This is a genomic window from Streptomyces sp. NBC_00829 (assembly GCF_045161795.1).
Classification (GTDB): Bacteria; Actinomycetota; Actinomycetes; order Streptomycetales; family Streptomycetaceae; genus Streptomyces.
In genome coordinates, this window is the sequence record NZ_CP108867.1 from 6,075,330 (window position 1) to 6,306,015 (window position 230,686).

General features: G+C 70.6%; 204 protein-coding genes, 1 tRNA gene, 3 pseudogenes and 1 riboswitch (2 of these 209 only partly in view). Of the genes and pseudogenes, 128 read left to right on the plus strand and 80 right to left on the minus strand.

Annotation, left to right across the window (positions count from 1 at the left end):
* The 3 genes from macS to OG293_RS26990 all read left to right on the plus strand — a co-directional run.
* Window positions 1-111, plus strand: the 3' portion of a protein-coding gene (gene macS, locus OG293_RS26980) for a MacS family sensor histidine kinase (RefSeq protein WP_406001365.1). 1,101 nt of this gene lie to the left of the window's left edge; the window shows 111 of its 1,212 coding nt (coding positions 1,102-1,212); its start codon lies off the left edge, out of view; it ends in the stop codon at window positions 109-111.
* Window positions 108-782 carry a response regulator gene (locus OG293_RS26985; RefSeq protein ID WP_406001366.1) on the plus strand — a complete coding sequence of 225 codons (675 nt, stop codon included), beginning with the start codon at window positions 108-110 and terminating at the stop codon, window positions 780-782. Before macS ends, OG293_RS26985 begins: the two co-directional genes overlap by 4 nt.
* Before the next feature lie 145 nt (window positions 783-927).
* Window positions 928-1,956, plus strand: a complete 1,029-nt coding sequence (locus tag OG293_RS26990; protein ID WP_406001367.1) for a 6-phosphofructokinase — start codon at window positions 928-930, stop codon at window positions 1,954-1,956.
* 91 nt (window positions 1,957-2,047) lie between these two features.
* On the opposite strand, the gene OG293_RS26995 is transcribed toward OG293_RS26990, so the two are convergent.
* The 4 genes from OG293_RS26995 to OG293_RS27010 all read right to left on the minus strand — a co-directional run bounded on the left by OG293_RS26995 (window position 2,048) and on the right by OG293_RS27010 (window position 8,548).
* Window positions 2,048-3,910 carry an anthranilate synthase family protein gene (locus OG293_RS26995; protein WP_406001368.1) on the minus strand — a complete coding sequence of 621 codons (1,863 nt, stop codon included), beginning with the start codon at window positions 3,908-3,910 and terminating at the stop codon, window positions 2,048-2,050.
* 101 nt (window positions 3,911-4,011) lie between these two features.
* Window positions 4,012-4,068, minus strand: coding sequence for a trp operon leader peptide (locus OG293_RS27000; protein WP_406003724.1), 57 nt, complete (start codon window positions 4,066-4,068; stop codon window positions 4,012-4,014).
* Window positions 4,069-4,174: 106 nt separating this feature from the next.
* A complete protein-coding gene (locus OG293_RS27005) occupies window positions 4,175-5,617 on the minus strand; it encodes an NF041680 family putative transposase (protein ID WP_405997214.1) in 1,443 nt (480 codons plus the stop codon).
* A 132-nt stretch (window positions 5,618-5,749) separates the two neighbouring features.
* On the minus strand, window positions 5,750-8,548 hold the full coding sequence (locus OG293_RS27010) for an N-acetylmuramoyl-L-alanine amidase (protein WP_406001369.1): 2,799 nt from the start codon (window positions 8,546-8,548) through the stop codon (window positions 5,750-5,752).
* A gap of 216 nt (window positions 8,549-8,764) precedes the next feature.
* On the opposite strand from OG293_RS27010, the gene OG293_RS27015 reads away from it, so the two are divergent.
* Window positions 8,765-10,117: a class II 3-deoxy-7-phosphoheptulonate synthase gene (locus OG293_RS27015; protein ID WP_406001370.1), complete on the plus strand. Its 1,353-nt coding sequence runs from the start codon at window positions 8,765-8,767 to the stop codon at window positions 10,115-10,117.
* A 149-nt stretch (window positions 10,118-10,266) separates the two neighbouring features.
* The gene (locus OG293_RS27020) at window positions 10,267-10,533 is read left to right on the plus strand and encodes a bacterioferritin-associated ferredoxin (RefSeq protein WP_406001371.1); all 267 of its coding nucleotides are present in this window, start codon (window positions 10,267-10,269) and stop codon (window positions 10,531-10,533) included.
* A 22-nt stretch (window positions 10,534-10,555) separates the two neighbouring features.
* On the opposite strand, the gene bfr is transcribed toward OG293_RS27020, so the two are convergent.
* Window positions 10,556-11,035 carry a bacterioferritin gene (gene bfr / locus OG293_RS27025; protein ID WP_406001372.1) on the minus strand — a complete coding sequence of 160 codons (480 nt, stop codon included), beginning with the start codon at window positions 11,033-11,035 and terminating at the stop codon, window positions 10,556-10,558.
* Between the two features lie 155 nt (window positions 11,036-11,190).
* On the opposite strand from bfr, the gene OG293_RS27030 reads away from it, so the two are divergent.
* On the plus strand, window positions 11,191-11,823 hold the full coding sequence (locus tag OG293_RS27030) for a sulfite oxidase-like oxidoreductase (protein ID WP_406001373.1): 633 nt from the start codon (window positions 11,191-11,193) through the stop codon (window positions 11,821-11,823).
* A gap of 19 nt (window positions 11,824-11,842) precedes the next feature.
* Here OG293_RS27030 and OG293_RS27035 read toward each other — a convergent pair whose 3' ends face one another.
* The 6 genes from OG293_RS27035 to thiO all read right to left on the minus strand — a co-directional run bounded on the left by OG293_RS27035 (window position 11,843) and on the right by thiO (window position 17,625).
* On the minus strand, window positions 11,843-12,334 hold the full coding sequence (locus OG293_RS27035; RefSeq protein ID WP_406001374.1) for a DUF4396 domain-containing protein: 492 nt from the start codon (window positions 12,332-12,334) through the stop codon (window positions 11,843-11,845).
* Between the two features lie 82 nt (window positions 12,335-12,416).
* Complete coding sequence (locus tag OG293_RS27040; RefSeq protein ID WP_406001375.1) at window positions 12,417-13,265, minus strand: deoxyribonuclease IV; 849 nt, start codon at window positions 13,263-13,265, stop codon at window positions 12,417-12,419.
* Window positions 13,266-13,270: 5 nt separating this feature from the next.
* Complete coding sequence (gene pknB, locus OG293_RS27045; protein WP_406001376.1) at window positions 13,271-15,220, minus strand: Stk1 family PASTA domain-containing Ser/Thr kinase; 1,950 nt, start codon at window positions 15,218-15,220, stop codon at window positions 13,271-13,273.
* 151 nt (window positions 15,221-15,371) lie between these two features.
* Window positions 15,372-16,166, minus strand: coding sequence for a thiazole synthase (locus OG293_RS27050; protein ID WP_406001377.1), 795 nt, complete (start codon window positions 16,164-16,166; stop codon window positions 15,372-15,374).
* Between the two features lie 5 nt (window positions 16,167-16,171).
* Entirely contained in the window at window positions 16,172-16,372 is a 201-nt protein-coding gene (gene thiS / locus OG293_RS27055; RefSeq protein ID WP_406001378.1) for a sulfur carrier protein ThiS, read from the minus strand.
* On the minus strand, window positions 16,369-17,625 hold the full coding sequence (gene thiO / locus OG293_RS27060) for a glycine oxidase ThiO (RefSeq protein WP_406001379.1): 1,257 nt from the start codon (window positions 17,623-17,625) through the stop codon (window positions 16,369-16,371). Before thiO ends, thiS begins: the two co-directional genes overlap by 4 nt.
* Window positions 17,623-17,734, minus strand: a riboswitch (TPP riboswitch). It overlaps the preceding gene by 3 nt.
* Window positions 17,735-17,785: 51 nt before the next feature.
* Here thiO and OG293_RS27065 point away from each other — a divergent pair.
* The 6 genes from OG293_RS27065 to OG293_RS27090 all read left to right on the plus strand — a co-directional run bounded on the left by OG293_RS27065 (window position 17,786) and on the right by OG293_RS27090 (window position 22,532).
* Window positions 17,786-18,127 (plus strand): hypothetical protein, encoded by a 342-nt coding sequence (locus tag OG293_RS27065; protein WP_406001380.1) that lies wholly within the window; start codon window positions 17,786-17,788, stop codon window positions 18,125-18,127.
* Between the two features lie 28 nt (window positions 18,128-18,155).
* Window positions 18,156-19,412 carry an NAD(P)/FAD-dependent oxidoreductase gene (locus tag OG293_RS27070; RefSeq protein WP_406001381.1) on the plus strand — a complete coding sequence of 419 codons (1,257 nt, stop codon included), beginning with the start codon at window positions 18,156-18,158 and terminating at the stop codon, window positions 19,410-19,412.
* Window positions 19,413-19,512: 100 nt separating this feature from the next.
* Window positions 19,513-19,878, plus strand: a complete 366-nt coding sequence (locus OG293_RS27075; protein ID WP_406001382.1) for an Rv2175c family DNA-binding protein — start codon at window positions 19,513-19,515, stop codon at window positions 19,876-19,878.
* A gap of 128 nt (window positions 19,879-20,006) precedes the next feature.
* Window positions 20,007-20,669 carry a thiamine phosphate synthase gene (gene thiE, locus OG293_RS27080; protein ID WP_406001383.1) on the plus strand — a complete coding sequence of 221 codons (663 nt, stop codon included), beginning with the start codon at window positions 20,007-20,009 and terminating at the stop codon, window positions 20,667-20,669.
* A gap of 64 nt (window positions 20,670-20,733) precedes the next feature.
* The gene (metF, locus tag OG293_RS27085) at window positions 20,734-21,651 is read left to right on the plus strand and encodes a methylenetetrahydrofolate reductase [NAD(P)H] (protein WP_406001384.1); all 918 of its coding nucleotides are present in this window, start codon (window positions 20,734-20,736) and stop codon (window positions 21,649-21,651) included.
* A gap of 50 nt (window positions 21,652-21,701) precedes the next feature.
* Window positions 21,702-22,532 carry a hypothetical protein gene (locus OG293_RS27090; RefSeq protein WP_406001385.1) on the plus strand — a complete coding sequence of 277 codons (831 nt, stop codon included), beginning with the start codon at window positions 21,702-21,704 and terminating at the stop codon, window positions 22,530-22,532.
* 16 nt (window positions 22,533-22,548) lie between these two features.
* On the opposite strand, the gene OG293_RS27095 is transcribed toward OG293_RS27090, so the two are convergent.
* From OG293_RS27095 to OG293_RS27115, 5 genes are all read right to left on the minus strand, one after another.
* Window positions 22,549-24,057 carry a phytoene desaturase family protein gene (locus OG293_RS27095; protein ID WP_406001386.1) on the minus strand — a complete coding sequence of 503 codons (1,509 nt, stop codon included), beginning with the start codon at window positions 24,055-24,057 and terminating at the stop codon, window positions 22,549-22,551.
* A 104-nt stretch (window positions 24,058-24,161) separates the two neighbouring features.
* On the minus strand, window positions 24,162-24,779 hold the full coding sequence (locus OG293_RS27100) for a DUF4126 domain-containing protein (protein ID WP_406001387.1): 618 nt from the start codon (window positions 24,777-24,779) through the stop codon (window positions 24,162-24,164).
* Window positions 24,780-25,290: 511 nt separating this feature from the next.
* Entirely contained in the window at window positions 25,291-25,908 is a 618-nt protein-coding gene (locus tag OG293_RS27105) for a TetR/AcrR family transcriptional regulator (protein WP_406001388.1), read from the minus strand.
* A 38-nt stretch (window positions 25,909-25,946) separates the two neighbouring features.
* Window positions 25,947-28,034 carry a YhgE/Pip family protein gene (locus tag OG293_RS27110; RefSeq protein WP_406001389.1) on the minus strand — a complete coding sequence of 696 codons (2,088 nt, stop codon included), beginning with the start codon at window positions 28,032-28,034 and terminating at the stop codon, window positions 25,947-25,949.
* Window positions 28,006-28,914 carry an ATP-binding cassette domain-containing protein gene (locus tag OG293_RS27115; RefSeq protein WP_406001390.1) on the minus strand — a complete coding sequence of 303 codons (909 nt, stop codon included), beginning with the start codon at window positions 28,912-28,914 and terminating at the stop codon, window positions 28,006-28,008. Before OG293_RS27115 ends, OG293_RS27110 begins: the two co-directional genes overlap by 29 nt.
* 295 nt (window positions 28,915-29,209) lie before the next feature.
* On the opposite strand from OG293_RS27115, the gene OG293_RS27120 reads away from it, so the two are divergent.
* The 3 genes from OG293_RS27120 to OG293_RS27130 all read left to right on the plus strand — a co-directional run bounded on the left by OG293_RS27120 (window position 29,210) and on the right by OG293_RS27130 (window position 31,360).
* Window positions 29,210-29,833 (plus strand): SAV_6107 family HEPN domain-containing protein, encoded by a 624-nt coding sequence (locus tag OG293_RS27120; RefSeq protein ID WP_406001391.1) that lies wholly within the window; start codon window positions 29,210-29,212, stop codon window positions 29,831-29,833.
* A 117-nt stretch (window positions 29,834-29,950) separates the two neighbouring features.
* Window positions 29,951-30,709, plus strand: a complete 759-nt coding sequence (locus tag OG293_RS27125) for a class I SAM-dependent methyltransferase (RefSeq protein WP_406001392.1) — start codon at window positions 29,951-29,953, stop codon at window positions 30,707-30,709.
* Window positions 30,710-30,961: 252 nt separating this feature from the next.
* Window positions 30,962-31,360: a DUF3040 domain-containing protein gene (locus OG293_RS27130; RefSeq protein ID WP_406001393.1), complete on the plus strand. Its 399-nt coding sequence runs from the start codon at window positions 30,962-30,964 to the stop codon at window positions 31,358-31,360.
* Window positions 31,361-31,655: 295 nt separating this feature from the next.
* Here OG293_RS27130 and OG293_RS27135 read toward each other — a convergent pair whose 3' ends face one another.
* From OG293_RS27135 to OG293_RS27150, 4 genes are all read right to left on the minus strand, one after another.
* Entirely contained in the window at window positions 31,656-34,148 is a 2,493-nt protein-coding gene (locus tag OG293_RS27135) for a DUF3488 and DUF4129 domain-containing transglutaminase family protein (RefSeq protein ID WP_406001394.1), read from the minus strand.
* The gene (locus OG293_RS27140) at window positions 34,145-35,500 is read right to left on the minus strand and encodes a DUF58 domain-containing protein (RefSeq protein WP_406001395.1); all 1,356 of its coding nucleotides are present in this window, start codon (window positions 35,498-35,500) and stop codon (window positions 34,145-34,147) included. The genes OG293_RS27135 and OG293_RS27140 overlap by 4 nt, the downstream gene beginning before the upstream one ends.
* Window positions 35,500-36,546 (minus strand): AAA family ATPase, encoded by a 1,047-nt coding sequence (locus OG293_RS27145; RefSeq protein ID WP_406001396.1) that lies wholly within the window; start codon window positions 36,544-36,546, stop codon window positions 35,500-35,502. The genes OG293_RS27140 and OG293_RS27145 overlap by 1 nt, the downstream gene beginning before the upstream one ends.
* A gap of 200 nt (window positions 36,547-36,746) precedes the next feature.
* The gene (locus tag OG293_RS27150) at window positions 36,747-37,289 is read right to left on the minus strand and encodes a beta-class carbonic anhydrase (RefSeq protein ID WP_406001397.1); all 543 of its coding nucleotides are present in this window, start codon (window positions 37,287-37,289) and stop codon (window positions 36,747-36,749) included.
* Window positions 37,290-37,620: 331 nt separating this feature from the next.
* On the opposite strand from OG293_RS27150, the gene rsmH reads away from it, so the two are divergent.
* The 16 genes from rsmH (at window position 37,621) to OG293_RS27230 (ending at window position 55,287) form a co-directional block, all read left to right on the plus strand.
* Entirely contained in the window at window positions 37,621-38,574 is a 954-nt protein-coding gene (rsmH, locus tag OG293_RS27155; protein WP_406001398.1) for a 16S rRNA (cytosine(1402)-N(4))-methyltransferase RsmH, read from the plus strand.
* Window positions 38,571-39,182 carry a septum formation initiator family protein gene (locus OG293_RS27160; protein ID WP_406001399.1) on the plus strand — a complete coding sequence of 204 codons (612 nt, stop codon included), beginning with the start codon at window positions 38,571-38,573 and terminating at the stop codon, window positions 39,180-39,182. The genes rsmH and OG293_RS27160 overlap by 4 nt, the downstream gene beginning before the upstream one ends.
* Window positions 39,183-39,186: 4 nt before the next feature.
* Window positions 39,187-41,118, plus strand: a complete 1,932-nt coding sequence (locus OG293_RS27165) for a peptidoglycan D,D-transpeptidase FtsI family protein (RefSeq protein WP_406001400.1) — start codon at window positions 39,187-39,189, stop codon at window positions 41,116-41,118.
* A 16-nt stretch (window positions 41,119-41,134) separates the two neighbouring features.
* Entirely contained in the window at window positions 41,135-42,829 is a 1,695-nt protein-coding gene (locus OG293_RS27170; RefSeq protein ID WP_406001401.1) for a UDP-N-acetylmuramoyl-L-alanyl-D-glutamate--2,6-diaminopimelate ligase, read from the plus strand.
* Window positions 42,826-44,241: a UDP-N-acetylmuramoyl-tripeptide--D-alanyl-D-alanine ligase gene (gene murF / locus OG293_RS27175; RefSeq protein WP_406001402.1), complete on the plus strand. Its 1,416-nt coding sequence runs from the start codon at window positions 42,826-42,828 to the stop codon at window positions 44,239-44,241. The genes OG293_RS27170 and murF overlap by 4 nt, the downstream gene beginning before the upstream one ends.
* Window positions 44,238-45,308, plus strand: coding sequence for a phospho-N-acetylmuramoyl-pentapeptide-transferase (mraY, locus tag OG293_RS27180; RefSeq protein WP_406001403.1), 1,071 nt, complete (start codon window positions 44,238-44,240; stop codon window positions 45,306-45,308). The genes murF and mraY overlap by 4 nt, the downstream gene beginning before the upstream one ends.
* Window positions 45,305-46,723 (plus strand): UDP-N-acetylmuramoyl-L-alanine--D-glutamate ligase, encoded by a 1,419-nt coding sequence (gene murD / locus OG293_RS27185; protein WP_406001404.1) that lies wholly within the window; start codon window positions 45,305-45,307, stop codon window positions 46,721-46,723. The genes mraY and murD overlap by 4 nt, the downstream gene beginning before the upstream one ends.
* Window positions 46,724-46,767: 44 nt before the next feature.
* A complete protein-coding gene (ftsW, locus tag OG293_RS27190) occupies window positions 46,768-48,159 on the plus strand; it encodes a putative lipid II flippase FtsW (protein WP_406001405.1) in 1,392 nt (463 codons plus the stop codon).
* A gap of 6 nt (window positions 48,160-48,165) precedes the next feature.
* The gene (gene murG, locus OG293_RS27195; protein WP_406001406.1) at window positions 48,166-49,260 is read left to right on the plus strand and encodes an undecaprenyldiphospho-muramoylpentapeptide beta-N-acetylglucosaminyltransferase; all 1,095 of its coding nucleotides are present in this window, start codon (window positions 48,166-48,168) and stop codon (window positions 49,258-49,260) included.
* A gap of 15 nt (window positions 49,261-49,275) precedes the next feature.
* On the plus strand, window positions 49,276-50,082 hold the full coding sequence (locus tag OG293_RS27200) for a cell division protein FtsQ/DivIB (RefSeq protein WP_406001407.1): 807 nt from the start codon (window positions 49,276-49,278) through the stop codon (window positions 50,080-50,082).
* 275 nt (window positions 50,083-50,357) lie between these two features.
* Window positions 50,358-51,566, plus strand: a complete 1,209-nt coding sequence (ftsZ, locus tag OG293_RS27205; RefSeq protein ID WP_406001408.1) for a cell division protein FtsZ — start codon at window positions 50,358-50,360, stop codon at window positions 51,564-51,566.
* Window positions 51,563-52,297 (plus strand): peptidoglycan editing factor PgeF, encoded by a 735-nt coding sequence (gene pgeF / locus OG293_RS27210; RefSeq protein ID WP_406001409.1) that lies wholly within the window; start codon window positions 51,563-51,565, stop codon window positions 52,295-52,297. Before ftsZ ends, pgeF begins: the two co-directional genes overlap by 4 nt.
* Window positions 52,294-53,013 (plus strand): YggS family pyridoxal phosphate-dependent enzyme, encoded by a 720-nt coding sequence (locus OG293_RS27215; protein ID WP_406001410.1) that lies wholly within the window; start codon window positions 52,294-52,296, stop codon window positions 53,011-53,013. The genes pgeF and OG293_RS27215 overlap by 4 nt, the downstream gene beginning before the upstream one ends.
* Window positions 53,014-53,136: 123 nt before the next feature.
* Complete coding sequence (locus OG293_RS27220; RefSeq protein WP_266543354.1) at window positions 53,137-53,742, plus strand: cell division protein SepF; 606 nt, start codon at window positions 53,137-53,139, stop codon at window positions 53,740-53,742.
* Window positions 53,743-53,814: 72 nt separating this feature from the next.
* Window positions 53,815-54,105, plus strand: a complete 291-nt coding sequence (locus OG293_RS27225; RefSeq protein WP_406001411.1) for a YggT family protein — start codon at window positions 53,815-53,817, stop codon at window positions 54,103-54,105.
* A gap of 54 nt (window positions 54,106-54,159) precedes the next feature.
* Window positions 54,160-55,287 (plus strand): DivIVA domain-containing protein, encoded by a 1,128-nt coding sequence (locus tag OG293_RS27230; protein WP_406001412.1) that lies wholly within the window; start codon window positions 54,160-54,162, stop codon window positions 55,285-55,287.
* Window positions 55,288-55,621: 334 nt separating this feature from the next.
* On the opposite strand, the gene ileS is transcribed toward OG293_RS27230, so the two are convergent.
* Entirely contained in the window at window positions 55,622-58,759 is a 3,138-nt protein-coding gene (ileS, locus tag OG293_RS27235; protein ID WP_406001413.1) for an isoleucine--tRNA ligase, read from the minus strand.
* Between the two features lie 570 nt (window positions 58,760-59,329).
* Between ileS and OG293_RS27240 the strand changes: the two genes are divergently transcribed.
* Genes OG293_RS27240 through OG293_RS27255 form a run of 4 tightly spaced genes read left to right on the plus strand, consistent with a single transcriptional unit; the run spans window position 59,330 to window position 62,635 of the window.
* The gene (locus OG293_RS27240; protein WP_406001414.1) at window positions 59,330-60,580 is read left to right on the plus strand and encodes a TraR/DksA C4-type zinc finger protein; all 1,251 of its coding nucleotides are present in this window, start codon (window positions 59,330-59,332) and stop codon (window positions 60,578-60,580) included.
* A gap of 59 nt (window positions 60,581-60,639) precedes the next feature.
* Complete coding sequence (gene lspA, locus OG293_RS27245) at window positions 60,640-61,206, plus strand: signal peptidase II (RefSeq protein ID WP_406001415.1); 567 nt, start codon at window positions 60,640-60,642, stop codon at window positions 61,204-61,206.
* Window positions 61,207-61,223: 17 nt separating this feature from the next.
* Window positions 61,224-62,165 carry an RluA family pseudouridine synthase gene (locus OG293_RS27250; RefSeq protein WP_406001416.1) on the plus strand — a complete coding sequence of 314 codons (942 nt, stop codon included), beginning with the start codon at window positions 61,224-61,226 and terminating at the stop codon, window positions 62,163-62,165.
* The gene (locus tag OG293_RS27255; RefSeq protein ID WP_406001417.1) at window positions 62,162-62,635 is read left to right on the plus strand and encodes a GNAT family N-acetyltransferase; all 474 of its coding nucleotides are present in this window, start codon (window positions 62,162-62,164) and stop codon (window positions 62,633-62,635) included. The genes OG293_RS27250 and OG293_RS27255 overlap by 4 nt, the downstream gene beginning before the upstream one ends.
* 126 nt (window positions 62,636-62,761) lie before the next feature.
* On the opposite strand, the gene OG293_RS27260 is transcribed toward OG293_RS27255, so the two are convergent.
* Window positions 62,762-63,904: a mechanosensitive ion channel family protein gene (locus tag OG293_RS27260; protein WP_406001418.1), complete on the minus strand. Its 1,143-nt coding sequence runs from the start codon at window positions 63,902-63,904 to the stop codon at window positions 62,762-62,764.
* A gap of 30 nt (window positions 63,905-63,934) precedes the next feature.
* Here OG293_RS27260 and OG293_RS27265 point away from each other — a divergent pair, with 30 nt between their 5' ends.
* Window positions 63,935-64,504, plus strand: a complete 570-nt coding sequence (locus OG293_RS27265) for a dienelactone hydrolase family protein (RefSeq protein ID WP_406001419.1) — start codon at window positions 63,935-63,937, stop codon at window positions 64,502-64,504.
* Between the two features lie 56 nt (window positions 64,505-64,560).
* Here OG293_RS27265 and OG293_RS27270 read toward each other — a convergent pair whose 3' ends face one another.
* The 5 genes from OG293_RS27270 to OG293_RS27290 all read right to left on the minus strand — a co-directional run bounded on the left by OG293_RS27270 (window position 64,561) and on the right by OG293_RS27290 (window position 71,159).
* Window positions 64,561-65,571 carry a zinc metalloprotease gene (locus OG293_RS27270; RefSeq protein ID WP_406001420.1) on the minus strand — a complete coding sequence of 337 codons (1,011 nt, stop codon included), beginning with the start codon at window positions 65,569-65,571 and terminating at the stop codon, window positions 64,561-64,563.
* A 306-nt stretch (window positions 65,572-65,877) separates the two neighbouring features.
* A complete protein-coding gene (locus OG293_RS27275) occupies window positions 65,878-67,539 on the minus strand; it encodes an alkaline phosphatase D family protein (RefSeq protein WP_406001421.1) in 1,662 nt (553 codons plus the stop codon).
* Between the two features lie 639 nt (window positions 67,540-68,178).
* The gene (locus tag OG293_RS27280; RefSeq protein WP_406001422.1) at window positions 68,179-69,000 is read right to left on the minus strand and encodes a DsbA family protein; all 822 of its coding nucleotides are present in this window, start codon (window positions 68,998-69,000) and stop codon (window positions 68,179-68,181) included.
* Between the two features lie 83 nt (window positions 69,001-69,083).
* Window positions 69,084-69,770, minus strand: a complete 687-nt coding sequence (locus tag OG293_RS27285) for a hypothetical protein (RefSeq protein ID WP_406001423.1) — start codon at window positions 69,768-69,770, stop codon at window positions 69,084-69,086.
* Between the two features lie 54 nt (window positions 69,771-69,824).
* Entirely contained in the window at window positions 69,825-71,159 is a 1,335-nt protein-coding gene (locus OG293_RS27290; protein WP_406001424.1) for a DUF2252 domain-containing protein, read from the minus strand.
* A gap of 170 nt (window positions 71,160-71,329) precedes the next feature.
* Between OG293_RS27290 and dnaE the strand changes: the two genes are divergently transcribed.
* On the plus strand, window positions 71,330-74,869 hold the full coding sequence (gene dnaE, locus OG293_RS27295) for a DNA polymerase III subunit alpha (RefSeq protein ID WP_406001425.1): 3,540 nt from the start codon (window positions 71,330-71,332) through the stop codon (window positions 74,867-74,869).
* A 108-nt stretch (window positions 74,870-74,977) separates the two neighbouring features.
* Here the strand turns inward: dnaE and OG293_RS27300 are convergent, their stop codons facing one another.
* Window positions 74,978-75,157 carry a hypothetical protein gene (locus OG293_RS27300; RefSeq protein ID WP_406001426.1) on the minus strand — a complete coding sequence of 60 codons (180 nt, stop codon included), beginning with the start codon at window positions 75,155-75,157 and terminating at the stop codon, window positions 74,978-74,980.
* Window positions 75,158-75,412: 255 nt separating this feature from the next.
* On the opposite strand from OG293_RS27300, the gene OG293_RS27305 reads away from it, so the two are divergent.
* The 4 genes from OG293_RS27305 to OG293_RS27320 are packed head-to-tail and all read left to right on the plus strand — an operon-like array spanning window position 75,413 to window position 79,163.
* Window positions 75,413-76,651: an NYN domain-containing protein gene (locus tag OG293_RS27305; protein ID WP_406001427.1), complete on the plus strand. Its 1,239-nt coding sequence runs from the start codon at window positions 75,413-75,415 to the stop codon at window positions 76,649-76,651.
* Between the two features lie 37 nt (window positions 76,652-76,688).
* Window positions 76,689-77,663 carry an ABC transporter ATP-binding protein gene (locus OG293_RS27310; protein WP_406003725.1) on the plus strand — a complete coding sequence of 325 codons (975 nt, stop codon included), beginning with the start codon at window positions 76,689-76,691 and terminating at the stop codon, window positions 77,661-77,663.
* 41 nt (window positions 77,664-77,704) lie between these two features.
* Entirely contained in the window at window positions 77,705-78,490 is a 786-nt protein-coding gene (locus tag OG293_RS27315) for an ABC transporter permease (protein WP_406003726.1), read from the plus strand.
* Between the two features lie 34 nt (window positions 78,491-78,524).
* Window positions 78,525-79,163 carry an ABC transporter permease gene (locus tag OG293_RS27320; protein ID WP_406001428.1) on the plus strand — a complete coding sequence of 213 codons (639 nt, stop codon included), beginning with the start codon at window positions 78,525-78,527 and terminating at the stop codon, window positions 79,161-79,163.
* A 39-nt stretch (window positions 79,164-79,202) separates the two neighbouring features.
* Here OG293_RS27320 and ybaK read toward each other — a convergent pair whose 3' ends face one another.
* The 4 genes from ybaK to OG293_RS27340 all read right to left on the minus strand — a co-directional run bounded on the left by ybaK (window position 79,203) and on the right by OG293_RS27340 (window position 83,168).
* Entirely contained in the window at window positions 79,203-79,700 is a 498-nt protein-coding gene (gene ybaK / locus OG293_RS27325) for a Cys-tRNA(Pro) deacylase (protein WP_406001429.1), read from the minus strand.
* Between the two features lie 37 nt (window positions 79,701-79,737).
* Window positions 79,738-80,478: an LON peptidase substrate-binding domain-containing protein gene (locus OG293_RS27330; protein WP_406001430.1), complete on the minus strand. Its 741-nt coding sequence runs from the start codon at window positions 80,476-80,478 to the stop codon at window positions 79,738-79,740.
* An 11-nt stretch (window positions 80,479-80,489) separates the two neighbouring features.
* Window positions 80,490-81,512, minus strand: a complete 1,023-nt coding sequence (locus OG293_RS27335; protein ID WP_406001431.1) for a hypothetical protein — start codon at window positions 81,510-81,512, stop codon at window positions 80,490-80,492.
* 102 nt (window positions 81,513-81,614) lie between these two features.
* Window positions 81,615-83,168, minus strand: coding sequence for an oxidoreductase (locus tag OG293_RS27340; RefSeq protein ID WP_406003727.1), 1,554 nt, complete (start codon window positions 83,166-83,168; stop codon window positions 81,615-81,617).
* 226 nt (window positions 83,169-83,394) lie between these two features.
* On the opposite strand from OG293_RS27340, the gene hisD reads away from it, so the two are divergent.
* The 9 genes from hisD (at window position 83,395) to OG293_RS27385 (ending at window position 90,431) form a co-directional block, all read left to right on the plus strand.
* Window positions 83,395-84,726 carry a histidinol dehydrogenase gene (gene hisD / locus OG293_RS27345; protein WP_406001432.1) on the plus strand — a complete coding sequence of 444 codons (1,332 nt, stop codon included), beginning with the start codon at window positions 83,395-83,397 and terminating at the stop codon, window positions 84,724-84,726.
* Entirely contained in the window at window positions 84,723-85,829 is a 1,107-nt protein-coding gene (locus OG293_RS27350; RefSeq protein ID WP_406001433.1) for a histidinol-phosphate transaminase, read from the plus strand. Before hisD ends, OG293_RS27350 begins: the two co-directional genes overlap by 4 nt.
* On the plus strand, window positions 85,826-86,428 hold the full coding sequence (hisB, locus tag OG293_RS27355) for an imidazoleglycerol-phosphate dehydratase HisB (RefSeq protein WP_406001434.1): 603 nt from the start codon (window positions 85,826-85,828) through the stop codon (window positions 86,426-86,428). Before OG293_RS27350 ends, hisB begins: the two co-directional genes overlap by 4 nt.
* Window positions 86,429-86,432: 4 nt before the next feature.
* Window positions 86,433-86,600, plus strand: a complete 168-nt coding sequence (locus tag OG293_RS27360) for a hypothetical protein (RefSeq protein WP_406001435.1) — start codon at window positions 86,433-86,435, stop codon at window positions 86,598-86,600.
* Window positions 86,597-87,238 carry an imidazole glycerol phosphate synthase subunit HisH gene (gene hisH, locus OG293_RS27365; RefSeq protein WP_406001436.1) on the plus strand — a complete coding sequence of 214 codons (642 nt, stop codon included), beginning with the start codon at window positions 86,597-86,599 and terminating at the stop codon, window positions 87,236-87,238. The genes OG293_RS27360 and hisH overlap by 4 nt, the downstream gene beginning before the upstream one ends.
* Window positions 87,238-87,963, plus strand: coding sequence for a bifunctional 1-(5-phosphoribosyl)-5-((5-phosphoribosylamino)methylideneamino)imidazole-4-carboxamide isomerase/phosphoribosylanthranilate isomerase PriA (priA, locus tag OG293_RS27370; protein ID WP_406001437.1), 726 nt, complete (start codon window positions 87,238-87,240; stop codon window positions 87,961-87,963). The genes hisH and priA overlap by 1 nt, the downstream gene beginning before the upstream one ends.
* Window positions 87,960-88,370 carry a RidA family protein gene (locus tag OG293_RS27375; RefSeq protein WP_406001438.1) on the plus strand — a complete coding sequence of 137 codons (411 nt, stop codon included), beginning with the start codon at window positions 87,960-87,962 and terminating at the stop codon, window positions 88,368-88,370. The genes priA and OG293_RS27375 overlap by 4 nt, the downstream gene beginning before the upstream one ends.
* Window positions 88,367-89,122, plus strand: coding sequence for an imidazole glycerol phosphate synthase subunit HisF (gene hisF / locus OG293_RS27380; RefSeq protein WP_406001439.1), 756 nt, complete (start codon window positions 88,367-88,369; stop codon window positions 89,120-89,122). Before OG293_RS27375 ends, hisF begins: the two co-directional genes overlap by 4 nt.
* A gap of 103 nt (window positions 89,123-89,225) precedes the next feature.
* Window positions 89,226-90,431, plus strand: coding sequence for a cytochrome P450 (locus OG293_RS27385; protein WP_406001440.1), 1,206 nt, complete (start codon window positions 89,226-89,228; stop codon window positions 90,429-90,431).
* Window positions 90,432-90,476: 45 nt separating this feature from the next.
* Here OG293_RS27385 and OG293_RS27390 read toward each other — a convergent pair whose 3' ends face one another.
* The gene (locus OG293_RS27390; protein WP_406001441.1) at window positions 90,477-91,112 is read right to left on the minus strand and encodes a TIGR03085 family metal-binding protein; all 636 of its coding nucleotides are present in this window, start codon (window positions 91,110-91,112) and stop codon (window positions 90,477-90,479) included.
* 84 nt (window positions 91,113-91,196) lie between these two features.
* Here OG293_RS27390 and hisI point away from each other — a divergent pair, with 84 nt between their 5' ends.
* The 11 genes from hisI (at window position 91,197) to lgt (ending at window position 100,095) form a co-directional block, all read left to right on the plus strand.
* Window positions 91,197-91,559 carry a phosphoribosyl-AMP cyclohydrolase gene (hisI, locus tag OG293_RS27395; protein ID WP_406001442.1) on the plus strand — a complete coding sequence of 121 codons (363 nt, stop codon included), beginning with the start codon at window positions 91,197-91,199 and terminating at the stop codon, window positions 91,557-91,559.
* Window positions 91,560-91,570: 11 nt separating this feature from the next.
* On the plus strand, window positions 91,571-93,067 hold the full coding sequence (locus OG293_RS27400) for an anthranilate synthase component I (RefSeq protein ID WP_406001443.1): 1,497 nt from the start codon (window positions 91,571-91,573) through the stop codon (window positions 93,065-93,067).
* A gap of 6 nt (window positions 93,068-93,073) precedes the next feature.
* A complete protein-coding gene (locus OG293_RS27405; RefSeq protein ID WP_406001444.1) occupies window positions 93,074-93,721 on the plus strand; it encodes a TIGR02234 family membrane protein in 648 nt (215 codons plus the stop codon).
* Between the two features lie 107 nt (window positions 93,722-93,828).
* Window positions 93,829-94,101 (plus strand): HGxxPAAW family protein, encoded by a 273-nt coding sequence (locus OG293_RS27410; RefSeq protein WP_406001445.1) that lies wholly within the window; start codon window positions 93,829-93,831, stop codon window positions 94,099-94,101.
* A gap of 141 nt (window positions 94,102-94,242) precedes the next feature.
* Complete coding sequence (locus OG293_RS27415) at window positions 94,243-94,689, plus strand: DUF2752 domain-containing protein (protein WP_406001446.1); 447 nt, start codon at window positions 94,243-94,245, stop codon at window positions 94,687-94,689.
* 147 nt (window positions 94,690-94,836) lie between these two features.
* A complete protein-coding gene (trpC, locus tag OG293_RS27420; RefSeq protein WP_406001447.1) occupies window positions 94,837-95,646 on the plus strand; it encodes an indole-3-glycerol phosphate synthase TrpC in 810 nt (269 codons plus the stop codon).
* Between the two features lie 6 nt (window positions 95,647-95,652).
* Entirely contained in the window at window positions 95,653-95,886 is a 234-nt protein-coding gene (trpM, locus tag OG293_RS27425) for a tryptophan biosynthesis modulator TrpM (RefSeq protein WP_406001448.1), read from the plus strand.
* Window positions 95,887-96,063: 177 nt separating this feature from the next.
* Window positions 96,064-97,305: a tryptophan synthase subunit beta gene (gene trpB, locus OG293_RS27430; protein WP_406001449.1), complete on the plus strand. Its 1,242-nt coding sequence runs from the start codon at window positions 96,064-96,066 to the stop codon at window positions 97,303-97,305.
* Window positions 97,302-98,117 carry a tryptophan synthase subunit alpha gene (gene trpA, locus OG293_RS27435; RefSeq protein WP_406001450.1) on the plus strand — a complete coding sequence of 272 codons (816 nt, stop codon included), beginning with the start codon at window positions 97,302-97,304 and terminating at the stop codon, window positions 98,115-98,117. The genes trpB and trpA overlap by 4 nt, the downstream gene beginning before the upstream one ends.
* A gap of 63 nt (window positions 98,118-98,180) precedes the next feature.
* The gene (locus OG293_RS27440; RefSeq protein ID WP_406001451.1) at window positions 98,181-99,014 is read left to right on the plus strand and encodes a DsbA family protein; all 834 of its coding nucleotides are present in this window, start codon (window positions 98,181-98,183) and stop codon (window positions 99,012-99,014) included.
* 97 nt (window positions 99,015-99,111) lie between these two features.
* Window positions 99,112-100,095: a prolipoprotein diacylglyceryl transferase gene (gene lgt, locus OG293_RS27445; protein ID WP_406001452.1), complete on the plus strand. Its 984-nt coding sequence runs from the start codon at window positions 99,112-99,114 to the stop codon at window positions 100,093-100,095.
* 166 nt (window positions 100,096-100,261) lie between these two features.
* On the opposite strand, the gene OG293_RS27450 is transcribed toward lgt, so the two are convergent.
* Genes OG293_RS27450 through OG293_RS27480 form a run of 7 tightly spaced genes read right to left on the minus strand, consistent with a single transcriptional unit; the run spans window position 100,262 to window position 108,006 of the window.
* Window positions 100,262-101,062, minus strand: a complete 801-nt coding sequence (locus OG293_RS27450) for an HpcH/HpaI aldolase/citrate lyase family protein (protein WP_406001453.1) — start codon at window positions 101,060-101,062, stop codon at window positions 100,262-100,264.
* Window positions 101,059-102,255, minus strand: a complete 1,197-nt coding sequence (locus tag OG293_RS27455; RefSeq protein ID WP_406001454.1) for a CaiB/BaiF CoA transferase family protein — start codon at window positions 102,253-102,255, stop codon at window positions 101,059-101,061. The genes OG293_RS27450 and OG293_RS27455 overlap by 4 nt, the downstream gene beginning before the upstream one ends.
* Window positions 102,252-103,136: a ribokinase gene (rbsK, locus tag OG293_RS27460; RefSeq protein ID WP_406001455.1), complete on the minus strand. Its 885-nt coding sequence runs from the start codon at window positions 103,134-103,136 to the stop codon at window positions 102,252-102,254. Before rbsK ends, OG293_RS27455 begins: the two co-directional genes overlap by 4 nt.
* Entirely contained in the window at window positions 103,133-104,530 is a 1,398-nt protein-coding gene (locus OG293_RS27465) for an ADP-ribosylglycohydrolase family protein (protein ID WP_406001456.1), read from the minus strand. Before OG293_RS27465 ends, rbsK begins: the two co-directional genes overlap by 4 nt.
* Window positions 104,527-105,687 carry an ADP-ribosylglycohydrolase family protein gene (locus OG293_RS27470; protein WP_406001457.1) on the minus strand — a complete coding sequence of 387 codons (1,161 nt, stop codon included), beginning with the start codon at window positions 105,685-105,687 and terminating at the stop codon, window positions 104,527-104,529. Before OG293_RS27470 ends, OG293_RS27465 begins: the two co-directional genes overlap by 4 nt.
* A complete protein-coding gene (locus tag OG293_RS27475; RefSeq protein WP_406001458.1) occupies window positions 105,653-106,828 on the minus strand; it encodes an ADP-ribosylglycohydrolase family protein in 1,176 nt (391 codons plus the stop codon). The genes OG293_RS27470 and OG293_RS27475 overlap by 35 nt, the downstream gene beginning before the upstream one ends.
* Window positions 106,825-108,006 carry an ADP-ribosylglycohydrolase family protein gene (locus OG293_RS27480; RefSeq protein WP_406001459.1) on the minus strand — a complete coding sequence of 394 codons (1,182 nt, stop codon included), beginning with the start codon at window positions 108,004-108,006 and terminating at the stop codon, window positions 106,825-106,827. Before OG293_RS27480 ends, OG293_RS27475 begins: the two co-directional genes overlap by 4 nt.
* Window positions 108,007-108,250: 244 nt before the next feature.
* On the opposite strand from OG293_RS27480, the gene OG293_RS27485 reads away from it, so the two are divergent.
* The 5 genes from OG293_RS27485 (at window position 108,251) to OG293_RS27505 (ending at window position 116,924) form a co-directional block, all read left to right on the plus strand.
* Window positions 108,251-108,979, plus strand: coding sequence for a VIT1/CCC1 transporter family protein (locus tag OG293_RS27485; protein ID WP_406001460.1), 729 nt, complete (start codon window positions 108,251-108,253; stop codon window positions 108,977-108,979).
* A gap of 464 nt (window positions 108,980-109,443) precedes the next feature.
* Entirely contained in the window at window positions 109,444-114,003 is a 4,560-nt protein-coding gene (gltB, locus tag OG293_RS27490) for a glutamate synthase large subunit (RefSeq protein ID WP_406001461.1), read from the plus strand.
* Window positions 113,996-115,456: a glutamate synthase subunit beta gene (locus OG293_RS27495; protein ID WP_406001462.1), complete on the plus strand. Its 1,461-nt coding sequence runs from the start codon at window positions 113,996-113,998 to the stop codon at window positions 115,454-115,456. Before gltB ends, OG293_RS27495 begins: the two co-directional genes overlap by 8 nt.
* 188 nt (window positions 115,457-115,644) lie before the next feature.
* Complete coding sequence (locus tag OG293_RS27500) at window positions 115,645-116,364, plus strand: vWA domain-containing protein (RefSeq protein ID WP_406001463.1); 720 nt, start codon at window positions 115,645-115,647, stop codon at window positions 116,362-116,364.
* On the plus strand, window positions 116,361-116,924 hold the full coding sequence (locus OG293_RS27505) for a HutD family protein (RefSeq protein WP_406001464.1): 564 nt from the start codon (window positions 116,361-116,363) through the stop codon (window positions 116,922-116,924). Before OG293_RS27500 ends, OG293_RS27505 begins: the two co-directional genes overlap by 4 nt.
* A 57-nt stretch (window positions 116,925-116,981) precedes the next feature.
* Here OG293_RS27505 and OG293_RS27510 read toward each other — a convergent pair whose 3' ends face one another.
* A complete protein-coding gene (locus OG293_RS27510) occupies window positions 116,982-117,275 on the minus strand; it encodes a hypothetical protein (protein WP_406001465.1) in 294 nt (97 codons plus the stop codon).
* Here OG293_RS27510 and OG293_RS27515 point away from each other — a divergent pair.
* Together OG293_RS27515 and OG293_RS27520 are read left to right on the plus strand one after the other, a co-directional pair.
* On the plus strand, window positions 117,262-117,450 hold the full coding sequence (locus OG293_RS27515; RefSeq protein WP_406001466.1) for a hypothetical protein: 189 nt from the start codon (window positions 117,262-117,264) through the stop codon (window positions 117,448-117,450). The genes OG293_RS27510 and OG293_RS27515 overlap by 14 nt on opposite strands.
* Window positions 117,447-117,920 carry a pyridoxamine 5'-phosphate oxidase family protein gene (locus OG293_RS27520; protein WP_406001467.1) on the plus strand — a complete coding sequence of 158 codons (474 nt, stop codon included), beginning with the start codon at window positions 117,447-117,449 and terminating at the stop codon, window positions 117,918-117,920. Before OG293_RS27515 ends, OG293_RS27520 begins: the two co-directional genes overlap by 4 nt.
* Window positions 117,921-117,935: 15 nt before the next feature.
* On the opposite strand, the gene OG293_RS27525 is transcribed toward OG293_RS27520, so the two are convergent.
* Together OG293_RS27525 and OG293_RS27530 are read right to left on the minus strand one after the other, a co-directional pair.
* Window positions 117,936-119,057, minus strand: a complete 1,122-nt coding sequence (locus tag OG293_RS27525) for an acyl-CoA dehydrogenase family protein (protein ID WP_406001468.1) — start codon at window positions 119,055-119,057, stop codon at window positions 117,936-117,938.
* Window positions 119,057-120,205 (minus strand): acyl-CoA dehydrogenase family protein, encoded by a 1,149-nt coding sequence (locus tag OG293_RS27530; protein WP_406001469.1) that lies wholly within the window; start codon window positions 120,203-120,205, stop codon window positions 119,057-119,059. Before OG293_RS27530 ends, OG293_RS27525 begins: the two co-directional genes overlap by 1 nt.
* A 49-nt stretch (window positions 120,206-120,254) precedes the next feature.
* Here OG293_RS27530 and OG293_RS27535 point away from each other — a divergent pair, with 49 nt between their 5' ends.
* From OG293_RS27535 to OG293_RS27555, 5 genes are all read left to right on the plus strand, one after another.
* Window positions 120,255-121,040 carry an SDR family oxidoreductase gene (locus OG293_RS27535; protein ID WP_406003728.1) on the plus strand — a complete coding sequence of 262 codons (786 nt, stop codon included), beginning with the start codon at window positions 120,255-120,257 and terminating at the stop codon, window positions 121,038-121,040.
* Between the two features lie 15 nt (window positions 121,041-121,055).
* Complete coding sequence (locus OG293_RS27540; RefSeq protein WP_406001470.1) at window positions 121,056-121,667, plus strand: TetR/AcrR family transcriptional regulator; 612 nt, start codon at window positions 121,056-121,058, stop codon at window positions 121,665-121,667.
* A 17-nt stretch (window positions 121,668-121,684) separates the two neighbouring features.
* The gene (locus tag OG293_RS27545) at window positions 121,685-122,842 is read left to right on the plus strand and encodes an acetyl-CoA C-acetyltransferase (RefSeq protein WP_406001471.1); all 1,158 of its coding nucleotides are present in this window, start codon (window positions 121,685-121,687) and stop codon (window positions 122,840-122,842) included.
* Between the two features lie 196 nt (window positions 122,843-123,038).
* A complete protein-coding gene (locus OG293_RS27550; RefSeq protein ID WP_003969786.1) occupies window positions 123,039-123,242 on the plus strand; it encodes a cold-shock protein in 204 nt (67 codons plus the stop codon).
* Between the two features lie 92 nt (window positions 123,243-123,334).
* Window positions 123,335-124,918 (plus strand): DEAD/DEAH box helicase, encoded by a 1,584-nt coding sequence (locus tag OG293_RS27555; protein ID WP_406001472.1) that lies wholly within the window; start codon window positions 123,335-123,337, stop codon window positions 124,916-124,918.
* Window positions 124,919-125,142: 224 nt separating this feature from the next.
* On the opposite strand, the gene OG293_RS27560 is transcribed toward OG293_RS27555, so the two are convergent.
* From OG293_RS27560 to OG293_RS27575, 4 genes are read right to left on the minus strand one after another with little or no spacing between them, the layout of a single operon-like run.
* Window positions 125,143-126,213, minus strand: a complete 1,071-nt coding sequence (locus tag OG293_RS27560) for an NAD(P)H-dependent flavin oxidoreductase (protein WP_406001473.1) — start codon at window positions 126,211-126,213, stop codon at window positions 125,143-125,145.
* Window positions 126,213-126,929, minus strand: coding sequence for a CoA-transferase subunit beta (locus tag OG293_RS27565; RefSeq protein WP_406001474.1), 717 nt, complete (start codon window positions 126,927-126,929; stop codon window positions 126,213-126,215). Before OG293_RS27565 ends, OG293_RS27560 begins: the two co-directional genes overlap by 1 nt.
* Complete coding sequence (locus OG293_RS27570; RefSeq protein ID WP_406001475.1) at window positions 126,926-127,777, minus strand: CoA transferase subunit A; 852 nt, start codon at window positions 127,775-127,777, stop codon at window positions 126,926-126,928. Before OG293_RS27570 ends, OG293_RS27565 begins: the two co-directional genes overlap by 4 nt.
* A complete protein-coding gene (locus OG293_RS27575) occupies window positions 127,774-128,523 on the minus strand; it encodes an enoyl-CoA hydratase family protein (RefSeq protein ID WP_406001476.1) in 750 nt (249 codons plus the stop codon). Before OG293_RS27575 ends, OG293_RS27570 begins: the two co-directional genes overlap by 4 nt.
* Window positions 128,524-128,579: 56 nt before the next feature.
* Here OG293_RS27575 and OG293_RS27580 point away from each other — a divergent pair, with 56 nt between their 5' ends.
* The gene (locus OG293_RS27580; RefSeq protein WP_406001477.1) at window positions 128,580-129,437 is read left to right on the plus strand and encodes an SDR family oxidoreductase; all 858 of its coding nucleotides are present in this window, start codon (window positions 128,580-128,582) and stop codon (window positions 129,435-129,437) included.
* Between the two features lies 1 nt (window position 129,438).
* Window positions 129,439-130,326 (plus strand): SDR family oxidoreductase, encoded by an 888-nt coding sequence (locus OG293_RS27585; protein WP_406001478.1) that lies wholly within the window; start codon window positions 129,439-129,441, stop codon window positions 130,324-130,326.
* Window positions 130,327-130,486: 160 nt separating this feature from the next.
* On the opposite strand, the gene OG293_RS27590 is transcribed toward OG293_RS27585, so the two are convergent.
* Window positions 130,487-131,995, minus strand: a complete 1,509-nt coding sequence (locus OG293_RS27590) for an ankyrin repeat domain-containing protein (protein ID WP_406001479.1) — start codon at window positions 131,993-131,995, stop codon at window positions 130,487-130,489.
* 23 nt (window positions 131,996-132,018) lie between these two features.
* On the minus strand, window positions 132,019-132,924 hold the full coding sequence (locus tag OG293_RS27595; protein WP_406003729.1) for a hypothetical protein: 906 nt from the start codon (window positions 132,922-132,924) through the stop codon (window positions 132,019-132,021).
* 219 nt (window positions 132,925-133,143) lie between these two features.
* Here OG293_RS27595 and OG293_RS27600 point away from each other — a divergent pair, with 219 nt between their 5' ends.
* Window positions 133,144-133,920 (plus strand): S1 family peptidase, encoded by a 777-nt coding sequence (locus OG293_RS27600; protein ID WP_406001480.1) that lies wholly within the window; start codon window positions 133,144-133,146, stop codon window positions 133,918-133,920.
* Between the two features lie 86 nt (window positions 133,921-134,006).
* On the opposite strand, the gene OG293_RS27605 is transcribed toward OG293_RS27600, so the two are convergent.
* Window positions 134,007-135,791 carry a glycoside hydrolase family 35 protein gene (locus tag OG293_RS27605; RefSeq protein WP_406001481.1) on the minus strand — a complete coding sequence of 595 codons (1,785 nt, stop codon included), beginning with the start codon at window positions 135,789-135,791 and terminating at the stop codon, window positions 134,007-134,009.
* Between the two features lie 149 nt (window positions 135,792-135,940).
* On the opposite strand from OG293_RS27605, the gene OG293_RS27610 reads away from it, so the two are divergent.
* The 7 genes from OG293_RS27610 to pyk all read left to right on the plus strand — a co-directional run bounded on the left by OG293_RS27610 (window position 135,941) and on the right by pyk (window position 145,447).
* On the plus strand, window positions 135,941-136,819 hold the full coding sequence (locus tag OG293_RS27610; RefSeq protein WP_406001482.1) for a helix-turn-helix domain-containing protein: 879 nt from the start codon (window positions 135,941-135,943) through the stop codon (window positions 136,817-136,819).
* Between the two features lie 34 nt (window positions 136,820-136,853).
* Window positions 136,854-137,180: a chorismate mutase gene (locus tag OG293_RS27615; protein ID WP_406001483.1), complete on the plus strand. Its 327-nt coding sequence runs from the start codon at window positions 136,854-136,856 to the stop codon at window positions 137,178-137,180.
* A gap of 201 nt (window positions 137,181-137,381) precedes the next feature.
* Window positions 137,382-139,871 (plus strand): aminopeptidase N, encoded by a 2,490-nt coding sequence (gene pepN, locus OG293_RS27620; protein WP_406001484.1) that lies wholly within the window; start codon window positions 137,382-137,384, stop codon window positions 139,869-139,871.
* 297 nt (window positions 139,872-140,168) lie between these two features.
* Window positions 140,169-141,545, plus strand: a complete 1,377-nt coding sequence (locus OG293_RS27625; RefSeq protein ID WP_406001485.1) for a pyridoxal phosphate-dependent decarboxylase family protein — start codon at window positions 140,169-140,171, stop codon at window positions 141,543-141,545.
* Complete coding sequence (locus tag OG293_RS27630) at window positions 141,542-142,954, plus strand: lysine N(6)-hydroxylase/L-ornithine N(5)-oxygenase family protein (protein WP_406001486.1); 1,413 nt, start codon at window positions 141,542-141,544, stop codon at window positions 142,952-142,954. Before OG293_RS27625 ends, OG293_RS27630 begins: the two co-directional genes overlap by 4 nt.
* Window positions 142,955-143,153: 199 nt before the next feature.
* Window positions 143,154-143,867 carry an SIMPL domain-containing protein gene (locus OG293_RS27635; RefSeq protein WP_406001487.1) on the plus strand — a complete coding sequence of 238 codons (714 nt, stop codon included), beginning with the start codon at window positions 143,154-143,156 and terminating at the stop codon, window positions 143,865-143,867.
* Between the two features lie 146 nt (window positions 143,868-144,013).
* Entirely contained in the window at window positions 144,014-145,447 is a 1,434-nt protein-coding gene (gene pyk / locus OG293_RS27640) for a pyruvate kinase (RefSeq protein ID WP_406001488.1), read from the plus strand.
* 29 nt (window positions 145,448-145,476) lie between these two features.
* On the opposite strand, the gene OG293_RS27645 is transcribed toward pyk, so the two are convergent.
* Window positions 145,477-146,259 (minus strand): transcriptional regulator, encoded by a 783-nt coding sequence (locus OG293_RS27645; protein ID WP_406001489.1) that lies wholly within the window; start codon window positions 146,257-146,259, stop codon window positions 145,477-145,479.
* A gap of 109 nt (window positions 146,260-146,368) precedes the next feature.
* Window positions 146,369-146,443 (minus strand) — tRNA-Leu (locus tag OG293_RS27650).
* Window positions 146,444-146,539: 96 nt separating this feature from the next.
* Between OG293_RS27650 and OG293_RS27655 the strand changes: the two genes are divergently transcribed.
* Window positions 146,540-147,193, plus strand: coding sequence for an ANTAR domain-containing response regulator (locus OG293_RS27655; RefSeq protein WP_406001490.1), 654 nt, complete (start codon window positions 146,540-146,542; stop codon window positions 147,191-147,193).
* Window positions 147,194-147,303: 110 nt separating this feature from the next.
* Here OG293_RS27655 and OG293_RS27660 read toward each other — a convergent pair whose 3' ends face one another.
* The 8 genes from OG293_RS27660 to OG293_RS27695 all read right to left on the minus strand — a co-directional run bounded on the left by OG293_RS27660 (window position 147,304) and on the right by OG293_RS27695 (window position 157,190).
* Window positions 147,304-148,020, minus strand: a complete 717-nt coding sequence (locus OG293_RS27660) for an ABC transporter ATP-binding protein (protein WP_406001491.1) — start codon at window positions 148,018-148,020, stop codon at window positions 147,304-147,306.
* Window positions 148,020-148,931 carry an ABC transporter ATP-binding protein gene (locus tag OG293_RS27665; RefSeq protein WP_406001492.1) on the minus strand — a complete coding sequence of 304 codons (912 nt, stop codon included), beginning with the start codon at window positions 148,929-148,931 and terminating at the stop codon, window positions 148,020-148,022. The genes OG293_RS27660 and OG293_RS27665 overlap by 1 nt, the downstream gene beginning before the upstream one ends.
* A gap of 3 nt (window positions 148,932-148,934) precedes the next feature.
* The gene (locus OG293_RS27670; protein WP_406001493.1) at window positions 148,935-150,761 is read right to left on the minus strand and encodes a branched-chain amino acid ABC transporter permease; all 1,827 of its coding nucleotides are present in this window, start codon (window positions 150,759-150,761) and stop codon (window positions 148,935-148,937) included.
* Between the two features lie 5 nt (window positions 150,762-150,766).
* Window positions 150,767-151,696: a branched-chain amino acid ABC transporter permease gene (locus OG293_RS27675; RefSeq protein WP_406001494.1), complete on the minus strand. Its 930-nt coding sequence runs from the start codon at window positions 151,694-151,696 to the stop codon at window positions 150,767-150,769.
* A gap of 91 nt (window positions 151,697-151,787) precedes the next feature.
* Window positions 151,788-153,020 carry a branched-chain amino acid ABC transporter substrate-binding protein gene (locus OG293_RS27680; protein ID WP_406001495.1) on the minus strand — a complete coding sequence of 411 codons (1,233 nt, stop codon included), beginning with the start codon at window positions 153,018-153,020 and terminating at the stop codon, window positions 151,788-151,790.
* Window positions 153,021-153,894: 874 nt separating this feature from the next.
* Window positions 153,895-154,311, minus strand: a complete 417-nt coding sequence (locus OG293_RS27685) for a hypothetical protein (protein WP_406001496.1) — start codon at window positions 154,309-154,311, stop codon at window positions 153,895-153,897.
* Between the two features lie 54 nt (window positions 154,312-154,365).
* The gene (locus tag OG293_RS27690; RefSeq protein WP_406001497.1) at window positions 154,366-154,836 is read right to left on the minus strand and encodes a PaaI family thioesterase; all 471 of its coding nucleotides are present in this window, start codon (window positions 154,834-154,836) and stop codon (window positions 154,366-154,368) included.
* Window positions 154,837-154,916: 80 nt separating this feature from the next.
* Window positions 154,917-157,190 (minus strand): FdhF/YdeP family oxidoreductase, encoded by a 2,274-nt coding sequence (locus OG293_RS27695; RefSeq protein WP_406001498.1) that lies wholly within the window; start codon window positions 157,188-157,190, stop codon window positions 154,917-154,919.
* 90 nt (window positions 157,191-157,280) lie between these two features.
* On the opposite strand from OG293_RS27695, the gene polA reads away from it, so the two are divergent.
* Window positions 157,281-159,989 (plus strand): DNA polymerase I, encoded by a 2,709-nt coding sequence (gene polA, locus OG293_RS27700; protein ID WP_406001499.1) that lies wholly within the window; start codon window positions 157,281-157,283, stop codon window positions 159,987-159,989.
* A 30-nt stretch (window positions 159,990-160,019) separates the two neighbouring features.
* Here polA and OG293_RS27705 read toward each other — a convergent pair whose 3' ends face one another.
* Complete coding sequence (locus OG293_RS27705; RefSeq protein ID WP_406003730.1) at window positions 160,020-160,877, minus strand: DUF4184 family protein; 858 nt, start codon at window positions 160,875-160,877, stop codon at window positions 160,020-160,022.
* Window positions 160,878-161,088: 211 nt separating this feature from the next.
* On the opposite strand from OG293_RS27705, the gene OG293_RS27710 reads away from it, so the two are divergent.
* From OG293_RS27710 to OG293_RS27720, 3 genes are all read left to right on the plus strand, one after another.
* Window positions 161,089-162,747: a lytic murein transglycosylase gene (locus tag OG293_RS27710; protein WP_406001500.1), complete on the plus strand. Its 1,659-nt coding sequence runs from the start codon at window positions 161,089-161,091 to the stop codon at window positions 162,745-162,747.
* Window positions 162,748-162,903: 156 nt separating this feature from the next.
* Complete coding sequence (locus OG293_RS27715; RefSeq protein WP_406001501.1) at window positions 162,904-163,041, plus strand: SPW_0924 family protein; 138 nt, start codon at window positions 162,904-162,906, stop codon at window positions 163,039-163,041.
* A 12-nt stretch (window positions 163,042-163,053) separates the two neighbouring features.
* Window positions 163,054-164,043, plus strand: coding sequence for a DUF3068 domain-containing protein (locus OG293_RS27720; RefSeq protein WP_406001502.1), 990 nt, complete (start codon window positions 163,054-163,056; stop codon window positions 164,041-164,043).
* 98 nt (window positions 164,044-164,141) lie between these two features.
* Here the strand turns inward: OG293_RS27720 and hrpB are convergent, their stop codons facing one another.
* Window positions 164,142-166,673 (minus strand): ATP-dependent helicase HrpB, encoded by a 2,532-nt coding sequence (gene hrpB / locus OG293_RS27725; protein ID WP_406003731.1) that lies wholly within the window; start codon window positions 166,671-166,673, stop codon window positions 164,142-164,144.
* Between the two features lie 2 nt (window positions 166,674-166,675).
* Complete coding sequence (locus tag OG293_RS27730) at window positions 166,676-167,479, minus strand: class I SAM-dependent methyltransferase (protein ID WP_406003732.1); 804 nt, start codon at window positions 167,477-167,479, stop codon at window positions 166,676-166,678.
* A 358-nt stretch (window positions 167,480-167,837) separates the two neighbouring features.
* Here OG293_RS27730 and rpsA point away from each other — a divergent pair, with 358 nt between their 5' ends.
* Window positions 167,838-169,340, plus strand: coding sequence for a 30S ribosomal protein S1 (gene rpsA, locus OG293_RS27735; RefSeq protein WP_406001503.1), 1,503 nt, complete (start codon window positions 167,838-167,840; stop codon window positions 169,338-169,340).
* Window positions 169,341-169,411: 71 nt separating this feature from the next.
* On the opposite strand, the pseudogene OG293_RS27740 reads toward rpsA, so the two are convergent.
* Window positions 169,412-169,624, minus strand: a pseudogene (locus tag OG293_RS27740) (sheath polysaccharide-degrading enzyme); the annotation flags it as partial.
* Window positions 169,625-169,747: 123 nt separating this feature from the next.
* On the opposite strand from OG293_RS27740, the gene OG293_RS27745 reads away from it, so the two are divergent.
* From OG293_RS27745 to OG293_RS27755, 3 genes are all read left to right on the plus strand, one after another.
* The gene (locus OG293_RS27745) at window positions 169,748-170,686 is read left to right on the plus strand and encodes a PAC2 family protein (RefSeq protein WP_406001504.1); all 939 of its coding nucleotides are present in this window, start codon (window positions 169,748-169,750) and stop codon (window positions 170,684-170,686) included.
* Window positions 170,687-170,742: 56 nt separating this feature from the next.
* The gene (coaE, locus tag OG293_RS27750; protein ID WP_406001505.1) at window positions 170,743-171,357 is read left to right on the plus strand and encodes a dephospho-CoA kinase; all 615 of its coding nucleotides are present in this window, start codon (window positions 170,743-170,745) and stop codon (window positions 171,355-171,357) included.
* 148 nt (window positions 171,358-171,505) lie between these two features.
* A complete protein-coding gene (locus tag OG293_RS27755; protein WP_406001506.1) occupies window positions 171,506-171,874 on the plus strand; it encodes a tetratricopeptide repeat protein in 369 nt (122 codons plus the stop codon).
* A gap of 42 nt (window positions 171,875-171,916) precedes the next feature.
* On the opposite strand, the gene OG293_RS27760 is transcribed toward OG293_RS27755, so the two are convergent.
* Window positions 171,917-172,198, minus strand: coding sequence for a DUF6343 family protein (locus tag OG293_RS27760; RefSeq protein WP_406001507.1), 282 nt, complete (start codon window positions 172,196-172,198; stop codon window positions 171,917-171,919).
* A gap of 69 nt (window positions 172,199-172,267) precedes the next feature.
* Here OG293_RS27760 and OG293_RS27765 point away from each other — a divergent pair, with 69 nt between their 5' ends.
* From OG293_RS27765 to OG293_RS27800, 8 genes are all read left to right on the plus strand, one after another.
* Window positions 172,268-173,185 (plus strand): acyltransferase domain-containing protein, encoded by a 918-nt coding sequence (locus tag OG293_RS27765; protein ID WP_406001508.1) that lies wholly within the window; start codon window positions 172,268-172,270, stop codon window positions 173,183-173,185.
* A gap of 309 nt (window positions 173,186-173,494) precedes the next feature.
* Window positions 173,495-173,959 (plus strand): DoxX family protein, encoded by a 465-nt coding sequence (locus tag OG293_RS27770; RefSeq protein WP_406001509.1) that lies wholly within the window; start codon window positions 173,495-173,497, stop codon window positions 173,957-173,959.
* A 245-nt stretch (window positions 173,960-174,204) separates the two neighbouring features.
* The gene (locus OG293_RS27775) at window positions 174,205-175,308 is read left to right on the plus strand and encodes an SPFH domain-containing protein (RefSeq protein WP_406001510.1); all 1,104 of its coding nucleotides are present in this window, start codon (window positions 174,205-174,207) and stop codon (window positions 175,306-175,308) included.
* Window positions 175,309-175,402: 94 nt separating this feature from the next.
* The gene (locus OG293_RS27780) at window positions 175,403-176,860 is read left to right on the plus strand and encodes a carboxylesterase/lipase family protein (protein WP_406001511.1); all 1,458 of its coding nucleotides are present in this window, start codon (window positions 175,403-175,405) and stop codon (window positions 176,858-176,860) included.
* 132 nt (window positions 176,861-176,992) lie between these two features.
* Window positions 176,993-179,767: a DEAD/DEAH box helicase gene (locus tag OG293_RS27785; RefSeq protein WP_406003733.1), complete on the plus strand. Its 2,775-nt coding sequence runs from the start codon at window positions 176,993-176,995 to the stop codon at window positions 179,765-179,767.
* The gene (locus tag OG293_RS27790; protein WP_406001512.1) at window positions 179,764-181,026 is read left to right on the plus strand and encodes an SWIM zinc finger family protein; all 1,263 of its coding nucleotides are present in this window, start codon (window positions 179,764-179,766) and stop codon (window positions 181,024-181,026) included. The genes OG293_RS27785 and OG293_RS27790 overlap by 4 nt, the downstream gene beginning before the upstream one ends.
* A gap of 173 nt (window positions 181,027-181,199) precedes the next feature.
* Window positions 181,200-181,571: a hypothetical protein gene (locus OG293_RS27795; protein ID WP_406001513.1), complete on the plus strand. Its 372-nt coding sequence runs from the start codon at window positions 181,200-181,202 to the stop codon at window positions 181,569-181,571.
* Between the two features lie 187 nt (window positions 181,572-181,758).
* Complete coding sequence (locus OG293_RS27800) at window positions 181,759-182,484, plus strand: chaplin family protein (protein WP_406001514.1); 726 nt, start codon at window positions 181,759-181,761, stop codon at window positions 182,482-182,484.
* Between the two features lie 73 nt (window positions 182,485-182,557).
* On the opposite strand, the gene OG293_RS27805 is transcribed toward OG293_RS27800, so the two are convergent.
* Entirely contained in the window at window positions 182,558-183,211 is a 654-nt protein-coding gene (locus OG293_RS27805) for a DUF2293 domain-containing protein (RefSeq protein WP_406001515.1), read from the minus strand.
* Between the two features lie 35 nt (window positions 183,212-183,246).
* Between OG293_RS27805 and OG293_RS27810 the strand changes: the two are divergent.
* Window positions 183,247-183,790, plus strand: a pseudogene (locus OG293_RS27810) (NAD(P)-dependent oxidoreductase); the annotation flags it as partial.
* A gap of 109 nt (window positions 183,791-183,899) precedes the next feature.
* Here OG293_RS27810 and OG293_RS27815 read toward each other — a convergent pair.
* Window positions 183,900-184,358: a hypothetical protein gene (locus OG293_RS27815; protein ID WP_406001516.1), complete on the minus strand. Its 459-nt coding sequence runs from the start codon at window positions 184,356-184,358 to the stop codon at window positions 183,900-183,902.
* Window positions 184,359-184,581: 223 nt separating this feature from the next.
* On the opposite strand from OG293_RS27815, the gene OG293_RS27820 reads away from it, so the two are divergent.
* The 5 genes from OG293_RS27820 to OG293_RS27840 all read left to right on the plus strand — a co-directional run bounded on the left by OG293_RS27820 (window position 184,582) and on the right by OG293_RS27840 (window position 189,170).
* On the plus strand, window positions 184,582-184,929 hold the full coding sequence (locus OG293_RS27820) for a hypothetical protein (RefSeq protein ID WP_406001517.1): 348 nt from the start codon (window positions 184,582-184,584) through the stop codon (window positions 184,927-184,929).
* Window positions 184,930-184,948: 19 nt separating this feature from the next.
* Complete coding sequence (locus OG293_RS27825; RefSeq protein WP_406001518.1) at window positions 184,949-185,143, plus strand: hypothetical protein; 195 nt, start codon at window positions 184,949-184,951, stop codon at window positions 185,141-185,143.
* A gap of 40 nt (window positions 185,144-185,183) precedes the next feature.
* On the plus strand, window positions 185,184-187,313 hold the full coding sequence (locus OG293_RS27830) for a recombinase family protein (RefSeq protein ID WP_406001519.1): 2,130 nt from the start codon (window positions 185,184-185,186) through the stop codon (window positions 187,311-187,313).
* Window positions 187,250-187,978: a hypothetical protein gene (locus OG293_RS27835; protein WP_406003734.1), complete on the plus strand. Its 729-nt coding sequence runs from the start codon at window positions 187,250-187,252 to the stop codon at window positions 187,976-187,978. The genes OG293_RS27830 and OG293_RS27835 overlap by 64 nt, the downstream gene beginning before the upstream one ends.
* Window positions 187,979-188,522: 544 nt before the next feature.
* On the plus strand, window positions 188,523-189,170 hold the full coding sequence (locus tag OG293_RS27840) for a uridine kinase (RefSeq protein WP_406001520.1): 648 nt from the start codon (window positions 188,523-188,525) through the stop codon (window positions 189,168-189,170).
* 70 nt (window positions 189,171-189,240) lie between these two features.
* On the opposite strand, the gene OG293_RS27845 is transcribed toward OG293_RS27840, so the two are convergent.
* From OG293_RS27845 to OG293_RS27865, 5 genes are all read right to left on the minus strand, one after another.
* Window positions 189,241-190,194 (minus strand): carbohydrate kinase family protein, encoded by a 954-nt coding sequence (locus tag OG293_RS27845; protein WP_406003735.1) that lies wholly within the window; start codon window positions 190,192-190,194, stop codon window positions 189,241-189,243.
* A 92-nt stretch (window positions 190,195-190,286) separates the two neighbouring features.
* Window positions 190,287-191,189, minus strand: coding sequence for a pseudouridine-5'-phosphate glycosidase (locus tag OG293_RS27850; RefSeq protein WP_406001521.1), 903 nt, complete (start codon window positions 191,187-191,189; stop codon window positions 190,287-190,289).
* A 209-nt stretch (window positions 191,190-191,398) separates the two neighbouring features.
* Window positions 191,399-192,658 (minus strand): MFS transporter, encoded by a 1,260-nt coding sequence (locus OG293_RS27855; RefSeq protein WP_406001522.1) that lies wholly within the window; start codon window positions 192,656-192,658, stop codon window positions 191,399-191,401.
* 177 nt (window positions 192,659-192,835) lie between these two features.
* Complete coding sequence (locus OG293_RS27860) at window positions 192,836-193,366, minus strand: methylated-DNA--[protein]-cysteine S-methyltransferase (RefSeq protein WP_406001523.1); 531 nt, start codon at window positions 193,364-193,366, stop codon at window positions 192,836-192,838.
* 47 nt (window positions 193,367-193,413) lie between these two features.
* Window positions 193,414-194,325 (minus strand): glycerophosphodiester phosphodiesterase, encoded by a 912-nt coding sequence (locus OG293_RS27865; RefSeq protein WP_406003736.1) that lies wholly within the window; start codon window positions 194,323-194,325, stop codon window positions 193,414-193,416.
* Window positions 194,326-194,567: 242 nt separating this feature from the next.
* Here OG293_RS27865 and OG293_RS27870 point away from each other — a divergent pair, with 242 nt between their 5' ends.
* The 5 genes from OG293_RS27870 (at window position 194,568) to OG293_RS27890 (ending at window position 201,671) form a co-directional block, all read left to right on the plus strand.
* Window positions 194,568-195,446: an MHYT domain-containing protein gene (locus OG293_RS27870; protein ID WP_406001524.1), complete on the plus strand. Its 879-nt coding sequence runs from the start codon at window positions 194,568-194,570 to the stop codon at window positions 195,444-195,446.
* A gap of 104 nt (window positions 195,447-195,550) precedes the next feature.
* On the plus strand, window positions 195,551-197,671 hold the full coding sequence (uvrB, locus tag OG293_RS27875) for an excinuclease ABC subunit UvrB (RefSeq protein ID WP_406001525.1): 2,121 nt from the start codon (window positions 195,551-195,553) through the stop codon (window positions 197,669-197,671).
* A gap of 132 nt (window positions 197,672-197,803) precedes the next feature.
* Window positions 197,804-198,382: a TerD family protein gene (locus tag OG293_RS27880; protein ID WP_142216449.1), complete on the plus strand. Its 579-nt coding sequence runs from the start codon at window positions 197,804-197,806 to the stop codon at window positions 198,380-198,382.
* Window positions 198,383-198,478: 96 nt separating this feature from the next.
* A complete protein-coding gene (locus tag OG293_RS27885; RefSeq protein WP_406001526.1) occupies window positions 198,479-200,449 on the plus strand; it encodes a TerD family protein in 1,971 nt (656 codons plus the stop codon).
* A 223-nt stretch (window positions 200,450-200,672) separates the two neighbouring features.
* Window positions 200,673-201,671, plus strand: coding sequence for a TerC/Alx family metal homeostasis membrane protein (locus OG293_RS27890; protein ID WP_406001527.1), 999 nt, complete (start codon window positions 200,673-200,675; stop codon window positions 201,669-201,671).
* Between the two features lie 78 nt (window positions 201,672-201,749).
* On the opposite strand, the pseudogene OG293_RS27895 reads toward OG293_RS27890, so the two are convergent.
* Window positions 201,750-202,792, minus strand: a pseudogene (locus OG293_RS27895) (S66 peptidase family protein).
* 279 nt (window positions 202,793-203,071) lie between these two features.
* Here OG293_RS27895 and OG293_RS27900 point away from each other — a divergent pair.
* A complete protein-coding gene (locus OG293_RS27900; RefSeq protein WP_406001528.1) occupies window positions 203,072-203,797 on the plus strand; it encodes an alpha/beta hydrolase in 726 nt (241 codons plus the stop codon).
* Between the two features lies 1 nt (window position 203,798).
* Here the strand turns inward: OG293_RS27900 and OG293_RS27905 are convergent, their stop codons facing one another.
* Both OG293_RS27905 and OG293_RS27910 read right to left on the minus strand, forming a co-directional pair.
* Window positions 203,799-204,455, minus strand: coding sequence for an MBL fold metallo-hydrolase (locus OG293_RS27905; RefSeq protein WP_406001529.1), 657 nt, complete (start codon window positions 204,453-204,455; stop codon window positions 203,799-203,801).
* 9 nt (window positions 204,456-204,464) lie between these two features.
* Window positions 204,465-205,172 (minus strand): maleylpyruvate isomerase family mycothiol-dependent enzyme, encoded by a 708-nt coding sequence (locus OG293_RS27910; RefSeq protein WP_406001530.1) that lies wholly within the window; start codon window positions 205,170-205,172, stop codon window positions 204,465-204,467.
* 202 nt (window positions 205,173-205,374) lie between these two features.
* Here OG293_RS27910 and uvrA point away from each other — a divergent pair, with 202 nt between their 5' ends.
* On the plus strand, window positions 205,375-208,350 hold the full coding sequence (uvrA, locus tag OG293_RS27915; RefSeq protein WP_406001531.1) for an excinuclease ABC subunit UvrA: 2,976 nt from the start codon (window positions 205,375-205,377) through the stop codon (window positions 208,348-208,350).
* Window positions 208,351-208,617: 267 nt separating this feature from the next.
* On the opposite strand, the gene OG293_RS27920 is transcribed toward uvrA, so the two are convergent.
* The gene (locus OG293_RS27920; RefSeq protein ID WP_406001532.1) at window positions 208,618-209,514 is read right to left on the minus strand and encodes a carbohydrate kinase; all 897 of its coding nucleotides are present in this window, start codon (window positions 209,512-209,514) and stop codon (window positions 208,618-208,620) included.
* A 146-nt stretch (window positions 209,515-209,660) separates the two neighbouring features.
* Here OG293_RS27920 and OG293_RS27925 point away from each other — a divergent pair, with 146 nt between their 5' ends.
* On the plus strand, window positions 209,661-210,089 hold the full coding sequence (locus OG293_RS27925; RefSeq protein ID WP_406001533.1) for a Rieske (2Fe-2S) protein: 429 nt from the start codon (window positions 209,661-209,663) through the stop codon (window positions 210,087-210,089).
* 18 nt (window positions 210,090-210,107) lie between these two features.
* Here OG293_RS27925 and OG293_RS27930 read toward each other — a convergent pair whose 3' ends face one another.
* Window positions 210,108-211,040, minus strand: a complete 933-nt coding sequence (locus OG293_RS27930) for a hypothetical protein (protein WP_406001534.1) — start codon at window positions 211,038-211,040, stop codon at window positions 210,108-210,110.
* Window positions 211,041-211,221: 181 nt separating this feature from the next.
* Here OG293_RS27930 and OG293_RS27935 point away from each other — a divergent pair, with 181 nt between their 5' ends.
* The 14 genes from OG293_RS27935 to OG293_RS28000 all read left to right on the plus strand — a co-directional run bounded on the left by OG293_RS27935 (window position 211,222) and on the right by OG293_RS28000 (window position 227,575).
* Window positions 211,222-211,383 (plus strand): hypothetical protein, encoded by a 162-nt coding sequence (locus tag OG293_RS27935; RefSeq protein ID WP_406001535.1) that lies wholly within the window; start codon window positions 211,222-211,224, stop codon window positions 211,381-211,383.
* A 232-nt stretch (window positions 211,384-211,615) separates the two neighbouring features.
* Complete coding sequence (gene uvrC, locus OG293_RS27940) at window positions 211,616-213,586, plus strand: excinuclease ABC subunit UvrC (RefSeq protein ID WP_406001536.1); 1,971 nt, start codon at window positions 211,616-211,618, stop codon at window positions 213,584-213,586.
* Entirely contained in the window at window positions 213,583-214,521 is a 939-nt protein-coding gene (gene rapZ / locus OG293_RS27945) for an RNase adapter RapZ (RefSeq protein ID WP_406001537.1), read from the plus strand. Before uvrC ends, rapZ begins: the two co-directional genes overlap by 4 nt.
* Window positions 214,518-215,552: a uridine diphosphate-N-acetylglucosamine-binding protein YvcK gene (gene yvcK, locus OG293_RS27950; protein WP_406001538.1), complete on the plus strand. Its 1,035-nt coding sequence runs from the start codon at window positions 214,518-214,520 to the stop codon at window positions 215,550-215,552. Before rapZ ends, yvcK begins: the two co-directional genes overlap by 4 nt.
* On the plus strand, window positions 215,543-216,532 hold the full coding sequence (gene whiA, locus OG293_RS27955) for a DNA-binding protein WhiA (RefSeq protein ID WP_406001539.1): 990 nt from the start codon (window positions 215,543-215,545) through the stop codon (window positions 216,530-216,532). Before yvcK ends, whiA begins: the two co-directional genes overlap by 10 nt.
* A 154-nt stretch (window positions 216,533-216,686) precedes the next feature.
* A complete protein-coding gene (locus OG293_RS27960; protein ID WP_406001540.1) occupies window positions 216,687-219,632 on the plus strand; it encodes a M14 family zinc carboxypeptidase in 2,946 nt (981 codons plus the stop codon).
* Window positions 219,633-219,808: 176 nt separating this feature from the next.
* Window positions 219,809-220,813: a type I glyceraldehyde-3-phosphate dehydrogenase gene (gene gap / locus OG293_RS27965; protein WP_406001541.1), complete on the plus strand. Its 1,005-nt coding sequence runs from the start codon at window positions 219,809-219,811 to the stop codon at window positions 220,811-220,813.
* A gap of 119 nt (window positions 220,814-220,932) precedes the next feature.
* Entirely contained in the window at window positions 220,933-222,144 is a 1,212-nt protein-coding gene (locus OG293_RS27970; protein WP_406001542.1) for a phosphoglycerate kinase, read from the plus strand.
* Between the two features lie 6 nt (window positions 222,145-222,150).
* Window positions 222,151-222,939, plus strand: coding sequence for a triose-phosphate isomerase (gene tpiA / locus OG293_RS27975; RefSeq protein WP_406001543.1), 789 nt, complete (start codon window positions 222,151-222,153; stop codon window positions 222,937-222,939).
* Window positions 222,940-223,046: 107 nt separating this feature from the next.
* The gene (secG, locus tag OG293_RS27980) at window positions 223,047-223,283 is read left to right on the plus strand and encodes a preprotein translocase subunit SecG (protein WP_326649177.1); all 237 of its coding nucleotides are present in this window, start codon (window positions 223,047-223,049) and stop codon (window positions 223,281-223,283) included.
* 134 nt (window positions 223,284-223,417) lie between these two features.
* Entirely contained in the window at window positions 223,418-223,753 is a 336-nt protein-coding gene (locus tag OG293_RS27985; protein WP_003976875.1) for an RNA polymerase-binding protein RbpA, read from the plus strand.
* A 104-nt stretch (window positions 223,754-223,857) separates the two neighbouring features.
* Complete coding sequence (locus OG293_RS27990; RefSeq protein WP_406001544.1) at window positions 223,858-225,069, plus strand: MFS transporter; 1,212 nt, start codon at window positions 223,858-223,860, stop codon at window positions 225,067-225,069.
* 59 nt (window positions 225,070-225,128) lie between these two features.
* Window positions 225,129-226,781, plus strand: a complete 1,653-nt coding sequence (gene pgi / locus OG293_RS27995; protein WP_406003737.1) for a glucose-6-phosphate isomerase — start codon at window positions 225,129-225,131, stop codon at window positions 226,779-226,781.
* A gap of 383 nt (window positions 226,782-227,164) precedes the next feature.
* The gene (locus OG293_RS28000; RefSeq protein ID WP_406001545.1) at window positions 227,165-227,575 is read left to right on the plus strand and encodes a DUF3052 domain-containing protein; all 411 of its coding nucleotides are present in this window, start codon (window positions 227,165-227,167) and stop codon (window positions 227,573-227,575) included.
* A 155-nt stretch (window positions 227,576-227,730) separates the two neighbouring features.
* Here the strand turns inward: OG293_RS28000 and pgl are convergent, their stop codons facing one another.
* The 3 genes in view from pgl to zwf are tightly spaced (each overlapping or abutting the next) and all read right to left on the minus strand, a layout consistent with a single transcriptional unit that may run on beyond the window.
* Window positions 227,731-228,513, minus strand: a complete 783-nt coding sequence (gene pgl / locus OG293_RS28005) for a 6-phosphogluconolactonase (protein WP_406001546.1) — start codon at window positions 228,511-228,513, stop codon at window positions 227,731-227,733.
* Window positions 228,510-229,559 carry a glucose-6-phosphate dehydrogenase assembly protein OpcA gene (opcA, locus tag OG293_RS28010; protein WP_406001547.1) on the minus strand — a complete coding sequence of 350 codons (1,050 nt, stop codon included), beginning with the start codon at window positions 229,557-229,559 and terminating at the stop codon, window positions 228,510-228,512. The genes pgl and opcA overlap by 4 nt, the downstream gene beginning before the upstream one ends.
* Window positions 229,556-230,686 carry the 3' portion of a glucose-6-phosphate dehydrogenase gene (gene zwf / locus OG293_RS28015; RefSeq protein WP_406001548.1) on the minus strand. 402 nt of this gene lie beyond the right edge of the window, so only the last 1,131 of its 1,533 coding nucleotides appear in the window; its start codon lies beyond the right edge, outside the window; it ends in the stop codon at window positions 229,556-229,558. Before zwf ends, opcA begins: the two co-directional genes overlap by 4 nt.

Genomic DNA, 230,686 nt, shown 5'->3' on the forward strand with positions numbered 1-230,686 from the left:
TCGATCCGGGGGCGGCTGCGGGACCTGGGCGGCTCGGCCGAGCTGATCTCGATCCCGGGCCAGGGGACGGAAGTCGAGCTGAAGGTTCCACGGGGGAAGGCAGGAAAATGACGGACCAGCAGACGATCAAGGTGATGGTCGTCGACGACCACCCGATGTGGCGGGACGCGGTCGCACGTGACCTGGGCGCGGCCGGTTTCGAGGTGGTGGCCACGGCCGGGGACGGCCCGCAGGCGGTGCGCCGGGCGAGAGCCGTCACCCCCGACGTCCTCGTCCTCGACCTCAATCTCCCCGGGATGCCCGGCGTCCAGGTGTGCAAGGAGCTCGTCGGCTCCCGTCCCGCTCTTAGGGTCCTGGTGCTGTCCGCGAGCGGTGAGCACGCGGACGTCCTGGAGGCGGTGAAGTCCGGCGCGACAGGCTATCTGCTCAAGTCCGCGAGCACGGAGGAGCTGACCGACGCGGTGCGGCGCACCGCAGTCGGCGATCCGGTGTTCACGCCGGGCCTCGCGGGTCTGGTGCTCGGCGAGTACCGGCGGCTCGCGTCCGAGCCCGCACCGGCGGCCGGAGCGGACGAGCCGAATGCCCCTCGGCTGACCGAGCGCGAGACCGAGGTGCTGCGGCTGGTCGCCAAGGGCCTGTCGTACAAGCAGATCGCCGAGCGTCTGGTCATCTCGCACCGCACCGTCCAGAACCATGTGCAGAACACCCTCGGCAAGCTCCAGTTGCACAATCGCGTGGAGCTCGTGCGGTACGCCATCGAGCGCGGCCTCGACGACGAGTAATCCTTCGGCCTTATACCCGTATGAGTGAAAAACGGGCGTCAACCACCGCATGACGCACGGGTATTGACCTTTCGCCCCATCCCGAAGTGACCTGGATCACCATTAGCGTGGCGGTCATTCGGCTCACCAGCGAAGGGAAGTTTCCATGCGCGTCGGAGTACTGACCGGGGGCGGCGACTGCCCCGGGCTCAACGCGGTCATCCGTGGCGTCGTCCGCAAGGGCGTGCAGGAGTACGGCTATGAATTCGTGGGCTACCGCGACGGCTGGCGCGGACCGCTCGAAGGCGACTCGATTCCGCTCGGCATCCCCGCCGTCCGCGGCATCCTGCCCCGCGGCGGCACCATTCTCGGCTCTTCGCGCACCAACCCGCTGAAGGCGGAGAACGGCATCCGCCGCATCAAGGACAACCTCGCCAAGCACGAGGTGGACGCTCTGATCGCCATCGGCGGCGAGGACACCCTCGGCGTCGCGGCCCGGCTGCACGACGAGTACGGCATCAACTGCGTCGGCGTGCCCAAGACCATCGACAACGACCTGTCCGCCACCGACTACACCTTCGGCTTCGACACCGCGGTCGGCATCGCCACCGAGGCCATCGACCGGCTCCACACCACCGCCGAATCGCATATGCGCGTCCTGGTGGTGGAGGTGATGGGGCGGCACGCGGGCTGGATCGCCCTGCACTCCGGACTGGCCGGCGGCGCCAACGTCATCCTCATCCCCGAGCAGCGCTTCGACATCGACCAGGTCTGCGCCTGGGTGACCTCACGTTTCAAGGCCAGTTACGCCCCGATCGTCGTCGTCGCCGAGGGCGCGATGCCCAAGGACGGCGATGCGGTCCTCAAGGACGGCACACTCGACTCGTTCGGCCATGTGCGGCTCTCCGGCGTCGGCGAGTGGCTGGCCAAGGAGATCGAGAAGCGGACCGGCAAGGAGGCCCGCACCACCGTCCTCGGACACGTCCAGCGCGGTGGCACCCCCAGCGCGTTCGACCGCTGGCTCGCCACCCGGTTCGGACTGCACGCCATCGACGCGGTGCGGGACGGCGACTTCGGCAAGATGGTGGCGCTCCAGGGCACGGACATCGTGCGCGTGCCGATCGCCGAGGCGACGGCCAGGCTGAAGACGGTCGACCCCAAGCTGTACGAGGAGGTCGGCGTCTTCTTCGGCTGACCGATTGTCACGGCAAGTCCGGGCTGTGGGCCGTGCTACTCGCCATATCCGGCCCACAGCTCATGTTCCGGGCCCGCTGCCCCGGCCGGTCTCAGCCGACCAGGACGCCCGCCATCAGCGCCGCGGTGAGCGCCGCCCCGTTCGTCGTGAGCACCGACTCCGGATGGAACTGCACCGACGCGAATCCCGGACCGCGCAGAGCATGCACATCACCGGCCGCGTCGCGGCTCACCTCGATACGCCGCACGGCCAGCTCTGCCGCGGTCCGCTCGTCGCAGCGCGCCGTGAAGCTGTTGTAGAAGCCCACGGTCTCCTCGTGTCCGAAGAGGTCGATCCGCTCCTGCGCCCCCTGATACGGCGCGTCCTTCCGTACGATCTCCAGGCCCAGCTCGGCGGCGAACAGCTCGTGCCCGAGGCAGACACCGAGCAGCCCATGACGGTGCTCCCGCAGCAGATCGGCGGCGAGCCCCCGCAGCAGGCGCATCTTCGGATCGGCGGAATCCGCGGGATTGCCCGGCCCGGGACCGAGCACCACCAGGCCCGCGTGCGCCGACGCCGCCTCCCGCAGACCCGGCTCGTCGTACCGGCGCACGGTCACCTCCAGGCCCGTCGAGCGCAGCAGATGCGCCAGCATCGCCGTGAAGGTGTCCTCGCCGTCGACGACCAGCGCATGACCGGAGAGCTGCTCGGACCGCTCCTGCATCCGCAGCCAGAAGGGCGCGAGGTCGGCGCGGCGGGCATCGAGCGCGGCCCGCACCCGCGGGTCGTCGCCGAGCCGCGGGCGCTCGGCGTCCTCGGCCGGCCGGCCGGGACGCACCCCCAGCGCCGCCAGCACACCGGCCGCCTTGGCGTGTGTTTCGGCGACCTCCCCCACCGGGTCGGAGTGGCGGACCAGGGTCGCCCCCACCGGCACCCGCAGGCGGCCCTCGGCGTCGATGTCGGCGGTACGGATCAGAATGGGTGAGTCGAGCGTCTGCGCGCCGCCCACGTCCGTGCCGATCAGGGCGAGGGCGCCCGCGTAGTACCCGCGTCCGCCCACCTCGTGGCGCTCGATGACGCGGCAGGCGTTCTGGACGGGGGAGCCGGTGACCGTCGCCGCGAACATCGTCTCCTTCAGCACCTCCCGTACATCCAGCGAGCTTCTTCCCCGCAACTCGTATTCGGTGTGCGCGAGATGGGCCATCTCCTTCAGCCGTGGCCCGATGACGACGCCGCCCATATCCCCGACGGTGCACATCATCTTCAGCTCCTCGTCGACGACCATGGAGAGCTCCTCGCGCTCCTTGCGGTCGTCGAGGAAGTCGAGCAGCGCCTCGGGGGTCGGGCCCTCGGGCGGATAGCGGAAGGTCCCGCTGATCGGATTCATCACCACCGTGCCGCCGCTCATCCGGACATGGGCCTCGGGGCTGGCTCCCACGAGCGTCCGGGTGCCGGTGTGCACGACGAAGGTCCAGTACGCACCGCGCTCGGTGGCCAGCAGCCGCCGGAAGAGGGCGAGTGCGTCGGCCCGGCCGAAGCCGGGGACACGGCCGGTGTAGGTACGGCGGATGACGAAGTTCGCGCCTTCGCCCCGGCCGATCTCGTCGTCGATGACGTGCCGGACGATATCCGCGTACTCCTCGTCGCCGACGTCGAAGGCCCCGCCCTCGACCCGTACGTCATGGGCGGGAAGCTGTGCCAGCGCGTCCGTGAGCGGAAGTTCGTACGTCTCGTCGGCGACGAGCACCGCGAGCGGGGTGCCGTCGTCGCGCACGTCGAAGCCGCGCTCCCTGATCTGGCGGAACGGCACCAGGGCGAGCGAGGGGCGGTCCGTGGCGGGAAGGTCGGCGAGGCGCTCGGCCTCGTGCACCGCGCCGATCAGGATCTCGACGGTGTCGTGGTCGTGGCCGGGGGTACGCCTGCGCAGCAGGGCGAAGGGCGGGCAGTCGTCGTCGAGCAGGCGGCTGACGGGCATCGGGGTGTTCCTTCCGAGTGGAGGAACGGCCGCTGTCCCGGACCCGGGAAACACGGAAGGCCGCCCCTCGGGCGGCCTTCGCGGTCTTCGTCGCGCGATTGTCAGTGGGCCGCCGGATCTGCGGTCCACCACCAAGTGCGGGTCATGTGCGCGAACATGACGCCGACCCTAACGCATCCGCCCGCGGCGCCGCAGCACGTCCGGAGTGCGGACGGCCGCGGTGCCGCGGGCCGGGCGGTGTGCCCGACGGGTCTCAGCTTGAAATTAAAGGTTTCCCCTCGGTTCTTCGGGTCGAGGGGTGTCCTTTTTGTGCTGGTGTTTGCCGACGGGGTGTCGGGGGGCGGGGCTGGTGGTGGTGCCCCGTGGGCGGCCTGGGCCGGGGTGGGTGGCTTTCGGCGGTTTCGCGGGAGTGCCCAGGATCTTGCGGATGCGGGGATAGCCGCGGCGGACCCGGCCGGGAGTGAGCTGATCCGATGTGAGTGGCTTCTCCCAGGGCCGGCGCAGATCGCCGGTGAGGGTGCGGGCGAGTCGGAGCTGGGTGTAGGCGGCGAGGATCAGCCAGACCCAGCGGTCGGCCTGAGCGGGGTGACGCAGGCGGGGGCGGGTCATGCCCAGGGCCTGCTTCCAGAACCGGAATGTGTGTTCGATGTCGAATCTTCTCAGGAAGATCCGCCACAGGCGGTCGACGTCGTGAGTGTCGGCGTCGGGGGCCGAGTGCCATAGCCATAGCGGCTTGGGATCGCGGTTGCCGGGCAGGCGCTCGACCGCGAGGTGTACCAGCGTTCCCTCCACGTTGGGCAGGTCACCCGGGTGATCGGCCCAACCGCCCTGGCGGCGTTCGAGTTTGGGGTGCAGGCGTCCCCAGCAGCGGGCGGTCACGGCACCGAACCGGTCATGACGGGTGGTGGACTCCTGGACGGGTGCGGGGTGGGTGGCCGGGTCGGCCAGCCGGAAGGGTGCGCCATGACGCGGTTGGCGGCCTTTGGTGGGTCCCCTGCGGCGCCCTGGCGGGTGGTGCATGACGCGGTCGGCGCGGATCCGCCCGAGCAGCCGGACCGGCTCGTTGCGCAGCAACCACGTCAGCCGCACGATGTCGTAGCCGGCGTCCAGCACGAACAGCACCTCGGGGTCGCCCTCGCGACACTGACCAGCCTCGCGCAGGCGCGTGAGCAGGTTCCGGACCTGGGCGGCGGTGACCTCGGTCAGGTCATCGTCCGGGCCGAGGCGGACCGCGTCCAGCGGCCCGGTCCACGAGGTCCGTCCGCCGCCCAGCGCGGCGGCGACCTGGTAGGGCCAGCCCGGAATCGTCTGCCGAACCCCGTCGCAGCGGCACGGGCGGTGGCAGTGCAGCCGGTCCGGCGAGCACTCCGCGTCCGGGCGCGGCCACGGTGTCACGTCCAGCGCGATCGAGATCTGCCGGTCCGTCCCGCGCGGAAGCTCCAGCCCGGCCAGCGCCAACCGCAGCCGCGACACATCCAGGCGGCCTCGGGCGAGCGCGTCGTACATCGCCCCGTGCCCACGCCGGTGAACTGTCTCAAGCGACAACTCCGGCAGCGACACCACCGGGCCGCCCGCGCACAGCACCGCGTCCGTCAACTCGAACAACGCATCGGCACGGCGGGGCATTGCCGCGTACAACTCCATTCGAAAGGAGGACAGTTCGGCAAGTGCCTGCCGATGAGCGGCTCCAGGGACGACACTCGACACTGACGACCTCCCGGCCCGTTGTGCGACTCGACATCACACAGCGTGAAAGGGAGGTCGTCGCCATGTCCGGCAGATCCCCATGTGAGTGAACGATCCGAACCTCAAACGATCACTGAAGGTTAAATTTCAAGCTCAGACCAGCAGGTTGTAGATCTGCCAGCCCGTGGCGATCTGGACGCGGGCGGCGAACGGCGCGGTGGCGCCGCCGGTGCCCTTGTAGAGCCAGAGCACGCCGGAGGTGTCCCGGGCGATCACATCGGGCTTGCCGTCGCCGGAGAGATCGCTCGGCCCGTTGAGGATGCCGTAGGCCCCCCAGCCGCTGCCGGTCTTCACCCGGGCCGCGTACGGCGCGGTGGCGCTGCCGGTGCCCTTGTAGAGCCAGAGCACGCCGGAGGTGTCCCGGGTGAGCAGATCCGCCTTGCCGTCACCGGTGAGGTCGCCGGTGTCCGTCAGCTGGTTGTAGATCCCCCAGCCGCTGCCGATCTTCACCCTGGCGGCGAAGGGCGTGGCGTTGGTGCCGGTGCCCTTGTAGAGCCAGAGCACGCCGGAGGTGTCCCGGGCGAGCAGATCCGCCCTGCCGTCACCGGTGACGTCCCGCGCGCCGGTCAGCCGGTTGTAGATCCCCCAGCCCGTGCCCACCTCGACGCGCTTGAGGAAGGGGGCGGACGGAACGCCGCTGCCGGGGTAGTACCAGAGCACGCCCGAGGCGTCGCGGGCCACCATGTCGCCGACGGCGTCGGCCCGCAGAGCCGTCATGGAGGTCACCGCGTTGTAGCCCTGCCAGCCGCTGCCGACGCGGAAGCGCGCGAGGTACGGCGCGGTCGCGCTGCCGGTGCCCTGGTACTGCCACAAGACGCCCGAGGCGTCGCGGGCGAGGGTGTTGTACCGGGAAGCGCCCAGGTCGGGGGCGGTGCTGCTGATCTGCTGGACATCGCTCGCCCTGACCCAGGCGATGCGGTGGTTGAAGCGGATCGGGTAGAAGGAGTTGGTTCCCTTGACCAGTGTGCCCCCGGTGTCGAACGCCGAGGAGTAGTAGTCGCCGGTCACCGTCCCCCCGGCCTTGGGGTAGGCCTGCCCGGCGGGGAGGCTGTACTTGGTCAGGGAGGCGGAGTTGTCGGCCTGGACCGCGACACCGGTCCCGGCGTACGCGGCGTCCTCGGGGTAGGTGCGCCCGTAGACGGGGATCGACGCCGCGCCCGCCTTGGCGGTGAGGACGGTCTGCGGGGTCTTGCCGACGGGTGCGGTGAACTGGCCGCCCGGGTTGTGGAACCAGGCCTTCTGCCCGCCGTACCAGATCGCCGTCCAGTCCGTCCGGGCCTCGGCGACGACGAACTCGGCGCCGGCGAGCACCTTGTTCGCCCAGTTCGCCCCTTCGCTCCACAGCACGGTGCCCAGGTACGGGTCGCTCACCGTGGTCGCGCTCGTCGACGGCGAGGTGTACAGGTAGCCGAAGTTCGCGGGCTGGGCGGCGACGGCCTGGCCGCCGTTGGTCAGCTTCGGCTGGTTGGCCGTGGTGAACGGCGGGACGATGCGCACCAGCTGACCGGCCTTGACGGGGCCGCCCGCGCCGTTCGCGCCGGTGGGCGCGCCCATCAGCTTCATGTAGTGGTTCCAGTCCCAGAACGGGCCCGGGTCCCAGTGCTGCGCGCCGACGCCCTTGTCGAGCACGCCCGGCACCTCGTCGTGGCCGATGATGTGCTCGCGGTCCAGCGGGATGCCGAACCTGGCGGCGAGGTACTTCACCAGAGCCGCCGACGACTCGTACTGCGGCTCGGTGTACCAGCTGCCCGCCTTGATGGCGTAGCCCTCGTGCTCGATGCCGATGGCGTGCATGTTCACGGTCTTGTTGGCCGCGTGCCACGATTCGTTCTTGGTCTCCACCATCTGGGTGACCAGGCCGTCGGAGGCGCGGATCAGATAGTGCGCGCTGACGTACGTCGCCGGGTTCTGGAAGGTGGCCAGCGAGTCGGCGTAGCCGCCCTCGGTGTCGTGGATGACGATCTGGCGGATGTCGAAACCACCCGCCGGGCGGCCGGCGATGTTGTAGTTGCCCTGGTCCTTGGCATAGCCGGCCGGTGCGAAGTCGCAGTTCAGGTCGGCCGGGCACTCGGGCGTCGGGACCGCGGAGACGCTCGCGAAGGTCGCGGCCAGCGGCAGCTTCGACGGCTTGACGGGAGTGACCGAGGGGTCGGCCTTCAGCGTGACCCGCTGGCCGTCCGCGGTGAGCTCGCTCTCGCCCGTCCTGATCGATTCGTAGACGCGCGTGGCGAAGAGCTGCGCGCCCTTGGCGTCGGGTGCCTGGCTGAAGCGGGCGACGGCGGGGTACCAGAGGCCCGGGTCGTCCGGCAGCGAACCGGTGGCCTCGCGCTGGTAGTCGGCGAGCAGCGCGGCGCCGGCGCGGATGCTCTGGGCCGCGTCGCTCCGGAGTTCGTCGGCCGGCTTGTCGATGAGCTCGGCCGCCTCGTCCAGCGTGTGCAGCCGGGGGTCGCTCATTTCGACGGCGGCCAGGGTGGACCTGAGAGCCTTGTCGGCGTCGAAGCGCTTCTCGACCGCCGGGTCGCCGCTCTGGTTGAGGTGTGCGAGGCGCTCCTCGGCGGTCGGTTTCTCCATGTCGTCCGGTCTCACCCGGGTCAGGCCCATGACGTTGTACGCGCCGGTCGTGCTCGGCAGGCCGTCGTGGGTCTCCCAGCGTGTCTGCCGGTACGAGACCGCCATCAGCACGCTCTTCGGTACGTCGAACTCCCGCGCCGCGTCCTCGAACCGGGACTGGAGCGTCGCGTTCGGGGCCGCAGCCTTGCCGTCACCGGACGAGCCGAGGAACCCGGGCGACGCCACCGCGATCGTGCCGATCGTGGCGGTGGCGATCACGGCTGCGGCCACGCCGTACAGGAGTACCTTCTTCTTGCGGTCCCTGCGATGCCCGGTTCTCAACGTCCACCCCTGCTCACTGGCCACCCCTGTATCTCGGTCCACGTGTGTATCTCGGTCCACGTGTGAAATGCAGTGACATTAGCATGTACATGGTTGACGTTTGAAAGAAACTGGCATGCGGGTTCCGGGAGCCGGCGCGTTCGTCACCGTGGACGGGGCGTCTCACTTGATGGGCGGTCGGCAGAGCGCCCCCATCCACCCCGTACTGTTGGTGAGGTGACCGTGAACGCAAAGACCACCACTGCCGGTGGCAACACCTGGCGAGACCTGCCCGCGGCGCAGCAGCCCGAGTACCCCGATGCCGAGGCTCTGCGCGATGTGATCGCGGACCTCGAGTCGTATCCGCCGCTCGTCTTCGCGGGCGAGTGCGACATGCTGCGCGCCCGGATGGGAGCCGTCGCCAAGGGCGAGGCGTTCCTGCTCCAGGGCGGCGACTGCGCCGAGGCCTTCGACGCCGTATCCGCCGACCACATCCGCAACAAGCTCAAGACCCTGCTCCAGATGGGCGCGGTGCTCACCTACGCCGCGTCCGTGCCCGTGGTGAAGGTCGGCCGTATCGCGGGCCAGTACTCCAAGCCGCGCTCCAAGCCGACCGAGACCCGCGACGGCGTGACGCTGCCCACCTACCGGGGCGACTCCGTCAACGGCTTCGAGTTCACCGAAGCGGACCGGATCCCGGACCCGGAGCGCCTGAAGAGGATGTACAACGCCTCCTCCGCCACGCTCAACCTGGTGCGCGGCTTCACCACCGGCGGCTACGCCGACCTGCGCCAGGTTCACGCCTGGAACCAGGACTTCGTGAAGTCGTCCCCCTCGGGCCAGCGCTACGAGCAGCTCGCCCGCGAGATCGACAACGCGCTGAACTTCATGAAGGCCTGTGGCACCGACCCGGCCGAGTTCCGCACGGTCGAGTTCTTCTCCTCCCACGAGGCGCTGCTGCTCGACTACGAGTCGGCGCTGACCCGCGTCGACTCCCGTACGGGCCACCTGTACGACGTCTCGGGCCACATGGTCTGGATCGGCGAGCGGACCCGCCAGCTGGACGGGGCGCACATCGAGTTCGCCTCCCGGATCCGCAACCCGATCGGTGTGAAGCTCGGCCCGACGACGACCGTCGACGAGGCGCTGCAGTACATCGAGAAGCTCGACCCCGAGCGGGAGCCGGGCCGCCTCACGTTCGTCGTCCGCATGGGCGCCGACAAGGTCCGGGACAAGCTCCCGGAGCTGGTCGAGAAGGTGACGGCCTCCGGCGCCACGGTGGCCTGGGTGACCGACCCGATGCACGGCAACACCTTCGAGGCGGCCTCCGGCCACAAGACCCGCCGCTTCGACGACGTGCTCGACGAGGTCAAGGGCTTCTTCGAGGTCCACAAGGCGCTGGGCACCCACCCGGGCGGCATCCATGTCGAGCTCACCGGTGACGATGTCACCGAGTGCGTGGGCGGCGGCGACGAGATCTTCGTCGACGACCTGCACCAGCGCTACGAGACGGCCTGCGACCCGCGCCTGAACCGCAGCCAGTCGCTGGACCTGGCCTTCCTGGTCGCCGAGATGTACCGGGACCAGTAGTGACGGATCAATGACAGAGGGGCGCGGATCAATGTGATCCGCGCCCCATCGTCATTTCCGGGGCTTTTGTGCGACCGATCCGGCGGGTAAGGTTAGGTTAGCCTCACCGATCATCGGGAAGGCGTCGCCCATCCGATCCCGCCCGGGAGGTGAACCGCGTGTACGTCTGCTCATGCTTCGGCATCACCGAGAAGCAGGTGAAGGAGCACGCGGATGCCGGCGCCTGCACCCCCCGCCAGATAGCGTCGGTCTCCAAGGCCGGCACCGACTGCGGATCGTGTGTGCGCCGGATTCAGGGCATCCTCGGCCGTGGCGCCTGCCCCCGCCGGGAGCTGCTCGACCAGGGCAGCGGAGCGGCCCTGCTGGCCGCCGCCCCCGAGCCCGGTCGGCGGACCGAGCTCGATGAAGCGGCCTGATCCGGAAGAAGGCCCCGGGGCCTCAGCTCTCCGGCTGCTCGATGAGCTGCGCGATGTACAGCGCCTCACCGAGCTTCTCCACCAGCTCCAGCTGGGTGTCGAGATAGTCGATGTGGTGCTCCTCGTCCTCCAGGATCGACTCGAAGATGTTCGCCGAGGTGATGTCGCCCTTCGCGCGCATCACCTCGATCCCGCGTCGCAGGCGGTCGATCGCCTCCACCTCGACCTGACGGTCGGCCTGGAACATCTCCGTGACGGTCTGGCCGATGCGCACATGGAACAGGCGCTGGTAGTTCGGCAGGCCGTCGAGGAAGAGAATTCTGTCGGTCAGTACTTCGGCGTGCTTCATCTCGTCGAACGACTCGGACCGGGTGTACTTCGCGAGCTTCGTCCAGCCGAAGTTCTCCTGCATCTTCGCGTGCAGGAAGTACTGGTTGATTGCGGTCAATTCGGCGGTCAGCTGCTCATTGAGGAACTCGAGAACCTCGGGGTCGCCCTGCATCGCTGAGGCTCCTTCCGCGCATGTGGCTGGGGCAGGTGCGCGCATCCTCGCACCGAGGCCGGGGAGCGTCCAGTAAGTGCATGCTTAGTAGGAGTTGCCCGAATCGGCCCAGACCTGGTCATGACCACCCTTCGCCGTCTGTCACCATGGATGGCATGGGTCAGCCGGAGAGCCAGGATTACCGCGCACCAGAGGAGTCCGAGCTTCCGCCGGGACAGCGACTGCAGCGTGGCTGGCCCGTCACCCACTACGGCCCGGTACCCAAGTTCAAGCCCGACCGCTGGGAGTTCAGGGTTTTCGGCGCCACGGCGGACGGCGACAAGCGCTGCTGGAACCACGAGGAATTCTCGGCGCTGCCGTTTTCCACGGTCGTCGGCGATCTGCACTGTGTGACGAGGTTCAGCATGGTGGGGGCCGAATGGGGTGGGGTGCCCGCCCGTACGATCCTGGAGCTCGCGCCCCCGGCGCCCGGCGTCACCCATGTCATGATCTGGGCCGAGTACGGCTTCAGCGCCAATCTCCGCCTGTCGGACTTCGACGCGGACCGCACGATCTTCGCGACCCACAAGGACGGTGAACTGCTCACCGCCGAGCACGGCTTTCCGCTGCGGCTGGTCGTGCCGCATCTGTACGCCTGGAAGGGGCCCAAGTGGGTCAGGGGCGTGGAGTACATGACCACCGACCGCCGCGGCTTCTGGGAGGAGCGCGGCTACCACAACCTCGGCGACCCGTGGCGCGAGCAGCGCTACTCCTACCAGGAAGAGCCCGGGGACGGCCCCGAGATCTGAGCCCTGGCCCCCGGCCCGGTCAGTGGTGGGACTGATGCACCACCGCGTGGCCCTTGCCGCGGCCGATCATCCACTTGTTGACGGGTGTGGTGACCACGAAGGCCACCGCGAGCGAGATGGCGAGAGCGGCCCAGAACAGCAGATCCTTCAGCTCGGCGTCCATCGCGTCCGGCCAGAGCGCGATCACGCCGTTGTCGATCAGCTCCATCACGGCGATGGAGAGGGTGTCGGCGGCGAGAGCGACCCGGACGGCGGCCTTGAAGCCGACGCCGGCGCTCAGGACACCACGCAGCGTGAGTGCGTAGCCGAAGAAGAAGGCCAAGATGATCGCGAGGATCACCGTCGGCGCGTTTCCCCAGCCCAGCGCGGTGCCGATGACCATGCCGAGCACCTCGCCGATGGCGCAGCCGGTCAGGCAGTGCAGCGTCGCCCGGGCGGCCACGGACCAGCCGGCTCCGCCGTGGCCCGGGTGGGTGGGGTGAGTGTGCGCGGTGCCGGTGTCGTGCCGCATGAGTAGCCCCCAATGCCGGACAGTGGTCTCTGCTCAATTAGGAGGAACAAAATACCCCGCGGGGGTATTCCTTCGCGGTGTGTCAGCGGAGCTTCTTCAGCCGAGCCACGTCCGCCGCGTACGCCTCCCGGGGACCGGGCGTCTCGATGATCAGCGGGACGCCCTCCGTCGCCGGATGCCGCATCAGCGCTCGGAACGGCTCCTCACCTATGTGACCTGCCCCGATGTTCTCGTGACGGTCCTTGTGCGCACCGACGACATCCTTGGAGTCATTGGCGTGGATCAGCTTGAGCCGGCCCTCGCCGACCGTCTCCACCAGCAGATCCAGGGTCTGTGCCATCCCGTGCGGACCGGTCAGATCGTGGCCGGCCGCGAAGACATGGCAGGTGTCCAGGCATACGCCCAGCTTGGGGTGGGCGTCCAGAGCCTCGAAGTACGGGCCGAAGTCCCAGGTGCGGGAGCAGAGCGAGAAGCCCTGGCCAGCCGTCGACTCCAGCAGCAGGAACGGGTCGTCTTCGTGGGTCAGCTCGTCGAGCAGCGGCAGCATCAGCTCCCGTACCTGCGCCAGCGCCACCTCGCGGGAGCGCCCGCCGGTCGCCGAGCCGGTGTGCACGACCACACCGCGTGCGCCGATCCGGCGGCCCCGGCGCAGCGAGTGCCGCAGCGATTCCACGGACCTCTCGGCGGTCGCCTCGGTGTGCGAGCCGAAGTTGATCAGATACGGGGCGTGGACATACGCCGTGAGCCCGTCGGCGGCGCACCCGGCGCGGAACTGCTCGTCCTGTGCCGGGTCTCCGGCCGGGGTCGCCCAGCCGCGCGGATTGGCGACGAAGACCTGGACGGTCTCGGCCTCCAGCTCACGGGCGTGGGCAAGACCGGTCCTGGCGAGGCCGCCGGCCACGGGGACATGGGCGCCGACGGGGTTGCGCATCAGAGCTAGAGTCCCTTGGTCTTGATGGTGATCGTGCTGCCCTCGGGCGCCTGCTGGCCCGCCGCGACGGACTGGCTCTCGACGGTGTCGCCGAGGAACGGGAAGCTCTTCTCCACCTTGACCTCGAAGCCCGCCTCCTTCAGCCTGCTCGTCGCCTCGTCGGCCTTCTTGCCGACGACATCGGGGACGTCGATCAGCCGCGGGCCCTTGGAGACCGTCAGGGTGATCGTGTCGCCTCGGGCCAACTCGGTGCCTTCGGCCGCGGACTGCCGGGCGACGGAGCCCGCCTCCTCCGGCGAGTTGATCTGCGCGGAGGCGATCTTGACCTCGAACCCGGCGCCCTGGAGCTCGCTGGTGGCGTCGTCCACCGCATGGCCCGTCACATCCGGGACCTCGATCGGCTGACCCTTGCTGACCACGATCGCCACCGCGGAGTCGGGGCTGCGGCGGCTGCCCGCCTCCGGGGCCGTGCTGATGACGGCGCCCTGCTCGACCTCCCCGCTGAACGCCTTGGTGACGACACCGGGCGCCAGACCGACCTTCTTGAGCTCCTGCTCGGCCTTGGCCAGCGGCATTCCCGCCACGTCCGGTACCCGGACGATCTCCGGGCCGCGCGAGACGACGATCGTCACCGAGCCGTTGCCACGGATGCGCTCATTGGTCGCCGGGTCGCTGTTGATGACCAGGCCGCGCTTGACGGTATCGCTGAAGTCGTACCGGACCCTCTTCACATCGAGTCCCGCGTTGGTCAGCCGGGCCGTGGCGTCCTTCTCGCTCTTGCCGATGACTGCGGGGACCCGGGTGAACTGCCCCGAGTTGATGTACCAGACCCCGGCGCCCACGCCGAGCACCAGCAGCACCGCCACCACGGCGGCGATGACACCGCGCCGGGGGAGTGCCGGGCGGCCGGTCCCCGCGGGCCGCTGCGGGGGCTCCGGGGGAGGCATCGTCAGCCGCGCGGTGTGGTTCACCGAGGGCTCCTCGCGGGGCAGTACCCGCGGGATCACGCTGGTGGCGTCGTCCGGGGACACCGGGGAGGCGGGGGCCGGTTCGTCGGCAGAGGCGCCCGCGTCCTGGTGCGCCCGCGGCGGTACGAGGTCCAGCTGCTCGTCGCTGAGCGCCGCGCGGGCCTCGCGGACGTGTGCCAGCAGCGCGACAGCGTCATGAGGACGTACGTCGGGGTTTCGGGCGGTGGCGTTCGCGACCAGCTCGTCCATTTCCACGGCGAGGCCCGGGACGTGCGCTGACGGCGCCGGCAAGTCCTCGTTCAGATGCTGGAAGAGCACCTGCGCGGGCGTGTCCCCGGAGTGCGGCTTGCCGCCGGTCAGCATCTCGTAGAGGACGACACCGCAGGCGTACACATCGGCGCGGGTGTCGGCCGTGCCGTGCTCGATCTGCTCGGGCGCGAGGTAGGAGACCGTGCCGAGCACCGTGCCGGTGGTGCTGGTGACCGAGCCGACGGAGCGGACGAGACCGAAGTCGGCGACCTTGACCCGGCCGTCGTCTCCTATCAGCACGTTCTCCGGCTTCATGTCCCGATGGACGAACCCGGCCCGGTGGGCCGCGCCGAGCGCGGCGAGCACGGGCTCCAGGATGTCGAGCGCCGCCCGGGTCTGGAGCGCGCCACGCTCGCGCAGCACATCGCGCAGGGTGCAGCCCGCGACGTACTCCATGGCCAGATAGACGTACGCGCCCTCGGCGCCCTGGTCGAACACCGCCACCACATTGGGGTGGGCGAGGCGGGCCACGGACTTGGCCTCACGGATGAAGCGCTCCACGAAGGATGCGTCGGTGGCGAGGGCGGGGTGCATCACCTTGAGCGCGAGAACCCTGTCGAGCCGGGTGTCGACGGCCAGGTAGACCGTGGCCATACCGCCGACGGCGATGCGCGCGTCGACGCGGTAGCGGCCGTCGAGCACGTGCCCGACCAGGGGGTCCTTGAGGGTCGTATCCACGCGGGAGATTCTACGAGCCACGGCTGAGGGGGCGGACGTGGTGGGGTGGGACTGGAGCGGTACTGCAGCCGACCTGTGACAGCCGAGCGCCCTCGGGGCCGCCGCCGGACCGCCGGCCGGGCCCCGGCGGGTCGCGCCGGGGCCGCGGGCGTCAGAACGCCGGCCGTTCCGGGTCCAGCACCGCCCGGCCCGCCGCGGGCGACGACGCCTGCGCGAAATGCCGCCGCGGAATCCGCCCCGCCCGCGCCGCCAGCCGCCCCGCCTCCACCGCGTGCCGCATCGCCTCCGCCATCAGTACCGGCTCCTGCGCCCGCGTCACCGCCGATGCCAGCATCACCGCCGCGCACCCCAGCTCCATCGCGAGTGCCGCGTCGGACGCCGTACCGGCCCCCGCGTCCAGAATCACCGGCACGCGCGCGTGCTCCACGATCAGCTGGAAATTGTGCGGGTTGCGGATGCCCAGGCCGGAGCCGATCGGCGACCCCAGCGGCATGATCGCCGCGCAGCCCACGTCCTGGAGCTTTCGCGCGAGGACCGGGTCGTCATTGGTGTACGGCAGCACGGTGAAGCCGTCGTCGACCAGGGTCTCGGCCGCCTCCAGCAGTTCGATCGGATCGGGCAGCAGGGTGCGCTCGTCCGCGACGACCTCCAGCTTGATCCAGTCGGTGCCGAGTGCCTCCCGCGCGAGCCGGGCGGTCAGGACGGCCTCGCCCGCCGTGAAGCAGCCGGCGGTATTGGGCAGCACGCGGATGTTCAGCTTCTCCAGGACGGACAGGACGGAGCCCTGGACGCTCGGGTCGAGTCGGCGCATGGCCACCGTGGTCAGCTCGGTGCCGCTCGCGACGAGGGAGCGTTCGAGTACGTCGAGGCTGGGCACCCCGCCCGTCCCCATGATCAGCCGGGAGTTGAACGTGGTGTCGCCGATGGTGAGGCGGTCGTCGGCCATGGCTGTCAGCCTCCCTGCACTGCGGTGAGAACCTCGACGCGGTCACCCTCGCCGAGCAGGGTTCCGGGCCACTGGCTGCGCGGGACGACCGCCTCGTTGACGGCGGCGGCGACCCCGGACGGGGCGGGCGTGAGGTCCGCCACGAGGGCGTCCAGGGTGGTTCCGGTGGCGAGCTCGCACGCTCGGCCGTTGACGGAGACGTTCATGCGGGCTGCTCCAGGGACACGGGCCGCTCCACGGCTGCGGGCTGCTCCAGGGACACGGGCTGCTCCAGGGCCGCGTGCCGCTCCAGGGCTGTGGGGGAGAAGCGGCGGGGGGTGAAGGCGCGCGCCTCGTCGGGCAGCGCGCCGTCGGCCAGCACGCTCGCCATCACATCGCCGGTGACGGGCGTGAGGAGCACGCCGTTGCGGTAGTGGCCGGTGGCCAGATGCAGGCCGGGCAGCACGGTCGGGCCCAGGAGCGGGGCATTGTCGGGGGAGCCCGGGCGCAGTCCGGCCCGGGTCTCGGTGAGCGGCAGCTCGGTGATGCCGGGCACCAGCTCGTGCGCGTCGCGCAGCAGCTCGTAGACCCCGCCCGCGGTCACGGTCCTGTCCCAGCCGAGCTCCTCGCTCGTCGCGCCGACGACCAGCTCGCCGTTCTCGCGCGGCACCAGATAGACATCGCTGCCGCGCACCACCGCCCGTACGGTCCGGGAGAGGAACGGCGCATACACGGGCGGCACGGTCAGCCGCAGCACCTGACCCTTCACGGGCCGTACCGGAGGCAGCACGTCCGCCGGTACGCCCCCGAGCCTGCCGCTCAGGCTGCCGCCGGCCAGGACGACCTGGTCGGCGGTCAGCCCGGTGCCGTCGGTCAGGACGGCGCCTGCCGCCCGGTCCCGTACCACCGAGAGCCGCTCGGCCCAGTCGCGGTGAAAGACCACCCCCGCGCGTTCGCAGGCCCTCACCAGCGCCGCGGCCAGTCGTCGCGGATCGACCTGGTGGTCTCCGTCGACGCGCAGCCCGCCGCGTACGCCGGGCGCGAGCATGGGCTCCAGGCGCCGGCATTCGCGCCCGGTCAACCACTGGGACTCCAGTCCGGACCGGCGCTGCAGGGCATGAAGCTCGCGCAGGTGCGCTCGGTCGTCGGTGTCCAGGGCCACGGCGAGCGTGCCGCACGCGCGGTAGCCGACGGACCGCCCGCTCGCCTCCTCCAGCTCGGCGACGAACGCCGGATAGCGGCGCGCGGACTCGAGGTTGAGGCCGAGCAGGGTCTGCTCGCCGTAGTGGAGCTCGGTGACCGCGGCGAGCATGCCCGCGGCCACCTGCGCGGCCCCGCCGCCCGGTTCGGGATCCGCGAGCGCGACGCGGAGCCCGCGCTGCGCGGCTCGCCAGGCCGTGACCAGGCCGATGATTCCGCCCCCGATGACGAGGACGTCGGACAGGTCCGGTGATGTGCCGGATGCGCGCGTACGCGACATGGGCTTCCAGCCCCTCCCTTCGCCGGCATGACCCGGATCAGGTTCGTACGGTCGGAGGCCGCCAGCCTCCCTCTCAGCCCGGTGCGTCCGGGCTCCCGCGAGTGCCTTACGGTGGCCACCCTAACCCCAGGCCTCAACTCGCAGTAAGGGAGCAGCCGCTGTGGCACGGTCGCTCGACGGAGTCGTTCTCTCGCCGGTCGCGGACCAGGCTCCGGGCCAGGTGGGCACCCGCACCCGGTTCGTCTACCACGAGCTGGACGGCCGGATCTGGGCCGAGTACGAGGGCGGCGACGTGGTCCGCGGCCGTCTTGTGGGGACGCGGGAGGGCGACCGGCTCGACTTCCGCTATGTGCAGCTGACGACGGACGGCGGGACCTCCTCGGGGCACTGCCTGTCGACGGTGGTGGAGCTGGCGGACGGGCGGCTGCGCCTGGAGGAGAGCTGGGAGTGGGAGTCCCGGGAGGGCAGCGGGACGAGCACGGTCGAGGAACCAGTTTCCTGACTGACCGTCAGATGCGTAAGGTTGACGGGTGAGCGAGCAGCAGACAGCAGGCGAGCGGCAGACACCACAGGCCGAGGGGCGGCAGCGCGTGGTCGTCGTCGGCGCGGGAATGGCCGGAGTGCAGACCTCCGTGGCCCTGCGGGAGCAGGGCTTCACCGGGCCGGTGACCCTGATCGGGGCCGAGCCCCACCAGCCGTACGACCGGCCCCCGCTCTCCAAGGCGATCCTCCTCGGCACGGCCGAGGGCTCCGCCTTCGAGGTCGACTTCGAGACGCTCGGCATCGAGCTGCGGCTGGGCTGCGAGGTCACCGGCGTACGACCCCGTGCGCACGAACTGGACACCGAGGCGGGACCCGTCCCGTACGACATCCTCGTCATCGCCAGCGGCGCCGAGCCCATCACCCTGCCCGGCGCCGAGGGAGTCCCCGGGGTCCATCTGCTGCGCACCCTCGACGACGCCGCGCGACTGCGCCCTGTTCTGACCCGGCGGCACGACATGGTGGTCGTCGGCGCGGGCTGGATCGGCGCGGAGTTCGCGACGGCCGCCCGCGGGGCGGGCTGCACGGTCACGGTCGTCGAAGCCGCCGACCGGCCCCTCGCGGGTGCGCTGCCCGCCGAGGTCACCGCGCCGATGGCCGACTGGTACGCGGAGTACGGCACCGAACTGCTCACCCGCTCCCGCGTGGCCGGCATCGAGCCCGGCACGGTGATCCTCGAGGACGGGCGCCGGCTCCCGGCCGGGGCGGTCGTCGTCGGTATCGGCGCACGCCCCGCCACCGCCTGGCTGAGTGGCTCCGGCATCGCGCTCGGTCCGGACGGAGCAATCACCGCGGACGAGTATCTGCGCACCTCACTGCCCGATGTGTACGCCGTCGGGGACTGCGCCTCCTTCCCGTCCGGCCGCTACGGCGAGCGACTGCTCGTGCACCACTGGGACAACGCCCTGCACGGGCCGCGCACGGTCGCCGCCAACATCGTCGCGAGCGGTGTGGGGGAACCGCCCCAGGCCTACGACCCGGTGCCGTACTTCTGGTCCGAGCAGTTCGGCCGCTTCGTGCAGTACGCGGGCCATCACGGGAGCGCCGACACGATGGTGTGGCGCGGCGATCCGGCGGATGCCACCTGGTCCGTGCTCTGGCTGCGTGAGGGTGTCCTCGTCGCGCTCCTCGCCGTGGGCAGGCCCCGTGACCTGGCGCAAGGGCGCAAACTCGTAACGTCCGGCGCACGGCTCGATCCGGACCTCGCAGCTGACCCCTTTGTCCCTCTGAGGGCGGCCGCCCGCTAGGGCCTTTCGTTGGGTCGAGCCCGGCAAGATCCAAACGAAAGCCCCTAGGACTGGCCGGGGTCGGCTACCGACTGTCAGTCCGGGATGGCACGCTTGTCCTGTGACCGAGATTGACGCAAAGATCGATGCTCTCGTCCCCGCCTGGCTCCACCTTCCCGACATCGCGGAAATGCTCGATGTCGAGGTGACACGCGTACGGCAGCTGGTCAAGGACGGCCAGCTGATCGCCGTACGCCGTGGTGAGAACCGGGCGCTCCAGGTGCCCGCCGCCTTCATCGACGGCACCAAGGTGGTCAAGGGCCTCGCCGGGACCCTGACCCTCCTGAGGGACGACGGCTTCACCGACGAAGAGATGCTGGAGTGGCTCTTCACTCCCGACCCGACCCTGCCGGGCACGCCCGCGCAGGCGCTCAGTGAGAATCGCGGCACGGAGGTGAAGCGCCGGGCCCAGGCGCTCGCCGTCTGACAGGCCCGAACAGCAGTCCGGCGTCCCACATGCCCTGATCGGGGCGTTCGGAAGACACCATCGCGCGGTGGGCGGGCAAGGCCCGGCGGCCCGGCCCGCCCACCGCCGACCCAACGGGGGGATCCACCATGCCCACGGCTCGTCACCCGCTGTCCGACGCCAGGCTCTATCTGTGCACGGACGCCCGGAAGAAACAGGGCGACCTCGCAGGCTTCCTCGACGCCGTACTCGGCTCCGGGGTCGACATCGTGCAGCTGCGCGACAAGGGCATGGAGGCGGCCGAGGAGCTGGAGCATCTCCAGGTCCTCGCCGACGCCTGCCGGCGCCACGGCAAGCTCCTCGCGGTGAACGACCGCGCGGACGTGGCCCACGCCATCGGTGCCGACGTGCTCCATCTGGGACAGGGCGATCTGCCGGTCCCGGCGGCCCGCGCCATCCTGGGCCAAGAGGTCCTCGTCGGCCGTTCCACGCACGCCGAGTCCGAGGTGGACGCGGCCGTCGCCGAGCCCGGCGTGGACTATTTCTGCACCGGCCCCTGCTGGCCCACCCCCACCAAGCCCGGACGGTACGCCCCCGGACTCGGCCTGGTCCGGTATGCGGCGGGGCTGAGGACCGACCGTCCGTGGTTCGCGATCGGCGGTATCGACGCCGGCAATCTCGACCAGGTACTGGACGCGGGCGCACGCAGGGTCGTCGTCGTCCGCGCGATCACCGAGGCGGACGACCCGGCCGCCGCCACCGCCGAGCTCGCCAAGCGGATACGGGCCCACTGCGAACAGGCCAATGGGTGAGCGATTGATGTCCGATGGGTGGACTCCGGTTGGGCGACCCCCAAGGCCTGGCTAACCTGCGAGTATGGCCCTAGGTACTGCTTCGACCAGGTCGGATCGCGCACGGACGGTGCGCGATCTGCTCGCGACCGGTAAAACGTCCTACTCCTTCGAGTTCTGGGCGCCCAAGACCGAGAAGGGCGAGCGGCACCTCTGGAACGCACTGCGCAGGGTCGAAGCGGTCGCCCCGAACTTCGTCTCCGTGACCTACGGCGCCGGCGGCTCCACCCGCGCGGGCACCGTCAAGGCCACCGAGCAGATCGCCGCCGACACCACCCTCACCCCTGTCGCGCACCTCACCGCGGTCAACCACTCCATCGCCGAGCTGCGCAACATGATCGGCCAGTACGCCGACGCGGGGATCCGGAACATTCTCGCCGTCCGGGGAGACCCGCCCGGCGACCCGATGGCGGAGTGGGTCAAGCACCCGGAAGGCGTGCGGTACGCCGCCGAGCTCGTCCGGCTGATCAAGGAGTCCGGCGACTTCTGCGTCGGTGTCGCGGCCTTCCCCGAGATGCACCCGCGCTCCCAGGACTGGGACACGGACATCCATCACTTTGTCGACAAGTGCCGGGCCGGAGCCGACTACGCGATCACCCAGATGTTCTTCCGGCCCGAGGACTATCTGCGCCTGCGCGACCGGGTCGAGGCCGCCGGCTGCCGGACCCCGATCATCCCCGAGGTCATGCCGATCACGAACGTCCGGCAGCTGGAGCGGTTTGCCCAGCTCAGCAACGCCGCGGTCCCGGCGGAGCTGAAAGAGAGGATCCTCGCAGTCAAGGACGATCCGGCCGCTGTACGCTCCATTGGAATCGAGTACGCGACGGAGTTCTGCGCAAGGCTGCTGTCCGAGGAAGTCCCCGGACTGCATTTCATTACGCTCAACAACTCCACGGCGACGCTCGAAATCTACGAGAATCTCGGACTGCACGAGCAGTCGTGAGCGGCCGTACCGCCCCGACCCGGGGCGGCGGCCGAAGGAGAGGGGCGGGCATGGGCTGGACGGTCCTCTATATCGCGTTCGGCATCGTCGCGCTGTGGCTGCTCGGTGAGGTGCTGCTGCAGTACAAGGCGCGGCTGCGCTGGCGGCTGCTCGCCTTCGGCGGATTCCTCTGCGTGGTCTTCGGAGTCCTGTTGCCCTCGGTGGTGGTGATCGGCCTCGGAGCCATCGCCTTCGCGATCGGCCAGACCTATGTCACGCTCTCCTTCCGCCGTGGCTTCTCCACCGGCTGGGCGCTCGGCGGCAGCCCCGGTGTGAGCCGACGCCGCAGGTCCGGCGCCGGATCGGACGCGGCCTCGCGCGAACCCTCGCTGGAAGTCTCCGACCTCTCCTACGAGTCCCCCGAGCAGCCGGAGCCGGTCTACGAACCGCTGCCGCTCCCGGACGACACCGGGACGTACGGCGTGTACAGCGAGCGGGCCTACGCGGCGGCTCAGCAGGAGCAGCCGGAGGAGCAGAGCCGGAGCCACGCGCAGTACGGCAGCGCCTACGACAGCTACTACTCCGGGAACGACCAGCAGCAGTCGGGCCAGGAGACCTACGCCGGGCAGTACGACTACGGCACCCAGCAGCAGTACGCCGCGTACTCCGATCCGTATGTCGGCGGCCAGCAGTACAACACCTACGACGGCTACGACAGCTACGGCGGCCAGCAGCAGTACGCCGACCCGTATGCGCAGCAGCAGTACGGCGAGACACCTCCCGGCGGGGTGTGGGTCCCGCAGCAGCGCGACAGCGAGCAGCAGGCGCCCCCGATGCCGCAGGAGCAGCCGACGCAGTACGGCTACGACACCGGGAACAACGAGCAGCAGTACCGCTACTGACGCCCGTCGGCTCCCGTCACCGGGAGCCGCGGAAGTCCGCGCCCTCCACGATCAGTCCGGCCACCAGCGCACCCGACATCCCGGCGTGCGCGAGCCCGCCGCCCGGGTGGGCCCAGCCGCCGGCGAAGTGGAGACCGGGCAGCGGTGAGCGATTGTCCGCCGGCAGCAGCGCGCCACGGGCACCGGCCAGCGCGGGGCCGGGCACCTGATAGGTGCCCGTCTCGCGGAACGTGTCGGCGGGGGTACGCACCTCGCGCCACAGCAGCCGTTCGCTCAGTCCCGGCAGAGCGGCTTCCGCGGCCTGTGTCATCCGGTCGGCGAAGGCCTCCACCGTTTCCGGCTCACGGGCCCACAGATTCTCCGACGCGTGCATGCCCCCCGCCGGGACGGTCGCGGTGACCGTCACCGACTCGTGGTCGCCGTCGGGACGCAGCCGGTCGTCGTCGGGCCGGAGCACCACGACCGTGGGCCGCTCGGCGAGCCTGCCGCGGGCGAGGGACTCCAGCTCGTCCTCCCGGTCGGCCGAGTGCACGACCGTCCGGTGAACGGCGTCCGCGGGCCGCGGGCCGCGCAGCGCGAGGCACAGGGTGACCCGACCGGTGCGGGCGCCCGTCTGGTGGCGAGGCCACTCGTCCTGGCTCTCCCACGCGACGACCTGGTCCCGGTAGAGGGCGGGCACCGGAGCGCCGGAGACCACCTGGTCCGCTTCGACGAACTCCCCCGCGAGCTGAAGGCCCGCCGCCCGCCCGTCCTTCTCCATGACACCGGTGACCTCGGCGCCGAAGACGAATGTGACCTTGCGTGCGCGGCACCGCTCGTGGACGGCGTCCGCCAGCGCGCGGATGCCTCCGCGTACGTACCAACTGCCGAATGTCTGCTCCATGTACGGCAGGACCGCGGCCGAGGCGGGGGCGCCGGCCGGATCGAAGCCGTACGCGAGCGCGTAGCTCTCCAGCAGCGCGGCCAGCCGGGGATCACGCAGCTCGCGCCGGCCCACCTCGGCGAGCGTCGTGGGCGGGCGCCGCAGCAGCCCGGACTTGAGCCCGGGGTACGGTTCGCGCTCCAGCGGCGCCGGATCGGCGGGCAGCGGCTCCTCGAGCAACGGCCGCCGGGTGCGCTCCCAGGTGTCGCGTGCGCGCCCCAGCAGCGCGCCCCACCGCTCGCCCGCCCCGGAGCCGAGGGTCTCCTCCAGTGCGGAAACGGTCCCGGCCCGGGAGGCGTTGGGCAGAGACACCGCAGTGCCGTCGGCGAACAGGTGCCGGCTCGCCGGGTTCACCTGGACGAGTTCGACGCACTGCTCCAGCGGCTCCTTGCCGGTCTTCATGAACAAGTCCCGCCATACGGCGGGCAGATGCAGGAGACCTGGGCCGGTGTCGAAGGCGAAACCCTCGCGCTCGAACCGGCCCACCGAGCCGCCGTACGTCTTCGAGCGCTCGTACACCGTCACCTGGTGGCCTGCCACGGCCAGCCGGGCGGCGGCCGCCATCGCGCCCATCCCGGCGCCGATCACCGCAATCCGTCCCATGTCCGGACCTTATCTGCCGGGGATCCGCGGCCTGTCCCCGGGACGGCGGTCCCTGCCGACGGCGACGGCCACGCGGACGCCGACGGCCGGCCGGGGCGGCCCGGTCACCAGGGTGGTCGGTCCACCCCGCCGGCTGCGAGCCGATTCTCCTCGCGGCGCCGTGCTCTGCGCCGCCAGAACCGTCGGATCCGGGAGGCGAGGAAGATCAGTACCACCAGGCCCAGCAGGAGCAGCGTCCCCGCGGTGATCGCCGCCGCCAGCGGATGGAAGATCGCGAAGGTGATGATTCCCGCGACGCCCAGATCCTCCGCCATGCTGACGCCGATGTTGCTGAAGGGCTCGGGCGAGGTGTTGATGGCCATCCGGGTGCCGGCCTTGACCAGATGGCTCATCAGCGCGGTCAAACCGCCGATCGCTCCGGCGGCCAGCTCTGGCAGCGAGCCGCTCTCCCCGGCCAGCAGCGCGGCCACGACCGCACCCGCGACCGGCCGGATCACGGTGTGCACGGTGTCCCATATCGAGTCGACGTACGGGATCTTGTCCGCCACCGCCTCGCAGAGGAAAAGGACACCGGCGACGATCAGGACATCGGTGCGCTGAAGAGATTCGGGCACCTCGTCCGTGAGCCCGGTCGCGCCGAAGACGCCGAAGAGCAGGACCACCGCATAGGCGTTGATCCCGCTGGCCCAGCCGCTGGTGAAGACGAGAGGGAGTACGGACACGGACGCGATCGTAACCAGACGCCGGGCCGCGCGGGTGGGGAGGAGTACGGACGGCTGAGTAGCCGTACCTAGGTGGCGAGATGAGTACGCGCGCGGATGGGGCGCCACCTGCGCAGACGAAAGAGTGGGGACCACGGAGGGGGCGCAGCGCCGGAACCGCCGACACGGGGCGGCGGAAACGGCGCGGCTCCCCTGACGCAACCGGGGTGCACGACGGAGAACCTCAAGACCGACGGGGGAAACGGGGGTTGCGGGTTCTCCGGCACCACGGGGAGTACGGGGGAAACGGGGACGGTCCCGGGGGACGGAAGGAACGGGGACACGGGGGAAACCGCCGGTCCGGCGAGGCTCGGGGGGATCGAGCCTTGCCGGACCGGCACTTCTGTGTCTCTTCGGGTCCCTGGCTGCCGCGCCCCTGTGGGGTGCGCCCCGCCCGCCGTTTCTCCGCCTGCCGTGTCCCTGCCCGCCGTGTCCCTGCCGGACGCTGAGCGTCCCTGTCCGGCAGGGACGCTCAGCGTCCGCTGACGCGCCCGTGCAGCAGCCGTGACAGCGCGGAGTGCACATCATCGAGGGAGCGCTCCGGCTGGAACGCCTGCCAGTCGAGCGCGGCCACCAGCACCATCCCGACCAGTGCGGCCGCCGTCAGCGGGATGTCGATCTCCTGGCTCAACTCGCCGCTCTCGACGGCTTCCCGCAGGACCGTCTCGACCACGGCGACCGCCTGCTGGCGTACCACGAGAAGCGTCGACTGCCAGGCCCGGTTGGTGCGCCACAGCTCGGCGACGTACAGCTGCGTGAAGGCCGGATAGCGGTCGATGAAGACCAGACCGGCCCTGATCATCGCGTCCAGTGCCTCGACCTTGGTGCCGCTGCGCTCCGCCGTCTCGTCCGCGGCGGACTGGAGGGAGGTGGTGAGCAGGCCGACGCCGTACCGCAGCAGCTCCTCGAAGAGCTCGGACTTGCTCTTGAAGTTGTAGTAGACCGTGCCCTTGGCGACCCCGGCGCGCTCGGCGATCTCGTCCACCGTGGTGGCGGAGAAGCCCTGCTCGGCGATGAGGGTCACCGCTGCCTCGTAGAGCTTCGCCCGGGTCGCCCGGCGTCTTGTGCTGGTGCTGTCTCTGCCGTCCATGCCGTCCATGGCATCGATTCTCACAGGTCCCGCCCGTCTCACAGGCTCAGCTCCGGGTGCAGCCGGTCGAAAGTCCACACCTGCTTGCGGCGCGCGGAGACGGCGGTCAGGGCGAGCGCGCCCGCCGTGAAGGCGATCAGCACCGCGCACGCCTGCCAGACCGGGCCGAGTCCGCCGCCCGTGATGAGCCTGCGCAGCGCCTCGATGACGTAACTCATCGGGAGGAAGGGATGGATGGCGCCGAAGAACGCCGGGCTGGTCTGGACGGGGTACGTGCCGCCCGCCGAGGTCAGCTGGAGCATCAGCAGAGCCAGGACGAGAATCCGGCCCGCGGCCCCGAAGCGGGCGTTCAGCCACTGGATGATCGCCGCGAAGCAGCCGGTGACCAGGGCGAGGAAGCCGAGGGTTCCGGCCGCGTACGCCATGTTCAGACCGGGGCCCCAGTGCAGTACGGCCATGAGCGCTGCGACCTGCACCAGGCCGATCGCGGCGACGGGCAGCCAGCCGGCCACCGCGATCCGCCAGGCGGACGCGCCCGCGGCGAGGGCACGCCGGTTGAGCGGCTGGATGATCATGTACGCGACCATCGCGCCCACCCAGAGCGAGAGCGGGATGAAGTACGGGGCGAATCCGGTGCCGTAGTTGGGCGCCTTGTGCAGGGACTGGTTGGCCAGCTTCACCGGGTCGGCCATCACCTGCGTGCGCAGGTCACGGTCCTTCTTGTCGTAGTCGGGAATCTTGTCGACGCCGTCGTTGAGGCTGCCGGCCAGCTCGGTCGATCCGCCGGCGAGCTTGTAGATGCCGCCGTCCAGCTTTCCCGCGCCCTTGGTGAGCCTGCTGACCCCGGTGTCGAGGGTCGCGGAGCCCGACTTGGCGTTGCCGAGCCCGGAGTGCAGCGTGTCCGCGCCCTGAGCGACCTTCTTCGCACCGGAGTTGAGCGCGTTGATCTTGCCGACGGCCGACTTCAGGTCCTCGTCGAGCCGCGGAGCGCGCTGGGCGAGGGCCGACGCCTTCTTCTGCAGATCGGCGAGCTGGGCGTCGAGCTTCTTCAGATCGCCGCTGTTGTTCTGCACCAGCGCGTTGACGTCGTCCGCGACCTTGGCGACATCGGCCGCGGTGGTCTTGGCGCGCTTCAGGGCGGCGCAGACGGCCGGGTCGGGAAGCAGCGCCTCCTCGCAGCGCGAGGCGTACAGGGAGCTGAGCTCGTCCGCCGACTTGTGGGCGAGGACCGCCGAGCCGGGGGCCGTCTTCACGAGGATGCCGAGGTTGTGGCGGATCGCCTGGGAGGCGTCGGCGACGAGCTTGGCCGCGGCGCCGATCGCCTTGCCGTTGTCCTTGAGATACGGCCGGACGTCGGCGGCGACACCGTTGGCCTTGTCGGCGAGCGCCTGGGTGCCTTGGGAGACCTGCTGGGATCCGGTTTCGAGGTCGGCCGCGCCCTTGTTGAGCCTGGCGAGGCCGCCGACCAGCTTGCCGCTGCCGTCCTTGGCGTTCTTCAGCCCGTCGGCGAGGTCTTTGGAGCCCTTCTTCGCCGTGCCGATCCCGCCCTTGAGCTGGGCGGCCCCCTTCGCGGCCTTCTCAGTGGCGTCATGGAGCCCGGAGAAGGAGATGAAGATCCGGTCGAGGAAGGTGCGGGAGGCGTTCGTCGAGGCGGCGGTGCGGACCTCGGAGAAGACCGTCCGCGAGATCTGTCCGATGATGTAGTTGTTGGCGTCGTTTGTACGGACCTGAAGGGCGCCGGTTTCGGGGGAGTCCCCGGAGCTGGATGCGATGCGCGCGCTGAAGTCACCGGGCATAGTCAGCGACAGGTAGTACTCGCCGTCCTCGACGCCCTTGCGGGCTTGGGACGCGTTCACCTCGTGCCAGTCGAAGACCTTGCTCTTGAGCAGGCGCCCGGCGATCTCGTCGCCCGCCTGGAGCTCCTTGCCCTCGGCAGTGGCCCCCTTGTCGTCGTTGACGAGCGCGACAGGGATCTTGTCGAGCTGTCCGTACGGGTCCCAGAAGGACCACAGGTACAGCGCGCCGTACAGCAGCGGCAGCAGCAGGACCGCTACGAGCGCGGCCCCCGGCAGCTTCCCCCTGCCGAACCGCTTCAGCTCAAGCGCGGCCAGTCTCGGCGAGCGCATCGGCCGTCCCCTCCTCGGTGGTGTCCTTGGTCGTGTCGTCCGGCGTGTCCGGCGCGGCTTCGCCGGTGTCGTCCGGTGCGGCCTGTGCCATCCCGCCCGGCGTCTGCGGGGCTGCCTGTGCCGTCCCGCCAGGCGTCTCCGGCGCGGCTTCGCCGGTGTCGTCCTCGGCGCTCTCGGCCATGGCGCCGGCGACTGTCCGGACCGCCTTCGTGCCGTCGGGCGCCTGGCTGCACACGGCGAGCACGGTCGTGCCCGCGGCGGCGACGGACCGCAGCAGCCTCCAGGCCTCGGCCCGGTCGGTGTCGGAGAGCTTGAGATCGGCGTCGTCCACGGCGATCAGGCGGGGCCGGCCGATCAGTGCGAGGGAGACGGACAGGCGCAGGGCCTCCAGCCGCTCCAGGTCGCGTACGGCCGTGCGCTCCTGCTTGGGCAGGGTGGCGAGGTCGAGCCCCGCTGCCTGCAACGCCTCGTCGATACGGATCCGGGCCGCCGCGGTCCGCTCGGCGCGGGGCCGCAGCAGGGCCCGCAGCGAGGCGTCGAAGCGGCGCTGCAACAGGGCCCGCTCGCGCAGATGCTCCCCGACCGTCAGCGCCTGCTCCAGCTCACTGACTCCCTGCACCGGACCGAGCGCGCTGATCCTGCGTACGCCGGCCATCTCGCTCGGCAGCGCCAGACCGCCGATGTCGGCCCGGCCCTCGGTGGGGCGCATCCGGCCGGTCAGCGCGAGCAGCAGGCAGGTACGGCCTGAGCCGGACGGGCCCTCGATCGCGATGAGCGAGCCGGGTTCCGCCTCGATGCTCACCGAGCGGAACGCCCAGCCACGTGGGCCCTTGAGCCCGAAGTCCTCGGCGGTGACGGCCGCCCCGTGCGGGCTGTCCACATACCCTCCCCTCATTTTTAAACTGACCAGTCAGTACAGAAAAGTACCCCGAACCCGTGATCGAAGCAAAACGACCCCTTCAGCGATCGGGATCCGGCCCCTCGCGCGGAGCCATATGAGCCACCGTTTCGGCGAGCCGGGCGCACACGACAGCCGCGCCGCCCGGCCACCACCGCACACGGAAAGCAGCAGGTCAGCCGCGGGCCGTCCGGGGGCAGAAGCCGATTGTCAGTGGTGCCCCTCACGATGGACACATACGGCCACAGCGCCGTCACGCGACGACAGGAGGTTCGTCATGGCCAGCTCGTACGCAACCGCCGCACACCGGCGCCGCGCCACCGGCCCTGCCCCCTCACCGACCGGACCTGCGAACGACGTGCATCCCGTCCTGCGGCGGGCCTCGGCACCGCCCGCCGCCCTCGACCTCCTTGCCCAGGCCCGCACGGGACTGGACGAGGCAGCCACTCTCGAAACGCCCAACGAGCGGTATGCCACGGCGCATCTGGCCGCCCTGCGCACCGCGGCCGCCGTCCTCGCCGCACGCGGTCGGCCGGAGACCGGCGAGCGGCGCAGGCAGCGCATCCGAAGTGCCTGGGAAGTCCTGCCCGAAACAGCACCCGAACTGTCCGAGTGGAGCGCCCTGTTCGCCTCGGGCGCCCGGCGCAGGGCGCGAGCCGAGGCCGGCATACAGGGAGCGGCGAGCAGCCGCGACGCCGACGATCTGCTGCGCGATGCGGCCATGTTTCTCCGCCTCGTGGAGCGCATGCTCGTGCTCCAGCCCGTGCTGCCGCAGCCGCGGACGGAACCAAGGACGGAACCAAGTGCGGAACCGCGGGCGGAACAGCCCGCGGACCTTCAATCCGACCCGCGCAAGGAGCGGCGGGCCGGGCTCGGCGGGACGGGGGACGCCGCGGGGTGAGACGGAGGGCCGGTCGGGCCGGCCGAGGCAATAGGGTGGGCTGCGTCTTCACCGTTCATGTCCCGCGAAGTTCATGTCCCGCGAACCGGGGCAGCACCGTCCGAGGAGTCAACTGCCGTGCCGGACCCGACGCGCCCCCGCGCCTCTCTCCGTACCGCCGTGGTCTGGGACGTCCTCAAGGACGCACTCGACCGCAGGGTCAAGGCATCCGGGACGGACGCCCTGGACGTGCTCGACACCGGCGGCGGCAGCGGCAACTTCGCGGTGCCCGCGGCCCGGCTCGGGCACCGTGTCACCGTCGTCGACCCCAGCCCGAACGCACTCTTCGCGCTGGAGCGCCGCGCTGCCGAGTCCGGCGTGGCCGACCGCGTCCGCGGTGTCCAGGGCGACATCCACGGGCTGTTCGACGTCGTCGAGCGCGGCAGCTACGACGCGGTGCTGTGCCACGGCGTCCTGGAGTACGTGGACGACCCCGCCGAGGGCGTACGGAACGCGGTGGACGCCCTGCGGCCCTCCGGCGCGCTCAGCCTGCTCGCCGCGGGCCTCGGCGGTGCCGTCCTCGCCAGGGCGCTGGCCGGGCACTTCACGGAGGCCCGCACCGCGCTCAGCGACCCGGCGGGCCGTTGGGGCGCGGGTGACCCGGTGCCCCGGCGCTTCACGGCCGAGCAGCTCACCGAGCTCGTCGGTGCCGCCGGTGCCGAGGTCGGTGCCGTGCACGGTGTCCGGGTCTTCGCCGACCTGGTCCCGGGCGTCCTGGTGGACACCGAGCCCGGCGCACTGGAAGCACTGCTCAAGCTGGAGGCCGCCGCGGCCGAGCTGCCCGCATTCCACTCCGTCGCGACCCAGCTCCACGTGCTGGGCGAGAAGCGCGCCTGATCAGCGGCGCAGCCGCACATGGAGTACGCCACAGACCCCCCGATCGTGGCCCGCGCCCCGTATGATCGAGGGACACCATCCGGCATGACGGATCGGAGGTCGGGGAATCTACGCCTCAGCACCTGCGAGCCGTCATGGCGGCCCGGACTGGCGAATTGGCATTGAGGGCGGGTTTCACGGGGGCGATTCCCTGCCTATCCTGAAAGGGCCGCATACCGGTCGCCCCCCGCGACCGACGACTAGGAGGACTCCGTGCCGCTCTCGGAGCACGAGCAGCGAATGCTCGAGCAGATGGAGCGAGCGCTGTACGCCGAAGATCCCAAGTTCGCTACAGCGCTTGAGGGAAGCGGGCTGCGTACGTACACCCGGCGACGGGTCTACCAGGCAGTCGCCGGCTTCCTGGTGGGTATCGCGCTCCTCATGGCCGGAATGGTCGCGCAGCAGATCTGGATCAGCGTGGTGGGATTCCTCGTCATGCTGGGCTGTGCGGTTCTCGCGGTCACCGGATGGCGCAAAGCGCCGAAGCCGGGCGAGCAGCAGACCCTGGGGGACCCGGCGGCCACGGCTCGCCGTCAGCCCCGTCGGCGCAGGTCGATGATGGACCGGATCGAGCAGCGGTGGCAGCGCCGCCGTGACGAGCCGGGCCACTGATCATCGACGAGCAGGGCCACTGATCATCAAGGCCTTGCCGTGAAAGACGCCCCAACGACGTTGTGGTCGCAGTGGAACCGTGGTCCGGCTTCCTGCGGGCCTCCCGGACTTCCGGCCCTTTCCGCATTCACGGCCCGGCTGTTCGCAGGACCGGGCTCGTGGGGCATGCAGGACCGGGCTGTTGGGACATGCAGGACCGGGCTCGTGGGACATGGCTCGTGGGACATGGGTGAGGGGCCGACGCTTTCGAGCGTCGGCCCCTCACCCATGTCCGGGTATCCGCGTCCGTCCCCCCTCAGCCTCGCTGACGGGACGGACGGCGCATCAGTCCCGGCAACCGGTCCAGACTCCAGCGGTGCACGCCCCAGCGGTCCGTGAAGGCCGCCCAGCGGGCCGAGAGGGCCCACACCACCCGGACGGACGAGCGGGGCGCGAGCACTGCCCGCAGCCGCGTCCCACGGCTCGCCGAGGCCCGCAGCCCGGACCAGATGTGCCGGGCGTCCTCCGCAAGTCCCGTGCCCGGCTGGGGCTCCGGCGCGTACAGCACCTGCTCCACCGCATGAGCGACCCGGTGCACCGCGTTCGCCGCCTCGCCCTCCAGCCTGCCCAGCCGGACGATGCGGGCGGCCGCCTTGCGCGGTGTCTGTGACTCGTCCGGCAGGATGCCGTGGTCCCAGGCCAGGTCGGAGACCTCGTGCCAGGTCGCCAGCGTCCGGGCAGCGGTCTCCGCGAGGTCTGGCTGGGCCAGGGCCCCGACATCACCGGACGTCTCCTGCGACACCGCCGTGCCGTCGTCCGCCGGGACGCGACCGTCGCTACGCAGCCGCCTGGACCGCGTGCGGATCCGCCACAACATCGGCAGCAGTGGCAGCAGCACCAGCGCCGCCACACCCAGGCTCACGGCAAGGACGGTCCCGACCGGGGTCCCCGGATCGGCCGGCGGCAGGATGTCGCGGGGAGCGGCGGCGCCGCAGTCGCCGAGCCGCTTCGCCTGCGCCGAGCAGTTCTCCTGGACGGTGGGCGCCGCGCTCGGGGCGGCCGAGGCACGCTCCGAGGGCTTGGTCGGTGTGCTCGGCCCTCCGCCGGGCGCCTCGGGCCGGGTGTAGTCGGGAGTGCTTCCCCGGCTCGGGGTCGGCTCGAACCGTGTCCATCCCACGCCCTCGAAGTAGAGCTCCGGCCAGGCGTGCGCCTCGCGCAGGCCGATCGACATCGTGCCGTCCGGGCGCGGGGAGCCCGGCGTGAAGCCCACCGCGACCCGCGCCGGTATGCCGAGCGTCCGCGCCATCGCGGCCATCGAGAACGAGAAGTGGACGCAGAAGCCTTCCTTCCGCTGCAGGAAGCGGGTGATCGCTTCGACGCCGGTACCCGACGCCACCTGGGTGTCATAACGGAAGCCGCCGCCGACCGCGAAATAGTCCTGGAGCTTGACCGCGCGCTCGTAGTCGTTCGCGGCGCCCTTGGTCACCTGCTTCGCGGTGGCCTTGACCTGCTCGGGCAGCGTGTCGGGCACGTTGGTGTACTCGCCGAGCAGATTCGCCGGCGCGCGGGGTGCGGAGGCAAGCTGCTCCGAGGTCGGCTTCACCAGCAGGCTGGTCACCGAATACTGCGCCCCACGGGTGTTCTGTCCGCGGTCGCCGACCAGGGTCCGTCCGGCGGGCTCGAAGCGCCAGCGTCCGCCGATCGTGACTTTCGCAGCCGGGTACGGCATCGGCAGCCAGCTCTGCTTGTACGAGCCCGACGCCGAGATGTTCGTCTTGATCTCGGTCACGCCGACCGCGGAGCTGAGGCCCTCCGGCTGGGGGAGCCGGTCGGGTACGTCCCTGACCTTGCGCTCCGAGGACCTCCACGCGGTCCCGTCGAACTGGTCGAGCGCGACGATGCGCAGATAGAGATCCTTGGTGTCCGTCGCATTGGTGCGGTACCGGATGACCTCGCGGTCCTCGGGCTGATTCAGGCTGTCCTGCAACGAGACCAGCGGGTTGACCGCGGAGATCGTACCGCCGCCCGAGCCGGCTCCGGGCCCGCTGCCCGCGGCGTCCAGCAGACCACCGTCCAGCGCGGGCAGCGCCGCGGGGACCACGAGCGCGACGCCGAGAGCCAGCGCGCCGATCCGGCGGCCCGTCCGGGCGGGAGCCAGGGCACCGCCGCCCGCGGCGTCGAATCCGCCGGCACGACCCTGCCCGGCTGCGGCCCCGCCGAAGACCCGGCCCCACTGGGAGAGCCGGTCGCGGCCCTCGGCCAGCAGGAGCACCAGATAGCCGGTGGCCGCGGCCAGGAACCACAGCCAGCTCGCGCCGTCGCCGTCGGACAGACCGGCCGCGATCGAGTACAGCGCGAGCAGCGGCAGTCCCGCCGGGGCGGCGCTGCGGAACGTCACCGAGAGAGCGTCCACCGCGAGACCGATGACCAGCACTCCGCCGACCATCATCAGCCGGATGCCGTCGGTCACCGGTGCCGGGATCGCGTAGCGTCCGACGTCCTCGCCGCCCGCGCTCAGCACCCGGCCGAACTGCTGGAACACATCGGGCCCCGGCAGCACACCGAGAATCGCCTGGCTCCGGGCGAAGACGACCGTGAGCAGCAGCAGCAGGACGAGCGCCTGTACCGCCACGGTCAGCGGCCGGGCCAGCGGCACCCGCCGGGCCAGCGCGCCCACACCGCTCTGGATGGCCAGCAGGAACGCCGCCTGCACCATCCAGCCGGCCGGGTCGACCAGCGGCAGCATGGCGCCCGCTGCCAGCAGAGTGGCGGCGTAGGCACAGAGCGCCAGCCTGGTGCGACCGCTCATGACCAACCCCCAGAGAAACCGTTCGTACCGCTGCCGGAGGACTCGTTGCGCTCTCGGCCGGCCTGCTGCCACAGCTCGGCGAGCGGTGCCCCGGGTGCCACGGCCAGCGCCGTCCAGCCCGCCTCGCGCAGCAGTCTCAGCCGGTCGTCGACCGCCCCCGCCACCGCGCCGCTCGTCACCCAGGTCCCGCTGTCCAGGACGAAGGCGACGGCCGCGCCGCTGCGTCCGCGCATCCGTGCCGCCAAGGTCGCCTGCTCCTCGTCCAGATCGCCGAAGAAGGCGATCAGCAGCCCTTCGTTCCCTCCGCGCAGCACGTCGTAGGAGCGTGAGAGCCCGGCTCCGTCGGAGTGGTCGACGACCGCGAGCGTGTCCATCATCAGACCCGCGGAGTCGGCTGACTCCTGCGTGGATCCGGCGAAGCCGTCGCCGCCCTCGCCGGGCACCGAGTTTCCGGTGTCCGTCAGCAGCCGGACCGCGAAGCCCCGCTCCAGCATGTGCACCAGCGCGGAGGCCGCGCCGGACACCGCCCATTCGAAGGCGGAGTCGGGACCCGCGCCCTCGTAGGCGACCCGCCGGGTGTCGAGCAGCACCGTGCATCTGGCCCGCTGGGGCTGCTCCTCGCGGCGCACCATCAGCTCGCCGTAGCGGGCCGTGGAGCGCCAGTGCACCCGGCGCAGATCGTCGCCGTGGCGGTAGGTGCGCGGGATCACGTCGTCGTCACCGGCCAGCGCCAGCGAGCGCTGCCGCCCGTCGCCGTATCCGGACGCCTCGCCGGCGAGGCGCACCGCGGGGAGGACCTCGGTCCGGGGGATGACGGTGAGGGTGTCGAACGCGCTGAAGGAACGGGTGAGCTCGCACATCCCGAACGGGTCGCTCAAGCGCAGCTGGAGCGGGCCGAGGGGATAGCGCCCACGCAGGTCCGAACGGACGCGGTACGACACCTCGCGGCGACCGCCCGCCTCCACCCGGTCGAGCACGAACCGGGGCCGGGGCCCCAGCACATAGGGCACATGGTCCTGGAGCATCAGCAGCCCGGTGGGCAGCCGCGAGACGTTGTCCATGCGCAGATGCACCCGGGCCTCGGCTCCCGAGGGCACCCGCGAGGGCGAGAGCCGCCGGCTGCCCGCGACCCGGTAGCGGGTCCGGTACAGCACGGCGACGCAGACCAGCGGGAGCACCGCGAGCAGCAGGCCGACCCGCAGCAGATCGCCCTGTCCAAGGACATAGGCGCACACCGCCGCCGCGATGCCCGCGGCGAGGAAGGAACGGCCGCGCGTGGTCAGTCCGCCCAGGGCCGCCCTCACTCCGCCCGTGTCCTTGCCTTCCGCGGCGGCGGGGTCCCCGGCCGGCATCACAGCCTCCGGGCGCCGGGCTGCTGGCCGTAGAGCGGCGGCTGGGAGGGCCTGCCCGGCACGTACGACGTCTCCGCGCCGCCGGCCGTGGGCACGGGAGTGCGCTGCATGATGTCCAGCACGACCTGCTCCGCCGTGCGGCGGTTCAACTGGGCCTGCGCGGTCGGCAGCAGCCGGTGCGCCAGCACCTGGACCGCCAGCGCCTGGATGTCGTCGGGCAGGGCGTAGTCCCGGCCGCTCAGTGCGGCCGAGGCCTTCGCGGCACGCAGCAGATGCAGCGTGGCGCGCGGCGATGCACCGAGTCTGAGATCCGTATGGGTGCGGGTGGCGGCCACCAGGTCCACGGCGTACCGCCGTACGGAGTCGGCGACATGGACCGTGCGCACCGCGTCGATGAGCTTCACGATGTCGTGGGCGTGCGCCACCGGCTGTAGATCGTCCAGAGGCGAGACGCCGCCGTGCACATCGAGCATCTGGAGCTCGGCGTCCGCACTGGGGTACCCGATCGAGACGCGCGCCATGAAGCGGTCGCGCTGTGCCTCGGGCAGGGGGTACGTGCCCTCCATCTCCACCGGGTTCTGGGTGGCGACCACCATGAAGGGGGTGGGCAGTTCGTACGTCTTGCCGTCGATGGTGACCTGGCGCTCCTCCATCGACTCGAGCAGCGCCGACTGCGTCTTGGGCGACGCGCGGTTGATCTCGTCGCCGATCACTATCTGCGCGAAGATCGCGCCCGGCTTGAACTCGAAGTCACGCCGCTGCTGGTCGAAGATCGACACACCGGTGATGTCGGACGGCAGCAGGTCCGGCGTGAACTGAATGCGGCGCACCGAACAGTCGATGGACCGCGCCAGCGCCTTGGCGAGCATCGTCTTGCCCACGCCCGGCACATCTTCGATGAGCAGATGGCCCTCGGCCAGCAGCACGGTCAGCGAAAGCCGTACGACCTCAGGCTTGCCCTCGATCACACCCTCCACCGACCGGCGGACACGCTCCGCTGTGGTGGTCAGATCTGTGAGGCTCGCTCGATCGTCATAGGTCGTCACCCGGCCCTCCTCGGCCCGTTCTACGGGCCGGCGCACTTCAGACGGCCCGGCCCACCCCGAAACACGGACACCGTTTCCGGAAGGTTCCGGAAGGGTGTCACACACGCATTCTTGTTGCCGTTACCGCTTCGTGTCACTCGCCTGTGGATAAAGGGGTGGGAATTGTCGACCTTGCCGGGTTTTATCCGGTGTACGGCTGGTCACACTGCGGGGTCGATCTCCCGCAGAAGGCCATCCGTGACATCGAAGACGAAGCCGCGCACGTCGTCGGTGTGCGGCAGGAAGGGCGAGGTGCGTACCCGCTGCATCGACTGCCGTACGTCCTGGTCGACGTCGCGGAAGGCCTCCACCGCCCACGGCGGACGCTGCCCGACCTCGTCCTCCAGCTCGTGCCGGAAGTCCTCGGTGAGGCTCTCCAGGCCGCAGCCGGTGTGGTGGATGAGTATGACGCTGCTGGTGCCGAGCGCCCGCTGGCTGATGGTCAGCGACCGGATCACGTCGTCGGTGACCACGCCGCCCGCGTTGCGGATCGTGTGGCAGTCGCCGAGCTCCAGCCCCAGTGCATCGTGCAGGTCGAGACGTGCGTCCATGCAGGCCACCACGGCGACGCGCAGCACAGGGCGTGCGTCCATCCCCGGGTCCTGGAAGTTGGCTGCGTAGCGCTGGTTCGCCTCGACAAGACGGTCCGTGACCGTTCCGTGGGAACGCGCTGTTTCGGTGGAGTGGTGCGCGGAGGTCGACATGAGGACGACGGTAATGGGCACGAGCGCCCCGGGCCTGCTGTGAGGTGGGACAAAGAACGTCAATGAGCATTGTTGTGAGCTAACCCACAAGGGTGATCAGCCACGTCCGGGCGAGTGAAGTGTCCGCATCCGAGCACCTTCTCCACGTGCCCCGCGCCACGCGACGGCCGGTTGATTGACCGAAGGGACCTGTGGACTAAAGTGACGCGAAGTTCACGGACACATCCTGCACATTTTCAATTTCTCCCCGCGTGTGCGGCGTACGTACGGCCCTTCTGAGCGGGCGGGGACCCGGTGGTACGTACACCCCGCGCCGGACCTGAGAGGGCGCATGAGCCAGACCCGACATGTCCCGGTGATGCTCCAGCGGTGCCTGGACCTGTTGGCCCCGGCGCTTCAGAACCCGGGCGCGGTGGTCGTCGACTGCACTCTCGGCCTCGGCGGACACAGCGAGGCCCTGCTCACGCAGTTCCCCGAGGTGCGGCTGGTCGCCCTCGACCGGGACAAGGAGGCGCTGCGTCTGTCGGGCGAGCGACTCGCTCCGTTCGGCGACCGGGCCACCCTGGTCCACGCCGTGTACGACGAGCTGCCACAGGTCCTTGAGCGGTTGGGGATGCCCCGCGTCCAGGGCGTCCTGTTCGATCTCGGCGTCTCCTCCATGCAGCTCGACGAGGCCGACCGCGGATTCGCCTACGCCCAGGACGCCCCGCTCGACATGCGCATGGACCAGACGACCGGTGTCAGCGCGGCCGAGGTCCTCAACACCTACCCGCCCGGCGAGCTGGTGCGAATCCTGCGCGTGTACGGCGAGGAGAAGCAGGCCAAGCGGATCGTCTCGGCGGTCGTACGGGAACGCGAGGAGGAGCCCTTCACCAACAGCGCCCGCCTCGTCGAGCTGATCCGCGACGCCCTGCCCCAGGCGGCCAAGCGCACCGGCGGCAACCCCGCCAAGCGCACCTTCCAGGCTCTGCGCATCGAGGTGAACGGCGAGCTGAGCGTCCTGGAGCGGGCGATCCCGGCCGCGGTGGCCGCGCTCGACGTCGGCGGCCGCATCGCCGTCCTGTCGTACCACTCCCTTGAGGACCGGCTGGTCAAGCACGTCCTTGCGGCAGGGGCGGCCACCACGGCGCCGGCCGGTCTGCCGGTCGTCCCCGAGGAGTACCAGCCGCGGCTGAAACTGCTGACCCGGGGCGCGGAGCTCCCGACCGAGGAAGAGGTCGCCGAGAACCGCCGTGCGGCACCGGCACGGTTCAGGGGAGCGCAGCGCATCCGGGAGGACGTGTGAACGCAGCGGCCAGGCAACTGAAGGGGCGGGCCGCACGGCTCGCCAGGCTGATGCCCTCGGGGCCGAGCACCGCCGCCCGCGCCCCCTTCGTCCTGCTGGTCGTCCTGCTTCTCGGCGGCGGTCTGATCACGCTGCTGCTGCTGAACTCCTCGCTCAACGAGGGCTCGTTCGAACTGAGCGAGCTCAAACGGAAGACCACCGAGCTCACCGACGAGCAGCAGGCGCTCCAGCGGGACGTGGACAACCGCTCCGCACCCGGCGCCCTGGAGCGGCGGGCCCGCGAGCTGGGGATGGTGCCGGGCGGAAGCCCCGCCTTCCTGAACCCGGACGGCACGGTCCGCGGTGTACCGGGCGGGGCCGGCGCGCAGGCCTCGCCCAACCCGTCGCCGATGGGGTTCCAGGGGCCGGTCGCCCTGCCCTCCCCCGCACCTTCCTCGCCGCCGTCCGCCAAGGACCCGGCCCAGGCCATCACGGCACCGGCGTCCCTCTCCCCCCGGTCGCAGCCCGCGCCCCGGCCGGCCAGCAAGCCCGGCCCCCACGGGTCCGTCCCCGCGGCCGGTCCGACGCACCCGCCCGCGAAGCCGACCCCGACGACCCCCGGCAGGTGACGCAGTGCCCCCCAAGGAACCGCCCCGCCGGCGGGTCCCCGGACCCGCCCGCAGGCCCTCCGTCCGCCCGGCCTCCCGCCGCCCGGGCCCCGCTCCGCGCGCACTTCGGCTCGGCAGCCCCCGCCCCCGGCTGCGGCTGGTCGGCCTCGGCCTGACCATGGTGATGATCGCCTTCGTCGTACGCCTCCTTCAGGTGCAGGCCGTCGACGCCAGTGCGTACGCGGCCAAGGCGGAGAAGAATCGCTACCTCAGCCACAAGCTCACCGCCGAGCGCGGCGAGATCACCGACCGGGCCGGAATCGCCCTGGCCACCAGCGTCGACGCGTACGACATCACCGCGGACCCGAAGATGTTCCTGCCGGGCGAGAGCAAGGCCCCGAACGCGCCCGAGCAGGCCGCCGCGCTGCTCGCCCCCATCCTCGGCGAGGACGCGGCCGAACTTGCCAAGAAGCTCAGGACCCCCAAGTCGCGCTACACCGTGCTGGCCCGGCGCCAGACCCCCCAGGTCTGGAACCAGATCAAGGACCTCAGGTCCGTCTTCGCCGAGAAGGCCAGGGCCGACAAGGCCAAGGGCGGCCCCGGCGCCAACGTCCTGAGCGGCGTCTTCCAGGAGCCGAGCAGCAAACGCGTCTACCCCAACGGTGATCTCGCCGCCGGGATACTGGGTTATGTCACCGCCGACGGCCGCGGAGGCGGCGGCGTGGAGTCCATGCTCGACAAGGCCCTGGCGGGCAAGGACGGCCAGGTCACCTACGCGCAGTCCGGCGGCCGGCGTGTTCCCACCGCGGGCTCGCGGGAGGTCCCCGCCGTCCCCGGTTCCGACATCGAGCTGACCATCGACCGCGACATCCAGTGGGCGGCCCAGCAGGCGATCACGGACCAGGTGACGAAGTCCAGGGCCGACCGCGGCTACGTGATAGTGCAGAACACCCAGACCGGCGAGGTCCTCGCCATGGCCAACGCGCCGGGCTTCGACCCCAACGACCTCTCCCAGGCCAACTCCGCGGCGATGGGCAACGCCGCGCTCCAGGACGCGTACGAACCGGGCTCCACCGCCAAGGTCATGTCCATGGCCGCCGTGCTGGAGGAGAAGATCGCCACGGCCACCACCCATGTCGTCGTCCCCAACCGTCTGCACCGCGGTGACCGGCTCTTCAAGGACGACATCGACCACCCCACCTGGAGCCTCACGCTCAACGGCGTGCTCGCCAAGTCCAGCAACATCGGCACCATCCTGGCGACCGGACAGCTCGCGAGGACCCAGCCGGCGGCCAACCAGGTCCTCTACTCGTATCTGCGCAAGTTCGGGATCGGCAGCCGGACCGGGCTCGGCTACCCGGGCGAGACATCCGGAATCCTCGCCAAGCCGCAGAACTGGTCCACCTCGCAGCAGTACACGATCCCCTTCGGCCAGGGACTCTCGCTCAACGCCATGCAGGCGGCCTCCGTCTACTCGACGATCGCCAACGGCGGCGTACGCGTCGAGCCCACCCTGATCCGCGGCACCAAGGGCCCCGACGGCCGCTTCACCCCGGCCCCCGCCCCCCGCAAGACCCGCGTCGTCAGCGAGGAGACCGCCCGCACGCTGGCGCACATGCTGGAGTCGGTCGTCGGCGACGAGGAGGGCACCGGCACCAGGGCACGTATCCCCGGCTACCGCGTCGCGGGCAAGACCGGCACGGCCAACCGGGTCGACCCGGAGCTCGGCCGCTACAAGGGCTACACCGCCTCCTTCGCCGGCTTCGCGCCCGCCGACCAGCCCCGCATCACCGTCTACTGCGCCATCCAGAACCCGACCAAGGGCAGCTACTTCGGCGGCCAGATCTGCGGCCCGATCTACCAGAAGGTCATGCAGTTCGCCCTGAAGACCCTCCAGGTCGCCCCGACGGGAGCCGACTCCGCACGGCTTCCCGTGACCTTCAAAGCCGGCGAGTGACCCGGAGGAACCACCAGTGAAAACCATCACCTCCGATTCCGGGAACCAGCCCGTCCGGGACCGTGCCCCGGCCCCCTCGCTTCGCCCCGGGCCGGGTGCGCCCGGTACGCTCACCGCCGTGTCACAAGCTGATCAGTACCGAACCGCCGCCCAGCAGGACGCCCCCGCGAAACAATCGGGAGCGCCCCGTCCGGACCGGCCCCGCCCGACACCGCTGGGCGAGCTGGCCGCCCACCTGGGGGCGCAGAGCCCGGGCCCCGGCGAAGCAACCGGCATCACCCATGACTCGCGGGCGGTGCGGCCCGGTGACGTGTACGCCGCCCTGCCCGGCGCCCGCTTCCACGGCGCCGACTTCGCCGCCCAGGCGGCTGACCTCGGGGCCGCCGCGATCCTCACCGACCCGGCGGGCGCCGAGCGTGCCGCGGAGACCGGCCTGCCGGTCCTGGTCACCGACAACCCGCGCGGCCGCATGGGCGAGCTGGCCGCCGAGATCTACGGACACCCAGGGGACGGTCTGCTCCAGATCGGCATCACCGGCACCTCCGGCAAGACCACGTCGGCGTACCTCGTCGAGGGCGGACTCAGAGCCGCGGGCCACAGCACCGGCCTGATCGGCACGGTCGAGATGCGGATCGGCGACGAGCGCATCAAATCCGAGCGCACCACCCCCGAGGCCACCGACCTTCAGGCCCTCTTCGCCGTGATGCGCGAGCGGGGCGTCCAGTCGGTCGCCATGGAGGTCTCCAGCCACGCCCTTGTGCTCGGGCGGGTCGACGGCTGCGTCTTCGATGTCGCCGTCTTCAACAACCTGAGCCCCGAGCACATGGAGTTCCACTCCGACATGGAGGACTACTTCCAGGCGAAGGCGCAGTTGTTCACCCCCAGGCGCAGCAAGCTCGGGGTCCTCAACTTCGACGACGAGTACGGCCGCAGGCTGATCAAGGAGGCGTCCGTCCCGGTCACCACCTTCTCCGCCGAGGGCCACCCGGACGCCGACTGGCGAGCCGAGAACGTCGAGATCAGCGCCGTGGGCTCCACGTTCACCGCGGTGGGCCCCGGGGGCGAGCGGATCAGTGCCGAGGCCCCGCTGCCGGGACCGTTCAACGTCGCCAACACGCTGGCCGCCATCGTCACCCTCGCCGTCGCCGGGATCGCCCCGCAGACCGCCGCCGACGGCATCGCCGCCGTCCCCGGTGTGCCGGGACGCCTGGAGCGCGTGGACGCCGGCCAGCCCTATCTCGCGGTCGTCGACTACGCCCACAAGACCGACGCCGTCGAGTCGGTCCTGCGCTCGCTGCGCAAGGTCACCGAGGGCAGGGTGCACATCGTTCTCGGCTGCGGCGGCGACCGTGACCGGACCAAGCGCGGCCCGATGGGCGCGGCGGCGGCCCGGCTCGCCGACACCGCCGTACTGACCTCCGACAACCCCCGCTCCGAGGACCCCCTCGCGATCCTCGCCGCGATGCTCGCGGGCGCCGCCGAGGTGCCGATCCATGAGCGCGGCGACGTCCTGGTCGAGGCCGACCGGGCCGCGGCCATCGCCGCCGCCGTCGCCCGCGCACAGCCCGGCGACACCGTGCTGGTCGCGGGAAAGGGCCATGAGCAGGGCCAGGACATCGCCGGAGTGGTCCGCCCCTTCGATGACCGCCAGGTCCTGCGCGCGGCCATCGAGAACGCCGCAGCCCTTCCGAACAGTGGGATGAAGCAGTGATCGCCCTCTCCCTCGCCGAGATCGCCGAAATCGTCGGCGGGCGGTCGCACGACATACCGGATCCGGCCGCGCGGATCACCGGACCCGTCGTCATCGACTCCCGCGCGGTGCGCCCCGGTGCTCTCTTCGCCGCTTTCGCCGGCGAGAACGTCGACGGCCACGACTACGCCCGCCGCGCCCACGAGGCCGGCGCGGCGGCCGTGCTGGCCGCCCGCCCCGTCGGCGTACCCGCGATCGTCGTCGAGGACGTCCAGAGCGCGCTCGGCGCGCTGGCCCGCGAGGTCGTACGCCGCCTCGGCACCGAAGTCGTCGCGCTCACCGGTTCGTCCGGGAAGACCTCCACCAAGGACCTGATCGCCCAGGTGCTCCAGCGGCACGCGCCGACGGTCTGGACGCCGGGCTCGCTGAACAACGAGATCGGCCTGCCGCTCACCGCGCTCACCGCCACCGAGGAGACCAGGCATCTGGTCCTGGAAATGGGCGCACGCGGCACCGGCCACATCCGCTATCTCACCGGTCTGACCCCGCCGAAGATCGGCCTCGTCCTGAATGTCGGGACTGCCCACATCGGGGAGTTCGGCGGGCGCGAGCAGATCGCGCTGGCCAAGGGCGAGTTGGTCGAGGTCCTCCCCGAGGACGGCACCGCGGTGCTCAATGCGGACGATCCGCTCGTACGGGCCATGGCGTCCCGCACCAAGGCGCGCGTCCTGCTCTTCGGCGAGGCCCGGGACGCGGACGTACGTGCCGAGAATGTCCGGCTCACAGCCACCGGACAGCCCTCCTTCAGGCTTCAAACACCCTCCGGGTGCAGTGACGTGACCATGCGGCTGTACGGTGAGCACCACGTGTCGAACGCGCTCGCCGCGGCCGCCGTCGCCCATGAGCTGGGCATGTCCGTCGACGAGATCGCCCTCGCGCTCTCCGAGGCGGGCACCCTCTCCCGCTGGCGCATGGAGGTCACTGAGCGACCGGACGGCGTGACGATCGTCAACGACGCCTACAACGCCAACCCCGAGTCCATGAGAGCCGCACTGCGGGCACTCGCGGCCATGGGCGGGGGGCGGCGGACCTGGGCGGTGCTCGGCCCCATGGCCGAGCTCGGGGACGAAGCACTCGCCGAGCACGACGCGGTCGGACGGCTCGCCGTCCGGCTCAACGTCAGCAAGCTCGTCGCAGTCGGGGGCAGGGAAGCGTCCTGGTTGCAACTGGGCGCATATAACGAGGGTTCGTGGGGTGAGGAGTCGGTGCACGTGTCCGACGCGCAGGCGGCGGTCGACCTGTTGCGCAGTGAACTGCGTCCGGGAGACGTCGTGCTGGTGAAGGCTTCCAGGTCGGTCGGTCTGGAGCGGGTCGCCCAGGCACTGCTCGAGAACACGGCAGCGTCCTCGGAAGGGCAGGTCACCGGCCGATGAGGCAGATCCTCTTCGCGGGAGCCATCGGGCTCTTTCTGACCCTGGTCGGAACACCGCTGCTGATCAAGCTCCTGGCCCGCAAGGGATACGGGCAGTTCATCCGGGACGACGGTCCGCGCAGCCACGGCAGCAAGAAGGGCACGCCCACCATGGGCGGCATCGCCTTCATCCTGGCCACGGTGATCGCCTACGCCCTGGCCAAGGTGATCACCGGCGGGGAGCCCACGTTCTCGGGCGTGCTGGTGCTCTTCCTGACCGCCGGAATGGGGCTGGTCGGGTTCCTCGACGACTACATCAAGATCGTCAAGCAGCGGTCGCTGGGTCTGCGGGCCAAGGCGAAGATGGCCGGACAGCTCATCGTCGGCATCGCCTTCGCCGTACTGTCGCTGCAGTTCGCCGACAGCCGCAACAACACCCCGGCCTCCACCAAGCTTTCGTTCATCACGGACTTCGGCTGGTCGATCGGGCCGGTGCTGTTCGTGGTCTGGGCGCTGTTCATGATTCTCGCGATGTCCAACGGCGTGAACCTGACGGACGGTCTGGACGGCCTGGCCACCGGCGCGTCGGTGATGGTCTTCGGCGCGTACACCTTCATCGGCCTCTGGCAGTTCCAGGAGTCCTGCGCCAACGCGATCACGCTGACCAACCCCAACGCCTGCTTCGAGGTGCGCGATCCCCTCGATCTGGCGGTGGTGGCGTCCGCCCTGATGGGCTCCTGCTTCGGCTTCCTGTGGTGGAACACCTCGCCCGCCAAGATCTTCATGGGTGACACCGGATCGCTCGCCCTCGGCGGGGCGCTCGCGGGTCTGGCCATCTGCTCCCGCACGGAGTTCCTGCTGGCCCTCCTCGGAGGACTCTTCGTCCTGATCACCATGTCCGTGGTCATCCAGGTCGGCTCCTTCAAGATGACCGGCAAGCGGGTCTTCCGCATGGCGCCCCTCCAGCACCACTTCGAACTCAAGGGGTGGTCCGAAGTCCTTGTGGTGGTCCGGTTCTGGATCATTCAGGGCATGTGCGTCATCGTGGGTCTGGGGCTCTTCTACGCGGGCTGGGCGGCCGACAAGTGAGTGCGCAGGACTGGCAGGGCAAGCGGGTCACCGTGGCGGGTCTCGGGGTCTCCGGGATCCCGGCCGCCCGCGTGCTGCACGGCCTGGGCGCCGTCGTGACGGTCGTCAACGACGGGGACGACGAGCGTTCCCGTACGCAGGCGGCCGAGCTGGAGGCGGAGGGCATCACCGTCCGCCTCGGCGACGGAGCCACCCTGCCCGAGGGCACCGAGCTCATCGTCACCACGCCCGGCTGGAAGCCCGACAAGCCGCTGTTCCTGGCCGCCGCGGACGCGGGTGTCCCGGTCTGGGGCGACGTGGAGCTGGCGTGGCGGCTGCGCGGTCCCGGCGCGGCGCCCTGGCTCGCGGTCACCGGCACCAACGGCAAGACCACGACCGTACGGATGCTCGCCTCGATCCTTCAGGCGGCCGGGCTGCGCACGGCGGCCGTCGGCAACATCGGCGTCTCGCTGCTCGACGCGGTCCTCGGCGAGGAGACCTACGACGTCCTCGCCGTCGAACTCTCCAGCTACCAGCTGCACTGGGCGCCGTCCCTGCGCGCCCACTCCGCGGCTGTGCTCAATCTGGCGCCCGACCACCTCGACTGGCACGGCTCGATGGAGGCGTACGCCGCCGACAAGGGCCGGATCTACACGGGCAACACCGTCGCCTGCGTCTACAACGCGGCCGACAAGGCCACCGAGGACCTGGTGCGCGAGGCGGACGTCGAGGAGGGCTGCCGGGCGATCGGTTTCACCCTCGGCACACCCGGCCCCTCCCAACTCGGGGTCGTCGAGGGGATTCTGGTCGACCGCGCCTTCGTCGAGAACCGGCAGAAGCAGGCCCAGGAGCTCGCCGAGGTCGCGGACGTCGACCCGCCCGCCCCGCACAACATCGCCAACGCCCTGGCGGCGGCGGCGCTGGCCCGTGCGTACGGAGTGAAGCCCGCGGCCGTACGGGACGGACTGCGCGCCTTCCGCCCCGACCCGCACCGCATCGAGAAGGTCGCGGACGTGGCCGGTGTCGCGTACATCGACGACTCCAAGGCGACCAACACGCATGCCGCGGAAGCGTCCCTGGCGGCCTACGAGCCGATCGTGTGGATCGCGGGCGGTCTGGCCAAGGGGGCGAGCTTCGACGAACTGGTTCAGAAGTCGGCAGGGCGACTGCGCGGGGTCGTACTGATCGGCGCGGACCGCGCCCTGATCCTCGAAGCCCTCGCGCGACACGCCCCCGAGGTCCCGGTCGTCGACCTCGACCGGACAGACACTGGGGCGATGTCGGCGGCGGTCCGGGAAGCGGCGCGCCTGGCCCGGCCCGGGGACACGGTTCTGCTGGCCCCGGCCTGCGCCTCGATGGACATGTTCGCCAACTACAACAAGCGCGGCGAGGCGTTCGCGGACGCGATCAGCGAACTCGCCGCCGAGCGCGCCTGACCGGCCACTCCCCGCGCCAGGCACGACTGGAGGGGACAGCGACCATGCCGGCCGACGACACCGCCCCCGCTCCCAAGATCCTCAGGCAGGTCCTCCATCGCCGCTCGGGCTCCGGCGGGGCCCGGCCGGCGATCAAGGAGCGGCGTCCCGGACGGAGCCCCGCGGCCGCCCGCAGGCCGGGCTCCTCCCGGCCGCCACGCGGCAGAAGGGCACGCCGGCTGTACGAGCAGGCGCGCCGTACCTGGGACCGCCCCCTGACCGCGTACTACCTGATCCTCGGCAGCAGCCTGCTGATCACCGTGCTCGGCCTGGTGATGGTCTACTCCGCCTCGATGATCAAGGCGCTGGAGCTGTCGCTCCCGGCGGCGTACTTCTTCCGCAAGCAGTTCCTCGCCGCCGCCATCGGTACCGGTCTGCTGCTGATCGCCTCCCGGATGCCCGTCAAGCTCCACCGGGCGCTGTCCTATCCGCTGCTCATGGGCGCCGTCTTCCTGATGATGCTCGTCCAGATCCCCGGGATAGGGCATGCGGTCAACGGCAACCAGAACTGGATCTACCTGGGCGGCCCGTTCCAGCTCCAGCCCAGTGAGTTCGGCAAGCTGGCGCTGATCCTCTGGGGCGCGGACCTGCTCGCCCGCAAGCAGGACAGACGGCTGCTGACCCAGTGGAAGCACATGCTGGTGCCGCTCGTCCCGGTCTCGTTCCTGCTGCTCGGTCTGATCATGCTCGGCGGGGACATGGGTACGGCGATCATCCTCACCGCCATCCTCTTCGGCCTGCTGTGGCTGGCCGGCGCCCCGACCAGGCTGTTCGCGGGCGTCCTCGGCGTCGCCGCCCTGGTCGGCCTGATGCTCATCAAGACAAATGAGAACCGGATGTCCCGGCTCTCCTGCATCGGCGCGATCGACCTCGGGCCCAAGGGCGAGTGCTGGCAGGCTGTGCACGGCATCTATGCTCTTGCCTCCGGCGGATGGTTCGGTTCTGGTCTCGGTGCAAGTGTGGAGAAATGGGGTCAACTCCCCGAACCTCACACCGATTTCATCTTCGCCATCGCCGGTGAGGAACTGGGCCTGGCGGGGACGCTGTCGGTGCTCGCCCTGTTCGCGGCTCTAGGCTATGCGGGTATCCGCGTGGCCGGACGCACGGAGGACCCCTTCGTGAGGTTTGCCGCGGGAGGTGTGACCACCTGGATCACGGCCCAGGCCGTGGTCAACATCGGTGCGGTGCTCGGCCTGCTGCCGATCGCCGGAGTCCCGCTCCCGCTGTTCTCCTACGGAGGGTCGGCCCTGCTGCCGACCATGTTCGCTGTCGGGCTGCTGATCGCGTTCGCGCGGGAGGACCCAGCCGCGAGGGCGGCCCTGGCCGTGCGGAGGCCTGGGGTGAGATGGAAGACGATGAGACGGCGCGTCAAGAAGCGTCCGTCCGGAGAGCGGTGAATTTCGGTGCATGTCGTACTCGCCGGTGGGGGGACCGCCGGCCACATCGAGCCCGCGCTCGCCCTCGCGGACGCCCTGCGCAGGCAGGACCCGACCGTGGGAATCACGGCCCTGGGCACGGAGAAGGGGCTCGAGACCAGGCTGGTGCCCGAGCGGGGCTACGAGCTGGCGCTGATCCCCGCCGTTCCGCTGCCGCGCAGGCCCACCCCTGAACTGATCACCGTCCCCGGGCGGCTGCGCGGCACCATCAAGGCCGCCGAGCAGATCCTGGAACGTACGAAGGCGGACTGCGTCGTCGGCTTCGGCGGCTATGTCGCGCTGCCCGGCTATCTGGCCGCCAAGCGGCTCGGCGTGCCGATCGTGGTCCACGAGGCCAATGCCCGGCCGGGTCTGGCGAACAAGATCGGCTCGCGCTACGCCGCGGGCGTGGCCGTGGCCACGCCCGACAGCAAGCTGCGCAACTCCCGCTACATCGGCATCCCCCTGCGCCACACCATCGCCACCCTCGACCGCGCCCGGGTCCGCCCCGAGGCCCGCGCCGCCTTCGGCCTGGACCCCAACCTGCCGACGCTGCTGGTCTCCGGCGGCTCGCAGGGCGCCCGCCGCCTCAACGAGGTGATCCAGCAGATCGCTCCGGTGCTCCAGCGCTCCGGAATCCAGGTCCTGCACGCGGTCGGCCCGAAGAACGAACTGCCGCGCGTGGACAACATGCCCGGTATGCCGCCCTACATCCCGGTACCGTACGTGGACCGGATGGACCTCGCGTACGCCGCGGCCGACATGATGCTCTGCCGCGCGGGCGCGATGACCGTCGCCGAACTCTCCGCCGTCGGGCTCCCGGCCGCGTACGTCCCGCTGCCGATCGGCAACGGAGAACAGCGGCTCAACGCCCAGCCGGTGGTGAAGGCCGGCGGCGGACTGCTGGTCGACGACGCCGAGCTGAGCCCCGAGTGGGTCCAGGGCAACGTCCTTCCGGTGCTCGCCGATCCGCACCGGCTGTACGAGATGTCCCGTGCCGCCGCCGAGTTCGGCCGCAGGGATGCCGACGACCTGCTCGTCGGCATGGTGTACGAGGCGATCGCAGCACGCCGTCAGGCGTAAGAAGGGCAGGGGAGCGTGGCCGGACCGACCACCGCCGAACGCGGGGCGGGCAAGTCTCCCGGAGGGAAGGCGGGTCCGGTCCGCCCGGCCCGCAAAGGCTCCCCGGCCCGCAGGCCGCGCCTCCCCGGCCGCCGCTCCGTGCTGCTCGCAGTCACCGGCAGCTTCCTCGTCGCCGCCGGAATGTGGGTGCTCTACGGCTCCCCGTGGCTGCGCGTGGAGCAGGTGACGTCGTCCGGGACCGAGGTTCTGACCCCCGAGGAGGTGACGGCGGTGGCGGCCGTCCCGATGGATTCGCCGCTGATTTCCATCGATACGGATGCCATTGAGGCCCGGCTGCTGCACGGACTGCCCCGTATCGACTCGGTGGATGTCGTCCGGTCATGGCCGCACGGGGTCGGTCTGAACGTGACCGAGCGAAAGCCCGTACTGGTGATGGAGAAGGGCGCAAAGTTCATCGAAGTGGACGCCAAGGGCGTTCGGTTCGCCACCGTGGACAAGGCTCCCGGAGCCGTTCCCCGGCTCGAACTGTCCGCGGCGCGATCGCCGAGTCTGCGCCGCTTCGGCCCGGACCGGCTCGTGGCCGAGGCGGTCCGGGTCAGCGGCGAACTCCCCGGAAGCGTCGCCGCGGACACAAGAGTTGTGACAGTCCGTTCGTACGACTACATCACCTTGGAGCTGAGCCGGGGACGTACGGTGGTCTGGGGCAGTGCGGAGAAGGGAGAGGCGAAGGCGCGCGCACTGACTGCGCTGCTGAAAGCGGCGCCGAAGGCGCGGCACTTCGACGTGAGTGCGCCAACCGCCCCTGCCGCGTCAAGGAGTTGACGCGCATCCGCGCTGGCCAGCACCCTGGTTGGTCATCGCTATGGGTGATCACATAGGGTGAAAAGAAAAACGGGAGGTTCGGCGTGTTCGTTGAACGTGCGCCACTTGTCGACTTAGTGTCCTGTTCGGAGAGTCCAAGAAGCAGACACACTGGTAACCCTAAACTTCAGCGTTAGGGTTTGGGTCGGCGTTCCGGACCGTCCCATCGGCATCCGTCGTCGCAGCGCGACAACCGCGAAGCGACGACACGTAACTCGAGGCGAGAGGCCTTCGACGTGGCAGCACCGCAGAACTACCTCGCAGTCATCAAGGTCATCGGTGTCGGCGGCGGTGGTGTCAATGCCATCAACCGAATGATCGAGGTCGGTCTCAAGGGCGTCGAGTTCATCGCGATCAACACTGATGCGCAAGCCCTGTTGATGAGCGACGCCGACGTCAAGCTCGACGTCGGTCGCGAACTCACCCGCGGCCTGGGGGCCGGAGCCAACCCGGCAGTCGGCCGCAAGGCGGCAGAGGACCACCGTGAGGAGATCGAGGAGGTCCTCAAGGGGGCCGACATGGTCTTCGTCACCGCAGGCGAAGGCGGTGGCACCGGCACCGGTGGCGCACCCGTCGTCGCCAACATCGCCCGCTCGCTCGGCGCCCTGACGATCGGCGTGGTCACCCGCCCGTTCACCTTCGAGGGCCGTCGGCGCGCGAACCAGGCGGAGGACGGCATCGCCGAGCTCCGCGAAGAGGTCGACACCCTCATCGTGATCCCGAACGACCGACTGCTGTCCATCTCGGACCGCCAGGTGAGCGTGCTCGACGCGTTCAAGTCCGCGGACCAGGTGCTGCTGTCGGGTGTCCAGGGCATCACCGACCTCATCACCACGCCCGGCCTGATCAACCTCGACTTCGCGGACGTCAAGTCCGTGATGTCCGAAGCGGGGTCGGCGCTCATGGGCATCGGCTCGGCCCGCGGCGACGACCGCGCGGTGGCCGCCGCGGAGATGGCCATCTCCTCGCCGCTTCTCGAGGCTTCCATCGACGGCGCCCGCGGGGTGCTGCTCTCCATCTCCGGCGGCTCGGACCTCGGTCTCTTCGAGATCAACGAGGCGGCCCAGCTGGTGAGTGAGGCGGCCCACCCCGAGGCCAACATCATCTTCGGCGCGGTCATCGACGACGCGCTCGGTGACGAGGTACGGGTCACGGTCATCGCGGCCGGCTTCGACGGCGGGCAGCCGCCCGCCCGCCGGGACACCGTCCTCGGCGCGGGCGCAAGCAAGCGCGAGGAGCCGTCGGCCACCCCGTCCCGGGGCACCGAGACCTCGCGCTCGTCCCTCGGTACCGTTCCCGCCCGCGAAGAGTCCTCGGCCCCGGCCGAGCCCGCTCCGGTCGCGAACGACCTGAACTCCCCGTCGGGGCCCGCACACGTCCCGACCGCCCGTCCGTACCCGGACAGCCAGGCCGAAGAGCTGGATGTCCCGGACTTCTTGAAGTGATAGGCCAGTACGACATCGTGAGCGGCGCGCACTTCGCCTTCACCGACAGGTGGGGCGGGGTGAGCGCCGTTCCGTACGAGGAGCTCAACCTCGGCGGAGCGGTCGGCGACGACCCCGCAGCCGTACTGGCCAACCGGGCGATCGCGGCGAAGGACCTGGGGCTCGACCCGGAGCGCGTCGTCTGGATGAACCAGGTCCACGGAAAGGACGTCGCAGAGGTCGACGGTCCGTGGGGGGACGGGCCGGTTCCGGCGGTGGACGGCCAGGTCACCGCCCGGCGCGGGCTTGCGCTCGCCGTACTGACCGCGGACTGCACTCCCGTGCTGCTCGCCGATCCCGTCGCGGGTGTCGTGGGCGCGGCCCACGCGGGCAGGCCGGGGATGATCGCGGGGATCGTGCCCGCCACGGTCGAGGCGATGACATCGCTCGGCGCGGACCCCGCCCGGATCATCGCCCGCACCGGGCCGGCCGTCTGCGGTCGCTGCTACGAAGTCCCCGAGCAGATGCGGTCGGACGTGAGCGCGGTCGAACCGGCCGCGTGGTCCGAGACGAGCTGGGGCACCCCGGCCGTCGATGTGACCGCCGCTGTCCACGCCCAGCTCGAGGCGCTCGGTGTCCGGGACCGGCAGAGCTCACCGGTGTGCACACTGGAATCGCGGGACCACTACTCGTACCGCCGCGACCGCACCACCGGGCGGCTCGCCGCCTATGTCTGGCTGGATGGCTCATGACCGACCGCAGAACCGAACTCGCCGACAATCTGGCCGCAGTGGAGGAACGTATCGCCTCCGCCTGCGTGGCGGCCGGCCGCAAGCGGGAGGAGGTGACCCTCGTCGTGGTCACCAAGACCTACCCGGCGAGTGACGTGCGGCTGCTCCATGAGCTGGGTGTGCGGCATGTGGCCGAGAACCGTGACCAGGACGCGGCTCCCAAGGCCGCCGCCTGCTCGGATCTGGACATCAGCTGGCACTTCGTCGGCCAGTTGCAGACCAATAAGGTCCGCTCCGTGGCGAGTTATGCCGATATTGTGCAGTCCGTTGACCGACTGAAGCTCGTCACCTCATTGTCCACCGCGGCCGTCCGCTCCGTGCGCGAGATCGGCTGCCTCATCCAGGTCGCCCTCGACGCCGAGTCGGGCGAGCGCGGGGAGCGGGGCGGCGTCGCGCCGGACGGCATCGAGGAGTTGGCCGCCGCGGTGGACGGCTCACCAGGACTGCGGCTCGACGGTCTGATGACCGTCGCGCCGCTGGCCGGTCCGTACGCGGGCCGGGAACAGGCGGCGTTCGAGCGGCTGATGGAATTTTCATCCAGCCTGCGCGCGGGGCATCCGGCTGCGAACATGGTGTCAGCAGGGATGAGTGCGGACCTCGAACAGGCGGTGGCGGCCGGAGCGACACATGTACGCGTCGGCACTGCGGTACTCGGAGTCCGACCCCGGCTCGGGTAACGTCGCGAAGCAAGTCGGACCACAGCAGAAAATATGGTCATTCCCGCCTAAAGCGGGCAGGCCGAGTGGATCGCGGGCACTTGGTGACGAGGCCGATCCACCACAGAGCGGAGGACTCAGAGAATGGCCGGCGCGATGCGCAAGATGGCGGTCTACCTCGGCCTCGTGGAGGACGATGGGTACGACGGCCGGGGTTTCGATCCCGATGACGACTTCGAACCCGAGCCGGAGCCCGAGCGGGACCACCGGCGCCACCAGCCCCCGCACCAGGTGGAGAGGGAAGAACCGGTGCGGGTGGTGCAGCCTCCCGCACAGCGCGAGCCTGTTCCGCTTCCCGCTGAAAGTGGACGTCCGGCGCGAATCGCCCCCGTGGCATCCATCACACCCGAACGTCCGAGCCTGGAGAAGAACGCACCGGTGATCATGCCCAAGGTCGTGTCCGAGCGGGAGCCCTACCGAATCACCACACTGCACCCCCGGACCTACAACGAGGCCCGTACTATCGGGGAACACTTCCGTGAGGGCACCCCCGTGATCATGAACCTCACGGAGATGGACGACACGGATGCAAAGCGACTTGTCGACTTTGCCGCGGGACTCGTCTTCGGTCTGCATGGCAGCATTGAGCGAGTGACGCAGAAGGTGTTCCTGTTGTCGCCTGCTAACGTCGATGTCACGGCGGAGGACAAGGCCCGCATCGCAGAGGGCGGGTTCTTCAACCAGAGCTGAGAAACCGACACCGGGAACGACCCGGCCGCGAGGCCGGTAGCACACGAGAGCCAGGGGAGAGGGAAGCGCAGAATGGGCGTCGCACTGCAGGTGGTCTACATCGTGCTGGTGTGCTTCCTGGTCGTGCTGATCTTCCGGCTGGTCATGGACTACGTCTTCCAGTTCGCGCGCTCATGGCAACCCGGTAAGGCGATGGTGGTCGTTCTGGAGGCCACCTACACTGTCACCGATCCACCGCTCAAGCTTCTGCGGCGGTTCATTCCGCCGTTGCGTCTCGGGGGCGTGGCACTCGACCTGTCCTTCTTCGTTCTGATGATCATCGTCTACATCCTGATCTCCGTCGTGACGGGCTTGGGGAACTGATGTGAGCGATACGGTCTTGCCGACTGCCGACGACTACGTAGAGGTGAAGAAGAGATGCCGCTGACCCCCGAGGACGTGCGGAACAAGCAGTTCACGACTGTCCGCCTCCGAGAAGGCTATGACGAGGACGAGGTCGATGCCTTTCTCGACGAGGTCGAGTCCGAGCTGACCCGCCTGCTCCGCGAGAACGAGGACCTGCGCGCCAAGTTGGCCGCAGCGACCCGTGCGGCCGCGCAGAACCAGCAGCAGGGCATGCGCAAGCCGCCGGAGCCGCAGGACGGCCGTGGTCCCGGCGCCCCGGTGCCCGCCGCCATATCCGGACCGCCGGTCCAGCAGCAGCCCCCGCAGATGGGTCCGCCCCAGCTGCCCGGTGGTCCGCCGCAGTTGCCCGCGGGCCCGAGCCACGGCGGCCCGCAGGGTCCTGGCCAGATGGGCCCCGGCCCGATGCAGGGCGGCCCCATGGGCGGTCCGATGGGCGGCTCGATGGGTGGTCCGATGGGTGGCCCGATGGGCGGTCCCATGGGTCACGCTCCGCAGATGCCGCAGCAGGGACCCGGCGGCGACAGCGCCGCGCGTGTGCTCTCGCTGGCCCAGCAGACCGCCGACCAGGCGATCGCCGAGGCCCGCTCCGAGGCCAACAAGATCGTCGGCGAGGCCCGCAGCCGCGCCGAGGGCCTGGAGCGCGACGCCCGCGCCAAGGCGGACGCGCTGGAGCGGGACGCCCAGGAGAAGCACCGCGTCGCCATGGGCTCCCTGGAGTCCGCGCGCGCGACGCTGGAGCGCAAGGTCGAGGACCTGCGGGGCTTCGAGCGCGAGTACCGCACGCGCCTGAAGTCCTACCTGGAGAGCCAGCTGCGTCAGCTGGAGACCCAGGCGGACGACTCCCTGGCCCCGCCGCGGACCCCGGCGACCGCTTCGCTGCCGCCGTCCCCCTCGATGGCTCCGGCCGGCGCGGGTGCGATGGGTCACACCATGGGCGGCAACCCCTCGATGGGGCAGTCCATGGGCGGCAACCCGTCCATGGGGCAGTCCATGGGCGCTGGCCCGTCGTACGGTGGCCAGCAGCAGATGTCCCCGGCGATGACCCAGCCGATGGCACCGGTGCGGCCGCAGGCGCCGCAGCCGATGCAGCAGGCGCCGTCGCCGATGCGCGGGTTCCTGATCGACGAGGACGACAACTGACGGCGGGCCGCGCGTATCGCGCGTAGCCGTCGGCAGGCTGAGGGCCGGGCCCGGGACATCTGTCCCGGGCCCGGCCCTTTTGCCGTGCCGCCTTGCCGTGCCGCGCGTCACCGCGCTCGGGGACTCTGCCCCACTCCCGCTCCTCAGCCGCCTCGGCCTGGGCGTGCGGCCCTGACCGGCGCTTCGCCCCCCCCGGGCCCCGGTCCTCTCCTCGGTCGCCGGACGCGCTTGACAGGGCGCCCGGGGGCGAAGCACCGGTTCGGTGAGGGGGCAGGCGGGAAAAGCAAGGGCCCGGGACTCTCGTCCCGGGCCCTTCGTCTCGTGGCGCGGCGCGTCAGACCTTGCGCAGACGGAACGTCAGCGACAGGCCCTCGTCCGTGAACGCGTCACCGAACCCCTCGGCCGCCGCGTCCCGCCCGAACTCCGTCGCGAGTACCTCGTCCGCGATCAGCCCCGCGTGCTCCGTCAGCGCCTGCGCCGTCGACGGATCCGTCGACGTCCAGGTCACCGCGATACGGTCCGCGACGTCCAGGCCGCTGTTCTTGCGGGCCTCCTGGATCAGGCGGATCGCGTCACGCGCCAGGCCCGCCAGCCGCAGCTCCGGAGTGATCTCCAGGTCGAGCGCGACCGTCGCACCCGAGTCGGAGGCCACCGACCAGCCCTCGCGCGGCGTCTCTGTGATGATCACCTCGTCCGGGGAGAGCGTCACCGTCCCGCCGTCCACGACCACCGACGCATTGCCCTCGCGCAGGGCGAGGGAGAGCGCCGCGGCATCCGCCTCGGCGACGGCCTTCGCGACCGCCTGGACACCCTTGCCGAAGCGCTTGCCCAGAGCGCGGAAGTTCGCCTTGGCCGTCGTGTCGACCAGCGAGCCGCCGACCTCGGAGAGCGACGCGAGCGAGGAGACGTTGAGCTCTTCCGTGATCTGCGCGTGCAGCTCCGGCGAGAGCGTGCCGAAGCCCGAGGCCGCGACCAGCGCACGCGACAGCGGCTGACGCGTCTTGACCCCGGACTCCGCGCGCGTGGCGCGGCCCAGCTCCACCAGGCGGCGGACGAGCGCCATCTGGGAGGAGAGGGCCGGGTCGATCGCGTCGAGGTCGGCGGCCGGCCAGGACGACAGATGGACCGACTCGGGCGCGTCCGGCGCCACCGGGACGACCAGGTCCTGCCAGACCCGCTCCGTGATGAAGGGGGTCAGCGGAGCCATGAGACGGGTCACGGTCTCGACGACGTCGTGCAGTGTGCGCAGCGCCGCCTTGTCGCCCTGCCAGAAGCGGCGGCGCGAGCGGCGTACGTACCAGTTGGACAGGTCGTCGACGAAGGCCGACAGGAGCTTGCCGGCCCGCTGGGTGTCGTACGACTCCAGCGCCTGGGTCGTCTGGTCCACCAGGGCGTTGAGCTCGCTCAGCAGCCACCGGTCCAGCACCGTGCGCTCCGCGGGGGCGGGATCCCCCGCGGAGGGCGCCCACTCGGAGGTGCGCGCGTACAGGGCCTGGAAGGCCACCGTGTTCCAGTACGTCAGGAGCGTCTTGCGCACGACCTCCTGGATCGTGCCGTGGCCCACCCGACGGGCCGCCCACGGGGAGCCGCCCGCCGCCATGAACCAGCGCACCGCGTCGGCGCCGTGCTGGTCCATGAGCGGGATCGGCTGAAGGATGTTCCCGAGGTGCTTGGACATCTTGCGGCCGTCCTCGGCGAGGATGTGGCCGAGGCAGACCACGTTCTCGTACGAGGACTTGTCGAAGACCAGGGTGCCGACGGCCATCAGCGTGTAGAACCACCCGCGTGTCTGGTCGATCGCCTCCGAGATGAACTGCGCCGGGTAGCGCTTCTCGAAGATTTCCTTGTTCCTGTACGGATAGCCCCACTGCGCGAACGGCATCGAGCCCGAGTCGTACCAGGCGTCGATGACCTCCGGGACACGCGTCGCGGTCCCGGAGCACTGCGGGCAGGGGAAGGTGACCTCGTCGATGTACGGGCGGTGCGGGTCAAGGGCCGACTGGTCCGTGCCGGTCAGCTCGGTGAGCTCGGCGCGCGAGCCGACGCAGGTGAGGTGGTTCTCCTCGCAGCGCCAGACGGGCAGCGGCGTGCCCCAGTAGCGGTTGCGGGAGAGCGCCCAGTCGACGTTGTTGTTCAGCCAGTCGCCGAAGCGGCCCTGCTTGACCGAATCCGGGATCCAGTTGGTCTTCTCGTTCTCTTCGAGCAGCCGGTCCTTGATGGCGGTGGTGCGGATGTACCAGGACGGCTGCGCGTAGTAGAGCAGGGCCGTGTGGCAGCGCCAGCAGTGCGGATAGCTGTGCTCGTACGGAACGTGCCGCAAGAGCAGGCCGCGGTCGTCGAGGTCCTTGGTGAGTGCCTCGTCGGCCTTCTTGAAGAAGACGCCGCCGACCAGGGGCACGTCCGCCTCGAAGGTGCCGTCCGGGCGGACCGGGTTCACGACCGGCAGGCCGTAGGCGCGGCAGACCTTGAGGTCGTCCTCACCGAAGGCGGGGGACTGGTGGACGAGACCGGTGCCGTCCTCCGTCGTCACATACTCGGCGTTGACGACGTAGTGGGCCGGGGCCGGGAACTCCACGAGCTCGAAGGGGCGCTGGTACGTCCAGCGCTCCATCTCCGCGCCGGTGAAGGACTCGCCGGTGACCTCCCAGCCCTCGCCCAGCGCCTTCTCCAGCAGCGGCTGCGCGACGACGAGCTTCTCCCCGCCGTCCGTCGCGACGACGTAGGTGACGTCGGGGTGCGCGGCGACGGCGGTGTTGGACACCAGGGTCCAGGGGGTCGTCGTCCACACCAGCAGTGCCGCCTCGCCCGCGAGCGGTCCCGAGGTCAGCGGGAAGCGGACGAAGACGGACGGGTCCACGACCGTCTCGTAGCCCTGCGCCAGCTCGTGGTCCGAGAGGCCGGTGCCGCAGCGGGGGCACCAGGGAGCGACGCGGTGGTCCTGGACCAGCAGGCCCTTGCTGAAGATCTCCTTCAGCGACCACCAGACCGACTCGATGTACGAGGGGTCCATGGTGCGGTACGCGTCATCGAGGTCGACCCAGTAGCCCATACGGTCGGTGAGCTGGGCGAACGCGTCCGTGTGCCGGGTCACCGACTCACGGCATCTGTCGTTGAACTCCGCGATGCCGTACGCCTCGATGTCCTTCTTGCCGGCGAAGCCGAGCTCCTTCTCGACGGCGAGCTCGACCGGCAGGCCGTGGCAGTCCCAGCCGGCCTTGCGGGCGACGTGGTAACCGCGCATGGTGCGGAACCGGGGGAAGACGTCCTTGAAGACGCGGGCCTCGATGTGGTGGGCGCCCGGCATGCCGTTGGCGGTGGGCGGGCCTTCGTAGAACACCCACTCGGGGCGGCCCTCGGACTGCTCCAGGCTCTTCTGGAAGACCTTGGCCTCGCGCCAGAAGTCGAGCACGGCGTGCTCGAGCGCGGGAAGGTCGACCTGGGCGGGCACCTGGCGGTACTGGGGTGGTGTCATCGACGAGCTCCTCCAACGGACAGTGTCTGTGCCGTCGGAGGGACGAGAGCCTGCGCTCCCGCGGTACCACCCTCCTTGGCCCGCCGGCCGTGGCCGGTGAGCCCCCTCATTGGGTCGCGATGCCGGGTCTAGTCGCCCACGGTCGTCCCGAGGGCTTTCTTCCGGCGGCTCAGGGGTGATGCTTCACCTCGTGCTCGCCCCCGGGCTCTCACCGTCCCCGGGTCGCTCATGGCTGCGTACGAAGCTACTCGTCCCCATCCACGCCTTTCGCTCCGCCCAGTGTACGGGCCCCTACGCGGGGCGGCCGACCGGATTTCACCGGGCCGCCCGCGGTCCTTGCGCGAGCCGCGCGGTTGACCCGAATGGCCATACGCAGGCCTGCGGAGTCCGGCTGCTTCCCTCCGGCGGGTTACGGGGCGGGGAGCTGGGCACAACGGATGCAGGTTCGCCTTCTCGCAGGCCGGGGCGGGCCGAGGAAGCGGCGTGGCCCGTTTGCCGCGGGGCCTGGGTCGATTTATCGTCCCAGCACGATTCGCGAGCAAAATCACAATATGTGAAGGGGCCGCGGCCATGGTGGCGAAGAAGACCGCCGAGAAGTCGGCGTCCGCGAGATCCACCGCCGCCGAGGCGGCGGCCGAGGGTGGTGCGAGCGGAGGGAAGAGCACGGTCCCGAGGAAGGCCGGGGCGAAGTCGGCGAAGAAGGCGTCGGCGGCCACGGCGACGGTGAAGAAGGTGTCGGCGGTGGCGTCACCCGAGGCGTCGGAACCGGCCGGGATTCCGTCCGGGAAGCCGGCCGGGAGGAAGCGCGCCGACGCCGGGAAGCCCACGACGACGAAGACGAAGAAGGCGACGAGGAAGACGACCGAGAAGGCAGCGGCGAAGAAGACGTCGGCGAAGAAAGCGGCGGCGAAGAAGTCGGCGGCGAACAAGCCGGCCACCACCACCGAGACGACTGCGAAGGCGAGCGCGATGAAGGCGACGGCCGTGGAGGAGACGGCCGCACCCGCGGCCGGGACGCCGGTGGCGGAGGAGCCCGCGAGGAAGGCGCCGGCGAAGAGGACGAAGAAGAAGACATCGGCGAAGGGGGCCGTGGACCGAGCGGCCACGGACGGGAGGACCGCGGGGAAGGCGTCCATGGAGAAACCGTCCGAGGCCGGAGCGACCACCCGGAAGGCGTCCGCGGAGAAACCGTCCGAGGCCGGAGCGACCACCCGGAAGGCGCCTGCCAAGAGGACGCCTGCGAGGAAGGCCGCGGCCAAGAAGGCCGCGAAGAAGGCCGCACCCGCGGCCGAGGGGGCGGCCGAGGCCGCGAAGCAGACAGGAGCCAGGACCGTGGGAGCGAAGAGGACCGCGGGCGGGACAGCGGCCGCACACAGCAGTGCCGCACCGGTGCCCACAGCCCGCACAGTGGCCGCGACAGCGCCGGGGGAGCTTGCCGTACGGCCCGGGGAGGACCCCTGGACCCCCAAGGAGGTCGCCGAGGCACGCGCGGAGCTGGCCGACGAGGTGGCCAGGCTCACCAGCGAGATCAGCACCTCGGAGGAGGCGCTGGTCGGACTCATGCGGGACTCGGGGGACGGCGCGGGCGACGACGACGCCGACACCGGTACCAAGAACATCACGCGCGAACACGAGATGGCGCTGGCCGCCAACGCGCGCGAGATGCTGGAGCAGACCGAGCGGGCGCTGCTGCGCCTCGACGCGGGGACGTACGGCCTCTGCGAGATCTGCGGCAAGCCCATCGGCAAGGCGCGGATGCAGGCGTTCCCGCGCGCGACCCTCTGTGTGGAGGACAAGCAGAAGCAGGAACGGCGCGGCTGAGCCCGTACGTGTGTGTCGTACCCTCGTGCTCAGTCAGGCACCTAGGTTGAGGGACACACGTGGCAGAGGCGGAGCGCATCATCGGTACGTCGGATTCAGCTGGAGCCGACGAGGCTGCGGCGCCCGCCGAGCAGCCCAGGGGCAGGCGCAAGATCCTCGTGCTGTTCGGGGTGGCCGTCGTCGCCTACCTGATCGACCTCGTCAGCAAGATGCTCGTGGTGGCCAAGCTGGAGCACCACGAGCCGATCGAGATCGTCGGTGACCTGCTGAAGTTCGAGGCGGTGCGGAACCCCGGCGCGGCCTTCGGCATGGGCGAGGCCTTCACCGTGATCTTCACCTTCATCGCGGCGACGGTGATCGCCGTGATCGTGCGGCTGGCGCGCAAGCTGTACAGCCTGCCGTGGGCGATCGCCCTCGGGCTGCTGCTCGGCGGGGCGCTCGGCAACCTCACCGACCGGATCTTCCGCTCGCCGGGCGTCTTCGAGGGCGCGGTCGTCGACTTCATCTCGCCCGCGCACTTCGCCGTCTTCAACCTCGCCGACTCCGCGATCGTCTGCGGCGGCTTCCTGATCGTGATCCTGTCGTTCCGCGGGCTGGACCCCGACGGCACTGTCCACAAGGACTGACAAGGCATACTCGACGGGTGAGTACAGTTCCCGAGATCCGCACCCTGCCCGTACCCGACGGCCTCGAGGGCGAGCGCGTCGACGCCGCCATCTCCCGGATGTTCGGGTTCTCCCGCACGAAAGCAGCCGAACTGGCAGCCGCCGGGAAGGTGCAGGTCGACGGCTCGGTCGTCGGAAAGTCCGAGCGCGTCCACGGCGGCGCCTGGCTTGAGGTCGAGATGCCACAGGCGCCCGCGCCCGTGCAGATCGTGGCCGAGCCGGTCGAGGGCATGGAGATCGTGCACGACGACGACGACATCGTCGTGATCGTGAAGCCGGTCGGCGTCGCCGCGCACCCGAGCCCCGGCTGGACCGGGACGACGGTCATCGGCGGTCTCGCGGCCGCCGGGTACCGGATCTCGACGTCGGGCGCCGCGGAGCGGCAGGGGATCGTGCACCGGCTGGACGTCGGCACGTCGGGGCTGATGGTCGTCGCCAAGTCGGAGCGGGCGTACACCCTGCTGAAGGCGCAGTTCCGCGACCGGGTCGTGGACAAGCGGTATCACGCTCTGGTCCAGGGCCACCCGGACCCGATGAGCGGGACGATCGACGCCCCCATCGGACGGCACCCGAACCACGACTACAAGTGGGCGGTGACGGCCGAGGGGAAGCCCTCGGTCACGCACTACGACCTGATCGAGGCGTTCCGGGCCGCGTCGCTGCTGGACATCAAGCTGGAGACGGGTCGCACGCACCAGATCCGCGTGCACATGGCCGCGCACAAGCATCCCTGCGCGGGCGATCTGACCTATGGCGCGGACCCGACGCTGGCGAAGCGGCTGGGGCTCACCCGGCAGTGGCTGCACGCGGTGCGCCTGGGCTTCGAGCACCCGTCGGACGGGCAGTGGGTGGAGTTCGAGAGCTCCTACCCCGAGGACCTGCGGTCGGCGCTGGACAGGATCGCGGCGGAGAGCGCGTGAGCGGGTACGTGGTGCGTGTCGCGGTCGGTCCCGCCGACCGCGAGGCGTGCTTCGCGGTCCGCAAGGATGTCTTCGTCGGCGAGCAGGCAGTCCCGGCGGAGATCGAGTACGACGCGTTCGACGATGAGGACGCGGACACGATCCATGTCCTGGCGGTCACGGACGACGGGGAGCCCGTGGGCACGGGGCGGCTGCTGCACGGCCCCGCAGCGGCGGACAGGACGGGCGGGGACCTCTCGGTGGGCTCCCTGGGCCGGCTCGCGGTGACGCGGGCGGCGCGGGGGCTCGGTGTGGGTGTGGCCCTGGTGCGGGCGATCGAGGACGCGGCGCGCGAGCGGGGGCTCTCGGCGGTGGATCTGCATGCGCAGACGCATGCGACCGGGTTCTACGAGCGGCTGGGGTACGTGGCGTACGGGGCGGAGTTCCTGGACGCGGGGATCGGTCACCGCGGAATGCGGCGGGGTCTGTAGGGCATCCTTCCCGGCGCGCGGGCCGGGGCTCCGTCCCGGAATCCGCGACGGAGCCCCGGCCCCCGCGCCCCCACCCCGCCCCGAGCGTCGGCAAGGGGGAATGCGTCGCCCGTCGGCCTGCCCACGTCAGCCACGACCCGTGCGGGGCCGCGCGCTGTCGCCGTCGTGGTCGTCGTCGTGCTCGCCGTCCGCCGGGGAGGGCAGCAGGGGCGCGGCCCTCGTCTCCGGCGCCGGCTGCGCACCGGGTGAGGTCGCGACGCGGGGCAGTGCGTACGGATGCTTCTCGTACAGCCAGGCGATCATCTGCTCGCGCACCGTGCACCGAGCCGTCCAGATGTCGTCCGCGTCCTTCGCCGTCACCACCGCCCGGACCTGCATCGTGGTCGGGGTCGTGTCGGTGACCGCCAGGCTCCAGTCCCGGCCGTCCCACGCCGGGCACTCCCGCAGGATGTCCTGGAGTTTCTCGCGCATCAGCCCCACCGGTGCCGAGTGGTCCAGATGGAAGAAGACGGTCCCGGTCATCTGGGCTCCGCCCCGCGACCAGTTCTCGAAGGGCTTGCCGGTGAAGTACGAGACCGGCATCGTGATCCGCCGTTCGTCCCAGGTCCGTACCGCGAGGAAGGTGAGCGTGACCTCCTCGACGACACCCCACTCCCCGTCCACCACCACGGTGTCGCCGATGCGCACCATGTCACCGAACGCGATCTGGAATCCGGCGAAGAGGTTACCGAGCGTGGACTGGGCCGCGACACCGGCGACGATGCCGATGACGCCCGCGGACGCCAGCATCGACGCACCGAGCTTCTCCATCCCGGGGAAGGTCAGCAGCATCGCCGCGACCGCCACCACCACGACGATCGCCGTGACGATGCGCATGATCAGCGTGACCTGTGTGCGCACCCGCCGGACGCGTGCGGGATCGCGCGTCGCGGAGGCGTACCGGGCGTACGACGACTCCACGACGGCCCAGACGATCCTGGTCACCAGCCACGCCCCGGCGCCGATCAGCACGAGTGACAGCACATGGCCGATGCCCGCCTCGTGCTCCTCGACCGGTCGCCAGCCCGTCTCGCGGAAGCTCCCTCTGAGCGCCGCGGTGAGCAGCACGACCTGGAAGGGAACGCGGCAGCGGCGTAGCAGGCCCCAGAGCGGGGTCTCGGGGTGGCGGTCGTCGATGCGGCGCAGCAGCAGGTCCAGTGCCCAGCCGAGCAGCAGCGTGAGCAGGACCGAGCCACCGAGCACGATCAACGGGCGCAGTACGTTCTCCATGTCTCCGACGCTAACTGGCAGGATGGCCGAATGAACATCATGCTTTTCCACTCGGTCTACGGTCTGCGCCCGGCGGTGCATGCCGCAGCCGACCGGCTGCGGGACGCCGGGCACCAGGTTCACGTGCCCGACCTCTTCGAGGGGCAAACCGCCGACACGGTCGAAGAGGGCGGGGCGCTGAAGGAAAAGATCGGCACGGACGAGCTGCTCCGCAGGGCGGTCGTGGCAGCCGCGCCCCACTCCGACGAGGGGCTGGTGTATGCCGGATTCTCCCTCGGCGGTTCGATCGCGCAGAACCTCGCGCTGGGCGACGAGAAGGCGCGTGGTCTGCTGCTTCTGCACGGCACCTCCGACATCGCGGAGGGGAGCACCGTGGACGAGCTGCCCGTGCAACTCCATGTCGCGGACCCCGATCCGTTCGAGACGCACGACTGGCTGAGCACCTGGTATCTGCAGATGCAGCGGACGGGCGCGGACGTGGAGATCTACCGGTACCCGGGTGCCGGGCACCTCTACACCGATCCCGATCTGCCCGACTACGACGAGCGGGCGGCCGACCAGACCTGGCGGATCGCGCTGGGATTTCTCGCCACGCTGTAGCCGGACCTGGGTCCGCGGGCAGGGCTGCCCGCCGCGCACGGCGGGCAGCCTTCGGCTCAGCCCGCCCGGTAGGCGGTCCAGCTGTCCTTCATCCGCCGCACCTGGCCCGAGGTGAACTGGTATATGCACGCGTCGTCCGAGTAGTCCATGAAGTTGTGGATCGGGTCCTTACCCGCCGACTTGCATGTGTCACGGTTGGTCGGGCAGCCCTCCGCGGGGGTCTTCTCCGCCGGGGTGTCGGAGACGTAGTCGCCGTTGCCGGAGCAGCCGCCCTCGAAGGTGTGGTGCAGCCCCAGCCAGTGGCCGACCTCGTGGGTGGCGGTGTCGCCCTCGTTGGCGTGTGGGTCGGTGCCGCCGGGCAGCGAGGTGTCGAGCACGACCACACCGTCGTCGGTCGGGCGGGAGGCGTACCCGGCCGGGGAGGTCGCCCAGCCGAGCAGGTAGCGGATACGGGCCGTGTAGAAGTTGAGCGCGTTCGCGCCGCCCTTGTGCAGCCTCTTCTTCATGGCCCTCTCGGCCGAGGTGCCCTGCTGAAGGTTGAACCAGGTCGCCTTGTTTGTGTAGTCCGTGCGCGCGAGGGTGAACCGGAAGCGGGAGTCGTGATTGCCGGCGCCCTTGCCCCCGTAGGTCGCGTTGAGGTGCGCGATCTGCTTCTTGACGGCGGTCGAGCTGAGCTTGCCTCTCGAACCGCTGTGGAGGACGTGGAAGTAGACCGGGATGGTGGTCTTCGCGGCCGCGGACACTCTGCGGGCCTTGGGCCCGGCCGCCGCGAGTCTCTTCTTCAGGTCCGCTTCCATGGCCCGGGCCTGGGCCGCGGTGACGTCGTTGGGCTCGTGCGTGTGGGCCGCGGCGCCGACGCGCGACTTACGGGCGGCGGTGCCCGTTCCCTCCTCGCACTCGGCGGCGGAGGCGGTGGCCGCGGCCTTGGTGGCGGAGGTGGCGGCCTGGCCGGCTGCGGCGACGCCGACGGGAGCGGAGAGCGGGGAAAGAGCCAGGGTTCCGGCCATGATTGCGGTACCGATCGCGCGGCTGCGCATTCGTGGCGATATACGGGCGAGCATGCGCATAGTAACTCCTCGCGTGGGGGGTTGGGGAGGGGGCCTTTCTGGCCATCGCGGGGAGATTACGGGTGCATGACATGTTTCAGGGAGGGGCAATCAAGCCCAATGAACTCGCGAATAACCACGGCGATTACAGGAGAAAGCTCCGCGGCCCCCAAGGAGCCGGCGTGCCGAAGTAACGCGAGATGCAAAAGTAGCGGGTGGTGTCTCCGGTTTCACGCCACCGGAGACACCACCCGTCGCAACAATGTGATTTCCAGTCAACACACCGTCGAATGGCTGGAATCAGCCCATCCAAGCCAGCCGCCGAGATCAGGCCACCGGCTGGTGCACGCGCTCGATCTTCTGTGTGCCGCTCAGCGTCCGGTACGAACGCGCCCACGAGGCCGAAGCGTCCTGCTTCCTCTTGTCGGACAGCACGTAGTAGTCCATCTGCGATCGCTCGGCCGTGACATCCAGTACGCCGTACCCGTGCGCGTCCATGTCCAGCCACTTCACATGGCGGTTGGCCGCCTTGATCGCCGTCTCGGCGATCAGCGAGAGTGTGTCGGGTGCGACATGAAGGATGTCGTCCAGGTTGTCGGAGGTCACCGACGTCACCACGAACTCGGTCGCGGCGGACGGGGACAGCGGATACGTGGCCGCCGTGACGGGCACATCGTTCGCCCAGGCCGTGTGGATGTCGCCGGTCAGGAAGACGGTGTTCTCGATGCCGCGCCGGTTGAGGTGTGTCAGCAGTTCCCTGCGGTCGTCCGTGTAGCCGTCCCACTGGTCCACATTGACCGCGAGGCCGCCCTTCGGCAGTCCCAGTAACTCCGCGATCGGCTCCAGAAGACGGGCTGGGAGCGAACCGAAGGCCACCGGCGAGATCATCACCGATGTGCCGACCAGCTTCCACGAGGCGTCGGACGCCGCCAGCCCCGCCTTCAGCCAGTCCAGTTGGGCCCGCCCGGTGATGCTGCGCTCCGGGTCGTCGACCTCGCCGCTGCCCACGCTCGCCTGCTTCGAGCGGAACGAGCGCAGATCCAGCAGATGCAGATCGGCGAGCTTGCCGTAGCGCAGCCGCCGGTAGACCGTGCCCTCGGTGGAGGCGCGAACCGGCATCCACTCGAAGTAGGCCTGGCGGGCGGCGGCGGCGCGCGCGGCCCAGTCGCCCTCGGCACCCGGCGTGTGGTTCTCCGCGCCGCCCGACCAGGCGTCGTTGGCGAACTCGTGGTCGTCCCAGATCGCGATGACCGGGTGCGCGGCGTGCATGGCTTGCAGGTCGGCGTCCGTCTTGTACGTGGCGTGCCGGAAGCGGTAGTCCGCCAGCGTGATGATCTCGTGCTTCGGCGAGTGCTGCCGCACGACGTACTTCGGCTCGGGGTAGCCGCCGGTCGCGTACTCGTAGATGTAGTCGCCGAGGTGGAGGATCGCGTCCAGGTCGGCTCGGGCGGCGAGATGGCGGTACGCGGAGAAGTAACCGGCCTCCCAGTTGGCGCAGGAGACCACGCCGAAACGGACGCCGGGCGTGGCGGCATCGGTGGCCGGGGCCGTGCGAGTGCGGCCGACGGGGGAGACGCTCGCTCCCGAGGTGAAGCGGAAGTAGTGGACGGTCGCCGGGCGCAGGCCCCTGACGTCCACCTTGACGGTGTGGTCGGAGGAGGCCTTCGAGGTGGTGGTGCCCCGGGCGACGATCTTGGTGAAGCCCTTGTCCTCGGCGACCTCCCAACTGACGGCGGTGTCCGGGCCCTTGCCCGAGCCGGGCACGGCGTCGGGGGCGGGGGTGATGCGCGTCCACAGCAGCATGCCGTCGGGCAGAGGATCGCCGGAGGCTATGCCGTGCAGGAAGGCGGGTGCCTCCTGGGCGGACGCGGCGGTGGCGGAGGTGGCGGAGGTGGCGACATTCAGGGTGGGCGCGGCGACGACGGCAGTGGCGGCTGCGGCCTTGACGACCGTGCGGCGACTGGGAGTTGACGGGCTTCGACTGGTCACGGCCGATGAGACTACTGGCCGGTAGAGGAATGGGCGAGGGTCGGGGAGAAAGTTCGTCGGGAGATGGGGGCGGGGCAACCGGGAGGTTGCCGGGGGTTGGGCGATGGGGTGGGGGCGCACCGGGGCGGATGGGTTCGGGCGGGATCTTTCCCCCACCCCCGCCGCTTCCCGAAACGAGGGGCAGTTCCCTGACACCTGGTGGGGAAGGCGGCCGGTTTCGCGGCGCGGGGACGAACCGATCGGGTGGGCCGGAGAGCCTGTACTGCGCGGGGTGCCGCCCACTGCTGCGCAGGACTGGGGGTGACGGGCGAGCCTCGTCCCGCGGTGCGCCGGGTGTCGGCTGGGCGGGGCGGGAGGAGCGAGGGGCCGACCGGGCCCAGTGGGCGGCGCGCGACCGTACAGGTGGCGACGGCGGCGGACCCGGCCCGCCCGCCGGCGGCGCGCGCTGAACCGGGCCAGCCGCGGCGGGCCCGGCGCGCACCTCATCCGCAGGGCGCCGGCGCGGCCCGCGGCAACCTGGCCTCGGCAGCCCGGCCTCGGCAGCCCGGCCTCGGCAGCCCGGCCTCGGTAACCCGGCCTCGGCAGCCCGGCCGACCCGGGGTCCGAGGGACGCGCCCGACCCGTCAGTCCGTCAGTCCGTCAGCCCTTCAGCGCCTTCGCGATCGCGGCGTTGTACGCCTCCACCGTCAGCGGCGGGTTGTCCGTTCCCTCCACCGTGACCTTCTTGCCGTCCATCTTCAGCGTCGGCGTGCCCGTGACCCCGCTCTTGTTGAACGCGTCCGACATCTTCAGCGCCCACGCGTCGAACGTGCCGTCCTCCACGTTCTTCTTGAACTCGCTGTTGTTCTTCAGCGCGGGCACCGAGTCGGCGACCTTCAGCAGGTAGTCGTCCTTGGCGAACTTGTCGTCCGTCTCCTGCGGGTGGAACGCCTTCGAGTACAGCGCGGTCTTGTACTCGGAGAACGCCTCCGGGCTCACGTTCAGCGCCGCACCCAGCGCGCTGAGCGCGTTCTTCGAGCCCTGCCCGTTGATGGACTTCGCGCCGTCGATGAACGTCGCGCCGACGTACTTGATCTTGTACTTGCCGGCGTCGACGTCCTTCTTCACCGTCGGGCCGACCGTCTGCTCGAACGTCGCGCAGATCGGGCAGCGCGAGTCCTCGTACAGCTCCAGCGTCTTCTTCGCGGCCGGCTTGCCGATGACGACGGTCGTGCCGTTCTCGCCCTCGGTGTTCTTCGGCGCCGTGACGTTCTTCTCGTCCTTCACCGACTCCCAGTGGCTCGGCTTGTTGGCCTGCATGATCGCGTATCCGGCGCCGCCCGCGATGGCGAGGACGACGATCGTCGAGCCGATGACGACGAGCTGGCGGCGGGTCTTGTCCTTCTTGGCCTGGCGCTCACGCTCCTGGCGCAGTCGTTCGCGGGCCGCCGCCTTGTTGGCCTGGCTGTTGCGTGCACTCATGCTGGTTCACTCCGTGTGAGGTCGCATCCGGCGATGTTGTGGCCGGGATGCGGAAGGGGATACGAAAAAAGGGGACTGCGGGCTCAGGCGAATACAGCGGCCGAGCGTGGCGGTCCCCGCCGTCCGACGGAGTGCACCAGCAGCCGGGTGCGGGAGAGGACGGGGCGCCGGAGCGCGGGGCGCGCTCCGCGGCGTACGGAACGATGGGCCGTGCCGGCCGCCGCGACTGCCAGCAGCAGCGGCCGGAAGGCGAACGCGCCCACCGCCCGCACCAGCCCGGCCAGCGCGGACTCGCCGCGCCGCAGCCAGGCCGCGGCGAACAGCCCGACCGTCATGTGCGCGGCGAGCAGCAGCCAGGGCAGGGCGGGGTCGTCGGAGTGCAGCAGGGAGAGAGCGCCGTGGCTGTCGGGGGACACTCCTGCCAGCCGGGTGCCGACGCTGCCGCCGCAGAGCACGTCGAAGCCCACCGACCGCAGCGATCCGGCGACCGGTCCGCCGCCGGGGCCGTAACAGACGTCCTGGCCGGTGGTGAAGACGGTGTCCGCTGCCAGTTCCAGCGGGACGAGCAGGCTCGCGATCCGCCAGTAGCCGCGCTCCCGGCCCGAAAGGGCGAACGCGAGGGCGAAGACGCCCGCGGACAGCCCCGCGACGGTGGTCAGCGGCAGCGGCACCTGCGAGAGCAGCACATGGGAAGCCGCGGACAGCGTCACGACCAGAGCCGTGAAGATCGCTGCCCGCAGCCACCTGAGCTGTGTCGCCGTTACGTCCATCACCGGGAGTGTCCCATGCGCGCCGGTAGGAGATCCCTAAAGATCCGGCCGGTACTACAGGCCCGGAATGAGACCGTTACGGAAGAGGTCCACGAAGATCTGGTGGTCCGCACGGGCCCGCGCGCCGTAGCTGTGGGCGAACTCGACCAGCAGCTCGGGGAAGCCGTCCTCGTCGGCGGCGATCGCCGCGTCGATGGCCCGCTCGGTGGAGAACGGCACCAGGGAGTGACCGCTCTCGTCGTCGGCCGCGCCGTGCATCGTGGCCGTCGCCCGGCCCAGGTCGGCGACGACCGCCGCGATCTCCTCCGGGTCGTCGATGTCCGACCAGTCCAGGTCCACGGCGTACGGAGACACCTCGGCGACCAGCTGACCGGTGCCGTCGAGCTCAGTCCAGCCCAGCCACGGGTCGGCGTGGTCCTGGAGCGCGCGCTGCGAGATCACCGTGCGGTGGCCCTCGTGCTGGAAGTACTCCCGCACGGAGGCGTCGGTGATGTGCCGGGAGACCGCGGGGGTCTGCGCCTGCTTCATATAGATGACGACATCGTTCTCCAGGGCGTCGCTGTTGCCCTCGAGGAGGATGTTGTACGAGGGCAGGCCGGCGGACCCGATGCCGATGCCGCGGCGGCCCACGACATCCTTGACGCGGTACGAGTCGGGCCGGGTCAGGCTGGACTCGGGCAGCGTCTCCAGATAGCCGTCGAACGCGGCGAGCACCTTGTAGCGGGTGGCCGCGTCCAGCTCGATCGAGCCGCCGCCGGGCGCGAACCGGCGCTCGAAGTCACGGATCTCGGTCATCGAGTCGAGCAGCGAGAAGCGGGTCAGCGAACGGGCGTCGCGCAGCGCGTCCAGCAGCGGGCCGTCGGCGGTGTCGAGGGTGAACGGCGGCACCTCGTCGTTCTTCGCGCCCGTCGCCAGTGCGTGGATGCGCTCGCGGTACGCGGCGGCGTAGGTCCGCACCAGCTCGGTGATCTGCTCGTCGCTGAGCGCCTTGGTGTAGCCGATCAGCGCCAGGGACGCGGCCAGTCGCTTGAGGTCCCAGGTGAAGGGGCCGACGTACGCCTCGTCGAAGTCGTTGACGTTGAAGATCAGACGGCCGTTGGCGTCCATGTACGTGCCGAAGTTCTCGGCGTGCAGGTCGCCGTGGACCCATACCCGGCCGGTGCGGTCGTCCAGGAACGGGCCGCCGTGCTGCTCCCGCTCCAGGTCGTTGTAGAAGAGGCAGGCGGTGCCTCGGTAGAACGCGAACGCCGAGGAGGCCATCTTCCGGAATTTGACCCGGAAGGCCGCGGGATCGGCGGCCAGCAGCTGGCCGAAAGCGGTGTCGAACACGGCGAGAATCTGATCGCCGCGCTCTTCAGCTGTGACCTCGGCGGATCGCGGTACCGACATCGCTGGGTGCCTCCTGGTGCATGCAAACGGGGCGGGTGGTTCCGCCCCTTCAACGCACGACGGTACTCGGGAGTGCCCGCGGACTGTCAGTGCCAAGACGTAGACTTCCACGCTGTTCCCCCAGACTGCCCGCAGCCTGTCACCCACCGTTTCTCCGGAGGCATTCCGCCGTGACCAAGCCGCCTTTCACGCACCTTCACGTCCACACCCAGTACTCCCTGCTGGACGGTGCCGCGCGGCTCAAGGACATGTTCGACGCCTGCAACGAGATGGGCATGACGCACATCGCCATGACCGACCATGGCAACCTCCACGGCGCGTACGACTTCTTCCACTCGGCGAAGAAGGCGAACGTCACGCCGATCATCGGTATCGAGGCGTATGTCGCTCCGGAGTCCCGGCGGAACAAGCGGAAGATCCAGTGGGGCCAGCCGCACCAGAAGCGGGACGACGTCTCCGGCTCGGGCGGTTACACCCACAAGACGATCTGGGCGGCCGACAGGACGGGACTGCACAACCTCTTCCGCCTCTCCTCGGACGCGTATGCGGAGGGCTGGCTGCAGAAGTGGCCGCGGATGGACAAGGAGACCATCGCCCAGTGGTCCGAGGGGCTCATCGCCTCCACGGGTTGCCCCTCCGGCGAGCTCCAGACCCGGTTGCGCCTCGGCCAGTTCGACGAGGCGCTCAAGGCCGCGTCCGAGTACCAGGACATCTTCGGCAAGGACCGGTATTTCCTGGAGCTGATGGACCACGGCATCGAGATCGAGCGCCGGGTCCGCGACGGACTCCTGGAGATCGGCAAGAAGCTCGACATCCCGCCGATCGTCACCAACGACTCGCACTACACGTATGCGGCCGAGGCGACGGCCCACGACGCCCTGCTGTGCATCCAGACCGGCAAGAACCTCTCGGACCCGGACCGCTTCCGCTTCGACGGCACCGGCTACTACCTCAAGTCCACGGACGAGATGTACGCGGTGGACTCCTCGGACGCCTGGCAGGAGGGCTGCGCCAACACCCTCCTGGTCGCCCAGCAGATCGACACCGAGGGCTGGTTCGAAGAGCGCAACCTGATGCCGCAGTTCGAGGTCCCCGAGGGCTACACCGAGGTGACCTGGTTCCGCGAGGAGGCCATGCGCGGCATGGCCCGTCGCTACCCCGGCGGCATCCCGGACGACCGGCTCAAGCAGGTCGAGTACGAGATGGGCATCATCATCGACATGGGCTTCCCGGGGTACTTCCTCGTGGTCGCCGACTTCATCATGTGGGCCAAGAACAACGGCATCGCGGTGGGCCCGGGCCGGGGCTCCGCGGCCGGCTCGATCGTCGCGTACGCCATGGGGATCACCGACCTCGACCCGATCGAGCACGGCCTGATCTTCGAGCGGTTCCTCAACCCCGAGCGCATCTCCATGCCCGACGTCGACATCGACTTCGACGAGCGCAGGCGCGGTGAGGTGATCAGGTACGTCACCGAGAAGTACGGCGCCGACAAGGTCGCCATGATCGGTACGTACGGCAAGATCAAGGCGAAGAACGCCATCAAGGACTCCGCCCGCGTCCTCGGCTATCCGTATGCCATGGGCGACCGGCTCACCAAGGCGATGCCCGCCGACGTCCTCGGCAAGGGCATCGACCTGAACGGCATCACCGACCCCAAGCACCCGCGCTACAGCGAGGCGGGCGAGATCCGGGGGATGTACGAGAACGAACCGGACGTGAAGAAGGTCATCGACACCGCCAAGGGCGTCGAGGGCCTGGTCCGGCAGATGGGCGTGCACGCCGCCGGCGTGATCATGTCCAGCGAGACCATCACCGACCACGTCCCGGTCTGGGTCAGGCACACCGACGGCGTGACCATCACGCAGTGGGACTACCCGAGCTGTGAGTCGCTCGGCCTGCTGAAGATGGACTTCCTCGGCCTGCGCAACCTCACGATCATGGACGACGCCGTCAAGATGGTGAAGGCGAACAAGGGCGTCGAGCTGGACCTGCTCGCCATCCCGCTCGACGACCCCACGACGTACGAACTGCTCTGCCGCGGTGACACGCTCGGTGTCTTCCAGTTCGACGGCGGCCCGATGCGCTCGCTGCTGCGGCTGATGAAGCCCGACAACTTCGAGGACATCTCCGCCGTCTCGGCCCTGTACCGGCCGGGCCCGATGGGCATGAACTCCCACACGAACTACGCGCTCCGCAAGAACGGCCAGCAGGAGATCACACCGATCCACCCGGAGCTGGAGGAGCCCCTCAAGGAGGTCCTCGGCCTCACCTACGGCCTGATCGTGTACCAGGAGCAGGTGCAGAAGGCCGCCCAGATCATCGCCGGGTACTCCCTCGGCGAGGCCGACATCCTCCGCCGTGTGATGGGCAAGAAGAAGCCCGAGGAGCTCGCGAAGAACTTCGGCATCTTCCAGGCCGGCGCGCGCAAGAACAACTACTCGGACGAGGCGATCCAGGCTCTGTGGGACGTGCTGGTCCCCTTCGCCGGGTACGCCTTCAACAAGGCGCACTCCTCGGCGTACGGCCTGGTCACCTACTGGACCGCGTATCTCAAGGCGAACTACCCCGCCGAGTACATGGCCGCGCTGCTCACCTCCGTGAAGGACGACAAGGACAAGTCGGCGGTCTATCTGAACGAATGCCGCCGCATGGGCATCAAGGTGCTGCCGCCCAATGTGAACGAGTCGCAGTCGAACTTCGCCGCCCAGGGCGACGACGTGATTCTCTTCGGTCTCTCCGCCGTGCGGAACGTCGGCACGAACGTGGTGGACTCGATCATCCGCTGCCGCAAGTCCAAGGGGAAGTACATCTCCTTCCCGGACTTCCTGGACAAGGTCGAGGCCGTCGTCTGCAACAAGCGGACCGTGGAGTCGCTCATCAAGGCGGGCGCCTTCGACGAGATGGGCCACACCCGCAAGGGGCTTGTCGCTCACCACGAGCCGATGATCGACAATGTGGTCGCGGTCAAGCGCAAGGAGGCCGAGGGCCAGTTCGACCTCTTCGGCGGGATGGGCGACGAAGCGACCGACGAGCCCGGCTTCGGGCTCGACGTCGAGTTCTCCGACATCGAGTGGGACAAGTCGTATCTGCTCGCGCAGGAGCGCGAGATGCTCGGCCTCTATGTCTCCGACCACCCGCTCTTCGGTATCGAGCACGTCCTGAGCGACAAGACGGACGCGGCGATCTCCCAGCTCACCGGCGGTGAGCACGCGGACGGCGCGGTCGTCACCATCGGCGGCATCATCTCCGGCCTCCAGCGCAAGATGACCAAGCAGGGCAACGCATGGGCGATCGCCACGGTCGAGGACCTGGCGGGCTCCATCGAGTGCATGTTCTTCCCCGCGACCTATCAGCTGGTGTCGACCCAGCTCGTCGAGGACACCGTGGTCTTCGTCAAGGGACGGCTGGACAAGCGCGAGGACATCCCGCGGCTGGTCGCCATGGAGCTGATGGTCCCCGACCTGTCGTCGGCGGGCACCAACGCCCCGGTGATCGTCACCATTCCGACGGTGAAGGTCACGCCGCCGATGGTCACGAGGCTCGGTGAGATCCTCAGCCACCACAAGGGCAACACCGAGGTCCGGATCAAGCTGCAGGGCCCCCGCAAGACCACGGTCCTCAGGCTCGACCGGCACCGCGTCCAGCCAGCCCCGGCGCTCTTCGGTGATCTGAAGGTGCTGCTCGGCCCGTCCTGCCTGGCCGGTTAACGAGGAGGCCTACGCCCTGGTGCGTACGGCCGCCTACGGACAGCGACCCGCATCATGCGCAAGGGGCGCGCCCGTCGTCACGGGCGCGCCCCTTGCGTCGTACGCAGATCAGTTGTGGCCGAAGCGCCGCTGGTGCTTACGCGCAACATCCGCCGGGCTGCCCTGTGCCTGGGACTGGGGCTGTGCCTGCGACTCGTATGCGGTCGACTTGGCCTGCTCGCCAGAGTGTGCGGCGGCCGACGAGCGGTCCTGCTGGCCGCTCTGCTTGCGATTCTTGTTCTTGGCCATGGTGATGCCTCCTGTGGGGGGTCTCGGGGCCAGGGCCGCGACCAGATTCACATACCAGGCTAAACGCCGCATTTTGGATCACTGCGGGGCGTAAGGGATGCTTGTTGTGCCGAGGATCGGTCGACGATCGAGGGATCCGCCACGCCGATGATCGAGTTCCGGCCGTTAACCCTCACGTGGTCGGGCAGACTCGAAGGAAACCCGGAACAATCCCAGATCCGGACCCTTCCCCGATCCCGAGGTTCCCGAAAGAGGGTGGAACGCGTGGACCGCTGCGTTGTCCTGGTGGACGCCGGATATCTGCTGGGCGCCGCCGCGAGCCTGCTCGCCGGGGAACCGGCACGTTCCCGGATCACCGTCGACCATGCCGCCCTCATCCAGGGTCTGCGCGACCTCGCCGAGGCCGATACGGAACGCCCCCTGCTGCGTATCTACTGGTTCGACGGCGCCCCCGACCGCGTACCACAGCCCGAGCACCGCCGACTGCGCGTCATGCCGCGCGTGACGGTCCGTCTCGGCGCGCTGACCCGCAGCGACGGTCGCTGGGCGCAGAAGGGCGTCGACGCGGCCATGCATGCCGAGCTCACCGAGCTGGCCAGAAATCGCGCTTGCTCTGATGTGGTTCTTGTGACCGGCGACGGCGATCTGCTCCCCGGGCTGATGTCCGCCAAGGAGCACGGCGTCGCCGTCCACCTCTGGGCCGTGCAGGCCGCCGACGGCGACTACAACCAGTCCGAGGACCTGGTCGCCGAGGCCGACGAACGACGGGTGCTCGACCGCGTCTGGATCACCCGGGCAGTCCGGGCCAAGGAACTCACCGGCATCTGCGCCCCGCCGCCCGTACCGCGCCCCGAGATCGCGGCCATCCTCTCCGCGCCGCTGCCCGAATCCGCGCTCGCGGCCTCGCAGGAACGCGCCGACACAGCCGCACGCAACGGCTCGCAGCCCGCCCCCGCGGAGAACGGATCCGAGCCGCACCCGGCCCCCGCGGCCAAGGGCGTCCCCACCCCCAAGGACCTGGCGGGTATGCGCGCCCCCGGCCCGCACCCCGGGCCCCACCCGACGAGCGCCACCCTGCGCTGGTCCTCCGACAAGGGCTGGGTCGAGCGCCCCGGCGGCGGCCCCCTGGGCGAACCGCCGGAGACCGCCTCGCTGCCCACGCTGGCCCAGCTCACCAGCGCCGAGCAGCGCTGGGCCGACCGCGAGGAGGACATCACCACGGTCGGCGGCGACCCGTTCGAGGTCGGCCAGGTGTTCGCCCGGCGCTGGATGGAACGGCTGCCGGAGTCCGGGCATGTGCAGAAGCTGTCGACCATGTATCCGCGTATTCCGCACCGCATCGACGGCGAACTGCTGAGGTACGCGGCACGTTTCGGGCTTCTCGCCCACAAGGACGACCAGATCGACGAGCACGACCGCTATGCGATCCGGGCCGGATTCTGGCGTGAGATCGACGTACGGGCGGCGGCGGAACACGCCCCGGCCGGGGAGTAGCCCCGAAGACCCCGTAGTCTCGTACCTCGTGAGTACGGTGTGTGCGGTGCGGCGACTGGTGAAGACGTACCCCGCCGCGCGCGCCCGTCGCGGGGTTCCCGCGACGCCCGAGGTGCGCGCCACCGACGGAATCAGCCTCGATGTCAGGGGCGGCGAGATCTTCGGGCTGCTGGGACCCAACGGCGCGGGCAAGTCCACCCTCGTACGCCAGCTCACCGGCCTCATGCGCCCGGACTCCGGCAGCGTCGAGGTACTCGGCCACGATCTTGTGCGCCACCCCGAGCGGGCGGCGCGGCTCATCGGCTATCTGGGCCAGGAATCCACCGCACTCGACGAACTGACCGTCTCGCTCGCGGCCGAGACCACGGGGCGGCTGCGCGGACTGTCCGTACGCGAGGCGCGCGCCGAGCGGGACGCCGTTCTGGAGGAACTCGGGCTGACCGGCATCGCCGGTCGTGCCCTGAAGAAACTCTCCGGCGGACAGCGCCGACTGGCCTGCTTCGCGGCGACGCTGGTGGGGGAGCGGCCGGTACTCGTCCTGGACGAGCCCACCACCGGCATGGACCCGGTCGCGCGCCGCGCGGTGTGGGCCGCCGTCGACCGGCGGCGGGCCCAGAACGGGGCGACGGTGCTGCTCGTCACCCACAACGTCATCGAGGCCGAGACCGTGCTCGACCGGGTCGCCGTACTGGACCGTGGCCGGGTCATCGCCTGTGACACCCCGGCCGGGCTCAAGGAACTGATCGCCGGCGAGGTGCGGGTCGAGCTGGTGTGGCGCGAGCGTGCCCCGCTGGACGTGCCCGAAGTCGCGGCGCTGCGCGCCTCGGCCCAGGAGTCCGGGCGCCGCTGGGTGCTCAGGCTCGCGCCGGACGAGGCGCGGGCCGCGGTCGCGGCGGTGACCGGGGGCGCGGCGTTCGCGGCGCTCGACGACTTCACGCTCGCCACTCCCAGTCTGGAGGACGTGTACTTGGCGCTCGGCGGGAACGCGACGAAGGGGCTGGTCAAGGCGTGAGCATCGTGCCCGCGGAGGCGGTGTCCGGGAAGACCGGGCAGATCAGGGCGCAGGGCGCGGCCGTGACCACCGAGGCACCGCTCGCGCCGCGTGCGCGGCTGCTGCCGGCGCTCGGCGCCGTGTACCGCGCGCAGCTGTCCCGGGCGCGCGTCGCCCGGATCCCGCTGCTCTTCGTGGCGACCTTCCAGTCCATCGGGATCATGGTCCTGATGCGCGGGGTCGTCGACGGGGGCGCCGAGGCGCGTGCCGTGGTCGCCGGGTCCTCGGTGCTGGTGGTCGCGTTCGTGGCGCTCAATCTGCTCGCCCAGTACTTCGGACAGCTGCGTGCCGGCGGCGGGCTCGACCACTACGCCACGCTGCCGGTGCCGCCGGCGGCCGTGGTGCTCGGCGCGGCCGGCGCGTACGCCTCCTTCACGGTGCCCGGCACAGTCGTCACGGCCGTCACCGGCAGCATCCTCTTCCAGCTCCCACTGACACATCTGTGGGTGCTCGCCGCGGTCGTCCCGCTCTCCGGCGCGGCCCTCGCCGGGCTCGGCGCGGCGCTCGGGCTGCTCGCGCCACGCCAGGAACTGGCCACGCTGCTGGGCCAGTTGGGGATGTCAGCGGCCCTGCTGCTCGGTGTACTCCCGGCCGGCCGGCTGCCCGGGCCCGTCTCGTACGCCCGTGACCTGCTGCCCTCCACCTACGGTGTGGAGGCTCTCGCACGGACCTTCGGCGCACACCCCGACTGGGCCGTTGTCGGACTGGACCTCGCCGTCTGCGCGGTCGTGAGTGTCGTTTCGCTGACGGTCGCGACATGGGCGTACCGTCGGGCGGCAGTCCGATGAGGCAGCGCCCCGTGACGCCTGGCACGATGGCGGTGTGACCGCACCTCTGACTCCGCCGCACCAGCCTCCGCCGGACAACGACCCGTGGCAGTCCCCGCCAACCGGGTCGGCCCCGCTCTGCGCGCATGAGGCCGAGGAGGGCATCGACATGAAGGCGGACCTCAGGGACGCGGCCGTCGTGGTGCTGGCCGTGGCGGTCCTGGGTGTGGCGCTCGGTCTGCTGTGGCTGTGGCTGGCTCCCCGGGTGCCGCTGATCTCCAACGACAGGGCGGTCTTCCTCAAGGACACGGAGAGCGAGGAGGCCGTGGGCGCGGACGGCACGTTCGCGCTGCTGGGCCTCGCGTTCGGTGCGGTCAGCGCGGCGGCGGTCTTCTGGTTCCGCAGGCGGGGCGGCGTCGGACTGGTGGTGGCACTGGCGCTCGGCGGCCTGTTCGCCTCGCTGCTGGCGTGGGGCATCGGGGTGTGGTTCGGCCCGACGGACGACGTGGTGGCGCATGCGCGGGCGGTGGGGGAGGGCGTCACGTTCGACGCGCCGCTGGAGCTGAGGGCGCGGGGGGCGCTGCTGGCGTGGCCGGTCGCGGCGATGGTGGTTCACCTGGCGCTGACGGCGCTGTTCGGTCCGCGGGACCCGGAGCCGGAGTGGCCTCCGTACGGCGCGGGACCGCACGGCTGAAGGCTGCGGCCCCGGACCTCGCTCTCTCCCGTCGACCCCCTACGCGCGGCCGATCGGCGCCAGCACCGCCCCTGTCAGCGTCGCCAGGTCGGATGGTGGGAGTTCGACCTCCAGGCCCCGGCGTCCCGCCGAGACACAGATCGTGGGATGGTCCGCCGCCGACGCGTCGAGGACCGTGCGCAGGCGTTTTCGCTGGCCCAGGGGGGAGATGCCCCCGCGGACGTAGCCGGTGGTGCGTTCCACCGCCGCCGGGTCGGCCATCGTCGCCCGCTTCGCGCCCACCGCTGCCGCCAGTGCCTTGAGATCCAGCTGGCCCGCGACCGGGACGATCGCCACGGTCAGTTCGCCGTCGATGTCCGCGACCAGGGTCTTGAAGACCCGGTCGGGTGAGACACCGAGTGCCTCCGCGGCCTCCTCGCCGTACGAGGGCGTGGCCGGGTCGTGGTCGTAGGAGTGGACGGTGAAGGCGGTGCCCGCGGCCGTCAGCGCCACCGTCGCGGGTGTGCCGCCCTGGTGCTTCCTGGACTTCTTCGCCACGGTCCGTGTCCTCTGGTCGGAAGGCGCCCGGCGGCGCTCAGTTGGGGCTCGTCGGCGACCTGGTCAGGTCGACCGCGGGCAGCGACGGAAGATGGCGGATCACCGCGGTCTCCGCACGCAGCAAGGTCAGTTCCTCGCGGAGCCGGGTCGCCGTGTCGGGGGCCTGGAGCAGCCGCTGCTTCGCGGGGGTGTCCAGCACCGCCGCCGCGGCGACCAGATACGACACCACCGACGGCTCGTCCGGCAGATCCGATCCCGTGGACAGTGAGCGCTCCCGCGCGCCCGCCAGCCGCTTCTGATAGCTGCGGAAGGCGCGCAGGACGCCCTCGGCCAGGGCGCCCGCACCGTCCCCGGACTGCTCGGGGATCTCCTCCAGCTCGGCGTTAAGGAACGGGCCGCTCGCGTCGACGGACAGGAGCTTGACCCGGGTCGTACCGGTCGCGAGCACCTCGAAGCTGCCGTCGTCGCGCTCGCGGATCGTCGCGGCGTCGGCGATGCAGCCCACCCGGTGGAAGGCCTGGATCGGGTCGTCGCCGAAGCCCGCCGCGGGCCCGCGCTCGGGCACGGCGGTCTGGTCCGGCAGGCCGGGTCCGGTCGGTGCGACCTCACGCCCGTCGCGGATGGCGACCACGGCGAAGCGGCGCGGCTCGGACTCGTCCGTCTTCAGCAGCTCGCGCATCAAGGCGCGGTATCGCTCCTCGAAGACGTTCAAGGGCAGGACGAGGCCCGGGAACAGAACCGAGTTCAGCGGGAAGAGAGGGAGACGTGCGGTGGTCACAGGGGTGAAGCCTAGTGGCCCGCGGAGCTGCTTCGTTCGGCCCGGGTGCGCAGAGGCGTCATCGAGGCGATCTCGATCCGCACGCCGTCGCGCGCTGCCAGGAACTGACCCAGCGGATCATCGGTGACCGATGTCCACGGAAACGACGTCGCACAGGGCCCGATCAGCCGGAACTGCTCCAGGGCCTCCTCCCAGCGCCCTCGGCCCATGAGGACGAACGCCAGCAGATTGCGCACCTCGGCCGGCCACGGATCCCCGGCGCGGTAGTCCGCGGAGAGCACGATGGCGAGATCCGCCGCCGCGTCGATGCGGTCGTTCAGTACGGCGGTGGTGTCCCCCTTCAGCAGCTGGGCGAAGGCCGCCCGCACCGGCAGCGCCTGCACCAAGGAGCCCGGAAGCGCGTCCGCCGCAGCCTGTTCGGCGAAGTCGAAGCACTCGCGGTGCGATCCGTACCACTGCGCGGACAGATACTGCAGGGCCGCGACATGGCAGCCGTAGTGGTGCGAGGACCGGCGGACCGCCTGCTCCCACAGCGACTCGAAGGCCGTGTGCGTGGCATGCGTGCCCCGGGCGTGGTCCAGCGAGATCCGCCACGGCACCGGGTCGCTCGGATCGGCCTCCGCCGCCGCGTCGATCAGTGGCCCGACCTCGCGCAGCCGCTCGGCGCGGGCCGGCGACTCCCAGGCCCTGCGGACCGCGAGCTCCGCCTTGACGACGAGTGCGTCGGCGTCGCGCGGCGCGGCGGCGAGCCAGGTCGTCAGCCATTCCTCGCGGTTGTGGGCGAATGCGGCGAGCCGCATGACGTACCGGTCGCGGTTCTCCCATTCGGCTGATTCTCGTGTGGTCGCCAGGAGCTTGGCGGCCGGTTCCCAGTCACCGAGCGCTGCCGAGACGAGCGCCGGGCTCAGTCGTTCGTCGGGGGCGTCGAGCAGCACCGCCTCGGCGGGCGGCAGGCCGTCGGCCAGCGGCGGCGTATGCCGGATCATGCGCGCTGTGCGCATCAGGGCCCTGAGCAATGACATGGTGTGAACCATTGAAAACTGCAGGTGGGAGCCGCGCCAGAGCACAGCTGTGAAGCTTTGGTAGGGGCCGAATGGTTGTCCTGGCAAGAGCCAAGAGAACGCAAAGAATGTGGGTCAGCCGCGCCGCAGAAGACGGGACGCGCCTGCCGCCACCGTGGTCGCGAGGATCCAGCCGAGAAGGATCAACGCGGTCGCAGCCCATTGCCAGTGGCCGTCAAGCCGCCAGTAGCTGTCCTGGCCGAGATTGATCACCGGCAGCAGCAGGTCCAGGGCGTAGAGCGGGGCGTTCCACTGCGGATGCTCGTCGGCCTTGATGGGCGCCGGTTCCACCTGTGTGAAGGCCACGGTCCCGGCCGCCCACAGCACCGCCATCCACAGGGCCGCCCGGCCCGGCCGGTAGCCGTACGCCACCGTCCAGTCCTGGAGGTAGCCCCAGAGCTTGGCGGCCAGCGGCAGCGTCTCCCTGCGGCGCCGCTGCTTGGCGAGCAGCACCTCGCGGGCGTCCGCGTCCTCGCCGCTGTTGCGCAGTACGGTGGCCAGCCGTTCGTACGGCTCCGGGCTGTACTCGGGGGTCGCCGAGGCCACCCACTCCAGACGGCGGCCGAGCGGGAACTCCTCGTACGGAACGAGGTTCTCGTAGACGAAACCGCCCATCGCGAGACCGCCGGGTCCCGGCCAGCTCGCCGCGAGGTCGATCAGGGTGATCACCTTCGCGCCGTTCAGCACGACCCGCCCCTCCTCGGGGCGTTCGGCGTTGAAGCGCAGCTCGGGTGTGACGATCCGGCGCAGCGACAGCTCCTCGCGCGCGCTCAGCACGAACCGCGCGCGGTGCAGATCGACCGCGTCGCCGAAGCGCCCGTCGTCCAGGCGGACCCCGCCGTGGCACTGGAACGGCTGGAGCCTGGTGCCGCGCGAGGGGGTGGGAGCGCCGCCGCGGATGCCGGTGCCGAACGGAGGAGTGGCACCCTGATTGCCGGTGGTCTCGCTCACCCACGCGCCCGTCAGATAGAGCGTCCGCTCCACGCTCAGCTGCGGGGCGTTGAGCGCACGTCGTTCCCCGGCCGCCCGCAGCCGGCTGCCGCGCAGGCTGAGCGAGACTCCGACCTTCGCGCCGCGCAGACTGAACTCGCCGTATGTCTCGATCAGTTCGGCCTGTAAGTCCTGGGCGACCGACATTCCGTCGGCGGTGATCGCCCGGCCCCTGCGGTCCGGCCGGACATGGATCTGGTTGATCAGCAGATCAGTGCCGATCTGCGCGTCGGTGAGCCGTATGCCGTGCTCGATCCGGCAGCGCGGCAGATGGAGATCACCCTCGGTGCGCAGCCGCGCCGCCTCGATCCGCGGGATCGCGCAGCCGACCATGCGCACGGTGGTGAAGTGCGCCTCGGGCATCAGCAGTTCGCTGTCGAAACGACAGCCGTTCAGCTCGACGTACGGAGCGACGCTGCCGCCCGCGAGCTTGAGCGTGCCGGTGATCTGGACCCCGCGGAGCTTGAGGGCCGCGACCCGGCCGGGCCGCGCGGGCGGACCGCTGAGCAGCAGCCGGGCGACGATGGTCGCCCGCACGCTGCGCTCCGGCCCCCAGGGGCGGGGGGAGAAGGGGTCGTTCAGCAGGGGATTGGGGTCACTGAGGTCGTACGTACTCCCGTTTCTGAACGCGTTCCACATGTGCTGTTCGGTCCGGCTCAGTCCGTCCGGAGGCCCGTTGTCCAGCGGCTCGGTCAATGCCGCTCCTCCGCTTCGTTGGCTCGTACAGCTGTTCTTCCCGCTGAGTGACGGACTGAACGCTAGTGGTCATGGTCGACTTCTGGGACTCGGGGCCGGGGTGCGGGGCATGTATCAGCCAGTGATACGGGCGACCAGCAGCTGATTCCGGTCTGAGAGAATTGGTTCCGTGATCTCACGAATCGATCTGCGCGGCGACGCCCTCCCCGAGGGTGGCGCTCTGCGCGACCTGCTGCCCCGTGCCGAGTTCGACGTGGAAGCCGCCCTGGAGAAGGTGCGGCCCATCTGCGAGGACGTGCATCATCGGGGCACGGCGGCGCTGATCGAGTACGCGGAGAAGTTCGACGGGGTGAAGCTGGAGCGGGTGCGGGTGCCCGAGAAGGCCCTCAGTGGTGCGCTGGAGCAGCTCGACCCCGAGGTCCGGGCCGCCCTGGAGGAGTCGATCAGGCGCGCCAGGATCGTGCACCGCGCACAGCGCCGCGCCGAGCACACCACCCAGGTCGTCCCCGGCGGCACCGTCACCGAGAAGTGGGTCCCGGTCGAGCGCGTCGGGCTGTACGCACCCGGCGGCCGTTCCGTCTATCCGTCCTCCGTGATCATGAACGTGGTCCCGGCGCAGGAGGCGGGCGTCGAGTCCATCGCGCTGGCCTCACCGCCCCAGGCGGAGTTCGGCGGGCTTCCGCACCCCACGATCCTGGCCGCGTGCGCGCTGCTCGGTGTGGACGAGGTGTACGCCGCGGGCGGTGCCCAGGCCGTCGCGATGTTCGCGTACGGCACCACCGGACCCGACGGCTGTGCACCCGCGAACATGGTGACCGGCCCCGGCAACATCTGGGTCGCCGCCGCCAAGAGGTACTTCACGGGGCGGATCGGCATCGACACCGAGGCCGGACCGACCGAGATCGCGATCCTCGCCGACGACAGTGCCGACCCGGTGCACGTCGCCGCCGACCTGATCAGCCAGGCCGAGCACGACCCGATGGCCGCCGCCGTCCTGGTCACCGATTCCGTCGAGCTGGCGGACGCCGTCGAGAAGGAGCTGGAGCCGCAGGTCGCGGCGACCAAGCACATCGAGGACCGGATCGTCCCGGCGCTGGCGGGAAAGCAGTCCGCGATCGTGCTCGTCGACGGCGTCGAGGAGGGCCTGCGGGTCGTCAACGCGTACGGCGCCGAGCACCTGGAGGTCCAGACCACTGATGCCGCAGCGGTCGCCGCCCGCGTCCGCAACGCCGGAGCGATCTTCGTCGGCCCCTGGGCGCCCGTCTCCCTCGGCGACTACTGCGCGGGCTCCAACCACGTCCTGCCGACCGGCGGCTGCGCCTGCCACTCCTCGGGTCTGTCCGTGCAGTCCTTTCTGCGTGGCATCCACATCGTCGACTACACCCGCGACGCGCTCGCCGAGGTCACCCACCACGTCGTGACGCTCGCCGAGGCCGAGGACCTGCCCGCCCACGGCGCGGCCATGAAGGCACGGTTCGACTGGAAGGTCCCGAAGGCATGACCGGCATCGACGACCTCCCCGTACGGGACGAGCTGCGGGGCAAGTCCCCATACGGCGCACCCCAGTTGGACGTACCCGTACAGCTGAACACCAACGAGAACCCGTACCCGCTGCCCGAGCCGCTCGTCGAGCGGATCGCCGAGCGGGTCGCCGAGGCCGCGCGCGGGCTCAACCGCTACCCCGACCGGGACGCGGTCGAGCTGCGCACCGAGCTGGCCGCCTATCTGACCCGCACCGGCAAGCACCACGTCGGCCTTGAGAACGTGTGGGCGGCCAACGGCTCCAACGAGGTCATCCAGCAGCTGCTCCAGACCTTCGGCGGCCCCGGGCGCACGGCCATCGGCTTCGAGCCCTCGTACTCCATGCACGGGCTCATCGCCCGCGGCACCGGCACCGGCTGGATCTCGGGCCCGCGCAACGACGACTTCACCATCGATCTCGCGGCGGCAGAGCAGGCCGTCGCCCAGAACGCGCCGGACGTCGTCTTCATCACCTCGCCCAACAACCCCACGGGCACGGCGGTCGAGGCCGGAACGGTCCTCGGCCTGTACGAGGCGGCCCAGGCGGCGAAGCCGTCGCTGGTCGTCGTCGACGAGGCGTACGTCGAGTTCAGCCACCGCGACTCGCTGCTGCCGCTGATCGAGGGCCGGCCGAACCTGGTCGTCTCGCGCACCATGTCCAAGGCCTTCGGAGCGGCCGGTCTGCGCCTTGGTTACCTGGCCGCGCACCCCGCCGTCGTCGACGCCGTCCAGCTGGTACGCCTGCCGTACCACCTCTCCGCCGTCACCCAGGCGACCGCGCTCGCCGCGCTGGAGCACACCGATACGCTGCTCGGGTACGTCGAACAGCTCAAGCGGGAGCGGGACCGGCTGGTCACCGAGCTGCGGGCGATCGGCTGGGAGGCCACCGACTCGGACGCCAACTTCGTCCAGTTCGGCCGCTTCGCCGACAGCCACGAGGCGTGGCAGAAGATCCTCGACCGGGGTGTCCTGGTCCGTGACAACCAAGTGCCCGGGTGGCTGCGCGTCACCGCCGGTACCCCCGATGAGAACGACGCGTTCCTCGACGCGGTTCGTGAGCTGAAGAAGGAGTACGACGTATGACTCGCGAGGGTCGTGTGGGAAGAGCGGAACGCACCACCAAGGAAACGACCGTCGTCGTCGAGATCGACCTCGACGGCCACGGCAAGGTCGACGTGTCGACCGGGGTCGGCTTCTACGACCACATGCTCGACCAGCTCGGCCGCCACGGCCTCTTCGACCTCACGGTGAAGACCGAGGGTGATCTGCACATCGACTCGCACCACACCATCGAGGACACCGCCCTCGCACTGGGCGCCGCCTTCAAGGAGGCGCTCGGAGACAAGGTGGGGATCTACCGGTTCGGCAACTGCACGGTGCCGCTGGACGAGTCCCTCGCCCAGGTCACGGTCGACCTCTCGGGCCGCCCGTACCTCGTGCACACCGAGCCCGAGAACATGGCGCCCATGATCGGCTCGTACGACACGACGATGACCCGGCACATCTTCGAGTCCTTCGTCGCGCAGGCACAGATCGCGCTGCACATCCACGTCCCGTACGGGCGCAACGCGCACCACATCGTGGAGTGCCAGTTCAAGGCGCTGGCCCGGGCCCTGCGCTACGCCAGCGAGCGCGACCCGCGTGCCGCCGGCATCCTCCCCTCCACGAAGGGCGCGCTGTAACCCCATGACCGGCCTTTCCACCATCCTCATCGTCGTCGGGCTCTTCCTCGCCGGCGGTGTCTACTCCTTCCTCAAGCAGAAGATGCCGATCGGCCTGATCGTGCTCCTCGGCATCGGCTCCGTGATGTGCCTGGCGGCGGGGGTCCTGCGGATTCAGGGGATCTGGGGATGAGCGACCGCAGGAAAGTCGTCGTGTTCGACTACGGATTCGGCAATGTCCGCTCCGCGGAGCGCGCGCTGGCCAGGGTCGGCGCGGACGTCGAGATCACCCGCGACTTCGACGCGGCCATGAACGCCGACGGGTTGCTCGTGCCCGGCGTCGGCGCGTTCTCCGCCTGTATGGAGGGCCTCAAGAAGGCCCGCGGCGAGTGGATCGTCGGCCGCAGACTCTCCGGCGGCCGTCCGGTCATGGGCATCTGCGTCGGTATGCAGATCCTCTTCGAGCGGGGAATCGAGCACGGGGTCGAGACCGAGGGCCTCGACGAATGGCCCGGCACGGTCGGCCCGCTCAAGGCACCGATCGTCCCCCACATGGGCTGGAACACCGTCGAGGCGCCCGCCGACAGCCGGCTCTTCGCCGGCCTCGACGCCGACGCGCGGTACTACTTCGTGCACTCCTACGCCGTGCACCGGTGGGACCTCGAAGTCACCAACCCCGCCATCCGCGCGCCCCAGGTCACCTGGGCCACCCACGGCGAGCGCTTCGTGGCCGCCGTGGAGAACGCCGCGCTGTGGGCGACCCAGTTCCACCCCGAGAAGTCCGGCGACGCCGGCGCCCAGCTGCTGACCAACTGGATCGAGACGCTGTAATGCCGAAGCTTGAACTCCTTCCCGCAGTCGACGTCCGCGACGGACAGGCCGTCCGCCTCGTCCATGGCGAATCCGGCTCGGAGACCTCGTACGGCTCCCCCCTGGAGGCCGCCCTGACCTGGCAGCGCGCGGGCGCAGAGTGGCTGCACCTTGTCGACCTGGACGCGGCCTTCGGCACCGGTGACAACCGGGCGCTGATCGCCGAGGTCGCCGGGGCCATGGACATCAAGGTCGAGCTGTCCGGCGGCATCCGCGACGACGCCTCGCTCGCGGCGGCGCTGGCCACCGGCTGCACCCGGGTCAACCTGGGCACCGCCGCGCTGGAGACGCCCGAGTGGGTCGCCAAGGTCATCGCGGAGTACGGCGACAAGATCGCGGTCGGTCTGGACGTGCGCGGTACGACGCTGCGCGGACGCGGCTGGACCCGTGACGGAGGCGACCTGTACGAGACGCTCGCCCGCCTCGACTCCGAGGGCTGCGCCCGCTACGTCGTCACCGACATCGCCAAGGACGGCACGCTCCAGGGCCCCAACCTGGAGCTGCTGCGCAATGTCTGCGCGGCCACCGACAAGCCGGTCGTGGCCTCCGGCGGCGTCTCGTCCCTCGACGACCTGCGCGCGATCTCCTCGCTGGTCGGGCAGGGCGTCGAGGGCGCGATCGTCGGAAAGGCGCTCTACGCCAAGGCGTTCACCCTGGAAGAGGCCCTCGCGGCGGTGGCGGAATGACCGATTCGGATTCTTCTGCGGTACGGCGCGTCGGCTCCGACGGGCCCTGGGAAGAGGCCTTCGGCTACTCCCGTGCCGTCGAGCTGCCGAACGGCCTGGTGCTGGTCTCCGGCTGCACCTCCACCGTGGGCGGCCAGATCGCCGCCGGCGGTCCCTACGAGCAGACGGTGACCGCCTTCGGCGTCGCTTTCGACGCGCTCAAAGAGCTCGGCCTCGGCGCCGAGGACATCGTGCGTACACGTATGTACCTCACCCATGCCCGTGACGTGGACGAGGTCGGCCGGGCCCACAAGGAACTGTTCGCCGCCGTCCGACCCGCCGCGTCGATGCTCATCGTCTCCGGCTTCATCGACCCGAGTCTGGTCGTCGAGGTCGAGGTCGAGGCGTACCGAGGAGGTGCCGAATGACGCTCGCGGTGCGAGTCATCCCCTGCCTGGACGTGGAAGGCGGCCGGGTCGTCAAGGGCGTCAACTTCCAGAATCTGCGCGACGCGGGCGATCCCGTCGAGATGGCCAAGCTGTACGACGCCGAGGGTGCCGACGAGCTGACCTTTCTCGACATCACGGCCTCCTCCGGCAACCGTGAGACGACGTACGACGTGGTGCGCCGCACCGCCGAGCAGGTCTTCATCCCGCTGACCGTGGGCGGCGGGGTGCGCAGCGCCGACGACGTCGACAAGCTGCTGCGCGCGGGCGCCGACAAGGTGGGCGTGAACACCGCGGCCATCGCCCGGCCCGAACTGATCCGGGAGATCGCCGAGCGCTTCGGCCGCCAGGTGCTGGTGCTCTCGGTCGACGCACGGCGCGGCGCGGACGGCTCCTTCGAGGTCACCACCCACGGCGGTCGCCGTGGGACCGGCATCGACGCCGTCGAATGGGCGCACCGCGCGGCCGAGCTGGGCGCGGGCGAGATCCTGCTCAACTCGATGGACGCCGACGGCACGAAGGACGGCTACGACACCGAGATGATCGCGGCGGTGCGGGAGCACGTCACGGTCCCCGTCATCGCGAGCGGCGGGGCGGGCAAACTGTCGGACTTCCCGCCCGCGATCGCGGCGGGCGCGGACGCGGTCCTCGCGGCCTCGGTGTTCCACTTCGGCGATCTGCGGATCTCCCAGGTCAAGGACGCCCTGCGCGAGGCCGGACACCCCGTCCGCTGACATCAGGCCGCCGAGACGCGAACAACTGACCGAAAACTGGAGTCCGTTGACGCCACCGGCCGGGCTAGCGTGCCGTTCGACCCATGTGAACAGGGGGAACGTCATGGTGGCCCGGCCCATCGTCGATCTGCTGCAGCTCAGCCCCGACTTCGTCCGCGACCCATATCCCGTCTACGCCCGGCTGCGGGCCGAGGCGCCCGTGCACCATGTGCGCGGTCCCGACGGCGCGGAGCGGTGGCTCGTCGTCGGCCACGAGGCCTGCCGCGCCGCCTTCACCGACCCACGGCTCAGCCGGGACTGGATGAAGTCCGGGAACATCGGCCAGATCATCAACACCGGCCAGGACCAGCCCGCACTCATGCACATGCTGATGTCCGACCCGCCCGACCACACCCGGTTGCGCAGGCTGGTGGCCCAGCGGTTCACACCCCGCCGTATCGACGCTCTGGCGCCGCGCGTCCAGCAGATCACCGACGAACTCCTGGACGCGATGGTGCAGGGCGGCGCGCGGCAGGCCGATCTGATCGACTCCTTCGCCTTCCCGCTGCCGATGACGGTGATCTGCGAGCTCCTCGGCGTGCCCGAGCTGGACCGGAACGCCTTCCGCCGCTGGTCCGGCGAGATCGTCGCGAGCACCAGCCCGCAGGCGCAGGCGCTGGCCTACGAGCAGCTGCCGGCGTATCTCTCGCAGCTCATCGCGGACAAGCGCGCGGCCCCCGGCGACGACCTGCTCAGTGCGATGATCCACGCCGTCGACGAGGGCGGGGACCGGCTCTCGCCCGACGAACTGATCGGCATGTCCGTCCTGCTCCTGATAGCCGGCCACGAGACCACGGTCAACCTGATCGGCAACGGCATGCGTGCGCTGCTCGCGCATCCCGCTCAACTCGCCGACCTGCGCGCCGACTTCTCCCTCCTCGGCGGGGCGGTCGAGGAGATGCTCCGCTACGACGGCCCGGTCGAGACCTGTACCGAGCGGCTCGCCCTGGAGGACGTGGAGATGAGCGGCGTCATCATCCCCGCGGGCTCCGCCGTGCTGATCTCGATGGCCGACGCCGACCGCGACCCGGACCGCTTCAAGGACCCGGACCGGTTCGACATCCGCCGGGACGCCCGCGGCCACATCGCCTTCGGCCACGGACTCCATTACTGCCTGGGCGCACCGCTGGCGCGGCTGGAAGGCCGGATCGCGATCCGCTCGCTGCTGGAGCGCTGCCCGGACCTGGCCCTCGACGCGGACGAGGCCGAGCTGCTCTGGCTGCCGGGGCTGCTGATCAGGGGAGTGCGGAGGCTGCCCGTGCGCTGGTGACGGCCGCCCGGGACCGAGGGGCCGGCCGCGTGCGTGCCGCCCGCGCTACATCCCCAGCTGACCCATCTCGTGCAGCCGGGCCACGGCGTCCTTGTCGCCCTCCAGCTCAACCCGGGCCGTGTCCTGGCGCCCGAACGTGAACAGCGTCAGCTCGCTCGGCTCCCCGGTGACCGTCACGACCGGGGTGCCGCGGCGGGCGACCGCCGTCTGACCGTCCGCCCGTCGCAGCACCAGGCCCACCGGAGCCTTGCGGCCCAGCAGCCGGGCCGCCTTCTCCAGCCGCGACCACAGGGCGTTCTCGAAGACCGGGTCCAGCTCCCGGGGCGTCCAGTCCGGCTGCGCCCGGCGCACGTCCTCGGCGTGGACAAAGAACTCGACGGTGTTCGCCGCCTCGTCGAGCTGCTTGATCCCGTACGGCGACATCTTCGGCGGCCCCGTACGGATCAGCTGGATCAGCTCCTCGTACGGCTTGGCAGCGAACTCCTCCTGCACCCGCTCCATACGGTCACGGAGGGCACCGAGCACAATCCCGCCCGCCGCGTCCAGGCGTCGCTCGCGCACCACCACATGGGCGGCCAGATCCCGGGTCCGCCAGCCTTCGCACAGGGTCGGGGCATCGGGGCCCGCCGTCTCCAAGAGCTCGGCGAGGAGAAGTCGTTCACGCTTCGCATGGGTCGACATGTCCGCCAGGGTACGGCGGGCACAGTGGGTCCGCCCAGTGGACGCACCGTCCGCCGTACCTGTCAGGCACGGCACAATGGGCGTATGACCAGCAGTGTCCCCGCGAGTTCCCTCGACCCCGCCGTCGCCGCCCGCCTCAAGCGCAGCGCCGACGGCCTGGTTCCGGCCATCGCCCAGCAGTACGACACCGGTGAGGTGCTGATGCTGGGGTGGATGGACGACGAGGCCCTGCACCGCACCCTGACCACCGGCCGCTGCACGTACTACTCCCGCAGCCGTCAGGAGTACTGGGTCAAGGGCGACACGTCCGGCCACGTCCAGCACGTCAAGTCCGTCGCCCTGGACTGCGACGCCGACACGATCCTCGTCAAGGTCGACCAGGTGGGCGCCGCCTGCCACACCGGAGACCGCACCTGCTTCGACGCCGACGTACTTCTGGGCAAGTAGGGTCGGGCGCCATGGATCTCGAGACCTTCCGCAAGCTGGCGGCCGACCGCCGTGTCATCCCCGTCAGCCGCAAACTCCTCGCGGACGGCGACACCCCGGTCGGGCTGTACCGCAAGCTGGCGGCCGAGCGCGAAGGCACCTTCCTGCTGGAGTCCGCCGAGAACGGGAGGTCGTGGTCCCGTTACTCCTTCATCGGCGTACGCTCCGCCGCCACCCTCACCGAGCGTGAGGGACATGTGCACTGGCTCGGCACCCCGCCGATCGGCGTCCCCGTCGACGGCGATCCGCTGACGGCCCTGCGCGCCACCGTCGAGGCACTGCACACCCCGCGCGACCTGGCCTCCGGCATGCCGCCCTTCACCGGCGGCATGGTCGGCTACCTCGGCTACGACATCGTCCGCAGGCTGGAGAAGATCGGCCCCGGCGAGCGCGACGACCTGAAGCTGCCCGAGCTGACCATGCTGCTCACCTCGGACCTGGCCGTACTGGACCACTGGGACGGCACCGTCCTGCTGATCGCCAACGCGATCAACCACAACGACCTCGACACCGGTGTCGAGGAGGCGTACGCGGACGCCGTCGCCCGTCTCGACGCCATGGAACGCGACCTGACGCGCCCGCTGGCCTCCGCGCCCGCCGCGCTGCCGCCCTCCGAACTGCCCGAGTTCACCGTGCAGTGGGGCGGCAAGGACTACCAGCTGGCCGTCGAGGACATCAAGGAGCGCATCCGGGCCGGCGAAGCCTTCCAGGTCGTGCCGTCCCAGCGCTTCGAAACCCCGTGCGGCGCGAGCGCGTTGGACGTCTACCGCGTGCTGCGGGCCACCAACCCCAGCCCGTACATGTACCTCTTCCGGTTCGACGGCTTCGACGTCGTCGGCTCCAGCCCCGAGGCCCTCGTCAAGATCGAGGACGGGCACGCCATGGTCCATCCGATCGCCGGCACCCGGCCGCGTGGCGCCACTCCGCAGGAGGACCAGGCGCTCGCCGACGAGCTCATGGCCGACCCCAAGGAACGCGCCGAGCACCTGATGCTCGTCGACCTCGGCCGCAACGACCTCGGCAGGGTCTGCGAGCCCGGCAGCGTCGAGGTCGTCGACTTCATGTCGATCGAGCGCTACTCCCACGTCATGCACATCGTCTCGACCGTGACCGGCAAGGTCGCCGAAGGCCGTACCGCCTTCGACGTGCTCACCGCCTGCTTCCCGGCCGGCACGCTCTCCGGAGCGCCCAAGCCCCGCGCGATGCAGATCATCGACGAACTGGAGCCCTCACGCCGCGGGCTGTACGGCGGCTGCGTCGGCTATCTCGACTTCGCGGGCGACTCCGACACCGCGATCGCCATCCGGACCGCGCTGCTGCGCGACGGGACGGCGTTCGTGCAGGCCGGAGCCGGAGTGGTGGCCGACTCGGACCCCGTCGGCGAGGACATGGAGTGCCGCAACAAGGCCGCCGCGGTACTCCGCGCGGTCCATACGGCCAACCGGCTGAACACCGCCGCGGGGCAGTAAGGGATAGTGAGGTACGTGAGTGCTGTACCCGTACCCCAGCCCCGCGCCGAGTCCGCCACCCCCGTCGACAGCAGCCGCCGCAGTCTGGCCGCGGCACTGTTCCTCGGTGCCGTGGGCGCCACCGTCGTGCTGCTCGCCTCCGGCCGCATCTGGGCCGAGGGGACGGCCGCCGTCGGCGGCGGCACGGTGCCGCTCGACGCCGACGGCAGCGATGTCACCGGCGTCCCCACCGCACTGGCCATCGTCGGCCTCGCCGCCCTCGTCGCCGTCTTCGCGGTCCGCCGCGCGGGCCGGCTGCTCGTCTCCGCGCTGCTCGCCCTGAGCGGTGCGGGCGCCGCGCTCGCCGCCTTCCTCGGGGCCTCCGACAGCGCGGCCCTCGGCGCCAAGGCGGCGAGGACGACGGGTGACACGGCCGCCACGGTCGACGCGCTCTCCCATACCGTCTGGCCCTATGTGACCGTGGCCGGCAGCCTGCTGATCCTGCTCGCGGGCCTGCTCGCGCTGCGGTACGGCAAGCGGTGGCCGGCCATGTCGGGCCGCTACGAGCGCGACGGCACCCCGCGGCCCCGCAAGGCCCCGGTCGTCGACCCCGACCGCCCCGAGGACCTCTGGAAGGCCCTGGACCGCGGCGAGGACCCGACCGGCGCAGCGTGAGGCACCCCACGTCCTGGCACGCCTCGGCGTACGGGACAATGAGGGACGAGCCTCCGGCTCGCCCCAGCGCAACAGGTCACCCCAGAGCATCAACGAGGAGCTAACTCATGGCGGGCAGCAGCCACGGACACACCCCGGCCGCCTGGACCGGTGTCACCATCGCCTTCATCGGTTTCTGCATCTCAGGCGTCTTCATGGTGGCGGCCAACCCGCTCGGCTTCTGGGGCGGCCTGGTCGTCGTCCTGCTCGGCGGCGTCGTCGGCGGAGCCATGAAGGCCGCGGGTCTGGGCATGCCGAAGGAGACCGAGGCCCAGGTCCGGGCCCGGACCCAGGCGGTCACCGCCACGGCGCAGCCCGCCACGGCGCAGACCTCCGCCTGACGCCCGCACCACAGCCTCGCGAGAAGGCGCAGCCCGCCACGGCGCAGACCTCCGCCTGACGCCCGCACCACAGCCTCGCGAGAAGGCGCAGCCCGCCACGGCGGGGCTGCGCCTTCTCGTGCGAACGGGCAGAATCACGGGGTGGACGCCATGCCTTCCCCCGCCGCACCCGCCGGCCGCCCCGGTCCCGCCCCGCTCGCGCGGCGCCTGGCCGCGCCCTTGGCCACCCTCGCCGGTACGGCAGCGGCCTTCGCGTACGTCGGCACGGTCGACCCCAATGAACCGGGCCACTATCCGGTCTGCCCGCTGCTGCGCGTCACGGGGATCTACTGTCCGGGCTGTGGCGGACTGCGCAGCGCGCACGCCGTCGTCCACGGCGATCTGGCCGCCGCACTCGGATCCAACGCGGCGGCCGTCGTGGGCTACGGGATCTTCGCCGTCGTGTGGGCGGTGTGGCTGATTCGCGCCGTACGGGGCGTGCCCATGACGATCGCCGTCGCGCCCGTGTGGTGGTGGGGTCTCGGGGGTGTTCTGCTGATCTTCAGCGTCGTGCGGAACCTGCCGTTCGGCTCCGCGCTCGCCCCCTGAGGGCGCTCCCGCGCCTTGGCCCCGGGCCGCGAAAGTCCCAGGTAGTGGGACAGCGGCCGACCGGATGCGAGCCTCGGGCCCTCCTGCGGATACCATCGACATGGCTGATCCTGAACCATCACACCGTCCCGGAAGGGGGCCGCTCGCGTGAGTGTGCTCGACGAGATCATCGAAGGCGTGCGCGCCGACCTCGCAGAGCGGCAGGCGCGCGTCAGCCTCGACGAGCTCAAGGAGCGCGCCGCCAAGGCTCCTGCGGCCAAGGACGGCGTCGCCGCGCTCCGTGGCGAGGGCGTCCATGTGATCTGTGAGGTCAAGCGCTCCAGCCCCTCCAAGGGCGCGCTGGCCGCGATCGCCGACCCGGCCGGGCTCGCCGCGGACTACGAGGCGGGCGGCGCCGCCGTCATCTCCGTGCTGACCGAGGAGCGCCGCTTCGGTGGCTCGCTCGCCGACCTCGAAGCGGTGCGCGCCAAGGTCGACATCCCCGTGCTGCGCAAGGACTTCATCGTCACCGCGTACCAGCTGTGGGAGGCGCGTGCCTACGGCGCCGACCTCGTGCTGCTGATCGTCGCCGCGCTGGAGCAGGAGGCCCTGGTCTCGTTGATCGAGCGCGCCGAGTCGATCGGGCTCACCCCGCTCGTCGAGGTGCACGACGAGGACGAGGTCGAGCGTGCGGTGGAGGCCGGCGCGAAGATCATCGGCGTCAACGCCCGTGATCTGAAGACGCTCAAGGTCGACCGCTCCACCTTCGAGCGGGTGGCTCCCGAGATCCCGGCGCACATCGTCAAGATCGCCGAGTCGGGTGTCCGCGGTCCGCACGACCTGATCGCCTACGCCAATGCCGGCGCCGACGCCGTGCTCGTGGGCGAGTCCCTGGTCACGGGCCGCGATCCCAAGTCCGCCGTCGCCGATCTGGTCGCCGCCGGAGCCCACCCCGCCCTGCGGCACGGGCGGAGCTGACCGGTCATGACCGCCCGCCGCGCCTGCCGACCGACCGACCCGGGCCACCGCCCCGGTCTGGCCGGTGTGCGCGCCGGACTGCCCGCACGCGACCCGCACGCACCGCTGGCGCGGGGCTGCAAGCCGCGCGGCTGCCGGGCCCCGGCCCGGCGGGTGCACGGCCGGCGGGTGCGGTATGTCATCGGCTCCGAGCCGGGCCAGGTCAACGGCATGCGATGGCGCGCCACCCGCGCGCGCTGACTCCCGGGTCTCCTTCCGGGCGGGTCCTCGATCCCCCGACGGGCTGAAAAGCCCCTCACGCCGGGCGATCGGGTCCCAGGATCCGGGGCGGAGCCCCGGCGCGCGGCCGCGCGCGCATACCGTGTCCATCGCACACCAGACTTCAGGGGCGTCAGCCCCTTCTGAGGAGTACGTCGGATGACTTCTGACTTCTTCATTCCCGACCCGGACGGCCACGTTCCCAGCGCGGACGGCTACTTCGGCGCCTTCGGCGGCAAGTTCATTCCCGAAGCGCTCGTCGCCGCCGTGGACGAGGTCGCCGTCGAATACGACAAGGCCAAGGCGGACCCGGTCTTCGCCGCCGAGCTCAACGACCTGATGGTCAACTACACGGGCCGCCCCAGCGCCCTCACCGAGGTGCCCCGGTTCGCCGAGCACGCGGGCGGCGCGCGCGTCTTCCTGAAGCGCGAAGACCTCAACCACACCGGCTCGCACAAGATCAACAACGTGCTGGGCCAGGCGCTGCTCACCCGGCGGATGGGCAAGACCCGGGTCATCGCCGAGACCGGTGCCGGCCAGCACGGCGTCGCGACCGCGACCGCCTGCGCCCTCTTCGGTCTCGAGTGCACGATCTACATGGGCGAGATCGACACCCGGCGCCAGGCGCTGAACGTGGCCCGGATGCGGATGCTCGGCGCCGAGGTCGTCCCGGTGACCTCCGGCAGCAGGACCCTCAAGGACGCCATCAACGAGGCGTTCCGCGACTGGGTCGCCAATGTGGACCGTACGCACTACCTCTTCGGCACGGTCGCCGGGCCGCACCCCTTCCCCGCGATGGTCCGGGACTTCCACCGGGTCATCGGCGTGGAGGCCCGCCGCCAGATCCTGGAGCGGGCCGGCCGTCTCCCCGACGCGGCCGTCGCCTGTGTCGGCGGCGGATCCAACGCCATCGGGCTGTTCCACGCCTTCATCCCGGACGCCTCCGTGAGGCTCGTCGGCTGTGAGCCCGCGGGCCATGGCATCGAGTCCGGCGAGCACGCGGCCACCCTGACGGCGGGCGAGCCGGGCATCCTGCACGGCTCGCGGTCGTACGTCCTGCAGGACGAGGAGGGCCAGATCACCGAGCCGTACTCCATCTCGGCCGGACTCGACTACCCGGGCATCGGCCCCGAGCACTCCTACCTCAAGGACATCGGGCGCGGGGAGTACCGCGCGGTCACCGACGACGAGGCGATGCAGGCCCTGCGGCTGCTCTCCCGCACGGAAGGCATCATCCCGGCGATCGAGTCCGCGCACGCGCTGGCCGGAGCGCTCGATGTGGGCCGGGAACTCGGCAAGGACGGGCTGGTCCTCATCAACCTGTCCGGCCGCGGTGACAAGGACATGGACACCGCCGCCCGTTACTTCGGGCTGTACGACGGCGAGGGGGACGCGAAGTGAGCGGCAACATCCAGCTGTTGAGCGACACCCTGGCGCAGGCCAGGAACGAGAACCGGGCCGCGCTCATCGCGTACCTCCCGGCCGGTTTCCCGACCGTCGAAGGCGGGATCGAGGCGGTCAAGGCCGCGTTCGACGGCGGCGCCGACGTGGTCGAGGTCGGCCTTCCGCACAGCGACCCGGTCCTCGACGGGCCCGTTATCCAGACCGCCGACGACATCGCCCTGCGCGGCGGCGTCAAGATCGCCGACGTGATGCGCACGGTCCGCGAGGCACACGAGGCGACCGGGAAGCCGGTCCTCGTCATGACGTACTGGAATCCGATCGACCGCTACGGCATCGAGCGGTTCACCGCCGAGCTCGCCGAGGCGGGCGGCGCGGGCTGCATCCTGCCCGACCTGCCGGTCGAGGAGTCCGGAGTATGGCGCGAGCACGCGGAGAAGCAGGGCCTCGCCACGGTCTTCGTCGTCGCCCCGAGCAGCCAGGACGCCCGGCTGGCGAAGATCACGGCGGCCGGCTCCGGCTTTGTGTACGCGGCCTCTCTGATGGGTGTCACCGGCACCCGTGAGTCGGTCGGGGCACAGGCTCAGGACCTGGTGTCGCGCACCCGTGCCACCACCGACCTGCCGGTCTGTGTCGGCCTCGGGGTCTCCAACGCGGCGCAGGCCGCGGAGGTCGCCGCCTTCGCCGACGGCGTCATCGTCGGGTCCGCGTTCGTGAAGCGGATGCTCGACGCCCCGGACGAGGCCGAGGGCCTGGTGGCGGTGCGTGAACTGGCGGCCGACCTCGCCAAGGGCGTCCGCAGGGGCGCGTAGCTCGTACGGGTGGATCTCGGACCGGGGAGGCATGCACGTGCCTCCCCGGTTCGTTTGCGGGGTGTGAGCGACAACCAGGAACGGAAGCGGACCGCGCGCGAGCGGCTCCAGAAAGAACGCGAGCAGGACAAGGCGCGCGAGAAGCGCCGGCGGCTGCTGATCGTCTCGGCAGCGGTGGTCGGTGTTCTCGGCCTCGCGGCCGTCGTCGGGGTGATCGCGGCCAACGCGGGGAAGAAGGACGGCGGTTCCGACTCCGGACCCCTCCTCGCCCCCGCGGGGGTGCAGGGCAAGGACCAGCTCGCCATCCCGGTGGGCGCGAGCGACGCGCCCTCCACGCTCACGGTGTGGGAGGACTTCCGCTGCCCGGTCTGTGCCCAGTTCGAGAACCTGTTCAGGGACACGATCACCGAGCTTGAGGCCGCGGGGAAGATCAAGGTCGAGTACCACCTCGCGACGATCATCGACGGAAACATGGGAGGCAGCGGATCGCTGCGCGCCGCCAATGCCGCGGCCTGCGCGCAGGACGCCGGCAAGTTCGTCCCGTACCACAACGTTCTCTACCAGAACCAGCCGCCGGAGCCCGACGACGCCTTCGGCAAGAACAGCAGGCTGATCGAGCTCGCGGGCAAGGTCGAGGGTCTCGACACGCCCGCCTTCCGCTCCTGCGTGGAGGAGGGCAAGCACGACAGCTGGGTGGTGAAGTCGAACGACGCCTTCCAGACCGGTGGCTTCCGCGGCACGCCGACCGTGCTGCTCAACGGCGAGTCGATCTTCCCGGACAAGGCCGGCGAGCAGATCACCGTGCCCAACTTCAAGAAATGGATCGACGAGGCGAACAAGGGCAAGAAGCCGGGCACCGAGCGGTCCACGCCGAGCCCGAGCGCCCCCGCCTCCTGACGGGTCCGGGGCGGCTGCCGCGATCGAGGCTCGTTACCCAGACGTTGCCGGGTGGGTTGCGGTACGTCCCACCCGGCAGGGTAGCGTCGGACCTGCCATGACACTTGCCTATATTCCCAGCCCGTCGACCGGAGTGCTCCACCTCGGACCGCTCCCGCTGCGCGGCTATGCCTTCTGCATCATCATCGGCGTATTTGTGGCCGTCTGGTACGGCAACAAGCGCTGGATCGCTCGGGGCGGCAAAGCCGGCACCGTGGCCGACATCGCTGTCTGGGCGGTGCCCTTCGGTCTGGTCGGCGGCCGGCTCTACCACGTGATCACCGACTACCAGCTGTACTTCAGCGACGGTGAGAACTGGGTCGACGCCTTCAAGATCTGGGAGGGCGGCCTCGGAATCTGGGGCGCGATCGCGCTGGGCGCCGTCGGCGCCTGGATCGGCTGCCGTCGCCGTGGGATCCCGCTCCCGGCCTGGGCGGACGCCCTCGCCCCCGCCATCGCGTTCGCGCAGGCGATCGGACGCTGGGGCAACTGGTTCAACCAGGAGCTGTACGGCAAGCCGACGGATCTGCCCTGGGCCCTCAAGATCACCGAAGGGACGAACCGAGAGGCGGGCCTGTACCACCCGACCTTCCTGTACGAGTCCCTGTGGTGCGTCGGTGTCGCGCTGCTGGTCATCTGGGCCGACCGGCGCTTCAAGCTGGGACACGGCCGGGCGTTCGCGCTCTATGTCGCCTCGTACTGCGTGGGCCGGGCCTGGATCGAGTACATGCGTGTCGACGAGGCACATCATGTGCTGGGGCTGCGTCTCAATGTGTGGACCGCGATCGTCGTCTTCGTGCTGGCCGTGGTGTACCTGGTGATCTCGGCGCGGGTGCGGCCGGGGCGCGAGGAGGTCGTCGAGCCGGACCGGGCGGAGAAGGCGGTGGCGAAGCCCGCGGCAGACGCCTCGTCCGAGAAGGACGCGGACGACGCTCCCGCGGAGGACACCGGGGCGGACGACGCGCCTGCCGGCGCGGCAGACGGCACGGACCAGGCCACCGCGGTGGCGGACACGGACGCGGAGTCGGCCAAGAAGGGCTGACGGCGGACGGATGTGCGGCAGGCCGCCGGGACCGATGGGTCCCGGCGGCCTGGTGCTTCTCCGGCCTCTGCCCCTTCTTCCGGGCCGCTCCCCGGCCCCGCTTTCCGCCCCGCTTTCCGGGCCCTTCAGTTGCCGGGCTCCTTCTGTTCCAGGGCCGGTCCCTGTTCTAGGGCACCTCCCGTCGGGCGAGGGCGAGCGTGCGCTGTGCCGCGGCCACGATCGCGGCGTCGACGAAGCGGCCGTCCGGCAGGGCCAGGGCGCCCCCGTCGGTGGCCGCGGCCTTGACGATCTCCTCCGCCGCCTCGATCTCCTCGGGTGTGGGACGGAACGCCCGCTCGATGACCGGCAGTTGGCGGGGGTGGATGGCCGCCCGGCCCAGGAAGCCGAGGGCGCGGCCGTGGGTGCAGGAGGCGTAGAGGGCGTCCAGGTCGAGGATGTCGGGAAAGACGGACTGGGTGGGGGGCGCGAGACCGGCCGCGCGGGCGGCGACCACGATCCGGGTGCGCGGCCAGTCGAGCGAGCTGCCGTCGCGTACGCCCAGGTCGGCCCGGAGGTCGGCCTCGCCGAGCGCGATGCCGTGCACGGCGGGGTGCGCGGTGGCGATCTCGTACGCGTGCTCGATGGCGAGTGCCGACTCCAGGAGTGGACAGAGGGGGACGCCCGGGGCGAGGGCGGCCACCCGCCGGATGTCAGTGGCGTGTGCGACCTTGGGGATACGCAGAGCACAGAGGCCCGGAAGCGCGATGAGGGCCTCGATGTCACGGGGGGTGTTGATGCGGACATGGACCGGCAGGGTCTGAGGGGAAGCGAGAAGTTCGGCCGTCGCGGCCAGCGCGTACCGCTTGCGGTCGGGGGAGACGGCGTCCTCGAGGTCGACGATGACGGCGTCGGCGCCGGAGGCGAGTGCCTTGCGCACGACCTCGGGACGGTCCCCGGGGGCGTACAGATAGGTGAGGGGGGTGGTCATAGGGCGCCCTGGGACCTCAGTGCGGCGATATCGGCCTGCGTGAGGCCCAGTTCGGTCAGGACCGCTTCCGTGTCGGCGCCGTGGGGACGGCCCGCCCAGCGGATGGAGCCGGGGGTCTCGGACAGCCGGAAAAGGACGTTCTGCATGCGGAGAGGGCCGAGTTCGGGGTCGGGGACCTCGGTGATGGTGCCCAGTGCCCGGTACTGCGGGTCCTCCATGACATCGCGGACGTCGTAGACCGGGGCGATCGCCGCCTCGGCCTTCTCGAAGGCGTCCATGGCCTCGGCCCGGGTCCGGCGGGAGATCCAGTGGCCGACCGCCTCGTCGAGCACGTCGGAGTGCTGCGCGCGTCCGCTGCCGGTGGTGAACCACGGTTCGTCGATCAGTTCCGGGCGGCCGACGAGGCGCATCACGCGTTCGGCGACGGACTGGGCGGAGGTGGAGACGGCCAGCCAGGAGCCGTCCGCGGTGCGGTAGGTGTTGCGCGGGGCGTTGTTGAGGGAGCGGTTGCCGGTGCGGGCCTGCACATGGCCGAGCTGGTCGTACCAGAGCGGCTGTGGGCCGAGGACCGTCAGGATCGGCTCGATGATCGCCATGTCGACGACCTGGCCACGGCCCGTGGTGGCACGTGCGGCCAGCGCGGTCATCACGGCGTACGCGGTGGCGAGGGCGGCGATCGAGTCGGCGAGACCGAAAGGGGGGAGCGTGGGCGGACCGTCGGGCTCGCCCGTGATGGAGGCGAAGCCACTCATCGCCTCGGCCAGGGTGCCGAAGCCGGGCCGGTGGGCGTACGGGCCGAACTGCCCGAAGCCGGTGACGCGGGTCAGGACGACACGGGGGTTGGCACCGCTCAGCGCCTCCCAGCCGAGCTGCCACTTCTCCAGGGTGCCGGGGCGGAAGTTCTCGATGATCACATCGGCTGTGGCGGCGAGGCGCAGAAGGGTCTCCCGGCCGCCGGGCGTCGACAGATCGAGGGTGACGGTCCGCTTGTTGCGGCCGAGGAGTTTCCACCACAGGCCCACGCCGTCCTTGTCGGGGCCGTGGCCGCGTGAGGGGTCGGGGCGGGTGGGGTGCTCGATCTTGACGACCTCGGCGCCGAAGTCGCCGAGCATGGTCGCGGCGAGCGGGCCGGCGAAGAGCGTGGCCAGGTCGAGGACGCGCAGTCCCTGGAGCGGGGACGGTGGCCGGGTCATGAGGCGTCGATCTCGGGACGGTAGGGCATGGAGGTGGAGGCACCCGGACGCTGTACGCACAGGGCGGCGGCGGCCGAGGCCCAGGCGAGGGCCTGTTCGATCGGTTTGCCCTCTCCGAGCGCGACGGCGAGGGCGCCGACGAAGGTGTCGCCCGCGCCGGTGGTGTCGACGGCGGTGACCTGGGGGGCGGGGACGGTCAGCGGGGCCGTGTCCCGGCTTGCGTACAGGGAGCCCGCCGAGCCGAGCGTGATCACCACCTCGGGGACCTGGCGCAGCAGCGTCTCGGCGGCGCGGTGCGGGTCGGCGACGCCGGCGAGGGTGGCGGCCTCGTGCTCATTGGGCACCAACAGATCGGTGGCGGAGAGCAGTTCGAGAGGCAGCGGCTGGGCGGGGGCCGGGGTGAGGACGGTCCGTACGCCGTGGCGCCGGGCCGCACGCGCGCCGTCGAGCACGGCGCTGAGAGGGAGTTCGAGCTGAAGGAGGAGCGTGTCGGCGGTGGCGATCAGAGCCTCTTCGCCGGGGGCGAGGGCGGTGATGGTGCCGTTCGCGCCGGGGATCACCACGATCGAGTTGCCGCCCTCGTCGTCGACGACGATGTGCGCGGTGCCGGAGGGGCCTTCCGCGGTGTGCAGGAGGTCGGTGTCGACTCCGGAGGATTCGAGCGTGTGCCGCAGCCGTACGCCGAACTCGTCCGAGCCGACCGCCCCGATCATCGAGACGTCACCGCCGGCGCGAGCGGCGGCGACGGCCTGGTTGGCCCCCTTGCCGCCGGGGATCGTACGGAATTCCCGTCCCGTCACGGTCTCCCCGCGCTTCGGGGCGATGGCGGCATAGGCGACGAGGTCCATGTTGGTGCTGCCGAGCACCGCGATGCCTGTCATGGGCGGAGTGCCTCCTGGAGGGTGAGGTGGGCGAGGGTGTCGAAGCCGATGCCGTCGAAACCCGCGACCGAGGTGGCCAGACGGTTCTTGAGCGGGGTGGTCCAGCGGTCGGGGAGTGCGTCGGGGTGGCCGGCGAGCAGTCCCGCGAGCGATCCGGCGGTCGCCCCGTTGGAGTCGGTGTCCCAGCCGCCGCAGACGGCACGGCAGATGGAGCCGGTGAAATCTCCGTCGGCGTGGGTGAGGGCGGCGGCGAGAAGGGCGGCGTTGGGGATCACATGCACCCAGTGGTAGTGGCCGAGCACCGAGTGGAGCCGGTCCACGACACTGTCGAAGCCGGGCTCGGCACGGGCGGTCTCGATACCGAAGCGGACGGCTCGGGAGAGGCGGGAGCGCGGGGGTACGACGGTGAGTCCTGCGGCGAGGGCCTGGTGCACATCGGCCGTGCCGCCGGCCGCGGCGGCGATGGCCGCTGCGACGAACATGGCGCCGTAGACGCCGTTCGCGGTGTGGGTCAGCGATGCGTCCCGGTGCGCCTGGGCGGCGGCGGACGCGGGGTCGCCGGGGTGCGTCCAGCCGTGGACATCGGCGCGGATCGCCGCGCCGATCCATTCCCGGAAGGGGTTGCGGCGGGCCGCGGTGAGCGGGGGCTCGACGCCCGACAGGAGATTGCGGTAGGCGACGCGCTCGGCTGTGAACGTACGGCCGGCCGGGAGCTCGTCCAGCCACAGCTGGGCGAGCTGGGCCGTGGTGAACGTCTTTCCGTGGCGCTGGAGGAGAAGGAGATTGAGCAGAGGGTAGTTGAGGTCGTCGTCCTCGGGCATCCCGTCGATGTTCTCGGCGAGCGAGGTGGCCGCGGATCTGCGGTTCCAGGGGTGGGTGGTGGCGAGGTCCGCAGGGAGTCCCTTGGCGGTGAACCAGGTGGTGAGGGGCCAGTTGCCGGTGGCGCGGGCGATGGCGCGGATGGCGTGGAGGGGGAGCTTTTCCACCGGCTTGCCCAGCAGGCAGCCGACGGCCCGGCCGAGCCAGGCGGCGTGAAGGGGGCCCGCTTCCCGGGTCCCGCGCCGCCCCGCGCCTCTGTGTCCTCCCGGCTCAGGAGACAGGGCCGGCCAGTCGGGGCAGGACGCGGCGATCAGCGACAGGGGAGTCGGCTCGTACCCGGACAACGGGCACGGGAGCAGGGCCAGTTCGTCCAGGAGCCGATGCGCCAGGGCGCGCAGGTGCGGAGGCGCCGGGGCGGGGGACGCCCCCGCGGAGGGCGGGGCCGGGGAGCCGCCCGCTTCGGTCCAGCGGCTGCGGATCCGCCGTGCGTCGCGGCCGTCCTCCTCCGCCTGGCGCAGTTCGTGGCCGATCAGATCCTCGGGCTGAACCCAGGTCAGCCGCAGATCCGCCGTCACGATCGCGTCAGACGGGCGAACGCCGCCTCGTGGGCGCGGCGGCGCTCACCGTCGAGGGCGAAGATCTCGCGGGTGACCGCGGCCAGTTCCGCCGCCGGGGCGTGCAGATCGATACGGCTGGCCTCGGCGACGGTCTTCGCCCAGTCCACCGGCACCGCGGACGCGCCGTGCAGCGCGCCGACGACGGCCCCGGCCATGGTGGCGATCGAGTCGCAGTCGCGGCCGTAGTTGACGGCGCCGAGGACCGTACGGCGGTAGTCGCCGCCGCCCACCAGCACCATGCCCAGGGCGATGGGCAGCTCCTCGATGGAATGCAGCCGGGAGGGCCGCCGGGCGGCGAGGGAAGGGGAGCGGTAGTCGGGGCCGACCGTGTCGAAGGGGGCCACGGCGGCCCGCAGCGGGACCAGTGCCGACTCGAAGTCCGAGTGCTCGGCGGCGACTTCGGCCACCGCCTCGATGGCGGCCTGGGTCCCGTCCTTGGCGACGGCGAGCGCGGTCTCGACCACGCTGGCGGGCGTGGCGCCGGGAAGACAGGCCGCGGAGACCGCGGCGGCGAAGACACCGGCCGCTTCGCGGCCGTACGACGACTGGTGGGCGGAGGCGATGTCGACGGCCTCGGCGTACGCGGCCGTCGGATGGGCCGCGTTGACCAGGCCGACGGGGGCCATGTACATCGCCGCGCCGCAGTTGACGATATTGCCGACGCCCGCCTCGCGCGGGTCGTTGTGGCCGTAGTGGAGGCGGGTGACGATCCACTTCTCGGCGAGGAAGACGCGTTGCAGGGGCAGCGCCTCCGCTTCCAGTTCGGGGATCCAGCGGGGGTGGGCGATCAGGTCGGGGACCAGGTGGTCGGCGACGGAGAACGCGTCGAGATGGTCGCGGACGGTGGCGTACACCCTGATCAGCGCCTGCGTCATGAGGGTGTCGTCCGTGATGTGCCCGTCGCCCTTGTGGTACGGGGCGAGGGGGCGGGCGGTGCGCCATGCGTCGCCGTGCCAGGGCCCGACGATGCCGTGGACACGGCCGCCGTGCCGCTCCACGATCTGCTCGGGGGAGTAGCCCTCGACCGGGCCGCCCAGGGCGTCACCGACCGCCGCGCCGATCAGGCATCCCGTGATCCGGTCATCGAGTGTGAGCGTCGCGAGTGTCGTCGTCATGTCGGAATTGTCCACCCGGGGCGGTCAGTTCCGTGTGTGCCAGCAGCCCGGCGAGTTCCACGAGATCCGTGCCGGCGAGACGGGGGAGCGCACATCCCGCCAGGGTGCGGCAGGCGTCGCGCCAGGTGGAGGGGATGGACCCGCCGCCGCCGAGTGCTCCGGTCAGGGCGCCGGCGAGTGCGGGCGCGGAGTCGGCGACACGGGAGAGGCAGGCGGCGGCGGGCACGGCCTCGGCGACCCGGCCGCGGGCCGCGGTGGCGACGGCAAGGGCGACGGGGACGGTCTCGGCGGCGGCGATGCCGTAGCTGTAGACGTGGTCGACGATCTGGTGCTCCAGGAGCGGTACGAGTTCGAAGGCGCCCGCCGCGTCCCGGGCGAGCTTGACGGCGTGCTGGGCGTTGCGCCCGATCTCGGTGGTGTCGGGGAGTTCGGCGAGTGCGGCGTCCACGGCGTCGTCCACGTCAGCGCCCCCGAGCGCCGCGGCGATCGCCGCGGCCATGGCGCGGGCACCGTGCACCCCGTCGCCGTCCTGGGTGTACCGCGCGTCGAACTCGGCGAGTCCGGCGGCGGACGCCGGGTCGCCGGGGTGGACGACGGCGAGGACCACGGCGCGCACGCAGGCGGCGTCGTCGAAGTAGTGGGGGTTGTCGTGCCCGGTGGCGGGCGGGCGCAGGCCGGTGGCGAGATTGCCGAGCCCGGCGCGTACGGAGATCCGGGCCCGCAGGGGGAGTACGGCGGACTCGACCTCGGGGGCGCGGTCCGCGGCGGCGGCGACCTCGCTGGCGAGCGAGTTCCAGGCGAGGTCGACGGCGGCGCGCATCCGGCGGGCCGGGGCGAGGCAGGCGAAGAGATGACCGGCGGCGGTGAGCACGGTCTCGGCGGCGAAGGCGGCCCACTCGGCGTCATCGGACGGGCCGAGGCGCAAGGGCTCGGGGGGCTGGTTGAGGGCGATGGGTACGGGGAGGGTGGTGGTTGCGTTCTGCTCGGCGAACGTGTCGAGCTCGCGGGTGAGCCGGCGGGTCCACTCGGGCATCCGCGCGGCCCGGTGCCGGGCGGCGGGCCATCCGGCGGCGTCACCGGCGGCGAGTCCGAGGAGGAGCCCCTCGATGGGGCGGGGCGCGGCCCGCCGCCCGGGAGTCATGACGCCGCCTGGCCGTCGACGCCCGGCGTGAGCGCGCCGGAGCCGGGTCCCGATGAGCGGGCGCCCGGTGTCAGCCGGCCCGAGTGCGGCGAGGCGCAGCAGGCGCCCGGTTTCGGGCGGCCGGGATCCGGTAGCGAGGAGCAGGTGTCCGGTGTCAGCGGGTCGTCGTCGGGGGTGAGCAGCTCCGCGATGTCCAGGACGTGGTAGCCCCGCATCGAGGGCAGGCAGCTGCCGCGGACCGGGCCGATCGCCGCGGACCAGGCCGCCGGGATCGCGGTGGTCCCGGACATCGCGCCCGCCAGCGCGCCCGCCACCGCCGCCGTCGTGTCCGCGTCGCGGCCCATGTTGACCGCCGTCAGCACGGACGCCCGGAAGTCGCCGCGAGCCGCGGCGAACGCCCCGAACGCCAGGCCCACGGCCTCCGGGGCCAGGTCCGTCCAGGGGTAGCCGCCGATGACGACCGCCGAGCGGACCGCGCGTTCCATCGTCAGGGTGTCCGTGTGGGTGCGCTGTGCCGCCACGACCGCGCGGCGCAGCGACCGGGCGGTCCAGGAGTCCATCGGGACGACCGAGAGCGCCGCGCCGATCACCGAGGCCGGGCCGGCGCCCGCCATTGCCGCGGCCACCCCCGCCGCGACGGCCTGCCCGCCGTAGATTCCCTCGCCGTCGTGGCTGACCGTGCCGTCGATGGCGACGAGCCGGGCCGCCTCCGCCGGGTGGCCGGCCGCGAAGACGCCGAACGGCGCCGCGCGCATCGCCAGTCCGTCGCTCCAGGCGTGCCGGTGCTGCGCCGAGATGGGGGCGGCGAGACCGCGCCGAAGGTTCTCCAGGGTGCCGCGCTCGCTGAATCCCGCTCCCCGGAACGGGCCTTCGTCCAGATCCGCGATCCAGTGGTGCCACGCCTTCTCGACATGGGCGACGGTCAGCGCCGAGCCGTGCCGGGCGAGCAGCAGACCGGAGAAGATCGCGTACTCCGTGTCGTCCGTGCCCGCGGGGTCGTCGCTCACGAAGCCCTCGATACGGCCCCATCTGCGGCGGATCTCGGACGGCCGCATGTTCTCGGCGGGCGCGCCGAGCGCGTCGCCCACCGCGAGGCCGAGCAGGGCCCCACAGGCCCGATCCCTGAGCAGGGACCCCTTACCTGTCGGATCGGCGGGATCGCATGCAATCAACTCCATGGGGCGGGCCCCTTTCGCGCGCACCGAGCCTGTTCCTGCATCTGTGCCACACCGGGCGCCCGACGAGTCTGAGAAACGTGCCTGTCACCCGACTTGTCACCCGAACTGTCCCAGGGGCGGGCCCCGGGGAGGGGCCCAGGTAAGTACGGCCTGCCTTGCTGGCGCGCCCCTTACATAGTGCGTATTTTTGAGGGTGCAGAGGGGGAGCGGACCCTCAAGTCCGCTGCCGGAGAAGGGGAGAGCCGTGTCCATCATCGAAACCGAGGCTGCGCTGCACGAGGCGCACCGCGACAACCACACCCACCGTGATGTGAACGGCGGCTGGCTGCGTCCCGCGGTCTTCGGCGCGATGGACGGACTCGTCTCCAACCTCGCCCTGATGACCGGTGTCGCCGGTGGTGCCGTGTCCCAGCAGACCATCGTGATCACGGGCCTCGCGGGTCTCGCGGCGGGCGCGTTCTCCATGGCCGCCGGCGAGTACACCTCCGTCGCCTCCCAGCGCGAGCTCGTACAGGCCGAACTCGATGTCGAGCGCCGGGAGTTGAGTAAGCACCCGGTCGACGAGATGGAGGAACTCGCCGCGCTGTACGTCGCGCGCGGTGTCGAGCCCGCGCTCGCCCGCGAGGTGGCGATGCAGCTCTCCAGGGACCCCGAGCAGGCGCTGGAGATCCACGCCCGCGAGGAACTCGGCATCGACCCGGACGACCTGCCGTCACCGCTCGTCGCCGCGGTCTCGTCCTTCGGTTCGTTCGCACTGGGCGCGCTGCTGCCCGTGCTGCCCTATCTTCTGGGCGCCACCGACCTGTGGCCCGCGGTGCTGCTCGCGCTCGTCGGTCTCTTCGCCTGTGGTGCGCTCGTCGCCCGGGTGACCGCGCGCAGCTGGTGGTACAGCGGACTGCGCCAGCTGGTCCTCGGCGGTGCGGCGGCCGCCGTCACATACGGGCTCGGGGCGCTGTTCGGCGCCGCCGTCTGATCCCGCTCCCCACCCCCGGACGCCGTACCCCGGCCCTCGCGGCTTCCGCCGCCGGGCTCCGGGCCGCGGCCCGCACCGGCTCCCGCCTGGGGCCGGTGCTTCGGCGTGCGCCCGGCGGGCGGAGTGCCGAAGGTTGTGACGAACGCCCCCTCTGCGAAAACGCTTCCGGGTGAGACACTATGCGTGGCGCTACATAAGCAGCCGTAACTCCGCGGTTTCGAGTCCTTAACCACCGGGCATGAGCCGTAGCGCGGCGGGCAATGAGGCCTGCTCTGCGAAGGGCCCTGCGGATATCGATCTGTCCGCTTGTGACCCACCTCCACCGCTTCGCGCGGTGTCCGCATGCTGGAATGAGCTATCCGCTTTTCGAGAAGCACTCCATCATGTAACCTGCACGAAATTTCGCAGAGGGCCAACGTCGTCCCTCGGCAATTGCATATGCCACGACGACGACGGGAGTGCCGATGCGTTCCGACGCCTGGTCGCCCATGGACGGTCGCCCCGCCCCCCAGGGGATGTACGACCCCCGTAACGAACACGACGCATGCGGTGTCGGGTTCGTGGCCACCCTCACCGGTGTTGCCAGCCATGAGCTGGTCGAGCAGGCGCTGACCGTACTGCGGAACCTCGAGCACCGCGGCGCCACCGGCTCCGAGCCCGACTCCGGGGACGGCGCCGGCATCCTGCTTCAGGTGCCGGACGCGTTCCTGCGTGAGGTGAGCGGATTCGAGCTCCCCGAGGCCGGCTCGTACGCCGTCGGTATCGCCTTCCTCCCCGCACAGGACAGCGAGGACGCCGTCTCACGGATCGAGACGATCGCCGCCGAGGAGGGCCTCGCGGTCGTCGGCTGGCGCGAGGTCCCCGTCACGCCGGAGCTCCTCGGCAACGGCGCCCGCGCCACGATGCCCGCCTTCCGCCAGCTCTTCGTGGCCGACGGCGAGAGCACGGGCATCGCGCTCGACCGCAAGGCCTTCGTCCTGCGCAAGCGCGCCGAGCGCGAGGCGGGGGTCTACTTCCCCTCGCTCTCCGCCCGCACCATCGTCTACAAGGGCATGCTGACCACCGGCCAGCTGGAGCCCTTCTTCCCGGACCTCTCCGACCGGCGCTGCGCCACCGCCGTCGCCCTGGTCCACTCGCGGTTCTCGACGAACACCTTCCCGAGCTGGCCGCTGGCCCACCCGTACCGCTTCGTCGCGCACAACGGCGAGATCAACACGGTCAAGGGCAACCGCAACTGGATGCGCGCCCGTGAGTCCCAGCTCGTCTCGGACCTCTTCGGCCCCGACAAGCTCGACCGCATCTTCCCGGTCTGTACGCCCGACGCCTCCGACTCCGCCTCCTTCGACGAGGTCCTGGAGCTGCTCCACCTCGGCGGCCGTTCGCTGCCGCACTCGGTGCTGATGATGGTTCCCGAGGCGTGGGAGAACCACGACTCGATGGACCCGGCCCGCCGTGCCTTCTACCAGTTCCACTCCACGATGATGGAGCCCTGGGACGGCCCGGCCTGTGTCACCTTCACCGACGGCACCCAGGTCGGCGCGGTCCTCGACCGTAACGGTCTGCGCCCCGGCCGCTACTGGGTCACCGACGACGGACTCGTCGTGCTCTCCTCCGAGGTCGGCGTCCTCGATATCGACCCGGCCAAGGTCGTCCGCAAGGGCCGCCTCCAGCCCGGCCGGATGTTCCTGGTCGACACCGCCGAGCACCGCATCATCGAGGACGACGAGATCAAGTCCGCCCTCGCCGCCGAGCACCCGTACGCGGAGTGGCTGGAGACCGGCGAGATCGAGCTGGAGGACCTCCCCGAGCGCGAGCACATCGTCCACACCCACGCCTCGGTCACCCGCCGCCAGCAGACCTTCGGCTACACCGAGGAAGAGCTGCGCGTCATCCTCGCGCCCATGGCCCGCACCGGCGGAGAGCCGCTCGGCTCCATGGGCACGGACTCGCCGATCGCGGCCCTCTCCGAGCGCCCCCGACTGCTCTTCGACTACTTCACCCAGCTCTTCGCGCAGGTCACCAACCCGCCGCTGGACGCCATCCGCGAGGAGCTCGTCACCTCGCTCCTGTCCTCGCTGGGCCCGCAGGGCAACCTCCTGGAGCCGACCTCGGCCTCCTGCCGCAGTGTCACACTGCCCTTCCCGGTGATCGACAACGACGAGCTCGCCAAGCTCATCCACATCAACGCCGACGGCGACATGCCGGGCATGAAGGCCGCCACGCTCGCCGGTCTCTACCGGGTCAGCGGCCGGGGCGACGCCCTCGCGGAGCGCATCGAGGCGATCTGCGCCGAGGCGGACGCGGCCATCGAGGACGGTGCCCGCCTGATCGTCCTCTCCGACCGCCACTCGGACGCCGAGCACGCGCCGATCCCGTCGCTGCTGCTCACCTCCGCCGTGCACCACCACCTCATCCGCACCAAGCAGCGCACCCAGGTGGGTCTGCTGGTCGAGGCCGGTGACGTCCGCGAGGTACACCATGTCGCACTCCTCATCGGCTACGGCGCGGCAGCCGTCAACCCCTACCTGGCGATGGAGTCGGTCGAGGACCTGGTCCGCGCCGGCACCTTCATCGAGGGCCTGGAGCCCGAGCAGGCCATCCGCAACCTGATCTACGCGCTCGGCAAGGGCGTCCTGAAGGTCATGTCCAAGATGGGCATCTCGACCGTCGCCTCCTACCGCGGCGCCCAGGTCTTCGAGGCCGTCGGCCTGGACGACTCCTTCGTCGAGAAGTACTTCAACGGCACCGCCACCAAGATCGGCGGCGCCGGCCTCGACGTCGTCGCCAAGGAGGTCGCCGCCCGGCACGCCAAGGCCTACCCGGCCTCCGGCATCGCCGCGTCGCACCGCGCGCTGGAGATCGGCGGCGAGTACCAGTGGCGCCGTGAGGGCGAGCCGCACCTGTTCGACCCGGAGACGGTCTTCCGCCTCCAGCACGCCACGCGCAGCAAGCGCTATGACATCTTCAAGAAGTACACGGACCGCGTGAACGAGCAGTCCGAGCGGCTGATGACGCTGCGCGGCCTGTTCGGCTTCACGTCCGACCGCGAGCCGATCGCACTCGACGAGGTCGAGCCGGTCAGCGAGATCGTCAAGCGCTTCTCCACCGGCGCGATGTCGTACGGCTCCATCTCCCGCGAGGCTCACGAGACCCTCGCCATCGCCATGAACGAGCTGGGCGGCAAGTCCAACACCGGTGAGGGCGGCGAGGACGCGGACCGGCTCTACGACCCCGAGCGCCGCTCCTCGATCAAGCAGGTCGCCTCCGGCCGCTTCGGTGTCACCAGCGAGTACCTGGTCAACGCCGACGACATCCAGATCAAGATGGCGCAGGGCGCCAAGCCCGGCGAGGGCGGCCAGCTGCCCGGCCACAAGGTCTACCCCTGGGTCGCCAAGACCCGGCACTCGACCCCGGGCGTCGGCCTGATCTCGCCGCCGCCGCACCACGACATCTACTCCATCGAGGACCTGGCTCAGCTGATCCACGACCTCAAGAACGCCAACCCGGCAGCCCGCATCCATGTGAAGCTGGTCTCCGAGGTCGGCGTCGGCACGGTCGCCGCGGGTGTCTCCAAGGCCCACGCGGACGTCGTCCTCATCTCCGGCCACGACGGCGGCACCGGCGCCTCCCCGCTGACGTCGCTGAAGCACGCGGGCGGCCCGTGGGAGCTCGGCCTCGCCGAGACCCAGCAGACCCTTCTGCTCAACGGCCTGCGCGACCGCATCGTCGTGCAGACGGACGGTCAGCTCAAGACCGGCCGGGACGTCGTCATCGCCGCGCTGCTGGGCGCCGAGGAGTTCGGTTTCGCGACCGCGCCGCTCGTCGTCTCCGGCTGCGTGATGATGCGCGTCTGCCATCTGGACACCTGCCCGGTCGGCATCGCCACCCAGAACCCGGTCCTGCGCGACCGCTTCTCCGGCAAGGCCGAGTACGTCGTCAACTTCTTCCGCTTCATCGCCGAAGAGGTCCGGGAGATCCTCGCCGAGCTGGGCTTCCGCACGATCGAGGAGGCCGTCGGCCACGCCGAGGTGCTTGAGACCGAGCGTGCCGTGAGCCACTGGAAGGCGCAGGGCCTGAACCTGGCACCCCTCTTCCACGTCCCCGAGCTGCCGGAAGGCGCCGTGCGCCACCAGCTGATCGAGCAGGACCACGGTCTGGAGAAGGCCCTCGACAACGAGCTGATCGAGCTCGCCGCCGAGGCCCTGAAGGTGGCCACGGCCGAGGACGCCCAGCCCGTTCGCGCGCAGGTCGCGATCCGGAACATCAACCGGACCGTCGGCACGATGCTCGGCCACGAGGTGACACGGAAGTTCGGCGGCGCGGGCCTGCCCGACGACACCATCGACATCACCTTCACCGGTTCTGCCGGCCAGTCCTTCGGCGCTTTCGTCCCGCGCGGTGTGACGCTGCGGCTGGAGGGCGACGCCAACGACTACGTGGGCAAGGGCCTCTCCGGCGGCCGTATCGTCGTCCGCCCGGACCGGGGCGCCGACCACCTGGCCGAGTACTCCACCATCGCGGGCAACACCATCGCCTACGGCGCGACCAGCGGCGAGCTGTTCCTGCGAGGCCGCACCGGCGAGCGGTTCTGCGTCCGCAACTCCGGCGCCACGGTCGTCTCGGAAGGCGTGGGCGACCACGGCTGCGAGTACATGACCGGCGGCCACGCGGTGGTGCTGGGCGAGACCGGACGCAACTTCGCGGCCGGCATGTCCGGCGGCGTCGCGTACGTTGTCGACCTCGACCGGGACAATGTCAACTCCGGGAACCTGGAAGCGATCGAGGCCCTGTCCGACTCCGACAAGCAGTGGCTGCACGATGTCGTGCGCCGCCACCAGGAGGAGACGGGCTCGACCGTCGCAGAGAAGCTGCTGGCCGAGTGGCCCGTCGCCGTGGACCGCTTCAGCAAGATCATCCCGACCACGTACAAGGCCGTGCTCGCCGCCAAGGACGCCGCTGAGCTCGCCGGTCTCTCCGAGCAGGAGACCACCGAGAAGATGATGGAGGCGGCGACCCATGGCTGACCCCAAGGGCTTCCTGACCACCGGCCGCGAGGTCGCCCGGACCCGTCCGGTGGACGAGCGTCTGAAGGACTGGAACGAGGTCTACGTTCCCGGCTCGCTGCTGCCGATCATCAGCAAGCAGGCCGGGCGCTGCATGGACTGCGGCATCCCGTTCTGCCACAACGGCTGTCCGCTGGGGAACCTCATCCCCGAGTGGAACGACTACGCCTACCGCGAGGACTGGGCCGCGGCGAGCGAGCGCCTGCACGCGACCAACAACTTCCCGGAGTTCACCGGGCGGCTGTGCCCCGCTCCCTGCGAGGCCGCGTGCGTCCTCGGCATCAACCAGCCGGCCGTCACCATCAAGAACGTCGAAGTCTCGATCATCGACAAGGCGTGGGACACCGGCGACGTCCGTCCGCAGGCCCCGGACCGCCTCTCCGGCAAGACGGTCGCGGTCATCGGATCGGGCCCCGCGGGCCTGGCCGCCGCCCAGCAGCTGACCCGGGCCGGCCACACGGTCGCGGTGTACGAGCGCGCCGACCGCATCGGCGGACTGCTGCGCTACGGCATCCCCGAGTTCAAGATGGAGAAGGTGCACATCAACCGCCGCATCGAGCAGATGCGCGCGGAGGGCACCAAGTTCCGTACCGAGGTGGAGATCGGCCGCGACGTCGACGCGGCGAAGCTGCGGCGGCGGTACGACGCGGTGGTCATCGCCGCGGGCGCGACCGTCTCCCGGGACCTTCCGGCCCCGGGCCGTGAGCTGAACGGCGTCCACTTCGCGATGGAGTACCTGCCCCTCGCCAACAAGGTGCAGGAGGGCGACTTCGTGGCCCCGCCGATCACCGCCGAGGGCAAGCACGTCGTGGTCATCGGCGGCGGTGACACGGGCGCCGACTGCGTGGGCACGGCGCACCGCCAGGGCGCGGCCTCGGTCACCCAGCTGGAGATCATGCCGCGGCCGGGCGACGAGCGTGCGGCCGGCCAGCCGTGGCCGACCTTCCCGATGCTCTACAAGGTCACCTCCGCGCACGAGGAGGGCGGCGAGCGGGTCTACTCCGTCTCGACCACCCACTTCGAGGGCGACGAGGACGGCAACGTGCAGTTCCTGCACCTGATCGAGGTCGAGTTCGTCGACGGCAAGCTGACCCAGAAGCCGGGCACGGAGCGCCGCATCCCGGCGCAGCTGGTCACCCTGGCCATGGGCTTCACCGGCACGGACCGGTCCAACGGTCTCGTCGAGCAGTTCGGACTGGACCTCGACGAGCGCGGCAACGTGGCGCGCGACGCCGAGTTCCAGACCAATGTCCCCGGAGTCTTCGTCGCGGGTGACGCCGGCCGCGGCCAGTCGTTGATCGTCTGGGCGATCGCCGAGGGCCGCTCGGCAGCGCGCGGAGTGGACCGGTTCCTCACCGGGGCGAGCGAGCTCCCGGCCCCGATCCGCCCGACCGACCGTGCGCTGACGGTCTGACGCTCCACCTCAATAGTCGTCCCGTACAACGGCGTACGGAAACGAACGCGGCGCCTGCCCGTCCCCGACCGGACATGGGCGGGCGCCGCGCTGCGTCCTGCCTTCGGGCTGCTCGGCGCTCCCGCCCGTCGGTGTGACGTACTCTCGGCACTTCCGTCACCCAGACCACAGCGAGAACGGAGCCCGGCATGGCGGCCATCAGCCTCCGTAAGGTCGAGGAGCGGGCGCCCGCGCTCGTGAGCCTCTACAAGAGCGCCGGAGTCTGTCTGGAGAAGCACCGGCTGAGCGAGGAGCGCGCGGCCGTCTATCTGGTCCTCGACTACTCCGGCTCGATGAGGGAGTACTACAAGGACGGCAGTGTCCAGGCGCTCGCCGACCGGGTGCTCGGACTGTCCGCACATCTCGACGATGACGGCCGGGTGCCGGTGGTCTTCTTCTCCACGGACATCGACGCGGTCACCGACATAGCCCTCGACAACCACCGGGGCCGGATCGACGCGATCGTGGCGGGTCTCGGCCATATGGGCAAGACCAGTTACCACCTGGCGATGGACGCGGTCATCGACCACTACATCGACAGCGGCTCGACGGCACCCGCGCTCGTCGTCTTCCAGACGGACGGCGGCCCGATCAGCAAGCACGCTGCGGAGCGCTACCTGTGCAAGGCGGCGAAGCTGCCGCTGTTCTGGCAGTTCATCGGCTTCGGGAACAAGCGGAGTTCGCAGTTCGACTTCCTGCGCAAGCTCGACGAACTCGCCGTCCCGGCCCGGCGTGCCGTCGACAACGCCGGGTTCTTCCACGCCGGACCCGACCCCCGGCAGGTCCCCGACACGGAGCTGTACGACCGGCTCGTCGCCGAGTTCCCGCTCTGGCTCGCCGCCGCACGCGCGCAGGGGATCGTGCGATGACGGTACGACTGCTGCGGGCCGCCGACCGGATGGCCCTCCCGTGGAAGAACGGTGGCGGCGTCACCCGTGAGATCGCCGTCTCGCCCCGGGGCGCCACGACGGGCGGCTTCGACTGGCGGATCAGCCTCGCCGAGGTCGGCGGGGACGGGCCCTTCTCGGCGTTCCCGGGCGTGGACCGGATCCTGACTGTCGTCGAGGGGGACGGCATGGACCTCACGGTCGGCGGGCAGCACATCCGGGCTGATGAGCGCTACCGGCCCTACGCCTTCCCCGGCGACGTGGAGACCGACGGGCGGCTGCTCGGCGGGCCCGTCGTCAACTTCAACGTCATGTATCACAGGGGGCGTACGGCCGCTCTGGTCTCGGTGGTGCGCGGGGGACTGCCGGTCGCCGTGCCGTCCCGCTCGACGGTCGTGGTCGTCGCACTGGACGGATCCACCCGCGTGGAGGAAGCCGGTGTCACCCTCGGTCGGTACGACGCGGCGGCGTGGGACGACGACGCGCCGCTGTCGCTGCGTACGGACGGCCGCGCCGCGGTCGTCACGCTGAGGAGTCCCTGAACCCGTGGCCCGGGCTGTGGCCCGTCCGTGGCCCGAGCCCGTGGCCGGAGCCCGCGGCTATGCCATCCCGGGCGTCCAGTAGTTGTGGACCGCCCTGATCTCCGGACCGCCGCCGGGTCCCGGGATCATGCCCTGCTTCTCGGCGACCGGCATCATCCGCTCCGTGAACGTGTTCATGGCCTCCTCGGACTCCCAGATGTCGTAGATCTCCAGGCCGGAGCCGGTCGCGACGCATGCGTGCGACAGACACCCCGCGAAGAGGTCTCCCGACATGGACTGCAGTTCGCGGTTGAGGGCGTCGTACTGGTCCGTGGTGACGCCCGTCAGGGTGGCATGCATGAAGATCGCCATCGGATTCTCCTCGGCCGGCCGGTGCGGTTCCCGGGTGTGGTTCCTGGTCGCCGCCACGGCGGCGGCCTCCATCCGCTTCCAGCAGAGCACGCCGGCCCCGGGACGGCATCCGATCCGCCGCCGGACGGAAACGCGACAGAAGATGTCCGGATTCAGCGGTTCGATGGTGTCATGACACCGAGCTCATGGGCAGACTTCCAGGCGGCGGAACCCGACTTCGCCGACGCCGTGCAGAGCCGCTTCCAGCTGTACAAGCTTCATGTCCTGGCCACCGTGCGCAGCGACGGTTCGCCACGGGTGAGCGGACTCGAAGTGGACTTCCGCTTCGGACAGCTGTGGCTCGGCATGATGCCGGGCTCCCGCAAGGCGCAGGATCTGCGGCGTGATCCCCGGTTCGCGGTCCATGCGAACCCCGGCCCGGACGACTCCATGGGCGGCGGGGACGTCAAGGTCGCCGGGCGTGCCGTGGAGGAGACCGATCCCGATGTGCTCGCCCGGTTCGTCGAAGAGGTGGGGCCGCCGCAGCCGTTCCATCTCTTCCGCACGGAGCTCGGCGAGGTGGTGCACACGGCAGTCGTCGGCGAGGAACTGGTGGTACGGGCCTGGCGGCCGGGCGCCCCCGTGCGCACGCACCGGCGGCGCTGACGCTCAGGCCTTCACTCATGCCAGGAGCACCGCGGCCCGGCACTGGGCAGGAGTGCCCCATGCGGAGCGCAGCGGTCGCGCCTTGCGCAGCCAGACCGAGAGGTCGAGCTCATCGGTGTAGCCGATCGCGCCGTGCAGCTGCAGCGCGGTGCGTGCGGCCTCGCAGGCGGCCTCGCAGGCGGTCACCTTCGCGGCGGCGACATCGGCGGGGGCCAGGGACAGCGCGGCGCCGTACAGCAGCGGCCGGGCGAATTCGAGCCCGATCAGGGTGTCCGCCAGCCGGTGCTTGACCGCCTGGAAGGAACCGATGGCGGTGCCGAACTGGGTGCGCTGCTTGACGTGGGCGACGGTCCGGTCGAGGAGGGCGAGCCCGACGCCGAGTGCCTGCGCGGCGGTGGCCAGTCGGGCGATGCCGGCCGCGTGTGCGGCGGCGTCCCGCACCTGCGGACCTTCGGCCAGTACCTCGCCGGCTCCGGACGGTTCGGCGAGCCGCCGCACGGGGTCCGCGGAGGGCCGTACGGGCCCGTGTCCGGCAGCGGTGGTCAGCGACGCCGGACGGGCCCGGTCCGCAGCGGCAGGTCCGGAGCGGCCGGGGCCCCTCACGTCCGTATCCCATGCAGGGCCGTCCGCGTGTGTCCCCGAAGCGGCCCGCCCGGAGCCGTGGCCCGCCGCGTCGTCCGTCACCACCAGCGTCACCCCCGCCGCATCCGCGTCCAGCGCATACGGTCCCTGCCGCTGCCCCAACCCCTCTCCCGGCATCGCCAGAGTCGCCGCCCGGTCGCCCGCCATCAGCCCCGGCAGCAGCCGCTTCGCCGGTGCCGCGTCACCGAGCTCCGCGAGGCGTGCCAGCAGTCCCGCCACCGCGACCGTCTCCACCAGCGGTCCCGGTACCGCATGACGCCCCAACTCCACGAAAGCCACTGCCAGTTCGACCGGCAGCAGGCCCACCCCTTCGTACGCCTCCGGGGTGGTGAGCGCGAACACCCCCGCCTCGGCGACACGCGACCACAGCGCCAGCCCCGGGGCATGGTCGCCCCTCGCCCAGGCGCGGGCCACCGCCGGAGTGTCCGCCGCGGTCAGCATCGCGTCCAGCGACCCGGCGAACGCCCTTTGTTCGTCGGTGAGCAGAAAACGCATCAGCGGCGCCCCTTCGGAAGGCCGAGCAGCCGCTCGGCGACGATGTCCCGCTGGATCTCGTTCGTACCGGCGTAGATGGGGCCCGCCAGCGAGAAGACATACCCTTCGGCCCACTCGCCGTCCGCCAGCTCGCCGTCCGCGCCCAGCAGATCGAGCGCCGTCTCGTGGAGCGCGATGTCGTACTCCGACCAGAAGACCTTGTTCATGCTGGACTCGGCGCCGATGCTCTCGCCGGACGCGAAGCGCGTGGCGTTGGCGTAGGTGAACAACTGGTACGCGCGCGCCCCGATCACGGCGTCCGCCACCCGGTCGCGCAGCGCCGTGTCATGGCAGGCGGCTGCCGACGTCCGCCACTGCCGTACGAGGCGGTCCGCGGCGGCGAGGAAACGGCCGGGTGAGCGCAGGGTCAGACCGCGCTCGTTGCCGGTCGTCGACATCGCGATCCGCCAGCCCTGTCCCGGCTCCCCGATCACGTCCTCGTCGGGTACGAAGACCTGGTCGAGGAAGAGCTCGGCGAAGGCGGGCCTGCCGTCGAGCCGTCGGATCGGCCGCACGGTCACCCCCGGCGCGGACAGGTCGAACATCAGATACGTCAGACCGTGATGCGGCCTCGCCGCCTCCGGGTCCGTGCGGAAGATGCCGAACGCGCGGTCGGCGAAGGCCGCCCGCGACGACCAGGTCTTCAGACCGCTCAGCAGCCAGCCGCCGTCCGTACGCTCCGCCCGGGAGGTCAGCGACGCGAGGTCGGAGCCGGATCCGGGCTCCGACCAGGCCTGCGCCCAGACGATCTCGCCGCTCGCCATCGCGGGCAGCACCCGGGCGCGCTGCTCCTCGGTGCCGTGGTCGAAGAGCGTGGGGGCGAGCAGGTTGATGCCGTTCTGCGAGACCCGGCCGGGCGCGCCGGCCGCGTAGTACTCCTCCTCGAAGAGCAGCCAGTGGAAGATGCCGACGCCCCGGCCGCCGTAGGCGCGCGGCCAGGAGACGGCCGACCAGCGGTCCGCGGACAGCCGCGCCTCCCACACCCGGTGCGCCGCGAAGCCTTCCTCCGTCTCCAGGGAGGGGAGCGGCTCGGCGGGCACATGCGCGGCGAGCCAGGCACGGGCCTCGGCACGGAAGGCTTCCTCGTCGGCGGAGTGGTGCAGGTCCATGCGCGCATCCTTCCCTAACAAGTGTTTGGTAGGTTAACGTGCCGCTGTGATGAACAACAGGGCGCAGTACGTACCGGGCCACGGCCTGCTGAAGGGACGTACGGCCGTCATCACCGCCGCCGCCGGCGCCGGCATCGGCGGCGCCACCGCCCGCAGATTTCTGGAGGAGGGCGCCCGCGTCCTCATCAGCGACGCGCACACCCGCCGCCTGGGGGAGAGCGAGGAGGCGCTCGCCGGAGAGTTCGGCGGCGGACGCGTGGCGTCCCTGCCCTGCGACGTCACCGACGAGTCCCAGGTCCTGGCACTGTTCGAGGCGGCCGTGAGCGAGCACGGCGGCCTGGACGTCGTCGTCAACAACGCGGGCCTCGGAGGCACGGCCGCCCTCGTCGACATGGGCGACGAGGCGTGGCACAAGGTCCTCGACGTCACCCTGAACGGCACCTTCCGCTGCACCCGTGCCGCCCTGCGCTCCTTCCGTGACACCGGACGAACCGGCGTCATCGTCAACAACTCCTCCGTCGTCGGCTGGCGCGCCCAGGCGGGCCAGGCCCACTACGCCGCCGCCAAGGCGGGAGTCATGGCGCTCACCCGCTGCGCCGCGATCGAGGCCGCGGAGTACGGCGTACGTGTCAACGCCGTCGCCCCCAGCCTTGCCATGCACCCGCACCTGGTGAAGGTCACCTCGGACGAACTGCTTCGGGAGCTGACCGCCAAGGAGGCCTTCGGGCGGTACGCCGAACCCTGGGAGATCGCCAACACCATCGTCTTCCTGGCCAGCGACTACTCCTCGTATCTGACCGGTGAGGTGGTCTCCGTCAGCAGTCAGCACCCTTAGCCGGAGAATGACCGTGTGCCGAACAAGAAGAAGACCCAGGTGACCGCCTCGCCCGAGCGACGGGGCGAGCTCCTGGCCACCGCCGCCGAGGTGTTCGCCGCCCAGGGCTACAACGCCACCACCGTCCGCACCATCGCGGACCAGGCCGGCATGCTCGCCGGCAGCCTCTACTACCACTTCGATTCCAAGGAATCGATGCTCGACGAGATCCTCTCGACCTTCCTCGACGAGCTCTGGCAGGGGTACGACGCGGTGCTCGCCGCCGGGCTCGGCCCCAGGGAGACGATCGAGGCCCTGGTCACCGAGTCCTTCCGGGAGATCGACCGGCACCGCGCCGCCGTCGCCATCTACCAGAAGGAAGCCCGTCATCTGGCCGCGCAGCCACGCTTCCACTACCTCGCCCACTCGCAGGTGAAGTTCGAGAAGGCGTGGCTGGGGACGCTGGAGCGGGGCGTCGCCGACCACATCTTCCGTGCCGACCTGGACATCCGGCTCACCTACCGGTTCGTGCGCGACACCGTCTGGGTCGCCGCGTCCTGGTACCGGCCGGGCGGCGGACACAGCCCCGAGGAGATCGCCCGGCAGTACCTGTCGATGGTGCTGGACGGGATCGCCCAACGTCAGTAACCGAATCTGGAGTTGTCATGGCCGAGGCCTACATAGTCGACGCGGTTCGCACTCCCGTGGGCAGGCGCGGGGGCGGTCTGTCCCAGGTCCACCCCGCGGACCTGGGCGCGCATGTCCTGCGCTCGCTGGTCGAGCGCTCGGGGGCCGATCCGTCCGCCGTCGAGGACGTCGTCTTCGGCTGCCTGGACGCGGTGGGCCCGCAGGCCGGCGACATCGCCCGTACGGCATGGCTGGCGGCGGGGCTGCCCGAGGAGGTGCCCGGGGTGACGATCGACCGCCAGTGCGGCTCGTCCCAGCAGGCTGTGCACTTCGCGGCCCAGGCGGTGCTCTCCGGCACCCAGGACCTCGTCGTAGCGGGCGGTGTCCAGAACATGACGCAGATCCCGATCGCCTTCGCCTCCCGGCAGGCCGCCGAGCCGCTCGGGCTGACGGCGGGGCCGTTCGCGGGCAGTGACGGCTGGCGCGCCCGGTACGGGGACGCGCCCGTCAACCAGTTCCACGGCGCCCAGCTGATCGCCGAGAAGTGGGGGATCTCACGCCGTGCCATGGAGGAGTTCGCGCTCCTCTCGCACCGGAGAGCCGTCCGCGCGATCGACGAGGGCCGCTTCGGGCGGGAGATCGTGGCGTACGGCGATATGACGGCCGACGAAGGCCCGCGCCGGGACACCACCCTGGAGAAGATGGCGGCCCTGAAGCCGGTCCTGGAGGGCGGCACCATCACGGCGGCGTGCTCCTCCCAGGTCTCGGACGGCGCCGCCGCGATGCTGATCGCGAGCGAGCGCGCCGTCGCCGAGCACGGCCTGACACCGAGGGCCCGCATCCACCATCTGTCCGTACGCGGCGAGGACCCGATCAGGATGCTGTCCGCGCCGATCCCGGCGACCGCGTACGCGCTGAAGAAGACCGGCATGTCGATCGACGACATCGATCTGGTCGAGATCAACGAAGCCTTCGCCCCGGTGGTCCTCGCCTGGCTGAAGGAGACCGGGGCGGACCCGGGCAGGGTCAACGTCAACGGCGGGGCCATCGCGCTCGGCCATCCGCTGGGCGCCACGGGCGTGAAGCTGATGACCACGCTGCTTCATGAACTGGAGCGCACAGGAAGGCGGTACGGACTGCAAACGATGTGTGAAGGAGGAGGCCAGGCCAACGTGACGATCATCGAACGGCTGTGAACACGAGCCTTTCGGAGCGAGGCATGCTACGGTGACTGCGTTGCAGTTTTGGTACCCATGAACTTTATGTGCGCCTGACGGGAATGCTTCCTCAGGCGCACATTATTGTTTCCGGTTCTCCGGATGGGGCTCAATAACAACAACGGGGAATCCACGAGGTGTGGGTTTCCGGCTTGCCCCGTTTTAGGAGAATGACATGGCTACTGGAACCGTGAAGTGGTTCAACTCGGAAAAGGGCTTCGGCTTCATTGAGCAGGACGGCGGCGGCGCCGACGTCTTCGCCCACTACTCCAACATTGCCACCTCGGGCTTCCGTGAGCTCCAGGAAGGCCAGAAGGTCTCGTTCGACGTCACGCAGGGCCAGAAGGGCCCGCAGGCGGAGAACATCGTCCCGGCCTAATTGCTGGACGCGTTTCTCGCAGCCGGGGCCCGCACCGTCGTGGTGCGGGCCCCGGCTTGTGCTGTCCACAGGCCCAGGAAGGCAATATCCGCATGACTCGCTCCGAACGCCCGGCCCGTCCCGCCCGTAAGCGCCCGGTCAACTCCCGCGCCCAGAGCCCCGCGAAGGGCTCCGGAAAGGCTCCCGCCCGCAAGGCGGCGCCCCCGCAGGAGTTCACACTGCCGGAGACCATCACCCCCGCGCTGCCCGCCGTCCAGGCGTTCGACGAGCTCGACATGCCGGCCGCCCTGCTGAAGACCCTTGTCGCGCAGGGCGTCACCGAGCCCTTCCCGATCCAGGCAGCGACCCTGCCGAACTCCCTGGCCGGCCGGGACATCCTCGGCCGCGGGCGTACCGGCTCCGGAAAGACGCTCGCCTTCGGGCTGGCGCTCCTCGCCCGTACGGCGGGCCGGCGCGCCGAGCCGAGGGCACCGCTCGCGCTGGTCCTCGTACCGACGCGTGAGCTCGCCCAGCAGGTCACCGACGCCCTCGCCCCGTACGCCACCTCAGTCCAGCTGCGCATCGCCACGGTTGTCGGCGGCCTGTCCATCAGCAAGCAGGCCGGCACGCTGCGGCGCGGCGCCGAGGTGCTCGTGGCCACGCCCGGACGGCTCAAGGACCTCATAGAGCGCGGCGACTGCATGCTCGACCGGGTGGCGATCACCGTCCTCGACGAGGCCGACCAGATGGCCGACATGGGCTTCATGCCCCAGGTCACCGCCCTGCTCAAGCAGGTCGAGGCGGACGGTCAGCGGATGCTGTTCTCGGCGACGCTGGACAAGAACATCGACCGCCTCGTGCGGATGTTCCTCACCGACCCCGTCGTCCACTCGGTCGACCCGTCGGCCGGCGCGGTCACGACGATGGAGCACCATGTGCTGCACGTCGTGGACGAGACCGACAAGAAGGCGGTCGCCGTCCGCATCGCCGCCCGCGACGGCCGGGTGATCCTGTTCGTCGACACCAAGCGCTCCGCCGACCGTTTCGCCAAGCGGCTGCTGTCCAGCGGCGTACGGGCAGCCGCCCTGCACGGCGGGCGCTCGCAGCCGCAGCGCAACCGCACCCTCGACCAGTTCAAGAACGGGCAGGTCACCGCGCTGGTAGCGACCAACGTCGCGGCTCGTGGCATCCATGTCGACGATCTCGACCTGGTCGTGAACGTCGACCCGCCCGTCGACCACAAGGACTATCTGCACCGCGGTGGCCGCACCGCGCGGGCCGGCGAGTCCGGCAGCGTCGTGACGCTGGTGCTCCCCGAGCAGCGGCGTGAGATGACCCGGCTGATGGCGGACGCGGGCATCAGCCCCAACACCGCCCGGGTCAAGTCCAGCGACGAGGAGCTCAGCCGTATCACCGGCGCGCGCGAGCCCTCCGGTGTCGCGGTCACCGTCGAGGTGCCGCAGCCGGTCGTGCAGCAGCGTCCGCCGCGGACCCGCCGTGCCCAGACGCCCGGACAGGGCGGTGGCCGTGGTGCGCAAGGCGGTGGCGGTGGCCGTGGTGCGCAGGGCGGCGGCAGTGGCGGTGGGGGTGGCCGGAGCCGTGGCCGACGCGGGGGCCAGGCCGCCCAGGGACAGGGCGGCCAGGGAAGCCGCCCCGCCCGCGGTGGCGCTCAGGGCGGCCGCCGCACCGCGGCCTGAGGTCTTTCGTTGGGATCAGGCCGGATCGGTGCGCGGTGCCAGGGCACGCGAGCCCGGCAAGATCCAAACGAGAGGCCCCAGCGTTTCCCGTTGGTCGCCGTACGGTGCGGACCGGCCTCGCCTCGCCGTACGGCGCTGGCCGGGCCTTACCGCACGGCGGCCGTACGCCGGACCGGGTCGGCCCGGGTCGGCCCGGACTTCGGTGCTCCGCCCGACCCCGTTCCTCAGTCGCCGGAGGGGCTCATGCCGAGCGAAGTCCCCAGCCGCCCCAGCACCTGATCCGCCTCGCGCATCACGCGCGCGATCAGTTCCTCGCAGCTCGGCAGATCCTCGATCAGCCCCGCGACCTGCCCGGACGCCATCACACCCAGATCGGTGCGGCCCTCGACCATGGACGCTCTCAGCAGCATCGGGGTGTTCGCGGCCAGCAGGACCTGGCTCCAGGTCAGCTCCCTGCCGTGTTTCATCGCCAGCCCGTCGCCGATCATCCGCCGCCAGGACAGCCCCGAGATCTTCCTGAAGCCGGCGGCCCGGCGGACGGCCCGCGCCAGTCTTCTCGCGCGGCCGGCCCGCTCCAGCGCGTCGACCAGTTCCGTACGGAGCATCCTGTGCGGCAGACCGTCGACGGCGCTGGTCACGGTGGCGTCCTTGACCGTCGCGGCCAGATACTTCGCCTTGACCGCGTCCGGCACGGTCGAGTCGGACGTGAGCAGGAACCGCGTCCCCATGGCGATGCCCGCGGCCCCGTAAGCCAGCGCGGCGACCAGACCCCGCCCATCGTGGAAGCCGCCCGCGGCGATCACCGGAATGCCGACCGCGTCCACCACCTGCGGAAGCAGCACGGTCGTGGCGACATCGCCCGTGTGACCGCCGCCCTCGCCACCCTGCACGATCACCGCGTCCGCGCCCCACGCGGCGACCTTCTCCGCATGCCGTCGGGCCCCGATCGACGGGATCACGATCACGCCCGCGTCCTTCAGCTCGGCGATCAGCTCGCGTGAGGGGGCGAGGGCGAAGGAGGCCACCTTCACGCCTTCGTCGATGATGATCCGTACGCGCTCACGCGCATCGCCCGCGTCCGCCCGGAGATTGACACCGAAGGGCGCGTCCGTGCGCAAGGAGACCTCGCGGACCGCCGCGCGCAGCTCGTCGGCCGTCATCGTCGCGGACGCGAGGATGCCGAGCGCGCCCGCGTTCGCCGTGGCCGAGACCAGCCGGGGGCCGGCCACCCACCCCATGCCCGTCTGTACGACGGGGTGCCGCACGCCGGTGAGCTCGGTCAGCGCGGTCTTCATCAGCCGCGCACCTCGCGCTCGCGCAGCCCGCCTGGGTCGATGACCTCGCGGATCAGCCGCAGTTCGGCGGCGGTCGGCTCCCGGGTGTAGGGGACGCCGGACGGGATCGTGAGCGTGAAGCCCGTGGCCTCCTCGATCTGCCCGACCGTGACTCCCGGATGCATGGACGCGAGCCGCATCGAGCGGTCCTCGGTCGCGAAGTCGAACACACCCAGGTCGGAGACGACACGGGGGATGCGGTGGTAGCGGGCGCCCCGGGCGCGGTCGTGGCCGACCCCGCACACCATGTCGACGCGCTCGACGAAGACCCGCGGCGAATGCCGCGGAATCCAGTAACTGACCGGGTTGTTCAGCGTGTTGACGGGCGCTCCGCGCACCCCGAGAAGCTGCCGCTTCGGCTGTGCCCAGTCGCCGATGCAGGAGATGTTCTGGTTGCCGAAGCGGTCGATCTGGCTCGCGCCCATCATCACGTGCCGCCGTCCACCGGTGACCATGACCAGATGCCTGCGGTACGGCAGCCAGCCCTCCACCGCCCCGTCCGAGTCGACCAGCATCGCTTCGCCGTCGGTCAGCAGCAGGTCGGGCGAGAACGTGCGCCGGGCGAGCCGCGCCCCGAACGCCGGGATCAGGCCCATGGGACTGGCCAGCACCTCGCCGTTGTCGCGCCAGGCCTCGGCGCAGGCGATCACGCAGTACTCGGAACGACTGATGGTCACCGCTGCTCCTTGTGCCAGGCCCGGACGGCGGACTGGTAGTCCCGCTCGGCTGCGCCGGACAGGAAGCGCCCGGAGAACTCGGGCCAGGGGGTGGTCGCATACAGCTTCTGGAAGGGCTCGTCCCGGTCGTAGTCCGGGGCGCACGAGGTGAAGTGCGCGCCGTTCGGGGTCTCGACGACACCGGTGACGCTGTGGCGCGACACCAGCAGGGACTGCGGCGGCGCGTCCTTGGTGAGTTCGGCGGTCTCCACGATGCGCTCGCACGACAGGTATGCGGCGTCGGCGGCCTCGCAGAACAGATCGTCGAAGTACGGGTCGGGGCCCAGATACTGGCCGTTGCCGAACCGGTCGGCACGGTTGAGGTGGACGAGTGCGGCATCCATCCTCAGCGCTGGTACGGCGACGAACTCCTCGCCGTCCTCGTACGGTGACGTCACCGTGCGCAGATCGGGGTTGACCCGCATCACGTCCGAGCCGATCCCGGCGCGGACCGGCAGAAACGGCAGCCGGTTGGCGGCGGCGTGCAGCCCCCACATGAACATCGCCTCGTCGATCTCCGTCAGCTCGAACGCCCCGCGTTCGCGGCCGGCGCGGAAGTGGGGTTCGAGCGGGATGGAATCGAGGGTGGCGAAGGCCGCCACGAGCTTCCGGATCTTCCCGGCGGCGGCGAGGAGTCCGACGTCGGGGCCGCCGTAGGAGACGACGGTGAGATCGGTGATCTCGGAGCGGAGCAGCGCTCGCACCAGCGCCATCGGCTTGCGGCGCGAGCCCCAGCCGCCGATGCCGAGGGTCATCCCGCTGCTCAGCCGTCCCACCACGTCCATGGGCGTCATGGTCTTGTCGGTCACGGCTGCGGTTCCTTCCCGAAGCTGTCGCGGACGCGGTCGGCGACGCCGCTGAGGTTGGCCTCGAAGGTGAAGCCCTGCTCGAAGCGGTAGCTGCGGCGTACGTCTACGGGGTCGATGCCGTTGATGGCGGCCTTGGCCAGCCGGATGAGGAGAGCGTCCTTCCGGGCGATCTCGCGCGCCAGCTCCAGTGCGGCGCAGGCCAGTTCGCCGCGTGGGACGACCTTCCAGACCGAGCCGTGGGCGTGCAACTCCTGTGCGGTCGCGGTGCGCGAGGTGTAGTACAGCGCGCGCATCAGATGCTGGGGGACGAGCCGGGCGAGATGGGTGGCCGCGCCGAGTGCGCCCCGGTCCAGCTCCGGAAGTCCGAAGACGGCGTCGTCGGAGGCGACGATCACGTCCGCGTTGCCGACGAGGCCGATGCCGCCGCCCAGACAGAAACCGTTCACCGCCGCCACGACGGGCACTTCGCACTCGTAGACGGCGGCGAAGGCTTCGTAGCAGCCGCGATTGGCGCCGATGAGCGCGCTGTGGCCGGAGTCGCGCTGCATTTCCTTGATGTCGACGCCCGCGTTGAATCCGCGGCCCTCGGCGGCGAGGACGACACAGCGGACGTCGGGGTCGCGGCCGGACGTGCGCAGGGCGTCGGCGAGGTCGTACCAGCCCCGCACGGGAAGTGCGTTGACGGGCGGGAAGTCGACGGTGAGGACGCGGATGCCCTTCTCGGGGCGTGCGGTGGAGACACCCATGGGCGGATCAGCTACCTTTCCACCAAACATTTGTTAGGTGAGGAAGGTAGCAGCCGATGGAGCTGGACGGGAGGGTGGCCGTCGTGACCGGCGGTACCCGCGGTGTCGGCGCAGGCATCGCCGGGGCGTTCCTGCGGGCGGGCGCCCAGGTGGTGATCTGTGCCCGCAGACCACCCGAAGTGCCGCTCCCGGGAGCCGATTTCATACCGGTCGAGCTGCGCGATCCTGAGGCGGTGGGGGAGTTCTTCGACTCGGTCGCGGCCCGGTACGGCCGACTGGACACCCTCGTGAACAACGCGGGCGGTACGCCGTACCGACTGCTCGGCGACGGCGGCGCCGTCCGCCATGCCCGGGTGATCGAGCTCAATCTCGTCGCGCCGCTGACCGCGTCGCTCGCCGCACACGACCACCTCAGGGCCTCCCGCGGCTCGATCGTGATGATCGGCAGCGTGAGCGGCTGCCGCCCCTCCCCGGGCACGGCGGCGTACGGAGCAGCCAAGGCCGGACTGGAGGGTCTGGCCCGCTCCATGGCGGTGGAATGGGCGCCCGAGGTGCGGGTGAACACCCTCGTGCTCGGCATGGTCCGCACCGAGCTGTCCCATCTGCACTACGGGGACGCGGAGGGCGTCGCGGCGGTCGGCCGCACGGTCCCGCTGGGGCGGCTGGCCGAGCCGGCGGAGGTCGGCGGCGCGGCCGTCTTCCTCGCCTCGGACCGGGCCGCCTATGTGAGCGGCGCCTCGCTGCTGGTGCACGGGGGCGGGGAGCGTCCCGCCTTCCTCGACGCCTCGACCGCGGACAACCCGACCGCCGACGCCTCGACCGCGGACAACCCGACCGCCGACGCCTCGACCGCTGACGCCTCGACCGGCGACAACCCGACTGCCGACAACTCGGCTGTGGACAAGGAGAGATGAGATGACCGGGACCGGGATCTGTGCGGGGCGTGTGGTGATCGTGACGGGCGCCGGGCGGGGGCTCGGGCGTGCCCACGCCCTCGCGTTCGCCGCCGAGGGGGCCAAGGTCGTCGTCAACGACCTGGGGGTCGCTCCGGACGGCGCGGGTGCGTCGGCGGGCCCGGCCCGTGAGGTCGTCGAGGAGATCAGGGCGGCCGGCGGTGACGCGGTGGCGCACGACGGCGACATCGCGACGGGCCGGGGCGCGGCGTCCCTCGTCGCCGTCGCGCTGGAGACGTACGGGCGGCTCGACACCCTGGTCAACAACGCCGGGTTCCTGCGGGACCGCATGCTCGTCAATCTCGACGAGGACGACTGGGACGCGGTGATGCGCGTGCATCTGAAGGGCCACTTCCTGCCGCTCAGGCATGCCGCGGCGCACTGGCGCGCCGAGGCGAAGGCGGGAGCGCCGGTCGCGGCCCGGGTGGTCAACACCACCTCCGGAGCCGGGCTCCTGGGCAGCGTCGGACAGGGCAACTACGCGGCCGCCAAGGCGGGGATCGTCGGTCTGACGCTCGTCGCGGCCGCCGAGATGGGCCGGTACGGCGTCCAGGTCAACGCCGTAGCTCCGGCGGCCCGCACACGGATGACCGAGGAGACCTTCGCCTCCCTCGCCGCCCTGCCCGAGGATGTCTCACCGCTCGTCGTCTGGCTGGGGTCGGCGGCCGGTGCGGGCGTGACGGGCCGGGTCTTCGAGGCGGAGGCGGGCCGTATCACCGTCATGGAGGGGTGGCGGCCGGGCCCCGGCATCGACAAGGGGGCGCGCTGGACTCCGGCGGAGGCGGGCGAGGCGGCGCTGAAGCTGCTGGCGGACGCCGAGCCGCCGGGGCAGGTCTACGGGGCTCGCTGAGGGCGGATTCCCGAGCTGCACCGCTCGGCGGTGCCCGCGGCGGGGCGGTCGGGCCCGCTCCCGTACCCCGCCCCTGCCTCTGCCCTGGTCCCTGGCCCTGGCCCTGTCCCGGCCGGCGGCTGTCCTGCCCCGGCCGCCGCCCTCTCCGCCGCCCGCCCCCTCAGCGGTGCCTCGGTGCCGTCCGTTCCAGCCTGCGCCTGAGCTTCGCGTCCCTTATGTGGCCGACCGCCTCGGCCGCCGCCTCGCGGGCATACCCGTCCGGGGCCCCGTCGGCAAGAATCCGGGCCAGGGCCGCCTCCGCGCGCGAGTCCTGACGAATCGCCAGGCCCCGGGCCGCCTCTGCCGCCGTGTCCATGTCCCCGTCCGTCAGCCGCGCCGCCAGCGCCTCGCGGATCTCCTCGGTGTCGGCGTCGAGATCCGCGAGCGCCGTGGTCGCCCAGTCCCTGACATGGGCGTCCGTGTCCCGGCTCAGCTCGATCAGCGTCGCGATGCCCTCCGCGTGGCCGGCGGGTACGAGCCCGAACAGCGAGAGCGCCACCTGGTTGCGCACGTCGGCGTCAGGATGCCGGGCGTGCCGCAGGATCTCCGGCAGCGCGGAGGGATCACCGTGGTGCCCGAGCCCGAGGACGACCGCCTGGATCAGTTCCGGCTCCCGCGCCTCGCGGGACAGCTCGCGCAGCAGCGGCAGCGCACGCGCGGAGAAGGGCTGCAAGCCCTCCTCCCCGACGCCCAGTTGCGCCAGCACATCCGCCGCGAACGCCTGCCGCATCGGATCGTCGCTGGCGCACCACGCGGCCGCCGCCTGGAAGGTCTCCTCGTCGCCGCGGGCCCACAGTGCCATCACGGCCTCGACCCAGTCGTCCTGGTCCGGATCGCCGCAGCTCAGCGCTCGTGCGGCCAGTTCCGCATAGGGCGTCTTGATCCCCACGTCGCTTTCGAGCAGGGTGACGATCGCCGCGTGCCCGGTCTGCTGCTCGTTGCCCGCGGTCGGCGCGCCCTCCCGCAGCAGCTCCACGATGACGGTCACCCCGCCGTCCTCCTCGACCCGGCGAACCACTGCCTCGCACTCGCCGTCCCTCCCGAACGCCTGGAGCAGTCCGTCGCGCAGTTCCTGCTCCACGTCCCGGGCGAGCCACTCCCGGGCCTCCGCCAGCGCTTCCTCCTTCGCCGTGGCGCCGTGCCGCAGCAGCGCGCGCACCGTCGAGGGGGAGCCGCGGCGGGCCGCGAGTACCAGCGGGGCCTCACCGCCCGGTCCCGGCAGATCGGGGTCGGCGCCGTGTTCGAGCAGCGCCTCCGCGGTCGCCGCGTGTCCCAGCGTCACTGCCCAGCGCAGCGCGGTGAAGCCGAATGCCTCCTGCTGATCGGGCAGCGCGCCCGCCGCCAGCAGGGCCCGCACGACCTCGGTGTGCCCACCGACGGCGGCTCCGCACAGCGGCAGATCCCCGGCCTCGGGGCCGCTGGCCCGCCCGGGGTCGGCGCCCGCCGCCAGCAGCAGCCGCACAATGCCCACTTCGTCGCTCACCGCCGCACGGTAGAGCGGCGTCTGCCCGTCCTCGTCGGTCGCGTCCGCGGGGGTCTGGGCCCTCAGCAGCCGTACGACGGCGTCGTCCGCGCCGCCGTACACCGCCTCGAAGAGTGCGCGGACGTCCGTCGTCGGCTCTTTCGTCATGCTTCGAGCCTACGGAAGATCGGTCAGGTGTCGCATTCGAGAATCGTGCGGCAGAGCCCGCAGCGCGCCCGCACCCGCCCGCGCACCGGGACGCGGATGCGCTGATGGCAGGTGGGGCACGGGAAACAGACGAGCAGCCCGTCCGGCCCGTGTTCGAAGGCGTACGCCGACGGCGCGGCGTCCGGGTGGTGGGCGGCGGCCCCCGGGTGTTCCCGGGCGTATCGCCGGTCCTTGGCGTAGCGGTGGCGGCCGGACCAGCCGGCGGCGGTGAGCGGCGGCTGCCGGGCGTCGTGCAGCGCCTCGGCCCGGCCCTTGGTGTAGGCCGTGTAGCCCTGCGGGCTGGTGAACCAGGCGGAGGGGTCCTCGTCGAAGGCGATCGCCCGTTTGGCGAGGACGTACCCGAACTCCTCGGGGGTGAGGTAGCCCAGCTTCTGGCGTGAGACGTCGTCCTGCCGGAAGGCGTCCAGCAGCAGCCAGCCCGCGCCCAGATAGGTCGTCGCGGTGTCGGTGAGGATCTCGTTGTCGCGGGTGCCCGGGAACGAGAGGTCGAGCCTGTGCAGCAGCACATGCATGATCTCGTGGGCCAGGGCCGCGCCGATGTCCCTGCGGTGGGCTCGGAAGCGGTCGTTCAGCTCGATGAAGTACTCCGGGCCCGCGGTGAGTTCGACGCTCGCCGCGTGCTCCATCTCGCGGAAGCTCACGATCATCCGGGCGTCCGGCAGGCGCAGATGCTGGACCAGGGCGCGGGCGACGCGCTGCGCGCCGAGATGCAGGTCGTCCTGGTCGGCGAAGGCCACGTCGCCCGGCAGCACGCTCGGCGCGTAGGAGCGCACGCCCTCGGGCGAGAGCCGTCTGTGCAGCGCGGTGATCGCGGCCCGCACGGTGTCGAGGTGCGGATAGCCGTGCACGACCTCGCTGTCTTTCGTCACCACGTCCCGTACCCCCTGCACGACGGTCGGCCCCACCCAACTCTACGGGGAGCCGACGGCGAACCTCACTGGTGGCGATGGCCGAAAACTGCGCCTTGTGGAGCGGTGATCCACTCTCCATAATCCGGATCACGCTTTGTCGGGCCCATGTCATTCGATGCTCGGTGTGACGCGGACCCGGCGCGGCGTACCTCTCAACCCCCCACGAAAGGCAGTCCGTTGAAGAAGAAGATCGTGCGCGCGCTGCAGAGATGCGCCGCCGCCGGCGCCGTCGTCCTCGCGGCGATCAGCCTCCAGCCCTCCTCGTCGGCCTCGGCCGCCACACCGCCCGTCGTCGGCGGGACCCGCGCCGCCCAGGGCGAGTTCCCCTTCATGGTCCGGCTCTCCATGGGCTGTGGCGGTGCGCTGTACGCCAAGGACATCGTCCTGACCGCCGCCCACTGTGTGAACGGGTCGGGCGCCAACACCAGCATCACCGCGACCGCGGGCGTCGTCGACCTGCAGAGCTCCAGCGCCATCAAGGTCAAGTCGACCAAGGTCCTCCAGGCCCCCGGCTACAACGGCACGGGCAAGGACTGGGCACTCATCAAGCTCGCCCAGCCGATCGACCTGCCCCTGCTGAAGATCGCCGACACCAAGGCGTACGACAGCGGCACCTTCACGGTCGCCGGCTGGGGCGCGGCCACCGAGGGTGGTGGCCAGCAGCGCTACCTCCGCAAGGCCACCGTGCCCTTCGTCTCCGACGCCGGCTGCAAGCAGGCGTACCCCGAGCTCGTCTCCGGCGAGGAGATCTGCGCCGGGTTCCAGCAGGGTGGTGTCGACACCTGCCAGGGTGACTCCGGCGGCCCGATGTTCCGCAAGGACAACAACAACGCGTGGATCCAGGTCGGCATCGTGAGCTGGGGCGAGGGCTGCGCACGGCCCAACTACCCGGGTGTCTACACCGAGGTGTCCACGTTCGCCGCCGCCATCAAGTCAGCGGCGGCCGGACTGTAGCAGCTGAACTCCGCCCCGGGACCCGCACGCGCCTCGGACCCCTGTCCGGCCCAGGCGCGGGTCCCGGGGCGGAGCCCCGGTCCACATCAGGCGGGGGCGGGTGGGCGCAGACAGACCGCCGCCCCCGCTCCCGCCCCTTCCAGCTCCAGCACCCACACCTCGTTCGCGCCCTCGCGCAGGACCGGTCCGGGTACGTACAGCGTGCCCTGCGGCCCCGCCGACCAGTAGCGGCCCAGGCAGAAGCCGTTCACCCACACGAACCCCCGGATCCAGCCGGGCAGTTCGAGCGACGCGTCGCCCGGCTGGGCCACGTCGAGCGTCCCGCCGTACAGTCCCGCCGCGCCGCCGGGAGCCGCACCCGCCGGTGCGGCGCGGAACGGGACCTTGTCGACCGCCGACGCCTCGAAGGCGGCCAGCCGCAGGCCCTGGGCCCGTACACCGTGCAGATACTGGCGCTCGTGGAGCACACCGCCCGCGATGCCCTTCGGCTCTCCCGTCCGCGGCCCGTAGTTCACCCGCCCCAGCGACTCCACCCACAGCTCGACCTCCGCGGGACCCGCGACCGGCGCGTCCAGCTCCGCGTGGCCCTCGCTGAGCACACCGGCGCGTACGCCGTCGACGTACACGACCGCCCGGTCCCGGAGCCCGTCCACACTCAGCGGATACGGCTGCCGCGGGCCCGGCACCCTCATCCGGTAGCGGACCAGACCCCGGTCCACGCCGAGTTCCTCGAACGTCGGCGGGACGGGCGCCTCGCTCTCCTCGTCACCGAGCGTGTCCAGCACCTCCTCCAGCGGCGCCCACCGGGGGAGCTCGGCCCGCACCGGCGCGCCCAGCGCGGCGGGCGCGGGCGGCAGTTCCGGCAGCGGCCCGTCCCCGTACCGCGCGAGCACCTCCCGGAACAGCCAGAACTTCTCGGTCGGCCGGCCCTGTTCGTCGATCGGCGCGTCGTAGTCGTACGACGTGACATCGGGCAGGAGTTCTCCCATGTGCCGGGCCCCGCCACCCCGGTTCGCGCCGGCCCAGCCGGCGAAGTTCGTGCCGCCGTGCGCCATGTAGATGTTGACCGACGCGCCGCACTCCAGGACGTCCCGCAGGGCGGCGGCGGCGTCCCGCGGATCTCGTACGACATGGTCCCCGCCCCAGTGGTCGAACCAGCCGCACCAGAACTCCATGCACATCAGCGGCCCCTCGGGCCGGTGGCGGCGCAGTGTCCCGAACGCCTCACGCGCCCCCGAACCGAAGTTGGCGGTCGCGAGCACCCCCGGCACCGAGCCGCCGGTCAGCATGTGGTCCTCGGGCCCGTCCGAGGTGAACAGCGGCACGGTCACTCCGCAGCCGCGCAGCAGGTCGGCGAGGTGGCGCAGATAGACCTGGTCGCTGCCGTAGCTGCCGTACTCGTTCTCGACCTGCACCATGATCACCGGGCCGCCGCCCCGGGAGCCGTACTGGCGTTCCGCGACCTGCGGCAGCAGCCGGGTGAACCAGCGCTCCACATGCCCCAGATACTCCGCGTCCTCCGTGCGCACCCGCCGCCCGAGCCTGCCGGTCAGCCAGTGCGGAAGCCCGCCGTTCTCCCACTCGGCGCAGATGTACGGGCCCGGCCGCACGATCGCCATCAGTCCCGCCGCGTGCGCCGCGTCCAGGAAGCGGCCGAGCGCGTCCGCGTCGTCGTAGCGGCCGGGCTCCGGCTCGTGGAGATTCCACGGTACGTAGGTCTCGACGCAGTTGAGGCCCATGGCCCGCAGCATCGCCAGCCGATGGTCCCACTGCTCCTCGTGCACCCGGAAGTAGTGCAGAGCCCCGGACAGCAGCCGTACGGGCCGCCCGTCCCTCAGGAAGTCCTCGTCACCCACAGTGAACCCAGTCACGGTCCCCGCCCCTCGCCCGGTCACCTTCCGAGGCCAACCCTCGCCCCCTGGCGGCGGGCCGGTCCATGGACAAAGATCGGCGGTGTTTGGACGCAACTCGGTGCTCGGAGGCCGAGGGTGCGCGGAGCCCGGGGAAGGAGCGAAAACGGATGTACCACACCTGGATGCGCTATTTCACCCCCAGTCCGGTCCATCACCGCCTCGGTCTCGCCTGCCTCGGCGTAGGCCTTCAGCACGGCTCGCTGCCCGCCGTCGGACCCCGCACCCTCGACCACCACGTCGCCGTCGTGATCAGCGCGGGCAGCGGCTGGTTCCGCGGCACCGACGGGCGCCGCACCACCGTCACCGCGCCCGCCCTGATCTGGCTGACGCCCGGCGTCCCCCACCACTACGGCCCGGATCCGGCCGGTGGCTGGGACGAGGGCTTCGTCGACTTCACCGGACCCGCCACCGCCACGTACACCGAACTGGGCTACATAGAGCCCGAGCGGCCCGTCGTCCCCCTCTCCGACGCGGCCGGGGCCCGCGCCGCCGTCGGCCGCATCGCCCGCGCCGCACGCCACGGCAATCCTCTCCTGGAGGTCGAGACGGGCGCGGCCGTGCACGAACTGCTCGTCGCCCTGCGCCGGGCCCGTACCGACACCAACGCCGACGGCGACCCGGTGCTCGGCGCACTGGCCCGTGACGCCTTCCTGGCGCTCTCCGTGGCCGAGCACGCGGCGCGCCACGGCATGACCCCGGCGGAACTGCGCGCCGCCGTCCGCCGGAGCGCCGGCTGCAGCCCCAAGGACTACCTCCTGGGCATCCGCCTCGGCCGGGCCAAGGAACTCCTCGCTGCCACCGAACTGCCCGTCGCCGCCGTCGCCCGCCGCGTCGGCTACGAGGACCCCGCCTACTTCTCCCGGCTGTTCACCCGCCGTGTCGGCACGGCACCCGTCCGCTTCCGTGAGCAGCAGGGCCGCGCCGTCCCCGGCGGCTGGAGCAACCGGATCCCGGACCCCGAGCACCCCCCGACCATCGCGACGTGATCGGCGCCCACCGCTCCACGTAAGCTCGATGACCATGACCACGAGGGACATCGACGAGAGTGTGCGCGCCGAACTGAACCGTCTGCGCGAGAGCATCGACAACATCGACGCGGCGGTCGTCCATATGCTCGCCGAGCGCTTCAAATGCACCCAGCAGGTCGGCCACCTCAAGGCCGAGCACCATCTGCCGCCTGCCGACCCGGACCGTGAGTCCCGGCAGATCGAGCGCCTGCGGCAGCTCGCGGAGAGCGCCAAACTGGACCCGGCCTTCGCGGAGAAGCTGCTGAACTTCATCATCGCCGAGGTGATCCGCCACCACGAGCAGATCGCGGATGGGCCGTCCGCCGCGCCCGGCGCCTGATCACCCGGCGCCCGGAACCCGGCGCCCGGCGCTCGCGGACGCGGCCGAGCACATCGGCGCGCGGCACCCCGCCCGGGGCCGCGGCACCGGACAGGGGCGCGAACACCCCCCGGCGCAGGCGCCGATGCGTGCACCGCGTGCGCTGACAGCGGAACCGATCCCCCGTGTGCGGGACGGGCACCATCGGGCAGCATGGATCCCATGTCCGTACTGACGCGCGACGAAGCGCAGACCCGAGCCCAGCTCCTCGACGTCCATCGCTACACGATCGACCTCGACCTCACCACCGGCGAAGAGACCTTCGACTCCCGGACCGTGATCCACTTCACGGCGCGCGTCGCCGGGGACACGTTCGTCGAGCTCAAGCCGGCCGTGCTGCGCTCCGTCACCCTCGACGGGCAGCCCCTCGATCCGGAGTCGCTGGTCGAGAACCGGCTGGCGCTGACCGGCCTGAGCGCCGGCGACCACGAGCTGCGCGTCGAGGCGGACATGCGCTACTCCCGCACCGGCGAGGGCATGCACCGCTTCACCGACCCCAGCGACGGCGAGACGTACGTCTACACCCAGATGTTCATGGAAGATGTCCAGCGCGTCTTCGCCGCCTTCGACCAGCCCGACCTCAAGGCCGTCTTCGAACTCTCCGTCACCGCCCCCGAGGGCTGGACCGTACTCGGCAACGGCGTCGCCACCCGGGGCGAGAACGGCACCTGGACCTGTGCCCCGACCCCGCCGCTCGCCACCTACTTCGCCGCCGTCGCCGCCGGCCCCTGGCACTCCGTGCGCACCGAGCACGCAGGACTGCCCTTCGGTCTCCACTGCCGCCGCGCGCTCGCCCCGTACCTGGACGCGGACGCCGAGGAGATCCTTGAGATCACCCGTCAGTGCTACGACCGGTACCACGAGAAGTTCGAGGAGCCGTACCCCTTCGACTCCTACGACCAGGCCTTCGTGCCCGAGTTCAACGCCGGGGCGATGGAGAACCCGGGCCTGGTCACCTTCCGCGACGAGTTCATCTACCGCTCGGCCGTCACCGACACCGAGCGGCAGACCCGGGCCATGGTCATCGCCCACGAGATGGCCCACATGTGGTTCGGCGACCTCGTCACCCTCAAGTGGTGGGACGACATCTGGCTCAACGAGTCCTTCGCCGAGTACATGGGATACCAGACCCTGACCGAGGCCACCCGTTTCACCGACACCTGGGTGGACTTCGGCATCGGCCGCAAGTCCTGGGGCTACGACGCCGACCAGCGGCCCTCCACGCACCCGGTCGCCCCCGACCCCGACGCCGTCCCCGACACCTCGTCCGCGATGCTCAACTTCGACGGCATCTCGTACGCCAAGGGCGCGTCCGCCCTGCGCCAGCTGGTGACCTGGCTGGGCGAGAAGGACTTCCTGGCCGGCATCAACACCCACTTCGCCCGGCACAAGTTCGGCAACGCCACCCTCGCCGACTTCATCGACTCCCTCGCGGGCGCCACCGACCGTGATGTGCACGCATGGGCCGACTCCTGGCTGCGGACGACCGGCGTGGACACCCTCACCCCGACCGTCGCCGAGTCCGGGGGCACGTGGACGCTCACCGTCGCCCGCGACGGCAGCCGCCCGCACCGCATCGCCGTCGGCGCGTACGACGCCGATCCGGTCGCCCCCGGCAGGCTCGTGCTCCGCGACCGGCTCGACATGGACGTCCCACAGAACGGCAGCGGCCCCCGGCCCGGCCGCCGCCCGGCCCTCGTCGTCCTCAACGACGGCGACGCCAGCTACGCCAAAGTCCGTCTGGACGCCACCTCCTGGGACACGGCCGTACGTTCCCTCTCCGGCATCCCGGACCCGCTGACCCGCGCCGTCGTGTGGAACGCCGCCCGCGACATGGTCCGCGACGGCGAACTGGCCCCCACCGCCTACCTGGAGGCCGCCCGCGCCCACCTTCCCCACGAATCGGATCTCGCCGTCGTCCAGGGTGTTCTCACCTTCGCCGCCGACCAGGTCGCCGACCGCTACCTCCCGGCCGACCGGCGGCCCGCCGCGCTCGGCACGCTCCGCGCCGTCTGCCGCGATCTGCTGCGCCGCACCGAGGACGGCAGCGACCCGGGCCTGCGGCTGACGGCCGTACGTCACTTCATCGACGCGGCCTCGCAGCCCGAGACCCTCCAGGAATGGTTCGCCGACGGAAGCGTGCCCGGCGGCCCCGAGCTCGACCCGGAGCTGCGCTGGCGCATCCTGTACCGCCTGGCCGTCCTGGGCGCGACCGACGAGTCGGCGATCGACGCCGAGCTGGACCGCGACCCGAGCGCCACCGGCCAGGAAGGCGCGGCGCGCTGCCGTGCGGCGCTGCCCACACCGGAGGCTAAAGCGGCGGCCTGGCAGCGGCTGTTCACCACGGACACGCTGTCCAACTACCTCTTCACCGCCACGGCGCAGGGCTTCTGGCAGCCCGAACAGGCCGATCTCGTACGGGAGTACGTGCCGCGGTACTTCCCCGACGCGGTGGCGCTGGCCGCGCGCCGCGGCCCCGCGATCGCCGAAGCGGCGGGCCGTTACGCCTTTCCGCTGCACGCGGTGGACGCGGAGGCGCTGGCACTGGGCGAGGACCGGCTGCGGGACACGGACATGCTTCCGGCGCTCCGCCGCAAGCTGGCGGACCAACTGGACGACCTCCGCCGAGCGCTCTCGGTCCGCACGGCCTGACCCACGACCCGGACCGCCCTTCGGGCGGTGTCCTCGATCGCCGGACGGGCCGGATCGATCAAGCCCCGCCGGCGATCGAGGAGCGGGGTGCGGGGGCGGAGCCCCGGCTCGGGAAGGGGCGGGCAGGGGAACGCCCCGCGCAGCGGCCCCACCCGCCCCGCCCGCGCACCCCACCGCAACCCCCGCCCCTCGCCACGCAATACCACTTTCGGGTCCGGATCGTTGAGCAACGCGGGCACCCACCACGGGTCCCCCTTTCACCCTGGTGTGACACCCCGCGCTCACCGAAGGACCCGCATGAGCATGCCGCCGCCCCTCGCCGGAGGAACCAAAGGTCCCGACGCCCTGCGGCCGCTGCTCGCCGTCGTGCTCGCCGCGCTGCACGACGGCGCGGCGGAGCGCGGCGGGCCGATCCCCGTCGGCGGCCCCGAAGCCGTCGCCGCGCTGGTGCGCGAGAGTGCCGAGCCCGTCCTCCCCGAGGACGGCACCGGGGCCGAGGAGGCCCTGCGCACCCTCGTCCGTACCCTCGCGCTCGGTGCCGCCGACCCCGCGGACCCGCGCTGCGCGGCCCATCTGCACACCTCACCCCTCGCGCTCGCCGTCGCCGCCGACCTCGCCGTTTCCGCGCTCAATCCCTCCCTCGACTCCTGGGACCAGGCCCCGGCGGCCTCCGAACTGGAGGCCGTGGTCAGCAGGACCCTCGCCGCCGAGGTGTATCCGCAGCGACCCGACCCCGACGCCCTGATCACCACCGGCGGCACCGAGTCCAACCAGCTCGGCCTGCTCCTCGCCAGGGAACGCCACGGCGCGGTCCAGGTGCTCTGCGGTTCGGCCGCCCATCACTCCCTGCGCCGCGCCGCCTGGCTGCTCGGCCTGCCCGAGCCGGTGACCGTCCCCGCCCCTTCCGGCGCCCTCGACCTCGCCGCGCTCGACGAGGCCCTGACGGATCTGCCCGGCCCCCTCCTCGTCGCCGCGACCGCCGGAACCACGGACACCGGGCGCATCGATCCACTCGCCGATGTCGCCGCTCTGTGCGAGCGGCACGGCGCGGAGCTGCACGTGGATGCCGCCTACGGCGGCCCCCTGCTGTTCAGCACCGCACACAGAGCCAAGCTGGCCGGCCTGGAGCGCGCCCACTCCGTCGCCCTCGACCTGCACAAACTGGGCTGGCAGCCGGTCGCCGCCGGACTGCTCGCCGTACCCGACCGCGCCCGCCTCGCCCCGCTCGCCGTCACCGCCGACTATCTCAACGCCGACGACGACACCGAAGCGGGACTGCCCGATCTGCTGGGCCGCTCCCTGCGGACGACCCGCCGCCCCGACATCCTCAAGGTCGCGGTCACCCTGCGCGCACTGGGCCGCACCGGCCTCGCCGCGCTCGTCGACCGCACCTGCGCCACCGCCCAGCGGCTCGCGGATCTGATCACGGAGCATCCGGGCCTGGAGCTGTACGAGCGGCCCACCATGACCACCGTCCTCTTCCGCCCCGTCGTGGCCACCGATGAGGAGACCGCGGCCATCCGCCGCACCCTCCTCGACGAAGGCTCCGCCGTGCTCGGCCGGGCCCGGGCGGACGGACGCCTCTGGCTCAAGGCCACGCTTCTCAACCCCCACGCCACCCCCGGTGACCTGGAAGCCCTGATCGCACTCGTGGAAGGCAGCACCCCGCGATGACCGCCACGCCCGCAACCGAACTGGACCAGCCCCACGACCTCGTGGGCATCGGCATCGGCCCCTTCAACCTCGCCCTCGCCGCACTCGCCGACGGCGTCCCCGGAGGTCTGGCCGCGACCTTCTACGAGCAGCGCCGCTCCTTCACCTGGCACCCGGGCCTGCTGATCGAGGGCGCCACTCTCCAAGTCCCCTTCCTGGCAGACCTGGTGACCCTCGCCGACCCGGCCAGCCCCTGGACCTTCCTGAGCTACCTCCGCGCCCGGGACCGGCTCTTCCCCTTCTACTTCGCCGAGCGGTTCCACATCCACCGCGCCGAGTACGACGACTACTGCCGCTGGGTCAGCGACAGCCTCCCCGGGCTGCACTTCGGCCATCAGATCGACGCCGTCCACTGGAACGGGGAACGGGCCCTGTTCGAGGTCGACTTCGCCCAGCTCGACGCCGCGGGCGAGGCGGAGGCCCTCGGCCGGGCGTACACCCGCAACATCGCGCTCGGTGTCGGGACCGAGCCGTACGTCCCGGAGCCCCTCAAGCCGCTCGTCGAGGCTCCCACCGTCCCGGTCATCCACTCCGCCGACTATCTCGACCACCGCGACCGCCTGCTGGCCGCCGGGCACATCACCGTCATCGGCTCGGGCCAGTCCGGCGCCGAGGTCTTCCTCGACCTGCTCAGGGCCCGCCCGGCCGGGGCCGAGAGGATCCACTGGCTGGCCCGTACGGAAGCCTTCGCGCCGATGGAGTACTCCAAGCTCGGCCTGGAACACTTCACCCCGGACTACACCCGCTACTTCCACGCACTGCCCGAGCAGACCCGCGACGCACTGGTCCCGCGCCAGTGGCAGCTCCACAAGGGCATCGACACCGACACGATCGCCGCCATCCACGACGAGCTCTACCGCCGCATGCTCCACGGCGGCTGGCCCGACGCCGTCCTCACACCGGGGGTGAGCGTCCGTACCGCCGGGCGGGTCGCCACCACCAAGGTCGAACTGCATCTGGAGCACATCCAGCAGGGCACCCGCTCCCGGATGACCACCGACGCCGTGGTCCTCGCCACCGGCTACCGCGAGCGGCCGCTGGAGCGCATGCTGGCCGGCCTCGACCCGTATCTGCGCCGCGACGCGGGCGGACGGCCCCGCATCGACGAGCGGTTCCGCCTGATCACGGACGAGTTGGTGACCGGCTCGGTGTACGTACAGAACGCCGAGCGGCACACCCACGGTGTCGGCGCGCCCGACCTCGGCCTCGCGGCGTGGCGCGCGGCGAGCATCCTCAACTCCCTCACCGGCAAGGAGCCCTACCCGCTGCCCCGGCGCACCGCCTTCACCAGCTTCGGTCTCGAACGCCGCGAGGCGACCACCATCCCCGGGCAGGCGCTGGAACTGACACCCCTCGCCCAGGGACTCTGAACGCCTCGCGGCACACCGGACCGTCCCAGGTCAGGACACCTGGAAGACGGGCACACCGTCCCGACAACGCGCGTAGATCCTGGCGCGGGAGCACCCTCCCGCAACACCCCCTCGCGCGTTTCCATCCGGTGTCCGCCGGTTGCCGCGGGCGAATGGGAGAGTGGGTGCACGACGACCGGACGCACGAGGGAGCCCCGCAGTGACCACCGACGCACCGACCGCCGCCGCACCCTACGGAACCCCCGAGACCCCGCGGGTCGCCGTGCGCGGAGAGGCGCGGCTGGAATTCGACCCGGAGATCGCCAGGATCGGCGTCACGGTCAGCGCGCGGGGCACCGACCGGCGCAGCGCGCTGGAGGACCTCACCCGGCGCAACTCCGCGGTCCTGGACCTGATCAAGTCGTACGGCGAATCCGTGGAGAAACTGGAGACCGGAGCCTTCTCCATCACCCCCGAGCTCACCCGCCACGGCCGCGGCGAACGCGTCCGCGCGTACATGGGCCGCGTCCACATCACCGCCGAGCTCGGCGACTTCACCGCGCTCGGCGAACTCACCACCCGGCTCGCCGATCTGGAACTGACCCGCGTCGACGGCCCCTGGTGGGCGCTGCGCCCGGACTCGCCCGCCCATGGAGAGGCCCGCCGCCAGGCGGTGAAGGAAGCGGTGCAGCGAGCGCGCGAGTACGCCGAGGCGCTGGGCGCGCGGCTCGCCGCGCTGGTCGAACTGGCGGATCTCGGCGCGGAGAACGCCGTTGCGTATGGAATGCCCCAGGCCCCCGGTGCGATGCGCATGGCGGCGTACGGCGGTACGGAAAACGCTGAGATGGCCCCGGCGCTGGACCTCGAACCGCAACGTCAGACCGTGTACGCCCAGGTCAACGCCCGCTTCACGATGACCCCGCCGGTGCTCTAGACGCAGGGGTGCTCCGACGGCCGAGAATGCTCATCGGAGCACCCCCGTGCACAATTCAACACTTGTCAATAACCCTTCACGCAAAGGTTGTTGAGTGGTCATGCTGGACGAATTCTCTACCCACCGGTAAGCCCTAGGCTCGAACCATGCGCCGAGCAAAAATCGTCTGTACTCTTGGGCCCGCCACCGACTCATACGACCAGATCAAGGCATTGGTCGAGGCCGGAATGGACGTCGCCCGCTTCAACCTCAGCCACGGCACGTACGCCGAGCACGAGGAGCGCTACCAGCGCGTTCGCAAAGCGTCCGACGAATCGGGCCGCAGCGTCGGCATCCTCGCCGACCTTCAAGGTCCGAAGATCCGCCTGGGCCGCTTCCAGGAAGGCCCCGTACTGCTTGAACGCGGGGATGAATTCACCATCACCGTCGAGGAGACCGCGGGCGACCGTCACACCTGCGGCACCACGTACGCCGGTCTCGCCGGCGATGTGACCACCGGTGAGCGCATCCTCGTCGACGACGGCAAGGTCTGTCTGGAAGTGACCGCGGTCGACGGTCCCCGGGTCCGCACCACCGTCATCGAGGGCGGCATGGTCTCCGACCACAAGGGCCTCAACCTCCCCGGCGTCGCCGTCTCCGTCCCCGCACTGTCCGAGAAGGACATCGAAGACCTCCGCTGGGCCCTGCGCATCGGCGCGGACGTCATCGCGCTGTCGTTCGTGCGCAGCGGACGCGACATCGAGGACGTGCACCGCGTCATGGACGAGGAGGGCCGTCGCCTTCCCGTGATCGCCAAGATCGAGAAGCCGCAGGCCGTCGAGAACATCGACGACATCGTGGCCGCGTTCGACGGGATCATGGTCGCCCGCGGCGACCTCGGCGTCGAAATGCCGCTGGAGCAGGTGCCGATCGTCCAGAAGCGGGCGATCAAGCTCGCCAAGCGCAACGCCAAGCCGGTCATCGTGGCGACGCAGATGCTCGACTCGATGATCGACAACTCGCGTCCCACGCGCGCCGAGGCGTCCGACGTCGCCAACGCCGTGATCGACGGCACCGACGCGGTCATGCTCTCGGGCGAGACGAGCGTCGGGAAGTACCCCGTTGAGACGGTGAAGACGATGGGCCGCATCGTCGAGGCGGCCGAGGAGGACGTCCTCGCCAAGGGCCTGCCGCCGCTGACCGAGCGCAACAAGCCCCGTACGCAGGGCGGCGCCGTGGCCCGCGCGGCCGCTGAGATGGGCGACTTCCTGGGCGCGAAGTTCCTGGTCGCCTTCACACAGTCCGGCGACACCGTGAAGCGACTGTCGCGCTACCGCTCGCCGATCCCGCTGCTGGCGTTCACCCCGGACGCGGCCACCCGCTCGCAGCTCAACCTCACGTGGGGAGTGGAAACGTTCCTCGGCCCGCACGTCGACTCCACCGACGCCATGGTCGCCCAGGTCGACGAGGAGCTGCTGAAGATCGGCCGCTGCAAGAAGGGCGACATCGTGGTGATCACCGCCGGCTCCCCGCCCGGAGTCGCGGGCTCCACCAACCTGGTGCGTGTGCACCACATCGGTGAGGACGACGCTCCCAAGTAATAGGGACGGGCCGAGGTACGGTGCGCGGATCAGTACTTCGGCCCGACGTGGCTGTCCATGAGTGCGACGGAGGCGCGCCTGGCGACGGAGATGTTGTGCGGCCTCCCGGCCCGCGTGCAGTGCTTCCACTCGACTCCGAGCTTGTCCAGGGTGTCGGTGTAGAGCCGCCTGATGTCGTCGGAGACATTGGTGAACCAGTACCGCGGGTATTCGTAGCGCTTCACCTCTCCGCCGACCAGGCGGGTGGTCCAGTTCATGTTCCGGCAGCCGTCGGAGTGGATCAGCCCGCGAATGAACTCCCAGGGGTGCGCGTCCACGATCTGTTGCTGCCAGGCTTCGAGGGCGATGAGTCGTTCGTGCTTCTTTCCGGGGCCATGCTGTGGGAAAAGACATGGCCAGTGCCGGCTGTAACTGGTGACCGCCACACATCCCTGCTGCTGCAGGATGCAAACCCGGCTCCCGGGGAGGACGGACGTGATGGCGATGCGGCACTCGTTGATCAGCCCCGGCCAGACGTGGGCGCACGCGACGCGCAGGTAGTAGCCGGTGCGCGGATGGGGGCTTATGCACCCGTCGCCGAGGTAGAGGCCCAGCAAGTAGGCGTACTTGGGGGTATCAGCGGGGACTTCTGGAGCGGGAAGGCATCTCGGGCAGGGGGCGGATTGGCTGAGCATGCGCGGCAGGGGCTCGATCCGGGTCTGCCATTCGCGGATCGCAGCCCGCGATATACCTGTGTGTTTGCTGACCGAGTTGAGGCTCCGGCCTTGGGCGACGAGAGCAAGCGCGAGCTTGCGCGTTTCAACGTCGTACATGCGGCCGAGCCTTGTCGAAACCCGGCCGCCCTGGTGCAGAAGGGCGATGCGTTCACACGTTCACGTGAACTCCGCCGTTTCCGGGGTGACCTTGGAAAAGAAGGAAAAGTGCCCCAGGTGGGATTCGAACCCACACTGTCCGCTGTTTGAGAGCGGCCTCTCTGACCAGTTGGAGTACTGGGGCCTTAGAAAGGGAGGGTCAAGCGCGACCCGTGGCTCACCACCTTACAGGAGCTGGGTAGGCTCATGTAGCAGCAACTGCCTTGAACGAGGAGCTCCCGTGACCGCCCCCGACTCGCCCCAGCCCGTCGCCGACGACGACAAGTCGCACGTCCCTCCACTGACCACCCGCGTCGTGATCGCCGAGGACGAGGCCCTCATCCGGCTCGACCTCAAAGAGATGCTGGAGGAAGAGGGCTATGCGGTCGTCGGCGAGGCCGGAGACGGTCAGCGCGCCGTCGAGCTCGCCCGTGAGCACCGCCCCGACCTGGTCATTCTCGATGTGAAGATGCCCGTCCTGGACGGGATCTCCGCGGCCGAGAGGATTGCCGAGGAGTCCATCGCGCCCGTCCTGATGCTGACCGCGTTCTCGCAGCGCGACCTCGTCGAGCGGGCCCGGGACGCCGGTGCCATGGCGTATCTGGTGAAGCCGTTCAGCAAGAGTGACGTGGTGCCCGCCATCGAGATGGCGGTCTCGCGCTTCACCGAGCTGAAGGCGCTGGAGCAGGAGGTCGCGGACCTCTCGCAGCGACTGGAGACGCGCAAGCTCGTCGACCGGGCGAAGAGCATTCTCCAGACGCAGTACGGACTCAGCGAGCCGGCCGCGTTCCGCTGGATCCAGAAGACGTCGATGGACCGGCGGCTGTCGATGCAGCAGGTCGCGGAGGCCGTCATCGAGGACGCCGAGGAGAAGAAGGCCGCGAAGGGCCAGTAGGCACGGCGAACGGCCCCCGCCCGGAGGGACGAAGGCCGCCGCCCGCATGCGGACACGGCGAAGTGCCCGCACCCCGGTCTCGGGGTGCGGGCACTTCGCACTGCCGTGGCTCAGTCCTCGCCGAGGTACGCCTTGCGGACGGACTCGTCGTGGAGCAGATCCCGGCCCGTGCCGGAGAGCACGATGCTGCCGATCTCCATCACATGCCCATGGTCGGCGAGCGAGAGCGCTGCCTGGGCGTTCTGCTCGACGAGCAGAATCGTGGTGCCCTGGGCCTTGAGCTCGACGATCGTCGCCATGATCTTCTGCATCATGATCGGGGAGAGACCCATGGAGGGCTCGTCGAGCATGAGCAGCTTGGGCTGGGACATCAGCGCCCGGCCCATCGCGAGCATCTGCTGCTCACCGCCGGACAGCGTGCCTGCGGCCTGCTTGCGACGCTCGCCCAGGATGGGGAAGAGGTCGTAGGCGCGCTGGATGTCCTTGGCGATGCCCTCGGTGTCCTTGCGGAGGAAGGCGCCGAGCCGCAGATTGTCCTCGATGGACATGCGGGGGAAGATGTGCCGGCCCTCGGGGGAGTGGGCGAGTCCGAGGGAGACGACCTCGTGGGCCGGGACCTTCTTGAGGGACTTGCCGTTGAACTTGATCTGACCGGTGAGCGGCTTGATCAGGCCCGAGAGGGTGCGCAGCGTGGTGGTCTTGCCGGCGCCGTTGGTGCCGATCAGGGTCACGACCTCGCCGGCCTCGACCTTGAACGAGATGCCCTTGACGGCCTCGATCTTGCCGTAGGCGACGCGCAGGTCCTCGACTTCGAGAAGTGCGGTCATCAGTCGTTCTCCTTGCTGGCGGACTCGGCGGGTCCGGTGGACCTCGCTGCGCCGGTTTCGGCCGCTTCCACTTCTGCGACCTCCTCGTCACCGGGGGCGCCCTCGAACGGCTCGCCCAGGTAGGCGGCGATGACACGCTCGTCGCCCTGGACGGTGTCGCTGTCGCCCTCGATGAGCTTCTCGCCCTGGACGAGTACGGCGACCCGGTCGCAGAGGTTGAAGATGAAGCGCATGTCGTGCTCGATGACGAGAACGGCGATGCCCATGTCGCGGATGGCGAAGACCAGTTCCTCGGTGGCTCGCGTCTCCTGCGGGTTCATGCCCGCGGTGGGCTCGTCGAGCAGCAGCAGGCCGGGCTCGCTGGCGAGGGCACGGGCGATTTCCAGCTTGCGCTGCTCACCGTAGGGCAGGTTGCGCGAGAGGTGCTCGGCCTTGTCCGCGAGTCCGATGAACTCCAGGAGCTCCATGGCGCGGGCCCGGGACTTGGCCTCGGCCTTGTGGAAGCCGGGACCGCGCAGCAGGGCGGACCAGAGGCCCTCCTTGGTGCGGGTGTGGCGTCCGACGAGCACGTTCTCCAGAACGGTCATGTTGGCGAAGAGCCGGATGTTCTGGAACGTACGGGCGATGCCGGCCGCCGTGACCTTGAAGGACTTGGCGGGCAGGACGTTGCCCTTGTAGCGCACCTCGCCCTCGGTCGGGATGTAGAGACCGGTGAGGCAGTTGAAGAACGTGGTCTTCCCGGCGCCGTTGGGGCCGATGAGGCCGACGATCTCGCCGCTGTTGACGGTGAGGTCGACCGAGCGGACAGCGGTGAGGCCGCCGAACCGCATCGTGACGCCGCGGGCGTCGAGGACGGTCTCGCCGGGCGTGACGGCCGGGGAGGTGCCCTTCGTCGTGGTGTCGGTGGTCATGGATCAGGCCCCTGTCTTGCTGAGGACTGCGGGCGCTTCCGCGGATTCGTGGAATTCCAGCTGGCGGCGCCGGTTCGGGATGAGTCCCTCGGGCCGGAAGCGCATCAGAAGGACGAGCGCGAGGCCGAAGGCGAAGAGCTGGTAGTCGCCGAGGAACTGCAGCTTGGCCGGGATCAGGTAGAGCAGGGCGGCGCCGACGAGCGGTCCGCTGATGGTGCCCATGCCGCCGAGGACGACCGCGGCCAGCAGGAACGCCGAGTTCGGCGGGACGACGTGCGCGAACTGGTACTGCTCCGGCGTCACCGTGTAGGTGACGTGTGCCTGGACGGTGCCCGCGAGGCCGGCGAGAGCGGCGCCGAGGGCGAACGCGATGAGCTTGACCCGGAAGCCGTTGATGCCCATGGCGAGTGCCGCGGTCTCGTCCTCACGGATCGCGATCCATGCGCGGCCGATGCGGGAGTCACCGCTGCGGCGGAAGACCACCACGACGATCAGGGTGATCAGCAGCATCAGGAAGAAGTAGTTCGCGAATCGGCCGATGGTGATGCCGAAGAGGCTGTGCTCGATCCCGAAGTCGAAGCCGAACATCTCCAGGTTCGGGATCGAGGAGATGCCGTTGGAGCCGTTGGTGATGTCCGGGCCGGATGTGCCGTCGAGGTTGTTGACGGTGATCCGGAAGATCTCACCGAAGCCGAGCGTGACGATGGCCAGGTAGTCGCCGCGGAGTCGCAGGGTCGGGGCGCCGATGAGGACGCCGAAGACCATGGACGCGGTGGCGCCGACCAGGACCGCTCCCCAGAAGGGGAGGTGGATGTCGAACGGCGACGAGGGCGAGCCGGAGACCATGGCCGCGGCGTAGGCGCCGACACCGAGGAAGGCGACGTATCCGAGGTCGAGCAGGCCCGCGAGGCCGACGACGATGTTCAGTCCCAGGGCGACCGTGGCGAAGATCAGGATGTAGACGCCGATGGTCGCGTACTGGTCGTCGGACTGGGTGAAGGGGAAGGCGGCGGCCGCGGCGAAGGCACCCGCCATGGTCACGTTGCGGTGGCGGGCGGTGATGGCCGAGACACGCGCCATCAGTCCGGACTTGGCGACCGCCGCGAAACCGAAGCCCGCGGTGATCAGGAAGCCGATGAAGAGCTCGTCGTACTCGGTGCCGATGCCGTACGTGAAGACGACCAGGCCGACCGAGAGAGCCGCGACGATGATCAGGATCTCGACGTAGGAGGGCAGCTTGCGGGCGGGAGCCAGGGTGCCGGTGGCGAAGGCCGCCTTGAAATTGGCCCGGCCGTTGCGCCTGCGCTGCTTGCTCTGGTCCCAGGCGGAGTCCTCGGGGTCCACCGGGTCCGGCGCGGGGCGCTCGAACGGCAGGGCGAGGGCGCCGACGAGGGCGGCAAGGGTGGCGAGCGCGGCGATGAAGCCGCCGGGCTCCAGGTTGGCCAGTCCACCGAGCTGGTAACTGATCGCGGTCACGGTGAACCAGGCGGTGGCGAAGCCGCCGAGGGCCGCGAGCTTGATGGCGCTGTCCGCGCCCGCCGGCGTCAGCCAGCGCAGACCCTTCACGCCGTACGAGGAGAGCCCGAACAGCGTGGTCAGGACACCCGCGATGAGCACGAGCCACTGGAGTCCGCCCGGGTAGCCGTAGACGGTGAGGTCGCCGGGGAAGGCGGCCGTCCACGTCCAGGCGAGGAAGGACGAGACGACGGTGAGGGCACCGCCACCGGTCGCGAGAGCGCGCCCGATGTGCGGGGGGAGGGAGACGAGGCCGGTCTGTGCGGTGCCGGCCGGGACCTGCGGAGTGTCCGCGGTGGTGGTCTGAGTCGTCATCGGTGTCACGCCCTGTCCGCGACGCGCTCGCCGAGGAGGCCCTGTGGCCTCACGAGGAGCACGACGATGAGAAGTACGAAGGCCCAGACGTCGGCCCAGGACTGGCCGCCGAGCTGCTGCATGCCGGGGATGTCGCTGATGTAGGCGGTCGCCATGGTCTCGGCGATGCCGAGGGCGAGGCCGCCGAGCATGGCGCCGTAGATGTTGCCGATGCCGCCGAGGACGGCCGCGGTGAAGGCCTTGAGGCCGAGGATGAAGCCCATACGGAAGTTGACTTCGCCGTACTTGAGGCCGTACGCGACGGCTCCGACGGCGGCGAAGGCGGCGCCGAGGGCGAACGCGACCACGATGATGCGGTCGGTGTTGATGCCCATCAGCTTGGCGGTGTCCGGGTCCTGCGCGGTGGCCTGCATACCGCGGCCGGTGCGGGTCTTCATCACGAAGAAGGCCAGGATCGCCATGCAGATGGGGGCGGCTATCAGCAGGAAGATGTCACCGGTCTGGATGGTGACGTTGCCGATGTGGAACGGTCCGCCGGGAATCTCGGGGAACGTGCGGGAGGACTTCGCCTCGGGGTACCAGGCCCAGACCGCCTGCTGAAGCGCGAGCGAGAGGCCGATGGCGGTGATGAGGGGGGCGAGGCGTGGCGCGCCGCGCAGCGGACGGTAGGCGAACCTTTCGGCTCCGACCGCGATGGTGGTGGCGACGATGATCGCGCCGATGAGCATGAGCGGCAGCGCGAGCCACATGGTGGTGCCGGTGGGAAGGATGAGCCAGACCGTGAGGGCTCCGAAGCCACCGGTCATGAAGATCTCGCCATGGGCGAAGTTGATGAGCTGGACAATGCCATAAACCATCGTGTAGCCGATGGCGACGAGCCCGTACATGGATCCCAGTAGCAGGCCGTTGACCAGCTGTTGCGGCAGTTCGTGCACCGCAGGTCCTCCGAGTCTTTCGACGGATGTGACACCGCGCGGGGCGCTTGTTTGCAGCGCCCCGCGCGGCTGGTTGGTGTGCGGGCCGAGGTCAGCCGGCGAAGGTGCCGGACTTGACGGGCTTCCAGGCAGCGCCCTCGTACTTGTAGACCGTGAGCTGCTTGTTGGTCGCGTCACCGAACTCGTCGAACGAGACCTTGCCGGTCACGCCCTCGAAGGAGACACCCTGCATGTTCTCGAGGACCTTGGCGCGGGCGTCGGACGGCAGCTTGCCGTCGTTGGCCTCGACCGTCTTCTTGACGGCCTCGATGATCGCCCAGGCGGAGTCGTACGAGTAGCCGCCGTAGGCCTCGAAGGCCTCCTTGTAGTTGGCCGCCTTGTAGTTGGCGACGAACTCCTTGGCCGACGGAAGGGTCTCGACCGGCGCACCGACGGAGGTGGCGAGGTCGCCCACGCCCTCCTTGCCGGAGAGCTTGATGAAGTCGGCGCTGTAGATGCCGTCGCCGCCGGCGAGCGGGATGGCGGTGCCGGACTTCTTGATCTGCTTGCTGAGCGGGCCGGCGACCGGGTACTCGCCGCCGTAGTAGACGACGTCGGCGCCGGAGCTCTTGATCTTCGTGACGACGGCCGCGAAGTCCTTCGTGTCCGGGTTCACGTGCTCTTCACCGGCGACAGTGCCGCCGAGCTTGGTGAACTCGGCCTTGAAGGTGGCGGCCAGACCGGCGCCGTAGGTCTTCTTGTCGTCAATGACGAAGACCTTCTTCTTCTTGGCGTCGTTGAAGAGGTACTGCGCGGCGAACGGGCCCTGGATGGCGTCCGTGGTCGCGGTGCGGAAGTACGACTTGTACGGACGAGCCTTCTCGCCGCCGTTCCACTTCGGTCCCTGGGTCAGGGCCGGGTTGGTGTTGGCCGGCGAGACCTGGACGAGCTTGGAGTCGTCGAAGACTTTCTGCATGGACTCGGCGACCGACGAGTTCAGCGGGCCCACGACACCGAGGACGTCCTTGTTGGCGACGAACTTGGTGGCGTTCTGCTGTCCCGAGGACGGCTGGGCCTGGTCGTCGTATGCCTCGACCTTGAAGGTGACGCCGGGGACGGTCTTCTTCGCGTTGGCCTGCTTGGCCGCGAGGTCCACGGAGTTCTTGATGCCCAGTCCAAGAGCGGAGAGCTCACCGGTCAGCGGTGCATCGATGCCGATGACGACCGTGGTCCCGGCGCCGCCCTCGGCATTGCTGTTCTTGTCGTCGCGTGAACCGCAAGCGGTGAGCGTGAGGGCTCCCGCGGCGAGCGCAGCCGTAATGGCTATGAGCGAACGTTGACGCACGATCAGTCCTTTCACCTGGCACGGCCGTCCCCCCTGGGACGTACCGAGTCGAGCGCGGGAACCGAACTGAAGGTAATCCGGTGGCGCGGTGACTGGCCGTGACTCTAAGCGGGGAATAAGGGCATCGAGGAGTGGTCTGGCCAAGGCGTGACGCTCTTGTTATGCCACGGCTTAATGCATAGCGGAACTTCGAGGGTGGAACGGGGGAATACGGGCCGTTTCGTCTAGTCCACATACTGAGAACGTGCAGGACTGTTAGTTACTTTGGGTACTGACATTGGATCGTGAGGACACTGGGTGCCGATAGCTCTGGCCAGGTCCGCGGCGTAGTGCTCGCCCAGAATGAAGCTCTGTTGCTGCATTGCGTGCGCATTACGCAGCGTTACATCGAGGAACGGGAGTCCGGCATTCCGTGCCACTTTTTGGCAATCCAAGACACGAATCCGCACGATTACGGTATGTGGCTTCCCGATACTCACAGTGAAGGGGGCGGCGGGCTCGGAGGCGACGGTGAGCGCCTGGGAGGGCTGGGTGATCCGCTCGACCGTTACCGGGGGTCCGGCGGTCGTCGTGACCGTGACCGAAAAGCCGAACCTGTGCCGTCCGTGAGCCGGTGGCGCGGGCCCGGTGTAGGCGAGGGCGACCGCCTGGGCGGGCCAGGGGGTCGGGGGAGGCGGCGGCGGGAGCGGCCGGGTCGCGTACAGCCAGGCCGCCGCGGCCGTCAGCGTGATCGCCGCGGCGGCGGCGACGGCGGCGCGGCGATGGCGGTTCGCGAAGGTGTGGAGGCGTCCCGGTGGCCACCGGTCGCCCGGAGCGGTGAGCGCGTCGTCGGAGGCGCAGGTGTCCTCGCCCGGCTCGACCGGGCCCACTCCGCTCATTGCCAGGGGCCGCCTGTCGGATCTCCGTCTCGATAGCGCTCCGCGCATCTGCCGCTCGCCTGACGGTCAATCAACTTCTCTGCGGCAGGGCGCCCTTGGGTGCGTTCCTCGGTGCGGGCGGCGGCCACCACGGCCAGCAGGATCTCGTTCTGCCCGCCCGACAGGCCCATGGCCTGATAGTCGAGATCGGCCTGCGCGCCGCCGTCGACGACGACCCGTGCCCAGTGTGAGATCAGCTTGGAGCACAGGGTCTGGGGCGATGTCGTGCCGGGTGCGGGGGACGGCCGCGGCTGCGTGGAGGAACCTGAGGAGGAACCTGAGGAGAAACCACTCCCGCAGCCGGCCAAGGCGAGGGTGAGCGCGAACGCGCACACGAGCGATCCCGCGCCCCTCGGCGACGATCCTGGCCTCATGCGAGGCACGCTAGACCGCCGCCGAGGGGAAGGACAACGGGCGGGAGGGAGCGGTCAGAACCCGGTCGGCCCCGCCGCGTCCCGCAGCAGACACGTCAGCCGTGCCGTGCACACCCGCTTGTCCCGTTCGTCGGTGATGACGATCTCGTACGTCGCCGTCGACCGGCCGCGGTGCACCGGGGTGGCCACCCCGGTCACCGTGCCGGAGCGGACGCCACGGTGGTGCGTGCAGTTCAGATCCACGCCGACGGCGACCTTGGTGCTGCCGCCGTGCAGCATCGAACCGATCGAGCCGAGCGTCTCGGCCAGCACGGCGGACGCCCCGCCGTGCAGCAGTCCGTACGGCTGGGTGTTGCCCTCGACCGGCAGCGTGCCGACCACGCGCTCCGCCGAGGCCTCGACGATCTCCACGCCCATGCGTTCGCCCAGGGACCCGGCCGAGAAGAGCGCGGGCAGGTCGACCCCGAGCTCGGCGTACTCGTCGATGACCTCTTGCGGGAAGTTCACGGTTCTCTGCTCGCCCATGGGGCCCGGCTCCGATCTCGGTACGTGTGCTGTGTGCACCGTCTTATCAGATGCCTGAGCGAACGCTTAGACGGGAGGTCTCATTCCCCGTGCTCGAACCGGACGATCACGGACTTGCTGGCCGGGGTGTTGCTGATGTCGGCGGTGGAGTCCAGCGGCACCAGCACATTGGTCTCGGGGTAGTACGCGGCCGCACAGCCGCGCGCGGTCGGGTAGAACACCACCCGGAAGCCCGGGGCACGCCGCTCCACGCCGTCCTTCCACTCGCTGACCAGATCGGTGTACGAGCCGTCGGCCAGACCCAGCTCGCGGGCGTCCTGCGGATTCACCAGGACGACCCGGCGACCGCCCTTGATGCCGCGGTAGCGGTCGTCGAGGCCGTAGATCGTGGTGTTGTACTGATCGTGCGAGCGCATGGTCTGCAGCAGCAGCCGGCCCTGCGGTACCTCCGGGTACTCCACCGGAGCCGCGGTGAAGTTCGCCTTGCCGGTGGCCGTCGGGAAGCGGCGCTCGTCGCGCGGGGCGTGGGGGAGCGCGAAGCCGCCGGGCCGGGCGATCTTCGCGTTGAAGTCCTCGAAACCGGGCACCACGCGCGCGATACGGTCACGGATCGCCGAGTAGTCCTTCTCGAAGTCCTCCCAGGGCGTCGCCGACGCCGGGCCGAGCACCGCACGCGCCATCCGGGCCACGATCGCCGGCTCGGAGAGCAGATGCGGGCTCGCGGGGGCGAGATTGCCGCGGGACGCGTGCACCATGCCCATCGAGTCCTCGACGGTCACCACCTGCCGCCCGCCCGCCTGTATGTCCTTGTCGGTGCGGCCGAGGGTGGGCAGGATCAGCGCCCGGGCGCCGGTCACGGCGTGCGAGCGGTTCAGCTTCGTCGACACATGGACGGTGAGACGGGCCCGGCGCATGGCCGCCTCGGTGACCTCGGTGTCCGGCGTCGCGCCCACGAAGTTGCCGCCCATGGCGAAGAAGACCTTGGCCTCGCCGTCGCGCAGCGCCTCGATGGACCGTACGACGTCGAATCCGTGGTGGCGCGGCGGAGCGAAGCCGAACTCCTTCTCCAGCGCGTCCAGGAAGGACGGGGCGGGCCGCTCGAAGATGCCCATGGTCCGGTCGCCCTGGACGTTGGAGTGCCCGCGCACCGGGCAGACGCCGGCGCCGGGGCGGCCGATGTTGCCGCGCAGCAGCAGGAGGTTGACCACCTCACGGATGGTCGGCACGGAGTGCTTGTGCTGGGTGAGCCCCATCGCCCAGCAGACGATGGTGCGCTTCGATGCGAGGACCATGGCGAGGGCCTGCTCGATCTCGTCGCGGCCGAGCCCGGTCGCGGCGAGCGTCTCGTCCCAGTCGGCGGCACGGGCCGCCGCCTCGAACGCTTCGTAGCCATGGGTGTGTTCGCGCACGAACTGCTCATCGACCGCGCCCTCGGTCTGAAGGATCAGCTTGTTCAGCAGCCGGAAGAGCGCCTGGTCACCGCCGATGCGGATCTGCAGGAAGAGGTCGGTGAGTGCCGTCCCCTTGAGCATGCCCTGGGGGGTCTGCGGATTCTTGAACCGCTCCAGACCGGCTTCGGGCAGCGGATTCACCGAAATGATCTTCGCGCCCTCATGCTTGGCCTTCTCCAGGGCGCTGAGCATGCGGGGATGGTTCGTACCGGGGTTCTGCCCGGCGACGATGATCAGATCCGCCCGGTGGAGATCCTCCAGCGAGACGCTGCCCTTGCCGATGCCGATCGTCTCGGTGAGCGCCGAGCCCGAGGACTCGTGGCACATGTTGGAGCAGTCGGGGAGGTTGTTGGTGCCGAACTCGCGGGCGAAGAGCTGGAACAGGAACGCGGCCTCGTTGCTGGTGCGGCCCGACGTGTAGAAGAGCGCCTCGTCGGGCGAGGCCAGCGCGGTGAGCTCCTCCGCGATGATCGCGAAGGCCCGCTCCCAGGTCACCACCTCGTACCGGTCGGCGCCTTCCGGGAGGTACATGGGCTGAGTGATACGGCCCTGCTGCCCCAGCCAGTACCCGCTGCGCGACGCGAGGTCGGCGAGGGTGTGGGCGGCGAAGAAGTCGGGCGTCACCCGGCGCAGCGTCGCCTCTTCGGCGACGGCCTTCGCACCGTTCTCGCAGAACTCCGCCGTGTGCCGCTTGTCCTCCTCGGGCCATGCGCAGCCCGGACAGTCGAAGCCGTTCTTCTGGTTGACCTTGAGCAGGGTCTGCGCGGTGCGGCGCACGCCCATCTGCTGCTGTGCGATGCGCAGGGTGTGCCCGATCGCCGGGAGACCGGCCGCCGCATGCTGCGGAGGCGCGATCTGCGGCGCGTCCTGGACCGGATCACCTGCGGGCGGCTTGGTGGCCATCGCGCTCTCCCTTGAGCCTGCGTCTGCTGCGGTACGCAGCAGATCCTGTCACGGTCGGGAATGTCAGTGGTACGTGGCAGGATCGTGGACGTGGCTGAGACGGCATCGAAGAAGATCGCAGACAACCGACCGCGCCTGCTCCTCATGGACGGGCACTCCCTGGCGTACCGGGCGTTCTTCGCGCTGCCCGCGGAGAATTTCACGACCGCGACCGGCCAGCCGACCAACGCCATCTACGGCTTCGCGTCGATGCTGGCGAACACGCTGCGCGACGAGTCGCCCACACACTTCGCGGTGGCGTTCGACGTCTCGCGCAAGACGTGGCGCTCGCAGGACTTCCCCGAGTACAAGGCCAACCGCTCCAAGACCCCCGACGAGTTCAAGGGTCAGGTCGAGCTGATCGGCGAGCTCCTGGACACCATGAACGCCGTGCGGTTCGCGGTGGACGGCTTCGAGGCCGACGACATCATCGCCACCCTCGCCACCCAGGCCGAGGCAGCCGGCTTCGACGTGCTGATCGTCACCGGCGACCGGGACTCCTTCCAGCTGGTCAGCGAGCACACCACCGTGCTCTACCCCACCAAGGGCGTCTCCGAGCTGACCCGCTTCACCCCGGAGAAGGTCCAGGAGAAGTACGGACTGACTCCCCAGCAGTACCCGGACTTCGCCGCGCTCCGGGGCGACCCGTCGGACAACCTTCCGGGCATTCCGGGCGTCGGCGAGAAGACCGCCACGAAGTGGATCAGTCAGTTCGGGTCGTTCGCCGAGCTGGTGGAGCGCGCGGACGAGGTCAAGGGCAAGGTCGGGCAGGCCCTGCGTGACCACCTGGAGTCCGTGAAGCTCAACCGCCACCTCACCGAGCTGGTGCGGGACGTCGAGCTGGAGAAGTCCGTCGCCGACCTGGAGCGCGCCCCGTACGACAGGACCGCGCTCAAGGGCTTCCTGGAGGTCCTGGAGATCAGGAACCCGAGCCTGCGCGAGCGGCTCCTCGCGGTGGACCCGGGCGCGGAGGAGGACGAGGCACCGGCCCCCGCGGCAGGCGTCGAGCTGGAAGGCACCGTGCTCGGCACCGGCGAGCTCGCCGACTGGCTCCAGGAGCACGCCACGGCGCCGCTCGGCGTGGCCACCGCCGACACCTGGGAGCTCGGCACCGGCAGCGTCACCGAGATCGCGCTCGCCGCGGCGAGCGGCCCGGCCGCCTGGATCGACCCCTCCCAGCTGAACGAAGCGGACGAGCGTGCCTTCGCCGAGTGGATCGCGGACGCCGCCCGTCCGAAGATCATGCACAACGTGAAGAACGCGATGCGGGTCTTCCCCGAGCACGGCTGGACCATCGACGGCGTCACCATGGACACCGCACTCGCCGCCTATCTGGTCAAGCCGGGCCGCCGCTCCTTCGCCCTCGACGCGCTCTCCGTCGAGTATCTGGGCCGCGAGCTCGCCCCGGCGGCCGCCGACGGCCAGCTCGCGTTCGGCGCCGACGAACAGGCCGAGGCCGACGCCCTGATGGCCCAGGCACGGGCCGTCCTGGATCTCGGCGGGGTGTTCACCGACCGGCTGGCGGAGGTCGGCGCCGTCGAACTGCTCCACGCCGTCGAGCTGCCCACCTCCGCGCTGCTCGCCCGCATGGAACGGCACGGCATCGCGGCGGACCGCCCCCATCTGGAGGCCATGGAGCAGCAGTTCGCCGGCGCCGTGCAGCAGGCCGTGAAGGAGGCACACGCCTCCGTGGGGCACGAGTTCAACCTCGGCTCGCCCAAGCAGCTCCAGGAAGTCCTCTTCGGCGAGCTGAACCTCCCCAAGACCAAGAAGACCAAGACCGGTTACACCACGGACGCCGACGCGCTGGCCTGGCTGGCCGCGCAGACCGAGCACGAGCTGCCGGTCCTTATGCTGCGCCACCGTGAGCAGGCGAAGCTGCGGGTCACCGTCGAGGGCCTGATCAAGACGGTCGCGCCGGACGACCGGATCCACACCAGTTTCAGCCAGATCGTGGCGGCGACGGGCCGGCTCTCGTCCACCGACCCGAATCTCCAGAACGTGCCGGTACGCACCGACGAGGGCCGGGCGATCCGCCGCGGCTTCGTCGTCGGCGAGGGCTTCGAGTCCCTGATGACCGCCGACTACAGCCAGATCGAACTGCGGGTGATGGCGCATCTGTCGGAGGACGAGGGCCTGCTGGAGGCCTTCGCGTCCGGCGAGGACCTGCACACCACTGTCGCCTCCCAGGTGTTCGGCGTGGACAAGTCCGGCGTCGACGCCGAGATGCGCCGCAAGATCAAGGCGATGTCCTACGGACTGGCGTACGGCCTCTCGGCGTTCGGACTCTCGCAGCAGCTGAACATCGAGCCCGCCGAGGCACGCGGTCTGATGGACACCTACTTCGAGCGGTTCGGCGGCGTGCGCGACTATCTCCACCGCGTGGTGGTCGAGGCCCGGGTGACCGGCTACACCGAGACGATGCTCGGCCGCCGCCGCTACCTCCCCGACCTGAACAGCGACAACCGCCAGCGCCGTGAGGCCGCCGAGCGGATGGCGCTCAACGCCCCGATCCAGGGCACCGCGGCGGACATCGTCAAGGTCGCCATGCTCAAGGTCGACCGTGCGCTGAGGCAGGCGGCACTCTCGTCCCGGCTGCTGCTCCAGGTCCACGACGAAATCGTGCTGGAGATCGCGCCGGGCGAGCGCGAGCAGGTGGAGGAACTGGTCCGCGGGGAGATGTCCTTGGCCGTGTCGCTGAGCGCGCCGCTGGATGTCTCGGTCGGCGTGGGCGCGGACTGGGAGTCCGCGGCCCACTGATCCGCAGCCGTGCGGCGCTCCGGTACGCAATCAGCGCGATGTCGTACCGGAGTGCACCGGCTGCCGGGGAGGCTCGGTCCTCGCATCGCGGGAGCGGTGCAGCAGCCGCACTCCCACGGCGTACAGCACCAGCCCCGGGACGAGCCCTGCGCCTGCCCCGAAACAGGCTGTCGGAATGATGTCGAGGGGCGTGCGGATCTCTCCCCAGTACGCATAGAAGCGCAGACACCGGTGCAGGATTCCGCCCGCCATGCACACCGCCAGCAGCGCGGCGGCCCACCAGAGCTCCCGCCGACGCAGCACGGGTAGCGACACGGGTACCGGTGAGCGGGGCGTACGACGCAGCGCGGTCCAGGTGAACCAGCCGATGCACAGCAGGGCGATCGCCGAGCCGCCGTACTGGAAGTACAGATACAACGGGAAGCCGGCGATGATCTCGCCGAGCACCGGGAAGACTCGCGTGCCCCACGTGTCCAGATGCGTGAAGCTGTCCCACACCACATGGGTGGCCGCCCCGAGGGCCGCCGAGAGGTAGAACAGGGCGGCCAGACCCGCAGGTCCACGCCCCCGCCACTGCTGTCCCCGCACGAACGCGTACGCCCTGCCGCGCCACGCTCGCGGCGCCAGGGCCAGCAGCGGTTCCCGCAGCAGAAGCCACAGTCCCACCAGAGCCGCGCTGATCAGCGTGTCCACGGTGACGACACCGGCCGGCGAGTGAGTGAAGTCGCCGAACTCCATGGCGCCGGGGATCGCGCTGTCCGCGAAGTAGGTGATGTCGGGGGCGAAGGATCCGGTGACGAGTGCCGACGCGACGAGCGGACCGCGTGCGGTCCCGTCGCGTCGGATGCCCGGCAGCACCGCCGCGGCGTGGCTCAGTGTGAACGGCATGGTCGTGCCCCCGGAGTCCTTGTCGATCAACTCCGCCAGTATGCGCGAGGTTCGAACTTCGGGTTCGAACTGCAGACTGCGGACGACGCGGAGATGGCGAAGTGGTGAAAAACGGTCAAGGGCCGGTGTTCTGGGGCCCGTAGTTGCCGTAGGGTCGCCTGAGTCCGGCGCTGGGGAGCGCGGACAGCCACTTCGGGGAGGGAACAGACGTATGGCAGCGCAATTCGGCCGCCGGCTGCGCAGGGGAGCGACCACCACTGCTGTAGCCGCGGCCGCTGTGGCCGCACTCTCCGCCTCTCAGGCGCCCGGCGTCACGCATACCACGGTGGGCGACAGTCAGGGCGCCTCGGACTCGACCCCGCCACCCGGCACTCCGGTCACCGGCAACTCCCCGTACTACACGGACCTTCCGCCGCTGAACACCCCCGACAAGCCGGGCACGTCCATCAATCTCCCCGCGAACGGCCCGACCGAATCAGGCATACCGGCCACGGTCCTCGCCGCCTACAAGCAGGCCGAGCAGACCATCGCGGGCACCGACGCCGGCTGCCACGTCCCGTGGCAACTGCTCGCCGCCATCGGCAAGGTGGAGTCGGGCCAGGCGGGCGGCGGCAAGGTCGACGCCAACGGCACCACCCTCTCGCCGATCCTCGGCCCCGTCCTGAACGGCGTCGGCTTCGCGAACATCTCGGACACCGACAAGGGCGCCTACGACGGCGACGCGACGCACGACCGCGCGGTCGGCCCGATGCAGTTCATCCCCTCCACCTGGGAGACATGGGGCCAGGACGGCAACGCCGACGGCCGCCGCGACCCCAACAACATCTACGACGCGGCTCTGGCCGCCGGGCGCTATCTCTGCGCGGGGAACAGGGACCTCGCCGTCGCCGCCGACCGTGACCAGGCGATCCTCGGCTACAACCACTCGCAGGAGTATCTGCGGACGGTCCTGTCCTGGTTCGAGTACTACAAGCGCGGCACCCACGAGGTTCCGGACGGCACCGGAGTACTGCCGGTCTCCAACGTGCCCGACAGCCCCAACTCGACGCAGCACACGACGCCCACACCCACGCCGGTGCCCACGCCGACCCGGACGCCGAAGCCCACACCGTCGAAGCCCGGCGGCGGCACTCCCTCGCCCTCGCCCACCCCGACCCCGACCCCGACGCCGACCCCGGCGCCTGTCACCCGTATCGAGCGCGTGGGCACCGGCGAGCTGACCGCCATGGCCGGCCACGCCTTCACCGGCCGGGCCACCGTGCGGGTGAAGAACTCCGCGGACAAGACCGTCCCCTCGCAGAGCGTCCGCTTCGAGATCGTCGGTGACACCGACGCCCGCTTCGCCGACGGGTCGGCGAGCGCCGTCCTGAAGACCGGCGCCGACGGCACCGTCGCCTCGCCCGCACTCCAGGCCGGCGAGAAGACCGGCTCCTTCACCCTCCGGGCCACGGTCCAGACCGTCCGCGCCGTGCCCGCCGTCGACTTCGCCGCGACCGTCACCGTCCGGGCGGCGGACGCCATCGCCCGGACCGACGACAAGGTCCTGACAGCCGCTCCGGGTACGGAGTTCGCGGACGTCTGCGTGGTCAAGGCCACCTACAAGGGCGCCGTCGCCCCGGGCGTCGAGGTCACCGCGACCATGGTCACCGCCGCGGACAACCCGGCCGTGAACGACAAGGGCCCCTTCTTCAAGGACGCGGACGGCAAGACGGTCCGCACCCTCACCGGCCTGAAGACCGACGCCAACGGCGTCCTGAAGCTCCCGAAGATCTTCGCGGACGACCAGAGCGGCACCTTCCTGCTCCGCCTCACCACCGACGGCGGCGCCACCGTCACCGTCGAGCTCAAGGTCGCCGCGCCGGCGGCCTGACCCTCAGCACGCACACCACCGCGCACGCCCGCTGCACCGCCCCTGAGCCGCCCGTCCGGCACAGGGGCGGTGCTACGTGTTCTCATCTTGCGACTCCGTTGCTACGGTGCCCCCGCCCTGACGCCGTATCAGATCCGAGCTCCCGGGAGGCCGAGCATGCGCGCCCTCGTCGCTGCCGCCATCGGGCTCGCGGCAGCCCTCGTCCTTGTCGTCGGTATCTCGGCCGTCGGCGCGCCACCAGGTGAGACCTCGCCCAAGCCGCTGCTCACCACCGTCCCCGGCCCCAAGAAGTAGAAGGGACGGACCGTGCGCCGCAGAGCAAGCCTCGTACTCCTCGCCTTCGCCGTCTTCTTCGCCGCGCTCGCGCCTCTGCTGCGCTGGTACGCCTTCCCACGGCTGGTGAAGATCCCGCCCGGCCAGTACCAGGAGATGGTGCTGGAGGCGAAGCCCGCGACCCTGCTCGACTACGGCACCATGCAGCCAAGACAGGTCGAGAAGATCACCATCGTGCAGACGCTCAAGGGCAATGTGGAGGAGTCCGAGAAGATCGAGCGCAGCGCCGGCCGGGATGTCGTCGTCTGGGACTCGCTCTCCTACGTCCAGGGCCCCGACGGCAAGATGGTCTCCGCGATCCCCGAGCGCTACATCTTCGACGCGCACAGCCAGGCGCCCGTGCACGCCACCGGTGAGATGGTCGACGGCGACGCCGTACGGCGCGAGGGCATCGAGTTCAAGTGGCCGTTCCTCACCGAGAAACGCGACTACGAGTACTTCGACGCCCAGGCCAGGACCTCCGCGCCCATCCACTACCAAGGGACACGGACCTTCCGCGGGCTCGAGGTCTACTACTTCGAGCAGACGATCCCGTGGACCAAGGTGCCGTACCCGAAGAAGATGCCCATGCCCGGCATCGACGCGAGCGTGCTGGAGAAGCAGACCGGCACCACGCGCTGGTACACCACCAAGCGGATGTTCTGGGTCGACCCGGTCACCGGCGGTCCCGTGAACGGCGAGGAGATCCACCGGGAGGAGCTGCGCGGCGGCACGCTCCTCGGCGGCCGGGACAAGGTCACCGCCTTCGCCGGGCATGTGAAGATGCGCCCCGACTATGTGGACTCCACCGTCAGGCTGGTCACGTCCAACCGGCGGACGGTGCTGCTGATGACCTCGTATCTGCCATGGGGCTTCCTCGTCCTCGGCGGCGGACTGCTCACCCTCGCGCTCGTCCTGGAGGCCCGCAGCCGCCGGCCCCGGGCTCCTGCCGGGACACGCGACCCGGAGCCCGTTCCTGCCTGACGCCTGACGCTGACGCCTGAGGACATGCCTGATGCCTGATGCTTCGCGCTCACGCCAGATACCTCACACCAAACACCGCCATATGACCCATGGCCGCGTCAGGCGCTCGATTCCCGGCCGGACCGCGCCTTGGTGTACCGCGTAGGCTCCGCCGTCGAAGGATCCTCCGGCCAGGGGTGCTTGGGGTAGCGGCCGCGCAACTCGGCCCGTACGGAGCGGTATCCGTCCTTCCAGAACGACGCCAGATCCGCGGTGACCGCCGCGGGCCGCCCCGCGGGCGACAGCAGATGCACCAGCACCGGAACGCCCGAGACCGTCGGCGTCTCGCGCAGACCGAACAGCTCCTGGAGCTTGACCGCCAGGACAGGCTGCTCTCCGCCGTACTCGACCCGCACGCGCGAACCGCTCGGCACCTCGATGCGCTCCGGGGCGAGCTCGTCGAGCCGGGCCGCGTCCCCGCTCGCCCACGGCAGCAGCCGCGAGAGTGCCTGGCCCGCAGGGATACGACCCAGATCGGCCCGCCGCCGGGCCCGGGAAAGCTCCGGCTCCAGCCATTCCTCGGCACGGTCCAGCAGCGCCGCGTCCGACACATCGGGCCAGGGCGCGCCGCTCTCCCGGTGCAGAAAGGCGAGCCGCCGGCGCAGGTCCTCGGCCTCCCGCGTCCAGCGCAGCAGAGCAGGCCCCTCGCGCCGCAGCCCGTCGAGGAGGGCTTCACGTACAAGAGCGGGGTCGGGGTTCCTCAGCGCGCGCCCGGACAGCTCGACGGCACCGAGCCGCTCCGCAGCGCGGGCGACGACATCGCCGTTCTCCCAATGCACCTCCTCGCCCGAGGTCAGCAGATGCGCGGCGGCGGTACGTGCCGTGTCCTCGTCGATCACGGCGGCGAGCCGCACCCGCGCGGACGCGGCATGCGCGGGGCGGTCGGCGACGGCGACCGCGAGCCAGGGCGCGCTGCGCAGTCCGGAACCGCCGGTGAGTTCGGCACCGGTTCCCGAGGCCATCAGGAACGCCCCCTCGCCGCGGGCCCTGGCGACCCGCTCGGGGAAGGCGAGCGCGGCGACGAGCCCGGCGACGGCGTCGTCGGCCCCCTCGTGCGAAGCGCGCGGCCCGTCACGCTCCGGGCGCCGGGAGCCGGACAGGGAAGACGCCAGCCGGCCCGCCTCTGCCCTCCAGCGGCCCGCGTAAGCGTCCCCGCCCCTGCGAGCCGTACGCAAGGCCGCAGCCAGATCGTCTCCGTACTCCCTCGGCGGCTCCTCACTGAGCAGAGCCACCACCTCGGACGCCCGGCGCGCGCCCACCTTCCGCGCGCCGTCGAGGAGCGCCCGAGCCAGCCGGGGGTGGACGCCCAGCCGGGACATGCGCGCCCCGCGCTCGGTCGCCCGGCCGTCCGCCCCGACCGCGCCGATCGCGGTCAGCACCGACCGCGCCGCCGCCAGTGCGCCCGCCGGAGGCGCATCCAGCAGCGCCAGGCCCTCGGCGGACGGATCGCCCCAGCAGGCAGTCTGAAGGGCGAACGCCGCCAGGTCCGCCACCTTGATCTCCGGAGACGGGAAGCGCGGCAGCCGCGCGTCCTCGGCCTCGGACCAGCAGCGGTACACGGCGCCAGGAGCCTCGCGCCCGGCGCGCCCGGCCCGCTGCCGGGCCGCCGCCTGCGAGGCGCGCACCGTCGTCAGCGCGCTCAGCCCCCGTGCGTGATCGGTCCTCGGCTCCCGCGCCAGCCCCGAGTCCACCACGACCCGTACACCGGGGACGGTCAGCGAGGACTCGGCCACCGATGTCGCGAGCACCACCCGGCGCCCGGATCCCCCGGAGAGCACCGCGTCCTGCACAGCGGCGGGCGCGCGCCCGTGGACCTGGAGCACCTCGGCGCCCACACCGCTCAGCGCTCCGGCCACCCGGCCGATCTCGCCGACACCGGGCAGGAAACACAGCACATCTCCCGCACGCTCGGCCAGCGCGCGCCGCACCACGGACGCCACATGCGTCAGCAGCGCCGGATCCACCCGCATCCCGTGCGGTGGCCGCACCGGCCGGGCCGGAGGCGCCCACACCACCTCCACCGGATGCGCGACCCCGGCGGCCTCCACCACCGGCGCGTCCCCGAGCAGCCGGGCCCAGCCCTGTGCGTCCGTGGTAGCCGACGCCGCCACGAGCCGCAGTTCCGGCCGCAGCGCGGTCCGTACATCCACCAGGAAGGCCGCCACGGTGTCCGCGTCCAGATGCCGCTCATGGCACTCGTCGATGATCACCGCGTCGACCCCGGCGAGCTCCTGGTCGCGCTGGAGCCGTTGCAGCAGCACGCCCGTGGTGACCACCTCGACCCGGGTGGAGGCGCCGACGGCCCGCTCGCCGCGCACGGTGAAGCCCACCGACGCGCCCGGCTCCTCGCCCAGCAGCCACGCCATCCGCCGCGCCGCGGCCCGCGCCGCGATCCGGCGTGGTTCGGCGACGACCACCCGGCGCGCGGGCCCGCCGCCGACCAGTCCCGCCAGAACCAGCGGGACCAGCGTCGTCTTGCCCGTGCCCGGCGGTGCGCACAGGACAGCCGTGCCGTGCGTGTCCAGCGCCCGTATCAGCGCGGGTACGGCCTCCCGTACCGGAAGGGCGTCCAGCGCCCCGGTCCGCGGCAAGGTCAGTCCCGTACGCATACGAAGATCGCGGTGCCCGGGATCAGATGCCCGCGCAGCGGGGACCAGCCGCCCCACTCCTGGCTGTTCCACGCGGGCCACTCGGGCTCCACCAGGTCCACCAGCCGGAAACCGCCCGCCGCCACGTCCCGTACCCGGTCTCCGACCGTCCGGTGGTGCTCCACGTACACCGCGCGCCCCTGTTCGTCCTGCTCCACATAAGGAGTGCGGTCGAAGTAGGAGGCGGACACCGTCAGGCCCTCCGGTCCCGGCTCGTCGGGGAAGGCCCAGCGGACGGGGTGGGTGACCGAGAAGACCCAGCGCCCGCCGGGCCGCAGCACCCGCCGCACCTCGCGGAAGACGTTCACGGGGTCCGCGACGAAGGGGACCGCTCCATATGCCGAGCAGGCGAGGTCGAAGGAGCCGTCGCGGAAGGGGAGCGCCCCGGCGTCCGCCTCGACCAGCGGGACGTCGTCGCCGATACGGAGCGCGTGCTGGAGCTGGCGGTGGGAGAGGTCGAGCGCCACCGGGCGTGCGCCCTGGGCGGCCAGCCAGCGCGAGCACTGCGCCGCGCCGGCGCCGATCTCCAGGACGTCGAGGCCTTTCAGCGAGCCGGCCGGGCCCAGCAGCGCGGCGTCCGCCTCGTCGAGTCCCTCCGGGCCCCAGACGAAACGGTCGTCGCCGAGGAAGGCTCCGTGCTCGCTCTGGTACTCGTCGGCGTTCCGGTCCCACCAGCCCCGGCTGGCGCGGCTGCTCTCCGAGTCGCCGGTGTTACGGCGAGTCGCTTCCGGTTCGAAATCTTGGAACATCGTCACCGTCGTTGTAGTTTGCGTTCAGCGCGACCAGTTCAGCGCGAACAATGGCGGCCATGGTGGCCTCGGCAAACATTAGTTGTGCCGGGTATGGGGCGTTCCGCCCCGGGTGTGCGCCTTCGCGCATTGACCCTGTCCGGCTGCCCCCGTATGCTACAAGTTGCGCTGCGGGCCTGCGCGCCTCAGACGGAGCAGGTCGCGCTCGCATCTGTATGTATGTCCCCTCGGTTCACGAGGCGCCACCCCTTCACGGGAGCGGCGCTTCCAAGGCTGTCCGGTCTTCTGCAGCTGCGATACGGGCTCCCGGCGTAGCAGTACCTACGACCTTCTGTCCGTAACCGGAGCCCTTTCCCACATGACGAGCAGCACCGAGACCACCGCCACCACCCCGCAGGTTGCGGTCAACGACATCGGTAACGAGGAAGCCTTCCTCGCCGCGATCGACGAGACGATCAAGTACTTCAACGACGGCGACATCGTCGACGGCGTCATCGTGAAGGTCGACCGGGACGAGGTCCTGCTCGACATCGGTTACAAGACCGAAGGTGTCATCCCGAGCCGCGAGCTCTCGATCAAGCACGACGTCGACCCGAACGAGGTCGTCAAGGTCGGCGACGAGATCGAGGCCCTTGTTCTCCAGAAGGAGGACAAGGAAGGCCGCCTGATCCTCTCGAAGAAGCGCGCCCAGTACGAGCGTGCCTGGGGCACCATCGAGAAGATCAAGGAAGAGGACGGCATCGTCACCGGTACCGTCATCGAGGTCGTCAAGGGTGGTCTCATCCTCGACATCGGCCTCCGTGGCTTCCTGCCGGCCTCCCTCGTCGAGATGCGCCGCGTCCGCGACCTCCAGCCCTACGTGGGCAAGGAGCTCGAGGCGAAGATCATCGAGCTGGACAAGAACCGCAACAACGTGGTCCTGTCCCGCCGTGCCTGGCTGGAGCAGACCCAGTCCGAGGTCCGCCAGACGTTCCTCACCACCCTGCAGAAGGGTCAGGTCCGCTCCGGCGTCGTTTCCTCGATCGTCAACTTCGGTGCCTTCGTGGACCTGGGTGGCGTCGACGGTCTCGTCCACGTCTCCGAGCTCTCCTGGAAGCACATCGACCACCCCTCCGAGGTTGTCGAGGTCGGCCAGGAAGTCACCGTCGAGGTTCTCGACGTCGACATGGACCGCGAGCGCGTCTCGCTGTCGCTCAAGGCGACGCAGGAAGACCCGTGGCAGCAGTTCGCCCGGACCCACCAGATCGGTCAGGTCGTCCCGGGTAAGGTCACCAAGCTCGTTCCGTTCGGTGCGTTCGTGCGCGTCGACGAGGGCATCGAGGGCCTGGTCCACATCTCCGAGCTGGCCGAGCGCCACGTGGAGATCCCCGAGCAGGTCGTCCAGGTCAACGACGAGATCTTCGTCAAGGTCATCGACATCGACCTCGAGCGTCGTCGCATCAGCCTCTCGCTGAAGCAGGCCAACGAGTCCTTCGGTGCCGACCCGGCCTCGGTCGAGTTCGACCCGACGCTGTACGGCATGGCCGCGTCGTACGACGACCAGGGGAACTACATCTACCCCGAGGGCTTCGACCCGGAGACCAACGACTGGCTGTCGGGCTTCGAGACGCAGCGCGAGGCGTGGGAGACCCAGTACGCCGAGGCGCAGACCCGCTTCGAGCAGCACCAGGCCCAGGTCATCAAGTCCCGCGAGGCCGACGAGGCCGCTGCCGCCGAGGGCGCTGCCGCCCCGGCCGGTGGTGCCCCGGCGGGTGTCTCGGGCGGTTCGTACTCCTCGGAGTCGGACGACAACTCCGGCGCCCTGGCGTCGGACGAGGCCCTGGCTGCCCTGCGCGAGAAGCTGGCCGGCGGCCAGAGCTGACGCTCTGCCCCGGCTGGTGACCAGCTGAAAGTAAGGCCCGCTCCCCCTGGGGGGCGGGCCTTACCGCATTCTCCGTCGAAGGTATTGCCGATGATCTTCGCGCCGGTGGTGCCCTCCTTGATGTCGACGGCCTCGCCACCGACGTCCGGGCCGACCGCGTTGCCGATGATCTGCACGTTGTCGCTTCTGTCGGAGGTCCCGCCGGCGCTGCCGACGTAGACGCCCTCGCCCATGCCGCTGCCGTCGTTGACGGTGTCGTAGATCCGCGAGTTCCTGATGACGCCGGAGCCGGGCCGCGAGCTGAGCCGTGAACTGGGCTTCGCTTTCGCGGTGTTCATCGCGCGCCGCGGGAATGCCCGGCCGCCACCAGGCGTTCTTCCAGAGGAACACGAGGAGGAGCGGTAATCGTGCTTGATCCGCAGAGTTTGTACGAATGGGAGCCGAAGGGCCTCGCGGTCGTCGACACGGCGCTCGCGCAGGAGTCGGCCGGCCTGGTCATGCTGTACCACTTCGACGGATACATCGACGCGGGCGAGACCGGCGAGCAGATCGTCGGCAATCTTCTGGACACGCTGCCCCACCAGGTGGTGGCCCGCTTCGACCACGACAGGCTGGTGGACTACCGTGCCCGCCGCCCGCTGCTGACCTTCCGCCGCGACCGCTGGACCGCGTACGAGACCCCGAGCCTGGACGTCCGGCTCGTCCAGGACGCCACGGGCGCGCCGTTCCTGCTGCTGTCGGGTCCTGAGCCGGATGTGGAGTGGGAGCGCTTCGCGGCAGCTGTCGGCCAGATCGTCGAGCGACTCGGCGTGCGGCTCGCCGTCAACTTCCACGGCATCCCGATGGGTGTCCCGCACACCCGCCCCGTCGGCCTCACCCCGCACGGCAACCGCACGGACCTCATGCCTGGCCACCGCAGCCCCTTCGACGAGGCGCAGGTGCCGGGCAGCGCCGAGTCGCTGGTCGAGTACCGCCTGATGGGGTCCGGCCACGATGTCCTGGGCGTGGCCGCACACGTGCCCCACTATGTCGCCCGCTCCTCCTACCCGGACGCGGCACTGACGGCCCTGGAGGCGATCACGGCGGCCACGGGCCTGGTGCTGCCGGGCGTCGCCCACTCGCTGCGCACCGAAGCGCACCGCACCCAGACCGAGATCGATCGGCAGATCGGCGAGGGCGACGAGGAGCTGGTGGCGCTCGTACGGGGCCTTGAGCACCAGTACGACGCGGTGGCGGGCGCGGAGACCAGGGGCAGTCTGGTCGCCGAGGCGGTGGACCTGCCGTCCGCCGACGAGATCGGCCGCGAATTCGAGCGCTTTCTCGCGGAGCGGGAGGACGGGTCCTAGGAGCGGGAGGATGGGTCCCAGAGGGCGTCCGTGCGGGCTCGCGTAGGCTGCGGCTCATGCTGAAGGTGGGTCTGACCGGTGGAATCGGTGCCGGCAAGAGCGAAGTCTCCCGTCTCCTCGCGTCGTACGGAGCCGTCCTGATCGACGCCGACAAGATCGCCCGGGAGGTGGTGGAGCCCGGGACGCCCGGGCTCGCGGCCGTGGTGGAGGCCTTCGGCCCGGAGATCCTCACCCCTGAGGGCACACTGGACCGGCCGAAGCTCGGGTCGGTCGTCTTCGCCGAAGCCGACCGTCTGGCGACGCTCAACGCCATTGTCCACCCGCTCGTCGGGGCCCGGTCGATGGAGCTGGAAGCGACTGCCGGACGGGACGCGGTCGTGGTCCATGACGTACCGCTGCTCACGGAGAACAACCTCGCCGGGCTCTACGACCTCGTGGTCGTCGTCGATGCCTCGCCCGAAACGCAGCTGGACCGGCTCGTGCGGCTGCGGGGCATGCCCGAGTCGGAGGCACGAGCGCGGATGGCCGCGCAGGCCACCCGTGAGCAGCGGCGGAAGATCGCCGATCTGGTCATCGACAACGACGGACCGATGGAGCAGCTGGAGCCGCAGGTCCGCACGGTCTGGGCGGAGCTCACCGAGCGGGCCGAGGCGGCGCGAGGCGCGCGGTAGGGAGTGTCCGCAAGGCGGCGGCCTCCGCACGGACACACCGGACGCACGGCCTGCGGGAGACCGGAAGGCCGGGCGGCGCGGTCGTCCGATCGGAATACCGTCCCCCGAGGCGGTGTTGGAACCCTTCAGCGAGGGGAAGGATGCGACCGTGCCCAAGAACAACCCGGAGACGCACGTCATCGACTACCGCGCGGCAGAGCAGTTGCTGGCCGCCCGGGACCCGCGCGGCGCCGTCAAACTGCTGGACTCGGTGATCGCCGCCCACCCGGAGAACACCGCGGCCCGCCTGCTGCGGGCCCGCGCCTTTTTCGCCGCGGCCCAACTGCGCCCGGCCGAGATCGAGTTCGAACTTGTCCTGGAGCGTGAGCCGGACAATGCCTTCGCCCACTTCGCACTGGCCCGCACCTTCGAGCGATCCGGCCGCCCCGAGCAGGCCACGCGCCATTTCCGCCTGGCGGCGGCGCTGGACCCGAAGCCGGAGTATCTGAAGGCGGCACGCTTCGACGCTGAGGCGTGACACCCGTCCGCCCGGCCGGCCGCGGCCCTGGCTCTCGTGGCCTCAGTGGCCCGGCCGCGGGCCGCGGTTCCCGTGGTCGGGTTCGTAGGGCGGGATGTCCGGGCCGGGCTGCCAGTGCGGACCCTGGTGGATGTGGTGGACGACCATGAGCAGGTCGACCGAGGTGATCAGCAGCAGTACGCCGCATGCCGCTGCCCAGCCGGGGCGCTCGGCGAGGGTGAAGAGCGCCGTGCCCCCGGCGGCCCAGACCAGGCCCCACAGACTCAGCCAGAACCGCAGCCGCAGTGGACTGCGCGCGGTCGTCGGTTCACTCCCAGTACGCATGGCGTCGCATCTCCTACTCCCAGGATGCACCCGCAGCCGGTACAACTGACCCGACGAAGGGGGCTCAGGGTGAGACCGCCGTGGGTGGAGCTGCCGGAGACGGACGAGCTGGCCGAGGCGCTGCTGGATCTGGCCGTGCCGCACGAGGACATCAATGAACTCCTGGCGCTGCGGGGCCGGGTGTCCAGGGACCCCGGGCTGCGCCGGCTGCTGGAGGCGGGTGTCCAGAGGCTCGTCCAGGACATGGGCCGGCCCGGCGGCGGGGGAGAACTGCCGCGGATGCCCGAGGGCTCCGGCGCGATGGGCCGGCTGTTCCCGGTGTACGTCCTTGTCGCGGCGCTGCCGGGCGTGCGGGCGTACCACCGCGAGCGCGAGGTGCCGGACGTCGTCTCGCGCCGCACGCTCGCCGACCTCGGCCGCCACATGGCCGTTCACCGCAGGCGCCACGGCACGAGCGGTCTGCCGATACCGGGCTGGCTCGGGCTGCACTTCCGCGGCGAGATCTACCAGCTGGGACGGTTGCAGTTCCAGCGCTCCCGGCTCGGCGCCCGTACCGGCCGGGCCGTACGGGCGGCCGGGCTTCCGCTCGGGCCCGAGGACCCCGCCCTCGATGTGCACATCCCCGACTTCCTCGGGCCGGTCACTCCCGGGGCGTGCGACCGGTCCTTCGCCCGCGCCAGGCAGTTCTTCGCACGCCATTTCCCCGAGGAGCCGTACCGCGTCGCCGTCTGCCACTCCTGGCTTCTCGACCGGCAGCTCGCCGAGTATCTGCCGAAGGACTCCAACATCATCCGCTTCCAGGACCGCTTCCGGACCGCGTACGAGATGGAGGAGGCCGACGACGCCGTGCCGGTCGGCTTCGTGTTCGGCGATCAGCGGCTGGCACCCGAAGCACTGCCGCGCCGCACCACGCTGGAGCGGGCGATCGGCGACCATCTGCTGGCGGGCCGCCACTGGTACTGCGGACACGGCTGGCTGGCACTCTGAGCCGACCGGCGGCGGGTTCGGCAGGCTGCCCGGGAACGGCCGCCAACTCTCCCTCGTTCACGGGGACATGAGCAGGCACACTCGCGGGGGCTCTCCCGCGGCGGTCCGGCCGTGGACGCCTGTCCGACGGACGGCGGCACCTGGGTCAGGGCGGCGCCCCAAGCGCCCTCGCCCCGGCGGTGCCCAAAGCCCCCTCGCCCCGGGGATGTTGACGTTCTTGAAGTCGGGGCCATGTGAGCGATGACTCCCGGGGCGCCTTCCGGTCTACCTCTCGAAAGCACTGGGGAACGCTTACCGGAGGAGATCATCATGTCCGTCACGACCGCCGCCACCACCGCCCACGCCGCAGCGGAAACCGCAAACGGATCCACTCTGAGCCGCCGCTCGCACCTCGCCGTGCGCACGCTCCAGATCGTGCTCGCGCTGTTCATGGCCATCCCGAGCGCCGCGCCCAAGCTGATCGGCCACTCCTCCGCCGCGGAGTCCTTCGACAAGATCGGTTTCGGCGACTGGTTCATGTACCTGACGGGCGGTCTGGAGCTGGCCGGCGCGATCGCCCTGGTGATCCCGGTTCTCTCCGGACTTTCGGCGCTCGCCCTCATGGGTCTGATGATCGGCGCCTTCATCACTCAGGTGACGGTGTTCGACGGGCAGTACGCGATCACACCCGTGATCCTCTTCCTCCTCTTCGGCGGGATCGCCTGGGTGCGCCGCGATCACACGGCGGAGCTCGTCGCCCTGGTCCGTAAGCGCGTCCAGGGCACGTCTGAGTGATCGTCCTGCGAAGAAGGTCCCTGGACCCACGGGGCACCGCGCGGCCCGGAATCCGGACGGGAAGGGCCACACCCGTGTCGTCAGGGTGCGGCCTTCCCCCGTTCCCTGGGCGCGGACGGTCCGGGAACAGGGGATCGGGGGCGAGGCGCGGGCGGCCCGGGGTGAAGGCTAGAGGCTCGACCAGGTGGGTATACCAGACATACCGTGGTATTTGGCATCCGGTTCGGACGATAGGGGGTGCCCTCATGGTCGAGGACCTGGTGATTGCGGGCGTAGCGGCCTTGTCCGCCGGCGCGGTGTACGTGATGGCGGCGGCCAAGGTCGTCAAGCAGTACGAACGGGGCGTGGTCTTCCGCCTCGGCCGGCTGCGCAGGCAGGTGCGCAGCCCGGGGTTCACCATGATCGTTCCGATCGTGGACCGGCTGCGCAAGGTCAATATGCAGATCGTGACGATGCCTGTGCCCGCGCAGGACGGGATCACCCGGGACAACGTGACGGTGCGCGTGGACGCGGTGATCTATTTCAAGGTCGTCGACGCCTCCGACGCGGTCGTGCAGGTCGAGGACTACCGTTTCGCGGTCTCGCAGATGGCGCAGACCTCGCTGCGGTCGATCATCGGCAAGAGCGATCTGGACGATCTGCTCTCCAACCGCGAAAAGCTCAACCAGGGGCTGGAGTTGATGATCGACAGCCCCGCCATGGGGTGGGGGGTGCAGATCGACCGTGTGGAGATCAAGGACGTGTCGCTGCCCGAAGCAATGAAGCGCTCGATGGCGCGGCAGGCCGAGGCGGACCGTGAGCGCCGGGCCCGGGTCATCAACGCCGACGCCGAGCTCCAGGCCTCCAAGAAGCTGGCCGAGGCCGCGGGTGAGATGTCCAAGCAGCCCGCCGCGCTCCAACTGCGGCTGCTCCAGACCGTCGTCGCGGTGGCGGCGGAGAAGAACTCCACGCTGGTGCTGCCCTTCCCGGTGGAGCTGCTGCGCTTCCTTGAGCGCGCCCAGCAGCCCGGACCCGACCAGTCCGCGGACCGGCGCGCGTCCGGGCATCCCGCACCGCCCGAGGTGGCATCCGGCGAGCAGCCCGAGCTGCGGGCCGCGGAGCAGCCCTCCATCGAGTCGGCCGGGTCCGACGGGCAGCCGTCCATCGAGTCCGTGCCGTCCGAGGGCACCGTGCCGTCCGAGGGCACCGTGCCGTCCGAGGGCACCGTGCCGTCCGAGGGCACCGCGGCGCCCGACGGCACCGCCGAGCCGCCCGGCTCCGTGGACCCCGCGGCAGCGCCGCCCAGGTCTACGGCTCCCACGCCGGACCCGCCGCCCGTCCAGCAGCTGCCACTGCCGCCCGCCGCCTGAGGCTCCGGCGGGTGCGGGGCGGGTCCGGCCGGGGTAGGAGTCGTCGCGGCGCCGCCGTCGACGGACGCCTTCCCCGGCCGAAGGAGCCTGACGCGTGACGCAGCGAGAACCGGTCTGCACCACCCGCCAGGGCGCGGTCCGCGGCCGCCTCACCGCCTCGGGGGCGGCGGCCTTCCTGGGCATCCCGTACGCGGCGGCGCCCCGCTTCGCGCCACCCGTCGCGCCCGGGCCGTGGGAGGGCATACGAGACGCGGTGACCTATGGCCCGACCGCACCCAAGGTCCCCTACCCGCCACCCTTCGACGCCCTCATACCCGAGGACTCGATCCCCGGCGACGACTTCCTCAACCTCAATGTCTGGACGCCGTCGCCGGGGCCTGGCGGCGGACTGCCCGTCCTGGTGTGGCTGCACGGCGGGGCGTTCGCGAACGGATCGGGATCCTCGCCCGCGTACGCCGGAGACGCCTTCGCACGCGACGGCGTGGTGTGCGTGACGCTCAACTACCGCCTGGGCGCTGCCGGTTTCCTCCATCTGGACGGGGTCCCGGACAACCGCGGACTGCTCGACCAGATCGCGGCCCTCACGTGGGTGCGCGACAACATCGCGGCCTTCGGCGGCGATCTCGACCGGGTGACCGTGTGCGGCGAGTCGGCCGGGGCGATGAGCATCGGCGTCCTGCTGGCGATGGAGGAGGCACGCGGGCTGTTCCGGCGGGCGATTTTGCAGAGCGGCGGGGCACATCACTTCCTGCGCCCCGCGTCGGCGCGGCTGATCACGGCCCGGCTCGCGGAGAAACTGTCTCTCGCCGAGCCGACGCACGAGGCGTTCGCCTCCGTGCCGCTGCCCGAACTGCTCGATTCCCAAGGCGAGCTGAGGGGCGAGATCGGTGCGCGCCCGCATCCGGACCTGTGGGGCGAGGCCGCGCTCAACATGATGCCCTTCGAGCCCGTGACCGAGGGACTCCGGCTGCCGGAACCCGACTGCGGCGTCGACCTGCTCGTCGGGAGCAACCGGGAGGAGTACCGGCTGTTCCTCGTGCCCACGGGCCGGCTGGACGTCCTGCCGGAGCCCAGGCTGCGGGCGGTGGCCGAGGCGTACGGCCTCGATCCCGACAAGGCGCTCCCGGTCTACCGCGAGGCGCGGCCGGGCGCTGTTGCAGGGGAGATCCTCGACGCCGTGACGACGGACTGGTTCTACCGGATTCCCGCGATCCGGCTGGCCGAGGCCGTCCCCGGCTCGTACATGTACGAGTTCGCCCTGCGCTCGCCCTCCTTCGGCGGGCGGCTCGGCGCCTGCCACGGCTCGGAGCTGGCGTACGTCTTCGACAACCCCCGCGAGCCCGGCTACGCGCAGCTGACCGGGCACTCTCCGCCACAGGCTGTGGCGGACGCGATGCATGGTGCGTGGGTGGCGTTCGCGACGACAGGGGACCCCGGCTGGTCCCGGTACGAAGCGGCCGGGTCGCGTACGACGATGATCTTCGACGAGGAGTCCGGGGCGGTCGACGACCCCAGGCCGGCGGAACGGGAGCTCTGGGACGGCGTGCGCTGAAGCCCTGGTGGGTGCGGGTGCCGGGGCGATGCGGGGCTGGGTCGGAGCCGATTGTCAGAGCCCACCCGTAAGGTCGGAGATCCAGACTTCAGCCGCGACCGGACGGGAGGGGAGGTGACCGCTGTGCGCGACCTGTTGCACACCTGTGCCGCCGTCTTCGTCCCGGCAGCCCTGCCGCGCGAGGGGCGCGTCGCCTTCTGGGACCCCGACGGCGGCCGGCTCCGGGAGGCCGCCGACGAGCTCACCGTCGTACGCCGCCACGGCAACGGCGCCCGCAACCGCACCGTGCCCGCCGTGCTGCTCCCCGTCACCGAAGCACTCCCCCTGCTGACCCGGGCACGCCACGACCCGGCAGCACACCCCGCCGCGGCCTGCTGGGGCGCCGCCGCCGTGCACGCCCTTCATCTGGCGGCGCGCGGCAGACTGCTGCCCGGCCTGACCGCCACCGACCACGACGCCTGGCGCGCGGGCCCCCTCGACGCCGACGACATCGCCCAGCTGCGGGCCATCGCCGCCGCCATGCCGTACGAAGCGCATGCGACCCCCGTGCCCGGCCGGGGGCCCGCCCGGCTGCCCGACCCCGAGGCGCTGGTGCGGTCCTTCTTCGACGCGGTTGCCGACACCCTGCCGCGCACGCCCGCCGCCGCGTACGCCGCGGGGGCACCGTTCGCGGCCGTCCCCGCCCAGTATCTGCCCGGCGCCCGCGAGTGGGCCGCGGAAGCCGCCGCGGGCATGGACGCGGGCGTGCGGGTCTCGCTCCGCCTCGATCTCTCGGCGTTCGAGCTGTTCGACATCGCGGAGGAGGACGGCGCGGAGCGCAACGCGGGCGCGGCACTCGTCCAGGTGCACAGCCTCGCCGACCCGACGCTCGTCACCGACGCGTCCCGGCTGTGGGCGGGGGAGGCGGACGAGCACTTCGGACCGCGCGCCCGGATCGACGCGGTGCTGGCGCTGCGCCGCGCCGCCAGAGTCTGGCCGCCCCTCGCCCGGCTGCTGGAGCGGGACGTGCCCGATGTGCTGCCGCTGACCGAGGACGAGCTGTACGAACTGCTCGGACCCGGCGCTACCGGCCTCGCCGCGGCCGGGGTCGCGGTGCACTGGCCGAAGGAGCTGGCACGCACGCTCTCGGCCGCCGCGGTCGTCCGCCCGGCTCCCGGCTCGGCGACGGACGGCACACCGTTCTTCGACAGCGAGGAACTACTGAAGTTCAACTGGCAGCTGGCACTCGACGGAGACCCGCTGACCGAGCGCGAGATGGACGCGCTCGCCGAGTCGCACCGCCCGATCGTGCGGCTGCGGGACCAGTGGGTCGTCGTCGACCCCGATCTCGTACGCAAGGCGCGCAAGCGGGAACTGGGGCTCCTGCAACCGGTCGACGCGCTGGCCGTGGCACTCACCGGCACCGCCGAGGTGGACGGCGAGACGGTGGAGGCGGTGCCCACCGGCGCACTCGCGAGCCTGCGGGACCGGCTCACCGCCGCCTCGGCCCCCGTCGCGGCGCCGCCCGGCCTCACCGCCACCCTGCGCGACTACCAGCTGCGGGGTCTGGCCTGGCTCGACCTGATGACCTCGCTCGGGCTCGGCGGCTGTCTCGCGGACGACATGGGCCTTGGCAAGACGGTCACCGTGATCGCCCTCCACCTCCACCGCGACCGCGAGGCCCCCACGCTCGTCGTCTGCCCGGCCTCGTTGCTCGGCAACTGGCAGCGGGAGATCGCCCGCTTCGCCCCCGGAGTGCCGGTGCGCCGCTTCCACGGCGCGGACCGGGCCCTGCCCGAGGGCGACGGCGGATTCGTCCTCACCACGTACGGCACCATGCGCACCAGCGCGGAACGACTGGCCGGACACATCTGGGGCATGGTCGTCGCCGACGAGGCGCAGCACGTCAAGAACCCGTTCTCCGCGACGGCCAAGGCGCTGCGCACCATCCCCGCCCCCGCCCGGGTCGCGCTGACCGGCACGCCCGTGGAGAACAACCTCTCCGAGCTGTGGGCTCTGCTCGACTGGACGACTCCCGGCCTGCTCGGCCCGCTCAAGGCCTTTCGCTCCCGCCACGCCCGCCTGGTGGAGAACGGAGAGGACCAGGACGCGGTGGAGCGGCTGTCCCGGCTCGTCCGCCCCTTCCTTCTGCGCCGCAAGAAGTCCGACCCGGGGATCGTGCCCGAGCTGCCGCCGAAGACGGAGTCCGACCATCCCGTCGCACTCACCCGCGAGCAGGCATCGCTCTACGAAGCGGTGGTCAGGGAGGCGATGGCGGCGATCGCGGGGGCCGAGGGCATCGCGCGCCGCGGACTGGTGATGAAGCTGCTGACCGCGCTGAAGCAAATCTGCAACCACCCGGCGCAGTACCTCAAGGAGGACAGGGCCCGCCTGGCGGGCCGCTCCGGCAAACTGGCCCTGCTCGACGAGCTGGTGGAGACGATCCTGTCCGAGGACGGCTCGGTCCTGATCTTCACCCAGTACGTCTCCATGGCCCGGCTCCTGTCGGCGCATCTCACGTCCCGGGCGATCCCGTCCCAGCTCCTCCACGGCGGCACACCCGTGCCCGAGCGCGAACGGATGGTGGACCGCTTCCAGTCCGGGGAGGTCCCGGTCTTCATCCTGTCCCTCAAGGCAGCCGGCACCGGACTGAATCTGACCAGGGCCGGCCACGTCGTGCACTTCGACCGCTGGTGGAACCCGGCGGTCGAGGAGCAGGCGACGGACCGGGCCTACCGCATCGGCCAGACGCAGCCCGTGCAGGTGCACCGGCTGATCGCGGAGGGCACGGTGGAGGACCGGATCGCCGAGATGCTCGTCTCGAAGCGGGCGCTGGCCGATGCGGTCCTCGGCTCGGGAGAGGCCGCGCTGACCGAGCTGACCGACCGTGAGCTGGCCGACCTCGTCTCGCTGCGGAGGCCGTCATGACACCGCGTTCCCCCGCCCGGTCCACCGATCCGCGCCACGACGACCACAGGCGTACCTTCCCCGCCCTCGAACCGCTCGCCGGCGAGGAGTTCGCGTCCAGCTGGTGGGGGAACGCCTGGGTGGAGGCGCTGGAGGACACAGCCCTGGACGGGGCCCGTCTCGCCCGGGGGCGGGCGTACGCGGGCCGTGGCCATGTCGACGCGATCACCGTGACACCGGGCAGGGTCATGGCGTACGTCCACGGCACCCGACCGCGCCCGTACCGCACGGAGATCCGCCTCCGGACGCTCGGCGACGACGACTGGGACGACTTCCTGGCCGCGGCGGCCGCCCGCCCCGAGCACATCGCGGCGCTGCTGGACAAGGACGTGCCCCACGCCCTGGCGGCCACGGCCGACCTGCTGCCCGCCCCCGGTGATCTGATCCCCGACTGCTCCTGCCCCGACGACGGCTTCCCCTGCAAGCACGCCGCGGCGCTCTGCTATCAGACGGCACGGCTGCTCGACGAGGATCCGTTCGTGCTCTTTCTGATGCGCGGACGCGGCGAGCGTGAGATCCTCGCCGACCTCTCCCACCGCAATGCGACCCGGTCGGCCGACGAGTGCACCAGGACGGCCACCGCGACGCCCCTGCCGACGGTCCTGGCCCGCGAGGCGCTGGCCGACCGATCCCTGCCCGCGCTCCCGCCGCCGTTCCCGGCTCCCGCACACCCCGGCCGCCCGCCGGCCTACCCCCACACACCGGGCTCCCCCGACCCTCTGGGCCTGGACCTTCTCGCCACCGAGGCGGCCGTCCGCGCCCACACCCTCCTGACGACCGGTACCGATCCCACCGCCCGGCTCACCCAGTGGCAGGACGCGGTCCGGCTTGCCGCCGCTCACCCCGGCTCGGGCCTGACTGCGTCCACCCGTGCCCTCTACCGCGATCTCGCCGCCGCCACCGACCACACCCCCACCGACCTGGCGCGTGCCGTGGCCGCCTGGCGACAGGGCGGCCGCGCGGCCCTCGCGGTCCTGGAAGAGCCCTGGGACCCGCCCGCGGGCCCCTTCGACCGCGCCCGTCCCGCCCTGATCGCCGCGGACTTCCCGCACTTCCGTCCCTGGCGCAACCACCTCTCCACCCGCTCGCTCCAGCTCAGATTCGGCCGCGACGGCCTCTGGTACGGCTACGAGTCGGACCCGGACCGTGAGGACTGGTGGCCCCGGGGCACCCCCGACGCCGACCCGGTGGGCGCGCTCACCGCTCTGCTGGGGAGGTGAGCCGCCGGGCTGACCCGCCCGCCGCTCCCGCCGAAGACCGCAGGCCGCTCGACAGTGCCTGTCCCGGCCTGTCAGTCTTCGGCCATGCGCACAAAGCGACGGGGACGATTCACGGCGGCCGACTTCTAGCTCGGCCACGCCGGAAGTACCGGCGGGCCGGCAGAGGTCCGGCCATGTCCCGCACTGTTCACCACATTCCCCTCAAACACCGGGACACGAGCTGGTGGTCGCCCCCCACCGGCCCGTGGACCGCGCATTCCCTCGTGGAACTCCGTTACCCCTCCGCGGAGTTGGAGGAGTCCCGTCGCGTCGGCCGTCGACCCGTCCCGCGCCGGGTGGTCCGCGCCTTCGCCTCGTACACCTATCCGCGGGCCCACGGCAGAACCCCCATCACGGGCCAGGACGAACGCGAAGCGTCCGCCCGCGCCGCGCTCCGTCTCTTCTGTACGCGCGCGCACAAGGAGCTGCGCGCTTCGTCCCTGGCCACCGAGGATCTCGACTTCCCGCCGATCCGCCACCGTCACGGCTGCATCTGGGACGGCTGAACCCTGTGCCGCACGCGCTGGGCCACGGCGGTGCGCAGCCGGCGGGCTGTACGAGGTGGGAGCGGGTGGTTCGAACAGCCGCGCACTCGATGGGGTGAAAGGCGTACGTGCCATAACCGGAAAGCTTCACCGGCGTTGATTCGGGTGCGGGCGATTGCCCGCGAACTTCTCCCGAAGGCAGGAACCCATGAGGCAGGTTCACCGAAAGGGTCTGGCCACCGTGATGCTCACGGGCGGCGTGCTCGCCATGGCGGGGTACGCGCAGGCCGACTCCCACGCGGACGGCGGTGCGGCCGATTCGCCCGGACTGCTGGCCGGCAACACGGTGCAGCTTCCGGTGGACGTCCCGCTCAACGTGTGCGGCAACACCGTCAACGTCGTCGGACTGCTCAACCCGGCAGCCGGAAACACCTGCGCCAACCGTTCGGACGGCGGCCCGCACCACGGGCGCACGTCCGGCGCGCACCACGGGCACACATCCGGCGGCCCGCACCACGGGCACTCGTCCGGCGGCGCCACAGCCGAGGGCGGCGCAAAGGATTCACCCGGTGTCCTTTCCGGCAATGGGGTACAGCTCCCCGTCGACCTCCCGGTCAACGTCACCGGAAACTCCGTGAACGTCGTAGGCATCGCCAACCCCGCTGTCGGCAACTCCTCGTCCAACACCCCCGGCAAGCCGCCCGTCCGTACGCGGCCCTCCACCCCGCCGAAGCCCGCGGCAACGCACCCCCACCCGCGCACTCACGCCCCCGCGCCGGCTCCCGAGACGCCCAGCTCCGAGGTGGGCGGCACCAAGGTGTCCCTCGCCCACACCGGTGCCGGGTCGATCGCCTACGGCGTGCCCGCGAGCGCGGCCCTGCTGCTCGGCGGCGTTGTTCTTTACCGCCGCACCCGGGTGGCCGGGGAGCGCTGAGGCGCGGGATCGTCCGGCCGGGCCCCAGACTTCCGGCCCTGGGGTCCGCCCCGTCCGGCGTACGGGTTCACGGTCACGGCCGAGTACGCCAGGCCGCCAGGACCTCGTCGATCACCGTGGCCACCCTGGCCCGCGCTTCGTGCCGAGCCACTCCTGCCGTCAACAGGGTGTCGTACGCGGTGTCCAGATGCCTGACGGAGGCCCGCACCGCAGCTGTGACCGCTCCCTCTTCCAAAGAGCGGCCCGCCGTGGTGCGGCCCACCCGGCCACTGCCGCGCACCGAGGCGTGGACGGCGATGTCCTGGGCGCGTGCGGGCGGACAGCCGGGAAACAGCCGCAGAATCTCGGCCCCGAGGACGGCGGTGAACCGTATGTCCTCGGCCGCCCGGCGTACCGCGTCCCGCTTCCGGCGCCGGGAGCGCGCCTCAGCGTCCGCGAGACACGCCGACTCGGCGCGGGCCAGAGCGGTTTCCTCCACGAGCAGCCCCTGGCGTTCGTACCGTCTTCGGCGTCGGTTGAAGCGCACCACGACGGCGCTCAGCGAACTTGCCTCGCGGGCGCGCCGGGTGAGCGACGCACTGCCCCGGGGCAGGTACACCAGATGCGCGAGGTCCGCGCAGTCCAGACAGACAGGCGCGTTGAACTCCAGCAGATGCATCGTGAGCGGCCCTTGACGGCACTCCGCGCAGTGCCGTCCCTTCAGTGGTTCGAGCACCACCAGGTCCATGTCCGCAGCGTACCCAGCCGGTACGCTCCGCTCCCATGCCCCTGCGCTGTGCCGTACTCGACGACTACCAGGCCGTCGCCCTGTCCATGGCGGACTGGTCCTCCCTCGCCAAGGACGTGGAAGTCCGCTCCGTGGAGACCCGCTTCACCTGCGAGGACGAGGTGGCCGAAGCGGTCGGCGACCGCGAGGTCCTGGTCGCGATGCGGGAGCGTACCCCTTTCCCCGCAACGCCCTTCGCCCGGCTGCCGCGGCTGAAGCTGCTGATCACATCCGGGATGCGCAACGCCTCCATCGACCTCGAAGCAGCCGCCCGGCACGGCGTCACCGTGTGCGGCACACCCAGCAGCTCCGAGCCGCCCGCCGAGCTGGCCTGAGCGCTCATCCTCGGTCTGGCACGCCATGTGGTGCGCGAGGGCTCCGCCCTGCGGGACGGCGGCCCCTGGCAGTCCACGATCGGCACCGATCGGCACCGATCTGCACGGCAGCCGACTCGCTCTCCTCGGCCTTGGCGAGATCGGCGCGAAGGTCGCCCGCGTCGGACAGGCCTTCGGTATGGAGGTCACCGCCTGGAACCAGAACTCGGGCTGCCGCACCTCGGCTATGTCACCCGGCGCAATTACGAGGGGTACTTCCGGGGAGCCGTCGAGGACATCGCGGCCCATCTCGAACGGCCGCCCCCTGCGCACCCTCAGCGCACGCCCGGCGCCGCCGCCCCGATGAACTCCGACAGCGTCTCGCGGGCCTGCTCCGAGCGCTGCGACCGGTCCGACTCGTCCGGCGCCTCGTGCAGGCAGTTCGTGACGTCGAACGCGGACGCCGCGAGTCCGAGTGCCTGGGGGTCGTCACAGACCAACTGGACCCGGATCAGTGCCTGATGAGCGGCTGATCGCAGCCGGTAGGAGTCGATGCGCGCCTCCTCGGCGACCGTGCTTCCCGGCGCGTCCTGCGCCCGGTGCCAGCGGTCGTTCTGCCCGCGCCGGTAGTCGACGAGCGCGCCCGCGAAGGCGCTGTACGCGGAGATCCGCTCCTGGCGCAGCTGCTCGGCGCGGTTGAGGGCCGCCGTGCGCTCGGCCGTCTGCCGCTGGAAGAAGTGAGTGGCCACCGAGCCGAGCAGGGTGCCTATGACCGCGATGACGGCTGTCTCCATTGGTGCGTACTCCCCGAGGAATCTGAACAAGGCAGTGGAACAAGCTCGACTGAATAATCGTTCGAACGGGCGCGAGCCGCTTGTTACCTTGATCGACGTGGCGAAACTCAACGGCATCGTTCGGCGATGTCGTTTTAAGTTCAACATCGCCCTAGCCGTCTGACCAGAGACAACACCCCAAGAGCCACCGCCAACCGCGGTGGCTCTTGGCATTGGAGGCCCCATGCCCAGAGACAGAGGCCGCCTGGATCTCCGCGAGGACTTCCGCGAGGCTCTGGCGCCGTTCATGGACACAGAGACTAGCTATCCGGCGGTGACCGCCGTCCTCACGGCTGCACTCCGGCACCTGGAGCTGGCTTATAGGCGCGGCCTCATGGCCGGCAAGAGCCAGGCCGGATACCAGACCCCCTTCCGTCGCCCACAGGACGCCTGGGACTTCTACCGCGGCCCGACGAGGCGCGAGACCGAGCCCATGAACCTGCTCCAGCCGCCGCCGGCGCACATCGCCGAAGCGGTGGCCCGGTGGACGCCGGGGCTATGGGCAGAGGAGCACCACACACCCCGCCCTTGAGGGGTGGGAAGGAGGAGTCATGGAGGACGGGACAGCAATATCCGGCGACGAGGCCAGCGCCTGGCTGCGCGAGCACTTCGGCGGCAGGCCCGAGCCCAGAATTCGCATCACATGGACGGCTGAACCAGAGGAATCCGACGACGACGGAACGTTGAACGAACTTCTGGCTCTGCTGTTTGGCGACGGCCCTCATGCACCCGATCAGGGTGCCTGATCGCTGGACTGTCCACCGCACCACGGTCGTTGGACCTACGATGCGGACACACAAGCGACCCCGGCAGCGTTGCAGCGCCCCGGGGTCAGACAGTCGCGAAGGGACTGACGTGACCAAGACTCTCACGCGCGCCACGGACGTGCTGGACCGGATTACAGAACCGCAGCTTCGGGCCGTCTGCTATCTGCGGGTCAGCACCGAGGAGCAGCTGAAGGGGTACGGCATCTCGTATGCCGACAAGAGGACCAAGGAATACGTTGAGAAGAAGAGCTGGGGGTACGTCGACACCTTCGAGGACGGTGGAGTTTCCGGTTCACTGGGCGCGGAAGAGCGCCCGAACCTTAAGCGCCTGATGCGGCTGGCGAGGCAGGAGCCCCGGCCCTTTGACGTGGTGGTGGTCAACGAAGGCCGCGCCATCGGCCGTACGGACCGTGCGTACTACCAATGGGTGTGGGAGCTGCAAGATCTCGGGATCTTTGTGGCCGATGCCCGCCGGGATATCGACAACACGACCGAGGCTGGCGAAGAGGCCATGCGCGAAGAGGCGGACTACGCCTTCAAGGAGTACAAGCGCATTCGGGCCAGGACCCAGAACGGCATCCAGGAGAAGGCGGAGCAAGGCGGGTACGCCGGCGGTCGCCCCCGCTACGGCTACCGCGTCGAGAACAAGGGCCAGAAGGGCGAGTCCCGCTTGGTCGTGGATGACTGCGGGTGCCGCGGTGAGTGCTTTCTCCTGCATGAGGCGGACGTGCTGCGCCAGGCCCGAAAGGTGGTAGTGGAGTACGGCAGTTGGGAGAGGGCGGCGCTCGCGCTCAACGCTGAAGGATTTCTGGGGCGCGGCGGTAGGCCATGGACCCGCGACAACCTGCGCGCCAAGCTGAATTGGCAAGAGCTGCTTGACCCGAAGATCACTTGGCGCAACCCGAAGAACGTGAAGAAGGGCAAGCGCCGGGGCGTCACGCTGGCACGCGACGGCAAGTCGTCCGCCTTCGGGGAAACCGTGACCATCAAGCTACCGTCGATCTTCACTCGCGAAGAGGTCTTGGAGCTGAAGCGGGTCACCGTCACGCGTGCGCCGGTGACCAAGGGGCGTACATACACGCTGTCCCGGCGAATGAGGGGGGAGTGCGGCAGGCACTACACCGGAGGAGGGGGCGAAGAATTTCGCTCCTACCGGTGCAGCGGCAAGGAACCGGAATACGCAGGCTCGCCGCGCTGTGACTGTCCGAACCTGGATGCTGCGGCGCTGGAAGCCGCCGTCTGGCAGCAGATCTGCGTGATGCTCGGTGACGCCGAACGGCTGGAGAAGCTGGCCGATATCCAGGCGGCCAAGCACGCCAAAGGAAAGGTCGACTACGCCAAGCGCATCAGGGAGTTCGAGCGGCAAATCGAGGAGCAGTACGACACCATCGACCTGACCATGATGGTGGCGGCCAAGCAGGCCACCCGGCGGAACCTCTCCCGCGAGGACGCAGAAAGGGCCGTTGAGCGTGCCGTGGCCCCCCTGAACAAGGAATTGGCCAGACTTGAGGCCACGCTGACGGAGACGAGGGGATGGCAGGCGGAGGCGGAGGCAGCAGAGGGGCAGACCCGGGACATCCTGGCCCTTGTCGAGTTGGCTAAGTCCCGGCTCGACAATGTGCCCCCGGAGCAGCAGGCGCGGTACATGGATCTGCTGCACATCTCGGTCAAGGTGGCCGGTCGCCCTTTGGCGCGGAAGCCAGGCCGGCCGTGCGCCGTGGTGAAGTGGTTCCACGACCGTGGGCAGACGGTTCCCAACCTGACAGACGAGGCTTGGGCGACCGTGAGGCCCCTCATGAAGGGCCACTGGGGCGTGAACCCGCGACAAATGCTGGAAGGCATCCTCCACAAGGCCCACTCGGGGGACACCTGGCGGGAGGTCTTCACGCAGGTCGGGTCCAGGTCCGTGAGGACGTACTGGGGCCGCTGGCGGGAGACGGGCCGCTGGGACGACATCATGGCGGCGCTGGCGGGTGCGCCGGGCGTTCCGGCGGCCGGGGAACCGGACCTGGTCCCGGAGCTGAAGATCGAGGGGGGCATCAGGCCGTGGGCGCTGCTGCTTGACTCTGAACTCGACATCGTTGAATCAAGCCCAATCAGATCATCGCAGTCGAGAAAGGCGTCAAGTCCAAGGCGCACCAGGACCTGACGGCCGCCCATCACGGGCTCCAGAAGCCTGCGCTGCTGGCCGGAATCTCGCGGACGTACCAGCCCAAGGACGAGGAGGGCGAGCAGCTGCCGCCCGAGTCGACCCGGGTCCAGGTCAAGGCCGAGGATGTGCTGCGCGAGACCGCGAAGACGCTCACCCGGCTGTTCGATGTGACCGCCACCAAGGACTGGGCGAACTGCGCGGCACGCGCCGACATCACCGTCGACGGCCGTGTCCTGGTCGGCGAGGTGCCGGTGGCGTATCTCCTCTTCCTGGAGAAGCAGCTGACGGACATCAACACCTTTGTGCGCAAGCTCCCCGTGCTCGACGCATCGGAGTCGTGGACGCAGGACCCGTCGACCGACGCGTGGAAGACGGAGGCGGTGCGCACGCTGCGGACCAAGAAGGTGCCGCGCAACCATGTGAAGGCCGAGGCGACCGAGAAGCACCCGGCGCAGGTCGAGGTGTACTACGAGGACATTCCGGTCGGGTACTGGACGACCGTGAAGTTCTCCGGCGCGCTGCCGGCCCGCCGGGTGAACGAACTCCTGGAGCGGGTGGAGAAGCTTCAGCAGGCCGTGAAGTTCGCCCGCGAGGAGGCCAATGGCGCGGAGGTCACCGACGAGCGGGTGGGTGACGCCGTGTTCGGCTACCTGTTCGGGTAGCCTCAATGACTCCCCGTCCGCCGCTGAGCGGACGGGGTGCGCGAGGAGCGCAAGCTGAAACTGAGGCTTGTCGTGATGAAGCGGTTCCAGTGGAGGTTCAAGTCCTCCCCGCGGCACTCTTACGGGCCGCGGTAGCCCAACTCGGCAGAGGCAGACCGCGATCAATCTCAGACTATTGCTCCAGACTCAGCATTCGCCGCCGATCGCCGGATCGACCGGGCCCAGGCCCTGGGGCGTCGAAATGCCGGTTCAAGTCCGGCCCGCACAGCTCGATGTGCGGTGGTCCAAAGGCAGGACGCGGCGACATGACGACTGACCTGGGTTCTCAAGCGTGCCGGCGTGCGACATGGGCGGCATCACAGGGCTCGGGGGCCGGCTACGCCCCCGGGCCCGCTCTCCTTTCCATGCCCTGAATGCTCCCGTTTCCTGCTCGGGCCCGCTCCTCTTCGCCCGGAACCGCCTCCCCATCCGAGACCTGGTGGCCGGTCTGGCGACCCCTTCACGGGCGCCGCTCGGGCCCTGCCGCCCATGACAAGGTCGAGTCATGCAATTCGAGGCGATCACCTGGGAGCGGCTGACCGAGGCCGTCGCCGCAAGGGCGGTGGAGGGCAAGGCAGGGGACGGGAGTCACTGGCTGCGGATCGGTGTCGACGGGGCGCCCGGCGTTCACCCCGGTGACCTGGCAGAGCGCGTCGGAGAGGCTCTCCGGCTGCGGGGGCGCAGCGTCCTCGTGGTCGGCACCGGCGGGTTTCTGCGGCCCGCGTCGCTGCGGTACGAGTACGGGCGCGAGGACCCCGAGACGTACTACAGCGGCTGGTTCGACACGGGGGCGCTGTGGCGGGAGGTCTTCGGACCCCTGGAGGCGCAGGGGAACGGGCGGGTGCTGCCCGATCTGTGGGATCCCGTGACCGACCGCGCCACCCGCAGCCTGCACGTCGAACTCCCGCCCGGCGGCGTGCTGGTGCTGCACGGTCCGTTTCTGCTCGGGCACTGGTTCCCGTTCGACCTGAGTGTGCATCTGCGGCTGTCGCCCGCCGCGCTGCTCCGGCGCACACCGCAGGACGAGCGCTGGACCCTGCCCGCCTTCGAACGGTACGAGAGCGAGGTGGGACCCGGCGAGGTCGCCGATGTGCTCGTACGGGCCGACGACCCGCGCCACCCCGCATGGAACGGCAGGGGAGGCCCGCGCTGAAACGCGCCGGCCGAAAGGCGCGTCCCGGCGCAGGAGTGTCACCCGGCTCCGCACGGCACCCTTCGCGGCGTCACCCGGCTCCGCGCGGCCCGGGCGGGGCCGGTCGCCCGCCGATCAGGGTTACGGCCTCCGCGCCGGCACGGCACCCTTCGGCCGCGGCGGAGGCCGGGTCCGCGCCCGCCAGCCGGGCCGCGAGGAACGCGCCCGTGAACGCGTCGCCGGCGCCCGTCGAGTCCACCGCGACGGCCGCAGTGCCCGGAACACGTGCGGTCACCGTGCCCGACTCCGCCACCAGGGCGCCCTCGGCGCCCAGGGTCACCACGGTCAGCGGGACGTTCAGGCTCAGCTTCGCAGCCGCGTCGGCGGGGTCGGGGAGGCCGGTCAGCAGCCGGGCCTCGTCGGCGTTCGGGACGAGGACGTCGACGTCGGCGAACGAGGCGAGCATCCGGTCCACGCCGAGGGAGCCGATGAAGCCCGCCGAGGCGGGGTCGACGCTGGTGGGGATGGAACGGTCCCGCGCGGACTCCAGGGCGAGCAGGGCCGCTTGACGGCTGGTGTCGGCGAAGAGGAGATAGCCCGACAGATGCAGATGACCGACGCCGTCGAGCAGTGACGGAGACCAGTCGGCGGGGGACAGGCGCAGCACCGCGCCGCTGTCGGTGAGGAAGGTGCGTTCGGCGGTCTCGTCGACGAGGGCGATGACCGTGGCGGTCGGCGTCTCGGTGTCGGCGACGAGGAGCGGCCGTACGCCCGCGGCGCGCAGCCGTACGTCGTGCCAGCCGGCCTCGTCCCGGCCGACGCGGGAGAGCAGCCGTACGTCCGCGCAGCCCCACCGGGCCGCCCAGCACGCCGCGTTGGCCCCTGCCCCGCCCGGCAGGATGCGGATCGTGGCCGCCGTGTCCGTCCCGTGGGCGAGAGGGGCGTGGTGCCGGGCGACCACATCGGTGACCACATCGCCGATGACGAGCAGCGCGCCGCCGTCTGCGGACGTGGTGCCGCCGTTCACCTCGCCCTGCCCCCTCACCTCGCCCTCCCCGCTCACCTCGCCCTCCCCGCCCTCACCCCCACCCTCGCCCGTCAGCCCGCCCTCCCCGCTCGCCGCTCCGTCCGCCTGGGTCACAGCGCCGCCGCGATCATGGCCGCCAGCCGTACGTTCCCCCGCACCGCCGCCACATTGGCCTCCAGCGACGCCCCCTCGGTGCGCCGTGTCAGATATTCGAGGAGGAAGGGAGTCACGGCCTGGCCCTCGATGCCCTTCTCCCGGCACTCGTCCAGAGCCTCGGCCAGCACACGGTCGTGCAGCACCGGATCCAGCTGCTCGCTCTCCGGCACGGGGTTGGCGACGATCAACGCCGTGTCCGGCCCGCCCAGTGCGTCCCTGGCCCGGATCACCTCGGCCGTCTCCTCGGGCGTGCGGACCGTCCAGTCGACGGGCTGGCCGGAGGAGGCCAGATAGAAGCCGGGGAACTCCTCGGTGCCGTATCCGAGGATTCCGATCCCCAGCGTCTCCAGCCGCTGGAGTGTGGCGGGGACGTCCAGCACCGATTTCACGCCCGCGCACACCACCGTGATCCGGGTGTGTGCGAGAAGGCGCAGATCGGCCGACTCGTCCTGTGTCCGGGTCCATTCGCGGTGCACCCCGCCGAGGCCGCCCGTCGCGAAGACGCGGATCCCGGCCCGCGCGGCGAGGAACGCCGTCGCCGAGACGGTGGTGGCCCCGCTCGCCCCTGCCGCGAGCGCGGGCGCGATATCGCGGTGCCCGAGCTTGCGTATGTCCTCGTCGCCCGCGACACGCTCCAACTGCCTCTTGTCCAGTCCGATATGGACCGTCCCGTCCAGCACGGCCACGGTCGCGGGGACGGCGCCCTGCGACCGCACGAGCTCCTCAAGCTCCTCGGCGACGGCCAGATTGCGCGGACGCGGCAGTCCGTGCGCAATGATCGTCGACTCCAGGGCGACGACGGGCCGGTGCGCGGCGAGCGCTTCCCTGACTTCCTCGGTCACTTTGGTCAGCAGCATGTCCCATCCCTGGCACGGGAGGGGCGGATCCAAACCCCGGAGGTCCTGGGCGGTGGTTCTGGGACTGGTGCGGCACGACCGGACCGTACGAGGTCTTCCAGCCCCCTCTTGAGGGCGAGGCGCGAGGCCGATCGGTGACCACGTGACCCGGTGACCTGCTGCCGCGTGCCCCGGTGCCGCTGCGCGCCGCCGGAGCGTCGGGGCGTCGCTCAGCCGAGCGCTCTGCGGACCGCGAGTGCCGCCATCGGCAGGAGCAGGCAGGCGCCGACCACATTCAGCCACCCGTAGCTCGCCTGCGCGACGATCAGTCCGGCCGCCGCGCCGCCGAGGCCCGCCGAGGTGTTCATGGTGAGGTCCGACAGGCCCTGTACGGCGGCGCGGGCGGGCTGTGGCACGGAGTCGGTGAGCAGCGTGGAGCCGGACACCAGGCCCGCCGACCAGCCGAGGCCGAGCACGAAGAGTCCGAAGGCTGTCTGTCCGTGACTCGCTCCCGCGGTGCCGGCGAGCAGTGCCGCCAAGGAGAGCAGCCCGACCGCGAGTCCGATCACGGCGAGCCGGCCGATGCGGTCCGCCAGCCAGCCCATGACCGGTGAGAACGCGTACATGCCCGCGATATGGCCGCTGATGACCAGACCGATCAGCTGGATGTCCGCGCCGTGGTGGCTGAGGGCGACGGGCGTCATCGACATGATCGACACCATCGCGGTGTGCGAGACGGCGACGGTGACCAGCGCGAGCCGGGCCATCGGCGACGCACGCACGGCCCGCATGCCGGCCCTGAGTGAACGCCCCTCGGGGGAGCGGTCGGTCGGCGACAGCGCGCGTGCGGTGAGCAGAGGATCGGGGCGCAGCAGTACGAGGACGAGCGCCGCGGAGACGAGGAACACCCCGGCCGCCCAGACGAACGGACCCGCGGCCGCCGGTATACCGAGCCCGGAGACGCTGCGACCCGCGGGCGCCGCGATATTGGGACCGAGCACCGCGCCGATCGTGGTGGCCCACACGACATTGGAGATGGCCCGCCCGCGCCGCTCGGGCTCCGCGAGGTCCGCGGCGGCGAAACGCGCCTGGAGATTCGCCGATGAGGCGGCTCCGAACAGGGCCATGCCGAGGAGCAGCAGCGGGAAGTTCACGACGACCGCCGCAAGGACCACCACGCCCGCACCCGACGCACCCAGCAGATACGCGAGGACGAGTCCCGGTCGTCGGCCGCGGGCCGTCATCAGCGCTGCCAGCGGCATGGACAGCACCGCGGTCCCGGCCACGGTCGCGGTGGGTGCCAGCCCGGACAGTGCTTCGGTCCCGCTCACCTGCTGCGCCAGCACCGAGGCGAGCGCGACACCGGTGGCGACGCCGAGCCCGCCCAGTATCTGGCTGCCTATGAGCACGGCGGTGATCCGCCGCCGCAGCGCGGGCAGCTCGTCCGCGGACACGGGCGTGCGGGCGGCGGGCTTGTCCAGCGCGGTCACCGCGTGTACGCCGATCCACCGCGGGGGGCGGGCCGGTCCGCGAGCCTGCCATCGGCAGCTCGCCGCGGAATCGTCTCGGGTGCGTCAGGGCAGGTGGTCACTGGCGCAGTGTGTCAGTCCGTACGGGCGTGCGAAACCGCGTCCCGGGCACCCGTGGCCCGGATGGAACCACTCCGGTCAGAACAGCGGCTCGGGCAGCACCCCCTCCAGCGCCAGCAGCTTCCGCTTGGTCTCCAGTCCGCCCCCGAACCCGCCCAGCCCGCCGTCCGTCTCCACCACGCGGTGGCACGGCACCACCACCGGCAGCGGATTGGACCCCATGGCCGTGCCCACCGCCTGTGCCGCGCCCGGCTGGCCCACCCGCGCCGCCAGGTCGCCGTACCCGACGACCGCGCCGTACGGAACGCCCTCCGCCAGCTCCCGCAGCACCTGCCGGTTGAACCCACCGGACAGCGACCAGTCCAGCGGCAGGTCGAACTCCCGAAGACCGCCCGCGAAATACGCCTCCAGCTGGCGTATCGCTTCGGCCAGCAGACCGTCCGCCCTTTCGGCCGGCTCGGCCCCGAGCCGGCCGGCCAGCCGTCCGAGCGCCTTGTCCCGCACCGCCGCGTCGGCATGGAAGACCACGCTCACCAGACCCTCGCCGGTCGCGGCGAGCAGCAGCGGTCCGATGTCGCTGTCCACGACGGTCCACTCGAAGCTCTTCATGCCGACCACCGTACGACCGGGCACTGACAGTCGTGCCTTGCGCCTGGTCAGAGCCGGTTTCGGTAATCGGCGCAGGCCACCGCGTCCCGTACGACGTCCGGGTTGTTCGTGATGATCCCGTCCACCCCGAAGCCGTCCACGCGGACAGCGCCCGCCGCGTCGTTCACGGTCCATGTGCTGACCTGTAGGCGTCTGCCGTGCGGACCCCGGAACCGGTGCACCGCGGCCACATACTGCGCGGTGAGGGAGGTGTGCGTGGGATTGATCTGGTCGGTGAACTCCGCGTACGAGGCAAGGTCGGCCACCGCGGGCGTACCGAGAAAGCCCGTGGTGATGTCCGGCCGCTGCGCGTGCACTTCCTTCACGCTCTGTGCGCCGAAGCTCTGCACGACCAGCCTGCGCGCGACGTGGGCGCGGTCGAGCCAGCCCTCCTCGCCCAGCACCCGCAGGGTGTCCTTCGCGATGCCCGGGTACGCCTCGGGCTTCTTGACCTCGAGCAGCAACTTCTGGCCGTTGCCGTCAACCCGTTTCAGGTACTGCGTGAGCGTCGGCACCCGCGCGCCCGCCCACTTCCCGCCGAACCAGCTGCCGGCGTCCAGCGTGGCGATCTCCGCGGCCGTGAACTCCCTGACCTTCCAGGGAGCGCGGTCCGGGAAGCGCTGTTCCACATCGGTGGTCCGCGCCAGATTGTCGTCGTGGACGACGACCAGTACGCCGTCCTTGGTGCGCTGGACGTCGTTCTCGACCCAGGAGAAGCCCATGTCGGCGGCGAGATCGACGGCCGCGAGGGTGTTCTCCGGCGCGTACGCGGAGGCGCCGCGGTGGGCGATCACCAGCGGCTCGCCGGGCCGGCAGACGGCCCCGCCCTGGGCATGGGCGGTCTCCTGGACGGGGCCGGGCAGCAGCAGCGCGCCGACTCCCAGGACAGCGGCGGCAGTTGTGGCGAGGCGTGCGTACACCTGGACTCCCACGGGCGTCGGGTTTACGGACGGGCCGAGGGTGACAGCCGACGGCCGACGAGGCACAGGCGAAGTATGGCCAGAACGTGAACGGATCCACACAGAACGCACCGGGCGCCGTTTTCGTGTCGACAAATCTCCGGTCAAGTGTTTGCCTACGGCGGCGAGGTCTCCCTACTCTCGCCCGAACCAGACGTTCCGTCAGGGATCACGGGGATCACAAGGAGCGAGGGGCGTGCCGGATGCAGGGAACTGTCGACGGATTCAGCTATGGACTCGTCACGCCCGTGGTGGCCTACTTCATGGCATGTCTCGGCGGGGCCCTCGGCCTGCGCTGCACCACCCGGTCCGTCCGTAACCGCCGGTCCTTCAAGCCGGGCTGGCTCGCCCTCGGCGCCACAGCGATCGGCTCGGGCATCTGGACCATGCACTTCATCGCGATGATGGGCTTCAAGGTCGCCGAGGCCCCGGTCGGCTACGACAGGCCGACGACCTTCGCCAGCCTCGGCGTGGCGATCGGCATGGTCGGAATCGGGATCTTCATCGTCGGCTATCGCGGAGCCACCCCGATGGCGCTGGGCACGGGAGGCACGATCACCGGCCTCGGGGTGGCCTCCATGCACTACCTCGGCATGGCCGGCATGCGGCTTCGGGGAAGCCTCGTCTACGACACCCCGACCGTCGCCCTCTCCGTGGTGATCGCCGTCGTCGCCGCCACCTCGGCCCTGTGGGCGGCCGTGTCGATCCACGGTTTCCTGGCGAGCCTCGGCGCCAGCCTGGTGATGGGTGTCGCGGTGAGCGGAATGCACTACACGGGGATGGCGGCGGTCAGCGTGCATCTGCACGGGGCGGCCGGTTCGGCGGGCAGCGGTGAAACGCCCGCCGCGCTGCTCGCCCCGATGCTGGTCGGCCCCGTGGTCTTCCTGCTCATCGCGGGCGTGGTGGTGATGTTCGATCCGCTGCTCGTGATGGGGGACCCGGACGGGCGGCGGCCCGCCGACCCGTCGGCGGGCCGCCCCGGCGTGCCCGCCCAGCGCACCCGGTCCCCGCAGCGGCAGCCCGCGGCCTGGGCCGCCGACCGCTCGCCCCGCAGGGAACCGCCGGGCACGCACGACCGCTGACCCCGGGCGACCGGTCCGTGACCGGCGTGCCCGGACCCCGCGCGAGCGCCGGGTCCACCCCTGATCGGGCCCCGGCTGTCAGTGGTGGGTCGTACGGTGGATCCATGCGGCCCGTTTCCAAGATCGAACGTACGGTGGCGCCCTTCGAGGTCGTCAGCCCCTTCCAGCCCAGCGGCGACCAGCCGACGGCCATCGCCGACCTGGAGCGGCGAATCCGCGCGGGCGAGAAGGACGTGGTCCTCCTCGGCGCGACCGGCACCGGCAAGTCCGCGACCACCGCCTGGATGATCGAGAAGCTTCAGCGCCCCACCCTGGTGATGGCGCCGAACAAAACCCTGGCCGCCCAGCTGGCGAACGAATTCCGCGAACTCCTGCCGAACAACGCGGTGGAGTACTTCGTCTCGTACTACGACTACTACCAGCCCGAGGCGTACGTCCCGCAGTCGGACACGTATATCGAGAAGGACTCCTCGATCAACGAAGAGGTCGAGCGGCTGCGTCACTCCGCGACGAACTCCCTGCTCACCCGTCGGGACGTGGTCGTGGTCGCCTCCGTCTCCTGCATCTACGGCCTCGGCACCCCGCAGGAGTACGTCGACCGGATGGTGCCCCTGAAGGTCGGCGACGAGATCGACCGCGACCAGCTGCTGCGCCGCTTCGTCGACATCCAGTACACGCGCAACGACGTGGCCTTCGCGCGCGGCACCTTCCGGGTCCGCGGCGACACCATCGAGATCTTCCCGGTCTACGAGGAGCTCGCCGTCCGCATCGAGATGTTCGGCGACGAGATCGAGGCGCTCTCCACACTCCACCCCCTCACCGGGGAGATCATCAGCGAGGACCAGTCGCTGTACGTGTTCCCGGCCAGCCACTATGTGGCGGGCCCGGAGCGCATGGAGAAGGCGGTCAACGGCATCGAGAAGGAGCTCGAGGAGCGCCTCGCCGAGCTGGACAAACAGGGCAAGCTCCTGGAGTCGCAGCGGCTGCGCATGCGCACGACGTACGACCTCGAGATGCTCCGCCAGATCGGCTCCTGCTCGGGCGTGGAGAACTACTCCATGCACTTCGACGACCGTGGCCCCGGTACCGCGCCCAACACCCTCCTCGACTACTTCCCCGAGGACTTCCTGCTCGTCATCGACGAGTCCCATGTCACCGTGCCCCAGATCGGCGCGATGTACGAGGGCGACGCCTCCCGCAAGAGGACCCTGGTCGACCACGGTTTCCGGCTGCCCTCGGCGCTCGACAACCGTCCGCTGAAGTGGGAGGAGTTCCAGCAGCGGATCGACCAGACCGTCTATCTCTCCGCGACCCCCGGCAAGTACGAGCTGTCGCGCGGCGACGGCTTCGTGGAGCAGATCATCCGCCCCACCGGCCTCGTCGACCCGGAGGTCGTCGTCAAGCCCACCGAGGGCCAGATCGACGACCTGGTGCACGAGATCCGCGAGCGCACCGAGAAGGACGAACGCGTCCTGGTCACCACGCTCACCAAGAAGATGTCCGAGGACCTCACGGACTACTTCCTCGAACTGGGCATCCAGGTCCGCTATCTGCACAGCGACGTCGACACCCTGCGCCGGATCGAGCTGCTGCGCGAGCTTCGCGCCGGCGAGTACGACGTGCTGGTCGGCATCAACCTCCTGCGCGAGGGCCTCGACCTCCCCGAGGTCTCCCTGGTGGCGATCCTCGACGCCGACAAGGAGGGCTTCCTGCGGTCCGGCACCTCACTGATCCAGACCATCGGCCGCGCGGCGCGCAATGTCTCCGGCCAGGTCCATATGTACGCGGACAAGATCACCGCGGCGATGGAGAAGGCCATCGAGGAGACCAATCGCCGCCGGGAGAAGCAGATCGCGTACAACACCGAGCGCGGCATCGACCCGCAGCCGCTCCGCAAGAAGATCAACGACATCGTGGCGACCATCGCCCGCGAGGAGGTCGACACCGAGGAACTGCTCGGCACCGGCTACCGCCAGGCAAAGGCCGACAAGCCGGGCAAGGGCGCCAAGGCCCCGGTGCCCGCGCTCGGCGGCAAGGCCGGCAGGAAGGGCGAGGTGCTCACCGACCGGCCCGCCGCCGAACTGGCCGGGATCATCGAGGAGATGACCGACCGGATGCGCGCCGCCGCCGCGGACCTGCAGTTCGAGGTGGCAGCACGCCTGCGTGACGAGGTGAGTGAGCTGAAGAAGGAGTTGCGCCAGATGAAGGAGGCCGGTATCGCCTGATCCTCGCGCACCTGGTGTGTTTCAAGACCGACACAAAAACGAGCCGGTTGTGATGCGCCTCTGGCCCTACTGCGTAGGGTGCTGGGCAACCGCACGTATGGGCGGCAGCTATTCGGGAGAAGGGGACAGCGCGTGACGGTCAACATGACCAAGGGTCAGGCCATCAGCCTGCAGAAGAGCGACGGGGGCACTCTCACCGCGGTGAGGATGGGGCTCGGCTGGCAGGCGGCGCCCCGCCGCGGTCTGTTCGGCTCGCGTACCCGGGAGATCGACCTGGACGCGTCGGCGGTGCTGTTCGCCGACAAGCAGCCGGTGGACGTGGTCTTCTTCCGCCACCTCGTCAGCGACGACGGTTCGGTCAAGCACACCGGCGACAACCTGGTCGGCGGCGCGGGTTCCGGAGGCGACGACGAGGCGATTCTCGTCGACCTGCAGCGGGTGCCGGTCCACATCGACCAGATCGTCTTCACGGTGAACTCCTTCACCGGCCAGACGTTCCAGGAGGTGCAGAACGCCTTCTGCCGCATCGTCGACGAGACCAATGGTCAGGAGCTCGCCCGCTACACCCTCGACGGCGGCGGTCAGTACACCGCGCAGATCATGGCGAAGGTGCACCGCGTCGGCGGCGGCTGGCAGATGACGGCCCTCGGCAACCCCGCCAACGGCCGTACCTTCCAGGACCTGATGCCGTCGATCCTGCCGCATCTGTAGGCACGGCTCGTACGGACGACACGCAGCTCCCGGAGGCATCAGGCCGCCGGGAGCTGCACCGCTACCACCACCGCACAGCACTGAGGGGACACAGGGATGACCGCCGAGCTGGTCCGGGGGCAGAACCACCCCTTGCCGGACACGCGCCTGGAGATCCGGGTGTCGGCCGGCCATCCTGTCGTCGCCTGCGCCACCTGCTCCGACGAGCAGGGGACCGTCAGGGACGTATGGATCGCGCACCCGGGCGCGCCCGCGCTATCCGGCGTCGAGGTGCCCCAGCGCGCCACCGAGGCCCCCCGGTTCACCGTCGACCTCGACGCGGTGCCCGGGGCGGTCCAACAGGTCAATGTGCTCCTCGCGCTCCCTGAAGGGGCGGCGGGACCGGCCCACTTCGGCGCCACGGCCGCCCCCTTCGTCGCCGTCGCCGGCCAGGACGGCACCGAGGTGGCCACGTTCACCATCACCGGCCTGGACGCCGAGACCGCGCTCGTCGCGGTCGAGCTCTACCGCCGCCAGGGAGCGTGGAAGGTGCGCGCCGTGGGCCAGGGGTACGCGGGCGGGCTCACCGAGCTGCTGGGCGACCAGGGGCTGGCCACGGCTCGTGAGAAGGCCACGGCCATCCAGCAGTCGGCGGCCCCGCTCACGCCCCGGGCCGAACCGGCGCAGCTGCGGACCAGCGGCGCGGACGGTACCCACACCCGGCCGAGCCTGGACCGGCCCGACCGGACAGCCGCGCCCGGGGCGGATGCCACGCTGCCCGACCCGCTCACGGCGGCCGGCCAGCCCGCCCCGACCGCCGACGACCCGCAGACACCCACGCCCGACGCGCCGTCGGCTCCGGGCGGGCCCATCAACTACGCGCACCCGCGCCGCCAGTCGGTCGCGCCCCCGCCGCCGCCCCCGGCAGCGCCGCCCGCACGTCCCGGTCAGCCGGCCCCGCCCGTCGCGGGCGACGCCACAGGCTGGTCCATGGAGGAGCGGCTCTACAACCAGATCTGGGGCATGTTCGAGGACCTGGCCCGCAGCGTCGCCGCGTACCGCAGTGCCGTGGACTTCGCCGAGACCCGGATGGACCAGGAGCTCGACAAGGCGCTCTCCGACCCGCGCAGCCGTATCGGCGGTGCCGGGGACACGGCCCGGGAGTCGGCCAGGGCCAAGTGCGAGCAGCTGACCGACCAGGCACGCCAGGTCCTCGACCGCGATCTCGCCCAGCTCACCGCCGAGTCCGACGTCGTCGAGCCCGCGCTTCCGCCCTCCTTCGCCCGCTGGGACAATCCCGTCTGGCACGCCTACCGCGTTCCGATGGAGGTTCCGATGGCGCTGCGCCTCGGCGACCTTCAGCTGCCCGAGACTCCGGATCTGCGCATTCCGCTGCTGGTGCGGCTTCCGCTGGAGCGCGGTCTGTGGGTGGACAGCGGAGGCACCGGCTCCGAGGCGGCGATGACCCTGGACGAGGCGCAACTGCGCAGGCTCGCCATGGACAGCGCGGTCGCGCACGCGGCCCGGCTGCTCGCGGTCTATCCGCCCGGCGACTTCACGGTCCATGTCATCGACCCCGCGGGCGCCGCGACCGCCTCGCTCGCCCCGCTGGTCGACTCCGGGGCCCTCGCGGGGCCACCGGCGGCCGGCGCCCAGGGCGTGAGCGCCACACTCGCCACCCTCACCCAGCGGGTGGACCTCGTGACCATGGCGGTCCGGGGCGGCGCGTCCGACGCGCTCCCGCCGGATCTGGACACGGCGGAGCAGTTGCTGATCGTCAACGACTTCCCGCACGGCTTCGACGACCGCGCCGTGACGCAGCTGCGCTATCTCGCCGACGAGGGCCCGGCGGTCGGAGTCCATCTCATGATGGTCGCGGACCGCGAGGACGCCAGTGCGTACGGCCCGGTGCTCGACCCGCTCTGGCGCTCCCTGCTGCGGATCACTCCGGTCCCCGACGACCACCTGGCCGATCCCTGGGTCCGGCACGCCTGGACCTACGAGCCGCTCACGGTGCCGCCGGGCAGCGGTGTGCTCCGCCAGGTGCTGGACCAGGTGGTTGCCGCACGTCGCTCATGGGGCCGCTGACCTGCGTACTTGAAGACATCTTTACCGAGCCCTTTACCGTTCCTTGGGGATTCCTGTACTCTCCTTTGAACGGAGGGGAGTACTCCCGGATGCGGCGTTCCCGTCAGTACGGACCGACATCGGTCCCGGGGCGCCGGCCCGTGGCGGGGAGAGACCGCCCGGGTGGAGGAGACCTCCGGCAGCGACGACGCTGATCAAGTAGCCGTACGACGCCGGAGGCGCAGTGGACGTTTCATGGACCCTGTGGGTGCTGACCATTCTTGGTCTGAGTGCCCTGATCGCGGTCGACTTCTTCATCGGGCGCAAACCCCATGACGTATCGATCAAGGAAGCCGGCATCTGGACCGTCGTCTGGATCGTGCTGGCCGGACTCTTCGGTCTGGGGCTGCTGGTCTTCGGCGACAGCCAGGCGTCGGGCGAGTTCTTCGCGGGCTTCATCACCGAGAAATCGCTCAGCGTCGACAACCTCTTCGTCTTCGTCCTGATCATGGCGAAGTTCGCGGTGCCCTCACACCTCCAGCAGCGCGTACTGCTCGTCGGCGTACTGATCGCCCTGGTCCTGCGCGCCATCTTCATCGCCGCGGGGGCCGCGATCATCGCCAGCTTCTCGTGGATCTTCTATATCTTCGGCGCGTTCCTGATCTACACCGCCTGGAAGCTCATCCAGGAGGCCCGCTCGGACGAGGAGGACGAGGAATTCGAGGAGAACCGCCTCCTGAAGTCCATCGAGAAGCGGTTCGGTGTCGCCGACAGGTACCACGGCACCAAGCTGTTCATCCGCGTCAACGGCAAGCGCGTGCTGACCCCGCTCATGGTCGTCATGCTCGCCATCGGCACCACCGATGTGCTCTTCGCGCTGGACTCCATCCCCGCGATCTTCGGCCTCACCCAGGACCCGTACATCGTCTTCACCGCCAACGCCTTCGCGCTGATGGGTCTGCGCCAGCTGTACTTCCTCATCGGCGGTCTGCTCAGGAAGCTGGTCCACCTCAGCTACGGCCTGTCGGTGATCCTCGGCTTCATCGGCATCAAACTCGTGCTCCACGCCCTGCACGAGAGCGGAGTGGACGTCCCCGAGATCTCCATCCCCTTCTCCCTCGCGTTCATCTGCGGCGTGCTGATCATCACCACGATCACCAGCCTGATCGCCTCCAAGCGGCAGGCGGAACGCGAAGCCGCCGAAGGCGAGGAGGAGTCCCGGAAGGACAGCATCGAGGCCTGAGGCGGAAGGCGTCGGCGGGCGTGCCGGGTCGGCTGATGCCGCCCCCACGCCCCGCCCCCGTCGGTGCGTCAGTACGTATCAGTACGTCACCGTGATACGTCGGCCCGGCCCGTCGACCCGTGCCGAGCCGCCGTACGGCACGACCAGCTGCGGGTCGGTGTGCCCGAGGTCGACATCGAAGACGGCCATCGTCCGCGGCGCGTACGCCTCCAGCGCCCGCAGAACCGCCTCGCGCTGCTCCCATGCGTACCGCGCCCGCTCCGCGGCGTCGCCGGGTCTGGCGAAGGACCAGGCCTTGGCGCGGCCCATGAGCAGTGCGGGAAAGCGCCGGAGCAGTCCGCGCTCGCCCATGCAGCGCAGAATCCGGAACACCTCGTCCGCGGAGGGCAGTTCCTCGGAGGTCTCCAGGAGCAGCACGCCACCGTCGTAGGCATCGAGATCGGCCTGTATCTCACGGTCGGCCATCAGCAGCCAGGACAGGATCTCAAGATTGCCGCCCCAGGTGCGGCCCTCGACGACCGTCTCGGGCCGGTGCCAGATCCAGCCGTCGCCCGGCTCCGTATCCGGCTCGGTCGCCAGGGAGGCCGGGTCTGCCCAGTCGCGGTCGATGTCACGGAACCGCTCGGCGGGACGCAGCTCGTACGGCCCGGAAGTGAACAGTGCGGCCCGCAGAGAGTCGGCGGTCAGCGAGGCCATGGCTCCGGGCCGCCCGAGCTCGCACATCACGCTCGCACGTGGTAGCTGACGATCCCGGTGTTCCACAGGAAGGCATGCAGGTTGGTGTTGTCGCTGAAGCCGAAGAACGGCTTGGGGTTCGCCCGGATCACCTCGCGGTCCAGCAGCGGAAGCACGGTGATCTGGTCGTCCCCGCCGATGCTGGACAGCACCGCGGCGACGGACGGGTCGGCAAAGGCCGCGTGGATGTCGTCGGCCCGTTCCTGAGGCGTCGAGCCCATCTTCCGGGTCGTCGGATACTCGACGGGCACCAGCGCGAAGTCGTTGCGGAGCCGGTCGAGGCCGAGTTCGTACGGCAGTGGGAAGAGCCCCGGCAGCCCGCTCGACGGCGAGATCACGGCGACCCTGTCCCCGGGGCGGGCCTTGGGCGGATAGAGCGGATGCATCGGCTCGGGCATGATCGGGAGCGTAGCCGGGCACTTCCGTGCCCCGACATCGATTTCCGCGGCGTCGCCGGTCGCCCGGCGTACCGGCAGGGCATCGTCCGGCCGGGACCCATCCGCGCGATCCTTGGCTACGAATAGTCGGGCGGACGGAACCGGCGCGCCACGCGACGCTCCGACCGACTGCCCGACCGAACCGACTGCCCGACCGAACCGACTGCCCGACCGAACCGACTGCCCGACCGAACCACCCAGCGACCCACCCGGCGACCCACCGAGGATGTGACTCCCATAGGCGCACCGGAACAGCGGCAGCCCGAACCCGCCCTACGGCTGGACCGAGCCGCCGAGCCGCCGCGGGCCGCCGTCCTGCTGCTGCACGGCGGCCGGGCCGACGCCCTGGAGCCGCCCACCCCGCTGAATCTGCCCGGGATCCGGATGCGCCCCTTCGGCCGGGCCATCGCGCGAGCCACGGCCGACCACGACGTGGTGCTCGGCGGCGTCAACTACCGCCACCGCGGCTGGAACGGGACGCGCGCCGACGCGGCCCGTGACGCGTTGCGAGCCCTGGACGAACTGGCCTTCCTGACCGGGCCTCTGCCGGTCGTCCTCGTCGGCCACTCCATGGGCGGACGGGCCGCGCTGCGGGCCGCGAGCCATCCCCTGGTCGAGGCCGTGGTCGGACTCGCCCCGTGGTGTCCCGAGGGTGAACCGGTGGACCATCTCGCGGGCCGGCGCATCGTCCTGGTGCACGGTGACCGCGACCGTGTGACCGACCCGCGCGGCTCCTGGGACCTGGCGGACAGAGCGCGTGTGGCCGGTGCCGAGTCGTGCGCACTGCGGATGCCCGGAGGCGATCACGCCATGCTCCGCGGCGCCCGGAGCTGGCACGCGCTCACGACCCGGCTGGTCGCCGGGCTGCTGCGGCTGGGACCGCTGCCGCCGGTGGTGGCAGACAGCTTCGACGACCTCGGTCCGGTCGACATCCGGACGATGGACGGCCGCTGAGCTACCAGCCGCGCTCGCGCCACTCGGTCAGATGAGGCCGCTCGTCGCCCAGCGTCGTGTCCCTGCCGTGCCCCGGGTAGACCCAGGTCTCGTCCGGCAGCCGGTCGAAGAGCTTGCTCTCCACATCGCCGATCAGGCGCGCGAAGGCCTCGGGATCCTGGTGGGTGTTGCCCACGCCGCCGGGGAACAGGCAGTCGCCGGTGAAGAGGTGTGGCGGGCCGTGCGGGTCGTCATAGACCAGCGCGATCGAGCCCGGGGTGTGACCCACGAGATGGCGTGCCGTCAGCTCGACGCGGCCGACCCTGATGGTGGCCCCGTCCTCGACCGGCTCATCGGTCGGGACGGGGATGCCCTCGACGTCGTACCGGCCCGCGTAGGTGCGGGCGCCGGTCGCCTCGACGATCTCGGCCAGCGCCTGCCAGTGGTCGCCGTGCCGGTGGGTGGTGACGACCGACGCGATCGAGTCGTCGCCGATCAGGTGGAGCAGCGTCTCGGGCTCGTTGGCCGCATCGATCAGCAGCTGCTCGCCGGTGGCCCGGCAGCGCAGCAGATAGCAGTTGTTGTCCATCGGGCCGACCGCGACCTTGGAGATCATCAGGTCCGTCAGCTCGTGCACATCAGCCCGACCGCCGACCTTCACCACTCCGCTGTACGTCATGGACTCAGCCTATAGCGGGGGCAGCTTCGGCAGTGCGGCGCCGGCGGTGTCCAGCCCCGTCCCGTCGCGGCGGCCCGCGAGCCAGCCCAGCAGAGCGGGCGCGGGGCCTGTCACCGTCATCGGGCTGCCCTGGGTGCCGCCGGTGTGCCACTCGCCCGCGTCCTTGCTCGCGGAGTCCCGGTCGCTCGCGACGATCCGGGTCGGCGGCACGTCCGCGTGGCCGGAGAAACGCTGGGCGAGAAAGGAGATCTCCCGGTCGGTGAACTCCTCGGGCAGGTCCTCCAGCTCGTAGCCGATGTCCAGATCGACGTGGTGCAGCTCCACCTCGATCAGGCGGCGGAAGGGGAGGCGGGCCGCGGCATCGGTGACGCCGTTGCGCAGCTCGACCGTGCGGCTCCAGTCGGCGGGCACCGCGCCGGCGGTCTGGAAGCCCGCCGCGGTCTCACGGACATCGGCGATGTGCTCGGCGAGCGGGCGGGGCGCGTCCCGTTCGATGTCCGCCTCGCGCGCCTCGCCGCTGACATACATCGGGCGGCCCTGGAGAACATTGACGAGCGCCTCGGCGTTACGGGAGAGATGGGCCAGCACATGACCGCGGCTCCAGCCCGGAAGCCGTGACGGTCCTGCGGTGGCGGCGTTGTCCAGCCCGGCGGCTGCGGCGAGGAGCCGATCGGTGGCTTCGCGTACAGAGGCCAGGTCGCGCAAGGGATCGATCATGGGCCCGACGATAGCCCGGCCACTCGATCGGGTGAAGGTGGCAGAGCGCGGCCGTAAATCGAATGCGCGTGCTATAGGCTCGGTGGAGGCATCCTGGTTGGTGCAGTCATTTCACAGCCTGGAATCCAAACGATCCGACGGCCCCCATAGTCTGGTGACGGGGGCTGTGCCCCCGCTTCTCTCAAGAAAGGTCCGGACCGGCGTGGCCGACCGTCTCATCGTCCGTGGCGCTCGCGAGCACAATCTCAAGAACGTCTCGCTCGATCTCCCGCGTGACTCACTCATCGTCTTCACCGGGCTCTCGGGGTCGGGCAAGTCGTCCCTCGCGTTCGACACGATCTTCGCCGAGGGCCAGCGGCGGTACGTCGAGTCGCTCTCCTCGTACGCCCGCCAGTTCCTCGGCCAGATGGACAAGCCGGACGTCGACTTCATCGAGGGCCTCTCCCCGGCCGTCTCCATCGACCAGAAGTCCACCTCGCGCAACCCCCGCTCGACGGTCGGCACCATCACCGAGGTCTACGACTACCTCCGCCTCCTGTTCGCCCGTATCGGCAAGCCGCACTGCCCCGAGTGCGGCAGGCCCATCTCGCGCCAGTCGCCGCAGGCCATCGTCGACAAGGTGCTCGAACTGCCGGAAGGCAGCCGCTTCCAGGTCCTCTCGCCGCTCGTGCGCGAGCGCAAGGGAGAGTTCGTCGACCTCTTCGCCGACCTCCAGACCAAGGGCTACAGCCGGGCGCGGGTCGACGGAGAGACCATCCAGCTCGCCGAGCCTCCCAAGCTGAAGAAGCAGGAGAAGCACACGATCGAGGTGGTCGTCGACCGTCTCACCGTCAAGGACAGCGCCAAGCGCCGGCTCACCGACTCGGTCGAGACCGCGCTCGGACTCTCCGGCGGCATGGTCGTACTCGACTTCGTCGACCTCTCCGAGGACGACCCCGAGCGCGAGCGGATGTACAGCGAGCACCTCTACTGCCCGTACGACGACCTGTCCTTCGAGGAGCTGGAGCCCCGCTCCTTCTCCTTCAACTCGCCCTTCGGCGCCTGCCCGGACTGCACCGGCATCGGCACGCGCATGGAGGTGGACCCCGAGCTGATCGTCCCGGACGGGGAGAAGTCCCTCGACGAGGGCGCGATCCACCCCTGGTCGCACGGCCACACCAAGGAGTACTTCGGACGGCTGATCGGCGGACTCGCCCAGGCGCTCGGCTTCACCACCGACATGCCGTGGGCCGGGCTCCCGCAGCGCGCCAGGAAGGCCCTGCTGTTCGGCCACAAGACCCAGGTCGAGGTCCGTTACCGAAACCGCTACGGCAGGGAGCGGGCCTACACCACGCCCGCCTTCGAAGGAGCCGTGCAGTTCGTCAAGCGGCGCCACAGTGAGGCCGAGAGCGACTCCAGCAGGGAGCGTTTCGAGGGCTATATGCGCGAGGTGCCCTGCCCGACCTGTCAGGGCACCCGGCTGAAGCCGATCGTCCTCGCGGTCACGGTGATGGAGAAGTCCATCGCCGAGGTCGCCGCCATGTCGATCAGCGAGTGCGCCGACTTCCTCGGCCGCCTCACACTGAACGCCCGCGACAAGAAGATCGCCGAGCGGGTGCTCAAGGAGGTCAACGAACGGCTGAGGTTCCTGGTCGACGTCGGCCTCGACTATCTCTCGCTCAACCGCGCGGCCGGCACGCTCTCCGGCGGCGAGGCCCAGCGAATCCGGCTCGCCACCCAGATCGGGTCCGGCCTGGTCGGCGTGTTGTACGTCCTGGACGAGCCGTCGATCGGACTGCACCAGCGCGACAACCACCGGCTCATCGAGACCCTCATCCGGCTGCGCGACATGGGCAACACCCTGATCGTCGTCGAGCACGACGAGGACACCATCAAGGTGGCCGACTGGGTCGTCGACATCGGCCCGGGGGCGGGCGAGCACGGCGGAAAGGTCGTGCACTCCGGCTCGCTGAAGGAACTGCTGGCCAACAAGGCATCGATCACCGGCCAGTACCTCGCCGGGAAGAGGTCCATTCCGACGCCGGACATCCGCAGGCCCGTAGATCCGACGCGCCGGCTCACGGTCCACGGCGCCCGTGAGAACAACCTGCGCGACATCGACGTCTCCTTCCCGCTCGGTGTGCTCACCGCGGTCACCGGTGTCTCCGGATCCGGTAAGTCGACGCTGGTCAACGACATCCTCTACACCCACCTCGCCCGCGAGCTGAACGGCGCGAAGTCGGTGCCCGGCCGCCACACCCGGGTCGACGGCGACGATCTGGTCGACAAGGTCGTCCATGTCGACCAGTCGCCCATCGGGCGTACGCCCCGGTCCAACCCGGCGACGTACACGGGTGTCTTCGACCATGTCCGCAAGCTCTTCGCGGAGACGATGGAGGCCAAGGTCCGGGGCTATCTCCCCGGCAGGTTCTCCTTCAACGTCAAGGGCGGCCGGTGCGAGAACTGCTCGGGCGACGGCACCATCAAGATCGAGATGAACTTCCTGCCGGACGTGTACGTCCCGTGCGAGGTCTGCCACGGCGCGCGCTACAACCGGGAAACCTTGGAGGTCCACTACAAGGGCAAGTCCATCGCCGAGGTGCTGGACATGCCGATCGAGGAGGCCCTGGACTTCTTCGAGGCCGTTCCGACGATCTCCCGCCATCTTCGGACGCTCAACGAGGTGGGTCTCGGCTATGTGCGGCTCGGCCAGTCCGCGCCGACGCTCTCGGGCGGTGAGGCCCAGCGGGTGAAGCTGGCCTCGGAGCTCCAGAAGCGCTCCACCGGCCGTACGGTCTACGTTCTGGACGAGCCGACGACCGGTCTGCACTTCGAGGACATCAGCAAGCTGATCAAGGTGCTGTCCGGTCTGGTCGACAAGGGCAACACGGTCATCGTCATCGAGCACAACCTCGATGTGATCAAGACCGCTGACTGGGTCGTCGACATGGGCCCCGAGGGCGGCAGCGGCGGCGGTCTGGTGATCGCCGAGGGCAGCCCGGAGCAGGTCGCCGGGGTGCCGACGAGTCACACCGGCAAGTTCCTGCGGGACATCCTGGACGCCGAGCGGATCAGCGACGCGATGGTGCCCGCGGCCCGTAAGCCGCCGAGGAGGACCGCCGCCAAGAAGACGGTCGCCGCGAAGGCCCCGGCAAAGAAGACGGCCACGGCGAGGACGGCCCGGGCCCGCAAGTCCTGAGCCCGCAAGTCCTGAGCCCGCAAGGGCCCGAGGCCCGGGCCCGTAGCGCCCGGGCCTTGCCGGTCCTGGCACGGCCCGGTCCAGGACGCGCTGTCCCCGGACGCCGGGTGTGCTCGAAGGCGAGCCCGCCCGGCGACCGTGGACGAGAGTGTCGTCGGAAGGGGCCTCCGGCCGAGGGCGAGACATCCGTTCCGGCAAAGAGCGGTCAGGGCGGCAGGGGCGCAGCCGCTGATGGGCGAGGAACCGGCCCCCGCGCGAGGCGAAGCCTCAGCCGTCCAGTTCCGAGGCGTACGGCGGTTCCGCGCCCGTGCGGGAGCAGGTCACCGCGGCCGCGCGGGACGCGAAGTCCAGGACCTCGCGCCAGCCTTGCTCGTCCAGTGCGGCCGACCTGTCCGCCGACAGCGCTCCCCGGGCCGCGAGGCCGTGGAGCAGAGCGGCGTTCACCGTGTCGCCCGCGCCGATCGTGTCCGCGACGGCGACGGACGAGGCCGGGACAGCGACCTCCAGCCCGGCCCGCGTTCGTACCTCGAGTCCTTTTCCGCCCCGCGTGACCACCACCGCGGCCGGCCCCTCAGGCACACCGCCCAGCCACGCCGCGTCGTCCTCGGAGAGTTTCAGCAGACAGACGTCCGGCAGCCAGCTCGCCAAACGCGCCCGATAGGCGTCCGGGTCCCGGATCAGACCGGTCCGGATGTTCGGGTCGAGCAGTGTGAAGACCCCTCGCCCCGCCTCCCGTCGCAGCAGCGCCTCATAGGCGCTCGCACCGGGCTCCAGCACCAGGGAGCAGGTCCCGAGCGCCAGGGCCCGTACCGAATCCGGCAGCGCCGGAGGAAGCTCGAAGAGCCGGTCCGCGCTGCCCTCCACATAGAAGCCGTACCCGGCGGAGCCGTCCGCTCCGATGGTCGCCACGGCCAGGGTCGTCGGCTCCGGGCCGCGCTGGACGAGCCCCGTGTCGACCCCCGCCGTATGGAGCCCGGCCAGCAGCGCCTTGCCGAATCCGTCCGTCGAGACGCGGGAGCAGAAGGCGACCTGTGCGCCCAGCCGCCCGAGCGCGACGGCCGTGTTGTACGGCCCCCCGCCGAGCCGCGGCAGCAGCAGGGGCAGCGGCTCGCGGTCCCCCTGCGGGACCAGATCGATAAGGGCTTCACCTGCGACGACGATCACGGCCCGAACGTAACCCATGGCCGCTCACCGGCGACAGCGAGGCTCCCGCCGGGGAGCCCGCCGGGAAGCCGGCGGATCTCCGCCGGTATGGTCGGTTCTGTTACCGACCCCGTGCCACGACCATTGCTCTGAACTGTGGAGTTCCCATGTCCGGCCTGCCGCCTGCCCGTCGCACTGTGCTGAAAGGCGCCGCCCTCGCCGGCGCCGCCGGCCTGGGGGTCGCCGCCTGCTCCACCGAGTCCAAGCTCGGTCACGCCCAGAACCCCACGCCGACCGCGCCGGTCGAGCTCGGCGCGGCCGACGCCGTCCCGGTCGGCGGAGCCAAGCTCTACCGCGAGCAGCGTCTGGTGGTGAGCTGTCCCGCCAAGGGCCAGTACAAGGCGTTCAGCGCCCAGTGCACCCACGCGGGCTGCGTCCTCGACAAGCTGGAGGACACGGTGGGGAACTGCCCCTGCCACGGCAGCCGCTTCGATGTGACGACCGGCAAGGCCGTCGAGGGCCCGGCCACGGTGCCGCTTCCCGAGGTCCCGATCAGGGCCGAGGGCGGCAGGCTCATCGCCGGTCCGGCCGCATAGGACGCGGCGCGCCGGCGTTCACTCCCAGGCCCAGTCGATCCCCAGGATCCCGGGCCGCACGCCCTGTTCCACCAGATGCACCGTGCGATGCCGGCCGCTCAGGGTGAGATCCGTCCGGGCGCCGCGTGGCGCACCTGTGGTGGCCTGCGCGAACCGTCTGCACCGCACCGGAAGCGCCCCCTCGTCGAAGCGGATCTGCAGGACGTACTGGCCGCCCGCGAAGCTGAAGCCGCGCACATACTCACCGCTCGGGCCGCCGGTCCCGTCTTCGAAGGCGTAGCCGAAGAGGTAGGTCTCACCCGCCCGGAGCCGGGTGTCGAACAGCAGCTCCGCGATCAGCACACCGGTCTCGCGATGCCACCGCACCCGTCCCGTCCGGCAGTTCTCCAGCGCGCTGACCTCCACCCGCGCGGGGTCGCAGCCCGGGTCGCCGTGGTGGATGGCGAGATAGCGGTCGATGCCGTCGCGGTGCGCGCGTACGACATGCGCCGAGTCGCGCCCCAGCAGCTGACGACCCGCCCCGATCCGCACCCGCTCATGGTGGCCCACCGTGTGCAGTCCGCCGTCCGCCGGTGATTCCAGGTCACTGAGCAGCTGCTCGATCGCGCCGGACGCCTCCATCAGCGAGCGGTAGGAGCGTGCGGCGGGGCGCTCGGCGTCCGTGCGTGTGCCGCCCCCGCCGGTGTCGAGCAGCCGGATCAGTGAATTCCCGGGCAGGCCGAGCACCTCCTCCAGGGCACGTACCGCCCGCAGCGACTCGGGCCGCTGCGGCCTCCGCGCACCCTGCTGCCAGTAACTGAGGCTGGTCACACCGACTGTGATGCCGCGGTGCGCGAGGTGGTGCTGGACGCGCTGGAGAGGCAGCCCGCGCACCGCGAGGGCGGTGCGCAGCGCCAAGTGGAAGGGGCCGGTGTGCAGCACCTGTGCCAGATCGGCGTCGGTGTGGCCCATGGTGCCTCCAGCGGCTAGGCGGATGCGAGTGAACATTCACGACGAGGGGTGAGCCGCTGTGGGTGGGCGGCGACGGGCGTCCTGGTGGCGCGGGACGGAGGTGTTCACATCCCGGCCGTGGCATTCACAACGCCGTGTCACCCCGCATTGAAGCGTGTTGACCTGCCTCCGACAAGCACTGATGCTCAACCGCAGCGTCCGGACGCGCTCCTCCACCCCCACCCTCACCGGGAGGAACGCGATGCGCACCCTACGCAGACGGCGGCCCGCCGCATCGGCCGTCCTGACCGCACGGGACATCCGGCCGCTGTCGACGGCGACCGCCGCGCCGCACGACGCCTGACCCCGCTCACCAGGGGACCGCACGACGCCTGACCCCGCTCACCAGGGGACCGCACGGCCACCGCCCCTCCGCCGCAGCCGGGGCGGGCGGCCTCGCCGCCCTCGCCCTGTGCGGTGCCGGTTACCTCCGGATGCGCCGCCGGGCCTGAGGCCCCGGACGCCCGGCATCTCCCCACGGTGCCGGGCGTCCGGACATGACCGCGGTGTCACTGCCCGCCAGTAGGGTGGACGGCATGGCAGACCCCTCCAGCTACCGCCCCAAGCCGGGACAGATCCCCGACTCGCCGGGGGTCTACAAATTCCGCGACGAACACCGCCGGGTGATCTACGTCGGCAAGGCGAAAAGCCTGCGCCAGCGCCTTGCCAACTACTTCCAGGATCTGGCGAGTCTGCACCCGCGCACCCGCAGCATGGTCACCACGGCCGCCTCCGTCGAGTGGACCGTCGTCTCCACCGAGGTCGAGGCGCTCCAGCTGGAGTACTCCTGGATCAAGGAGTTCGACCCCCGGTTCAACGTCAAGTACCGGGACGACAAGAGCTATCCGTATCTCGCGGTCACCCTGAACGAGGAGTTCCCGCGGGTGCAGGTCATGCGCGGTGCCAAGAAGAAGGGCGTGCGCTACTTCGGTCCGTACGGCCACGCCTGGGCGATCCGCGAGACCGTCGACCTGATGCTGCGCGTCTTCCCCGTGCGCACCTGCTCCGCCGGGGTCTTCAGGAACCACCAGCAAAAGGGCCGCCCCTGTCTGCTCGGGTACATCGGCAAGTGCTCCGCGCCCTGTGTCGGCCGGGTCACCCCCGAGGAGCACCGCGAACTGGCCGAGGAGTTCTGCGACTTCATGGCCGGCCGCACCGGCACCTACATCCGCCGTCTGGAGAAGCAGATGACGGCGGCGGCCGAGGAGATGGAGTACGAGCGGGCCGCGCGCCTGCGCGACGACATAGAGGCCCTCAGGCGTGCCCTGGAGAAGAACGCCGTCGTGCTCGCGGATGCCACCGACGCCGATCTGATCGCGGTCGCCGAGGACGAGCTCGAAGCCGCCGTACAGATCTTCCATGTCCGCGGCGGCCGGGTCCGCGGCCAGCGCGGCTGGGTCACCGACAAGGTCGAGGCGGTCGACACCGCGGGCCTTGTCGAGCACGCCCTCCAGCAGCTGTACGGCGAGGAGAAGGGCGACGCGGTCCCCAAGGAGGTCCTGGTCCCGGCCCTGCCCGAGGACACGGCGGCGGTCAGCCATTGGCTGGGTGACCGCCGCGGGTCGAACGTCTCGCTGCGCATTCCCCAGCGCGGCGACAAGAAGGACCTGATGGAGACGGTGCAGCGCAATGCCCAGCAGGCCCTGGCGCTGCACAAGACCAAGCGCGCCAGCGATCTCACCACCCGCTCACGGGCCCTGGAGGAGATCGCCGAGGCGCTCGGCCTCGACTCGGCGCCGCTGCGGATCGAGTGCTTCGACATCTCCCACCTCCAGGGCGAGGACGTCGTCGCATCCATGATCGTTTTCGAGGACGGTCTGGCCCGCAAGAGCGAGTACCGCCGCTTCCAGATCAAGGGCTTCGAGGGGCAGGACGACGTCCGTTCGATGCACGAGGTGATCACCCGCCGCTTCAAGCGGTATCTGGCCGAGAAGGACCGCACGGGCGAGTGGATCGGCGAGGATGCCCCCGAGGACGACGGAAAGCCCAGGCGCTTCGCGTACCCGCCCCAGCTCGTCGTCGTCGACGGCGGGCAGCCGCAGGTCGCCGCGGCCCAGCGTGCCCTGGACGAGCTCGGCATCGACGACGTCGCGGTCTGTGGACTGGCCAAGCGCCTGGAGGAGGTCTGGCTGCCGGGCGACGACGACCCGGTGGTGCTGCCCCGTTCCAGCGAAGGGCTCTATCTCCTCCAGCGGGTCCGTGACACGGCTCACGACTTCGCCATCCGCTACCAGCGCTCCAAGCGGACCAAACGCATCAGGACCAGTCCCCTGGACGTGGTCATCGGCCTCGGCGAGACCCGCAAACAGGCGCTGATCAAGCACTTCGGTTCGGTGAAGCGGCTGCGGCAGGCGACAATCGAGCAGATTTGCGAGGTTCCCGGCATGGGCCGTAAGACCGCGGAATCCGTGGTGGCGGCCCTCGCCCAGGCGGCTCCGGCCGCCCCTGCCGTGAATACGGCAACAGGAGAGATCATTGAAGAGAACGACGGGGGCAGTACGACATGACTGAGCACGATGGAGACGGAGCAGCAGACGTGAGTACGGGCACCACGACCGAGCCCGGCGGAGCCGCGGAGGCGGCGATCCCCGAGCTGGTCATCATCTCCGGTATGTCGGGTGCCGGGCGCAGTACGGCCGCGAAGTGTCTCGAGGACCTCGGCTGGTTCGTCGTCGACAACCTGCCGCCCGCGCTGATCCCCACGATGGTGGAGCTCGGCGCCCGCTCGCAGGGCAATGTCGCCCGGATCGCCGTCGTCGTCGACGTGCGCGGCCGACGGTTCTTCGACAACCTTCGCCAATCCCTCGCCGACCTGGACTCCAAGCAGGTCACGCGGCGGATCGTCTTCCTCGAATCCTCCGACGAGGCCCTGGTCCGCCGTTTCGAGTCGGTCCGCCGTCCGCACCCCCTCCAGGGCGACGGCCGGATCGTCGACGGCATCGCTGCCGAGCGCGATCTGCTGCGCGAGCTGCGCGGCGACGCCGACCTGGTGATCGACACCTCCAGCCTCAACGTCCATGAGCTGCGCGCCAAGATGGACGCCCAGTTCGCGGGCGACGAGGAGCCGGAACTGCGTGCGACGGTGATGTCGTTCGGCTTCAAGTACGGACTGCCGGTCGACGCGGACCTCGTGGTCGACATGCGCTTCCTGCCGAACCCGCACTGGGTCCCGGAGCTGCGCCCCTTCACCGGTCTGAACGAAGAGGTGTCGAACTACGTCTTCAACCAGCCCGGTGCCAAGGAGTTCCTCGACCGCTACACCGAGCTGCTGCAGCTCATCGCCGCGGGCTACCGCCGCGAGGGCAAGCGCTACGTCACCATCGCCGTCGGCTGCACGGGCGGCAAGCACCGCTCCGTGGCCACCTCCGAGAAGCTGGCCGCCCGTCTCTCCTCCGCCGGGGTCGAGACCGTCGTTGTCCACCGGGACATGGGGCGCGAGTGACCGGACGTAACCTCCGGCTGAGGCGGCTGCGCAGGTCCGCGCATGCGCCGACGGCACGCAAGCGCGGTGCGCAGCCCAAGGTCGTCGCGCTCGGCGGCGGCATGGGGCTGTCCGCCTCGCTCACCGCCCTGCGCCGGATCACGGGCGACCTCACGGCGGTCGTCACCGTCGCCGACGACGGAGGCTCCAGCGGCCGGCTCCGGGAGGAGCTCGGCGTGCTGCCGCCCGGCGACCTGCGCAAGGCCCTGGCGGCGCTGTGCGGCGACGACGACTGGGGCCAGACCTGGGCCCGGGTGATCCAGCACCGCTTCCAGTCCCAGGGCGACCTGCACGAACACGCCGTGGGCAATCTGCTGATCGTCGCCCTGTGGGAGCAGCTCGGCGACCATGTCCAGGCACTGGACCTGGTGGGCAAGCTGCTCGGCGCGCACGGCCGGGTACTCCCGATGTCCGCCGTCCCGCTGGAGCTGCAGGCCCTGGTGCGGGGCCATGATCCGGAGCGTCCGGACGAGGTGGACACGGTCCGCGGTCAGGCGACGGTGGCGCTCACCCCGGGCGAGGTGCAGTCCGTTCACCTCGTTCCGCACGACCCGCCCGCCGTCCCCGAAGCCGTGGCCGCGGTCCTGGACGCCGACTGGGTGGTACTCGGTCCCGGCTCCTGGTTCTCCTCCGTGATTCCGCATCTGCTGGTGCCCGAGCTGCTGGACGCGCTGATCGAGACGAAGGCCCGCCGCGTCCTCTCGCTCAACCTCGCGCCCCAGCCCGGTGAAACAGATGGCTTCTCACCGCAGCGTCATTTGGAGGTTTTGGGACGACACGCGCCTAAACTCGCCCTGGACGTGGTGCTGGCCGACGAGGCAGCCGTGCCCGACCGCGAGTCCCTCGCCGACGCCGCCAAGCGGTTCGGCGCGGCGGTCGAGCTGGCCCCCGTGGCCTCGCCCGATGGCGTTCCGAAGCACGACCCGGAGCTGTTGGCCGCCGCGTACGACCGTATTTTTCGGATGCATGGAAGGATCGGCCCATGGCGATGACGGCAGCGGTGAAGGACGAAATCTCCCGGCTTCCCGTCACCCGGACCTGCTGCAGAAAGGCAGAGGTCTCGGCGATCCTGCGGTTCGCGGGCGGACTCCACCTGGTCAGCGGTCGCATCGTGATCGAGGCGGAGCTGGACACCGGCATCGCGGCGCGCCGGCTGAAGCGGGACATCCTGGAGATCTTCGGGCACAGCTCCGAGCTCATGGTGATGGCGCCCGGAGGACTGCGCCGCGGCTCGCGTTACGTCGTACGGGTGGTGGGCGGCGGCGATCAGCTCGCGCGCCAGACCGGTCTGGTCGACGGCCGGGGCCGCCCGATCCGGGGGCTGCCGCCGCAGGTCGTCTCCGGCGCGACCTGTGACGCGGAGGCCGCCTGGCGCGGTGCGTTCCTGGCGCACGGCTCGCTCACCGAACCGGGCCGTTCCTCCTCGCTGGAGGTCACCTGCCCGGGACCGGAGGCCGCGCTGGCGCTCGTCGGCGCCGCCCGCAGACTGAGCATCGCCGCCAAGGCGCGCGAGGTGCGCGGCGTCGACCGGGTCGTCGTGCGCGACGGGGACGCGATCGGCGCGCTGCTGACCCGCCTCGGGGCGCACGAGTCCGTCCTCGCCTGGGAGGAGCGGCGGATGCGGCGTGAGGTCCGCGCCACCGCCAACCGCCTCGCCAACTTCGACGACGCCAATCTGCGCCGCTCGGCCCGTGCCGCGGTCGCCGCGGGCGCCCGCGTCCAGCGTGCGCTGGAGATCCTCGGCGAGGAGGTGCCCGAGCACCTCGCGGCGGCCGGCCGGCTGCGGATGGAGCACAAGCAGGCCTCCCTGGAGGAGCTGGGCGCGCTCGCCGACCCGCCGCTGACCAAGGACGCCGTCGCGGGACGCATCCGCCGGCTGCTCGCCATGGCCGACAAGCGGGCCCAGGATCTCGGCATTCCGGGCACGGAATCCAATCTCAGCGAGGAGATGGCGGACGGTCTCGTCGGCTGAATGTCCGCCTCCATGAATCCCCGGCCGCTGCCGCCGCCCACCGGGCGCCGGCAGCGGCGGCATATCCACCCGAATGGCGCTCTTGACATGATCATGAAGCAACATGAGCCTGGCGTCTGTCCACTTCCGTGGCACACAACTGCAAGGGGGGCCAATGAGACGCAGAGCGAGATCGATCCTCGCCGCGGTTTCACTGCTGACAGCCGGACTTACGGCCGCACCGCTCGCCCAGGCGCAACCGGGCGACGACGGTGAGGGACTGTCCGTATGGCGCGCCGAAGTCACCAAGGCCCAGGTCCCGCTGATCCTCGCGGCGGGCGCCGACGGCCATGAACTGACCGAGCAGGTACCCGACAAGGGCGCCGCCACCGTCGAGCTCTACCTCACCGACAAGCAGGCCGGTGATCTGCGCAAGCAGGGCATCGGCCTCACCGAGCACACCGTCTCCGCCGCGGCCGAGAAGCGTGTGGCGGCCGCGGGCGACGGAGTCTTCCGCCCGTACGGCGGCGACAACGGCCTCAAGCGGGAGATCCTCGCGACCGCGCAGGCCAACCCCGCCCTCACCAAGGTCGTCAGCATCGGCAGGACGATCAAGGGCCAGGACATCCTCGCCCTCAAGGTCAGCAAGGGCGCCAAGAAGTCCAGGGACGGCTCCAGGCCCGCCACGCTCTACATGTCCAACCAGCACGCCCGCGAGTGGATCACCCCCGAGATGACCCGGCGGCTGATGCACTACTACCTCGCCAACTACGGCAAGGACCCGCGGATCACCAAGATCGTCGACTCCACCGAGCTGTGGTTCGTCATCTCGGCCAACCCGGACGGCTACGACTACACCTTCACCGGCACCGACGAACGCCAGTGGCGCAAGAACCTCCACGACAACAACGGCGACGGAAAGATCACGCCGGGCGACGGCGTCGACCTCAACCGCAACTTCGCCTACAAGTGGGGCTACGACAACGAGGGGTCGTCCCCCGACCCGGGTGACGAGACCTTCCGCGGCACCGGCCCGGCCTCCGAGCCGGAGACCAAGGCGCTCGACGCCTTCCAGAAGCGCATCGGCTTCGAGTACGGCATCAACTACCACTCCGCCGCCCAGTTGCTGCTCTACGGAGTCGGCTGGCAGGTCGCGACCCCGACGCCGGACGACGTGCTCTACCAGTCGCTCGCCGGCACGCCCGCGAACTCCGCGATCCCCGGTTACCGCCCGCAGGTCTCCTCCGAGCTGTACACCACCAACGGCGAGGCCGACGGCCACGCGGGCAACGTCAACGGGATGATGATGTACACCCCGGAGATGTCCACCTGCGCCACCGCCTCCCGGATCGACCCGAACGACCCGTGGAACGCGGCCGACTGCGCGTCCGTCTTCACCTTCCCCGACGACGAGAAGCTGATCCAGCAGGAGTTCGCCAAGAACATCCCGTTCGCGCTCTCCGTCGCCGAGACCGCGGCCCATCCCGACCAGCCCTCCTCCTCGCTCGGTCTGAAGGCCGCCGACTTCACCCCCGACGTCTTCACCACGTCGTACTCGCGCGGAGCCGACCAGGAAGTCTCCGTCGTCGCCCGCAAGTCGGTGCGTGACAAGGAGCTCAAGTACCGTGTCAACGGCGGCCGCACGCACGACCAGGCGCTGAGGCCCTGGAAGGGCGGCGAGACGTACGGCGGTGACGACAACATCCGCTTCGACGAGTACCGCGCCAAGGTCCAGGACGGCGACGTCGGCGACAAGGTCGAGGTCTGGTTCACCGGTGAGACCAGGGCCGGAAAGCCCACCTCCAGCGAGCACTTCACGTACACCGTCGCCGAACGGCCGCGCGCCGACACGCTGGTGATTGCGGAGGAGGGCGGCACCGCCCCCGCCAAGAACACCGCCGCCTACACCAAGGCCCTGGCCGACAACGGCCGCAAGGCCGCGGTCTGGGACGTCGCCACCCAGGGCGTCCCGAACCCCCACGGGGTCCTCGGTCACTTCAGGACGGCCGTCTGGTACACCGGCGCGGGCCGTCCCTCAGCGGGGACCACACGAGCCGTACGCGACTTCCTCAACGAGGGCGGCACGCTGATCAACGCCGGTGAGCAGGCCGGTGGCGACATCGACCTCGGTGGCGCCGACTCCAACGACTTCGCCCAGTACTACCTCGGGGCCTACAACCGTGTCGGGCTCAAGTCCCCGCCCTCCTTCGGGGGCTCAGGGACGCTTCTCGGCGCGTCGGCCTCGCTCGGTGACGCGCCCGGCAACCCGCTCGATCTGGCCGGTGCGTACACCGTCACCTCCGACACCCTGAAGCCCGAGCTGTTCCCGCAGTTCAAGAGCGCGTCCGCGGGTACCTATCCGGGCATCCGCACGCCCTTCGAGCCTGCCGTGGGCGACTGGTTCGCGGCGGCCAAGCACCAGGACGACGCGTACATGCGCCTCGCGCGCACGGTGGACCTGTCCGCAACGGCGGCCACGGAGAAGCCGAGCCTGCAGTTCCAGCTCAGCTACGACACCGAGCGCGGCTTCGACAACGTCGTCGTCGAGGCGCACACGGTCGGCCAGGACGACTGGACGACCCTGCCGGACGCCAACGGCGGCACCACCAACGAGGTGCCCGTCCAGTGCGAGCAGGGCTACTACGTCCAGGGCCACCCGTTCCTCGCCCACTACCTCACCGTCACGAACGACGGCTGCACCGCGACCGGTACCAGTGGCGCCTGGAACCGCTTCACCGGCTCCTCCAACGGCTGGCAGCAGATCGCGGTCGACCTCAGCTCCTACGCCGGAAAGCAGGTCGAGCTCTCCGTCTCGTACGTCTCCGACCCGGGCACCGGTGGAATCGGCGCCTTCGTCGACGACACCCGGCTCGTCGTCTCCGGCACCCCCCAGGGTCCGGAGGGCTTCGAGACCGCGCTCGGCCCGTGGGCCGTGCCCGGACCCCCGGCAGGCAGCCCCGGGAACGCCCTCGACTGGAATCGCGCCCAGGCGCTCTTCCACTCCCAGGCGGCCGTCACCACCAAGGACACCGTGCTCCTCGGCTTCGGCCTGGAGCATGTGCCCGGTGCGGCCGACCGCAAGCAGGTGATCGGAAAGGCGCTGAGCGCCCTCCGCCACTGACGCCGCAGGTCCCGGCGGCTCCCACCCCTACTGGGGGGTAGGAGTCGCCGGGGCGCTTCCGGCCCCTGTCGATGTCACTCCGGGGCTCTCAGGGAGGTAGGGTCGTAGGCGGTCGGGGACATCCCATACAGCTCGCCGGCGTCGAAACCCGGCGTACCAACGAGGAGATCGGTTTCGTGACGATCCGCGTAGGCATCAACGGCTTTGGCCGCATCGGTCGTAACTACTTCCGCGCGCTGCTGGAGCAGGGTGCAGACATCGAGATCGTGGCTGTCAACGACCTGGGTGACACTGCGACCACGGCTCACTTGCTGAAGTACGACACCATCCTGGGCCGCCTCAAGGCAGAGGTGACCCACACCGACGACACGATCACGGTCGACGGCCACACCATCAAGGTGCTCCGTGAGCGCAACCCCGCCGACATTCCGTGGGGTCAGCTGGGCGTCGACATCGTCATCGAGTCGACCGGCATCTTCACCAAGAAGGCCGACGCCGAGAAGCACATTGCGGGCGGCGCCAAGAAGGTCCTCATCTCGGCTCCGGCCAAGGACGAGGACATCACCATCGTGATGGGCGTCAACCAGGACAAGTACGACGCGGCCAGCCACCACGTCATCTCCAACGCCTCCTGCACCACCAACTGTGTGGCGCCGATGGCCAAGGTTCTCCTGCAGAACTTCGGCATCGTCAAGGGCCTGATGACCACGGTCCACGCGTACACCAACGACCAGCGCATCCTGGACTTCCCGCACTCGGACCTGCGCCGCGCCCGCGCCGCCGCCGAGAACATCATTCCGACCACCACCGGTGCCGCCAAGGCCACCGCGCTGGTCATCCCGGAGCTGGCGGGCAAGCTCGACGGCATCGCGATGCGCGTCCCGGTGCCCACGGGCTCCGTGACCGACCTGGTCATCGAGCTTGAGCGTGAGGTCACCAAGGACGAGGTCAACACCGCGTTCCAGAAGGCCGCCGAGGGCCAGCTCAAGGGCATCCTGGACTACACCGAGGACCAGATCGTCTCCTCGGACATCGTCAACTGGCCCGCCTCCTGCACCTTCGACTCCTCCCTGACCATGGTCCAGGGCAAGAACGTCAAGGTCATCGGCTGGTACGACAACGAGTGGGGCTACTCCAACCGCCTCGTGGACCTCACGGTCTTCGTCGGCGGCCAGCTCTGATCTGCACCGTCTGATCTGCAACGAGAGCACCACGATGTGAGCGACAGGGCTCGGCCGGCGCACAGCAGCGCGGTTCGAGCCCTGTCGCACGTCCCAGTCCTCCGAGGAGCCGTAATCCCATGAAGACGATCGATCAACTTCTCGCCGACGGGGTCGCCGGCAAGCGGGTATTCGTCCGCGCCGACCTCAATGTGCCGCTCGACGGCACCGCGATCACCGACGACGGCCGTATCCGAGCGGTTGTGCCGACGGTCGCCAAGCTCGCCGAGGCGGGCGCGCGCGTCGTCGTCGCCTCCCACCTGGGCCGCCCCAAGGGCGCGCCGGACCCCGACTTCTCCCTCGCCCCGGCCGCCGAGCGCCTCGGCGAACTGCTCGGCGCCGATGTCGCCTTCGCCACGGACACCGTGGGCGAGTCGGCCAAGGCAGTCGTCTCGGGCCTCACGGACGGTCAGGTCGCCGTCATCGAGAACCTCCGCTTCAACGCCGGCGAGACGTCGAAGGACGACGCCGAGCGCGGAGCCTTCGCCGACCGGCTCGCCGAGCTCGCCGATCTGTACGTCGGAGACGGCTTCGGCGCCGTCCACCGCAAGCACGCCTCGGTCTACGACCTCCCGGCCCGGCTTCCGCACGCCGCCGGCCACCTCATCGCCACCGAGGTCGGCGTCCTGAAGAAGCTCACCGACGAGGTCAAGCGCCCGTACGTGGTGGTACTGGGCGGCGCCAAGGTCTCCGACAAGCTGGGCGTCATCGACCAGCTGCTCGGCAAGGCCGACCGCATCCTGATCGGCGGCGGCATGGCCTACACCTTCCTCAAGGCCAAGGGCCACGAGGTCGGCATCTCCCTCCTCCAGGAGGACCAGATCCCGAAGGTCACCGAGTACATGGAGCGCGCCGAGAAGAACGGCGTCGAGCTCGTGCTGCCGGTCGATGTCCTGGCCTCCGGCGGGTTCCCCGACCTGAAGACCAAGGCCCCGACCGACTTCATCGCCGTCGACGCCGACAAGATCCCGGCTGACAAGGAGGGCCTGGACATCGGCCCGAAGTCGAGCGAACTGTTCGCCTCGAAGATCGCCGACGCCGAGACCGTCTTCTGGAACGGCCCTCTGGGCGTCTTCGAGCACCCCGACTACGCCGAGGGCACCAAGGCCGTCGCCCAGGCGCTGCTCGGCAGCACCGGTTTCACGGTCGTCGGAGGCGGCGACTCGGCCGCTGCCGTGCGCACGCTCGGTTTCGACGAGAATGCATTCGGCCACATTTCCACCGGCGGTGGCGCCAGCCTCGAATACCTCGAGGGCAAGACGCTCCCCGGGCTCGCCGCACTGGAGGACTGAACCTCAATGACCGAAGTCGACAACGGCCGCACCCCGCTGATGGCGGGGAACTGGAAGATGAACCTCAACCACCTCGAGGCCATCGCCCACGTCCAGAAGCTGGCCTTCGCCCTGGCGGACAAGGACTACGACGCCGTAGAGGTCGCCGTACTGCCCCCCTTCACCGACCTGCGGTCCGTACAGACCCTGGTCGACGGCGACAAGCTCAAGATCAAGTACGGCGCGCAGGACATCTCGGCGCACGACGCGGGCGCGTACACCGGCGAGATCTCCGGGCCGATGCTGGCGAAGCTGAAGTGCACCTATGTCGCCGTGGGCCACTCCGAGCGCCGGCAGTACCACGCCGAGACGGACGAGCTGTGCAACGCCAAGGTGAAGGCGGCCTACCGTCACGGCCTGACACCGATCCTCTGCGTCGGTGAGGGCCTGGACGTCCGTAAGGCGGGCAACCAGGTCGCGCACACGCTGGCGCAGCTCGACGGCGGGCTCAAGGACGTCCCGGCCGAGCAGGCCGAGTCCATCGTGATCGCGTACGAGCCGGTCTGGGCGATCGGTACCGGCGAGGTAGCGACCCCCGAGGACGCGCAGGAGGTCTGCGGTGCGATCCGCGGGCGTCTCGCCGAGCTGTACTCCCAGGAGCTGGCCGACAAGGTCCGCATCCAGTACGGCGGCTCGGTGAAGGCCGGGAACGTGGCCGCGATCATGGCGCAGCCCGACGTGGACGGTGCCCTGGTGGGCGGTGCGGCGCTGGATGCCGACGAGTTCGTCAAGATCGTCCGGTTCCGCGACCAGTAAGTATGCGGTAGCGCGGATCCGTCGTACCCTTGCGGGGGCCGAGCAGGCGTCATCGGATGCCACCCGGCCCCCGTAGTCCATATCAGTCCTAGGAAGTTGGTCCAGCCGTGATTGTCGGGTTCTCGATTGCCCTGATCGTCTTCAGCCTGCTGATGATGCTGCTGGTGCTGATGCACAAGGGGAAGGGCGGCGGCCTCTCCGACATGTTCGGTGGCGGAATGCAGTCCTCGGTCGGTGGCTCCTCGGTCGCCGAGCGTAACCTCGACCGCATCACCGTCGTGATCGGTCTGCTGTGGTTCGCGTGCATTGTCGTACTTGGTCTGCTGATGAAGCTGGACAGCTGACCGCAGCCTTCCGCGTTCCGGGCTGGGGTGTAACTACCACCACTGGACGAGCGTTGGGCCTTACGTAGACTGGGGCACCGCGGCGCAGCCGCTGTGAGACGCTGTGCAGCACCATCACGCAGGGAGTTACGACCGTGGCAAGTGGCAACGCGATCCGGGGAAGCCGGGTCGGAGCGGGGCCGATGGGTGAGGCCGAGCGGGGCGAGTCCGCGCCGCGCCTGCGCATCTCCTTCTGGTGCTCCAACGGGCACGAGACGCAGCCCAGCTTCGCCAGTGACGCACAGGTCCCGGAGACTTGGGACTGCCCGCGCTGCGGGTTCCCGGCCGGCCAGGATCGGGACAATCCGCCGGACCCGCCGCGTACGGAGCCGTACAAGACGCACCTCGCCTATGTGCGCGAGCGTCGCAGTGACGCGGACGGTGAGGCGATCCTCGCCGAGGCGCTCGCCAAACTGCGCGGCGAGATCTAGGAGTTGTGGTCCGGCCGGACACCCCGAGGGTGACCGACCGGACTTTTTCATTGACTGTCAGTGGCACCCCCTACGGTTGAATCACCGGACCGGAGGGGGATGTTGTGACGACGACCGAGGTGGCCGCCGTACGGACACCCGCGTGGCGCGGGGGGTTCGGCAGGCTGTGGACGGCTGCCGTCGTCTCGAAATTCGGTGACTCGCTGCGGACCGCGGCGATGCCGCTGCTCGCCGCGTCGCTGACCGACGACCCCCTGCTCATCGCGTCGGTGACCGCGTGCGGCTATCTGCCCTGGCTGCTGTTCGGACTGCTCGGCGGCGCGGTCGCCGACCGGGTCGACCAGCGGCGGGCGATGTGGGCCGTCGACCTTCTGCGCGGCCTGCTGATGGCCGGCTTCGCGCTCGCCGTCCGGCTGGACCTCGCCTCGATCGCGCTGCTGCTGGCGCTCGCCTTCGCCCTCACCTCGCTCCAGACACTCTTCGACAACGCCGCCGCGGCGCTGCTGCCCTCGCTGGTTCCCGCCGACGCGCTGGGCAGTGCCAATGCCCGGCTGATGACCGCACAGCAGATCGTCGGCGGCTTCCTGGCCGCGCCCCTGGTGCCGGTACTGCTCGTTGCGGGCGCCGCCACGCCGTACGCGACGGATGCGGCGACCTATGCCGTGGCGGCGGTCCTGGTGGCCTCCCTCGGTGCGCGGCCGCCGAAGAGGGCGCCCGGAGCGGCCGGGAGCACCCTGCGCGGCGAGATCGGGGAAGGGCTGCGCACCCTGTGGCGGGACAGCGCACAGCGCGGGCTCTGTATCGCCACCACCCTCTGCAACATCGGTATGGGTGCGTTGATCGCCACTTTGGTCGTCCATGTCACCGGCTGGCTGGACGCGGGGAACAGCGGATATGCCGCGGTGATCACGGCCTTTGGGGCGGGCAGCGTCATGGGCGGCCTGCTGGCCCGGCGGCTCGCCGACCGGTTCGGGCGAATACGGAGCGTTTTCGCCGCCGGACTCGTGCAGACCGGATGCCTGGTCGCCATGGGGTCCGTGCGCGCGCTCTGGGCGACCGTCGCCGCGATGGCGGTGTTCGCCGTCATGGGCATGGTGTGGAACGTCAACCAGACGACGCTCGTGCAGGAGCGGAGCCCGGCGCACCTGCTGGGCCGGGTCAGTTCCGCCTTCCGCACGCTCGCGATCGCCGGAGCCCCGCTGGGCGCGCTGCTGGGCGGCGCGGCGGCGGCAGCCTGGGGGCCGAACACACCCGCTCTGCTGGCAGCCGGACTGTTCGTTCCGGCAGTCGCATCGCTCGCCCCGCTGATCAATTAGGTTGGGATACGCAGCGGGGCACGCAGGCAGGTACGAGAAGAAGTGGGCTGATGTCCAAGATGAGTACACAAGGCCGGACCAGGCTCAATCAGAGGCCCGAATGGACCGCTCTCGGCAAGCACCGCGAGCAGCTGGGAGGGACACATCTGCGGGAGCTGTTCGCGGCCGACGCCGCACGGGGCAGCGGATTCACCCTCCAGGTCGGTGACCTCCACATCGACTACTCCAAGCACCTGGTGACCGACGAGACGCTGAGGCTGCTGCGCGAACTGGCCGCGGCGACCGACGTCGCCGGGCTGCGCGACGCGATGTTCCGCGGCGAGAAGATCAACACCACCGAGGACCGTGCCGTCCTGCACACGGCGCTGCGCGCTCCGCGGGACGCCGTCATCGAGGTGGACGGCGAGAACGTGGTGCCGGCGGTGCACGCGGTGCTGGACAGGATGGGCTCCTTCTCCGACCGGATCAGGTCGGGAGAGTGGACCGGACACACCGGCAGGCCCATCAAGAACGTCGTCAACATCGGCATCGGCGGCTCCGATCTCGGCCCGGCCATGGCGTACGAAGTGCTGCGCTCCTTCACCGCCCGGGATCTGACGTTCCATTTCGTCTCGAACGTCGACGGGGCCGATCTGCACGAAGCCGTACGGCACCTCGACGCGGCCGAGACGCTCTTCATCATCGCCTCGAAGACGTTCACCACCATCGAGACCATCACCAACGCCACCTCGGCCCGCGACTGGCTCCTCACCGAGCTGAAGGCAGGCCAGGAGGCCGTCGCCAAGCACTTCGTGGCGCTGTCGACCAATGCCGAGAAGGTCGGGGAATTCGGCATCGACACGGCGAACATGTTCGAGTTCTGGGACTGGGTCGGCGGGCGGTACTCCTTCGACTCGGCCATCGGCCTCTCGCTGATGGTCGCGATCGGCCCGGACCGTTTCCGGGAGATGCTCGACGGCTTCCACCTCGTGGACGAGCACTTCCGCACGGCCCCGCCCGAGGCCAACGCACCGTTCCTGCTCGGCCTGCTGGGCGTCTGGTACGGCGAGTTCTTCGACGCGCAGTCGCATGCCGTCCTGCCGTACTCTCACTATCTGAGCAAGTTCACGGCCTATCTCCAGCAGCTCGACATGGAGTCCAACGGCAAGTCCGTGGACCGCGAAGGCAACCGCGTCGAGTGGCAGACCGGCCCCGTCGTCTGGGGCACGCCCGGCACCAACGGGCAGCACGCCTACTACCAGTTGATCCATCAGGGCACCAAGCTCATCCCCGCGGATTTCATCGGCTTCGCCAAGCCGGTCGACGACCTGCTGCCGGGACTCGTCGCCCAGCACGATCTGCTGATGGCCAACTTCTTCGCACAGACGCAGGCGCTCGCCTTCGGCAAGACCCCGGACGAGGTCCGGGGCGAGGGGGTGCCCGAGGAACTGGTGCCGCACAAGACGTTCCAGGGCAACCACCCGACGACGACCGTCCTCGCCGAGGAGCTCACGCCGTCCGTCCTCGGCCAGCTGATCGCCCTGTACGAGCACAAGGTGTTCGTCCAGGGCGCCGTCTGGCACATCGACTCCTTCGACCAGTGGGGCGTCGAGCTGGGCAAGGTCCTTGCGAAGAAGATCGAGCCGGTGCTCACCGAGGGGACGGGCGGCGAGCAGTTGGACAGCTCGACCTCGGCGCTCGTGGCCAAGTACCGCACACTGCGCGGTCGCTGAGCCGATGACGGGGGATGGCGGTCAGGCTGCGGTCCGGCTCGGGCCGCCGAACGCCCGCTCGATGAGCGGGTCGTCGGCTGGTGGCGGGTGCTGACGACCGCGGCCCCTGTTGTGGTTTCGGCCGTGCCGGGCGCGCTCGTCGCGCCCGGCACGGCGCCGGCGCGATGGCGGCGGTGCCGGCGGTGCGCACTACCGGCGCGGGCCGCGGGCGCTGACGCTCACGGCGGCGACGGCCGCGGGCGCGCACTCGTCTCCGACGCGGCGGAGGACGAGGGCCTGTCCTTCGCCGCCGAGAGGGTGCCGGGGATGCTGGAGCCGTTTCCGATACGGGAGGACCCGGCGACGGGATGCGGTACGGCCGAGGGCGGCGCGACAATCCACCCATGACCGCATCCGGGTATTCGGGGACGCCGTTGGCCAAGAAGCTCGGCATCAAGCCGGGCGGGCGGGTCGCGCTGAGGCACCGGCCACCGGGCTGGGCGCTCCTGGATCTGCCCCAAGGGGTCACGGTCGGCGAGCGCGCCTCGCGGGACGCCGACGTGACCGTGGCCTTCTACCGCACGCACGATGATCTGGCGGCGGACGCCGGGACGCTCGTGGAACAACTGGGTGACCGGGCGATGTTCTGGATCGCGTGGCCGCGGAAGGCCGCGGGACACCGGAGCGACATCGCGGAGAACGACCTGCGGGAGCTCTTTCTGCCGCTGGGCGTGGTGGATGTGAAGGTTGCCGCGCTGGGGGAGGACTGGTCGGGGCTGAAGTTCGTCCGGCGGGTGGGCAACCGGTCTCAGTGAGCCCGCGGCGGGGTGGAGCCGGGGCTTCGCCCCTGCTCCCTGCGCCGACTACCGGGCGCGGCTCACCAGGCCCGCCGGTCGGCCTGAAGCTCATGATCCGCCGGTCGGCCCGAAGATTCGGGCCGACCGGCGGCAATCAAGCCCGTCGGGCGCGATCAGGCCGACGCCGGGGGATAGAGATCCCTCGGGAGTCCGGACGCGGCAGCGGCGTCCAGAAGCCAGAGCGTCCGGCTGCGACCGTACGCTCCCGCCGCGGGAGCCTGGACCTCGCCCGCACCCGAGAGCGCTATCGTCACCGCCTTCGCCTTGTCCTCGCCCGCCGCCAGCAGCCATACCTCACGGGCCGCCCGGATCGCCGGGAGCGTGAGGGAGATACGGGTGGGCGGAGGCTTGGGCGCGCCGTGGACGCCGACGACCGTACGGACCGTCTCACGGACGGCGGGCATCTCGGGAAAGAGCGACGCGACATGGGTGTCGGGCCCGACACCCAGCATCAGGACGTCGAAGCCCGGCACCGGGCCGTGGTCCTCCGGGCCCGCGGCAGCGGACAGCTCGGCGGCGTACGAGGCGGCGGCGGCCTCCACGTCGCTGCCGTACGCGCCGTCCGACGCGGGCATCGCGTGCACCCGCGCCGGGTCGACCGGGACGTGGTCCAGCAGTGCCTCATGGGCCTGCGTGACATTGCGCTCCGGGTCCCCCTCCGGGAGGAACCGTTCGTCGCCCCACCACAGATCCAGCCGTGGCCAGTCGATCGCGTCCCGGGCCGGCGAGTTCCCGAGGGCGGCCAGCAGGGCGTTGCCGTTCCGGCCACCCGTGAGGACCACCGACGCCGAGCCGCGGGCGGCCTGGGCGTCCACGATCTTCGTGATCAGCCGGGCCGCCGCGGCCTGCGCCATCAGCTCCTTGTCACGGTGGACGACGAGCTGCGGGGCACTCACTTTGCCGTCGCCTTCTTTGCCGCCGCCTTCTTTGCGGTCGCCTTCTTCGCGGTCGCCTGCTCGGCCCCTGCGCCGGACTTGGCCGAGGAGGCGGCCTGGGTGGTTCCCGCGGCGTCCTCCCCGTCGCTCAGCCGGTCCACTCCGAACCGCAGCGCCGACGCGTAGGTGTCGTCCGGGTCGAGCCGCCGCAGCTCCTCCGCGATCAGCTCGGCCGTCTCGCGCCGCTTGAGCGCCACCGCCCGGTCCGGCTGTCCCTCGATGGACAGCGTCGCCAGCGACCCGTCCGCCCGGTCCAGCACGATCGGCCCGCAGTTGGTCTCCATCCGCACCGCCGTGAGGCCGGGGCCCGAGGACTGCGAGCGCTTCACCGGCACATTCAGCCGGTCGGCCAGCCACATCGCGAGCAGCTCGCAGCTCGGGTTGAACTCCTCGCCCTCCACCTCGACAGAGGTGACGTCGCAGTGCACCTGGTCCAGGGCGGCCGCGAGCATGGAGCGCCACGGGGTGATCCGTGTCCAGGCCAGATCGGTGTCGCCGGGGTTGTACGCCTCGGCGCGCGCCGCCAGTTCGTGCACCGGCTGCTCGGCCGCGTACGTGTCCGTCACCCGGCGCTGAGCCAGCGCGCCCAGCGGGTCACTGGCCGGGTCGGTGGGAGCGTTCACCGGCCACCAGACCACGACGGGCGCGTCGGGCAGCAGCAGCGGCAGGACGACCGACTGGGCGTGGTTGACGACCTCTCCGTACAGCCGCAGTATGACCGTTTCCCCGGTGCCCGCGTCCGCGCCGACCTTCACCTCGGCGTCCAGGCGCGGCTTGGCCCGGTCGCGCGGCGAGCGGGAAATGCGCTTGATGACCACGAGCGTGCGCGAGGGGTGCTCGCGGGAGGCTTCGCTGGCCGCCTTGAGAGCGTCGTAGGCGTTCTCCTCGTCGGTGACGATGACAAGGGTGAGGACCATGCCGACGGCCGGCGTGCCGATGGCGCGCCGTCCCTGCACCAACGCCTTGTTGATCTTGCTGGACGTGGTGTCCGTGAGGTCGATGTTCATGGCCGACGCCAGCTCCGTCCGTCTCGTGCGAGCATTTCGTCCGCCTCGACCGGACCCCAGGTGCCGGCCGGGTACTGCGCGGGCTTGCCGTGCTTGTCCCAGTACTCCTCGATGGGGTCGAGGATCATCCAGGACCGCTCGACCTCCTCCACCCTCGGGAAGAGGTTGGAGTCGCCGAGCAGGACGTCGAGGATGAGGCGTTCGTATGCCTCGGGGCTGGACTCGGTGAAGGACTCGCCGTAGGCGAAGTCCATCGAGACGTCCCGCACCTCCATCGAGGTGCCCGGCACCTTGGAACCGAATCGCACGGTCACGCCCTCGTCCGGCTGGACACGGATGACCAGGGCGTTCTGGCCCAGCTCCTCGGTGGCCGTGTGGTCGAAGGGGGAGTGCGGGGCACGCTGGAAGATCACCGCGATCTCGGTGACGCGCCGGCCGAGCCGCTTGCCCGTGCGGAGGTAGAAGGGGACGCCCGCCCAGCGCCGGTTGTCGATCTCCAGCTTGATCGCGGCAAAGGTGTCGGTCTTGGAGTCGGGCGGGATGCCGTCTTCCTGGAGATAGCCGACGGCCTTCTGGCCGCCCTGCCAGCCTGCGGCGTACTGCCCGCGCACCGTCCCCTTGGACAGGTCGGCGGGGATCTTCACCGCGCCCAGCACCTTGGTCTTCTCCGCCGCGAGCGCGTCCGCGTCGAAGGAGGCGGGCTCCTCCATCGCGGTCAGGGCGAGCAGCTGGAGGAGGTGGTTCTGGATGACGTCACGGGCGGCGCCGATGCCGTCGTAGTAGCCGGCGCGGCCGCCGATGCCGATGTCCTCGGCCATGGTGATCTGGACATGATCGACGTACGACCGGTTCCAGATCGGCTCGAAGAGGGTGTTGGCGAAGCGCAGCGCCAGGATGTTCTGAACGGTCTCCTTGCCCAGGTAGTGGTCGATCCGGAAGACCTCGTTGCCCGGGAAGACCTCGTGCACCACCTGGTTGAGCTCCTTGGCGGAGGCCAGGTCGTGGCCGAAGGGCTTCTCGATGACCGCGCGGCGCCAGGAGCCCTCCTTCTGGTCGGCGAGCCCGTGCCTCTTCAGCTGCTGGACGACCTGGGGGAAGAACTTCGGCGGCACGGACAGATAGAAGGC

Bases quoted from the DNA above. Each gene is read 5' to 3' on its own strand.
- OG293_RS27340 (WP_406003727.1), bottom strand. From the start codon at position 83,168: ATGTGGAACGCGTTCAGAAACGGGAGTACGTACGACCTCAGTGACCCC.
- coaE (WP_406001505.1), top strand. From the start codon at position 170,743: ATGCTGAAGGTGGGTCTGACCGGTGGAATCGGTGCCGGCAAGAGCGAA.
- OG293_RS27960 (WP_406001540.1), top strand. From the start codon at position 216,687: ATGAGACGCAGAGCGAGATCGATCCTCGCCGCGGTTTCACTGCTGACA.
- OG293_RS27290 (WP_406001424.1), bottom strand. From the start codon at position 71,159: ATGTCGGTACCGCGATCCGCCGAGGTCACAGCTGAAGAGCGCGGCGAT.
- OG293_RS27110 (WP_406001389.1), bottom strand. From the start codon at position 28,034: ATGCGCTCGCCGAGACTGGCCGCGCTTGAGCTGAAGCGGTTCGGCAGG.
- thiS (WP_406001378.1), bottom strand. From the start codon at position 16,372: ATGAACGTCTCCGTCAACGGCCGAGCGTGCGAGCTCGCCACCGGAACC.
- OG293_RS27610 (WP_406001482.1), top strand. From the start codon at position 135,941: ATGTACCACACCTGGATGCGCTATTTCACCCCCAGTCCGGTCCATCAC.
- OG293_RS27455 (WP_406001454.1), bottom strand. From the start codon at position 102,255: ATGACCCGGCCACCGTCCCCGCTCCAGGGACTGCGCGTCCTCGACCTG.
- thiE (WP_406001383.1), top strand. From the start codon at position 20,007: ATGCCCACGGCTCGTCACCCGCTGTCCGACGCCAGGCTCTATCTGTGC.
- trpM (WP_406001448.1), top strand. From the start codon at position 95,653: ATGACCGCCCGCCGCGCCTGCCGACCGACCGACCCGGGCCACCGCCCC.
- OG293_RS27525 (WP_406001468.1), bottom strand. From the start codon at position 119,057: ATGCGTTTTCTGCTCACCGACGAACAAAGGGCGTTCGCCGGGTCGCTG.
- OG293_RS27575 (WP_406001476.1), bottom strand. From the start codon at position 128,523: ATGGGTGTCTCCACCGCACGCCCCGAGAAGGGCATCCGCGTCCTCACC.
- OG293_RS27300 (WP_406001426.1), bottom strand. From the start codon at position 75,157: ATGGCCAAGAACAAGAATCGCAAGCAGAGCGGCCAGCAGGACCGCTCG.
- tpiA (WP_406001543.1), top strand. From the start codon at position 222,151: ATGACCGAAGTCGACAACGGCCGCACCCCGCTGATGGCGGGGAACTGG.
- OG293_RS27560 (WP_406001473.1), bottom strand. From the start codon at position 126,213: ATGAAGACCGCGCTGACCGAGCTCACCGGCGTGCGGCACCCCGTCGTA.
- OG293_RS27470 (WP_406001457.1), bottom strand. From the start codon at position 105,687: ATGACGACGACACTCGCGACGCTCACACTCGATGACCGGATCACGGGA.
- pyk (WP_406001488.1), top strand. From the start codon at position 144,014: ATGCGCCGAGCAAAAATCGTCTGTACTCTTGGGCCCGCCACCGACTCA.
- hisH (WP_406001436.1), top strand. From the start codon at position 86,597: ATGAGCGACCGCAGGAAAGTCGTCGTGTTCGACTACGGATTCGGCAAT.
- OG293_RS27830 (WP_406001519.1), top strand. From the start codon at position 185,184: ATGCGGACACACAAGCGACCCCGGCAGCGTTGCAGCGCCCCGGGGTCA.
- OG293_RS27410 (WP_406001445.1), top strand. From the start codon at position 93,829: ATGGCGGGCAGCAGCCACGGACACACCCCGGCCGCCTGGACCGGTGTC.
- OG293_RS27870 (WP_406001524.1), top strand. From the start codon at position 194,568: ATGCAGGGAACTGTCGACGGATTCAGCTATGGACTCGTCACGCCCGTG.
- OG293_RS27500 (WP_406001463.1), top strand. From the start codon at position 115,645: ATGGCGGCCATCAGCCTCCGTAAGGTCGAGGAGCGGGCGCCCGCGCTC.
- OG293_RS27760 (WP_406001507.1), bottom strand. From the start codon at position 172,198: ATGCGTACTGGGAGTGAACCGACGACCGCGCGCAGTCCACTGCGGCTG.
- OG293_RS27705 (WP_406003730.1), bottom strand. From the start codon at position 160,877: ATGCCGTTCACACTGAGCCACGCCGCGGCGGTGCTGCCGGGCATCCGA.
- OG293_RS27550 (WP_003969786.1), top strand. From the start codon at position 123,039: ATGGCTACTGGAACCGTGAAGTGGTTCAACTCGGAAAAGGGCTTCGGC.
- rsmH (WP_406001398.1), top strand. From the start codon at position 37,621: ATGAGCCAGACCCGACATGTCCCGGTGATGCTCCAGCGGTGCCTGGAC.
- OG293_RS27685 (WP_406001496.1), bottom strand. From the start codon at position 154,311: ATGAGGCCAGGATCGTCGCCGAGGGGCGCGGGATCGCTCGTGTGCGCG.
- metF (WP_406001384.1), top strand. From the start codon at position 20,734: ATGGCCCTAGGTACTGCTTCGACCAGGTCGGATCGCGCACGGACGGTG.
- OG293_RS27260 (WP_406001418.1), bottom strand. From the start codon at position 63,904: ATGGAGAACGTACTGCGCCCGTTGATCGTGCTCGGTGGCTCGGTCCTG.
- OG293_RS27265 (WP_406001419.1), top strand. From the start codon at position 63,935: ATGAACATCATGCTTTTCCACTCGGTCTACGGTCTGCGCCCGGCGGTG.
- OG293_RS27645 (WP_406001489.1), bottom strand. From the start codon at position 146,259: ATGTACGACGTTGAAACGCGCAAGCTCGCGCTTGCTCTCGTCGCCCAA.
- OG293_RS26985 (WP_406001366.1), top strand. From the start codon at position 108: ATGACGGACCAGCAGACGATCAAGGTGATGGTCGTCGACGACCACCCG.
- OG293_RS27665 (WP_406001492.1), bottom strand. From the start codon at position 148,931: ATGACCACCGACACCACGACGAAGGGCACCTCCCCGGCCGTCACGCCC.
- OG293_RS27390 (WP_406001441.1), bottom strand. From the start codon at position 91,112: ATGTCGACCCATGCGAAGCGTGAACGACTTCTCCTCGCCGAGCTCTTG.
- OG293_RS27905 (WP_406001529.1), bottom strand. From the start codon at position 204,455: ATGACGTACAGCGGAGTGGTGAAGGTCGGCGGTCGGGCTGATGTGCAC.
- OG293_RS27590 (WP_406001479.1), bottom strand. From the start codon at position 131,995: ATGACGAAAGAGCCGACGACGGACGTCCGCGCACTCTTCGAGGCGGTG.
- OG293_RS27580 (WP_406001477.1), top strand. From the start codon at position 128,580: ATGGAGCTGGACGGGAGGGTGGCCGTCGTGACCGGCGGTACCCGCGGT.
- rbsK (WP_406001455.1), bottom strand. From the start codon at position 103,136: ATGACAGGCATCGCGGTGCTCGGCAGCACCAACATGGACCTCGTCGCC.
- OG293_RS27535 (WP_406003728.1), top strand. From the start codon at position 120,255: ATGAACAACAGGGCGCAGTACGTACCGGGCCACGGCCTGCTGAAGGGA.
- OG293_RS27225 (WP_406001411.1), top strand. From the start codon at position 53,815: ATGGGCGTCGCACTGCAGGTGGTCTACATCGTGCTGGTGTGCTTCCTG.
- OG293_RS27360 (WP_406001435.1), top strand. From the start codon at position 86,433: ATGACCGGCCTTTCCACCATCCTCATCGTCGTCGGGCTCTTCCTCGCC.
- OG293_RS27710 (WP_406001500.1), top strand. From the start codon at position 161,089: ATGGCAGCGCAATTCGGCCGCCGGCTGCGCAGGGGAGCGACCACCACT.
- OG293_RS27515 (WP_406001466.1), top strand. From the start codon at position 117,262: ATGAAGATCGCCATCGGATTCTCCTCGGCCGGCCGGTGCGGTTCCCGG.
- OG293_RS27815 (WP_406001516.1), bottom strand. From the start codon at position 184,358: ATGGAGACAGCCGTCATCGCGGTCATAGGCACCCTGCTCGGCTCGGTG.
- OG293_RS28000 (WP_406001545.1), top strand. From the start codon at position 227,165: ATGACCGCATCCGGGTATTCGGGGACGCCGTTGGCCAAGAAGCTCGGC.
- OG293_RS27095 (WP_406001386.1), bottom strand. From the start codon at position 24,057: ATGGGACGGATTGCGGTGATCGGCGCCGGGATGGGCGCGATGGCGGCC.
- OG293_RS27530 (WP_406001469.1), bottom strand. From the start codon at position 120,205: ATGGACCTGCACCACTCCGCCGACGAGGAAGCCTTCCGTGCCGAGGCC.
- OG293_RS27335 (WP_406001431.1), bottom strand. From the start codon at position 81,512: ATGGTTCACACCATGTCATTGCTCAGGGCCCTGATGCGCACAGCGCGC.
- OG293_RS27555 (WP_406001472.1), top strand. From the start codon at position 123,335: ATGACTCGCTCCGAACGCCCGGCCCGTCCCGCCCGTAAGCGCCCGGTC.
- hisB (WP_406001434.1), top strand. From the start codon at position 85,826: ATGACTCGCGAGGGTCGTGTGGGAAGAGCGGAACGCACCACCAAGGAA.
- OG293_RS27805 (WP_406001515.1), bottom strand. From the start codon at position 183,211: ATGGACCTGGTGGTGCTCGAACCACTGAAGGGACGGCACTGCGCGGAG.
- gltB (WP_406001461.1), top strand. From the start codon at position 109,444: ATGCGTTCCGACGCCTGGTCGCCCATGGACGGTCGCCCCGCCCCCCAG.
- hisF (WP_406001439.1), top strand. From the start codon at position 88,367: ATGACGCTCGCGGTGCGAGTCATCCCCTGCCTGGACGTGGAAGGCGGC.
- OG293_RS27885 (WP_406001526.1), top strand. From the start codon at position 198,479: ATGACCGCCGAGCTGGTCCGGGGGCAGAACCACCCCTTGCCGGACACG.
- pepN (WP_406001484.1), top strand. From the start codon at position 137,382: ATGTCCGTACTGACGCGCGACGAAGCGCAGACCCGAGCCCAGCTCCTC.
- OG293_RS27935 (WP_406001535.1), top strand. From the start codon at position 211,222: ATGCTCAACCGCAGCGTCCGGACGCGCTCCTCCACCCCCACCCTCACC.
- ileS (WP_406001413.1), bottom strand. From the start codon at position 58,759: ATGACACCACCCCAGTACCGCCAGGTGCCCGCCCAGGTCGACCTTCCC.
- OG293_RS27270 (WP_406001420.1), bottom strand. From the start codon at position 65,571: ATGCGCATGCTCGCCCGTATATCGCCACGAATGCGCAGCCGCGCGATC.
- OG293_RS27120 (WP_406001391.1), top strand. From the start codon at position 29,210: ATGGCCAGCTCGTACGCAACCGCCGCACACCGGCGCCGCGCCACCGGC.
- OG293_RS27215 (WP_406001410.1), top strand. From the start codon at position 52,294: ATGACCGACCGCAGAACCGAACTCGCCGACAATCTGGCCGCAGTGGAG.
- OG293_RS27585 (WP_406001478.1), top strand. From the start codon at position 129,439: ATGACCGGGACCGGGATCTGTGCGGGGCGTGTGGTGATCGTGACGGGC.
- OG293_RS27035 (WP_406001374.1), bottom strand. From the start codon at position 12,334: ATGCGGCACGACACCGGCACCGCGCACACTCACCCCACCCACCCGGGC.
- OG293_RS27730 (WP_406003732.1), bottom strand. From the start codon at position 167,479: ATGTTCCAAGATTTCGAACCGGAAGCGACTCGCCGTAACACCGGCGAC.
- OG293_RS27150 (WP_406001397.1), bottom strand. From the start codon at position 37,289: ATGTCGACCTCCGCGCACCACTCCACCGAAACAGCGCGTTCCCACGGA.
- OG293_RS26995 (WP_406001368.1), bottom strand. From the start codon at position 3,910: ATGCCCGTCAGCCGCCTGCTCGACGACGACTGCCCGCCCTTCGCCCTG.
- OG293_RS27520 (WP_406001467.1), top strand. From the start codon at position 117,447: ATGACACCGAGCTCATGGGCAGACTTCCAGGCGGCGGAACCCGACTTC.
- OG293_RS27230 (WP_406001412.1), top strand. From the start codon at position 54,160: ATGCCGCTGACCCCCGAGGACGTGCGGAACAAGCAGTTCACGACTGTC.
- priA (WP_406001437.1), top strand. From the start codon at position 87,238: ATGCCGAAGCTTGAACTCCTTCCCGCAGTCGACGTCCGCGACGGACAG.
- OG293_RS27480 (WP_406001459.1), bottom strand. From the start codon at position 108,006: ATGGAGTTGATTGCATGCGATCCCGCCGATCCGACAGGTAAGGGGTCC.
- opcA (WP_406001547.1), bottom strand. From the start codon at position 229,559: ATGAACATCGACCTCACGGACACCACGTCCAGCAAGATCAACAAGGCG.
- thiO (WP_406001379.1), bottom strand. From the start codon at position 17,625: ATGTCGCGTACGCGCGCATCCGGCACATCACCGGACCTGTCCGACGTC.
- OG293_RS27240 (WP_406001414.1), top strand. From the start codon at position 59,330: ATGGTGGCGAAGAAGACCGCCGAGAAGTCGGCGTCCGCGAGATCCACC.
- uvrB (WP_406001525.1), top strand. From the start codon at position 195,551: ATGCGGCCCGTTTCCAAGATCGAACGTACGGTGGCGCCCTTCGAGGTC.
- hisI (WP_406001442.1), top strand. From the start codon at position 91,197: ATGACCAGCAGTGTCCCCGCGAGTTCCCTCGACCCCGCCGTCGCCGCC.
- OG293_RS27910 (WP_406001530.1), bottom strand. From the start codon at position 205,172: ATGATCGATCCCTTGCGCGACCTGGCCTCTGTACGCGAAGCCACCGAT.
- whiA (WP_406001539.1), top strand. From the start codon at position 215,543: ATGGCGATGACGGCAGCGGTGAAGGACGAAATCTCCCGGCTTCCCGTC.
- OG293_RS27505 (WP_406001464.1), top strand. From the start codon at position 116,361: ATGACGGTACGACTGCTGCGGGCCGCCGACCGGATGGCCCTCCCGTGG.
- mraY (WP_406001403.1), top strand. From the start codon at position 44,238: ATGAGGCAGATCCTCTTCGCGGGAGCCATCGGGCTCTTTCTGACCCTG.
- OG293_RS27790 (WP_406001512.1), top strand. From the start codon at position 179,764: ATGACACCGCGTTCCCCCGCCCGGTCCACCGATCCGCGCCACGACGAC.
- OG293_RS27850 (WP_406001521.1), bottom strand. From the start codon at position 191,189: ATGCTGCTGACCAAAGTGACCGAGGAAGTCAGGGAAGCGCTCGCCGCG.
- OG293_RS26990 (WP_406001367.1), top strand. From the start codon at position 928: ATGCGCGTCGGAGTACTGACCGGGGGCGGCGACTGCCCCGGGCTCAAC.
- OG293_RS27495 (WP_406001462.1), top strand. From the start codon at position 113,996: ATGGCTGACCCCAAGGGCTTCCTGACCACCGGCCGCGAGGTCGCCCGG.
- OG293_RS27715 (WP_406001501.1), top strand. From the start codon at position 162,904: ATGCGCGCCCTCGTCGCTGCCGCCATCGGGCTCGCGGCAGCCCTCGTC.
- OG293_RS27285 (WP_406001423.1), bottom strand. From the start codon at position 69,770: ATGGACGTAACGGCGACACAGCTCAGGTGGCTGCGGGCAGCGATCTTC.
- OG293_RS27695 (WP_406001498.1), bottom strand. From the start codon at position 157,190: ATGGCCACCAAGCCGCCCGCAGGTGATCCGGTCCAGGACGCGCCGCAG.
- OG293_RS27775 (WP_406001510.1), top strand. From the start codon at position 174,205: ATGGTCGAGGACCTGGTGATTGCGGGCGTAGCGGCCTTGTCCGCCGGC.
- ftsW (WP_406001405.1), top strand. From the start codon at position 46,768: ATGCCGGCCGACGACACCGCCCCCGCTCCCAAGATCCTCAGGCAGGTC.
- OG293_RS27280 (WP_406001422.1), bottom strand. From the start codon at position 69,000: ATGAGTGCACGCAACAGCCAGGCCAACAAGGCGGCGGCCCGCGAACGA.
- OG293_RS27545 (WP_406001471.1), top strand. From the start codon at position 121,685: ATGGCCGAGGCCTACATAGTCGACGCGGTTCGCACTCCCGTGGGCAGG.
- trpB (WP_406001449.1), top strand. From the start codon at position 96,064: ATGACTTCTGACTTCTTCATTCCCGACCCGGACGGCCACGTTCCCAGC.
- OG293_RS27385 (WP_406001440.1), top strand. From the start codon at position 89,226: ATGGTGGCCCGGCCCATCGTCGATCTGCTGCAGCTCAGCCCCGACTTC.
- rapZ (WP_406001537.1), top strand. From the start codon at position 213,583: ATGACTGAGCACGATGGAGACGGAGCAGCAGACGTGAGTACGGGCACC.
- uvrC (WP_406001536.1), top strand. From the start codon at position 211,616: ATGGCAGACCCCTCCAGCTACCGCCCCAAGCCGGGACAGATCCCCGAC.
- OG293_RS27040 (WP_406001375.1), bottom strand. From the start codon at position 13,265: ATGCGCAACCCCGTCGGCGCCCATGTCCCCGTGGCCGGCGGCCTCGCC.
- OG293_RS27690 (WP_406001497.1), bottom strand. From the start codon at position 154,836: ATGGGCGAGCAGAGAACCGTGAACTTCCCGCAAGAGGTCATCGACGAG.
- OG293_RS27840 (WP_406001520.1), top strand. From the start codon at position 188,523: ATGCAATTCGAGGCGATCACCTGGGAGCGGCTGACCGAGGCCGTCGCC.
- rpsA (WP_406001503.1), top strand. From the start codon at position 167,838: ATGACGAGCAGCACCGAGACCACCGCCACCACCCCGCAGGTTGCGGTC.
- OG293_RS27860 (WP_406001523.1), bottom strand. From the start codon at position 193,366: ATGAAGAGCTTCGAGTGGACCGTCGTGGACAGCGACATCGGACCGCTG.
- bfr (WP_406001372.1), bottom strand. From the start codon at position 11,035: ATGCAGGGCGACCCCGAGGTTCTCGAGTTCCTCAATGAGCAGCTGACC.
- OG293_RS27615 (WP_406001483.1), top strand. From the start codon at position 136,854: ATGACCACGAGGGACATCGACGAGAGTGTGCGCGCCGAACTGAACCGT.
- lgt (WP_406001452.1), top strand. From the start codon at position 99,112: ATGACACTTGCCTATATTCCCAGCCCGTCGACCGGAGTGCTCCACCTC.
- OG293_RS27030 (WP_406001373.1), top strand. From the start codon at position 11,191: ATGGGTCAGCCGGAGAGCCAGGATTACCGCGCACCAGAGGAGTCCGAG.
- OG293_RS27625 (WP_406001485.1), top strand. From the start codon at position 140,169: ATGAGCATGCCGCCGCCCCTCGCCGGAGGAACCAAAGGTCCCGACGCC.
- OG293_RS27400 (WP_406001443.1), top strand. From the start codon at position 91,571: ATGGATCTCGAGACCTTCCGCAAGCTGGCGGCCGACCGCCGTGTCATC.
- OG293_RS27050 (WP_406001377.1), bottom strand. From the start codon at position 16,166: ATGGCCGACGACCGCCTCACCATCGGCGACACCACGTTCAACTCCCGG.
- OG293_RS27140 (WP_406001395.1), bottom strand. From the start codon at position 35,500: ATGCCGGCCGGGGACCCCGCCGCCGCGGAAGGCAAGGACACGGGCGGA.
- OG293_RS27930 (WP_406001534.1), bottom strand. From the start codon at position 211,040: ATGGGCCACACCGACGCCGATCTGGCACAGGTGCTGCACACCGGCCCC.
- OG293_RS27825 (WP_406001518.1), top strand. From the start codon at position 184,949: ATGGAGGACGGGACAGCAATATCCGGCGACGAGGCCAGCGCCTGGCTG.
- OG293_RS27105 (WP_406001388.1), bottom strand. From the start codon at position 25,908: ATGGACGGCAGAGACAGCACCAGCACAAGACGCCGGGCGACCCGGGCG.
- OG293_RS27820 (WP_406001517.1), top strand. From the start codon at position 184,582: ATGCCCAGAGACAGAGGCCGCCTGGATCTCCGCGAGGACTTCCGCGAG.
- OG293_RS27350 (WP_406001433.1), top strand. From the start codon at position 84,723: ATGACCGGCATCGACGACCTCCCCGTACGGGACGAGCTGCGGGGCAAG.
- OG293_RS27510 (WP_406001465.1), bottom strand. From the start codon at position 117,275: ATGGCGATCTTCATGCATGCCACCCTGACGGGCGTCACCACGGACCAG.
- OG293_RS27670 (WP_406001493.1), bottom strand. From the start codon at position 150,761: ATGACGACTCAGACCACCACCGCGGACACTCCGCAGGTCCCGGCCGGC.
- OG293_RS27375 (WP_406001438.1), top strand. From the start codon at position 87,960: ATGACCGATTCGGATTCTTCTGCGGTACGGCGCGTCGGCTCCGACGGG.
- OG293_RS27135 (WP_406001394.1), bottom strand. From the start codon at position 34,148: ATGAGCGGTCGCACCAGGCTGGCGCTCTGTGCCTACGCCGCCACTCTG.
- OG293_RS27770 (WP_406001509.1), top strand. From the start codon at position 173,495: ATGTCCGTCACGACCGCCGCCACCACCGCCCACGCCGCAGCGGAAACC.
- pgi (WP_406003737.1), top strand. From the start codon at position 225,129: ATGAGTACACAAGGCCGGACCAGGCTCAATCAGAGGCCCGAATGGACC.
- OG293_RS27630 (WP_406001486.1), top strand. From the start codon at position 141,542: ATGACCGCCACGCCCGCAACCGAACTGGACCAGCCCCACGACCTCGTG.
- OG293_RS27660 (WP_406001491.1), bottom strand. From the start codon at position 148,020: ATGACCGCACTTCTCGAAGTCGAGGACCTGCGCGTCGCCTACGGCAAG.
- OG293_RS27795 (WP_406001513.1), top strand. From the start codon at position 181,200: ATGTCCCGCACTGTTCACCACATTCCCCTCAAACACCGGGACACGAGC.
- OG293_RS27450 (WP_406001453.1), bottom strand. From the start codon at position 101,062: ATGACCACCCCCCTCACCTATCTGTACGCCCCCGGGGACCGTCCCGAG.
- OG293_RS27970 (WP_406001542.1), top strand. From the start codon at position 220,933: ATGAAGACGATCGATCAACTTCTCGCCGACGGGGTCGCCGGCAAGCGG.
- OG293_RS27925 (WP_406001533.1), top strand. From the start codon at position 209,661: ATGTCCGGCCTGCCGCCTGCCCGTCGCACTGTGCTGAAAGGCGCCGCC.
- OG293_RS27475 (WP_406001458.1), bottom strand. From the start codon at position 106,828: ATGACTCCCGGGCGGCGGGCCGCGCCCCGCCCCATCGAGGGGCTCCTC.
- OG293_RS27220 (WP_266543354.1), top strand. From the start codon at position 53,137: ATGGCCGGCGCGATGCGCAAGATGGCGGTCTACCTCGGCCTCGTGGAG.
- OG293_RS27090 (WP_406001385.1), top strand. From the start codon at position 21,702: ATGGGCTGGACGGTCCTCTATATCGCGTTCGGCATCGTCGCGCTGTGG.
- OG293_RS27800 (WP_406001514.1), top strand. From the start codon at position 181,759: ATGAGGCAGGTTCACCGAAAGGGTCTGGCCACCGTGATGCTCACGGGC.